Origin of the sequence: Brevibacillus sp. FSL L8-0520 (genome assembly GCF_037963895.1) — a bacterium.
GTDB classification, from domain to species: domain Bacteria; phylum Bacillota; class Bacilli; order Brevibacillales; family Brevibacillaceae; genus Brevibacillus; species Brevibacillus borstelensis.
In genome coordinates this window covers 2,892,522-3,123,207 of the sequence record NZ_CP150171.1, presented here as the reverse complement: position 1 = coordinate 3,123,207, position 230,686 = coordinate 2,892,522, and the positions used below count along the sequence as shown (strand labels likewise).

The window sequence follows — 230,686 nt, the reverse complement described above, 5'->3', positions numbered from 1 at the left end:
CGCCGGAGTTCCAGGGACGCTCGATTGCCCACCATAAAGCAACGGAACAGGCACATTTGTGCATTTCCCTGCCAGGCTTTCAGGTAGGCCATGAGGATACCTATTCACTGATCTTGTTGAATAACGTGCTCGGCGGCAGCATGAGCTCCAGGCTGTTTCAAGAAATTCGTGAGGAACGCGGCCTGGCTTACTCGGTGTACTCGTATCATTCATCTTTCAAAGAGGCAGGTACATTCACCATTTATACGGGAACCGCACCGGAGCAGGTTGGGCAGGTTTTCGATATTGTCGCCAATGTGCTTCGCGATGTTACCGAACATGGAATTACCGAGAAAGAACTGAAAAAGGGCAAGGAGCAGTTGAAGGGCAGCTTGATGCTCAGCCTGGAAAGCACAAACAGCCGGATGAGCCGCCTCGGCAAAAACGAATTGCTGCTCGGGCGTCATCTCAGTCTGGATGAGATTGTCGCGAAGATCGACCGTGTTTCGCATGAGTCCGTCCTTTCAGTCGCTAGACAGCTGTTCCGCTCCAAGCTGGCCATGGCCATGGTAAGTCCATTGGACGGTTTCCCCGACAACGTTAGAAGCGATATTCTCCTGTGAAAAAATCCGGCATAGACCGGATTTTTTTTCGTATAAAAGTAGAAACGAATAACCTTGACGAGCCCCGGAATGGCGGGTCCGTAAAGGAAGCGGCCACTTCATAGAACTGGCTTGAGAGGCGGTTCAAAATAAGGGGGATGGAGTGCATGCGTTTAAGCGAGATGAGCGGCAAGGAAATCATCGGGTTGGACAATGGGGAGCGATTGGGCGTGATCGGCGACTCTGACCTGGAGATCAATACCGAGACAGGAAGCATCCACGCGATTATCGTACCGGGTGGAAGCTTTTTTGGTTTCGGAAAGAAGCGCGACGACATGGTCATTCCCTGGGACGCCATCGTCAAAATCGGGCCGGATATGGTGATTATTCAGGTAAATAAAAATCAGTCACAAGCTTTGGAAAAATAGGCGCTTTAGTCACCGAACCGGATACGGCCGAATAGGATGGGGTAGACGTAACGCTTTCCGTTATCTTTTTCACACGGAAAAACCTTTGCGTTTCGATCGTTTAATGCAGTAAAATGTGTGGAAAGGGGAACGCAGCATGCTAACGGGCAAACACGTTGCCTTTATCGGCGGCGACGCACGCCAGTTGGAAGTGATCAAGCGTTGCATTCAACTGGATGCCAGTGTCACGCTGATTGGCTTTGACAACCTGGAAAGCATCTTCACCGGGGCAACCAAAAGACCATTAACATGCGATGTGTTGAAAGACGTTGACGCCTTGATTCTTCCCATCGTCGGGTCGGATGACAACGGCTATGTGGAAAGCATATTCTGCTCTAAGCCGCTGCAGCTATTGGATGAGCATGTAGCGAGTCTTCAAAAGCACTGCATTGTCTACACGGGTATGGCAAAGACATATTTGAAGCAACTGCTTGCCGCCCAGCAAATTGAGCTGGTGGAACTTCTGGATCGTGATGATGTGGCCATTTACAATTCGATCCCGACCGTAGAGGGAGCCTTGATGATGGCCATCCAGCATACAGACATCACGATACACGGTTCGCAGTCCATCGTGCTTGGTTTGGGACGGACAGGCATGTCCATGGCGCGTGCGCTGCATTCGCTGGGAGCCAGAGTTCGTGTAGGGGCAAGACGTCAGGAACACATAGCACGTATTTTTGAAATGGGGCTGACGCCCTTTCATATGAGCGAATTGAAACAGCAGGTGAACAATGCCGATTTTATTTTCAATACGATCCCGAAGCTTGTACTGACAGCGGAAATCATCGCCCAAATGCCGCAAACGGCATTTATTCTTGACCTCGCTTCCAAACCGGGGGGGACTGATTTTCGCTATGCCGAAAGACGGGGAATCAAGGCTTTGCTTGCACCCGGATTACCCGGTATCGTCGCACCCAAAACAGCCGGACAGATTTTAGCCCAAACCTTGTCGCGTCTTATCGGGGAGCAAACGATCACCAGGGGGAATCAGCATGGGTAAACTTCAGGGAAAGACGATCGGTTTTGGACTGTCTGGCTCACACTGCACGTTTGAGGAAACCATGCCGCAAATCAAGCGGCTTGTGGACGCGGGCGCCCGTGTCGTTCCCATTGTTACGAATACGCTCCTTACCACTGACACCCGTTTCGGCACATCCGAGAGCTGGCAAAAGCAGCTTGTGGACATAACCGGGGAAAAGCTGATCACAACGATCCCGGAGGCGGAGCCGCTCGGACCATCCAAGCTGTTGGATGTAATGGTGATTGCTCCATGCACGGGCAACACGACCAGCCGCCTGGCAAATGCCATCACGGACAGCCCCGTGCTTATGGCAGCCAAGGCTACGATGCGAAACTTGCGGCCAGTTGTAATAGCGATCTCGACCAATGACGGATTGGGTTTGAACGCAGCCAATATTGCAAAGCTTCTGGCGGCGAAAAACGTCTATTTTGTGCCTTTCGGACAGGATGCTCCTGACAAAAAACCTACCTCGCTGGTAGCTCGTATGGAACTTATTTTGGAAACGTGTGAGGCTGCGTTAGAAGGCCGACAATTGCAACCCTTGTTGATAGAAAGATACCAATACTAAAACCAGTACTGTTTGAGCGCGATTAGGAGGAGAGTAGAAGATGGCGAACCAACTGACCTACAACGTTGCTGTGGTCGGTGCAACCGGCGCAGTCGGGCAGCAGATGATCAAAATTTTAGAAGAGCGGAATTTCCCAATTAAGCAGTTGAAGCTGCTTGCTTCCAGCCGTTCGGCAGGCAAAACGGTCATGTTCAAGGGACAAGAGATCGTTCTGGAAGAAGCGACACCGGACAGCTTTGCTGGAGTTGATTATGCCCTGTTCAGCGCAGGCGGAGCGATCAGCAAAGAGCTGGCTCCTCACGCTGTGCGCCACGGCGCAGTCGTAATCGACAACACAAGCGCTTACCGGATGGACCCGGAAGTCCCGCTGGTCGTTCCGGAAGTGAACATGGATGCCGCTCTTGCCCACAAGGGGATCATTGCCAACCCGAATTGCTCGACAATTCAAATGGTAGCCGCTTTGAAACCCCTTTATGATCGCTATGGAATAGATCGGATCATCGTCTCTACTTATCAGGCAGTCTCCGGAGCGGGCGCGTCTGCCATTCAAGAGCTGTTGACGCAGTCCCGTGACGTTTTGGATGGCAAAGAACCGGAGTGCAAGGTGCTTCCGGTAGGGAAACTGCCTGTTCATCATCAGATCGCGTTCAACGCTATTCCGCAAATCGACGTGTTTACGGAAAACGGATTTACGTATGAAGAAATGAAAATGGTGAACGAGACAAAGAAAATCTTCGGGGACGACAATGTGCTCGTATCTGCTACCTGCGTTCGCATCCCGGTTGTATATGGACACAGCGAAGCTGTCTATGTAGAGCTGAAAGAGGAGTACGATCTGGCAGAAGTAAAATCGCTGCTGGAAAAAGCTCCCGGCGTCGTATTGACCGATGTACCGGAAGAGCAGCGCTATCCTTTGGCTACGGATGCGGCAGGCAAACTGGATGTGTTTGTAGGACGCGTACGCCGCGACCTTCATCATCCAAGAGGACTGCACATGTGGATTGTGTCCGACAACCTGCTCAAGGGTGCTGCTTGGAATACAGTACAAATCGCTGAAGAACTCATCAAAGCACGAGCATAGGGGAGAGGTTTGTGAAAATTCTCGTCCAGAAATTCGGTGGATCTTCACTGACAACAGAAGATTGCCGGATCAGGGCTATTACGCATATAAAAAGAGCAATCGACGAAGGCTATGCCCTCGTCGTTGTCGTGTCAGCGATGGGGCGCAAGGGCGATCCCTACGCGACTGACACATTGCTGCAGCTCATTCGCAGCAACGGGAACGGTTTGCCCAAAAGAGAGACGGATCTGTTGATGCACACGGGTGAAATCATCTCGGCAACGGTCATGTGCAGCATGCTGAATGCCGAGGGAATACACGCGACGATTTTGACAGGCGGGCAGGCGAATATTGTCACCAGCGATGATTTTACTAATGCGCAGATCGAGACGATTGAACCAAAGCGAATCTTGCAGGAGCTGGAAGCCGGGAAAGTGGTTATCGTTCCCGGTTTTCAGGGACGGACGCCGGATTGGGAAATTACGACGCTCGGCCGAGGAGGAAGCGACACGACGGCAACAGCTCTAGGCGTCGCGCTCCATGCCGAAATGGTAGACATTTTCACTGATGTGAACGGAATCATGACGGCTGATCCACGGATTGTGGATGAGGCCCAGCCGCTGGCGACGGTTACGTATTCGGAAATCTGCAACATGGCACATCTGGGGGCGAAGGTTATCCATCCGCGTGCTGTCGAGATTGCCATGCAGGCAAATGTCCCCATTCGTGTCCGATCCACTTTTTCGGATGATCCAGGTACACTGGTTACCAACCTTTTGGAGATTGGTCGAATGGGGTACACTGTACATGATCGGCTGGTCATGGGGATCGCGCATGTCCCGAATATTACGCAAATCAAAGTCGCCAACAAGGATGGCCGTTACGATACGCAGCTGCAGGTATTCAAGGCGATGGCCAAGAATGACATCAGTGTCGACTTCATCAACGTGAATCCGTTGGGTGTCGCGTATACGGTCCATGATGAAATGGGAGAAAAGGCTTCCCGCATCTTGACGGATATGGGATACGAGCCTCAGTTATTGCCGCATTGCGCAAAGGTCTCTGTAATCGGTGCGGGGATGACGGGCGTTCCCGGTGTCATGGCTCAGATTGTGGAAGCTTTGACGCACGAGGACATTCCCATTCTGCAGTCTGCTGACTCCCATACGACCATTTGGGTTCTGGTGCACGAGGAAGACATGGTACGGGCCGTTCGCGCCCTGCACCATCAATTCCAACTGCATACCGGACACTTATAGCAGCTATGACATTATACATGTGAGAATAGACAGAGGAGTTGGGGGCAGTGGCACGTTTTGGCCGATTGGTTACCGCGATGGTAACTCCTTTCAATCAACAACTGGAAATCGATTATGAACAAACCGAGCGTCTTATTGATCATTTGCTGGCCACCGGGACGGATGCGGTAGTAGTAAGCGGGACAACGGGCGAGTCGCCGACGCTGTCCGCCAGGGAAAAGCTGGATTTGTTCAAGCATGTCGTGTCCTATGCAAAAGGGAAATGCCATATTATTGCCGGTACAGGCAGCAACAATACGGCGGCGAGCATCGAGTTTACGAAAGAGGTTGAAAAGATCGGCGTTGACGCAGTCATGCTCGTCACTCCGTATTACAGCCGTCCTTCCCAGGAAGGAATATATCAGCACTTCAAGGCTCTTGCCGAGTCTACCAAGCTGCCAGTCATGCTGTACAATGTTCCCGGCCGTACGAGTGTAAACATGACAGCAGAGACTACTCTCCGGCTCGCGCAGCTGCCCAATGTGGTTTGCGTGAAAGAAGCATCCGGCAACCTGTCTCAAATGGCATCCATCATTGAGCATGCGCCGGAAGGGTTTGAGCTGTACAGCGGGGATGACGGGTTGACACTTCCGGTACTGTCTATCGGGGGCGTAGGCATCGTCAGCGTGGCCAGCCACGTGGTAGGTGCACAAATGTCCGAGATGATGTCCGCGTTTTTCCGTGGAGAGCATGCACAGGCAGCGGCTATTCATCGCAAACTCCTGCCTGTATTTGAAGGCTTGTTTGCCTATCCCAGCCCAGGACCGGTCAAAGCGGCCCTGGAGAAGCTCGGAGTACAGACCGGTGGCGTTCGGTTGCCATTGGTCGATTTGACCGAAGAAGAAAAAGCGTTTGTCCATTCGCTGTTGGGATAAACAGCGAACCAAAAACGGGAGCCGCTCCAAGGCTCCCGTTTTGCTGTTTCGCTTCTGTTCTCAGACCAGCAAGGGACTGAACATCCAGTGAAGGAAAAGAACCAGCACTCCCAGACTGATGTTGATCCAGCCGAGGAGCTTTGCGGCTCGTCGTTCTCTCTTCATGTTTGCCGCCCGGTAAGTCTCGGAGTCGATCAGAAGGACGAATATGCCGGTAGCTATCGCCAGAAACACTACATAGTAGATGTACCCGAGATGCAGGGAGAAACTCATGTATTGACCTCCTAACCCAGCCTCATTCCGACGCGGCGTATTGTGGTCGTAAAGTTGATCTCCACATCCAACTCCTTAAATTTCTTCCGCCAGTTTTCTTTCGTTTTGATGTGGGTATTCCAGTAATCGGGGAGCTTGGCCCGAACGTGCTCTCCAAAGCCGAATATATCTGATCCGTTCTTTTGGGTCATGGCAAGAATATTTTTAATGGTGTTTTTGCCACGGTCCGATACTTCGGCAGAGATGTCTTTTAACAGGCCTGGCTGATTCAAAGACCGGGTATTTTTTGTCTTTTCAACGATATCAGCTTCCACGTGGATAAAGAGCTTGATCTTTGGCTGTCCATGATCCAGTACGGCGTCAATTTGCGCGTCGCGAGAGCGGGAGCGGACCAATACGCTTCCCGGTTGGCCGGGGACAGGAGTAAAAGCGGAATAGCCTCCTTGTTTGATTCCCATCACTGCCATATAAAACCCAATTTCTAAAGGCTGGAGAACCCCGACCATCCGATCTCCTTGAAAATATGCCATCCCCGAGATTTCGGTGTTTTCATGCCGTTTTACTTCAACGACTGGCAAAAACGGTTCTTGGCCCAATTTGGAAGAGGCGCTCCAAAATAGGCCGAGGAACGCTCGTGGAAACTTGCCCAGAGAAACGGCGTTTTCCATCATGGCCGAAAGATAGAGCGTAGGGATGCGTTCCAGTTGCGGTGAGCTCTCCATGACCTTTGAGGCTCTGCCATTGGAGATGATCATCCATGCAGTACGGCGTACTTCAGGATTTCGGCGCAAATAATCGTTAAGATCGCCAAGACCTTTGCGGGCAACTTCATTGCTGACGATAATGACTCGCAAATGACCGAAAAAAAGTCGATCCGCAATTTCTTGCTGGAGGTTCAGGATCGCGTCATCCAATGTATGACCGACGGTGCTGACGAGCCAGACCGGCTTTTGCGAACCGTTGCTTCCGCTTTCCGGCCCGAGAGGAATTCTTCCCGGTACAGCAATTTGTGCCGTAATCTGGATCAGCTTTTTGTTCGGCTCCGGGAAGATACCGGTCATATGGTTTACTTCGGATTCATGCATCTGTTGGTTATCTTCGGATACGTCAATGGCGATTCCGAGAATGTTGGCTCTCGTCTCGATCTCGGTTCTGTCCCAGCATCCTGTCAGAAAAGGCAGGAGCAGAGCGAGTATCAAAACGATATTAAGGTGTTTTTTGTGCGTGTTCCCGATCATGTTGATCCTCCCTTTTCTTGCGTAAAATCGCGATAATCAACAGGACTGCGGGGTAACCGATGGTGATGATGAGGCCGCACAGACCGATTGTAAGGATAAATCGGTAGGTATCCATAACATTTTGCGGGACCATGGCCAGCACGAAGATGACCGGCAACAGAAACAGCGAAAACATCTTGTGATCTCTGAGGCGAAGCAGATTGCTCAGCGAATGGATCGTAAAGTAGTAGGTGGAAAACAGAGTCGTAAATACACCCGTTACCCAAACAGCGAGAAACAAAATATCCAACCGCTCCAGGACATTGGCCGGGAGAGAGGTCATTCTGGCCAGTTCAAGGGTGGGCCAAATGAGCATCTTTGTCTCCTCGGCTCCAAAGATCGCCACGCTGGCAATCACGATCAAGAGGTAGAGACCGCCTGAGACGATAATCGCCAGCACACAGGCGATCGATGTTTTCGCCGGATGGCGCATGGATGGAATTATCATGGTAACGATAAATGAACCTTGAAACAGGGCTGCAATGGTCAAGCTGCCGTAAAACCACTGGCCTTTGTGAATCGGGGCGATGGGCTGCAAATTAATCAACTCAGCGTTTTGCAGCGACAAAGCGACAATTAATAGTCCCGGAGCCAGAATAAAAGGCAGGTAGAAGAGATGGATGTAAGAGAATGTGCTCAGGTCGTTTCGGCAAGAGATCGCCGCTAAGGCAAGCATGACAATGACAGTGACCTCCAATGTAGTATTTCTGAGCACAGCAGTACCACGACTTCTCCGAATTCTCGGGCTGTCAGAGCAGATAAGACGGCAAAAAAGAAGATAATCGCGACACTCCCGATCCTGCCTATCCAGACACCGAGAATGTCTTCGCTATAGTGAATGATCGATTTGCGAGGAAAGCGTTTCCCCAACGCCGCCAGGATACCCAAGGAAAAAAGGGCGATCATGGTTCCGATAAAGGTAAGGAGCGGGGCGCCGGTATCTACCGCTTTTACGGCGATGACCGGCAAGGAAAGAACCCCGACTCCGATGATGGTGCTGATCAACACGGCTGCAGCCTGCAAAAACGTAATTTCACGTGGAGTCTCCATCCGAATCCTCCCACCTCCTATTTCCGACAGAAACCGGATCAAGCGTATTATGTGGTCTGGGCTCGATTACCTGGGATTTTGTCCCTGTCCGATTGGGATCACGAGGGTGCAAGAGTTCAGGACGCTTGCGGGAAAGCCAAAAGGGACCACGCACTGCCGTATCCTTCATTCCCTGCCATTGCCCAGGCACGAGAGGACTCATGTAAGGTATCCCAAAAGACCGCAGAGAAAGCATGTGGTTTACGATCAGAATCAAGCCAACCATGACCCCATAAAGCCCAAAGATTCCCCCCAGGATAATCAGCGGAAAACGAAGAAGTCGCAGGGCCAGAGCCATGTCATATGCTGGTGTGGCAAACGACCCGATGGTAGTAAGAGCGATAACAACGACGGTAATCGGGCTGGCAAACCCTGCTGATACGGCAGCTTGTCCGATCACAAGCACTCCGACGATCGACAGTGCGCCTCCGACCTGCTGAGGCAGCCTGATCGTCGCTTCCCGCAAAACTTCCATGGAGATTTCCATGATCAGCACTTCTACGAGGGACGGAAAAGGGACCCCTGCGCGACCACCGGCAACAGCAACGGCGAACTCGGTCGGGATCAACTCGGGATTGAAAGAAATAACAGAAACATATAAAGATGGAAAAATTAAGGAAAACAGAAGGGCTACCAGGCGCGATAGCCGGACAAAGCTGGATAGCACGAACCGTTCGGAATAGTCATCGACAGATTGATAAAATTGGCTGAACACAGCTGGGGCTATCAAGGCAAAAGGGCAGCCGTCGACGAGAATAATCACTCTGCCTTCCAGCAAGTTGGCCACACATTTGTCCGGGCGCTCCGTATTTTGTATTTGCGGGAACGGTGAAAAATGGTGATCTTCGATGAACTGTTCCAAATAGCCGGAATCGATCACGCCGTCGATGTCAATTCGCTGCAGTCTGTCTATCACCTCTTTAGCGAGTGCAGGATTGCACACATCCCGCAGATAACAGACTGCCACTTTCGTCTTGTCCTTCGACCGATCTGAACGGTTTTGACGAGCAAATCCACGGAAGGAAGCCGGTTTCGCAGGAGGGCAAGATTCACGCCAAGGCTTTCGATAAAGCCTTCCCGGGAACCGCGGATCACTTGCTCCGTTTCGGGCTGACTGATAGCACGGTGCTCGACTTTGCTGGAACCCGAAATGATTGCTCTATCGAATCCGTCGATGATAATCACGACTTGACCGGACAAAACCTGCTCGACCAGGGAGCGAATCTCATGTTGGGTAGATACGTTCCCTCCGATCAGGATGTCATTTGTGATCATGGTGAGCAATTCATCTTTATCAACAATTCCGTTTTCATCCTGCGTACCGTTTTTTTGGAGGAGCGGACGCAGGATGTCTTCTTTCATTTCCCGTTGATTCGTAAGGTGCTCCAAGTAGAGTAGTGCTGCCGGAAAGCGGCCAAACACATCAAACCGACGAATCTTGAAGTCGTCGGTGTCTCCAAATGTCTGCTTCATGTAAGCGAGCGTCTCTTCGAGATTGGCGGTTAACCGCCGATTGTCAGCGAAGGAAGAGCCTGACGTGGCCTCGGGAGAAGAGAGCTTCTGAGTCTCTTTCCTGTACTTTAGCCTCTGCCACACAGACATGCGGGCCACCTCCTTTTCGGCAAGTTATCCTATAGTCTGTCAGATTCCCGCCAATTCATTCTGGTAGGTGCTCTTTTTTATTCTGGAAAATGACTTTTCCGGGTGGTTGTTTTTTCTTGTGTTCCACTTTTCGATTCGGGTATAATGAATCTAAGTGATTTGGGGCGGTTAATTTGAGTGTGAAAGACAACTAAATATAGGAGGTTACACGTTTTGGCAAAATCGAATCACTCTGTTCTCATTTTCGCCCTGGGCGGAGTAGGCGAAATTGGGAAAAATATGTACGTAGTCCAATGCGACGATGAAATTGTGGTCATCGACGCCGGATTAAAATTCCCAGAGGAGGAAATGCTGGGAATTGATATGGTAATCCCGGACATTACGTACCTGGAGGAAAATCGCGACAAAGTTCGCGGTATTATTGTTACGCACGGACACGAGGATCACATCGGCGGACTTAGCTATGTGCTAAAACGTTTGAAGGTACCGGTATATGCGACAAAATTGACGCTGGGTCTGATTGAAGCAAAATTAAAAGAAGCGGGTATTCTAAACGATACAAAGCGCATTTTAATTAACAGCGACTCGGAAGTTGATTTCGGGAACATGAAGGCGACGTTTTTCCGCGTCAACCACAGTATCCCGGACAGCGTAGGCGTTTGTCTGGAAACCCCTGAAGGATACGTAGTGCATACGGGGGACTTCAAATTTGATCAGACACCGGTAAACAATCAACAGGCTGATTTGGCCAAGATGGCCATGATCGGTGACCGTGGCGTATTATGTCTGCTGTCGGACAGCACCAATGCCGAGCGGCCCGGTTTTACCGGCTCGGAGCGTTCTGTCGGTGTTGCGATCAAGGATGTGTTCAGCAAAGCGGAAGGACGGATCATCGTTTCCACTTTTGCATCCAACGTTCACCGGATTCAGCAGGTAGTCGATGCTGCGACCGAATATCGTCGCAAGATCGCTGTCGTGGGCAGGAGCATGCAAAACGTCATCCATATCAGTAAGGATCTGGGGTACCTCAACGTGCCTGAAGGTCTGTTCATCGATACGGATGAAGTGAACAAGCTTCCTGCCGAGCAAGTAGTCATTTTATCCACTGGAAGTCAAGGGGAGCCGATGTCCGCGCTCACTCGTATGGCCCGATCCGCCCATCGGAAAATCGATATTCTTCCAGGGGACACAGTAGTAATCGCAGCTACACCTATTCCTGGCAATGAAAAATACGTAGCACGCACCATCGATCAATTGTCCCGGATTGGCGCTGAGGTGATTTACGGCGGGCACGGTCCGAATGGCGCTGTGCACGTTTCCGGTCACGGCAGTCAAGAAGAGCTTCGTCTGATGTTGAATCTCATGAAGCCAAAGTACTTTATCCCGATTCACGGCGAGTTCCGCATGCTGAGAATGCACGCCATGTTGGCAGAACAGGTGGGAGTTCCAAGTGAGAACATTTTCCTGTTGGACAACGGTGACACAGTGGAAATCTCCGGGGGAAAAGCACGGTTTGGGCCAAAGGTCAACGCTGGCAATGTCTTGATTGACGGCCTTGGTGTCGGCGATGTAGGAAATATTGTTCTTCGGGACCGCAAATTACTGTCACAAGATGGAATTCTGGTAGTTGTCGTTACACTCAGCAAACAAAATGGTACGATTTTGTCCGGTCCAGACATCATTTCCCGCGGATTTGTCTATGTTCGGGAATCTGAAGAGCTGTTGGACGAGGCAAATCGCATCGTCACCCAAACACTTGTAAAATGCATGGAAGAAAATGTGAATGAATGGTCTTCTTTGAAAAATAACGTCAAGGAAGCCTTGGGCCGTTTCTTGTACGATCAAACCCGCCGTCGTCCAATGATCTTGCCCATCATCATGGAAGTTTAAAAATGCTTTTTTCTTACAAGCGACATCCGAGCCGAAAATCCTGTTTGCACAAGGGTTTTCGGCTTGTTTTATTTTTCTTGAAAAGCCTCTTTACTGCAGCGAAATTAGTGGCCCTGCACTACTTGCCAAGGCTTTTGCCCTGCTCTCCTTATTTTTATTTTGAAAAAAATGGAATAGCACGGTAAAATGAACCAATCCCATGCCCGGGATGTAATTCCCAAGTTGCTGACAGTCCTGGATTGAAACAATCACGAAGCGTACAACGTCACATTACATGCTACACGTATTTCTTGAAGGTTCTTCCCTTATATGTGTTTAGAAGCAAAGGAGAGCGATCATATTGAAAACGAAGATCATTCCTCTGGCGATTGTAGCCTGCTTGCTGGTACCCTCATCCCAAGTGTGGGCCGAATCTGCCATCGTCAAAAAAATGAAAGAAACGGATCAAAAACAGCTGGCCGAAGAACGAAACAAAGAGTGCACAATGGGATGCCGGACGACGAGGGGATGGTCCCATCAGATTGGACCCGATTTTTTCGCATATCCCGACATGGCTAACGGTGCTGAGCTTTCACCCGATCAACTGTATCTTTTGCGGCGGTTGAACGATCTGTATCTGCAGCAAACGAAAATACTGCAGCTTGTCTGGGAGCAAAAGGTTTCCGCTCCCTACTCTCAGCAGAGAGAGGAAATAAAGGGGATTGTGCTCGACATGTTTGCACGTGTCGGGTCAATGCAGGACGTTTCTCCGAATGAAGTGAAGATCCTGCAGGAGGCTGTCCGCGTCGCAAGCAATCTGCACCTCTGGGACGACCTGCGAGAAGAGTGGGTGGAGGACAGGGATATCAATTTTGCTTACCAGTATGCAGAAGGCGTAGAGAAAGCTCTCGACCGTTTTCGGGAGGACATTTACAAGTACCGGGACCATATCCCTGGTGGACATTTTGCCCGCTTTGAATGGGGGCACGCTTTTACGATGAATGTCCTTAAAGATTTTCATAAGCCGTTGGCATCAGCATACCCTGAGACTGTACACGCCTGGACCGAAAAATATACAGTGAAATTTTTAGATGATCTGCAAAAAGACAACACAGCGAAGCTGGATGAAAGATTACAGGCTGTTCTTTCGATCTACAACACTTACAAAGCGATGCCTGGAACAGCAGGGAAAGGCAGTCTGTCTTTTTCCCTGGGAGACAGAATCATTGAAATGATCAAAACCAATAATCAGACGATCACAGAGAACGAACGATACTACCAGGATTATGCCATCTCTCTTGGAAACCTATATGAGGTCTCCAAGCTTCCAGATATCGCTGCCGACAAGAAAAAGGCGATGAAGCTGCAGTGGTACCGTTCCTTTATGGAGGGACTTGGCAAGCTCGATGTCCCGGCTGTCTACAAAGGGAATTTCTATTGGTATGTTAACTATTTGGTTGACAATGACTTGAAGCTGTTCAACGCAGAATTTCCAAATGAGCGGAAGCTGCTGGCCAAACAGCTGCTCACAAAACTGAAGGAAGAAAAAAATCCGGAAAACAAGGCGGAATACAACCAAACAATCGCCAAGCTGACAAAGCTGGCGAACGGTAAATAAACGGATTGTCTTCCAAAGCTTGCATCTTTTCTCCTCCTGCGACCCATACTATCACAGACAGCGAAGGAGGAGGATTCATGCAAAACAGACAAAGGCCCGATTATTTGAATCGCCCCCCTTTTGGGAGCAATCAGGAGGCCCCGCAAACCGCGCCGACAGAACCGCAACAGCCTGGCCAGCCTCCGGGTGCAGAAGATCCGAAAAAGCGTTTGCTCGACTCCATCACGCAGTTGGGGCAAACCAATGTTCCTCAACTGGAAAGCAATATTTATTGTTTGACGATCATCGGACAGGTGGAAGGTCACATCCAGCTGCCGCCGCAAAACAAGACGACGAAATACGAGCATATCATTCCGCAACTGGTTGCGGCAGAGCAAAACAGCAAAATTGAGGGAGTCATGGTGATCTTGAATACGGTCGGGGGAGATGTAGAGGCAGGCTTGGCGATCGCGGAGATGGTCTCTTCTCTCTCGAAACCGGTCGTTACACTGGTCCTTGGAGGAGGACACAGTATTGGCGTGCCAATCGCCGTCGCTGGCGACTATTCCTTCATAGCAGAAACGGCGACCATGACGATTCACCCGATACGCTTGACCGGCCTTGTGATCAGTGTCCCGCAAACCTTTGAATACCTGGATAAAATGCAGGATCGAGTCGTCAGCTTTATCGCCCGCCACTCCAGGATCACAGAGGACCAGTTCCGCGAGCTGATGCTGAGGACAGGCGAATTGACGCGGGATATCGGCACCAATGTCATCGGAGCAGATGCGGTCAAGTACGGGTTGATTGACGAGGTAGGAGGGCTCGGCAAGGCTTTGAAAAAGCTGAACGAGCTGATCGAAAAAGCCCGGAACGGAGAGAAGGTGCTGCAGTGATTTTCTATTCCGTGGTCCCGATGGAAGTAGTGTTCGAAGGGATGGATCAGGTAGAGAAACAAGTCCTGCGTGAGCTCCCGATGGGTGAGGCGACTATGGTGGTTGAGCAAACAGGTCCTTACGAGGGCAAGATGGTTCGCCTGATCAGTCCCAATCCGCAGGACTATCTCAACCCGGCGTTTGCACCCGGTCAAGTGATTCGTTTTCGGCCGGAAGGTTTCGGGCAATAAGACCTGTATTTCTATGAATTTCCTGTGTTATACTAGATGTGGACAAACAGCAGCCGACCTACAAACGGCTGCCTTTTTATACGTCCGGACTTTTTTTGAGTGATAGATGAGTGATGGAAACGAAAGAAGGGAGGCATGCCACCTGAGTAGAAGAGCAAAAAGACAGTCGCAAACGGCAGTTGCCTCTGTTGTCAAACTGGAGCTGCTGGGACTGGTCATGATCGTGCTTTGTCTCATCGGACTTTTGGAAAGCGGCTGGCTTGGAAAGAACATTCTCGCCTTTTTATTCCGCTTTTTGGCCGGGTCGTGGGATTTTACCATCCCATTATTGATCATGGGGCTGGCCGTACATATGATGTTTACCCGAAAACCGCCGCGGATGTCGTTGCGCGTTTTTGGATTGCTGCTCATACTTGTCGCTGTTTTGACCTGGGATCACATGTTTTTGTACAAGCAGGTAACGGCTGGAGGAACGTTTTCCGATCAGAGCATCATCCGCGTCACCTGGGATCGGATCTGGCTTGACCACAGCCAGAAGGTGTCGACGACCGGAGTCGGCGGCGGGATGGTGGGGGCGGTATTTTTCGCTCTATGCAATGGTCTCGTCGGGCCGATCGGTACCGGATTGATTATCGGCTTTTTGATTTTGGCCGGAATCATGTTTTTGTTCAACCTGTCTTACGTGGACATCGCCATTTTTGCGAGAGACAAAATCGCTCTGCTGTATGCCAAGATGAAAGATTCGGTCAAAGATTCTGTTCAAATGCTGCAAAATGAAAGCGAAAAGCGAAAGCAACTGGCTGAAGAAGAGCGCGAAGCGAAGAAAGCCAAGGAAGCGCAGATGGCAGCCGCGTCGAACGCAACACAAGCCTTTGATGCCGGCAATGCTGACACCTCCGGGGACAGCCAGCCTGGAACAGGCGGAGAAGAGCAGACACAGCATGCAAGCGCACCGCTTATTCGCGATTTTGCGGAAAGGCTGGTGACCGAGCAGGGAAGCGAGGCGGAAGAGGAAGCGATTGCAACTCCTCGCACGAAACCATCGGTTGAGCGCGAGATTACCTTTTCGCTTGAGGGGGACGAAGAGATCTTTGGCACGCTGGAGGAGGAAGGCGCGCAGCCGAGCGTTCCTTATGTGCTCCCCAGCATTCAGATGCTGACCCGACCAAAGGCGTACATTCCAGGCAAAGATGTCGATCATACGTCCAACGCGAACAAATTGGTGCAAACGCTCAAAAGCTTCGGGGTCAATGCGATCGTCTCCGAGGTTCACCGCGGTCCGGCCGTTACCCGTTATGAAGTGCAGCCTGCAACCGGGGTGAAGGTGAGCAGGATTGTCAGTCTGACAGACGATTTGGCGCTGGCGCTCGCTGCCAAGGACATTCGCATCGAAGCGCCTATTCCGGGAAAATCAGCGATCGGGATCGAAATCCCGAATTCCGAGGTTGCGGTTGTCTCGCTTCGAGAGGTGCTGGAATCGGCCTCTTACCAGGATGCCTCCGCGAAATTGACGGTTGCCCTCGGGCGCGATATATCTGGCGAGCCGATCGTTGCCGACCTGACGAAAATGCCGCATTTGCTCGTCGCAGGCGCTACGGGCAGCGGGAAGTCTGTATGTATCAACGGGTTGATCATGAGTATTTTATTCAAAGCAAGCCCGGACGAAGTAAAGCTGATGATGGTCGATCCCAAAATGGTCGAGCTAAACGTATACAACGGCATCCCGCATCTGTTGGCACCGGTAGTCACTGACCCGCGAAGAGCCTCGGTTGCGCTGAAAAAAGTCGTGGCTGAGATGGAGCGGCGGTACAATCTGTTCGCCAAGACAGGCAGCCGCAACATTGAGATGTACAACCAGCAGGCAGAAGGGGCTCCACTTCCTTACATTGTCGTGATCGTGGACGAGCTGGCAGACCTGATGATGGTCGCGCCCGGTGAGGTGGAGGATGCGATTTGCCGTCTCGCCCAGATGGCGCGTGCGGCGGGGATCCATCTGATCATCGCTACGCAGCGCCCGTCAGTAGATGTCATCACGGGATTGATCAAGGCGAATATCCCTTCCCGGATTGCCTTCGGCGTATCATCCATGGCCGATTCCCGAACCATTCTGGATATGGGCGGTGCGGAGAAGCTCCTCGGACGCGGAGACATGCTCTATTTGCCGATGGGCGCTTCCAAGCCGACCCGTGTACAGGGGGCCTATGTTTCTGACAAGGAAGTAGAGGAAGTAGTAACGTTTGTCAAGGAACAGCAAGAGGCACGCTACCAGGAAGACATGATTCCGGAAGAGACAACAGAAGACGCGCAGCCGGTAGTCGACGATGATATGTACGACCAGGCTGTCCAAGTCGTAGTAGAGGCCCAGACGGCATCGGCTTCGCTTCTGCAGCGCAGACTGCGGGTTGGGTATACACGTGCGGCCCGTTTGATTGACATGATGGAGGCACAAGGCGTCGTGGGGCCTTACGAGGGAAGCAAGCCGAGAGAAGTGCGTTTGCCAAGGCCCACTCCCGAGAGCAACATTTCCTAAAATGAACATGATTTTCATAAATGTACCTGCGGGGCGCAGAGACGAGACGATCGTCAGAAAACTGTCATCTAGTCAAAAAAATTGGCTTGCATGATATTCGCCCCTAGGGTACAATTTTTACGGGATTGAAGGAAATTGTTGTTATCCTCTCTTGATTTCAAGAGGTCTGACGTCCTACCTATTCGAATAGCTGAGGAAGCAGGAGTGGAGGAAGATGAGCATCAAGGGGAATTTCCGTTCGCTTTGTCTCTTGGTAATGGACAAGATCAAAAGCGACATCGATTCCGGGAAGCTAAAACCCGGTGAACGTCTACCTTCCGAAGCCGACCTTTCCAAGCAATTGGGTGTGAGCCGAGCGACGCTGCGGGAAGCTCTTCGCTTGCTTGAAGAAGAGAAGATTGTCATTCGGAGACACGGTGTGGGGACCTTTATTAATTCTCGACCTGTTTTTTCAGGTGGAATTGGGGAACTCTTTAGTGTGACGGATGCAATCGAACGCCAAGGCTATGTTGCCGGCACAACCATTTTGCGTACGGCTTACGGCGAACCTGCGGAGGAAGAGCGGAAAAAGCTTTCTCTCAATCCGGGAGAGGGCGTTCTCATGGTAGAACGGATTCGCACGGCAGATGGGGAACCGGTGGTCTACTGTTTTGACCGCATACCCGCCCATCTGGTACCTGGAGGCTATACGGAGGGTGGAGAATCTATTTTCAAGTGGCTGGAGTCCGTGACCGGGATCCGCATCGCTTATGCGATTGCCGATATGGAACCGCTCGGACATTGCGAAAAGGTATCTCCCCTGTTGCAGTGCAACAAGGCGACGCCTCTCTTGCTCTTGAAACAGATTCACTACGACGAAAGTGAACGGCCTGTCTTGTATTCACACAATTACTTTCGGGCCGACAAATTTCACTTTCACGTTGTACGCAGACGGTTGTAACACGTGAGGGAAACCTCACTCAACAATTTCATCTCATTAAAAATAGGGGGTATTCTGACATGAAAAAGGTACTTTCTGTCCTGTCCGTGGCAACCCTTAGCCTGTCTTTGGTTTTGGCCGGCTGTGGAAGCAAACCAGAAGGACAACCAGGTGGTGCTAACCAAGGTGGAGCAGAAGGGGGAGCCCAAGGCGGAGCAGCGCCTACTGCACGCATCGGCATGGTTACCGACGTGGGCGGGGTAAACGACAACTCCTTTAACCAAAGTGCATGGGAAGGGCTGCAAAAACTGCAGAAGGACCTGAACCTGCCGCAGGACAACGTAAGCTACCTGCAATCCACCTCTGATGCTGACTACATCCCGAACTTGACTCAATTTGTAAAAGACAAGTGGGATCTGACTTGGGGTATCGGTTTCGTTATCGGTGACCACGTGAAGAAAGTAGCTACTGAAAACCCTGACAGCAAGCTCGCTATCATCGACGCAGAAGTAGACGCGCCAAACGTGGAATCCGTTCTGTTCAAAGAGCATGAAGGTTCCTTCCTGGCTGGTGTCGTAGCGGCGAAAATGTCCAAGAGCAAAAAAGTTGGTTTCGTGGGCGGTATGGAAATCCCAGTAATCAAGCGCTTTGAAGTTGGCTTTGAAGCTGGTGTAAAAGCAGCTGATCCAAGTGTTGAAGTAGTAAAAGTATACACGGGTGCATTTGACAAGCCTGACCTCGGTAAATCTACTGCATCCCAAATGTACGGCCAAGGCGTAGACATCATTTTCCACGCTTCCGGCGCAACTGGCGATGGCGTGTTCAACGAAGCAAAAGACCGCAAATCCAAAGGCGAAAATGTTTGGGTAATTGGTGTAGACAAAGACCAGTCCCTGACATTTGGTGATGAAGTAACGCTGACTTCCATGGTAAAACGCGTGGATGAAGCTGTTTACCGCGTATCCAAAGACGTGATCGATGGCAAATTTGAAGGCGGAAAAATCGTATGGCTCGGTCTGGCTGAAGACGGTGTAGGCCTGGCAGAAACCTCGAAGAAAAATGTGCCTGAAGACGTATTGAAGCTGGCAGATGAGTTCAAGCAAAAAATCGTTAAAGGCGAAATTACAGTACCAGAAAAGTAAGAAGACCTCTAAGACTGCACACGGACAAGGCTAGTTCGAGCGACTAGCCTTGTTCTTTACCTTCTACACTAGACCCACAAAAACGGGGGGAACATGGTTGAAACCTGTACAGACTGTTGTTGAAATGCGCGGTATCACAAAGCGCTTCCCCGGCATTATTGCCAATGACAACATCAACCTTGTTGTGAAAAAAGGGGAAATCCACGCCCTCCTGGGAGAGAATGGCGCTGGCAAGTCCACACTGATGAATGTTTTGTTCGGTTTGTATCAGCCTGAAGAGGGCGAAATCCTCATTAACGAGAAGCCGGTGAAAATCACCAGCCCCAGCGTAGCGAATGATCTTGGTATTGGAATGGTTCATCAGCATTTTATGCTCGTAGAAAAGTTTACGGTTACAGAAAACATTGTATTAGGAAATGAACCGAAATCCGGGTTACAGATAGATATGCAGAGTGCCATCAAAGCAGTCGAGAAGTTGTCCAATCAATACGGCTTGAAGGTGGATCCGCGAGCCAAAATTGAGGATATATCCGTGGGGATGCAACAGCGTGTAGAGATTTTGAAAACGCTTTACCGCGGCGCCGATATTCTGATCTTCGATGAGCCGACAGCTGTGTTAACCCCTCAAGAAATCGTGGAACTGATCGAGATTATGCACAACCTCGTCAAAGAAGGCAAAACGATTATCTTGATCACCCACAAGCTAAAAGAAATCATGGCTGTCTGTGATACGGTTACCATCATCCGCAGAGGAAAAGTCATCGATTCCGTAGGGGTAAAGGATACAAATCCGGACGACCTTGCGGCAAAAATGGTCGGTCGTGAAGTTAACTTCCGTGTCGATAAGAAGGAAGCAAATCCGAAAGAAGTCATTTTGTCTGTGGAAAATATTACGGCGATGGGCAACAGAGGCGTCAATGCGCTCAACAGCATCTCGCTGGAAGTAAGGAGCGGGGAGATCCTCGGCATCGCGGGTGTCGATGGCAACGGGCAAAGTGAACTTATCGAGGTATTGACAGGGCTGCGGAAAGCCTCCAGCGGACGTGTGCTGCTCAAAGGTCAAGATATAACGAACAAGACACCGCGCGTCATTTCGGAGTCGGGCTTGTCGCACATTCCCGAAGACCGCCACAAGCACGGTCTTGTCCTTGACTTCCCGATGAGTGAAAACATGGTGCTGGAAACGTATTTCCATCCAGAGTTCAATAAAAACGGCTTCCTGGACTACGCGGCAATAGACAAGCATGCGAGCAAACTGATCGAGGAGTTTGACGTGCGGACACCGAGTATTCACACCCCTGCACGGGCTCTTTCCGGGGGCAATCAGCAAAAAGCGATTATCGCCCGCGAAGTGAACAAGGATCCGGATCTGTTGATTGCAGCTCAGCCTACACGTGGTCTCGACGTTGGAGCCATCGAATTTATCCATAGACGTCTGATTGAACAGCGGGACAAAGGAAAGGCCGTCTTGTTGCTATCCCTGGAGCTTGACGAGATCATCAACGTTTCCGACCGGATCGCGGTCATTTACGAAGGCCAGATCGTCGGCATTGTTGATGCGAAACAGACGGACGAGCAAGAACTTGGCTTGATGATGTCTGGTGGAAAACGAATGCAAGGAGGCGGCAACGGTGAATAGAGTCATTGCCATCTTTACCAAGGAGTCGTTCCTCGTACCGGTTGCTGCCATTATTCTGGGCCTGTTGACGGGCGCTGTCGCCATGCTGGCAGGCGGTTTTAATCCAATTCAGGCATATGCGTCCCTGGTTGAAAAGGTATTTGGAAGCTCTTATAACTTTGGGGAAACGATTCGTCAGATTACCCCGCTGATCTTTACAGGTCTCTCCGTGGCATTTGCGTTCCGGACCGGTCTTTTCAATATCGGTGCCGAGGGGCAATTTATTATCGGGATGATCGCTTCTACGGCAGTAGGGATTTCTTTTGATCTTCCGGCGTATATTCATGCTCCGCTCGCAGTGATTGCAGGTGCTCTTGCCGGGGGACTGTGGGGCGCTATCGCGGGATGGCTCAAGGCTGCGCGAGGCGTAAACGAAGTGATCACGACAATCATGTTAAACTGGATTGCCTTGTACTTTGCCAACTACGTTGTCAAGGCGTTTTACCTTCAAGAAGGCCAGCAGCGCTCGGAAATGATCAAGGATTCGGCGTCTATCTCTTTTGCATGGCTTTCCCAGATGTTTGACAGTGCCCGCCTGCATTGGGGGACGTTGCTTGCGATTTTGGCCGCGGTATTCTTTTATATCCTTCTCTGGAAGACAAAATCGGGCTTCGAGCTCCGCGCTGTAGGGTTAAACCCGCATGCTTCGGAATACGCGGGGATGAATGTGAACCGCAATGTGGTCAATGCCATGTTCGTTGGCGGCATGTTCGCAGGTATCGGCGGAGCGTGCGAGATTTTGGGCGTATTCCATTACCAATCGATTATGGCTGCACAGCCCGGATACGGCTTTGACGGTATTGCGGTAGCGCTGATCGGAGGAAACACCCCGCTTGGTGTCATTTTGGGGGCCATTCTGTTTGGAATGCTTACATTTGGAGCTGCCGGTATGAAATTCGGTGCAGGGGTACCGGTCGAGCTGATTCGGGTAGTAATCTCCTCTGTCATTTTCTTCGTTGCAGCGCATGGAATCGTCAAGTTTTTCATTAAGCCACTTTTACAGAAGAAGGAGGGTGGAAACTGATGGATTGGGGAGTGATTATCGGCAACCTTATTCATGATACCATCGTGTTTTCCACTGCCTTGATATTCGCCGCTCTGGGCGGTATGTATTCGGAGCGATCCGGCGTGGTGAACATCGCGCTGGAAGGGATGATGGTCATCGGCGCCTTTACCGGTGCAGTGTTTACTTTCTTTGCTCAGGATTCATTCGGCTCATTGGCTCCTTGGATCGGTTTGGTGGGAGCGTGCATTGCCGGAGCGCTATTCGCTACGCCGCACGCGGTCGCTTCTATCACGTTTAAAGCCGACCAGGTCGTCAGTGGTGTCGCCCTCAACTTTTTGGCAACAGGTCTGTCTGTCTACCTGACCAAGATCATTTTCAACGGTGCAGGACAAACGACGACATTGCAGCAAGTATTCAGCAAGTGGCACATCCCGGTGCTCAGCGACATTCCCATTTTGGGACATGCCATTTTCGAAGGCTACCCGACCAGTTATATTGCCTTCGCACTGGTTGCGCTTTCCTGGTATCTGCTGTTTAAAACGTCATTCGGGCTTCGCCTGCGGGCGGTCGGGGAACACCCGCGTGCTGCCGATACCGTTGGGATCAACGTAAAACGCATGCGTTACACGGCTGTTATGATCAGCGGCGCTTTGGCAGCTATGGGTGGAGCAACGATTGCGCTTACTACCACCAGCAACTTTTCTCACAATACCGTGTCCGGACAAGGCTTTATCGCCCTTGCCGCTCTCATTTTCGGGAAATGGCATCCTGCCGGCGCGATGGGGGCTGCCCTGTTCTTCGGGGTAGCGCAAGCGATCAAATCGCTGGTTCAAATTTTTGGTCTCACCAAATACGTCCCGACCGAAGTGATTTTCATGCTTCCATACATTCTCACCATCCTGGTGTTGGCTGGTGTGGTTGGACGCTCCAGCGCTCCTGCCGCATTGGGCAAAGTGTATGATACCGGATCTCGCTGATTAACATTTTTTGCGTCTGGAACCTGCTTTCTCCCCTGTGCGATAATGTGTACGAGTTTGAACGCATAGGGGGGAAAAAGATGACTCGCTGTGTACATACTAACAGCCCTCGTCTTATCAGCAGGCTTCTGGGCGCTTTTTTGCTTGTGACATCTTTCACGATAACCCACAGCATGGATGCTCATGCCCAGACATCACGCCCCGTCATCTCGATGATGATAGATGGCAAAGGGGTGCTCTCCGATGTACAGCCTCTTCATCAGAACGGACGCATTTTGGTTCCAATCCGCCTGCTTGCGGAGCACTCGGGCGCAGATGTTTCCTATGATCCGGATACACGCCAGGTGACCTTGCGGGATGGAGCCCATCAGGTGGCTGTGTTCCCTGAAAGCAGAGTGGGATATGTAAATGGAAGCCGCAAAAAGCTGGATACAGCACCCGTAGTCAGAAATAGACGGACACTTGTACCGATTCGGTTTGTCAGTGAATCCTTGGGATACGAAGTGACGTGGGACCAACGGGCAAAAGTGGCGAAGATTTGGACAAAGCCAGTCGCCGAAAATGAAAGGAAGCGCTTGGAGCGAGGAAACCCGTATATCGTCCAGGCTGGAGATACCTTGGAGACGATCGCCAAGCGGCATGGTACAAGTGTTTCTGCAATTCAAGGCAACAATGCTGACGACGCCGGGTATCTGCTCACGGGTCAACTGCTGTTTTTGCCGGGTAACGCGAAAAAGGCAGTGAACCCTTTGTCTGCCGCGGTGGACCATTCTGTGCTGCTCTCGGAAAGATACGTCTTCCCATTTGACAGCAAAAGCGAGTATCAGCCATTTGGAGACAGCTTTGGCTTTGGGCGGGAGTGGACAGAATCAAACTCGGGAACAGTCCGCTCCCATGAAGGAATTGACATCATGGCACCACAGGGGACGCCTGTTTACAGCGTAGGAGACGGCGTGATCAATCGGATCGGCTGGAACACTTATGGCGGGTGGCGAGTCAACATCACCGATGAAAACGGGAAATACCGGATGTACTACGCCCATTTGACAGCCTATCCGCCTGATCTGAAAGTAGGTTCGACGGTCAGACCCGGGCAGTTGATTGGATTTGTCGGCACGACAGGCTATGGACCACCTGGGACAGATGGCATGTTTCCGTCTCACCTGCATTTCGGACTGTATCGGACTGCAGACGATCGGGCAATCAATCCGTACTACTACCTGCAATACTGGGAAAACAACAAGGTTGATTAGCAGCTGATTAGCAAAGGAAGCATTTGGGGCAGACTACCTGTATGGAAGGACTTCAACCATGAGGAAGAAGGAGGACACCATATGTGGACATGTCCCTACTGTGGCGGGAATCACGGCTTGCCTTTTCATGACGGTCAGCTGGACGGCATGCTTTGTCTGGAACCCGATTGCGGGCGATTTGCAGAAAGCGTTTCAGACCACGACGATCTCAGTGAATGGGACGCCACGGATTTTTAGTGCATGATTAGAGGGAGCGCCAATCGCTCCTTTTTTCTTTTCCTTTTTTTCGGTAAAGTGGAAGCATAAAGGAGGTAATCCGATGCAGATTGAATTGATCGAATTTTTAGACTTGATTCCGTACGGGATTGTTTTGGTTGATCGGGATGGAATGATTACCTTTGTCAACACGGCCGGTTCACAGCTTTTGGGACTGAAGAGAGAAGAGATTGTGGAGCGGCCGATCAGCAGTATTGCCCCCGGCTCTGATATGCTGCAGGTCATGAGCCAGGGACGACCCAGTTTACGCAGAGAGATTCGCTATGGCGAAAAGCTTTTTCTCGTTGACCGCCTCCCTTTCTCTGTTGCAGGAGAAGTGGTAGGTGGCATTTCCATTTTTCAGCCTCTGGGCCATATGGCAGACAGCCTCGGAAGGTGGACCGAACAAGAACGCGAGCTGCATCAGTTCAAAGAGCTGGTCGAGCAGCTGTATGACGGAATTGTCATGTGTGACAAAAGCGGGATCATTACGATGATCAATCAAAGCTACTGCGATTTTTTAGGCACGACGATTGAGGAGGCGATCGGACGCCATGTTACGGAAGTGATTGAAAATACGAGAATGCATCTCGTCATCAAGAGCGGCAAACCCGAGATAGACCAGCTAATGCGGATCGGTGACAGGGAGATCATTGTAAGCCGTATGCCGCTGAAGGAAGGGGAGGAGACGGTAGGCGCATTGGGCAAGGTCGTATTCAGCGATTTGCGCGAGCTGCGCAGTATCGTGGAACGCTACAACATCATGGAGCGAAAGCTGGACTTTTACCGTCAGGAGCTAAAGCGGATGATGGGAGCGAAATACTCGTTCGCCCATATTTTTGCCGAGCACCCCCTCATGAAAGAAGCCGTCCATCTGGCCAAACGGATCGCGCAAACGAAATCCTCGGTATTGATCCTCGGTGAGAGCGGGACCGGTAAGGAGCTGTTTGCTCATGCAATCCATGAAGAGAGCAGCAGGGCGGATGGAGCGTTCGTCCGGGTAAACTGTGCCGCCATCCCAAAGGATCTGATGGAAGCAGAGCTGTTCGGGTACGAAGACGGAGCGTTTACCGGAGCGAAAAAAGGAGGAAAGCCCGGCAAGATTGAGCTGGCAAACAATGGGACGCTGTTTCTCGATGAGATCGGGGACATGCCTTTGGATATGCAGGCGAAGCTGCTTCGCGTCCTGCAAGAAAAGGAAGTGGAGCGGATCGGAGCGACCAGACCGGTCAGCGTGGATATTCGCGTCATCGCGGCCACCCATCGTCCTTTGGAGAAATTGATTCGGGAAGGCAGCTTTCGCGAGGATTTGTATTATCGACTGAATGTCTTCACGATTAACCTGCCGCCTCTCCGGGTGCTCGGACTCTCCATCATTGCGCTGGCCCATGAGCTGATCAAAAAGCTGAACAACGAGCTGTATACCGATGTGACAGGCATCAGCCGGCAGGTGCAGGAGATTTTTTTGGCGCATCGTTGGCCGGGCAACATGCGGGAAATGAACAATGTGCTGGAGAGGGCCGTACAGTTGGCGGAACAGGGGGAGCTGGAGGTGGAGCATCTGCCGCCTTATTTGCTGGACAGACAGGTGACTGTTGACAGTGAAAATGCTTCGTTTGACCTCGAGGCGGAGGTGGCCAAGACGGAAAGACGCGTGCTCGAAGCTGCACTGGCTCACTGCGGCGGAAACAAAGTCCAGGCAGCCCAACTGCTAGGCATACATAGGGCAAGCTTGTACCGGAAGCTGGAAAAGCACCGGATACCCAACGAATGATCGTCGCAAAAACGCAACATGTCGCAAAGTTGAATCAAGAATGTGTCGCAAAAATGAAACATTCAGATTCAAGAAAGCGATCAATTCTGCTCCTTTCCACTTGGCACAAAGGTTGCAAATATTCTGAATTGCAAACGGTTACAAGTGTGGAAGGAGGACCTATGCTAACAAATCTGAAACTCGACAAAGTCGCTTTGATTACAGGGGGGGCAAGCGGGATCGGGCTGTCGATCGCAGAAAAAATGTATGCCGCGGGGTGTCAGATCGCCATCGCTGACATCGACGAAAAGAAGGCGCGGTCTGCTGTTGACTCCATGGAAGCGAGGGACAGCCAAAAGAAAATCGCCATTCAGGCGGATTTGTCCAACTTCGCTTCGATCCGCGAGATGGTTGCTGTTTGCCAAAAAGAGCTTGGCGCTGTCGACATCCTCGTGAACAATGCCGGCTTCCAGCATGTTTCTCCGATTGAGACGTATGATCCTGCGACGTTTCAAAAAATGATTGAGGTCATGCTGGTAGGACCATTCGTGGCGACACAAGCCGTTTTTGCCCAGATGAAACAGCGGGGCTGGGGCAGAATCATCAACATTTCCTCGATCAATGGCAAAATCGGTGCTCCGTTTAAAGCCGGTTATTGTTCTGCAAAACACGGGATTATCGGACTGACGAGAGTGACGGCGATGGAAGCGGCAGACTCAGGTGTGACCTGTAACGCCATTTGCCCCGGGTATGTGGATACGCCGCTCGTCCGCAATCAATTGGCTGATCTTGCAAAAAGCTACCAGGTACCAGAAGAAGAAGTGCTCGAAGAGGTGATTCTCAGAAACGTGCCCCAGCACCGCTTGCTGGAGGCGGGGGAAATTGGCGAATTTGCGGTATTTCTCGCATCTGACCAAGCTGCGGCAATCACCGGTCAGGCCATCAATATCTCGGGCGGATATGTCATGCACTAATAATTTTGGGTAAGAGGGGGACTGGCAGCAGTGAAAAAGGCAAGATGGTGGTTTACGTTGGCGATGGTACTTGCCGTGGGGGCAGCGGGATGCGGACCGCAGCTGGACCAATCTTCAGGCGGTCAATCCGGCGGGCAGACGCAGGCGGGAGCAGCACCCGGCAGCCAGAGCTCCGGGGGAGAGTTCAACGTCGGATTGGCGATTTCGCTCAGCGGCGGAACGGCCAAGTTCGGGGAAGCGGTCAAGCGGGCTGCCCAAATGGCGGTCGACGAGTTTAACGAAGCGGGCGGAGCTGATGGCAAGAAAGCGAAGCTGATCGTGTACGATGACGAGGCCAAACCCGAGAAATCGGTTGAGATCGTTCAGAGATTGATACAGCAGGACAAAGTGGTCGGCTTTGTCGGGCCTGCCAACTCCGGAAATGCAAAAGCCCACATCAAGTTTGCTCAGGAAGCCGGGGTGCCGGAGATCATCCCGGTCGCGACGGGAACGACCATTACCCAGACCTATGAAAAGGAGGACAAGAACTACATCTTTCGGGTAGCGCCCTATGACAAGGGGCAGGTAGAAACCATCCTGAAGTGGGTCGTGGAAGAGAAAAAATTGACCAAGATCGGTCTGCTGCATGATACGACCGGTTACGGGCAGGGCGGCAAGACGGACGTGGAAGGCGTGCTGAAAGACAAATACAACATGACTTTGACCGCAACCGAGTCGTTCCAGGTAAACGATACGAACATGGAGGCGCAGTTGAGCAAAATGCGCGATGCACAGGTTGAAGTCGTGATCTTTTACGGTCTTGCCCCGGAGGCGGCTCAATATTTGAAATCCCGGCAAAAGCTGAACTACTATCCGCTGACGGTCGCGTCCTGGGCGATGGGGGACCCGACAGTGAAAGAGCTGGTGGGAGATCTGGTCAACAAGGACGTTTACATGGTTCAGTCCTTTACGATCGATCAAAGCGCTGAATCAAAAGCATTTCACGACAAGGTGGTAGCCAAATACGGCGAAGACATCTTCCCGATCGCATCGGCTCAAGGGTACGATTGCATGCAGCTGATCCTGCAGGCCGTCAAGAAAGCGGGAACAGACCCGAAGGCGATACGGGACGCTATCGAAAATATGACCGGCTTTACCGGCATCACGGCGATTGGGGAACAGCCGTTTACAAAAGAGAATCACGAAGCGTTGACCAGCTCCAATATGTTTTTGGCGACCTATAGGGACGGCGTAATCGTCAAGCCTTAGCGCTTCGAAGTTCTCTTGACGACTTCGTGGCACGGAAGATCTGGAGAGGAGGTAGTGTTATTGCTGCAAGCCATCGTGAGCGGATTGATTCTGGGGAGCATTTACGCGATTATTGCCCAAGGCTATTACATTACGTTTGTGACCAACCGGACGATGAACTTCGGCCAGGGAGACTTTCTGATGCTGGGCGCTTTGGTGGGATTGACAACATTGGGTACGGTGACTTCTGCAGGAATGAACCTGTTTGTATCAGTTCTCGTCACGATGGTGGTCGTGGCAGCGGCTATGGCCATGCTTGGCTGGGGGCTGGAGAGGGGAGCGATTCGGCCCCTCGGCCACGTTTTGTCCGTGGGCTGGATTCTCAGTACGGTTGCCGTTTCCTTGATGATTCGCAATATTGCGATGCTGATCTGGGGGAGAAATGTGATCCCGTTTCCGTCCCCTTTTGGAAATGAGGTCTACCGATTTGGTTCCGTGGGCATCACCAAGCACGAGATCTTTGTCGCGATCTGTGCCATCGTCATCATGGCCTGCCTGTTTTTCTTCCTGAACCGATCGCTGCTCGGAAAGGCTCTCGCTGCTGTCGCTTTCAACCCGGATGCCGCGTCGCTGATGGGCATTAACCCAAGGCGGATGGCGGTACTCGCCTTTGCTCTCTCGTCAGCGTTGGCCGGCGTCGGCGGCATCCTGGTCGGACCGATCACCAATACCGCGTTTTTCATGGGAGCAACACTCGGTTTAAAGGCTTTTGCTGCTGCCATTATCGGGGGATTGACCAATCCGCTCGGAATTTTGATCGGCGGACTGCTGCTCGGGGTCATCGAGCAGGTATTCTCTCTCTACAGTTCTGCCTACAAGGATGCCAGCGCGTTTTTGCTGATCCTGATCGTCCTTATTTTTATGCCCCAAGGATTGCTCGGAAAGAAAGTAAAGGAGAAGTTTTGATATGAAAAAGTGGCTCCTTTATCTCTTGATAGCGCTTGCCTTGTACTTCTTTCCCTGGCTGTTTCCCAGCTCGTATTACGTGCATATGGCCCAAGGCTTCCTCTACACCTATATTGTCGTAGCCGGACTCAATCTGCTTGTCGGCTTGTCTGGCCAGCTTTCATTGGGGCATGCCGGATTTTATGCCATAGGCGCCTATGTCACCGGCCTTTGCACTGTAGCCGGGGTGCCGTTTCTTCTCAGCTTGCTGCTAGGGGTCCTGATTTGTGCCGGAGCGGGCGGACTCGTGGCAATGCTGTCGCTCCGGGCCAAAGGGCCGTATCTTGCAATGGTGACGATCGCCTTTGGTTTGCTCGTGGAGATTGTAGCCAATCGCTGGGTAGAAGTGACGGGTGGACCGGCAGGCTTGTATTTGCCGGAAGCAAAGCTGTTTGGACTTGGTCTTGGAACGGTGTCTTACTACTGGTTCATTGCTGTCATAGCGCTTGTCGTCACCGTTTTGATCGACAATCTCTTTACCTCTCGATATGGCAGAACATTCCGGGCGATGGGGAACAGTGAAGTAGCTGCGGCCACAGCAGGCGTACACGTCCGCAACTGGAAGGTGCTGGCGTTTGCAATCAGCGCCTGCACGGCCGGTCTCGGAGGAGCGCTGTTTGCGTTTCAAAATGCGTATTTCAACAGCGATACCTTCACCTTCGACAAATCGATTCTGTTTCTTGTCGGCGTCATTGTCGGCGGTGCCGGTACGAGACTGGGACCGCTGGTCGGGACGATTGTCATTTTCCTCCTGCCGCAATGGGTGCAAAGCTTGTACAATTACCACCTGCTGATATTCGGCGGAATTCTGCTGCTTAGTCTGATCGCCCTGCCTGAGGGGATCGTCGGGGGGATCCAGCGCATCTTCAAACAAAGGAACCAATATTCCGGCACACCTTCGCTACCTGCTCCTGATTCGGATGGGCCGAGCCAGATGGGCAGCCGGGACGGAGCCGATTTAAACGTACAGGCAGCGGTCATGGAGTTTGACGGATTTCGGGCGGTGGATGCCATCGATCTGCAGATAAAAGGCTCGGAGGTAAGAGGGCTGATCGGGCCGAACGGGTCGGGCAAAAGTACGACTGTCAACATGCTCTCCGGCGTCTATGTCCCAACCAAAGGGAAGCTGTCGTGGAAGGGTGTGGACGTAACCAGCTTTCCGCCTCATCGGATGGCTGCCGCCGGGATTACCCGAACGTTTCAAAATCTGCAGCTTTTCCACGAATTGACCGTACTGGAAAACGTGATGCTCGGCTTCCATCTCCACTACCGGAAGGGCTTTGCCGCCAATATCCTGCATACGCCCGGCTTTTTGAGAGAAGAAAGCCATTTCCGGGCGGAAGCGATGCGTCTGCTTCAATTTGTCGGCCTGGCCGAAAAAGCGGGCGAGCAGGCGGCAGCGCTCTCCTACGGTCAGCAGCGCTTGGTCGAAATCGCCCGTGCACTCGCCACCAAGCCCGATCTTTTGATCCTCGATGAACCTGCGGCAGGAGCCAGTCTGTATGAGGTGGACAATATCGTTCGGGTCATCCGCAAAGTGAAGGACTCGGGGATTGCCATTTTGCTGGTGGAGCACCATATGGAAATCGTCATGAACGTCTGCGATACGATCACCGTGCTGGACTTTGGGAAAAAGATTGCAGAGGGCGATCCCGCTTTCATCAAGAACCATCCACAAGTCATCGAAGCCTATCTGGGCGGGGAGGAGGTGACGAAGCTTGTTGTCGGTTAATAACGTTCGGGTTCATTACGGGATGGCCGAAGCACTGCGTGGGGTCAATCTCCAGGTCGCGAAAGGGGAGGTCGTCGCTCTGATCGGGCGCAACGGCGCGGGCAAGACAACGCTGTTAAAAGCGATTACGGGACTGGTAAAACTGCGAGAAGGGGAGATTCATTTCCAAGGAAAGCGGATATCCGGCATGCCTGCTCATGAGATCATGCGTCTCGGCATCGGCCATGTACCGCAGGGGAGGCAAGTATTCGGAGACCAGACGGTGGAGGATAATCTCATTCTGGGGGCGTACACAAAGATCAAACAGCAGCCACGTCAGGTTCGCGAGTGGCTGGAGCGGGAATACACCCGTTTTCCAAGACTGAAGGAACGCGCGAAGCAAATGGCCGGGACCTTGTCCGGGGGAGAGCAGCAAATGCTGGCGCTGTCCCGTGCGCTGATGTCGGATCCCGAGCTGCTCGTCCTGGATGAACCGTCAATGGGGCTGTCGCCCTTATACGTGAAGCTCATATTGGATACGGTGACACAGCTTCGCAGCGAAGGCAAAACGATCCTTTTGGTAGAACAGCTGGCTGCCGCTGCCTTGGCCATTTCAGACCGGGCCTATGTCCTCTCCTCCGGCCAGGTGGAAATGAGCGGAGCTGCCGACGAGCTTTTGCATGACGAAAAAGTCGTACGCACCTATCTCGGCGCATAATGTAAGAAAAGCAGCAAAAGGCGGATTGTGTAAATGCCGCTTTTTGCAGGGCAAACCGCCCGGCCGTAGCTCCTGCTATTGCCGGGTGGGTTATTTTCAGGGAGTGATCTTTGCTGAACCCCCTTCCAATTGGTTACAATAGAGGGGAGTAAGTCGACGGAGAAGGGAGTTTGGCCATGAGCGAAAGCGTAAAGGAAATTTCATTTCATACCACCGCTTTGAACGGTATAAACGTACATATCATGCCTACAGCCAAATTTAAGACAACGACAATCGTGACCATGATCGAACAAGAGCTTTCAGAGGAAACCGTCACGAAGACGGCTCTGCTGGCGATGGTGATGAAGCGGGCAACAGCCCGATTTCCGGAGACCAAGCAGCTTCGTGAGCATCTGGATTTTCTTTACGGAGCGATCTTTGATGTGGACGTTGTGAAAAAAGGCGAGCGGCAAATCCTCCAGATCTACATGGAGGTCCCAAACGAGAAGTACCTGTCCCAGGAAAACGCTCTTTTGGAAAGCGCGATCCGCTTTGTGGGCGACGTGCTGAGCCGTCCCTATCTGGAAGGGAATGCATTCGCGGAAAAATACGTTGCACAGGAAAAAGAGACGCTGCGCAAGCGGATCGAAAGCCTGATCGACGACAAGATGAAATACGCCAACCAGCGCGTGACGGAAGAGATGTGCCAAGGCGAGCCGTTTGCTCTCCTGGCCCAAGGGCGGACGAAGGATCTTGCCGGCATCAGCGGCGAAAGCTTGTACGCCCATTTTCAAGAGCTGATGAGCCACAGTCCGATCGACATTTTTGTAGTCGGAGACGTGGAGCAAAAAGAGGTTGAGGCGGCAATCGGCAAATTCGTTCAGCTTGACCGCAAGGATGTCAAGCAAATCGGGCCGACCAAAGCAAAAAAACAGGTTGCCGATGAGCGTGTCGTGATCGACAGGCTGGAAGTAAATCAGGCCAAGCTGAACATTGGCTGCCGTACCCAGATCAGCTATGCGGATGAAGACTACCCGGCGCTGCTTGTGTACAACGGCGTATTGGGCGGCTTCCCGCACTCCAAGCTGTTTGTCAATGTGCGCGAAAAGGCGAGCCTCGCTTATTACGCGGTCTCCAGACTGGAGAGCCACAAGGGTATCATGATGATGATGTCCGGGATCGATGTGAAAAACTTCGACCGGGCTGTCACGATTATCAAGGAACAACTGGAGAGCATGAAGCAGGGAAATGTCGGTCAGGAGGAGCTTGAGCAGACGAAGGCGACACTCTCCAACCAATTTCGCGAGCTTCTGGACAGTGCCCGGATGATGATCGACTTTGCCTATAACGGCGTGATTAGCGGACGCAAGCGGCATCTGGAGGAGTTGCTCGCCCAGATCAACGGGATCACCGTCGAGGATTTGAAGCGGGTAGCGGCACAGGTGGCCATTGACACGATATACTTGCTGCGGGACAAGAAGGGAGATGCCTGATATGCAGACGACCGTATTTGAACAGCTGAATGAGACTGTCTACGAGGAAAAGCTACCAAACGGACTGGCTGTCTATCTGGTGCCCAAGCAGGGATTCAGCAAGACCTACGCTGTATTTACGACTCGTTACGGCTCGATTGACAGTCACTTTCGCTTGAAAAACGGCGAAGAAGTGCATGTTCCAGACGGGATTGCCCACTTTCTGGAGCACAAGATGTTTGAGAAGAAAGACATGGATGTCATGCATGAGTTCAGTAGAAATGGTGCCTCGTGCAACGCATTTACCAGCTTCAACCGGACCGCGTACCTGTTTTCTTGCACGGAAAACCTTGACCGCAATCTCAATCTGCTGCTTGATTACGTGCAAGAGCCGTATTTTACCGAGGCCAGCGTAGAAAAAGAAAAGGGCATCATCGGTCAGGAAATTACGATGTACGACGACAATCCGGATTGGAAAGTGTACATGAACCTGTTGAAAGCCATGTACCAGAAGTTCCCGATCAACATTGAAATTGCCGGGACTATCGAATCCATTTCCCATATCACCAAGGATACGTTGTATCAATGCTATGAAACGTTCTACCATCCTGCGAACATGGTGCTGCTGGTAGTCGGTTCCTTTGATCCGGAAACCGTGATGAAATGGGTGCGCGACAACCAGGCAGCGAAAGAATTTCCGCCAACGCCGGTCATCGAGCGCTTGTTTCCGCAGGAGCCGTCTGCGGTCGCCAAAGAGCGCATAGAATTTCAGTTGCCGGTAGGCTTGCCCAAATGCCTGATCGGCTATAAGGAAAAAGCAGACGGTCTGACGGGAGAGGCCTTGTTAAAGCGCGACCTGACCACTAAACTGGTATTGGACATCGCGTTCGGCACCAGTTCTTCGCTCTACCAAAAATGGTACAACGAGGGGCTGATTACGGAGAGCTTTGATTTCGACTACAGCGGAGAAAAGGAGTACGGCTACTCCATTATGGGAGGAGATACGCCTGATCCCGACAAGCTCGCGGCACAGATCAAAGAGGGAATTCGCCAATTGCAGCAGGCTGGAATCAACCAGGAAGACTTTGAACGGGCGAAACGGAAAAAAATCGGGCTGTTCCTCCGTTCGCTCAACTCGGTTGAATTTATCGCCAACCAGTTTACCAGCTACAAGTTCAACGGGAACGAGCTGTTCTCCGTGGTGCCGACGCTTGAGTCGATCACCCGCGAAGACGTAGAAGCGCGCATGAAGGAGCATTTTGTTCCCGAGCAAATGGCTGTCTCGATTGTTCGTTCCGCTTCGCCACAGGAGTAGTGAAGGTTTATGTACAGTACGCCGCCATGGGCATTGGTTACGGGAGCCTCCGGCGAGATCGGGCAGGCGATCAGCCTGGCTCTCGCCGAAAGAGGCATCCCGCTTTACCTGCATTATCATCAGTCGCCGCACAAGGTAGAGCCGATCCTTCAGGCTTGCCATGAAAAAGGGGTCCCGGCCTACGCCTTTCAGGCTGATTTGCGTCATACTGACCAGATCGCCGGGATGTTCGCAGCAATGATCACCCCACCGCTGCTCATCGTCAACAATGCATCGGTCGATCACGTAGGCCTTTTTGCTGACGTGTCGCCCATGCAGTTCGATGACTTGATCGCGACCAACGTACGGTCCGCATTTTTTGTGACCCAGGCTGCACTGCCCGCTATGCTTCGCGAGCGCTTTGGTCGGATTGTCAACATCTCCTCCATCTGGGGGATGACGGGAGCGTCCTGCGAGGTGCTTTACTCGCTTGGCAAGGGAGCGGTCAACTCCTTTACGAAGGCGCTGGCCAAGGAGCTCGCGCCAAACGGCATTACCGTAAACGCGGTTGCCCCCGGTGCCATACAGGGCGGCATGATGAACCGGTTTTCACCCGAGGAAGTGAGTATGCTTGCAAGCGAGATTCCGGCCGGACGTCTGGGCACGCCAGAGGAAGTTGCGGCCGTCGCAAGGTTTTTGCTTTCTGCGGAAGCCGGTTACGTGACCGGGCAGATCATCAGTCCGAACGGCGGTTGGTACGCGTAGAAAATCGTGCATATTTTTCCCTGCTTGTTGGAACTCTACCAATGTAACGGTCGCATAGGGGACCGCAATGCATAGGAGGAGGGAAAATACATGTCAGTTCTTGACAATTTTCGCGATTGGAAAGCGTTTCTCGGCGAGCGGGTTGAGCAGGCGAAGCAAGCGGGGATGGAGAGCGACACGCTGCAAAATGTAGCCTATCAAATCGGGGGCTACCTGGCTGAGCAGGTCGATCCGAAAAACGATCAGGAACGCCTGCTGAAGCAGCTCTGGGACGCCGGCGACGAAGAGCAGCAGAAGGCGCTCGCTTCTCTGATGGTCAAGCTGGTCCAAGATCCAAACAATGTAAATCGCGGCAATTAAATAGGGTCGTAATGAATCACAAATCCCCGTCTTTTGGGGATTTTTCTTTTCCGTCCATTGTCGATTATTCGGAACGTGTTATACTACTTAGGAAGAGAAATTTGGGTGTCGGAGAGGATCGGGCATGGAAGCGCAAAAAGAGTGGTACATGGAATACGAAATTTCAAAAAATCGCCCCGGTTTATTGGGAGATGTCGCATCCATTTTGGGGATGCTCGGGATCAACATCGTGACGATCAACGGTGTTGACGATATGCGAAGGGGAATGCTGCTCACGACGGATGATGACGAGAAAATGGAAGTTCTGCGCAATGTTATCCAAAAGATGGACAAGATAACGATAACGCGGTTGCGTCCACCCACGATGCTCGACCGGTTGGCGGTTCGGCACGGCCGTTATATCGAGCGTGACAGCGAAGATAAAAAGACATTTCGTTTCGTGCGGGATGAGCTGGGCTTGCTCGTCGATTTCATGGCAGAGATTTTGAAGCGGGAAGGACATCAGCTCATCGGAATCCGGGGAATGCCTCGCGTAGGCAAGACGGAATCGATGATTGCCGCCAGTGTTTCTGCCAACAAGCGATGGACCTTTCTTTCCTCAACCCTGCTCAGACAGACGGTCCGCAGCTCGCTTGCCATTGATGAGATGTCCGCTGATCATGTATATTTGATTGACGGGATTGTTTCCACCATGCGTGCGACAGAGAAGCATCATTCTCTCCTGCGGGAAGTCATGAGCTTTCCGGCAGCCAAAATTATCGAACATCCCGATGTCTTCGTGCGGGAGTCGGAGTACGAACTGTCAGAGTTCCATTACATTATCGAGCTGCGGCAGCACCCTGATGAGGAAATTACATACGAACTGATCAACAACCGCGGATTCGACAATTTTGACATGACATAAGATGAAGGAGGGTAAGCTGTGTCTGAGCTAGGTCAAGTACTAAAAGAGGCCCGCGAAGAAAAAGGAATTACGCTCGACGACATTCAGCGGATCACAAAAATTCAACGGCGTTACTTAGAAGCCATTGAAAGGGGCCATTTGCACGTACTGCCCGGCCACTTTTACGCGCGCGCGTTCATCAAGAGCTATGCGGAAGCTGTTGGGCTAGATCCAAACCATATCATGAGCCATTTCCAGTCGGACCTGCCAGCCCAACCTCCACAGGAACAATTGGAACGGCTCCGCCGGCGGCGAGTCGCTACAACAAGCAATCCGCTTCAAGCAGGCAAGTGGGTTACCAAGACGCTGCTGGTGCTCTTTGTAGGGCTGATCATCGGGGTTATTTACGTAGCTGCTGTCAATAGCGACGGGTTTTCGACGCAGCCGGTTCCCGGAGGCAATTTGAATCCAGGGGCAGAGGTTGTAGGACCGGGCCAGGCAGGAAATCCGACACCAGTGCCACAAGTGCCACAGGCGCAAACCCCCAATCCGCCTGCTGTAACGCCGGAAACAACGCCGGATAACGGTTCGACAGCACCGGTTGTTCCGGAGGAGGTGCCGCAGTCGGTACTGACGTTTGAATCCCAGCAAGGTTCTCTGTACAAGTACACCCTGACTGGCGGCGACAAAATCAAAGTAAAAATAAAAGCGGTTGGAGAAAACTGCTGGTATGGCGCGGCGGAGGCGAAGACGACGAAATTCCCGAAACAGGGTACGCTGACCAAGGATCAGGAAGTTGAGATCGAGCTGGGAAAAACAGCGTATATACGTCTTGGCAAACCGGGTGCAGTGCAAGTGACCGTCAACGGAACGGCATTGGATACATCAAAACTGAAGTTCATGCCATCCAACGTAAGCATCACTTTGGGGCAGCCAGTCACTGAGTAGGCAAGCATTTTGCTTGCCTTTTGCGCGTTCTTCAACTTTGACACTCCGTTGTAGCTTATATTATACTGTATAGGTGTAATCTGGGCTGGTGTGACCAATTGGAGGAAATGAAGGATGACAGAGAAGGTAGGCTCACGAGAAAAAGTTGCGATCGTAACATTGGGCTGTGAAAAAAATCTGGTCGATTCGGATATGATGGCCCATTTGATAGATGAGAAAGGCTACGAACTGGTCGACAATCCTGATGAAGCGACTGTCGTCATCGTCAATACCTGCGGTTTTATTGATGCTGCCAAGGAAGAATCGGTCAACAAGATTCTCGATATGGCCGAGCTGAAAGACTCCGGAAAGCTGAAATCGCTGGTAGTGGCAGGCTGTCTCACGCAACGATACAAAGAGGATATCCTGAACGAGATTCCCGAGGTGGACGGAATTGTCGGTACGGGCGACTTCATGTCGATCACCGGCATTATCGAGGAATCACTTGCAGGAAAACGTCCGGTCTATGTGGGCAATCCCATTTTTACGTACGAGGAAGTAGTCAAGCGGAAAGTAAAAGCAGGCACCTACTCCGCTTATGTGAAAATTGCCGAGGGCTGCGACAACGCCTGTACGTTTTGCAGCATTCCGATCATGCGCGGAGGATTTCGCAGCCGCACGATCGAATCCATTGTGGAAGAAGCAAGGCATCTGGCCGAACAGGGCATTGTCGAAATCAGTCTGATTGCGCAAGACTCAACCAATTACGGAACCGATATTTACGACGGAAAACACATGCTTCCCGAGCTGCTGAACCGCCTGGCAGAGGTGGAAGGGATAGAGTGGCTGAGGCTTCACTACGCTTATCCGGGCTTCTTTACGGACGAGCTGATTGACGTTTTCGCCTCCAACCCGAAAGTATGTAAATACGTGGATATGCCCCTGCAGCATTCCGAGGACCATGTCCTTAAAAAAATGCGCCGCCCAGGACGCCAGCGGGATACACGTGAACTGGTGGCCAAGATCCGGGCTCAGGTGCCGGACGTGGCTCTCCGTACATCTCTGATCGTCGGTTTTCCGGGTGAGACCGAAGAGGATTTCGAGCGGCTTTGCGAGTTCATAAAGGACGTGAAATTCGATCGGTTGGGTGTGTTTACTTACTCCAATGAGGACGATACACCAGCAGCACGGCTTCCTGACCATGTCGATGAAGAAACAAAGGAAAAGCGAGCAAACATTCTGATGGAGATCCAGCGGGAGATTGCCGCTGAGCGGAACGGACGTTTTGTCGGTCGCGAACTGGATGTTTTGATCGAACGTTACGAAGGGCGCAATGACATTTTCGTCGGTCGCACCCAGTACGATGCACCGGAAATTGACGGTGAAGTGTTTGTTTCCGGCTACAAAGGCGAGCTGGGCAAGATCGTGAAAGTAAAGATTACGCACTCCTACGAATATGACTTGGCCGGGGAGGTAGTCTAGGTGAATCTCGCCAACCGCATCACCCTTGCCAGGATTTTCCTGGTGCCCGTAGTCATGTTTTTTCTGCTGGTGCGTTACAATATCGGGAGTTTTACCATCGGCAGCCTGACGATGACCTACAACGAGCTGATTGCGGCATTGGTTTTTATCCTAGCGGCCAGTACGGATGGTCTAGACGGCTACATCGCCCGCAAAAGAAAAATCGTTACCAATTTGGGGAAGTTTCTCGACCCGCTGGCTGACAAATTGCTGATCTCTGCGGCCTTGATTTCTCTCGTGGAAATGCAAAGGCTGGAGGCATGGATTGCGATTATCATCATCAGCCGGGAGTTTGCTGTTACCGGTTTGCGTCTCGTCGCAGCGGCAGAGGGACAGGTAATTGCAGCCAGCGCCTTGGGCAAAATAAAAACGTGGATCCAGATCGTGGCGATCACGGCCGTGATTATCCGCAACTTCCCGTTTGCTATTTTTGGGATTCCATTTGATACAGTAGCGATCTGGGCCATGGTAGTGATCACTCTATACTCGGGCTATGACTACTTCGCCAAGAATCGCAACGTAATCCAATACTCGTAAGAAAACGGGTATTGGACTCTTTTTTCAATCCTCAAAGAGAATGGATGAGGGGCATGAAAGCGGAGATTATTGCTGTTGGAACAGAGCTTTTACTGGGGCAGATCGCCAATACCAATGCGCAGTTTTTGTCGCAAAAATTGGCGGAGATCGGCGTAGGAGTCTATTTCCATACGGTTGTGGGCGACAACACCGAGCGGCTGATGCAGGTCATCAAGCAAGCTTCTGTCCGCTCCGACCTGATTATTTTTACCGGCGGTCTGGGCCCGACTCAGGACGATTTGACCAAGGAAACGGTCGCGGCACATATTGACGCCGGACTTGTGACTGATCCTGTGGCGATGGAACGCATTGAATCGTTTTTTCACCAGCGCGGCATTGTCATGACAGAAAACAATCGCAAGCAGGCGCTCGTTTTTGACCGCGGGCAGGTGTTTCCGAACGACACGGGGATGGCGCCGGGGATGGCAGCAGAGCACAATGGCCGTACATTTGTACTTTTGCCGGGGCCGCCGAGCGAACTGTACCCGATGGTCGATCGGTATGTCATGCCTTATTTGATCGGCTTGCTGCCTGAGCAGCAGGTGGTTCACTCCCATGTCCTGCGTTTTTACGGGATTGGCGAATCCGCATTGGAAGAACAGCTGCTCGATCTGATTGAAAGCCAGGAGAATCCGACGATTGCCCCTTATGCCAAAGAGTTTGAGGTTACACTGCGGATTACGGCACGGGCAAAAACGGTGGCCGAAGCAGAGAAGCTGATCGAGCCGGTCGAGCGGGAGATTTACAGACGTTTGGGCGAATTTATCTATGCCAAAGGGGAAACCTCTCTCCACGAGGTCCTTGTAGAAGAGTTGAAACAAAACGGGAAGACCATCGCATGCGCCGAGAGCTGCACAGGCGGCAAAGTCGCCTCGCTAGTTACCTCCGTTCCCGGCAGTTCAACAGTCATGCGCGGGGGAATCGTATGCTATACGAACGATGCCAAGCGCGAGCTGGTCGATGTTCCCCAAGCTGTACTCGACACTGACGGAGCGGTAAGTGAGCAAACAGCAAGGCTGCTTGCCGAAAACGTGCGTCAAAAACTGCGCGCGACCTGCGGCATTTCGGTAACCGGTGTTGCCGGTCCGGACCCTTCAGAGGGCAAACCCGTGGGACTTGTTTACATTGGAGTGGCAATAGATGGACTGCCGACTGTTGTCAAAGAGCTCCGACTTGCCGGCAGAAGACACGCTATCGTGGGACGTGCTGCCAAATTTGCTTTATTCTACGCGCTTCAGCGACTAAAGAAAGGTGAACGTATATGACGATTTTTTCTGATTTTCCTTTACATAAATCAATTGTGCAAGCCATCTATGACATGGGCTTCGAGGAGCCGTCACCGATTCAGGCGGCGTGCATCCCGAAAGTGCTTGAGGGCGGAGACCTGATCGGTCAAGCCCAGACGGGTACGGGAAAAACAGCAGCATTCGGGATTCCGCTCGTGGAAAAAGTGACGCAAGGCAACAGAGTGCAGGCCATTGTATTGACGCCGACGCGCGAATTGGCCATTCAGGTAGCAGGCGAACTGATGCGAATTGCCAAGTACAAAAAAATCCGCACCCTGCCGATCTACGGAGGACAATCGATCGGCCACCAAATCCGTGCGCTTCGTCAAGGCGTGCAAGTGGTCGTGGGGACTCCGGGACGCGTGCTCGACCACCTGCGCCGAAAAACGCTCAGACTGGAAAATGTACATACACTCGTACTGGACGAAGCAGACGAAATGCTCGACATGGGCTTCGTGGATGACATCGAAACGATTATCAACCACCTCCCGGAAGAGAGACAAACCTTGCTCTTCTCCGCAACCATGCCTCCTGAGATCAAACGCCTCGCCAGCCGGTACATGAAGCAGCCGGAAACGATTGCAGTGAGCCGCGAGGAAGTGACCGCTCCCCTGATTGAACAGGTCTACTACAAGGTTTTTGACCGCAACAAGGTAGAGAGCCTTTGCCGCATTCTGGACAGCGAAGACGTCGAGCTTGGAATCATTTTCTGCCGGACGAAAAGAGGCGTAGACGAGCTGACAGAGGTGCTCCAGACACGCGGATATTTGGCGGACGGATTGCACGGGGACCTCTCTCAGGCGCAGCGGGACAAAGTAATGAATGCGTTCCGTGAAGGCTCGATCGAGTTCTTGATCGCAACTGATGTAGCTGCCCGCGGGATCGACGTCGGAAATGTCTCTCACGTCATCAACTACGACATTCCGCAGGACTCCGAGAGCTATGTCCACCGGATTGGACGCACGGGCCGCGCCGGACGCAAAGGTATCGCCATGACGCTGGTGACCCCTCGCGAAATGAGACAAATGATGTTTATCCAGAAACAGACGAAAGCGCAGATCATCTCCCGCAATGTTCCGTCCCTGGAGGAAGTGGCGGAGCGCAAGCAGGAGCAGCTAAGAGAGCAACTGATCTCGCTTCTGGAAAACGATACGATCGCCGAAATGTACGCGAAGGTCGCAGAATCGCTGACGGAACAGTATCCTCCTGAAAAGGTGGCAGCCGCAGCCCTGCATCTTGCCTTCCACAGTGAAATTGGCGAAACGGAAGAGGCTGAAGCCTACAACTTTGGTGAAACCGGCGCAGCAAAAGGCATGGTTCGTTTCTTCCTGAATGTAGGGCGCAACGCGAATGTTCGCCCGCAAGATTTGGTTCGCGAAATCTCCGAGTCTGTCGGCATCCCCGGCAAGGCAGTCGGCCGCATCGACATTTTCGAAAACTTCACGTTTGTCGAGGTGCCTGAGGAAGTGGCGCCGTTTGTATACGAGTCGCTGCGCCAGACGCGGATAAACGGCAAGCGGATCAACCTGGAGCCTGCAAAGCCGCGCGGCAAGCGCTCCTGATCCTTCTGCAAGGCTGGAAAAAACCACCGAGCCCCGCATTTCGGGCAGGTGGTTTTTCTATGCGAATATTTGTTCGCAAAAAATACTTGGCAAACCCTTCTGTCTCGATGTATGATGAAGACAAGAAGATAACAGTAACGATTTGGAAAGGGAGTGTCGTATTTGTCAGACCGCCGCGCCGCTTTAGAAAGTGCATTGCGTCAAATAGAAAAACAATTTGGTAAGGGTTCCATCATGAAGCTGGGGGATATGGCGAACGTTCAAGTTTCCACCGTATCCACTGGCGCTCTAGCCATTGATATTGCTCTCGGTGTGGGAGGATTCCCGCGTGGCCGAATTATTGAAATTTATGGACCGGAATCTTCCGGTAAAACGACTGTCGCCCTTCATGCGATTGCAGAAGTACAGCGTCAGGGAGGACAGGCAGCATTTATCGATGCGGAGCACGCACTCGATCCTGTTTACGCCGCCAAGCTGGGCGTCAACATCGAGGAACTGCTGCTGTCCCAGCCGGATACTGGCGAGCAGGCTCTGGAAATCGCGGAAGCGCTGGTTCGTTCAGGCGCGGTAGACATCATTGTCGTCGACTCCGTTGCGGCACTCGTACCGAAGGCTGAGATTGAAGGGGAGATGGGCGATTCGCACGTCGGTTTGCAGGCCCGTCTGATGTCGCAAGCTCTGCGCAAGCTCTCCGGTGCCATCAACAAGTCCAAGACGATTGCGATCTTTATTAACCAGCTGCGTGAAAAAGTAGGGGTTATGTTCGGAAACCCTGAAACAACGCCTGGTGGACGAGCTCTGAAGTTCTATGCCAGCGTTCGCCTGGATGTCCGCAAGGCTGAATCGATCAAAGTAGGCAATGACGTGATCGGCTCCAAAACCAAGGTGAAGGTCGTCAAGAACAAGGTAGCGCCGCCGTTTAAGACTGCGGAAGTGGACATTATGTACGGCGAAGGGATTTCCAAGGAAGGAAGCATTCTTGATATCGGTGCCGAAATCGACGTGGTGCAAAAGAGCGGAGCATGGTATTCTTTCAATGATGAGCGTTTGGGCCAAGGCCGTGAAAATGCCAAGATCTACTTAAAGGAAAATCCGGCAATCGCAGCCCAAATCGAGGCCAAGGTACGTGAATACTACAGCCTGAACCCAGGTTCCATCCCGGCAACCGAACCGGTCGTCGATCCTGAGCAAGATGAGGAACCGATGTTCGATCTGGAGTAAACTGAAAATGTGGCAGCCTGTCGCTCTAGACAGGCTGTTCCTGTTTTGTGAGAGGGGAGAAGCCGATGAAGAGCGGCAAGATCACCGCTGTTCACCGCGATATAAAAAATAAGCATCGCTATCATTTTTATATCGGTGATGAACTGGTTTTCTCGGTCCACGAAGATATATTGGTAAAGTATCAGCTTGCCAAAGGCGTAGAAGTAGACGATGGGTTTGTGCGGGAAATCCTTTTGGCTGAGGAAGAGCACAGAGCATTTTTGCTTGCCCTGCGCTATTTGGGGATCAGACCGCGTACTTCCCAGCAGGTAGTCTCCTACCTGCAAGAGAAAGGGTATCCGCTGGAAGTGGCGGAAACTATTGTGAATCGATGCAAGCAAATGGGATATATCGATGATCAGGCCTTTGCGAGGCAATGGGTAAATGAACGGCTGCGGTTAAAGCCGAGAAGTCCGATGATGCTGAGGATGGAGCTGAAACAGCGGGGGATCGACAAGGAGACAGCCGAAGGAGCGATGAGCACAGTCACCAGAGACGATGAGCTTGGTGCCGCACGTGCACTGGTTCAAAAGAAACTGCGCCGCTTCGAAGGGGAATTAGATCGAAACGACGAGCAAAAAATTCTGGCCATGCTGTACAGGAAGGGATTCTCGCAATCAGTCATTCAGGAGATTCGCCGAGAGCTGAGAGAGCACGGTGCGGACTAGAATGGCTCCATTTGCATGTTCTTGACAATTCTTGTTCACAAATAATAAAATAGATATGTATTTACTAGCTGTATCATACCTTTTCGCTGATTTGATCGCTCGTACCCAGTGAACAACTGAAGAACCGTACGGGATGTACGGATTCAGCGGACCGAGTAAAATCGGTCCTGTTTTTTAGCCTTTCGTAAGAGCGATAGAACAGCAGTACGCCGTGAATAACGAATGCTTGGAAAGCGGGGAGATGTCTTACCACAAGGAGGTGAAACAAGAAAGCCTATGAGTGCCATTTTTGAAAACTCCATAGTTATGATGATTGTGCTTGTTGCCGTGCTGCTTGTCGGACTTGCCATTGGCTACTTCGTACGCAAATCCATCGCGGAGGCAAAAATCTCCAGCGCTGAGGAAGCGGCACGACAGATCGTGGAAGAAGCCAAACGGGACGCGGAAGCCGTCAAGAAGGAAAAGGTGCTGGAAGCGAAGGATGAAGTATTCAAACTTCGTTCCGAAGCAGAGACGGAACTGCGCGAGCGGCGCAACGAGATCCAGCGCCAGGAACGCCGCATTCTGCAAAAGGAAGAGGCGTTGGATCGCAAAATGGAACAGCTGGAGCGCAAGGAAGAAGAATTGGCCGAACGCGACAGAACCATTGCGGACATGCAAAGCAAGGTGGAGCACTTATATAAAGAGCAGGTTTCAGAGCTGGAGCGCATCTCCGGTTTGACGCAAGAAGAAGCGAAAACCATCATTCTGACTGAGGTAGAGCACACGGTTCGCCACGAGATGGCCGTCATGATCAAAGAGATCGAGACCCAAGCCAAAGAGGAAGCCGACAAACGCGCTCGCGAAATCATCACAACGTCGATTCAACGTTGTGCTGCAGATCATGTGGCGGAAACAACCGTTTCGGTCGTCACGTTGCCGAACGATGAAATGAAAGGGCGAATTATCGGTCGAGAAGGACGAAACATTCGCGCGTTGGAGACACTTACCGGGATTGATCTTATCATCGACGATACTCCAGAAGCCGTTATTTTGTCAGGGTTTGACCCGATTCGCCGGGAGATTGCGAAAACCGCTCTGGACAAGCTTGTTGCTGACGGACGTATCCATCCGGCTCGTATCGAGGAAATGGTTGAAAAGGCTCGTCGGGAAGTGGATGAGAGAATTCGTGAGTACGGAGAACAGGCTACTTTTGAAACAGGTGTTCACGGCCTCCATCCAGATCTGATCAAGATCTTGGGACGCCTGCGTTACCGGACCAGCTATGGTCAAAACGTGTTGAAGCACTCGATGGAAGTTGCTCATCTCGCCGGTTTGATGGCAGCGGAATTGAAAGAGGACGTGAAGCTTGCAAAACGGGCAGGCCTTTTGCACGATATCGGAAAAGCAATCGACCACGAAGTGGAAGGTTCCCACGTGGAAATTGGCGTCGAGCTGGCCAAGAAGTACAACGAACATCCTGTGGTTATCAACAGTATTGCATCTCACCACGGAGACACGGAACCAACTTCTGTTATCGCCATGCTGGTTGGAGCCGCGGATGCTCTGTCGGCCGCACGACCAGGTGCGCGCCGCGAAACGCTGGAAACCTATATCAAGCGTCTGGAAAAGCTGGAGGAGATCTCCGAGTCGTTCGATGGCGTGGAAAAATCTTACGCCATTCAGGCTGGACGCGAGATTCGCGTCATGGTGCAGCCTGAGAAAATCGACGATGCCGAAGCAACTCGTCTGGCACGTGAGATTACGAAGCGAATTGAAAATGAACTTGACTATCCAGGTCACATCAAGGTTACCGTTATTCGTGAGACCAGGGCAGTCGAGTATGCAAAGTAAAGTGGCAGATGCCACTTTACTTTTTTTTATCGTCGCTGTGGGGAATGAGCGGAGTCATAGTTGCTGCCCTTTTTCGAGCGAATAAAATGCTTCTTCATCACAAAAGAGCCAGCAGCGGCGCGTCAAAAGCTTCGATGGCCGAAATGTTTACGACCGTGCAAAGCCGTTGCGGAAGTGCCGGCGCCAAGAGAAGGGCCGCTTTTTTTTCTGCGAGCAAGAAATGCTATACTAGTACTTGAGGTGAAGGCGAAATGAAACTGCTGTTTATTGGAGACATCATGGGATCTCCTGGACGAGACATCGTCAAAACGTATCTTCCATTATTGAAAAGAAAGTACCAACCCGCTTTTGTGGTTGTAAACGGAGAGAACTCTGCTCACGGAAGAGGGATAACAGAGAAAATTGCCAAGGAGCTGTTTGGCTTAGGCGTCCATGCCATTACAATGGGAAACCACACTTGGGATAACAAAGAAATATTCGACTACATCGACGGTGAGCCTCGCCTGATCCGTCCCGCCAATTTCCCGCAGGGAGCTCCGGGCAACGGGATTACGTATATCAAGCAATCAGAAGGAGAGCTGGCGGTCATCAATCTGCAGGGCCGGACTTTTCTGCCGCCGCTGGACTGTCCGTTTCAAACGGCGGATCAGCTTGTAGAGCAGGCGCGAAAGCGTACCAAATACATCTTTGTCGATTTTCATGCGGAGGCAACCTCAGAGAAACAAGCGCTAGCTTGGTATCTGGACGGCCGGGTTACCGCGGTAGTCGGCACGCATACCCATGTGCAGACAGCGGACGAGCGGGTTCTCCCGCAGGGTACAGGCTTTTTGTGTGACGTCGGGATGTGCGGTCCGATGAACGGTATTTTGGGTATGGATCGCGAGGCCGTCATCAGAAAGTTCATGACCCAGCTTCCTGCGAGATTCGAGGTAGCCGGGGAACCGGCCCAACTGAACGCTGTGCTCATAACCATCGACAAAGCAACAGGGAATGCGAAGAAACTAGAGAGAATCCGAATTGACGCCGACCATCCATTTATGGAATAATAAGAATAAGATTTGAATTTTTTGAATCTTTCATGTGCAGTTGCAGGAATTTTTAGGGGTTATGCGAATATCATTCTAATGATGAGAGGATTCCTATCAGACGGGAGGTTCAAAAGGATGGAAGTATTAAAAGTTTCAGCAAAGTCTAACCCCAACTCCGTTGCTGGTGCCCTAGCAGGTGTGCTTCGCGAACGCGGGGCGGCTGAGATTCAAGCCATTGGCGCCGGGGCACTTAATCAAGCTGTAAAAGCAGTAGCAATCGCACGAGGGTTCGTAGCGCCGAGTGGTGTTGACCTCATTTGCATTCCAGCCTTTACCGACATCGTGATTGATGGAGAAGAGCGCACAGCAATCAAGCTGATCGTAGAACCCAGATAATTCCTAACTGAACATGCTTTGGACTGCCTGTTTGTTCGTAGAATGAACAGGTTTTTTTCATGTATACGAAAGCAGGGCAGGTATGGTACGGTTTGATTTGAGAGTGATGCATGTCAGAGAGCTTCTATAGATATGGAGGGGTGGCTGTGGGGATTTTTGATGCCCATTGCGACGTGTTGTCCAAGCTGTGGGAGAGACCGGAGCTTGATTTTTACCAGGGGCATGAGGAGCTGCAGGCAGGTTTCCCTGACCTCCAAAAAGGGAATGTGGATATACAAGTGCTCGCTTGCTACGTGCCGCAGCATGTTCCGTTCGGAAGGCGCTTTCAGGCCGTGCTGGAGATGCTTGACCTGTTTCATGAGCGCGTGGCGAGTGAACAGTTCCGTCCAATTCTAAGCAACGCTGATTTGGAGGAATGTGTATTAAAGGGAACCAAAGGGGCTATTCTGTTTGTAGAAGGGGCGCATGCACTGGAAGAAAGCCTGGTTCAACTGAGAACTTGGCACCGTCTGGGTTTGCGAGGCATGACCTTGACCTGGAATCACGGAAATGCCGTGGCGTCAGGCTGCCAGGAACCGAATCCGGGAGGCTTGACAATGTTCGGCAGAAAGGTGATTGCGGAAATGAATCGCCTGGGGATGGTGATCGATCTCTCACATGTGGCCGAGCCCGGTTTCTGGGATACACTGGAGCTGTCGAAAGATCCGGTCATCGCTTCCCATTCCAATACCCGCAGCATATGTGATCATCCGCGCAACCTGACCGATGAGCAGATCAAAGCGCTCATTGCCAATAAAGGCGTGATGGGCCTGACCTTTGTAGACTTCTTTGTCACCTCGGAAAAGAGAACGGTCTGGATCGACGACCTGCTTCGTCACTTGGATCATGTTTGCGCTTTGGGAGGAGTCGACCATGTTGCTTTCGGCTCCGATTTTGACGGCATCACGACAACCTTTGGAGACCTTGCCAGAGCGGGCGATTACCACAATCTGGTGAATGCGCTCCAGAAGCGTTATAAAGAGGCGGAAGTACAGAAATTTATGCGTGAAAACTGGTTGCGTGTTTTCCGAAACGTGCTACAATAGTCATTGAGAACATTAATGTACCAAGTTCAACGTTTTATTCAGGTCAAAGTTAAGTTGAGTAAAAGCACTTGCTTTTTTGCATGGCTCGGACTACAATTGGTACAGTCTATGCACAATTTTGTCACATCTTATCGGAACCTGTCGTGTAAGGTGGGGCAGCTTTTTCTCACAGTCACTGAAAGGGTGGAATCTGAATGATTAGTCAACTTTCCTGGAAAGTTGGAGGACAGCAAGGGGAGGGTATCGAGAGTACTGGTGAAATCTTCTCGATGGCCATGAATCGGATGGGCTACCATCTGTACAGCTATCGCCACTTCTCTTCCCGTATTAAGGGTGGACACACCAACAACAAAATTCGTGTGAGCACCAAGCCTATGCGCGCAATCTCCGACGATCTGGACATCCTCGTTGCTTTCGACCAGGAGACCATTGATTTTAACGCTCACGAGCTGCGCGAAGGCGGTATCATCATTGCGGACGCGAAATTTAACCCGAAGCTGCCGGAAGGTCTGAAAGAAGTTCGCTTCTTTACCGTTCCTTTGTCCGAGATTGCAGACGAACTGGGTACGTCCCTGATGAAAAACATGGTGTCCATTGGTGCTTCCAGCGCGATCCTCGGCATTCCGGCGGAAAGCTACCGTAACATTGTTGAAGATATGTTCCTCCGCAAAGGCGAAAAAGTAGTCGAAAAGAACATGGAGGCTATTCGCCGCGGATTTGACTTTGTCAACGAATTGACGGGTGGACAACTCCCTGAATTCCAACTGGAGAAGGCTGAAGGTCAAAAACAATTGTTCTTGATCGGAAACGACGCGATTGCCCTCGGTGCAGTAGCCGCAGGCTGCCGTTTCATGCCTGCATACCCGATTACTCCGGCTTCCGAAATTATGGAATATCTGATCAAAAAGCTGCCGAAGTTTGGCGGTACTGTTATTCAGACTGAGGACGAAATCGCTGCCATTACAATGGCTATCGGCGCTAACTTCGGTGGCGTTCGCGCGATGACTGCTTCTGCAGGTCCTGGTCTGTCCCTGATGATGGAAGCAATCGGTCTGGCAGGTATTACAGAGACGCCGGTTGTGATCGTGGATACACAACGCGGCGGCCCATCTACAGGTATGCCTACCAAGCAAGAACAATCCGATGTAAACGCAATGATCTACGGTACTCACGGCGATATTCCGAAAGTCGTTATCGCACCGAGCACGGTTGAAGAGTGCTTCTATGACACTGTGGAAGCGTTTAACATCGCGGAAGAATATCAGCTCCCAGTCATTCTCATGACCGACCTGACACTCTCTTTGGGTAAACAAACCGTTGACCCATTTGACTATAGCAAGGTTGAGATCCGCCGCGGAAAACTGCTGGCTGGACAAGAACTGCCTGAAAAAGAGCAGAACGACCTGTTCAAGCGTTATGAAGTAACGGAAGACGGCGTTTCCCCGCGTGTTATTCCGGGACAAAAATACGGCTTGCACCACGTTACAGGCGTTGAGCATGACCAGACGGGTCGTCCATCTGAGAACGCAGCTAACCGTGTCGCTCAAATGGATAAGCGCATGCGCAAACTGGAAGGCGTGCTGAAAACCTTCAAAAACCCAGTCGTATTCGATGCGAAGCACGAAGAGGCTGATGTATTGATCGTAGGAATCAACTCCACGATCGGTACGATCCAGGAAGCAAAAGCTCGTCTGGAAAACGAAGGCGTAAAAGTAAACCATGCACAAATCCGTTTGATTCATCCATTCCCGGCTGAACAACTGAAAGCGCATGTTGAAAAAGCAAAACAAGTGATCGTAGTTGAACATAACGCACAAGCGCAAGTAACCAATCTGCTCAAACAGCACGTCGGACACGCTGAAAAGATCCAATCCGTGCTGAAATACGACGGAAACCCGTTCTTGCCGAAGGAAATCTATAGCGAAGTTAAGGGGCTGATTAAACATGGCGACTTTGAAAGAGTTTCGCAATAACGTAAAGCCAAACTGGTGCCCGGGCTGTGGAGACTTCTCCGTACAGGCATCGATTCAACGCGCTGCTGCTAACGTAGGTCTCGAACCTGAACAATTGGCAGTCGTATCCGGTATCGGGTGCTCCGGACGTATTTCCGGTTACATCAATTGCTACGGCTTCCACGGCGTGCACGGTCGTGCACTTCCAATCGCGCAAGGTCTGAAAATGGCGAACCGCGAGCTGACTGTTATCGCTGCCGGCGGTGACGGTGACGGTTTCGCGATCGGTATGGGCCACACTGTTCATGCGATCCGCCGCAATATGAACATCACCTATATCGTAATGGACAACCAAATCTACGGTTTGACAAAAGGTCAAACGTCTCCACGTTCCGCGACCGGTTTCGTAACCAAGTCGACTCCGGCTGGTTCGATTGAATCTGCCATTTCTCCAGTTGAATTGGCTCTGTCTGTCGGCGCTACCTTTGTAGCCCAATCCTTCTCCAGCGACCTGAAAGGGTTGACTGAACTGATCGAAATGGGTATCAAGCATGAGGGCTTCTCTCTGATCAACGTATTCAGTCCTTGTGTAACCTACAACAAGGTAAACACCTATGACTGGTTCAAAGAAAACATTGTGCCGGTAGACACCATCGAAGGCTATGATCCGCATGACCGCATCAAAGCGATGGCTACTTCCATGCAGTACAAAGGCCTGTTGACCGGTCTGATCTACCAAAACACAGAACAAAAAGCTTACGAGCAGCTGGTAACCGGATTTAAAGAAGAATCCTTGGCTGGTCAAGATATTCGCATGAGCGAAGAAGACTTTGCGAAACTGGTAGCTGAATTCTCGTAAGCATGCATATTCGCACCTTTTGATGAAAAGCATGAGAAAAACCTCTCCGGGTGATGGAGAGGTTTTTTTGATGGCTGCGGAGTGCTCTTCCAGAATGCGTCACGATGTCGGTTTCCCGCGGATTTGCTGGATAAACAGCATCAGGAGGAACAAGATTACGAGTTGTCCAAACATGGGATAAAGAAGACGAAGCAAGGGACCAAAACCGATGAAGCTGATGGCGTATCCGACCAGCAGGATGCCTGCTACAATCGTATAGCGGCGTAGGCCTGTTGCCTTCTTGATCTGTTCGGAGAGGCCGAAAACATTCGCGACGAGCGTTGAGAATATTTCCGTGTAGACCAAAATCGAGAAGAAAAACGGAATCCCTTTGCCGAGGCCCTGCAGCAGAGCGATCATGGGCATCTCTGCGTGGCCGATCGCCGGCATGCGAACGGACATCGAAGCATAGGCCAACAGCAAAAGAATGCCAATGCCCAAACCGCCCAGTATGCCTCCCCATATCAGTGGCCTCTCGCTAAAGCTGTGACGACCGATTGGAACGAGCACAGCTTGTGTCAGCGAGATATTTAAGGCAACATAGTAGAGAGGGGAGCTCAGCCAGGCCCAAGGCTTGACGGCTTCGATCAGGGGCTCGTCATCCAGCCAAGGCCGGGAATATAGAAATACGAGCAGGGTAAAGCCGATCAAAAGGGGGACGAACAAGCTGTTGACGGAATGAATGGCAAACAAGCCTTTTCGTGCCACCAAAAAAATCAGGATCATGCTTACCCAAATCCCGAGCTGCGGAGATAATTGGAAAGACTCCAGGAAGACAGCTCCAGTTGCAGCCAGCATCACTGAGGTTGTTCCAAACAACACAGTCAAGAGCAGCATGTTGAAGATAGTACCGACGGGTCGTCCAAACAAATAGGTACTCAGGTCCTGGTAAGAATCGGCCTGAATCCGATAGGATAGCACCATGACCCGGATTCCGCCCCAGATAAACAAGCCGGTGGCAAGCAGAATGCCTACCAGCCCCTGGGAGCCATACTGAACAAAAAACTCAACAATTTCTTTGCCGGAAGCAAAGCCTGCTCCCACCACCGTACCGATATACGTAAAGGCAATTTGCAGTGCGGCCTTCCAAGAACGCTGCATGACAAACCTCCTGTCCCACTTACTTCATCCTATGAGAGAGGAAGCGATGAATATGCTCCTTACTGTCCTGGGGTTTCAGTCCCCTTATCCGGGCCCTGCCGGAGCGACTCCCGGCTACCTGATTCAGACCGCATATACCAACCTTCTGCTCGATTGCGGGAGTGGTGTATTAGCTCAGCTTACCCGTCATCTGCCGGTTTACGATCTGGATGCGCTCATCCTTTCCCATTATCACCATGATCACGTAGCCGATGTCGGCGTATTGCAGTACGGCCTCATGGTCCATCAATTATTTGGCCAGCGGGACCAAGAGTCTCCGCTGCCGATTTACGCTCCGGGCAAACCTGCTGAAAAAACGGCGGAACTGGTGTACCGCGATGCGACTCGTTTTTACCCGGTAGATGAAACGACAACTTTGACGATCGGGGATATCCGCGTCTCATTCCTCCGCACCGATCATGGAGATGGCGACCCTTGCCATGCAATCCGATTGGAATCGTCGGGAAAAACGATTGTATATGGAGCAGACAGCGGTCCGGGAACGGATTGGACACCGTTCGCTAGCCAGGCCGATTTGTTTATTTGCGAGGGTACTTATCTGGAGCGAAACAAGCCTGCACGCCCAAATGGACATCTGAGCGTTGGGCAGGCGGCGGAATGGGCGGAGCGACTGCGCTGCGGCTCCCTTCTCATCACTCATCTGTTTCACGAGTACACAGAAGAGGAAGTGCGGCAAGAAGCGAAAGCGTACCAGAGCGGCACTTGTTATGTAGCAAAAATCGGTTTGCAGATAGATCTATCGCTATAGAAAGAGAGGAGAGAAGCAAGATGTTTCCCAATGTCTTGGAAGTAGCACGAACATTAATACGGGAGAGAGTTGTTGCCGGGGAAACGGTGATCGACGCAACGATGGGAAACGGGAACGACACCCTGTTCCTTGCTCGTCATGTGGGTGAAACCGGCAAGGTAATCGCTTATGATATCCAACCCCAAGCCATGGAGAAAACAAAAGAACGCCTCGAGCGAGAGGGAGTCCTCGAACGGGTCGAGATGAAATTGGCGAGCCACGAGGAGATGACGCAGCTGACGGGGCCGGTCGGGGCGATTATGTTCAACCTGGGGTATTTGCCAGGGGGAAACAAAGAGATCACGACCCAGGCAGCGACTACGATCCGGGCGATCGAAGCGGGTCTGTCCCTTTTGAAGCCCGGCGGAATTATGACCGTCATGGTTTATTGGGGGCATCCGGCTGGCTCCGCTGAAAAGGAAGCGGTGCAGTTATATTGCTCGCAACTCAGCCAATTGGAATTTTTGGTGCTCCAATACCAGTATCTCAATCAGCAGAACCAGGCCCCTTTTTTGCTGGCGATAGAACGAAGAGAAATGTGAGGAGCGTTTTGCCATTTACGGAGGCCTGATTTTTGTATTTCGCAGCTTTGGACTGGCGGCAGAGATTTTTTCTTTCCCGGGCAAGCGCATGTTCCGACAACCTTAAAAAAGAATGCAAAAGGGTGTCGAAGGAGCAAACAAACATGTTCGGGAAAATAGGCACGCCCTTCCCGGGTCATATACATACCCTATGATGAGGAATGCATCAAGGGGGCAAAACTCCGTGAATAAAGTCGGAATCATGCTGGATTGGAACATCATCCAACACGGCATCAACGGCAAAAAATCGTATGAACGACTGCCTTATTATGTGGAAATCGGGAGAGAATTAGGTCTTGAGCCAGTCTTTTTTCATCCTCGCCATGTCTTGTCGAACGGAAAGGTGAAAGGCTATTTTTGGAATGGGAGCCGCTTGGTTCCGAGAGTGGTTCCTGTGCCGCGGGTTATCCATAACCGCGTGTTGACAGGAGACCTGAAAGCCCGTCAAGTAATCAGAAGCCTGAGCAAGACACAGCTCGTTTTTAACGGTTTGGTCGTCAGAGACAAGCGGAAAGTCCATCAGATGCTTTGGAAAAACCCGCAAGTGCGTAGCTATTTGCCCCATACGGTCCCTTATTCAAGAGACAACCTGCGTCATTTCCTCGACCGCTATCGAATCGTCTACGTGAAACCATCGATTGGTTCGGTAGGAATCGGTGTGGTTCGCATCGAGCGAGAGGGGGACCATTACCATTTCATCTCTTCACAGTATCGAAAAGTATTATCTCGGCAAGGTCTGATTGTGGAGCTTGCCAGGTGGATCGGAAACAAACGGTACTTGATCCAGCAAGGTATCCCTCTGGCCCGGTATGAAGGCAAAACATTTGACATACGGGTCTCCGTGCAAAAAAACCGGGAGCAGAAGTGGTCTGTAAGCGGAATGGTTGCGAAAGTGGCCAATCAAAAGAACAAGCTGAGCAATTTGGCCCGCGGAGGTCGAGCTTTCCCTCTGGAGACCGTTTTGAGAGAGAGTTTTTCTCCTGAGCAGCAGAAGGAAATCATCGAAAGGATCGGGCTTGCAGCGATACAGTTGGCCAGGCAGTATGAAAGCTACTACCCTTCGCTTGCCGATTTGGGAATGGACATGGGGATTGATGGGAAAGGGAACCCCTATCTCATCGAGATCAATATTCGAGATCAGCGCTACTCCTTTTATAGCGCGGGGGAAATGGCAATGTTTAAGCAGACCTATCGCCATCCCCTTGAATACGCCAGCTCCCTGATGAGAGGGATGGTTCCGTCTATCAGAAAAAGCAGCCAGTAAAAAAAGCAGACCTGTTTGCCGAAAGGCCAGGCCTGCTTTTTTCTTTTAGCAAAAATGAGGGACACTATGTAGCATCAGATGGAGTGGCCTGATTTTCTGCCGCCGGGTAAGGAAGTTGGCGGAAATGGCGATATGCCACTGCCAGGATGGATTTTCGCGTCAGGATGCCCTGGAAAACCCCTTCTTCGTCCTCAATACATATAAATGGATGGTTGATCGACATTTCCAACGCTTTCAAAAACTCCTCCGAATTCTTCATCCGGGCAATTTTGGTCGTCATCACCTCATCGACTGTATAATCATCCATTTTTTCATATTCAAATCGTTCCAAGCCCAAGATTTTGTTTAAAATATTCGTTGTGCTGACCTGACCGTGCAGGCGATAGGAGTGATCCAATACGGGAATTGCCGAATAGCCAGACTTGATGAGTACGAGCAGGGCATGTTCCAAAGAATTCCCCAGTTGTACGTGAGCTACTTTTGTCGACGCAATTACGAGATCTTTTATTTTTGTATGGAGCAGTTGCCAGTCCGGATTCAAACAACGTCCACCACCTTTCTCTACATTGGCGAACCTGATTCGCCTTATGTGGTTCACCTCTATGATACCGTATGGAGAGAGGGAAGGGTAGGGCTGCGTGCAAACAAAACAAAGATGCCCGGCAAAACAGCCGGGCAAATATCGAGGTGTGGAACAAACGTCCCTTACCCTGTAGTATGCAGGATCGCAGGGCTATTTACACTAGGATTTTGTAGGAAAACAGGCGTAACTTTTTTACCGGTTCAATCGTCTTACTGATGGATCCCCTTTTGCTAGGAGCTGTGTTGCCATGCGAAAAACAATTTGGGGGGCTGTTGCCCTGTTCATGATCTTATCTGCAGGAGCCGGTTTTTTTGTGGGCAGACAGTTATCTTTGCACGGCTCAGGATTTGATCGCGCCCAAATGTCTGAAGTCCCCGACTGGCTCGTGGAGGATTTGCGCAAAGAGCTGGATGAAAGCGTGCGCAATCTGGTTGTTCCTGCCCAAATTACAGTTGTCCCTATAGGGATAAGAAAAATAGACGCATCTATAAAGCCCTCTTCGGCGACTGAGGATACGCCGGATGCTCCTGATCTGCTCGCGGCTGTAAAACTGCCAGAGGGACTAGGGGCGACAATCCTGTACGAACGCCGAAATGGTGACTATGAAGCTGTATTCAGCAAGCAGGAGAGCGTATACAGCTATCAGGTTGTCGGGGAGGATTACTTGGTTCTGACGACAGATATCTCCGCTGTGCAAGGAGATGAGCGTGCCTTATACGTGATTCATAAGACGCCCGAAGGTTATCATGAGGCCTGGAGCGGTATCGCCCACCGCCGCAATCAACAAGAGACGATGGATGTGCTCGATGCCACCGTAAAGCTGGACCCAGAGGGAAAAACCATGGTTTATTTCAGTTTGGAACGCACTTTGGACCAGACGGGAGTCGCTTTGATGGAGAAGAGCTCCTACCAGCTTCTGCGTTACAATGAACGGACCCATCGCTTTGAAAAGTGAAAGGCGCCTAAGTTGTTTAGGCGCCATGTGTGTTTATTTGTACCCGTCTACGGCTCTTGCGTTTTGGCCTTTGGTTCCAGAAGGAAATCAGGGTGTGCTCATACAGGAAAATACACAATGGCGGGGTAATTACAAACATTGCCGCCATTAAGACCGGAGTTGACCAATTCAGCCGGAAGATGACGTAGCTCTCCAGCAGGAATAGGATCAGCGGATGCACAAGGTAGATGGCCATATTATACCTCGCCCATTTGGACAGCCATTCGCTGAGCGCCGGTAGTTTGCCAAGATACCGGGAGAGCGGATAAAAACTGACCAGGAAGCTCGTCGTATAGATCAAGTAAATCGGATCAAAAATATTCAGGCTCTGTTCATAACTGATGTGGTTGTTCAAATAGCGGTACGCGATCCAAACGCCCAGACTGATTGTCAAGATCCATGCTGGCAGCTTGATGCGATCTGTCCAGAGCCGCCATTTATCCACATGAAGTCCGGCATATGCCCCCAGTGCGAAAGTAAAGAAGTACATATAGACGTAATTTTGACCGCTTACGTATCCGTGCTCGATCAGAGAGAGCAGCGGGCCCGCAGACCAATCGATTGCCCACTGAGGATCGGCAAATAAATAGTGGAATGCGACGTACAGCGCATTTTGCAAGAAAAACAGCAGAGCGACCATCCAAAAGCGCAAATACCGCTCAAACCACTCCTTGCAAACAAAAAAGAGCAAATTCAGCTGCAGATATAACGGAATATAATATAAATGATAAAAAGAACTGCCGGTTAGCAGGCTGTGAAAAAATTGTGGAGCCAATTGGGCCACGTTAACGGTTTGCAGCTTGAAAACTGTATAAATCGCCGTCCAAATGATATAGGGAAGAACGATGACTCTCCAGCGCTTTCGCCAGAATGCCCCCCAGTCGACCTGGCGTTTCTGATACCAGTAAAAAAGCAGCATCCCCGTTGCAAAGATAAACAGCGAGCGTCCAAACCGCAGCAATATGAGCAAGACAGCCTCGATGTCCATATTCCAGGGATACTCGCTCTGTGTCTGAATAAAGAAACCCAGAATATGAATGACCAATACGGTAGCAGCCCCAAAAACAAAAAGGGCATTCAGATCCTGAAAAGTCCCCTTTCGATTGCTATTCATATCTCCTCCTAAAGCTTTTAACAGCACGTTTTATCCACGTGCTTTTTTCTGGTTGCCAGGAAATACGTTTTTACGGTTCGGCTGTTAATTTCCAGTCTGGTTTACGCAACTCTTCCGCAGTAAATGCAAATAAGTCAAGCCTTTCTGCCAAATGGACACGAGACTCGGAAAGTGTTTGCGCATCAACGGCAAACGCTGCAGGCTGTACGGGCCATTCTGATTGAATGGCAGCAAGCAGCCGTTCTTTGACGTCGGCTACAGAGACGCTTTTGCCGGTGAGGGCATCGATACTGCCTACTGTTTTTCCGTCAATAAAGGGGATCGGCTTGTTTTTCTCCATTTCAGCCAGGCCGGCCAAATCGTAAAAATGTTCCATCCACTCTCCGCGGGGCTGGTCTTCCACATTGATGCACAACTGCAGGATGGAACCAAAACGAGTGCGGCGCTGAGCCATGCCGCCGATTTTTTTTCCGTGAATCGAAAAATCATACTCTCCGGCACAGTAAGAGCCTGTCACCTCCCCGAACTCGATGACACCGTAGTCACGCAGTCCGACTGCGAGCAAGCCGGTAACGAAGCGGAAAAATGCATCGATAGAGATGGTGGTATCGGGCAGCAAACAGGCCAAGTTTAGCACACCAGCATCGAGCGGGACACAGGCGCCGCCGGAAGACCGCAGCACACAGCCAAAGCCTTGCTGTCCAAAATGGCGTAAAGCGTCCTCCAACCGGGGGAGCTTGGCATCGCGCCGCCCCAGGTACAGGGCTTTGTCATACACCCACAAATGTAAAATGGGGGCTGCTCCATCTCTCTTCATCTGAGCCGCCAACGCTTCGTCACGGGAGAGAGGCTCAAGCGGGCTTTCCCGGTAGATGCCCGAATCCATCCACAAAAACGGCTGGTTTACAAGAAATGACATAGGAAACCCCTTCCCGGTCAAGAATCGCTACCATTATAACTCTGAACGCCATTCATTTCTAGTGATCTTCTACACGCAATTTTTGCCGCGAATAAAAAAACCGTTTCCGGCTGGCGGCCACAAGCGGACCGCACAACCGACGGAAACGGTGATATCGAAACTCAGTCAAGCACTTTAAACGTGAAGTTATCAAGAGAGGTCAGCTTGCGCGGAGCATCCTTTGTCGCATCTTTTTGCAAATAAAGGCCAAGCTGAGTATTGGAAAGCTTCAATTTTTCCTGGCCAAACAAGTACTGGTTGTTCATGTAAATCGAAACGGCATCGTCTTTTACCACGATTTTCAATTTGTTCGTCCCTTTCAGCTTGTAAGAACCGGATGCAATGGTATCGAAATCGTCGTCATTGACGTCATCCACGGTCGCAAGGGTCACACGATCTTTGTTCAGGAAAACGACATGCGCTTTGCCGTCCTTTGCGTTAAAGTAAAGGCCGCCCAAACCGTTTGTCCCGTTCGCATTGACATCCACAGACATTTCAAAGTGATCCGTATTGGCCTTTTCGTTCCAGATCAAAGGCAGGAAGAAATGCTCCAGCTTGCGGTCAGTAGTCGTGGCCGTTGCTTGCTTGTTAATGACACCCCATGTGCCTACTGCATTGTCTGTATCCCAGTTTTTCAATTCCTCCGAAGAGAAATTGTCGCTGACGCTGGTCGGAAGCTCCGGAGTTGGCTTGTCAGGGGATGGGAAGACCACTTTTGTTTCATCATCTTCGCGATCCAACAGAGCCCGATACAGGAGAGAAGCCGCTTCCGCACGAGTAATCGCATCTTGCGGACGGAAGTAGTTGTTGCTTCCTTTCATCAGGTCGGTCTGGATCGAGATCGCAACGTAAGGGCGAAGCGCAGCCGAAATGCGGTCGTCATCGTTGAAGCGCTTCAGTACGCTAAGGTCGGCTTTGTGTGTGCGATCGTAGCCCAACAGGCGGACGAGCGCGACGGCAATATCTTCCCGTACAGCATACTGATCAGGCTTGTAGGTGTATTTGTTCCCGGATTTATACCCGGTCAGGTACGGCTTGGCGTATTCTACATAGTAGAACGCCCAGTGATTGCGCGGAACGTCCTGGAAGGTCTGGCTCACCTTTTGCTTGTGAATATCGACGCCAGCTGCTGCAATCATGATTTTGGCAAATTCGGCACGGGTTACCTTGTTGTTGGGACGGAATTTTCCATCCTCGTAGCCTTTGATAATCCCTTTGGACGCCATTGCCTGGATTTCTTTGTACGCCCAGTGACTCCGAGGGACATCGGAGAAGGTCGTCGACGCGCTGACGAACGGCACGACAGTGACAAAGAGCATCACCGCCATTAAAAACGTAAGAACTCTTTTCATAGAAACCTCCTGATCTCTTTTGATTTCGTTCGGCCTGCTTCTATGACGCCAGGGGACAAGGATAAGTTGCAGAAAACCAAGCCCGTTTGGCAAAATTGTGTAATTAGTCTCACGCAGAAACGCTGTTCTATGAAGAAAGCAGGAAAAGGCTATGACGCAGGGGCTCTGAAAGGGGAGCCGGTATGTATGAGACAAGTACAAGGAAACAGGGGAGGCACGGACCACAGCAGATGTGCTCTTGGGAAATTATATGGGACCGTTTCCTCATTCATGAATCCGCTTTTCGCGGACATGCCATACCGTTCGGTTGGATGAGCGAAGGAGCGGATAAAGCTCTCTGGAATCTTCATAGGATATTCGTATTTCATTTCAGGAAAAAGGCATTGATGTGCTATAATCATGAGTTGTAACTACCTACAAACACATCTTGCAGATGAGGTGATAGACTGATGTCAGTAAACAAGGAAGCGACTCCGGACTTAAAATCCGGGAAGTCATCCAAAACGGTAGAGGATTTCGCCAAATATTTTCAACCGCCCTCTTTAAAGGAAGCAAAAAAACGGGGCAAAGAAGAAATTCAGGTACACTACAACTTTGATATCCCGGAAGAGATGAGAGAGATCGGGAAGGGCAAGCGCTATCATGTACGGACATATGGCTGTCAGATGAACGAGCATGATTCAGAAACCATTGCAGGTATTCTCGAACAGATGGGGTATACGTTTGCAGAGGATTTCGAAGAGGCTGATGTAGTTCTCTTCAATACCTGTGCGATTCGCGAAAATGCCGAGGATAAGGTTTTTGGCGAGCTGGGACATATGAAGCGTCTGAAAAACAACAATCCCAACTTGATACTCGGTGTCTGCGGTTGCATGTCCCAGGAAGAGAAGGTTGTCAACAAGATCCTGAAGAGCTACCAGCAGGTAGACCTGATCTTTGGGACGCACAATATTCACCGGCTTCCTTTCCTGCTTCGGGATGCCATATTCAGCAAGGAAATGGTCGTCGAAGTGTGGTCTAAAGAGGGCGACATTATCGAGAACATGCCGAAGAACCGCGTAGGCAATATCAAGGCCTGGGTCAATATTATGTACGGTTGTGACAAGTTCTGTACGTACTGTATCGTTCCGTACACGCGCGGCAAAGAACGCAGCCGCCGTCCCGAGGACGTGATCGCAGAGGTGCGCGAACTGGCCCGCCAAGGCTTTAAAGAAATCACTCTGCTCGGCCAGAACGTCAACGCCTACGGAAAAGATTTTGAGGATATCGAATACGGATTTGGCGACCTGCTTGACGAAATCCGCAAGATCGACATTCCGCGTATCCGCTTTACGACGAGCCATCCGCGTGATTTTGACGATCATCTGATCGAGGTGCTGGGTAAACGGGGCAATCTCGTTGAACACATTCACCTGCCTGTCCAATCCGGTTCGACTGAGGTACTCAAACGGATGGCCCGCAAATATACGCGCGAACACTATCTGGAGCTGGTGCGTAAAATTAAAGCGGTGATTCCGGATGTAGTGCTGACAACCGATATTATCGTCGGATTCCCGGGAGAGACCGACGAGCAGTTTGAAGAGACGCTTTCGCTTGTTGAAGAGGTAGGCTACGACTCCGGGTATACATTTGTGTATTCGCCGCGCGAAGGTACCCCTGCAGCTGTCATGGAAGACAATGTTCCCATGGAAGTGAAAAAAGAGCGGCTGTATCGCTTGAATGAGCTGATGGCAAAAATCAGTTTGGAAAAAAATAAACCATTGCAGGATCAAGTCGTCGAGGTATTGGTTGAAGGCGAATCGAAAAACAACCCGAACGTGCTCGCTGGGCGTACCCGGACAAACAAGCTGGTTCACTTTGCGGGTGATAAATCGCTGATCGGACAATACACGCATGTAAAGATCAATGACGTAAAAACATGGACCTTGCACGGCGAAATCGTGACAAAAATCGAGGTGTAATGAATGATGGAACAAACAGGCCTGTACACGCAAAAAGAGATTTTGGATAAAGCAAGAGAGCTGGCAGCTATGATTGCACAGACCAAAGAAGTAGATTTTTACAAGCGGGCAGAACTGCAGATCAAGCACAATGAGCGCGTGCAAGATTTGATCGACGATTTAAAGAAGAAACAAAAACAGATGGTCATGTTTGAATCGATGAACAAGCCGGAGCTGGTCAGCAAAGTGGAAGCAGAATACAATCAGCTTCACGATGAGCTGGACAGCATTCCGATTGTTACGGAATTTAAGCAATCGCAAGTCGATGTAAACGATCTTCTGCAAATGGTCACCACGGTTATCACCAACACCGTTTCAGAGCGCATCGTACTGGATACCGGCGGGAACCCGTTGACAGGCGAGACTGGCGGCGGACCAGAGAAAAAGCATAAAGGCGGCTGCTGCTCCTGATACTCCGGCAACGGAAAGATACGGGAGGATGAACCGGCGACAAGCTCTGCCAAAATGGCAGTAGGTGTTTGCACCCTAGTCGGATGCCCTGCATACAAATGTACAGAAACGTTGTATGGAGGAGGTAACGAAATGTCGGGTACAGACAAAGACCTGCAGTGCCGGGAACTCATCGCAAAAGCCGTCTGCGGTAAAGGTCATAAATTCACACAAACGACCCACACCATCATACCGTCGCATACTCCTTCGACGATCCTCGGATGCTGGGTGATAAACACGAACTTCCAGGCAGAGAAGGTAGGGGACGCGGTTGAGGTATCTGGTACGTATGACGTCAACCTTTGGTACTCGTTTGCAGATAACACGCAAACCGAAGTAAAGCGGGAGACAGTCAATTTCTCCGTACTCGTTCCGCTTACGTTCTTCGACAGAAACAGCCGCGGAGACCTGGAAATCCTGGCCCGCGCCGTTGAACAGCCGAAGTGCGTCAAAGCCGAACTGAGCGGCGGTGGCACCGTCACTGTAAGAGTCGAAAGTGAATATGCCGTCGAAATAATCGGGGAAACCAAGGTATGCGTAGTCGTTTGCCATAGCTGCGACGACAAGGATTACCATTTGATTGGTGATTACGAAGACAACAGCGACGAGTTTGATGACTTTGATTCGGCCACCCTGCTGGACGAATTGGATTAAGAGGAGAGAAACTGTCTCCTCTTTTTCTTTTTGCCAAATGAAGCCCGTCTGCAAAAGCAGAGCGCGGCGGCTTCACTTTTTGCCGGATTGCGACATAGGCTATCACATCAGAGTGGAGGTGAGGCCCTTGTTTGCAAAAAGTGAAGTGGATTGCTCTCCAGCTCGATGGGGAGATCCTGGATGCCAGACAGCCTTGCCCGGAAATGAAGAGAGTACAATCAAATTTATGCAAAAACCGGATCGAATTCTTTATTTGCTGCGAACCAGCGGCATACCGGTGACGACGAAAGCGGCCCCTGAACCCGGAACCAGAATCTACCGCGTTCATCTTTTTGAAAATCACGTGCTGATGGTCGAAAAATCCTATGTGCAGCAGCAGTGGACCAAGTACTCCATCGCTCATAGCGATTTCCAGCGAATAGATCCGGCTGTCGACGATTATGAGGCAAGGGCGGTTATCCGCCTCGCGATCCGCAGCTTGTATGCGGTCGGTTTGCACCTAGGTCAGATCATCCTGCAGGCGGCCTCTCCATTTCGTGTGAAAGTACGCAGTATCTCCGCCGAATGGGACGCGGAGCATAAGCCGGGATTTCTCGCCGAGGCTGAAGCGTGGTGGTTGAAGGAACAGGGTAGCTGGGAAAGTCCTCAAATCCAGCTTGGGGCCGATCCGGAGTTTGCGCTTCGTCATCCCGACGGAAAAATGGCGCTTGCCTCTGATTTCATGGGGATCAGTGGTGTAGTAGGGTGCGACTCAACCCGTTATCGCGAAGACCTTGCACTGCATCAGCATCCGCTGGTCGAGCTCCGCCCCGCGCCCTCGGCAGAGCCGGACGCGTTGTTCTCGCGCATTGTCAAAGCGCTCGGAGCTGCAGCCAAGAAAATCGTCGACAAGGAAGTGGAATGGATCAGCGGGGGGATGCCATTCGACGGCTACCCGACAGGCGGCCATATACACTTCAGCGGGATCAGACCCCATTTTTCCCTGCTGCGCCGCCTGGATGCATACCTCGCGCTTCCGCTTGTCCTGATCGAAGATGAAGGCTGTCAAAAACGGCGTCCACGCTATGGATTTCTCGGTGATGTTCGCGAAAAGGAATACGGAATCGTAAAAGGCTTCGAGTATCGCACCTTGCCCAGTTGGCTCGTGCATCCCGTCGTGGCGAGAGGCGTTCTTCATCTGGCGCGACTGGTTGCGTCTTCGGCGGATATATTATCACGAGGCTGTATCGCCCCTGCCTTGATCCGTGCCTATTACAAGGGGGAAAAGGAACAATTGGTCCCTTACGTAAACAGCATTTGGAAGGAGATATCTGCGCTGCCTGGATACGAGCGTTCGCGGAGCTGTCTGGACGATTACTTTTCTTTTTTGCTGGCAGGTCATACTTGGCCGGCAAACAGCGATCTGAGGAAGGTATGGTGCCATTACGTCGGCAAAGCATAATCGCCAGGATGAGCGCGATCTCTTGCAGCCATGCACGGGGAAAGGTTCAACATACGGCTTTCCCCGTGTTATAATGGACGAACGAGAATGAAGCTAGGAGATAGGTTACAATGGCACAATATACACCGATGATTCAGCAGTATCTGGCGATCAAGCGTGACTATCCGGATACTTTCTTATTTTTTCGCTTGGGCGATTTTTATGAACTGTTTTTTGAAGACGCAGTCGTGGCATCGCGTGAGCTGGAAATTACCTTGACAGGGCGCGAGGGCGGCGGCGAAGAAAAAATCCCGATGTGCGGCGTTCCTCATCACTCTGCTGATGCTTATATTGCCGAATTGCTGAAAAAAGGCTACAAGGTAGCCGTCTGTGAACAAGTAGAAGATCCAAAGGAAGCGAAAGGAGTCGTCCGTCGGGAGGTCACGAGGGTTATTACTCCCGGGACGATGATGGAGGGCAAATGGCTCTCCGACAAGGAAAACAATTACATGGTTGCGATTGCGCAAGCGGAGGGCAGCATGGGTGTCGCCGCTTGTGACATGAGTACCGGCGAGATGTACGTAACCTCGCTGATTGGCAGACGAGAGGCAGCGCTGGATGAAGCGATGCAGTACCACCCCAAGGAATTGGTGTTATCCGGGTGGGCTGGAGAGCTCAAGTCAGATGTACCTGTCACATACATAGAGGACACTGAGCTGGACGGGCTTGCCGTCGACCGCCAATACGGCAACGACGCACGTGAGCTTGATCTCGCCATGCGCAAGGCAGTCAACACCCTGCTTCACTATATCGGCGTCACACAAAAGCGAAGCCTGTCACACATGTTGTTGATCAAGCGCTATGATGCCAAGCAGTACCTGCAGATGGACGGCTTTTCCCGCAGAAATCTGGAGCTGACCGAAACGATACGGGACAAATCGAAGAAAGGCTCGCTGCTCTGGCTTCTGGATCGCACCGAAACAGCGATGGGAGGCAGGCTGCTTCGCCGCTGGATTGAACGTCCGCTGGTAAACAAAAGTGAACTTGAGGCCCGCCTGGATGCCGTTTCGTATTTGAAAGGGGACATGCTGCTTCGTTCAGACTTGAGGAACTGTCTGGATCAAGTGTACGATTTGGAGCGTCTGGCAGGAAGGATATCTTACGGCAATGCGAACGCTCGCGATCTGGTACAGCTTCGTCATTCGCTGGAAACGATACCGATGTTGAAGCGGCTGCTGCTGGAGACAGATGCACCGGTTTTGAAGGAATTGGCTGCGGGAATGGATGAGTGCGCAGACATCGTCACGTACTTGCAGGCTGCTCTCGTAGACGATCCGCCTATTTCGGTACGGGAAGGCGGTTTGATCCGGACCGGTTATGATGAGTATCTGGACAAGCTTCATACAGCGAGTCGCGAGGGCAAGACGTGGATAGCCCAACTGGAGCAGACAGAGCGGGAAGCGACCGGGATTCGCTCGTTAAAAGTGGGATACAACAAGGTCTTTGGCTATTACATCGAGGTTTCACGGGCGAATCTGGCTAACGTGCCAGCTGGCCGGTATGAACGAAAGCAAACATTGGCGAATGCGGAACGCTTCATCACGCCCGAATTAAAGGAAAAGGAAGCGCTGATCCTGGAGGCGGAAGAAAAGCTGATCGAGCTGGAGTATCAATTGTTCGTCCAGATTCGCAATGAGGTAGCGGCTCATATCCCGCGCTTGCAGAGCCTTGCGGAGCGGGTGGCAGCGATCGACGTGCTGCAGGCATTCGCTACAGTAAGCGACGAACGCGGGTATGTACGTCCGGAGCTGGTCACAACGGGTGAATGTGTCATTACAGATGGCAGACATCCTGTGGTAGAAGCCGTCCTCGAACGGGAAAAATACGTCGCCAACGACGTTCATATGAACCAGACAGATCGGCAGATTCTCCTCATTACCGGTCCGAATATGGCCGGGAAAAGCACGTACATGCGGCAAATTGCGCTCTTGGTCGTCATGGCGCAAATCGGCTGCTTCGTGCCGGCAAAAGCAGCCCGGTTGTCTTTGGTCGATCAGATTTTCACGCGAATTGGCGCTGCCGACGATCTGGCCTCCGGGCATTCCACGTTTATGGTGGAAATGCTGGAAACCAGGCACGCTCTGCAAAAAGCAACGGCCCAAAGCTTGATCCTGCTCGATGAGATTGGACGAGGCACCTCTACCTATGACGGAATGGCTCTGGCACAGGCGGTAATTGAATACATCAGACAAAAGATCGGTGCCAAAACGTTGTTCTCTACCCATTACCATGAGCTGACAGGTCTGGAGGAATCGTTGACCGGAGTCGTCAATGTGAACGCAAGATGTGAAGAACGGGCCGGAAAGCTGCTCTTTTTACACAAAATTGAGCCTGGCCGCGCAGACAAAAGCTACGGAATCCACGTCGCAGAGCTGGCCGAGATGCCCCAGCAGGTCATTGAACGTGCACGAGAAATTTTGGCGGGATTGGAGTCGGCGGGCACGACGGCAGGTGATGTGCAAATGTCCCTGGAAACGCTCTGGTCTGCTCCAGTGGCTGCTGTACGCGAAGAACCGAAATCCCTGTTGTCGCCAGAAGAGGAACAGGTGCTGTCTGAGCTCCGCGAGCTGGACCTCAATCAGACGACGCCGATGGACGCCATGCTGAAGCTTTTCCATTGGAAACAGCAAATGAAAAAAAGCAAGTAAACCAGTTCGAGGAGGAAACCGATGGGGAACATACATGTGCTGGATGACAACCTGGCCAATATGATCGCCGCAGGCGAAGTGGTAGAACGGCCCGCTTCCGTTGTGAAAGAACTGGTGGAAAATGCAGTTGATGCAGGGGCAAGCACAGTGGAAATCCATGTGGAAGAAGGCGGCCTTTCCCTGATCCGTGTAGTCGACAACGGTCAAGGCATGGATCGGGAGGATTGCCGTCTCGCCTTTGAACGCCATGCGACGAGCAAAATACGCAGTCCCCGAGATTTGTTCCGAATACGGACGCTTGGCTTTCGCGGAGAGGCCTTGCCCAGTATCGCGGCGGTTTCCCGGGTGGAACTGACGAGCACCCAATCGAGCGGGCAGGTAGGGACTCGGTTGATGATGGAGGGTGGAGCGATTGCAAGCATTAGCGAAATCGCAGCTGTCAAAGGGACCGAGATCGTTGTCCGCGACTTGTTTTACAACACGCCAGCCCGCCTCAAGTATATGAAATCGATTTCTACGGAGATTGGCCATATTTCCGATTACGTCAACCGTTTAGCCCTGACATACCCTTCAGTGGCATTTACGTTGACTCATAACGGAAAGAATTTGCTGCATACATCCGGGGATGGCAAGCTGCTGCACGTAATGGCTGCCATTTACGGTGTTCAGGTAGCCAAGCTGCTGCTGCCGATCAGCGGAGAGACGCTCGATTTTCGGTGGACCGGATTCATTTCCAAAACGGAAGTAACCCGGGCAAACCGGTCGTATCTGTCTACCCTTGTAAATGGTCGATACGTACGCCATTTCGGGTTGAACAACGCAATCATGCGCGGCTATCATACATTGCTACCGATCGGCCGCTACCCGATCGTCACGCTCCAGATCGAAATGGACCCGACTTTGCTGGATGTCAATGTCCATCCAGCAAAGCTGGAGGTTCGTTTTAGCAAGGAAGACGAGCTGTGCACGGCGATCGAGCAATGCGTGAGGTCTACGCTGCGCCAGGGACTGGACATTGTGCGTCCGTTGACAGCAGAGCGCAAGGCAAGGGTTATCGAGCAGGTGGTACAGCCGCAGTTTGATCTGACGTGGTCAAAGCCTGCCGGTCAATCGAATGCAGACACTACAAAGCCATTTCAGGCAGAAATACAGCAGCCGCTTTCCAGTCCCGGCAGCTTCCATCCGGAAATACAGGGAGCGAACGAAGAGATGCCGGCCGCTGAAGCGGTGAGCCTCGTTCGGGCGCATGATTTGGCCCGTTCAAATACAGAGCAGGCTGTTGATGCCGGAAAGCAGAAGCACAACGCTGTAAAAGAGGGCAGAGAGGAATACACAGCGTGGCAAAACGGCGGTATGGCTGCTAATACAGCACTAGCGGCCGTTTCTCCGGGGGTGTCCACGGCGACCACAGCAAGTGGGGATGATTTTGAAAGGACCGACCTGGAAGTTCATCTTCCCCGGGATGGATATGAAAAAGGTCCCGAAGAACGTGGAGCGGAGAGCAGCTTGGATCCATACGGGGAAGATGTAGCTGTTGCGGAGAAAACGGAGACAGTGCCGCAAATGTATCCCGTCGGCCAAGTGCACGGTACGTACATTGTGGCTCAGAATGAGAATGGCATGTATTTGATTGACCAGCACGCTGCCCAGGAACGTATCTTCTATGAGCATTTCATGCAGAAGCTGGCGGAGGAAAGTGTCGCAAGTCAGATGCTGCTGTTTCCGCATACGGTTGAATTGACTGCCCAGGAAGCGTTGAAGCTGGACAAACGGCTCCCGCTGCTGCGCTCCTTTGGGCTTGAGATTGAGTCCTTCGGCACAAAGACGTTTATCGTACGTGCACATCCTCACTGGTTCCCGGAAGGAAGCGAGCTGGAGGTAATCGAAGAGCTGATCCAATTTGTCATGGAGGCCAGCGAGGCAGCACAGGCTGATATTCGCTCGATGAGGGAGAAGGCAGCGATACTCATGTCCTGCAAAGCGTCGATCAAAGCGAATCGTTTCCTGACACACGCGGAGATGGAAAGCCTGCTAAGCCAACTTCGGGAAAGCTCCAGTCCATTCACCTGTCCGCATGGCCGCCCGATCATCATTCATTTCTCCAGTTATGATTTGGAGAAAATGTTCAAGCGCGTTATGTAAGTTTCTAAGTGAAAAAAGGGTCAAGGGCTGTCTGCACAAGCCCTTGACCCTTTTCATGTAACGGAAGATATGGTGCGAATGTTGCGAATCGCAAGTCAGGACTCTGCTTTGGTTACTTCAATGTACTTCAGCGTATGGCCAGACATATCCACTACCTTGAAGCAATAGCCGTCCTCCACGAGCTTGTCGCCGGTCTTCGCAGTGAAATGCTTGGAGAGGAACCAACCGCCGAGTGTATCGATGATATCGTCTGAAAGGTTGGTGCCGAGCAGGTCGTTTACTTCGCTGATGATAAGCTTCGCGCTTAAAATATAGTGATTGTCTTTCAGTTTGCGGATATCGGGTATCTCGTCAGCGTCGAATTCGTCTCTGATTTCCCCGACTATTTCTTCCAAAATGTCTTCAACAGTAACCAATCCGGATGTGCCGCCGTATTCATCCAAGAGGATCGCCATGTGAATGCGCTCTTTTTGCATTTTTACCAGCAAATCGCGGATTGCAATGGTTTCAATGACCCGGATGACCGGATGGATGAACGACTCAAGTCTCATATCAGAGGATTCGTTCACAAGCCTGGCCGTCAAAATTTCTTTTATATTGATCATCCCGAGAATATCGTCTTTATCCCCGTTTACGATGGGGTAGCGGGTGTAGTTCTCTTTCCTGATGGTTTCAACCATTTCCTCAAAAGAATCATGGATGGACAAGCTGACGATTTCTGTACGGGGAACCATAATTTCTTTTGCGATTCTTTCGTCAAATTCGAAAATATTGTTCACATACTTCAATTCATTCTGATTAATTTCACCACTTTGATAGCTCTCTGACAGCAGCAGCCGGAGCTCTTCCTCAGAGTGGGCCATTTCGTGTTCAGAAGCCGGTTTCATACCGAAAACGCCGACCAGTACACGTGCAGATCCATTTAACAACCAGATGAAAGGATACATCAATTTGTAGAACCAGATGATCGGTCTGGCGAAAAGCAGGGTAATGGTCTCCGCTTTTTGAATGGCAACCGTTTTGGGCGCCAGCTCGCCCACTACAACATGAAGGTATGTCATGGCGACAAAGGCAATGCCGAAAGACAACAGATGGGAGATAGAGTCATTCAAGTCCCACTTTACAAATAAGGGATGAAGCAGCCTCTCGACTGTCGGCTCCCCTAACCAGCCTAGTCCCATTGAGGTAACCGTGATACCTAATTGGCATGCCGACAAATACTCATCGAGGTGCGTGGTTACTTCCTTTGCAGCGAGCGAACCACGCCGACCTTCTGCCACCAGTTGGTCAATCCTGGTGCTTCTGATCTTCACGATTGCAAATTCAGTTGCCACAAAAAAACCGGTTAATGCAATCAGGATCACTACCAATATTAAGTTAACTAGTTCCAATGAGTAGCCTTACACAAGTAAGGCGTACACCTCCCTGTTCGAATGTATGGTTAGCTGCATCCATATTAACATTTACGAATATCAATGCGCCGGGTTTCACATGTCTTTTCTATGTATTTTTTGTAAGAGGGCAAAATCTAGAAGAGCGATGGAGGCTTTGATGTGGATGTTGGTGCAATCCTAGCGGGGTCATGTTTTGCGAACATGTGTGTTCCGTTGTTCAAGAGATTTCTGCACATTTGGCAGCAATGGCTAACATGGAGAGAAGGTATACTCCGCATTTACGGATGCACGAATTTTGATTTCACCAGGCTGGATCGGGGTGGCCGCTCTGGCAAGGAATGTCTCGGCTCGAGACGAAAGAGCCTCAGGAGCTGAGGTAAGCTCTTGCACCTGATGAGGAATAGGGTTGTATCGGACACCGAGTGTCCTTGCGACCGTTGCGGCTTTTTGCTGGCTGTCCTTGACCGCCGTCGAGAGAGCTTGATTGTAAAAGTACTCGGGGTCTCTTAGAGTGAATTGGATGCTGGAAACGGTATTTGCACCATGCTCGACAGCCGTATCGACAACAAGCCCGGTCTGCTCAATCTGGCCTATGATAACTTGGAGCATATGCGTCACTTTGTAGCCCTGGAAAATTTGTCTGCCATCCTGGTATTGGTACTGGATTTCGATTTGGTAGCGGAGTGTTTTCAGCAGCTCTTGTGGTATTCCCAGGTTCGTCAGAGATTGAATGACCCGCGACACAGCTTCTGCATTTTCGGCTTGAGCGAGCTGGAGATTTCGGTTTTCTGTAATTGTTCCCAAAATCGCAACCGCCTGGTCCGGAGCCGCGGAGATTGTACCTTCGCCAGTAACCTTGATCACGTACGGATTCCGGGGAGTTGGCAGCACAGGGTAATGAGACATGGATTGATGGGGATACATCAAACGAACCACCTTTCATAAAAATATGCTCTCTACACTGTATTACGCCGCATCGAGACCATACCTCAAGATCAAAGGTCCAGCGATTGTAAACTTCTTGTAAAAAATTTATTGCAGGCCAAGGGAGGGGCAAAAACAGATTTGACATCCCCAACCGGAAAAGATATAAAAATGAAGTGGACAAGAATGCCAAAAAAGCGAAATGTGGAATGATTGTAAAAAGGAGCGTCTTGGACAGATCATGATTTCATTACGAACGGGTGATACGGATGATCGTCACCACCTCCCTTGAACCGAGCGCAGAAACGACGAGGCACGCACGTGAGCTTGCGGCGCGTTTCAACCTGACTCTCGTAGAGCGAAAGGACTACTCGCTTGCTGAATTGAGAAAAAGATTTGCTGAATCGGAAGTATTGATCGTATCCTCCAAGGGAGCTAGACTGGAGGCAGTGGGAAAAACAGCGTTCTTTTTTCACCCGAACACGGCTGCATTTCGTATAAAGCGGTTGGAGCGCGGCGATAATGATACTATGCTCACTGTTTGCCAAATTCAACCAGGAGACAAGGTTCTGGATGCCACCATGGGCTTGGGCGCTGATGCCATCGTGTTTGCTCATGGCGTTGGAGAAACGGGACGTGTAGTCGGGGTTGAATCCGAGCGGACCATCGCTTTGTTGATTGAAGACGGGCTTGCATACTGGCCAGCCGAATCACAAGCTTTGCGTGAAGCGATGAAGCGGGTGGAAGTTCGGGTCGGGAACCATTTGGACGTATTGAGAAGCTTGCCTGCCGATTCATTTGACGTGGTGTACTTTGATCCCATGTTCGAAGAGACGGTGAACAGCTCCGCGGGAATAGCCGGAATCAGGGAATGGGCAAATAACCGTTCACTGGAGCAAGCTGCCGTAGCGGAGGCGCTTCGCGTTGCCAAAAGGCGAGTCGTCCTGAAGGAAGGGAAGACAGGAAGGCTGTATCAACAGTTCGGTTTCACTCCCTATCGAACCAGAGGAAACCAGGTCGTATACAGCTATAAAGAGAAAGGCGGAGGGGAGTGAACGTGCAAGAGAAAGAGAGACTCGTCGTAATCGTAGGACCGACGGCAGTGGGCAAGACAGCTTTAAGTCTGGAGCTGGCTGAGCAGTTTCGGGGAGAAATCATTTCCGGTGACTCCATGCAGGTTTACCGCGGGATGGATATCGGCACTGCAAAAGCGTCTCCGGCTGAATTGGCAAAAGTACCGCATCATTTGATCGACATTATTGATCCAGATGAAGAGTATTCAGTAGCCCGCTTTCAAGAGTCAGCTACCCGATTGATTACCGAGATCAACGGACGCGGACATCTGCCCTTTATCGTGGGAGGAACCGGGCTCTACATAGAGTCAGTGACCCATCGCTTTCAATTTGCTGCAGCCGAGCAAGATTTGGAATTGAGAAGCCGTCTGCAAAGGCTGGCCGAGATTGAGGGTGTGGAAGAGCTGCATCGGCGCTTGGCTGATGTGGATCCGCTGACGGCGCAAAGACTGCATCCCAATGATGTGAAACGAGTCATCCGAGCCCTGGAGATCTATCAACTGACGGGTACGCGGATGTCCGATTTTCAACACAGGGAAGCATATTCGCCTTATGACATCTTCATGATTGGCCTGACGATGGATCGGCAAAAGCTGTATGAGCGCATCAATCAGCGAGTGGACAAGATGATTGAGGACGGTCTGGTAGAGGAAGTAAGGCGACTTTTGGATCTCGGCTACGGTTCGGCATTGACCTCTATGCAGGGACTCGGGTACAAAGAGCTGATCCCTTACCTCTACGGAGAAATCACATTGGAGAAAGCCGTGAACGATATCAAGCAGCGTACGAGGCATTTTGCCAAAAGGCAGCTTTCCTGGTTCCGGCGGATGTCAGCTATCGAGTGGTTTGACCTTACGAACACCGATGACTACCCGAAGATCGTCCAAACAATCAAACAGATAATGGCAGGAAAGTTTCCTCAATTGCCGAATATATAACATACAAGTCCTTTTAGGGGGTAATGACCAATGAAACAGACGATCAACATTCAAGATACGTTCCTGAACCACTTGCGGAAGGAAAACATCGCGGTCACCATCTACCTGGTAAACGGTTTTCAATTGCGCGGTTACATCAGAGCGTTTGACAATTTCACGATTGTCATTGACAGTGAAGGGAAGCAGCAACTGGTCTATAAGCATGCCATTTCCACCTTCACTCCACAGCGTCCCGTGTCGCTCATGTCTCAGGACAACAATCAACAAGCATAAGCGTCACAACAACGAAGCCGGGATCTTAGCCATCCGGGCTTTTTTATCTGGTATGACAACGCAATCAATCCGCACGAAGAGAATATAGCTGACAAAATAGCAGGATAGTATACATAACTTTTCTTATGTAAACGGGAGAGGACAATGCCTTTTACTTTTGCCCATCCAGCAATCGTCTTGCCATTGCGGCGGGTTCGCTGGTTTTCTTTTACTGCGCTTGTTTTTGGAAGCATGGCCCCGGATTTCGAGTATTTTTTGCGTTTGCAAGCATACAGCTCGATGAGCCATACGCTGGCAGGACTGTTTCTGTTTGATTTGCCGATGACGTTTTTATTGGCCCTTCTTTTTCACGGCATTGTGAAAAGAGCGATGATCGAGCATTTGCCAGCACCCTTTGACCGCGGACTGCAGCACTGTGCCGAGTCGCCCAGGCGCCTTACCACGCTGCGTTCTTTTCTCGTCTTTTGCTGCTCTGCTGTCCTGGGGAGCGTAACCCATATTTTCTGGGATGCTTTTACCCCTGACGGGGCATTCATGGTAAGTCGGTTGCAGCTCTTGCAGGAAAAAGTGGAGCTGGCTGGAATGGCCATCCCCGTGTACAAGTTTTTGCAGCACGGCAGTACAATGGGCGGGTTGCTCTGCATAGGGCTCGTGATAGCAAGGGAAGCAAGGCATGGGTTGCGTCGGGCCGAGCTGAAGCCGCAGGCGGCTTCCAAGGATAGCAGACAGCTTTCTTGCCGGGAAAAATGGTCTTTCTGGCTGGGGGTTGCCGGGTTTGGCCTGCTTGCTGCGGGCGCATACCTTTATGCGATTGACGGGTTGTTTCCCCACTTGCGGCCGCTTCGTGCTGTTGTTCCCTTTTTGTCGGGATGCATGGCAGGATTGGCTGCTGTTTCCTGTTACTTGCGATGGCGACGGGTCCCGGGAAGGTAATTGCCTTACACCGGGAGAAGGCTGGGGGTTGCAGCGGCGTGAAGACCGCAGTAAAGACCGCAGTAAAGACCGCAGTAAAGACCGCATCTAAGGCAAAGAACAACTTCTGGAGCATCGAGCACAAGATCGGAGACAAAAAATGGGCAGGTTTTCCGGGCAGGTGAGTATACTAAGGTATGACCAAGAGGCAGGTGATGGCTTGTGAAACCGTCGGGCAATCAACCGCCGGCTGATACGATGGCAGAGAAGGCTCCCCACCGGATACAGGTGGTGTTTCGCCAGCCGGAACGGGTCAAATTACCGGAAACACTGTCCGAGAAGGTACGAACGACTGCACCCGGCAATGTGGCCGCTGCATTCGATGAACTGGAAAAACTGATCGGCTTGCAGGAAGCCAAAAAGCTGATGTACGAGATTCACGCGCTGCTTCGGATCAACAAGGAGCGGGAAAGACACGGCCTGAAGCTGGAAAAACAAGTGTATCACATGGTATTCAAAGGGAACCCTGGCACCGGAAAGACGACCGTCGCCCGTATATTCGGCAAAATCTTCCGGGAAATGGGGATATTGAGCAAAGGACATTTGATCGAAGTAGAACGCGCCGACCTGGTCGGGGAGTTTATCGGGCACACGGCGCAAAAGACGAGAGAGCTCGTCAAAAAAGCGATCGGCGGTATCCTTTTTATCGATGAAGCGTATTCGCTCGCGCGAGGCGGAGAAAAGGATTTCGGCAAAGAGGCCATTGATTGTCTCACGAAGGCACTGGAGGATTACAGCAACGATTTCATCTGTATACTGGCAGGCTACACAGACGAGATGGATGCCTTTTTGGAGCTGAACCCCGGTCTGCCCTCCCGGTACCCCATTCAGCTACAATTTGCCGATTATACCGTAGACGAACTGATTAAAATTGCCGAGACAATGGTCGAGGGAAAAGAATACAGGCTTTCTACAGGCGCCAGGGAAAAATTGAGGCTGCACTTGAACCGCATTCGCCTCGACCTTTTTGAAACCAATTTTAGCAACGCCCGGTATGTACGCAATGCCATCGAGCAGGCGATCCGCAAGCAGGCTGTCCGCCTGATGACGGTGGCAGAGCCGACCAAGGATGACGTCATGACGTTGTTGCCGGAGGATTTTGTCTGGTCCGCTTCCTAGCGGCAGGAGTAAAATGTGGTATGATAGGGGAAAGAAAGGACGTGATTCCTTGGAAGGTGGAATCAAGACGAAGGAAACAGCCATTTTAGTTGGCTGTTTTTTGGATAATCGCGATATGGAACGCTCCCGCTTGTCGATGGAGGAGCTGCATGAGCTCGCCAGGACTGCCGATGTAGAGGTGCTGGATGTCATCACGCAGAATCGCGAACGCATTGACAACGCCTGGTATTTGGGAAGCGGAAAAATACAGGAAATCGCTCATCGTGCGGAAGAGCTGGACGTGGATGTCATCATTTTCAATGACGAGCTTTCACCCAGCCAAACGCGCAACCTCGATACCGCGTTTGACTGCAAGGTGATTGACCGGACGCAGTTGATTCTCGATATTTTTGCCGGGAGGGCGCACTCGCGGGAAGGGAAAATCCAGGTGGAGCTGGCACAGTACAATTACCTGCTGCCGCGCCTTGCCGGTCAAGGCAAGCAGCTTTCCCGCCTTGGCGGCGGTATCGGAACGCGCGGCCCTGGGGAAACCAAGCTGGAAAGCGACCGCAGGCACATCAGGCGGCGAATCAGCGAGCTGAAGCAGCAGCTGTCAGAGCTGGTTCGCACCCGTCAATTGCATCGGGAGCGCCGCAAAAAGAACAATGTGTTTCAAATCGCATTGGTCGGCTATACAAATGCGGGCAAATCGACGCTGTTGAACCAACTGACTTCGGCGGAAACGCTCCAAGAAGACAAGCTGTTCGCGACATTGGACCCGACTACCCGCCAGCTTACCTTGCCGAGCGGGCTTGAGGTGCTCCTGACTGATACGGTCGGTTTCATCCAGGATTTGCCGACTTCCCTTGTTGCTGCTTTTCGTTCTACGCTGGAAGGTGTGAAAGAAGCGGATCTGATCCTGCATGTGGTCGACGCGCATCATCCTGACCTGGAGATTCATATGGAGGTCGTATATCGCATTCTGCGGGAGCTGAAAGCAGATGACATCCCGCAGCTCGTTGTCTACAACAAAGCGGATTTGATTATGGAGGGAACATACCTGCCGAAGGTGGAAGACTCGATTTTGATCTCGGCAATTCGGCAGGAGGACCGCGCCGAATTGCTTAAGCGGATTGAAGGCTACGTCTACTCCTCGTTTGATCGCTATACCTTGATCGTCCCGGCAGAGCGCGGCGACATCCTGTCGCTTTTGCACAGGGAAGGGGTAGAGATGGAACAGGAATTTGACGAAGCGGATTCCTCCTATCGGATTTCTGTCAGAGTGAACAGAGATCATCCCATCTACGGAAGGATTGCTCCTTTTCTCCTGGAAAAACCAGAGACTGAAGAAGAGAGTTGGTAAGTAGCACATGTTTTCCTTATTTGCCCACGGGGAGCGTCTGCGCCCCATCGTAGAAGAAGTAGAACAAATGATCACAGGGCGGCATCAAGAGATCGCTGCCCTGGTCGACTATAATCAGTTGAAAGTGCTGCGTTCCTTTCAAAAGCATGAAGTGAATGAATTTCATTTTGCGCCCTCGACCGGGTATGGATACGATGATTCCGGTCGGGCGGCGCTGGAGTCGATTTATGCGGATGTGTTCGGTGGAGAGGATGCGCTTGTACGCCCTCATATCATTTCTGGGACACATGCGATCGCTATTTCTCTTTTTGGTTTGCTGCGCCCCGGTGACGACCTTCTTTACATTACCGGAAAGCCATACGATACGCTGGAGGAAGTGGTGGGCGTCCGCGGAGAGGGGCAAGGCTCGCTAAGGGAGTACGGCATCGGGTACCAGTATGTGCCGCTTGCTCCTACCGGAGAGATCGACTTTCCCGCAGTAGCGGCAGCCATCACTCCGAAAACAAAGGTAATCGGTATCCAGAGATCTCGCGGCTACGCAGACCGTCCGTCCTTTACGATTGCCAAGCTGAAAGAGATGATTCAGTTTGTCAAAGAGATCAATCCCGAACTGATCGTCTTCGTGGACAATTGCTATGGGGAATTCACGGAGGAGCTGGAGCCGCTCCAGGTCGGAGCAGACATCATGGCAGGCTCGCTGATCAAGAACCCCGGAGGCGGCTTGGTCAAAACCGGCGGCTATATCGTCGGCAAGAAGGAATTGGTCAAGAGAGCTTCCTACCGCATGGCGGCCCCCGGGATTGGAGCCGAAGGAGGGGCATCGCTGTACTCCCTGCTGGAAATGTTCCAAGGCTTCTTCCTCGCGCCGCACGTGGTAGGCGAGGCGTTGAAGGGCGCGGTCTTTTCCTCGGCTTTGCTTGAGCGCCTGGGCTTTCGGACGAACCCGCTATGGAACGATCCTCGTACGGATTTGATCCAGTCTGTCGAGTTTGGGAGTGCCGAACGGCTGATTGCTTTCTGTCAGGGAATCCAGAAGGCAGCGCCTGTCGATTCCCATGTTACGCCTTACCCCAGTGAGATGCCGGGCTATGCCGATCCGGTCATTATGGCGGCCGGGACGTTTATTCAGGGAGCCAGTATCGAGTTTTCTGCAGACGGACCGATTCGTCCCCCTTACCTCGGGTTTGTTCAGGGCGGACTTACGTACTCCCATGTGAAGGTGGGCATCCTGACAGCGCTTGACGGCCTGCTGGAAAAGGGCTTGCTCGATATTCCCGGAAGAGACTAGCAAAGATCAATCGGAGTTGTTTATGAGGCGATAAGCACAAACAGCGGCTTGTCGCTTTTTTATTACTTTTTTGTGTAATCTTTTCTGACATCCGTTGACAGAGTTGCTTTTGAATCATACAATAGCAAGCAAGGAATGATTTCAAAGGAGGGACAAGTCATGAGTGATGACCTTCGTCGAAACATGGCGCTGTTTCCCATTGGTATCGTCATGAAGCTGACTGATCTGACTGCGCGGCAGATCCGTTACTATGAGCAGAACGGACTGATACAGCCTGCACGTACAGAAGGAAAGCAGCGGCTTTTTTCTTTTAATGATGTCGACCGCTTGCTGGAAGTGAAGGCCTTGATTGAAAAAGGACTGAACATTGCCGGAATCAAACAGGTGCTTCAGCTGCAAGACCCTGTTCCGGAGCAGACGGAAATTACCGTCAGTTCGGAGGCCAAGCGGAAGGAACTTACCGAGCAAGAGCTTCATCAGCTCCTCAAACAACAAATATTTTTCAGCAACGCAAATCGCCCAAGCGAGCATGCGTTGATACGTGGAGAGCTTTCCCGCTTCTTCCACTGATACATGCATACGACTATAGGAGGAGAGAAACGTGAGCAAGTACACCAAAGAAGACATCTTTCGTTTGGCCAAAGAAGAGAATGTAAACTACATTCGCCTGCAGTTCACTGATCTGATGGGGATCATTAAAAACGTCGAGATTCCGATCTCCCAATTGCCCAAAGCTCTGGACAACAAGATGATGTTCGACGGTTCTTCGATCGAAGGCTTTGTCCGCATCGAGGAATCCGACATGTATCTGGTGCCGGATCTCGATACATGGGTCATTTTCCCGTGGGGGAATGAGCATGGAAATGTCGCTCGCCTGATCTGTGACATTTACAATCCAGATGGAACTCCGTTTGAAGGGGACCCTCGCTACATCCTGAAACGGGCGCTGAAAGAAGCCGAAGAGATGGGCTACACGAACTTCAACGTCGGACCGGAGCCGGAGTTCTTCCTGTTCAAGATGGATGACAAAGGCGAGCCGACCTTGGATTTGAACGACCAGGGCGGATACTTTGATTTCGCTCCGCTCGATCTGGGTGAAAACTGCCGCCGTGACATCGTTCTCACGCTGGAGAGAATGGGATTTGAGGTGGAAGCATCCCATCACGAAACTGCGCCTGGCCAACACGAAGTCGACTTCAAATACGCAGATGCCATCCAAGCTGCGGACCAGATTCTCACGTTTAAACTGGTGGTGAAAACGATCGCACGCAAGCACGGATTGCACGCAACGTTCATGCCCAAGCCGATGTATGGTGTCGCCGGCTCCGGCATGCACACCCACCAGTCTCTCTTCATCGGGGAGAAAAACGCATTTTTTGACGACAAGGATACCCTCGGCCTGAGCAAAACGGCGAAGCAATACTTGGCCGGTATTCTGAAGCACGCCCGCGGTTTTGCCGCCATCACCAATCCGCTGGTGAACTCCTACAAGCGCCTCGTACCGGGCTATGAAGCTCCTTGCTATGTAGCATGGTCGGCGAAAAACCGCTCTCCGCTTGTACGGATTCCGGCATCTCGCGGTATGAGCACCCGGATTGAGGTTCGCAACCCGGACCCTGCCGCCAACCCATATCTGGCTCTCGCCGTGATGCTGAAAGCAGGTCTTGACGGAATCAAGAACAAGCTTGAGCTGCCGCCGGCTGTCGATCGCAATATCTACATCATGAACGAGGCTGAGCGTGAAGCAGCGGGCATCGCCAGCTTGCCGGCTACCTTGAAGGACGCGATCGAATGCCTGAAGGCCGATCCGGTCATCTGCGAAGCGCTTGGCGAACACGCACTGATGCACTTCGTCGACGCGAAGGAAATCGAGTGGGATATGTTCCGCACCCGTGTAACGGAGTGGGAGCGCGAGCAGTATATGAATACGTATTAATATTTAGGGGAAAGAGTATTTGTATTTCTTTGGACCCTAAAAAGAAACAAAACTTGTTTAGTTTAATCTTAACTAGGTTTCAGCTTTATAAGTTAGATACGCCTTAAAGTAGATGGGAAACTTGCTTTCCTATTAACTTTAAGGCTTTTTTTATGAATTTATTTGACTAAAGTTGGATGGGATGCTGCTAATAAAGATAAACCCCCTTTACAATGCAAAATTTAGAACAAAATACCTAAAATATGTTTACAGATGTGTATATTAATGGTTAAATAAAAAATTATTAACATATTATTTGAGGGTTGGGTTTAATGAAATGCGGACTTAACCCAGCGTATGCACACTAACTCGGGTTTTTACAAAAATGATCATTTCTTTTCTGAAGTCCGTTTAAGAAATGATTATTGATAATAACGAGGTGATATTATTAAAAAAATTGCGATTTCCATTGTGTTGTCGACAATGATGATGATTTGGGTTTTTATTTTTATGATCTCAGATCTAATTCAACAATTGGATTTTGGGCCAAACAAAATTGTAATTACTGATTATCGAGTTCCAGGATTCTTTGAACCCGTTTGGCTTCCCATTTATGTTGGATTCGTGTACATTTTATATCAGTCTCTTAAAAAAAATCATGATTTGCCGTCTTCAACTGAAATCTAACCAATAAAAGGTAAAACGACAAATCTAGCAATCCAAAAAAGATGACTTCCGAAGTATCCAGAAGTCATCTTAATTTTATGCCCGCATAAGGACACACAAGTTGTCTGAGTTTACCATTATTCGTATTTCCGGTTTACGGCCGGCGTTTAGGTCGGTTTATTTGCCATCACTTGCTTAAGCTGTTCATTCGAATATCTTTCCAATTCAAGTAAAGCCTGATAAGGATCATCTCCGACAATCCCGTAATACAGAGCGAAAGCAGGCTCCGTTTTCAGCCCCCGTTCTTTCAAAGCCCGAATCTCTTTTGCTGCTTCTTGCCCAGACAGCTGGAGCAGCCGTGCTTCGATCATCATATGCCGGTAGGCGTTTTGCTCTGTGACAGGAATCGGTTGAGCAAAACACTCCAATTGAAAACCGCGATACCAAAAGGAAGCAGTCGCCGTAGGGATGTTGCGGATTTCTCGGCGGTCTTGTGTGAAATGGTCCAAATGCCCGTATTTTTCTTTCAACACATGGCCAAACCGATCCAGGTCGGCTGTCGTACAGATCAAATCAAGATCGCTGTCCTCAACATCAATATCGAGGGGGATCGTTCCGCACAGAACCGGTTGATACTCTTTGAGCCCATCAAAGATTCCCAAGCTGTCGAGGACTGCCCAGGCTTCCCGCTGCCGAGGGGTTCCTTTTTTCAGGTAGGAAGGGTCAAACCAATCTCGCTTCGTTTGAGAATGCATAGCCATTTTCTGTCCTTTCAGATTATCTTTCTTTTATTTGCAACTCTGCAGGGGAACAATGAGGGACGAGACCATCTATGTTCCGATTCGACGTTTGGCTTTACGACTCGCAGAAGAACCGAGTATATACAGGTTTCTGTCAAAATGTAGCGAGTCGATGGAAACGAAAACCGCACTTTATCGTATACCCTATACAGAAGGGAGTGTCAATGGATGGAGATCTTGTTGTGGATCGTGATAGCGGCCTTGTTTATCCTCAGTATTGCCGGAATCTTTTTGCCGGTCATTCCTGATACGATTTTATTGTGGGGCGGATTCTTGCTGTATCACTTTTTTATTGCTGATCCGGGTGCCGGACTTCCGGCCTCCTTCTGGTGGGGAATGGCGGTCTTAAGTGTTCTTCTCTACGGTGCGGATTTACTCACCAACATGTACTTTGTCAAGAAGTACGGGGGCTCCAAAGCGTCATCGTGGGCAGCTGCACTGGGGATTTTGCTCGGGGTGATTTTGTTCCCCCCATTTGGCATGCTGATCATGCCGTTCGTGCTGGTCGTTCTGGTGGAAATGCTGATCCAAAAGCAGCCGTTTGAACGGGCTGTTAAAGCGGGAGTGGGTTCGCTCATCGGTTTTTTGGGCAGTGTGGTCGTAAAAGTTGTTCTTCAGGTAGTGATGATCATCTGGTTCTTTGTCGCACTGTAAGTGGGATTCGTAGGAGAAGGACCGATCAAAGAATCGAAGGAAATGAAAAGAAGAGGCGTCCGCGAGGCAATCGCGAACGCCTTTTTTGCTGTCAGGGTGGAAAAGGAAAGCTTGTCGTAGTCGATTGCGTTTTTCAAAGAGTCCGCCATAAGGCATGGCTCATCCAAGCAACGAAATCTCTTATTCTAGTGAATCAAGCGGTACACGCCAATCACTTTCCCCAGAATCGTTACAGAATCCAGAATAATCGGCTCCAATGTCGCGTTTTCAGGCTGCAGCCGGAAATGGTTCTTTTCCTTGAAGAAACGCTTCACGGTTGCCTCGTCCTCTTCAGTCATGGCGACGACGATATCACCGTTATTGGCCACATTCTGCTGGCGAACGATCACGTAGTCTCCATCCAGGATGCCAGCCTCGATCATACTGTCTCCGGACACGCGCAGCATGTACACCTTGTCCGATGTCACGATGCTGTCAGGGAGTGGGAAGTAATCCTCCACCTGCTCGACAGCAGTGATCGGCTGACCCGCAGTCACCTTTCCGATCACCGGTACGCGTACAACAGATACGTCAAAGTCGTCTTGAAAGCGCTCCTCTTCTTTCAGCAGCTCAATCGCGCGGGGCTTGGTAGGATCGCGGCGGATGAGCCCCTTTTTTTCCAACCTGGCCAGATGGCCGTGAACAGTTGAACTGGATGCCAGACCGACAGCCTCCCCGATTTCACGGACAGATGGGGGATAACCCTTGTCCCTTACTTCTTTGCGGATGAAATCGATGATGGCTTGCTGTCTATTGGATAGCTTGGACATAGACCACACCTCTATCTTCTCGAACATGTTTTCTATATTATACCATGGGATCCTGCGTTCGACAAACATAAGTTCGTTTTTTTCTTGACATGAACAAGTGTTCGCATTATGATGAGAACAAGAAGATAGAACGTACGTTTGCAGGGGGATGAAATAATGAGTACAATGACTGTATCTAATCGCTTCGCCAAAGAAGAAAGAAAAACTGCTCGTTTTGGCATTACGCGTGGACAGGCCATTCTGTTTTTTGCCGCTTTCACTCTCTTTTTTTACACTTTGACAGAACTAGTGTTCGCTTCTGGGGATCATACGGTACAACAAGCTCAAATGATCCAACCAGTAAAGGAAATCGTCGTCCAACCGGGAGACAGCTTGTGGGAGCTGGCGGTCACCTACAAGAGTGACCCGAAAATGGATGTTCGCGATATGGTATATGCGATTCAAAAATTGAACAAGCTGGAAAGTGCCATTATTTATCCAGGCCAATCGATTCAAATTCCTGTCGGGAATTGACAAGCTGCAGCTTTCCCTTGCTTCGTTGCCGAGATGTGATATAATAGAGCGGCATTCATTGAAAGCGAGGGGAAACGGCTTTGGTATCAGACGCGGAAATCAAACGGATCAACGAGTTGGCCAAAAAATCTCGTGAAGCCGGGTTGACTGAAGAGGAAAAACAGGAACAGAAAAAACTGCGGCAAAAATACATTGATGCTGTGAAAATGTCGCTTCGCTCCAATCTCGAATCGATCCGCTACGTGGAAGACCTCGAGGATAACAACCCCAAACACTAAAACGCACCATTTGACATAAAAAGAAGACATCCATGCTTTTTGCCTGGATGTCTTTTTGTTCCATACAAAAAAGGAGAGAAGGGGGGATTGCCATGATGGCATGGCTGGCTGTTGCCGTAGGAGGAGCCGTCGGTTCATTGCTACGCTATGGTCTCGGTCTCGCAATGAACCAACCCGGATTGCCGGCGGGGACATGGCTGGCCAATGTCTCCGGTTCTTTTCTCATCGGACTGCTCTATGCGTGGGGAAAGGAAAAAGGATTGATGTCTTTGGAGATGTACCTTCTGTTTACAACCGGGCTGATGGGGGGATTTACTACGTTCTCTACCTTTTCGCTTGAGGTGGTAAGCTTCATCGGAGATGGGCAGATCGGCAGAGGGCTGTTCTATGCAGGCGCCAGTGTTTTGGCCGGCCTTCTTGCTTGCGGTTCAGGGATCTGGATCGGCAGACAAGTGTGGTAAACAGGCAAGATATAGCGGGATAAGACGGGCAGGCGTCAACGAGAACAAAAGAGAGCCAATCCGGAAGCAACATCAAATCAAAGAAGAGGGCATTGGAAGGCTACGAGGAAACAAAGAAGAGCCCGTGCCCGGAAACCATGTGGAAATAAAACCGGACTTCTCCTTGCGATGCTGAACCTGACAATTTGGAAAGGAGGATATAAATGACTGTACAGCACCCGGACTACGAGCATGAACAGAAGAGACTCGATGAAACACGCTCTATTATCCAAAAGGAAGTGGACACTCTTCGGAAAGAGGTTAAAGAGATTACGGACGATTATGTGAAACAGGTCGTCAACTACAAAAAAGGAAAAGAGCTTCGCTACCTTGAGGACCAAGGACTGGAAAAGCCGTATTTTGGACGAGTGGACTTCCTGAAAGACGAGACATACGAGTTGGACAGCGTATACATAGGAAAGAGGGGCATCGTTCGGAGCGACACATTCGATTCAATTGTCGTTGACTGGCGTGCTCCCATTGCCAGTTTATATTACAGCGGCGAGAGCAAGGATGCGTACTTCCGCAGCGGCAGGGAGATTGTGCGAGGCGAAGTCCGCCTGAAGCGAAATTTTGCCATTGAGGACGGGAAGATTACAGGGATATACGATGGAGCGCTCAAAGAGACGATTCATCGCGAAGTTGGCCATCCGGATGAATTTTTGCAGGAAGGGTACATCGATGAGTTCCTGGCAGCCAACCTGAATCAGACGAACGACAGCAGATTGAAGGATATCGTAGCGACGATCCAGTCGGAGCAGAATGACATTATTCGAGCAGACAAGGATCGCCCGGTTGTCGTTCAAGGGGTGGCCGGAAGCGGCAAGACGACGATTGCGCTGCACCGGCTCTCCTATTTGATCTACAATTATCAGGACTCGATGATGTCAAAGAGGTTTATGGTTTTTGCACCAAACCGGTTGTTCCTTACGTACATTTCAGAGGTTCTTCCCGAATTGGGAGTGGATGACGTTCAGCAGGCGACATTCCTGGATTGGGCTTCCAAGCTGGTCAAGTCCATCCTTCCAAAAGGCTGGCGGATTCTGGACCCGCACAAGCCCCTTCAGTTGTTCTTTGAACAAGGACAGAGCGATGCCGAGCGTCGGACGGTGCTGCATCGTCTTCGGTTCAAGGGCTCGCTCGCTTTCCGGGATGTACTCCAGCAATATTTGCTGTTTGTAGCGGAAAACAGGGTAGCCTACAAAAAATTAAGCTTTGTCTACAACAGAACCAAACATGTTTTTACGATTCCGGGTGAGACCATCCGTCAGCTTTTTGCCGAACAATATGCCCATCTGCCATATCGTCGGCGAATGGAAGCCGTTCGAAAGCACGTTAAGCAGGACATCAATAAACAGTTGTTCGCCCATCTGCGAGAGAAGCGAATTGATCTGGATAAGCAAGCGTTGGCTAAATATGAGAAAATGATTGATCAGCTTCTGGACAAATACTTTTCCATTTTTCCTGAACTGGATGTCTTCTCGTCGTACCGCGAAATGTTGACCGACACAGCTTTATTGAAAGAGCTGACAAAAGGGGAAGTCAATGGCGAGGATATCGAGGATATTTGCCGGTCGTCTGCAGAGATATTCGAAGCGGAGCGGATCGAGCCAGAAGACGTTGCGCCGCTGATCTATCTGCGGCATCTGATCGAAGGATTGGAGCAGGCCGACCACTTTGACCACAGTGTCGTTGATGAAGCACAGGATCTCAGTGCGTTGGAAATTGCGGTGATCGGGCTTGTGACAAAGAGACATTCTTTGACGGTAGTGGGAGATATCGCGCAGGGCATCCATGCATACAGGGGATTGCAATCGTGGGAAGAACTGTTGGAGGGAGTTTTTCAGCAGCCGCGGGGGGTTTACTACACACTCGCGCAGAGCTACCGTTCCACAATCGAAATTATGAAATGTGCCAACGAGGTACTGCGAAAGATAAACCTGCCGGAGACGATTATGGCCAAACCGGTATTGCGGCATGGGGAAAAGCCTTTGTTGGCATCATGGGACGGGAAAGAACTGCCGGTTAAAAATCTGGTCCAGCTTGTAAATGATTATCGGCAAGAGGGCTTTCAATCCATCGCGATCGTAGCCAAAACAGCCGAGGCCAGCAAAAAAGCATACAAGTCATTGAAGGCCTCCATCGAAGGACTGAAGCTGCTGGGAAGCAAGGATACCCAATTCCCGGGCGGTGTCGTAGTAATGCCAGCTTATTTGACCAAGGGGCTGCAATTTGATGTGGTCATCTTGTTGAATATCGAGGAGTACTTGGACAATGAGTGGGATACAAAGCTCCTGTATGTAGCCATGACCAGACCCGTACATCGGCTTTTCATGATTCATCAGGAAGACAGGATGAGTCCGCTCTTTGCTGACGTGCCACCTGAGTTGTACGAGAAGAGATCTTTGTAAAGAAAAAAGTCTTGCAATAAAGAAGAAGGCTTTGTAACGAAAATAACGGCTTGCAACGAACAAGAGACTTTGGTAACGAAATAAGGTCCTGCAGCGAAAACGAGAACTCCGAAAGATGGGAAAGGCCCTGGAACAAAAAAGAGCTCTAGACCCAAATAGAGTTTTGCAACAATTGTATAGAGTCCATTACAAAAAAGAGACATCGACAAGATGTCTCTTTTTTTGGTTCCTAGCAGCTTTTACAAAAACAGCTTTTTCCCAAAACAATTCATTCTCAAGAAAACCCCGCTGATGACTCGCAGCGGGGACAAGGGAGCCATTAATGATCGCCGTGATTTCCTTTGGAAGGATTTGTAAGCACGTATCCCTCTTGTGGTGTATACAGGTAGTCGATAACAAGGCCGTCTAGCAACGGCTCGTCTTTCTTGACGATTACGTCGATTTCCTTGTCGGTAGAAACGACGGTATCTTCGTCGGTCGGTTTATCCAATGCCAAGCCGTAATGGGCATGGTCACCGTGTGCATGTGTTATGTATGCGCGGAGCTTCAACTCTTTATCCTCTTCTTGGTCCAAAATGGCTTTCAATTGTTTTGCGGCGTTGCGAGTAATTTTTACCTTCATGGGTCAGTCTCCCTTGTTTTGGTATCGTACTCCTCCATATTAGCAAACTGCCAAATCCCGATGCAATGCAGAAAGTGTTAAAATGGCAAGAGAGAAGGGAGAGAAGAAAGATGCCGATTGATTTGCGCAGCGATACGGTTACCAAGCCGACAGATGCGATGCTCCGTGCCATGTATGAGGCAGAAGCAGGGGACGATGTGTATGGAGAAGACCCGACTGTAAACCGCCTGGAAAGAGTGGCGGCCGAGATATTGGGGAAAGAAGACGCGCTGTTTGTCACGAGCGGTACACAAGGGAATCAGGTGGCAGTCCTTACCCACTGTGTAAATGGCGACGAGGTTATTTTGGAGGCAGACTCCCACCTTTTTTACTATGAGGGAGGCGCAATGGCTGCTCTCGCGGGGGTGCAAACCAGGACGATCGCGGGAGATAGGGGGGCACTGCCTCCACAGGAGGTAGCCAAAGCAATTCGCGGGGTCAATATCCATTTTCCGAGGACCCGTTTGATTTGCATGGAAAATACACATAACCGCGCTGGAGGGGCGGTCGTCCGCCCTGAACAGATGAAAAGCGTATACGAAGTAGCAAATCGTAACAACGTACCTGTCCACCTGGATGGCGCCAGATTATTCAATGCTGCTGTCGCGTTGGGCTGCGAGGTGACCGGGCTTACCCGGTATACAGACAGTGTTCAGGTGTGCTTGTCGAAGGGATTGAGCGCACCGGTAGGGTCTGTGTTGGCAGGGAGCCGGGCGTTTATCCAGGAGGCGCGTTGGTGGAGGAAGAAGCTGGGCGGCGGCATGCGCCAAGTCGGTTACATGGCAGCACCAGGAATACTCGCCTTGACGGAAATGACGTCACGGCTTGCGGAAGACCATCAGCGAGCGCATGATTTGGCCGTAGGTTTGCAAAAGCTATCTCTGCATGTCGAACCGGTAGAAACGAACATAGTTTTGGTTCACACGGACAAAGCGGGTCTTTCTGCCGAACAATTTTTGGCCAAGCTGGCTGAAAAAGGGGTGCTTGCTGTCGACTTTGACGAAACGGTCGTTCGTTTTACAACACATCGTCACATCAGTGATCAGGATATTCAGAACACTTTGGCAGCAGTGGAAGCGATCTTGCATCCATCAAGGTCAACGGGATGACGCGTCCAAGCTTTTTTACCAAATGACTTTTCCGGGAGGAAGAACGGAGCAGCGGGCAGCAGGGTCACAAAGGGCTGCACCAGCATACCGAAAGAGAAACGTGCAGCAGACTTCCCTGGTGCACGTTCTCTTTGAAAAAGGGATCATTTTTTCTTGCCTTTCAAGGCAAACTCCTCTGTTTTTACCGTTACGTCGAGAGATACTGGTATTCGACTAAACACCTCGTCCCAATTTTCCTTTCGCTTCTTCCACTCCTTCGGATATGTTCCGAGACTGTCCCAATGGATATAGGCTGGGCGATATGAATGGATTTAGAAAGGTTATCGATTAGGCTTAACAGCTCGAAGGAGGGCAAGTCTTCATTTTTGGTTTTTGCTTCAAGAATCTCTCTCCCGTTTCCCTCCGCTATGGTCAGATGAACGGTACGACGCATCTCGGTATCTCGCAAATTCATGTTTAGCAATTGGGCCAGATTAATTTTACGAGATACCTGATCACCCAAAATAATTATTTTCAAGTGCATGAAAAAGGGCGGACGACCTATGCGAGTAGCTGTTTCTCTCGCAACCTGGAAAGCCGTATCCCCTGAACTTGTAATGTTAATGTAAGGCTTTTGGTTGGAAGGGTTTCCCCTTGAGGTTCCCCCAATAATTTTGGGGTTTACGATCTGATAAGTAACGGAGATAGGCATTATCGTTTTATGCTTGTGAACGATTTGTTTTTCTTCCTCGGAGGTCCGCTTCTTCTGTATAGCCTGGTCAACGGACATCCCGATGGCGATCCCCAGGTCCTCGATCTCCCGACGATCCCAGCAACCGCTGGAAACGATGGCGCTGCACAGGAGGAGCGTAACTAAGATTGGCAGAGATCTGGCTTTCATCATGCTCATGGTCTCGACCCCTCATTAACCGGTTGATCGTGTTTCGGCCGGTTTCTGGCTATCGCGATCAGAAGCAAAAAAAGCGGGATGAGGGTCGAGACAAGGACAGAGAAAAAGCCAATGCTCTTGCCGAGTTCCAATGCCCCGTTGAGATCTTTTGGCAATAGCGCGATTCCGTATATCACGGGGAGAAGCAAACACATGACGAGCTTGATATTCCAGCCGATGAGAAGGTGAATTCCTAAAGAAGCTAAATACAAATTAATAAAAAACGTTGTAAACATATTTAGCAGCCAGATGGTGATAAAAAAGATTTCAAAGTGTTCAAAGAAAGCTCCTGGAAATTCGATCTGCTTTACGAATTCCATCGTGGGCCAAGTCAAGGTAATCACTTCGTTAAGCGTCAAGGAGCCGATTACCATGATGACGATGGTCATATAGATGAGTGTGACGAGTGCAAAGCCGAGCAGTATAGGGAGCGTTGATTTTTGGGCATTGCGCGTATAGGCCACAAGAAACAGGATCACGTCAAAACCTGAGAAGGCCTGGGCGGTAGGGAGGATGCCCGGGAGTAAGGCTGACGGTCCGTTTTCAAGGAACGGACGTATATTGTCAAACTCAAAGTTTTTCCAATTGAGAAAGAGAATCGTAAACACGATCAACAGGGTGATGGGGAGATAAAACTCATTGATCCGAATGATCGCATTCAAACCGCCTGACACCAAATAAAAGCCAACCAGTATAAAGGCCAGCATGGTTATCTCCAGAGGGGTTTCGTCCAATAGGAAGTGACGGACAACCTCCGCCTGCACCCGCGCTTCAAAGGCCCCAAATGTCGTAAAGTTGCAGATGTACAAAACACTGATCAGAGTCCCCAGTACTTTTCCTACGATGCGCACGTTGTAAATATAAAAAGTCTCACCCGGAAAGCAGTTGCTTAGATGCAGGCAAATCATTGCCGCGACCGCAGTAATGATTCCCCCAAGGATAACGTCGATCCAGACATCCGGCGTTCCCACCTCTTCAGCGATGACGCGGGGGAGGGTAAGGATGGCTACCCCGATGATGGTAGAAACAGTTGTAATCGTCAGCTGGAATGGTGAAAAAGGAGAAATCCGAAGGGAACTCACGAAAGCCCACTCTCCTTTACTTTGATTGATCGGAACGGTTTCGGTCGAGCGGCTTGAACATCGCTGGCCGGAATTTTAACAGCGTCTGCAAGGGCAAGCGAAGGAACAGGTCCTTCCACGTGTATACACGATTGGGGACATATGGAGCCGCATAATTGATGCCAAAGCTTTTGAGTCTTACCACATGAGAGGTGATCAAGACAAATACGAGAATGATCCCGTATAGACCGAAAATAGAGGCGGCCAGCATCATCCCGAAACGAAGCAGACGTATCGCGATGGCAGCAGGGTATTGTGGAAACGCAAAGGACGAAATGGCCGTCAACGCAACGACAATCACCATGATCGGGCTGACGATACCCGCTTCGACAGCGGATTGTCCGATGACAAGGCCCCCTACTATTCCCACTGCTTGACCGACAGGCTTTGGCAAGCGCAAACCAGCCTCCCGCAAGAGCTCAATGGTTATTTCCATAAACATCGCTTCTACAATGGTGGGAAACGGAACTCCCTCTCGCGTACCCGCAATAGAGATGGCCAATTTCGTCGGGATGAGTCCTTGATGGTAGGAGACGAGCGCTACGTATAACGCAGGCAAGAAAAGCGCAAAGAATAGCGCCAATGTCCTGAGCATGCGGATGAGTGAAGCGGGAATCCAGCGGTCGTAGTAATCCTCCGGCGATTGCATCAGCATGGGGAACGTTACGGGGACGATCAGTGAAAAAGGCGTACCATCGATCAGAATCGCAACCCGGCCTTCCAAAAGCGCGCCCTCCACGCGATCCGGCCGTTCCGTATTTTGAACCTGCGGAAAGGGAGAATAGGGGTTGTCCTGAATGTAGTTCTCAACATACCCGGATTCAATCGGATCGTCGATGTCGATTTTTTGCAGTCTCCGTCTTACCTCATTCACCAGATCCGGATTCGTTACCCCGCGCAGATAGCAGATGATGACCTCTTTTCGTGCCCGCCTGCCCAAAAATAAAGATTCAAAGGTCAGATGGGGATCCTTCAACCGCCGGCGGAGAATCGCTGTATTTTCATTCACCTCTTCTACAAAACCGATCCGCGGACCACGTACGAGGGCTTCGCTGGCAGGCTCCTCTTGCTGCCGGGACTTGTCCTTAGCCGTTCCAAATATGACGGCGCCGGGATACTCGTCGAAGAGAACGCAAGTATTTCCGGCCAATATCTCCGAGACACATTGATCAGATTTGTATACCACTGAAATATCCCCGAATGTGCTCGCATGCTGTGCAAAATGTTTCAGGTTTTGCGGATAGTCTGGGGGACTGGCCTCCACCTCTGTGAGAAAGCGCCGGGAGATCACCCCGAATACTTGACTGTACAAAAATTGCTGGTCAACCATCCCTTTTGCATAGATGGCGACAGCCTTGCGTTCTGTCTCGCCCAAGGACATTTCTCTATAAACGATATCGGAGCTGTTTCCGAGCAGCGTCAAGATATGCTCCAGATTGTCGCTGAGAGAGGGGACAAGCTCCGGGGAGTGGGACTTTGCATACGGCTTCATCTGGGTGAATCCTTTCCAGGTGAATTCTTAGCTCCGAATGACAAGCTCGGATTTGCGAGTTTGGGTAGAGTTTGCCCCAAAATGTGCCATCTCACTCAAGCGAAAGAAGCTCCGCGGCATAGTAGGGGTCTCGCGAATCGACACCAGTCAGCCGGGCAACAAGGCGCTCACCTGATGAGAGCAGGGGAGTAAATCGACCTTTGCAAAGGAATACTACGAGTATCCAACAAAAGGGAAAGAGGGATTCAAATGATTTCCGCGAAACAGCGTCAGCAGGTCCAAAATCAGATGCAGCGGGACGAAAGCAAAGTTGTCAACATTGTCCTGAGCGATGAACGGCAAGTAGCGGGAGAAATCGAAAAAGCCACCCACCAGGGATTGTTCCTGACGGATGGCAGTTACTACAGCTACGCCGATATTCGGGAGATCAACGGACTATAGACGGTTGCAGGCGGACAACTACAGATCGGAGGCCGGAAAAAAGTGTCGCAAGCCATCCGGCAATTCTTTTTGCCACAGGCCCCAGACATGGTTTCCCGGCTTCTCCCGGTAGGAAAGCGAAGCGCCCTTTTTTTCAAAAATGTCTTTTGTTTTGCGGTTCCATTCCACAAAGTCAAAGGTTCCCATGTGTGTTTCGACAGTTGTTTCATCCAGTCCAACCACCATCCAGACATTCAGCCAAGAAAGGTCGTCTGCAGCGGACAGTTGGTCCAAAGTAGGCTGGAAATACGCCCCCGACAGGGAGAGCAGATTCGGAAAGAGAGCGGGTTCGTCCAAAGCGATGTGCAAGGAGACGGTTCCGCCAAGCGAATCGCCCGCCAGCACGCGCGCTTCCGGATTTTTCCGTACCGGATAACGCTCTTCGATGTAGGGGATCAATTCTTCTATAAAGAAACGCTTGTACCCCTCGTGCCGCGATCCGATAGGGGAATATTCGCTTGTCCGTTTGCTTCTCTCCACGGAGACGCCGACAACGAGAAAGGGCGGCACTCCTTCGTCGAGGATCAGTTGATTGGCAATCGTGGCAATCCGACCCATGGTAAAAAAATCATTCCCATCCTGGCAGTAGACGACGGGATAGGAGAGCAGCTCGTTGTATCCGGGGGGGAGATATACCTTTACGGAGCGGGGCGAATCCAAATAGACGCTGGGAATTTCTTCTTTGACAATCGTTCTTTTTACATAGTCTGACATGGGATTTCATCTCAACTCCTAAACGAAATTCCAAACTAATCCTTGAAAAAAACTGATACAGATTTTATAGTAAATGATAACAGGAAGGAAATAAACCCTGTAATATCAATACTATAACACATTGAACAGTTATTTTATCTGAGGTATAACAGGGTTGTGCGAAAGTGGTTGTAAGCACTTTCAACACGGCGACTTTCTGCGCAATTAACCTTTCCCGCTTTATAATCCAGTGACGAGGTGAATGTGATGAGCGTGACTACTGCTGTTGAACAAACGGGTAACAACACTCCGCTGCAAATTCTTGCTCCGGACGGTACCGTTGTTCGTCCTGATCTCATGCCCAAGCTTTCTGATGATGAATTGCGCGATCTGATGCGCAAAATGGTCTTTACCCGTGTGTGGGACCAACGTGCAATCAGCTTGAACCGCCAAGGCCGTCTTGGTTTCTATGCGCCGGTTGCCGGCCAGGAAGCCGCAATGATCGGTTCCGAGGCTGCCCTTTCCAAAGAAGACTTCATCCTGCCAAGCTACCGCGATATTCCGCAAATGGTATGGCACGGTTTTCCAATGCACAAAGCTTTCCTCTACTCCCGTGGTCACATTGAGGGCGGACGCATTCCAGAAGACGTCAACGTTCTGATGCCGCAAATCATCATCGCTGCTCAATGTACACAGGCTGCAGGTATTGCGATGGGCTACAAGCTCCGCGGTGAAAAACGCGTAGCGATCAACTACTTTGGTGACGGCGCAACGTCCCAGGGTGATTTCTACGAAGGGATGAACTTTGCCGGCGTTTACAAGCTGCCAGTCATTTTCTTCTCGCAAAACAACGGATACGCTATCTCCGTGCCGTTTGAAAAGCAAACAGCTGCTGAAAACGTTGCTGTAAAAGCAAAAGCTGCCGGTATCGCCAGCGCGCGCGTAGACGGTATGGACATTCTTGCTGTGTACCATGCTGTGAGCGAAGCGAAGCAACGCGGTATTGACGGCGAGGGAGCGACTCTGATCGAGGCGCTTACTTATCGCTATGGTCCGCACACAATGGCTGGTGACGACCCGACTCGCTACCGTACTGGCGAAGAGCAAAGCGAATGGGAACAAAAAGACCCGCTGATCCGCTTCCGCAAGTTCCTGGAAAACAAAGGGCTGTGGAGCGAAAAAGACGAGGAAGCGGTTATCGAAGAAGCAAAACAAGCGGTTGCTGACGCGATCAAGAAAGCGGACGAAGCGCCGAAAATGAAAGTTAGCGACCTCATCGACGTTATGTTCGAAACACTGCCGCCTGAACTGGAAGAGCAAAAGGCGGAATATCTGGCAAAGGAGTCGAAATAACCCATGGCACAAATGACAATGGTTCAAGCCATTACGGACGCAATGCGCGTTGAATTGAAACGCGACGAAACCGTTCTCGTCTTCGGTGAAGACGTGGGTAAAAACGGCGGGGTATTCCGTGCAACAGAAGGTTTGCAAGCCGAGTTCGGCGAGCAGCGCGTATTTGACACGCCGCTTGCCGAGTCCGGAATTGGCGGCCTGGCTGTGGGCCTCTCCGTCAACGGATTCCGTCCGGTTGCCGAAATCCAATTTTTCGGCTTCGTATTCGAGACATTTGACGCGATCGCCTCTCAGGCGGCACGTATGCGTTTCCGTTCCGGCGGACGCTACAACAGCCCGATCACATTCCGCTCTCCTTTTGGCGGCGGGGTAAAAACGCCTGAGCTGCACGCTGACTCGCTGGAAGGCTTGATCATGCAAACGCCTGGGGTGAAAGTGGTCATCCCATCCAATCCGTACGATGCAAAAGGCTTGCTGATCTCTGCCATCCGCGACAACGATCCGGTTGTATTTTTGGAGCACATGAAACTGTACCGCTCTTTCCGTCAGGAAGTACCGGAAGGCGAGTACACCATTCCACTCGGCAAAGCAAACGTAGTGAAAGAGGGCAGCGATGTTACCATCATCACCTACGGCGCTATGGTTCATACCAGTCTGAAAGCGGCTGAAGAGCTGGAAAAAGCTCGCGGCGCGAAAGTGGAAGTGATCGACCTGCGCACAGTAAACCCGATCGACATCGACACGATTGTCGCGTCCGTGAAGAAAACCAACCGCGCCATCGTGGTGCAGGAAGCGCAAAAAACATCCGGCGTAGCTGCCGAAATCATCGCTCAAATCAACGAACGCGCCATTCTGCACCTGGAAGCGCCAGTGCTTCGCGTTACTGCACCGGATACGATCTTCCCGTTCGCACAAGCAGAAGACATCTGGCTGCCAGATGTGAAACGCGTCGTAGACGGTTTGACCCAAGTACTCGATTTTTAATCACATACCCGGCGGAAAGAGATTGCTTTCCGCCTTCTTTAGGCAACTCTTTTTCCATAATGGATAGTTATGCTTGTACAAACAACCTCATTGAGGAGGAGATAGCGTGAGTCGTTTTACTTTTAGACTCCCGGAGCTTGGCGAGGGCATCCATGAGGGCGAAATCGTCAAATGGCATGTCAAGCCGGGGGATACCGTTGAAGAAGACCAAGTTATCATGGAAGTGCAAAATGACAAGGCTGTAGTGGAAGTTCCATCTCCTGTAAAAGGAAAGGTACTGGAACTGAAAGTTACGGAAGGCACTGTCTGCGTAGTCGGCGATCCGCTGATCGAATTTGACGTGGAGGGCGAAATCCCGAATCTCCCTGACCACGGTCATGGAGACAGTCAAGCAGCAGCACCGGCTGTCGAAGAGAAAATGGAACCGGGCTGCGATATTGGCTCCCAGGTAAGCGCAAACGCAAACCAAGCAATGGATACTCCGCTCGCACAACCTGCAGCGACAGCAACCGCGGCACCAATCGATCGCAAACACGTACTGGCTACGCCGTCTGTACGCAAATACGCTCGTGAAAAAGGCGTTGCGCTGGCAAATGTGCCAGGCACAGGCAAACTCGGCCGCATTACGCGTGAAGATATCGACCGCTTCCTGACTGGCGGAGCAGCAGTTGCTCCTGCAGCAGCTGAAGCGGCAGCACCAGTGGCTTCTGATGCTCCGGAAGCAACTGGCGTACAGCAAGCAGCGGCAGCTCCGACTGTCCACTACGCGGCACAAGCTGGCGAAATCGAAGAACGGGTGCCTCTCAAAGGCATTCGCAGAGCGGTTGCCAAAGCAATGGTTAAATCTGCTTACACCGCTCCGCACGTCACCATCTTTGATGAAGTGGACGTGACAGAGCTGGTCGCTATGCGCAAAGACGCGAAGCCGCTGGCTGAACAGCGCGGCGTAAAGCTGACCTATTTGCCATTCATCGTCAAGGCTGTTGTCGCAGGACTGAAAAAGTTCCCGGAACTGAACGCTTCCATCGACGACGAAAAACAAGAAATTGTTTACAAAAAATACTATAACATCGGTATCGCTACCTCTACGGACCAAGGCTTGGTTGTGCCGGTAGTGAAGGCTGCCGAGCGCAAATCGATCTTTGAAATCGCTGGCGAAATCAGCGAGCTGGCTGCAAAGGCACGCGACCGCAAAGCGTCCGCTGACGAGCTGAAAGGCTCTACCTTCAGCATCACAAACATCGGTTCCGCAGGCGGCATGTTCTTTACTCCGATCATCAACTATCCGGAAGCTGCGATCCTCGGCGTAGGCCGCATCAGTGAAAAACCGGTTGTGAAAAACGGTGAAATCGTGGTTGGCCAAGTGCTGTCGCTCTCGCTCAGCATTGACCACAGACTCATCGACGGCGAACCTGCTCAGCGATTCGTCAACTACGTGAAGCAGCTCTTGGAAAACCCAACACTGCTCGTCATGGAGGGATAACAAGCGATGGTAGTAGGAGAATTTACAACAGAGGTAGACGTTCTCGTCATCGGTGCCGGTCCCGGCGGTTATGTGGCAGCCATTCGCGCTGCCCAGCTGGGCAAAACCGTGGCTGTCGTAGAGAAAGCCGAGCTCGGTGGCGTATGTCTGAACGTCGGCTGCATCCCGTCCAAGGCCATGATCCATGCAGCTCATACGTATGAGCATGCTCAACATACAGATGCCATGGGCATTACCATGGAAAACGTAAAGGTAGACTTTGCCAAAGTTCAGGAGTGGAAAAAAGGCATCGTCAACCAGTTGACTGGTGGCGTCGGCAAACTGTTTAAAGGCAACAAAATCCAGGTAATCCCCGGCGAAGCTCTGTTTGTGAGCGAGAACGAAGTCCGGGTATTCCATGGCTACGATGTAAACCGCTACCGTTTCAACCACTGCATCATCGCGACCGGCTCCCGTCCGATCGAGTTGCCGGCTTTCCCGTACGGCAAGCGTGTGCTGTCTTCGACGGAAGCACTTGCACTGACGGAAATTCCAAAGAGCATGGTCGTAATCGGCGGTGGCTACATCGGCGTGGAGCTGGGTACCGTGTTTGCCAAATTCGGCACGAAGGTAACCATCCTGGAAGGTTCTGATCAAATCCTTCCGGGCTTCGAAGCGGAAATGACCCGCCTCGTTGACCGCAAGCTGAAAAAGCTGGGCGTGGAGATTCATACAAAAGCGCTGGCACAAGGAATGGAAGAGAAGGAAGACGGCGTTGTCGTTACGGCTGAGGTAAAAGGCGAACAAAAGCAAGTCGAAGCTGAATATATCCTCGTGACAGTTGGCCGTCGTCCGAACACCGACGAGCTCGGCGTACGCGATATCGGCATGAAACTGACTGACCGCGGTTATATTGTCGTAGACAAGCAAGGTCAAACCAGCATCCCGAATGTCTACGCGATCGGGGACATCGTTGAAGGACCAGCCCTGGCCCACAAGGCTTCTTATGAAGGAAAAGTGGCTGCCGAAGCAATTGCTGGACACCCGGCAGAGGTCGACTACAAAGCAATCCCGGCTGTCGTATTCAGCGACCCTGAGATCGCAAGCGTAGGGATCAGCGAGCGTGAAGCGAAGGAAAAAGGCATCGAGTACGTATCTGGACGCTTCCCGTTTGCTGCCAATGGCCGCGCGCTTTCGGTCAATGCGGGTGAAGGCTTCGTCAAGCTGATCGCCGACAAGGAGACCAACCTGGTACTCGGGGCGCAAATCGTCGGACCAGAGGCTTCCAACATCATTGCGGAGATCGGTCTTGCGATTGAAATGGGTGCGACGCTCGAAGATATCGAGCTGACCATTCACGCGCATCCAACTTTGGGTGAAGTGACGATGGAAGCAGCGGAGCTGGCTTTGGGTCGCCCCATTCATGTGATGAAGTAAATTCGTTTATGGAAACCCTGCATCCTGAAATGATGCGGGGTTTTTTTCAGCATTTCCCCTTTCCACCGTTTATCAAATAATGTAAAATAGTGGGAGAACGAGTCGGGTGGGGGTAGACACCATGGAGATTACGCAAAAGATGATTGATGATGTTCGCCGGCAGTTGGAACAAGCAGCCAAGAACGCTGGCTACAATTTTCTCGACCCGGAAATCGTAAAAATTAGTCAAAAACTGGATAAATTAATCGTTGCGCACATGATTCAAGACGGAAAACGCCCTTAACGGGGCGTTTTCCATTTCTTCATCGGATAGATGAGGTATGTGGATAATCCTTCTTTTACGAGGCGAACCTGATCGTAAAAATAGCTTGGACACAAAATCAGCTGATCTGCCTGGACGTTTTCTGTCGTTCCATCGTCACAGATCAGTTTTTGCTCTTCTTCACGATATGTAAAAAGCGGAGCAACTTTTTGCAAAAAGGCCATACAGCCTTCTGGCGTGCGTATTGCCTCGTAAATGTTCTCGGCTTCATTCACAAACAACGGAGCGATTTTTTCCCATTTTTCCTCAAAAAACAGCAGCCAATACGTTGAAAGAAATAAAGAGAACCGACCTTTTACGAATTCGGCATCCTGTCTTGCATCCTGATAGATTGCAGGAGGAGCATCGCCCATTTCTCTGCCATCCTCAGGTGTTAAAAAACTTTCTGTAAAAGATGTTATTGGCATCTGAACAAAGTAGTCGTACAGGTCTTCTACTAACATGACCTCTTTAGTCTGGACAGGATCCAAAACATCCGGAATTGTCTCGCGAAAGATGGGAGCAAAGTACTCCCATTCTTTCAAGATCCCTTCTGAATCAAAGCCAGACAGAAGTTCCTCTGCCCAGTCGGAATGCTCCTTTGTCTGCGTTGTGTGGGCCAAGCTGTGAAGGCTGGCGGCTGCCTCAAATAGGGGAGAAACGCTGTAAGTAACGGTAGGATGAAGAGGGCTGCCGCCCGAAAGAGGGACTGAAATCATTATTGTAGACCTCCAACAAGGATACTGTTATCATCATAGTTCATCCTTGTGGGACAATTCAATCTTTGCACTGTAAAAAACAGGAAGGGGCTAGCCCTATCCTTCCCGTGTCTTGATTTGACGCGAATGGTTTTCTTGTTTTACTTTTTTGGAGCCTGGCATCGGCCTGCCCGTTTGTTCCATCGGCTCGTAGGTGTTATTGTAGGTTTGGTGCGGATTTTCATCCAGCATATGCTCTTTTTCCATCGTATCCACTCCTTCCTTTTTTAGAATGCCGCAATCAAATAGTGACGAACCATAGGAAATACTGGTATTCTAAAGGGAAGTCTGTGTACAAGCATGTTGGCAGTGAAAAGGCAATCTCGGAAATACTTGCATATTTGCGAAAAGCACCGTGTTGTCATCGAATATGTTATGGTATGATTAGATATTTCACTCGATTTTTGGGCTTTCACGCAGGAAAGGAGATGACTGTATGCCGACATTGATTGCCCCAATTTTTAATACCACTACAACGAAACCGCTGCACATCGAGCTTCCCAAATCATTTCATCTTGTTTCTGGTGCCGAAAAGCCGTATAATGTCGCTTCGCGGTATCTTCGCAACGTGATGGACGAAAGCCGCTACTTGTTCGATCGAAAAGTCGACTTGACGAGTATCTTTTTGCTGGCGGAATATCCTGCGGAAACGCACGAATTAAAGTATTCGGATGAACGGACTTGGATTGAAGAGATTGAAAACAAGCTGAATCTGGCATCCACCGGGGGAATCTGCTCGATCCCATACATCATTACAGCAAAATTTCCTGTGTACGGCATTACGTACCTCAAGCGATCGCTTGATGGAGATAAATACTTGTTTGACGAAGAAGCACAGAAAATTTTCCTCGCGCTTATGGAGGAGGGAATCACGCTGCCGTCATTGGCGCTCAGACGTTATTCCCTGTCATTAGAAAAGAAGAGCCTGGAAGACCAATTGCTCGATCTCTGGATCTCGCTGGAATCCCTCTTTGCCCCTGACGGGAAAAAAGGGGAGATTACCTACAAGCTTCGTTTCCGCATGGCGTATTATTACGGAGACACGCCCGAGAAGCGGGAAAAGATCGCACAATTTGTCAAGAGCTCCTACAACCATCGCTCCGAGATCGTCCACAGCGGAAAAGAGCATGGGGATTCGCTGGCTGACGAAGTCAAGCTGCTCAGGCAAATGGCCCGTGCCGTTATTTTGAACACGGCGATGGAAAAGATTTCGTTAAACGAACTTCGCCGCCGTCTCGATGAGCAAGTTTTAACAGGGTCCAGCTACGAATTGCGTTATCAGCCGAAATTCTTTGAGAACGTCTCCTTTTGACGTAAGAATATTGCAGGAGGATCTTTATGAGTGTTTTGATCGTTGAAAATTTATCACATGGCTTTGCGGATCGCGTACTGTTCCGCGATGTCAATTTTCGGCTGCAGCCCAATGATCGGGTCGGATTGGTCGGTGCCAACGGTACGGGCAAGTCCACGATGATGGGGATTTTGACCAAGCAGTTGATTCCTGATCAAGGGAAAATCGAATGGATGCCGAAGGTTCAATACGGGTACTTGGACCAGCATACAAAATTGCAGGCGGGCAAAACGATCCGCGATGTTTTGAAGGATGCTTTCTTGCCTTTGCTGCAAGAAGAAGCCGAAATGCTGGCGATTGGCGAGAAAATGGCAGAAGCGACTCCTGAAGAGCTGGAAGAGCTGTTGGAGCGCATGGGAGAAATCCAGGACCGTCTGGAGAACAGCGGCTTTTATCTGATCGATGCCAAGGTGGAGGAGATCGCGAATGCGCTCGGTTTGACTGCCATCGGTCTGGACCGCGATGTTTCCGCGCTCTCTGGGGGTCAGCGGACAAAGGTGCTTTTGGCCAAGCTTCTGCTTGAAAAGCCAAGCGTGCTTTTGCTCGACGAGCCGACCAACTACCTGGATGAAGAGCATATCACCTGGCTGAAAGGGTACCTCAAAGAGTATCCGTACGCCTTTATCCTGATTTCCCATGACACCTCGTTCATGAATGAAGTCGTCAATGTGATTTACCACCTGGAGTTCACCAAATTGAACCGGTATACCGGGAATTACGAGTCTTTTTTGGCTCAGTCCGAAATGAAGCGCTCCCAGCACTTTGACGCCTACGAAAAGCAAAGAGAAGAAATTTCCAAAATGGAAGATTTCATCGCCCGCAACAAAGCTCGTGCCTCTACATCCGGACGGGCGAAAAGCCGCCAAAAGCAGCTGGAAAAAATTGAGCGGATCGACAAACCGGAAACTGCGGCAAAACCAACCTTCATTTTCAAGGAAGCCCGTGCAAGCAGCCGCTTTGTCTTTACGGCAGAGGATTTGGCGATCGGCTATACCCATCCCCTCCTGCCCAAGCTTACGGTCAGCCTCGAACGCGGGGAAAAGGTAGCAGTCGTCGGTATGAACGGTGTGGGAAAATCGACGTTGTTAAAAACAATGCTGGGGATGATCCCGCCATTGGGCGGTAAGCTGGATCGCGGGGACTTTTTGTTCCCGGCTTACTTCGAGCAGGAGGTAAAGCCGAAGCCAGTCACTGCTCTGGATGATGTCTGGAATGAGTTTCCACACATGAACAACCACGAAGTACGGGGGGCACTTGCTCGCTGCGGTCTGAAAAACGAGCACATCAATCGTTCGCTGACAGCTTTATCTGGCGGTGAACAGGCGAAGGTGCGGCTGTGCAAGCTGCTGCAGAGAGAGGCCAACTGGCTGGTTTTCGACGAGCCGACGAACCATCTGGACGTTGTGGCCAAGGAAGAGTTGAAGCGAGCTTTAAAAGAGTTCAAAGGGACTGTATTGCTCGTCTGCCACGAGCCCGAATTTTACGAGGACTGGGTGACACAGGTCTGGAACGTGGAAGAGTGGAGTCTCGATCAGGCCAAAAAACCGATCAAATTGTAATAACAAACAGGCAGCCATTTTGACGGGCTGCCTGTTTTCTGTTTGCGGATATTTTTGAATCCGGTCATTACAGCCGGGCATTTCGCAGACGGATCATGGAAAACTGCATCGTGGAATCGAGCAGGGAATCGTGCAAGGGCTTCAAAGAAGGAGTGAGACGAAGCTCCACGTTTGCTTGAGTCAGGCAGTCCAGCAGATCGCCCATTGGCTCCACGGATAGAGGCGTAACTGTCTCGTGGCAAACATAATAGCCGGCCCCATGATCCCAGCAAACAAAGGGGGTGGGAGGGAACGTATACTTGTACAGCTTTGCTTCTTTGATTCTTTGATACCATGCTGACTCTGCAGCGATGATCATGGAAGCATCCGAGTATCCCATAAACCGGGCGGCATCCTCAGGCGTGGTCTTTGCCGAACGGCCAAACCCGATCTGGGGACAGTCCCGCGGGAAAAAGTACAGCGGGGATTTCTCCTGGTCGATCGCCCAGACTACCGGTGCCAGAGACGGATGGGATGGATGCGGTCGCGGATGAAAGCAGATGATCGACGGGTCTTCGCTAAAGTGATAGTACAAGCCAAACCTCCTATATAACTGCCCAGGCATTAGGCAGATAGCGGCCGCGGTAATACGGGCAGGACGTTTTCGTGATCGCTTCGTTATTATGCAGCATCATCGAGCTCGAGCCTCCGTCCATCGCCATCGCGGTAACCACTCCGCGCTCAGTCAGCAATTCGGCGATATCGTTCATGCTGGCGCCGATTGAATGTCCAGGCTGGCGTCCGTCAATGACGACAAACACGATCGTTCCGTCTTCCTTCTGACCAATGGCTGTCCTCGGCTGAATCCCCCAGCTTTTTGCCGGCTTGTCCGCGAACAGATTTTTTCCATTGACGATGAGCTGCGGACGGAAGCTCATGGCGTCTTTCACGCCCATGTCCACTAGCTGTTGGGCTGTGTAGTTCCCTGTGATCAGCTTCCCGTCAAAAGTGATCCCAAGCGCTGTTTCCCCGCCTTTTGCGTTGTAGTTCTGCAAAATCTTTCCATCCTTAATCAAAAGTCCAAACGCTTTGACGCCATTTCCGTAACCATCGGGATCGGAGAAGCCGCTCGCATTTACAATTCCCAGAGCGTTGTGCTTTTTGACAAATTCATCGAGCAGCTCGCCGCGATCCTTCCGATTGGAGACGAGCAGTTGAACGCGTTTCGGATCGCTGATATACATGATCTTTCCTTTAAAGTAATAATTGCTGCGCTTTTCGTCGATTTCCTCGATTTCAATCAATTCCTTTTTTACTTCCGGAATCGCTACAGCAGCTGGTTCATCCACCGGCTCATCCTTTGGCGTGTTCGTGGTTTCGTCTGCCGAGTTAATGACGACGGGATTGCGGATTTGCTGTTTGAGAGCCTCCAGCTTCTCCTCCGGCAAAAATGTATAAGGCGCCCAGTAATCGTGCTGAGTCGTCAGCAGCGTGCCTGCGGCCCATTCCCGAAGCTCCTCTCCCGTGTCGGTAGCGAACAGAAATGTAGCTCCGAGAAGCATAAAGGTAGCGGCGGTCATCGTGCCCATAAATAGAAGGCGTTTCAATAGCCGCCAGGGGCGGTTTCGTCGTTGGCGTCTTTTTCTCGTACGAGTGCGTGATAAAGTTTGCATGGTGACCCTTCCTATAAAATGTAATAAGTTCTCTGTAATAGATTGACGAACGGAGCGTAAAAAAGTTTCGTGAAACAGAAAAGCAACATCCGGACAAAATAACCGCAGGAGGTGATAGTGATGCGCGGCTATGATGAAGAGTTTCAAAACGAGGTGGAGGCGTATCGGGAAAATCCCCCGGGAACCCATAATCAACGGACGGAGAAGGATCGGCATGACAAGATGGAAAAGCGGGAGACCCGTCTTGACTCGAACAATCGGTGACCGATGAGCGAAATCCTCCAGGCGGATTTCGCTTTTTTCACAGTAAAGACGGTGTTGAAAAGATGAGGAGTTGCCCAGGACAATGATACTGCCCGGCAATGGCAAGGTTGGCTTGGGCGAGTGCAGAAACCGCGCTGTTTCGCACAGGCGCAAAATGTGGTAAGCTTACCCAAGCACGATAAAGTCAATGCCAGGAGGGTTTTTGTGAGCACCACGTTTGCAGATTTTACATTAAGCGCACCATTGATGGATGCTTTGCGAGAGCAAAAAATAGAGCGGCCGACGCCTGTACAGGAGGAAGCGATTCCTCTCATTCAGAGCGGCCGAAATGCATTGGTTGAATCACCTACCGGAACGGGAAAGACGCTTGCTTACCTGCTCCCGCTGATCGATCGTCTGGATACCGAGTCCAAAGACATACAACTGCTCGTTTTGGCACCTACGCACGAGCTCGTCATGCAAATAACGAAGGTCGCGGAAGGCTTGCTTGCCAAGAAAAACATGTCGGCAGCGGCAATCATCGGAGGAGTGGACGTAAAGCGCCAATTGGAGCGGCTGAAGAAACGCCCCGCAGTCGTAGCTGCCACCCCCGGTCGACTGGTTGAACTTTTGGAAAGTCGCAAGGTAAAGGTGCATGAAGTCAAAGCAGTCGTCGTCGATGAGGCAGATCGCTTGCTGGATAGCGGCTTCCTTCGATCCGTGCAGGAAGTGATGCGCCGGGTGATGCGGGATACCCAGCGGCTCTTTTTCTCTGCGACACTCCCTGACGCGGTTATCGAACTAGCGTCCGAAATGGCAAACGATCCTGCTTTGATCAGGGCATCGGGGCCGGAGAATGCCATTGGCGTCGTTCACATGTATCTTGTCAGCGAACCGCGGAAAAAGGTGGATACCCTGCGGCGTCTCCTGCGGTTGGCAAATGTTCGGGCGGCTATCGTCTTTGTCAATCAGATCGACAAGGTAGAGGAGATTGTCTCCAAGCTGGAATACCATCACCTGCCGTGCCGTTTCCTGCACCGCGACACGAGTAAAGAAGAGAGGGCCAGGGCCTTGCAGCAGTTCCGCGAAGGCGTGTATCCGGTCTTGATCACGACAGACGTCGCGGCACGGGGCCTGGATATACCGCAAGTGGAGTGCGTCGTTCACTTTGATCCAGCCCCAGACTCCGATACATACGTGCACCGCAGCGGACGAACAGGGCGAATGGGCAGGGCTGGACTCGTCTTTTCCATCAGCACACCCCAGGAACTGTTTATTCTCCGGAAATTTTCAAAGCAAACCGGGCTTGCCATCATGGAAAAGGTCATGTCTCACGGGCAATTGCTCGACCCCGAACAGGCCAGGGAAGTCTCAAACGAAAGACGTCCGGTACATAAGAAGCGGCGTTTTGAAACAAAGTAGGAGTGGGTTCACCATTCTTTTGTCCACAGGAGGTTCCCATGCGCAAAGATCGGTTGTATGAGGAAGATTTGCTGGTCAATGGTCCCGCCGGCGGAGAAGAGCTCTCGAAGCATGAGCGTCAGACCTTGCGTCGTGAAGCGGGGGAACTCAAGCAAAAAATGGAGAATGCCAAGCAGGAGCCAATCCGCAAGTAATGCAAAAAGAGCAGATACCCCAAGCTATGACGAGGGTATACTGCTCTTTTTCATCTTCTGGTTGCGGATAAAGGCTTTCAGCTCATGCAGCCATTCGTCCACATCGGCATAGCCTTGATCGATGTGCAGGAGTCGCCTGATCATCGAGGAGACCTCCGGCTGAAGTGTCAGCTCTTCTTCCCAGCTTCGCTCTGGCTGGTTCTCGGGCGGCGTATACCCGGTGTAAAGCAGAAACAGAAAGAAGTGCCCGAGGGCGTAAAGGTCGCTTGCAGGTTCAACACGGCGTTTCAACTGTTTTTCCTCCGGATAGCTGCTCATGTCATCTGCGATGTAGGTTGGCGAATCTCCGTAAAAGCGCGCCAGACCAAAGTCGATCAGGTAAGGGGTCCCCTTTTGCCAGATCACATTCGGTATTCGCACGTCTCTATGAATGATCCCTTGCTTGTGCAGATAGGAGACAAGTTCGCCGACCCGGAGCATGAATCGGGCCGCCTCGTACTCGCCGAGGACAGCTTGCTCGTCAAACAGCAGTTCTTCCAGCGTCGGTCCTTCTATATATGACATCGCCAAAAAGGAATCACCCCGAAAATGAAACCGTTCCATAAAACGGGGCATTTGCGGGTGGCAAAGAGCCTGGAGAATACGCTGCTCGTATGCTTGCATGGCTTCTCCTTTTGGGCTATGGCGCAGGCTAGGCTTTACCTGTTTGAGGACGATCGGCTCACTTGTCACTTCATCACAGGCAAGGTACGCGATCCCGTAGCTGCCCATTCCGAGTACGCGATCGACAGTGTACTTCCCGATGCGAGTCCCGATCGGATAGGGCTTGTCTCGAACGGTTTCATTCCACCAAGCGACCAGTCGTTTCCACATGAATAGATCCTCCTCCTGAAACCATCATACCATAAGCGGCAGCGGGTCCATTTGAAAAGGAAGCGCCTTTCATGCTCCGAAAAAGGCTGACCGTTTCTTCCGCCATTTGTTATAATCAGTTCTGTTACTTGTCAGACAGGAGCGGAAGCGTATGAATTTTGTAATCGATTGGCTTTCATTTTATCTCATCGAACAGCCGGAGGAAGAGAGCGGGAACAAGCAGGTACGGATGACCCGCCATTTGTCTGGAGATGAATATGAGAAGAGTGAGCTGCGGGAGTTTCTGGATGGCGAGTTTGCCCGCATCGCCAAGCGAAAGGCAGAGATGAATCCGAAGAGTGAAGCAAGCCCGACCAAACTGGGCCGGTTTGTGATCGAAGAGGGCCATCCGCTGGAGGCGAACCCCAACTATGCCCTGCTGAATCGTTTGCTCCAGGCCGTCACCGTAGGAGAGAGCAAGCAGCCATCGCAGGAGCTGGTGCAATCGTATCTGCGTACATCGCAAGTGAGAGGCGGGGTCCTGATCGTGGTGCGGACCCGGTTGGAGACCTTGGACGAGCCGTTCGTCTTCATCCTCAAGTGCGATTTTGAACAGAAAACAGCGGTAATTACCGATGAACACAGTCTCATTTCCAATGTGCAAATGGCTATTAATGCCAAAAACATGAAGTCCTTGATGTATCCGAATATGATTGAAACCGGCATGAACGACCCGTATCACGTCAAAATACACCAGTTCTCCCATGCTCGCTATTTTGAGGAATTTTTGCGCTTTGTGGAGTACCCGCAGACGGTGACGCAACTGATTTCGGAGGAAGTGCTCACGCTGGCCCGGCAGCATATCGAGCTCGTCTACCCCGAGGCTTCTGAAGAGCGGCAGCGGGCGGAGGAAGAGATCGAGCTGATTGCTGCAAGCCCGAAGCGCGAACTGGCGGAAAAATGGGACCATGAGACGGTGATGGAAGCCGCCCAAATTCTTACCGACAGGCAGCCGGAAATTGAGCTGAAGTGCAAGCTGGACCACATGCAGGTAAAAGCGCTGCTTGCTGATTACGGGAACAATTTTCATATCGCCAAAGTGAACGGCCGATACGTCATTTTGCTGGATGGGGACTTTTTGCAGTTCGAAAGAGGGGTGTCTCCCGTCGAGTTTTTAAAGCCGAAGGATCTTCATGAAATTGTTCGAGAGTTGGAGAGTCGCCAGCCTGGCCCAGGCTACGCCCAGTCGTATGCGCCAACTGTTTCCGAGAAGCCGCCATGGAATGACGCGGATGCCGGACCCGGCAAACCCGCTCAAGGTATCCCAACAAATCGGCAACCCCCTCCCGACGACACCCCGCCATGGGACTAAAGCTCGGCAACAGCAGGTGAAACGGAGGCTCGCTTGCGGCCAACAGGAGTATACTTTCAAAAAGAAACGGGTGGATAGGTCATGGAAAACACCAATCGACAATCTCTCATGCAAAAGACGGTGGAATTGTTGAACAGACAGCTTCCGGCAGGTCTTTCCTGTGTGGGAGGGGATGGAGAAATCCGTATCGTGGAAACTGAATCAGGCAAGCAATTGATCGCTGGGCTGCCGTTAACGCCGCTTTTTGTCCGAGCTGAAAAGACTCCGCAGGAAGCTGCCGAACTGACGCAGGCGTTCGCCAGGCGTGTGCTCGCCATTGTTCAGGGACATTTGAAGCCGATGACCTTGAAAGGTGCGGAAAGCCATATATATCCCGTCCTGAGGCATTCCTCGTTTGTGAAGAAAAACCCGGAGCGCTGGGTCCATCGCACGCATACGGAACAAACGTCGATCCTGTACGCTTTGGACGATGCAAAAGGCTATCGCCTGATCGAACAGGAAATGCTCGTCAGTGCCGGTTGGACAGCGGAAGAGCTGCATCGGCATGCCATCAGCAATCTGCAACAACTGCCGATCCCGAAAAAGCAGCAAAAAGTAGGGCCAAACACAATCACCTTTATTGCGGCTGCGGACGGGTATGCGGCAAGCAGAATACTGCTGCCCTCGCTCATCGAAGAGATGGAAGCGTCTCGGACAGGAGATGTTCTGGGTGTCGCCATTCCCCACCCGGATGTACTGGTCTTCGGTGATTTGCATGGCGACTCGGGGGCTGAACTGCTGTCCAGACTCACCTATGACTTTGCATCCAAGAGCTCGATGCCGATCTCGCCGCTTCCGTTCGTCTGGGAAGCTGGGGAGCTTATTCCGATCGTTGTCGTCACGCATGAAAAGAAGAAAGGGGCCGGACCCGGAGCCAAGAGCTAAGGCCGTTTGGAGCCTCGGCCTCCTCGTGGCTATTCTCTCGCCTAGAAGCGGACATCTCCCGTCTCCAGCGCAAGCTCCATGAAGCGGCCAGCTTCATGGATGAGCCAGTAGGGACGGCGAGGCCCTTCGATGTACAAGGCTTGGGCGGTATCGAGCATGCGGGTTACCCGCGCGTAATCGCCCATCCGCAACGCGCAGACACCCATCGCCATCCACGGGTAAGGATCGTCCGTCTGGAACCGTTCGAACTGTGGAAAGGAGCTTGTGATACGCTGATACAGCGAATGCGCGATCTCTGGCGGAGCAATGCCGTACATAATGGGAAACGCCTGTGAAGTGGCATCCGGGTACCATTTGCGCCAATTGGGGAAGCTGCGGTTGAAGACCGCAAACGATTTTCGCAGCGGACTGTACATCCGGAGGATTCCCTGCCGGCAGGCCTCTGCCCGGAGCTTTGCTTCTCTGCAGGCTGCATGGTTTTCGAGCAGGGAGAACAGAAATGCGGCATCCTCCAGCCCCTTTGCGACCTCGCAGTTATCCATCAGGTATTTTACCCGATAAGAGCTCTTCGCCCACGTCAAACCGTCCTTCTGTTGCAAACGGGCGATTCCCTCCAGGAGTTCCAAGCATTCCTGCTCACGATCTCTCAACCATTCCCTGTCGCCTTCGTACCGCATCAATTCTGCCACCAGACTGAACCATGTGGCGTGGTAGCTGTCCTCGCTGTCTGCCGTGCCCGTGTCTTCCAGGCGTTCGCCGCGAACGAGGAAGTCATTTACATAGCCGTGTTCATTCCTGTTCCGCAAATACCAATCTGCATGGCTCTGCACGTTTTTACATTCACCCAGTCTGATCAGGGGGATCAAGGCGAGATTCGTGAAGTAAGGGTTGACCTGTTTTCGATCAGGCCCCAGTAGAAAGGTGCCAGACGGCAATTGACAGTCCAGTATGTATTGCTTCTGTAAACGTACAGCCGCTTGCATCAAACACAGCCTCCCGCCTTTTCTATGGGCTAAAAGCAGTGACAAATCTGACGCCCCACTCAATCATATGCAGGGAACGGATGTATTTCTCCTCGTCAATGGTAGGCAGATCAGACCGCTCATCCAACTCCGCATGCCATTTGTCGTCGCGATACCAGTCTACCCCGTCTGCAGGCGGATGCTCCTGATCAGGCCAAGCGGCAGTCAGTGTCGGACTGTACAGCTTGTGAGTGCCGGGACGAAGCTCCGTGCCTTCCATTCGCGGGGTGTATGCGACATGCGCATCCACTGCATGCGGCCGCGGCGAAAAGAGATGGGGCCAGTAGTCGGCACGCGAACCGGAATGGGGAATCCGCTGCGCCCATTCGTATATTTTTGCCAGGCGGACAGGATTGTCAAAGAGCAGTTGGTACAAGGCTTTGCCCGTAGCGATGCGCTGCTCCAGGGAAGGAAAGCGTTGAACGGTCATGCCGCAAATGCGGAGTCTGCGATCGGTCGGGTGCTCCTTGTAAGGAAAGAGTACCTGATTCAAAGAGAGGACTGACTGGGCAAAGAAAGCCGGGCTAAAGAAAATGTGCTTCTGCGCAAAGGGCTTGTCCACTACTCTTTGCTCAATGTACTGCTGTTCATTGACGATCAGCGCACGGGTCAAAAGCTGGCTGTCGCGTTTGTGTAGAAAGTCTTGCCAAATCGGCTGCATAAAGCGTGAAACACCCAGATCCGGCAGGAAAAGAGTCAAGTCTTCATTCGCGTCTTTCATTTTTTCGTAAAGCAGCAGCTGGGCGTAGGCATCGTGGAAAATAAGCCAGTTGCAGCGTTCGAGAAACCAAAACGTCCGCTCCACCTCACTTGCGTCCATGAGACGGGGGAGCCACTCTCCTTTCAGATCGGTCATATTCCACCCGCCATTGCGAGAGACAAGATGGGCTAGCAATGCCCAATGCACCTCAGGATGCTTCTGAAAAAAATCAAGGTACGCCTTGGTGCGAGTGAGGTTGTTCCGATTGGCTTCATTCGTTGCGCGCCTGATCTCTGCCACCAGCCCGCGCTCTTCTGTAAGAATTGGTTTCATCCAGATCTGCCTTTCTGATATCAGTCTGTCGGTTGTGTTTCATCCACCGTTCCAGTAAAAAAGCAGGCCGCCGTGGTGACCCGCTTTTTATCCTATCATTTCCAGTACGAGAAGACGCACCAATAGATTTTCTTTGGCCTCTTCCCATGTTTTCCCAAACGTAATGATACGCTCTGATTGGTATTCCATTTCTGCGATAAACATGCCGTCTTGCTCGTAGATGTTCATAAACGATCGTCTCCTCCAAAAAGCCTTTCAACCATTGTATGCTATTATGGAAGAGATGATGCATCAACAACAAAGCCGAACCCGGGAGTGGTGAGCACAGATGAAGATAACAGCAACACAGACAGCAATCGCGATTCTGCGTCCTATGGCCGCAGAGAGGGGGCAAGCAGTACGGATCAATGGAGAATTGGTGGGAGGCTGCGGGATGACCGTCGAATATGGCTTGTTTTGGGATGACCCCGCCCCAAGTGACCAGATAACCGAAGAAGCAGGTGTAACCTTCCTGTTGGACGCAGAGACAGTGGATTACATCGGGAGTGATTCGCTCGTTGTCGATTATCGGGAGCAGCAGGGGTTCCGACTGGTAACCCCTGAGCAAATTGTCGCCTATGGGCTGCGTGTCAAAGGAAGATGGGAGTAAGATTACTTGGGGAAGAATTGCAAAATGAAGGCGAGCATACCCGCCGCGATAAGTGGACCGACCGGTACACCGCGAAAAAACGTCACGCCAATGATCGTACCTAGCAGAATGCCGGTCACGACCAATGGATTTGCTGTCATCAGGGTGACTCCTCTGCCTCCCAAATAGGCAACGAATATCCCGACAAAAACGGCGACAATCGACTGCCAGTGGGTGAAAATAGAGAGGATGGTCTGCGGGCTGATCTTTCCGCTTGCCAGTGGCGCCAAGACGCCGATGGTCAACACGATGATGCCGATCTGTAAGCCATACTGTTCCAGGAAGGGAAAGGCCTTCTCAACATGGAGCAGCCTGACCAGAAGCAATACAGCGACGGCGATGGAGACAGCGGAGTTATTTCCGAGAATGCCCATGGCAAGCAGGGCTAGCAGCATCAGATTAATAATGTCCATGTTTACAAATACTCTCTTTCTTTTTGCCCCTATTATACCCGAGTAAAGCGGAGTCGTGGCAATCTTTTCATGAGAAAAGCCGGTCTTGTATCTGCCAAGACCGGCTTTCATACATACACCAGCTATACCCACAACTCCAGCATTCCGACAGGGAAACCGACAGCCTCGGGTGAATCGGGAAATTTCCCCCAGGCAAACACGCCATTGAAATACTCAATCGTAAATGGTTGATCGTGCTCATGGACGCGATAGGTTCCGCCGATCCGAAATTCATCGGTCCCGATGTAATACGATTTGGCCATAAAAAACTTTTGGCGATAGATGGCCAATTGCGACGAGTCGCCGAGTTGCTTATTTTCTTCGATCAAGAGGCGCAGACGCTCCATCTCTTCCTGCAGCTCAGCCAAGGTCATTTGACTTAACAATCGCACGCCGACGACCTCCTTTCCATGCCTTCCATTGTAACAGGAAACAGGGGAATTGACTATGTACGGCGAATGCTAAACGAGGTCGGCAAAGCACTTATAGGATAGAAAGACCAGGTATAGAGGATAAAGTCAGCAAAATTCAGCACGAAGAGGAGGATGAGGAACTTGAACCGATTTGATGTAACAGGAAAAACGGCGGTCGTAACCGGAGCAGGCAGAGGCATTGGCAAAGCGTTGGCGCTGGGATTGGCCGAAGCAGGGGCGAAGGTGGCTTGCGTAGCTCGCACAGAGACGGATATCCGCGAAGTGGTACGGGAGATCCAACAGATGGGTGGTACAGCTTTTGCGATCCAGGCAGACCTGACAGAGGACGCGGCTCCGGAGATAGTAGCTGCTTCGGTGATGGAAAAATGGGGTCGCTGGGACATCTTGATCAACAACGCCGGCATGAACATCCGCAAACAAGCGCTAGACGTATCAACGGAGGACTGGGACAAGGTCGTTGATCTTAATCTGAAAAGCACATTTCGCATGTGCCAGGCCGCAGGCAGAATCATGTGTGAGCAGAGGTACGGACGCATTGTCAATATTGCCTCGGTAGCGGGGCTGGTCGCCTTGCGGACGGGAGTAGCCTACGGTGCGAGCAAATCCGGGGTAATTCATATGACAAGGGTTCTTGCCTTGGAATGGAGCAAGTACGGCGTCAACATAAATGCGATCGCTCCCTGGTATTTTCGGACTCCGCTTACAGAAAAGCTCCTGGATGATCCAGCATTTCTGCAGGAAGTGCTGAGCCGTACTCCGAGCGGACGGATCGGAAATGCAGAGGATTTGGTCGGGCCGGCGATTTTCCTTGCTTCCGATGCTGCTGCATACATATCCGGCCAGACAATTGCAGTTGATGGAGGGATGTCCGTTTACGGGTTCTAGACAGAACCCTCTTTTTTTGCAAAAAAAAACAGCACTCCCAAGGGGAATGCCAAGTTTTGGGGGCGATTGAGAAAAATGTCGATTGGCCCAAAAGAAGCTGCTTTGCTCTCACCCAAAGCAACGATCTTCATCCGGCATTTTCACAGTAGGCATAACTAGATAATCAAGAGACCTAATCATGCGTACTGTGAGAAATCGTGAACTTTTCTCAATGCGTTGAAAAAGTGCTTACGTATAGAAATGTAACAGAAAAAGGTTAACTGTTGATAAAATAAAAATAAAGTAATATTAAATTTAATTCACAAATCTGATGTCCGGCCTTATCGGGCAAACACATGATTCTTGATACGGAGCGTTGGCGTTCTGGACCAGATCCAATCCGACGTTGCCGTTTTTGGATTGAAAAAGTAAAGAGCTCCCCCAGAAGGATCCCGTCCGTTGACCGCATCGCTCACAGCCTTTCTCGCCGTCTCATTCGTTTTTTGTGATAAACGGCCGTTTTGTACGGGCGAGAATGCATTGCGGGCAAAAATGACCTCTCGAACCGTGTTTGGGAATTGAGGAGACTCTACCCGATTCAACACGACCGCGGCGATGGCCACTTGTCCCTCATACGGTTCTCCCCGGCCTTCCGCGTAAACCAACCGGGCTAACAGTTCCATATCTCGTTTCGAGATTCTTGCTTTTCCGTTTCGAATAGCGATCCGCTGATCGTCTCGACTCGCTCGAACGGATGTGCGTTCTTCTTTTGCAATGCGAGGTTTTGAACCATTCCGTGAAGATTGCTTGTCCGCCACCTCGGCTTTCGCTGGCTGCATGTCACCCTTCAACGGCAGAGAGGGTCCCCACTTGATAATCTGGGGGGCAGTTGCGTTCGTCGGGGTGACAAACAAACAAAGCAACAATAAAACAAAGCTGTTTAGAAAGAAGAAAAAGCGCATTCGCGCTTCTCGTGTCATCACGATCAAAACCACTCCTTTTCGCTTTTTGCTCGTGTGTCGCGGAAGCGAATCAGGTCATGTGCCAGTTTACCTGTGGATTGGAAGTGGTTCAATAGGAGATTGGTTCCATAGAACTATTTACTAATTGCTGATTGGCGTGCTGCAAGCCGGACCAAGATGAGGGAATACAAACAGCAGAAGATAAAAATCAGCTGCGGGATAAAGAGAAGCGCAACTATTCCGTCGACCGAATGGGGGAGGAGCGGCGAGGTAAACGCCACTGCCAGAAACGCATATAACAGTATTTTTTGAGCCCCTTCGAGCTTCTGGGCAAAGTCGAGGGAGCCTTGCATTTTGGCGACGGAACAGATCGCCTGGTACATGGTGTAGATTATCAGGAAATGAAATATGGTTTGAATGCTTTCGAGAAAAGGTGTCAAGGGATAAGAAAGTATCGGTTTTCCCTCTTCGCTCCCGGGGAGAATGACTGTCAAGGCTACCCGATAAATGACGGACAGGACCGTCATAAACATGGCCGTACGGAAGCGGAGATGTAGCGAGACCAAGGCTCGGAATCCGAGAAAGAGCAGCACGTAACCGATGAAGTCAGGCAACAGATCAATCCCTTGCACACGGAAGGATATCAAGAGAAAAAGCAAGCCCCACCATATTTGCAAATACGCTTTTCGATACACGACGGGTTATCTTCCTTTCCGGATGGCTTGGAGTAGTTGATCGCGATCGCTTCTGGCGCGGAATGGCACTTCCTCTACGAATTCAGTGCCATCAGAAGTTCGGAAGTGCAGATGTATCGTTCCGGCGAAGCTCACACCGTCCTCAGATACTACGCGATAAGAAACCTTGAGCGGCTCCCCTTTCGAGAAAGAGAGTGTCTTGCCCTTTTCCCACAGGGAGTCATTGATCGAAACTTCCAAATCTTTTGCGGATACGGCGGCGGGCAGGAAGGTTACATTTGTAAGCAGTGCATCTTTTGCAAATCGGGAAGTGGCGCTGCCCTCATTTTCCGAGCCTCTGCTGTGATAACCGCTTAATACTGTTGAAGGCTCTCCTTCCCGCTCTTCATCCAGATAAAGCTCACCGATGTCGACCATCTGCGAGGAGCCATCCGAAAAAGTGACCTCCAGCTCTGTTATTTTCTTAGGAATGTCGGATTCGTTTGGAATGATAAATTGAACTCCGCGATAGCTCACATAATTGTCTAGATGATAATTGCCGTCACCGCCGGAGGCGCGGATCGCCGAAGGAAAACCGGGTACAACAATGCTTCGCACCTCTCGGGGGTCATTCGTATTTTTGACGAAGGATAGATTCCATACATATCCTTCATTGAAGAGGGGCAGGCGCTCGTAGTGGCGCAGTATATACAGTTCACTGAGGGTTTTGTGCTCGTACCAAGCGATACTCAGAACCCACATGACAAGCCAGATGGCACTGGCTGCAAAGATTGTCTTTTTCTTCATCCATGTACACCTCAAAAGAAATAGACGCTCGGGATTGGTAAAAGTTTCAAAAGAAAAGCCGCCGGTTTTAACCGACGGCTCCGGTTTTAACCGACGGCTTCGATGCATTATTTTTCTTCGATCGTAATGGTTTTGATGGTAACGGGTTGCTCCGGTACGCTTTGCTCGTTGATGAGCGGGTTTGCTTTTACTTTGACGGCGGCGATTTTGTGGACTACATCCATGCCGCTTACGACCTTGCCAAAGATGGTGTAGTTAGGCGAGTTGTTCAGTCCCTCGACATCCTTCCCTGATCCGATGAAGAATTGGCTGCCGTTTGTGTTGGGGCCGACATTGGCCATCGCGACGATGCCTTCTTCATATTTGTGGCCGTTGTTGAGTTCATCCTCAAAGTTGTACCCAGGGCCGCCGGTTCCATCGCCTTTCGGGTCGCCGGTCTGGATCATGAAGTCTTTGATCACGCGGTGGAAGGTCAGGTTGTCGTAGAACTTGTCCTTCGCCAGGAAAACAAAGTTGTTGACTGTTTTGGGAGCGTCTTTGGCAAACAACTCCACCGTAAAATCTCCCAAAGAGGTCGATACTTTTGCAGTATACTTCTTGTTCGTGTCGATCGACATGGCTGGGTATTCCTTATATTTTCCCGGAGGCGCCGGCTGAGCCGGGGTCTTGTCCTTTTCTTTCGGCTGTTCTTGAGTCGGTTGATTATTTGTATTTTCCGGAGAGGTAGACTCGTTATTGGAACTACAGCCGATCAAGAGTCCGATTGAGAGCACAATCGTGAAGATAGCCAGTAAGGATTTCTTCATCTAGTCATCCATCCTTTCGTAATATCCTTGATTCACAACACACATTATCATACACTTCACCATCTCGTCAAAATGCGGCAGGGATATGGAAAAGTTGAGGAAACTTATGAAGAAAGAAAAAAATCCTCTCGTGCAAGAGAGGATAGCAGCCTGTAGACAAAGTTCCGTAAGGAACAGGGTCTGCAGGCTTTTTTGTTGAATATAGAACATGTTACGTTTTCAAAAGTTATTTTTTAGAGGTGGCATTATGCTTAATAAGCAAGAGGCCGAAGGGCGTTATCAGATATCTGCATTCTCGCTAGATGAGTTGGTGCCAGAAGATCATCTCGTAAGAAAAATTGAAAATGCAATCGACTTTTCGTTCATCTATGACTTGGTGGAAAGCCTCTACTGTCATGACAATGGCAGACCCAGTGTTGACCCTGTAGTCTTAGTTAAAATTGCTTTCATCCAATATATTTTTGGAATTCGTTCCATGCGACAAACGATTAAAGAGATCGAAACCAATGTTGCCTATCGGTGGTTTATTGGCTATGATTTCAGTCAGCCCATTCCCCATTTCACGACCCTAGGCAAGAACTATGTTCGCCGTTTTCGGGATACTCAACTCTTCGAGTCGATCTTCCTTCGAATATTGGAGGAGGCGGTTCATCATGGATTCGTGAAGCCTGATGTGCTTTTCATTGATGCTACGCATGTAAAAGCCAGTGCGAATAAGCATAAATACGTGAAAGAAATCGTTGAAGAACAAGCGAAGAAATATCAAGAGCTGCTGGACGAAGAAATCAATCAGGATCGTATTGCACATGGAAAGAAGCCCCTTGAAAAAAAGACAGAAACTTCGAAGAAGGAGGTGAAAGTCAGCACAACTGACCCGGATTGCGGATTGTTTGTAAAAGGGGAAAAGGAACGTGTATTTGCTTATAGTTTTCATACAGCATGTGATCGAAATGGATTTGTGCTTGGTGCCAAGGTAACGCCAGGCAATGTGCATGACAGTCAGGTTTTTGAGGATGTTTTGAATCAAGTGCGAAAGACGTTTGCACAGCCTCAAGCTGTGGCAGTGGACTCGGGATACAAGACGCCTTACATCAGTAAAACACTCCTTGATGACCAGATTCGCCCCGTTATGCCCTACACAAGACCACGCACCAAAGAAGGTTTTTTTAAAAAGCACGAATATGTGTATGATGAATATTTCGACTGCTACATCTGCCCGAACGAGCAAATCTTAACATATGAGACAACAAACAAGGATGGGTACCGTATCTATCGATCAAATTCTCAAGTTTGCCGAAGTTGTCCGTTCTTGAAACAATGCACGGAAAGTAAAGACTACACAAAGAGAGTGAGTCGCCACATCTGGGCTGATTACCTCGAAGAGGTAGACCACCTCCGGCATACCGAGGAAAACAAACAAATCTATAGCAAACGGAAAGAAACGATTGAACGTGTATTCGCTGATATGAAGGAAAAGCATGGCATGCGTTGGACGACCTTACGAGGACTGGAGAAGGTCACGATGCAGGCGATGCTTGTTTTCGCTGCCATGAACTTGAAAAAAATGGCGACCTGGCTATGGAAATCAGGTCGCCAAAAGGTGAACGATCAAAACACCTTCGGTATTTTCATCAAATTATTAAACAAACTCCCTCTGCTGTTCGTTCAGCGAGGGAGTTTGTCTGCAACCTGAAATCCTCTCGTGCAAGAGAGGATAGAGCATGCTAGCCGATCACTTTTTTTATCGCTTCATGAACCCTGTCAGGATGAAATGGCTTTACGACAAAGTCTTTTGCCCCTGCCTGAATCGCAGCGACGACCATGTGCTGCTGACCCATCGCGGAGCACATGATCACTTTTGCTCCCGGATCAATCTGCTTGATTCCCTTTACAGCGTCAATGCCTTCCATTACCGGCATGGTAATATCCATCGTCACCAAATCCGGTCTCAATTGGTTATATTTTTCAATGGCTTCCTGACCATTCTCGGCTTGTCCGATGACCTCGTGCCCGCCCTTTTGCAAAATATCAGTCAGTTGCTTCCTCATAAACGCTGCGTCGTCAACCACTAAAATCTTAGCCATGTATTGTTCTCTCCTTGCTTCTTGGTGTACAGGGACTATATACCCATTCGCTCGCAGGACTAAACCTGCGCAACGTTGAAGGATCGTCACTTGATCGACAGAGGTAGGCACATGATATAATGTTAGGAAATGTGACATTGGAGGGGTTAGCGTGGCAGACCGCTTTGAAACCAAAACCGTACATATTGGACACGAACCGCTGAGACAGGTAAAAGGGAAAGCTACTCCCATCTACCAGACGTCTGTTTTCGCTTTCTCGAGTCTGGAGGATGTTGAGCGATATTATGCCGGAGAAGGGGAGTTCTTGTATACACGAAATGGAAACCCGAACCAGCATGAGCTGGCGGATACTGTGGCCCGCCTGGAGGAGGCAGAAGCGGGAGTCAGTGCTGCTTCTGGAATGGGAGCGATTATGGCTGGTCTGCTTTCTGTCCTGGGACCGGGGGACCATGTGCTTGCCTCTCATGAGATTTACGGAGGCACTTATCATCTGCTGTTTCACGAATTGGCCAAACTCGGAATATCTGCGGAGGGCATTGATCTGAATCGTCTTGATTCGCTCGACAAGCATATCCGTTCCAACACCAAGCTGTTTTTCATGGAAACGATCACGAATCCTTTGCTGACGGTTGTCGATATGCCCTATTGGATTCAGCAAGCAAAAAGCTACGGTCTGACGGTCATGGTCGACAATACGTTCGCGACCCCCTATCTGGTGCAGCCAACGCTCTTCGGAGCTGATCTGGTAGTGCACTCGGCAACCAAATACATTGGGGGTCACAGCGATGTAACGGCTGGTGTTCTGGTCGGGTCGAAAGAACTGATTGAGCGTGCCCGACAAGTGATAGTCAACTACGGGGCGTCTCTCAGTCCGTTTGAAGCCTGGCTGACCGCGCGGGGACTCAAAACATTGGCGCTTCGCATGGAAAAACAATGTGACAATGCCAGCAGGGTCGCTCAATTTCTCAAGGACCATCCGGCTGTAAAAGAGACGTTTTACCCGGACGCGGAACACACCGCCTTCTTCGTCCGTCCAAAGCAGGGGGCGATGGTTTCATTTACGCTTGCCAATGAGAGCCGGGTGTACGATTTTTATCGTTCCTTGCGTTGGATCAAGCTCGCTCCTTCGCTGGCTGGCGTGGAGACAAGTGTCTCTCATCCAGTAACGACCTCGCATCGGGCCTTGTCAGAGGAGCAGCGTTCCGCAAGCGGAATCACCATGGGGCTGGTCCGTTTGTCGGTAGGGATTGAGGCGGCAGAAGATATCATGGAAGAGCTTAATCGGGCATTGTTGACATGATTTTCCAACACCTTACCTTTTTTAACAATTTTTTTCGCCAAATCCTGTAACATTTTACCCATTTGAAACGTAGTACTTTGATGTAGTCCAAAAGGGGGAAAGCTCCTGCAATGTCGATTTTTTGTACCCAATTTTGTACCCAAGATTCGTCTTGCAGCGGGTGACGAACAGTATGGAGATGGCGATTAAGCGATCGGAAGGGCCGTCCACCGAGTCATCAAATCAATATTTTGAAGCGCGCGATTTTAGCGAACTGTACGATGAGTACTTTGACCGGGTAAACCGCTATCTTCGCTGCCGAGTCCGGAATTCTTGGGACGCGGATGACTTGACCACGACGGTCTTTTTAAAAGCGCTAGAAAAATTTGAACAATACAGCAGAACCAGTCCCTTTGCATCCTGGATTTTTCGGATTGCCCACAACACGTATGTCGATTTTATGCGAAAAAACAGGGAAGTGCCGGTGGATCAGGAAATGTTTGTGGGAGCGGAAGCAGATGAGACGTGGCAGCCGGAGCGGTTGACACTGTTGAATGAAGATATTCGCATGCTTCGGGACCGTCTGGAATTATTGACGCAGGACCAGCGGGATGTGCTGACGCTGCGCTATTTTGCCGACTTGAAAATCAGCCAAGTGGCAGAAGTGTTGGGGAAAACGGAATCAAGCGTAAAAATGATCTCCTATCGGGCTTTGCATCAGCTCCAGAGGATGTACGAAAGGGGAGACAACCAATGAGAGACCAAGAGCGCTTCCCCAACGACGGTTATGACGAAGGTACCATTGCACAGCTTCTCTCCCACCTTCAGGAACTTAGACGGGCAGTACCGGTTAACTATATGCTCAAAGAAAAGTTGAAAAAGCAATTGCTTCAACGGATACAAGAGCTAGAGCAGGAACGGAAACGAGCGCAGACGAGCCAGAAAAGCGGCAAAGCCCGCCGTCTGCTGCTGGTGACAAGCGGCGGCCTTCTGTTGCTGCTTCTTGCTGTATGCTTCGGTATGTGGGGAGACAATACTCCGTCGGTGCGTCACTACTCGGTGATGACGCTCGCCACCGATGGGACGGAGCCGCTGGTTGACCTGAATGCGGATGGTACCGTTGTTGCCTACGTGGAAGACAAGAGGGTTGTCAAGACAAGAGAGCCGGATCATTCGCAGTCACAAGGGACCCTTGTCCTTTCCGATGGCGGCGGTGAGTATACGGCAGTAGCCTGGTCAAATCGCGGAAAACAACTGGCTGTTGTGGAACAGGCAGAAGAGTTTTCGCGTTTGTGGATTGTCAGCTTGGCAGATGAGAATCGTCCTTCGAGCAAACGGCTCCTGAAAGAAGAAAAAGGCGTTGTACTCGGAGCTCCAAGCTGGTCGCAATACGATGAAAGCATCGCCTATACGCGGCAGACGAGCGATGGAACCGAGGAGATTTGGGTCAGCAGCACCGTAGCCATGCAAGACTGGAAGCTGGTCGAGGGAACGCAGCCGGAGTGGTCGCCTGACGGAAGGTTATTGGCTTTTGTAAAACAGGACACCGTCCACGTTATGGAAGTACGGTCGGGGGCGGTCACAAAGCTGGAGGCAGGCGTATGGCCATCATGGAATAATGACGACAGCCTTACATTTACCACACCGGACGGAAAAATGAAGCAAGCCCAGATGAGTCAAGACCCGCCTGAGATACGGATTGTTCCCATTCGAAGATTAGGGGATGGCGCATTGGTCAAGGCTCAGTGGTCCAGCGACCGCAACCACCTGCTTTTGACTCAAAAGCAAAAGGGTGAGACGAAGACCATAATTTCAATTGCGTCACGATGACGAGCGGAGGATAGAGGCATGAAATGGAAATGGCTGCTCGCTTTGATAGTGCTTTGTCTGGGGGCAGCAGCTGCACCCGCAGCTGCAGAAGGGAACTACGAGATAACCGTTAATGTCCCTCTTGATGGCATTGTCAAATACGATTCCTGGATGAGGCTGGAGGTAGCGGTAACAAGCAGAGACAAGCCTTTTTCCGGGACGGTAGAATTGCGAAAAGATCCTTACAGGCAGCAAAGCCGCAAGGTCATACTGAAACAGCCCTTGACCTTGCAAGAGGGAGAGAAGAAACAGATTTTTTTCGATCTCCCGGCCGAAATGATGATGAACGACTGGAAGCTGCACCTGGTCGAGAATGGCAGGACGGTGAAAAGTGAAAAAGTACGATTGCCCTACCCCAGAGACGGTATCATCATAGGCGTGTTGCACTCCGGCGACAGCGCCTTTCACTTTTTGGCAATGAACCAACCTGGTCCCGGTGTCAGGGCGCCTTATATCGTCCACAATTTGTCACCCGAGCTGATGCCTGAGGTGCCGTGGCAATATAACAACCTGGATATTTTGGCGCTAGGTGGAAATGACGTTTCGGCCCTTGGAGACAAGCAAGTAGAGGCGATCAAACTCTGGGTCAAGCAAGGCGGGGTTCTCATTTTTTCGGCAGGACCGGATCAACCGAGGGTATCGGAGAGATTCTCGGACCTCCTTTCCTTGAAATCACACGAGCATGGAAAAATATCAGCAACGGAAGGTCTCCGTCCATACCTTTCGGAAAAAATCATACCTTCTCTTGACATCCCTGTTTACGATGAGCGTCAGCCTTTATTCGTCTCTCGGAAAATGGGCGAAGGGTTATTTCTGTTTGTCAATTACGATGTTTCACAAGAACCGTTGGCATCTTGGCAATACAACGCACAGCTCTGGCAAAACGTCTTTCAACAACACGGCATTCAGAACACCTTGTCAAATAATATGTACTTTGACCAGCTTGGGCGTCCGTCTTTGGAACTGAGCAGACAGATTCCGCAGGTAAGAACGCCTGACCCGGTCATGATGGCCGGATTATGGGTGCTGTATGTGCTCATCGTCGCTCCCGTTTTGTATTGGTTCTTGAAACGCAAAGAAAAACGACAATGGGCCTGGGCCATCATTCCAGGGGCGGCTGTCTTGCTCAGTACAGGGATATTTTATCTGGGCAAGCCTATGGTCGTATCGGAAGACGTCAGCTATGCCGTGACAAAGGTTCGTTTGCTGGATAAAGAGGCGGCGGAGGCGATGACCGCTTCTTCTTTCCTGGTCGTAAGCGGCGGGAATTTTGACGTCGATACCAAACCGGGAACCGTGGCGGTACCGCTGTCTGTCGGACGAAATGATTACGAGCCGGAAGGGATGGTCGCGGAAGGGAAAAACAGTGGTGACAGCATTCTGACGTTTCAGAATGTCCCGTATCTGACCCCCCGGCAAACGGTAGGATTCAGCATGCTGCGCGATACAGGACAAATCGAGACCCATCTCCGGGTAACAGGAGACCGCATCACGGGCAGCATCAAAAACGATACCGTGTTTTCGCTTGAACAAACGTATCTGGAGGTTGGGTTTCAGCGCATCCCGATAGGAAGCCTGAAAAAGGGGGAGGGAAAGAATATCGATGTAAAGCTGGAGTCTCTGTACATTCCTCGTCAAACATTTTCCGAGGGTGAAGAGACGCCGGAACAACGCGTTCGCCGCATGCAGGATGATGTCCTGGCATATGGCAGTGGCAACACGATCCGAATCAAGGGTATCAATCAGGAGCCGCTTTCTCCTTTCACGCTGAAGCTTCCCCATCGGGACCATCACTGGAATGTCATCGCGCAAAATGTTCAGCTCGAACCGGATGCAAATGGCTACATCACATATCCATTCGGGATGCTGCGTGTCGATATCCACGAAGTAAAAGGCGATTTCGATTCCAACAGTGATGGTCTCTGGGAGCTGTCCAAAGGCAGTGCAACCTTTGCCCTGCAATTGGGCGAGGCCCTGCAGACAGCGGTTCAATTGACCGTGCCTCTCGACCACAGCATGTTTCGTCCCTTCGAAAAAGAGGTCTTCCATCAAAAGAGCGGCAAGTGGATGCCGCTGCCAAGGGATAAACGGCTTATGCTTGAGAAGGAGCTTCGTGAGTACCTTACCCCCGATGGATCGATTCTGATCCGCTTCTCAAATCCGGGAGAGCAACGCCTGGCATTGCCGATGCCGTATTTCCAGGTGGAGGGAAAGGAGCGCAAGCAAAATGATTGAGACCATTCACCTAAGCAAGAGCTATGGCAAGGTGCAAGCACTCATCGATCTCCAGCTACGGATCGAGCAAGGAAAGGTATTCGGGTTTATTGGCCCAAATGGGGCGGGGAAATCCACGACGATGATGATCCTTTCGACATTGCTGGAGCCAACCGAAGGCGAGGCGTTCGTCTGCGGTTACGATGTGCGGAAGGAACCGGCTGAGGTCCGCCAGTCACTCGGCTACATGCCCGACTTTTTTGGCGTGTATGACAATTTGACAGCTGTCGAGTACCTTGATTTTTACGCAGGTGCCTTCAAAATAGCTCCGCAAAAAAGAAGCTCGCTGATCGCAGACCTGCTGGAGCTGGTGAATTTGTCGGACAAAGCGGAAGCCTATGTTGACTCTCTGTCCCGCGGAATGCAGCAGCGGCTCAGTCTGGCTCGATGCCTGATCCATGACCCGCAGGTGCTGATTCTGGATGAGCCGGCATCCGGTCTGGACCCCCGGGCGCGAATCGAGCTCAGGGAAATTTTAAAGCAGCTACGCTGTATGGGGAAAACGATCCTGATCAGCTCGCACATTCTGCCAGAGCTGGCTGAGCTTTGTGATGACATCGGAATTATCGAAAAAGGCCGATTAATCGCTTGCGGCGGATTGGATGAAGTGAGCATTCGGGCGCGCGGAGTGACACTGATGATGGTGAAAACACTCAGAAATCACCATCGGGCAGCGCTTATCTTGGCCGAAAACATGTTTGTGGAAGATTTGGAGGAAAACATGGACGGTTTTCGGTTTCGTTTCATCGGAAGCGACCATCAGAAAGCGGAGCTGCTGCAAAAACTGATCGAGGCAGAGGTAGCCGTGTCGTACTTCGGTGAGTCCAGTGAGAATCTGGAGGCTGTCTTCCTCGCCATCACGGAAGGAGTGGCGGGAAGATGAAGTCGTCATCATTAAATCCGATCATCGTCAAAGAGCTGCGTGAACGTTTTCGCTCCAAAAAAACAGTTTGGACATTGGCACTGTTTTTGTTGATCATGGGAGGGATTCCGCTTGGCTTTTTGATCGTCAATCCGATCAAAGCCGGAAGCCTCGGGCAAAACAAAGACCTGTTCGTCATCTCGGCAGCCCTTCACTACGCCATGATCTGCTTCGTGGCGCCGGCCTTGACGGCGGGCGCGGTAAGCGGCGAGAGAGAGCGGCAGACACTGAACATCCTGCTGACCACTCAACTGTCGCCGAGGACGATTATTTGGAGCAAGCTGTTTACTTCGCTTGCCTTCACATCCTTGCTCGTGATTGCATCCATGCCTCTGTACAGTATCGTCATGCTGTACGGCAGCGTATCCCCGGAACAGCTCCTGACACTGGCTCTGTTCTTCGGTGTAAACATCATGTTCCTCGGATCGCTCGGGCTTTTTTGTTCCACCTGGATCAAGCGGACGGCAGTCAGCACGATCATCGCGTACGGCATTGCATTCTTTTTTGTCGTGGTAACTGGTCTGCTCTTCCTCTTTCTCGGAGAGATTCTGATTCAACTGACCCCTGATCGGTCGCTCCAGCAGGAAGTGTGGGGCAGGCCGGAGCTTCAATACCTTGCCGGGATCAATCCGGTGATCGTGCTGTTCGCCATACTGGGCGAGACAGTACTGCCTACTATTCGCTTCGATTTCACCCCTTGGCTGTTTTTTTCGTGCTTCTATTTGGTACTGAGCATTTTGCTTGTCTTGTGGAGCGCATATCTCTTGAGGCCGATCCGGCGAAAATGGTGGAGTTGGAAGAAGTAGAACATTCATGTACAATAGGTTCATAGAAAAAGGGGGAATACGCGGTGAGTGATCAGGACATTCAGATTATCGATTTTGAAGAAATGCTCCGCTTCGTGGAACGCCGCCTGGCCGAGGCCGGGAAGTACGTGCAGCGGGATGCGATCATTATGATCCTTCAAGCAGAAGAAGCGTTTTTGATGGAAAAAGGAGTCATTCAAGAAGTGAAAGAATAGCAATAGGGCAGCCTGCTTTGAGTAGGCTGCCTTTCTTTTTCGGAAAAAAAAAGAGGATACAGGAAAAAAATGGCGAATACATGACCCATCTGAACATTGTTATAAAGGAGTGCTTTCCGGTTGCAAGCGCAAGAGAGGGATGGAAAGCAGGCGATCGATCTGTATCGGGATGAACTGCGCCGGACCATACAAAATGTACATAATCTGATTTTCAAGTACAAGCGCGGCGAAGATGGGTCTTTCATTTTTACGTTGTCAGAAGGTAAGCTGGCCAGGGATTTTGGGCTAACGACTGAATCAATCGGCCAAAAAAAGCTGCAAGAGATCTTGTTGACCTGTAACGAGGAAAAAATACTCCCTTTGTATGAACGGGCTTATGCAGGTCAAATTGTCGAATACGAAGCCTCGATCGGCGATCGGATATTTACAACGACATTGGCGCCGATTACGGATTCTGGCGACGTCGTAGAAGTAGTTGGTTCGCTTACAGAGATTACTGAGCGAAAGCAAATGGAACGAGAATTGAAAGAAACGGAAGAACTGTACCGCAGTCTTGTAGAAGACACGCTGGTGGGCGTATACATCGCCTATGTGAACGAACCCGGCTTTGTCTACGTAAATCCGTATATGGCGGATATGTTTGGGTATACTCAGGAAGAGCTGATGAAGCTGGGAATGGACGAAGTCATCCTGCCAGTAGAAACAGCCGATGAAAAAACAAACAGCCACGAGAATACCAGCCACTCAATGCGTTATCCCTTTCGCGGATTGCGAAAGGATGGGAGCACAGTTGAGCTGGAAGTGCTGCAAAAAACAACGGTGTACAAAGGGCTTCCGGCAGTGATCGGCATTTTGCTTGATGTAACCGAAAGAAAACAGGCCGAGGAAATGCTGCGAAAGTCGGAGATGCTCTCCATTATCGGGCAACTCGCTGCCGGTGTCGCTCATGAGATTCGCAATCCGCTTACCTCGTTGAAAGGCTTCCTCCACCTATTGCAATCCCGCTATGAAGACAAGCCGAAATACTACGACATCATGCTCTCTGAGCTAAACCGGATTGAGCATATCGTGAGCGAGTTTCTCGTCTTGGCCAAACCTCACAACGTTGTCTTTAATCTCCATGACATCCGTCCCATGCTGGAGCAGATCATCCTGCTCGCGGAAACGCACGCGATTATGCACGATGTACAAATTGTCACGAAATATGATGCAGACCTGCCCCCGGTTCGCTGCGAAGAAAATCAGTTGAAGCAAGTATTTCTCAATCTGTTGAAAAACGCGATCGAGGCGATGCCTGACGGTGGAGAGGTGCATGTAGAGGTGGAGCGCGAGGACAATGTTGTAGTGGTCCGTTTCCGCGATCACGGCTGTGGCATACCGGAGGATCGATTGCCAAAGCTTGGCGAGCCCTTTTTTACGACGAAGGAAAAAGGAACGGGGCTGGGTCTGATGGTCAGCTATAAAATTATCAACAGCCTGGGCGGAAAAATCACGGTCAAGAGCAAGGAACGGGAAGGAAGCACGTTTGAGGTGAGGCTGCCTGTTGTCTAAGCTTATTTGCTTCCTGAGGAAAAAACCGGTATGATGGGAAGGAAGTAGCCAATTTCATCAATAAGGACGTGAACACATTGACCGCTGAGGAAAAAGACCTGGAACTGGGTGACGTCATCACGCTTGACGACGAAAACGGAGAGCCTTTGGGCGATTTCGAAGTCATCGCAATGTTCGAATTGAACGGGAAAGAGTACGTAGCCCTTACAGAAGCTGTCGAAGACGAGGATAGCGACGAGGATTTGGAAGAGGAAGTTGACATTTTCGTATTTCAAATAGACGGTGGCGAAATGGTACCGCTGGAAGAAAACGAGGAAGATGCCGTTTACAATAAGCTGAACGAAGTGCTTGAAGGCATCGAATTGATCGAGAACGAATAAGAAAGAAATGTACAAAAAGACCGCTGCATATACGAGCAGCGGTCTTTTTGTTGGTGCGCCCAGCATGGGCGATAGCTATAGGGTGAAAGTCCCGAACGGGGGTTGGCTGTACCAACCGTTAGCTCAAGGCAAGGGTGTCGACCGCGAGGTCGAATCTGAAGGAAGCCGGCGGCAAAATCCCGACCTGAGGTACACGAACCCAATTTGAGGCTGTTGTATCCGGGCGAGTCTGCCAAACAAGACAAAGCCCCATACAGCCAAGGGATACAGTAGTAAACTTGGGCAGGTACATGGGATGAAAGTTATCGTTCTTACCTGGGGAGGTCTGCATGAAACGCCTTCAACTGTTGGTAACCGTCTCCGTAAGGAGACGCTGAACATGCAGAAGTCAGCAGAGGCCATAGTACCCGAGTAGAGGACGCTTGAATGGGGAAGGGCCGAACATCAAGTCAGCATGCGATCCATGTCTTTTGATACGGTACGTCGAAGCAGAATTCTGTCAAGGAACTACTTTTGAAGAGCAGGGGTGAAGCCCCGAGGGTACAAAAGAGGGCTGAGTATCGTACAGCAAGCACGGAGTCCGCATGTGCGAAGGAAGGAACATCATTATGGATTTGCTGGAAAAAGTCTTATCACGGGAAAACTTACGGATGGCACTCCAACGAGTGGAGGAAAACAAAGGTGTCGGTGGAGTCGATGGTGTTTCAACCGAACAACTACGCGATTATCTACGTGAACACTGGCAAGCCATCCGCGAGAAGATGGAAAGGGGAACCTATAGACCTTCACCTGTTCGCAGAGTCGAAATCCCGAAACCTGACGGTGGTGTAAGGTTATTAGGCATTCCCACCGTGGTAGACCGCTTTATTCAGCAGGCCATCCTCCAAGTGTTAACGCCGATCTTCGACCCCACCTTCTCGGAATCTAGCTATGGGTTCCGTCCAAAACGTAGCGCTCACATGGCAGTAAGGAAAGCGCAAGCGTATATCTCCGAAGGATATCGTTTCGTGGTGGACATCGATCTAGAGAAATTCTTTGATCGCGTAAATCATGATATTCTAATGAGCCGTGTGGCTCGAAAAGTTCAGGACAAGAGAATTTTAAGACTGATTCGTTCCTACTTGAATGCGGGGATCATGATAAATGGCGTCTGTACAACATCAAGTGAAGGAACACCGCAAGGTGGGCCGTTAAGCCCACTTTTGGCAAATATCCTACTTGATGATTTGGACAAGGAACTCGAAAAGAGAGGCCACCGTTTCTGCCGCTACGCAGACGATTGTAATATCTACGTGAAAACAAAACGGGCAGGGGAACGAGTAAAGAAGAGTATTCAAAACCACTTGGAGAAGGTACTAAGGCTAAAAGTAAATGAGGAGAAAAGCGCGATAGACCGACCATGGAAACGAAAATTCTTGGGCTTTAGTTTTACCTTTGCAAAACAGACAAGGATTCGCATCCACCCCAAATCCCTCCTCAAGCTAAAAGAGAAAATCCGCACGATCACGAATCCGGTGTGGAGCATCTCGATGGAGAAGCGGATTGAAAGAATAAATCAGTACCTCATGGGCTGGATTGGATATTTCGCCCTTGCAGACGCGAAGGGCATTCTACAATCCATTGAGGAATGGACAAGGCGCAGGCTCCGTCTTTGTTTGTGGATGCAGTGGAAACGCGTGAGAACCAGATATCGAGAACTTCGTTCTCTTGGCATATCTCACGTAAAAGCCATTGAAATTGCAAATACCCGCAAGGGTGCATGGCGTACCACAAAATCTCCGCATATACACAAAGCCCTCGGCATTGCCTACTGGCAACAACAAGGGCTGAAAAGCTTAGTGCAACGATATTCTCAAATTCGTCAAGCTTGGTGAACCGCCGTATACCGAACGGTACGTACGGTGGTGTGAGAGGACGGGGGTTAGTCGCCCCCTCCTACTCGATCTAATCGTTCATTTTGATGATGTTGTCCTTCAGATCGCGAACGACCAGCAGGCAGGTGTAATCGGTCTCTTGCAATTCCCGAACTAGCGCGGAAGCCTCATCCTTTGTCAAACCCAGCTTTTCGAGACGTGTCCGCAATTCTTCCCCGCCATTGTCGAAAAAGTGAGCCTTGCTGTCAATATTTCCAACTGCGCTCTCAAAATGAGTACTGTACTTGTAGTAATTGTCACGCTGATTGGAGTGATTTTTGTCCGGATTCCATTTGAGTACCCAGATATCGTCCTTGTGATAGCCGGAAGCATTCAGAGCCTGTATATCGGAGGCCAGCTCCTGGTCATAACGGTGAAATTTCACGAAAGGTTTCGTTGCGCTGATCAAGGAAGTTCCCCCTTTTTGCCTGCGGTTTTCGCTCATTCGTAGCTTGCCCATAACGATGAAAAACATCGTTTGGAAAATCGTAGATAGATTTGGAGGAAAACGGAAATTTCTGTAGAACCATGTAATCAGGTAATTATTCCCATGCGACAGACGCGAGCTATCCCATCACGCCTTCCGAACCCGTCGTCTGGCAGGGAAGATGACAGGAGGAAGTTGTCACAATGCCAACGCCACATTCATTCTCTGTAACCGCCAAGCATGTGCCTCTACGTACCAGTCCTTACTCCGTGTTTCCCCTAAAACGATTTCAGCATCCCGATTCGTTCGCTTCCGTCCAGCTGAATCAGCTCTACCACTCACTGTCAAAACCATTGATGGAGAGGCCGGACGATGTCCTGAACAGCCGCCTGTATTACTGGGCAAGTCCGACACAGGCAGATGCGTCGGCGTGGTCACAGGTGCAGGATATTATCAGCTTCAGTTACAACTACCGGTATCTGAGCGATCCTACGCAATATGTTCCGATCGGTTACGAAGTAGATGACAAGTCGCAAGTTTTTACTGTCCAACAGGATTTGGGAAATGACTCTGTTGTTTTGGCCACGGCCCGGGCAGTCGTGGGATCAGAGCTTGATTGCTACGACTTATTTGAAGGGGTAGAGAGGAGGGAGAAGGCGGTAGAATTTGTCCGCTTTTCCTTCCATCCCATCCTGGATATGTTTCCCAAGGATCCGAATGCGACTATGTTCAAAATCCTTCAACTGCACAAACGATATATTTTTCGCATGCTTCTCTCCACGATGGTGGACTTCGCCCAAAGGGCCGAATGGGGGACGATGTTTATTATTCTCCCGCCCCATGTAAAGAAGTATATGGCGGAATCTGGATTCGGTCTGATTCCGGTTCCATTCGCGTTGCCAAGTGAGGCCAAAGAGTATGACGAGATGCGAAATACATTTTCAAAGTACTGGAAGCCGGGTGCTCCCGTGGAAGAGCAGCCCGCTCTGTACACTGTTTCGCCGCAAGTGGAGCCCTTTAAAAAAGAGCTGAATGGATACAAGATCATTTTGTAATCAGGACAAGTCGTCTGAAAGCGGGGGATTATGCATGCATTCATTCCATGATTGGCACCCGGGAACGAAGCAAGAGGAAACGGGATTCGTTTGGCGTCCGGAGTTTTTTCGCTTGTCACGAATCGAAGACCAGCATCGTGTAAGCGAGCTGATGGAGACGGAACGTCCGGAAGTCATTGATCGTCTGCGTCCCCAATTGCAGGAGATGATCAAGGCGAAACATGCAGGGATACGCTTTTCGCCCGAGGAGCTGTCTGCCGCGGTGGACGAGTACCTCGGCTCCACACCCATCTCTTTTCATGGGGTATGGGTGTATTATCCGTGGAGGAATAAGCTGGTTCACTTGCTGGACGAAGAGGATTTCATTTTTGTGCGGACCAATCGGAACCGCAACAAAATAACGGCGGAGGAGCAAAAGCGGCTCTCTGAAAAAAGCATCGGCGTTATCGGGCTGTCTGTCGGTCAATCGATCGCCCTGACTTTGGCGATGGAAAGAAGCTGCGGTGAAATCCGGATCGCCGATTTTGATACATTGGAGCTTTCCAATTTAAACCGCATCCGGGCCGGTGTCTTCCAGCTCGGGCTGCCCAAGTGGGTGATTACGGCGAGGGAAATTGCGGAAATTGACCCATATCTGCGGGTAGTTTGCTATCCGGAAGGTATTACAGAAGAAAATATCGAACGCTTCTTATGGGATGGCGGCAAATTGGATATTCTCGTAGATGAGTGCGACAGCCTCAATATTAAAATTCTCGCCAGGGAGAAAGCGCGGCTGCATGGAATACCAGTCGTCATGGATACGAGCGACCGCGGATTATTGGACGTCGAACGCTTTGATCTGGAGCCGGACCGCCCCATCCTTCACGGATTGGCGGAAGGTTTGGATTACAGCCGGCTGCAGGGGTTGTCCGACCAGGAGAAGATTCCCGCCGTTTTGAAAATCGTCGGTTATGAAACGATGTCTGAACGGCTCAAGGCGTCTTTGCAGGAGGTGGGGAAGAGCATTATGACCTGGCCCCAGCTTGCCTCGTCTGTTTCTCTGGGAGCCGCAGTGGGCGCAGATGTTTGCCGCAGAATCTCGTTGGGGCAATTTACCGGTTCTGGCCGGTACTTCGTCGATATGGAGGAAATCGTTTCCGACAGGCAGGAGAATCTTGTGTAGGCTTTTGCAAAAAAACATGTCACCAGCCATCTCGCGCAGCGTGAGATGGCTTTCTGTTGCGCCAAATGGATCGCAAGCACCCGCGGAACCACTCTATTCGCGATGACTCGTCAGCAGTTACCGTTTTGAATGGTGAGAGTTTGCTGGCAGCATTGTCGGCAAAAGCGAGCCGCACTGGGGATTCGATACATTTTTTTTGATCGGCATATACGCATTCGCAAGTCTTTTTCCGTCCGAAATGGCGGCTAAACATTGAATACAATGGTTTCCATACGGTACAATAGCGATTAAGTGTTCGCTTTTATAACGAGACTTCGCCAGCGACCTTGGCGGAACTGCAGTGAAAGAAGTAGAGGGGAGAAAGCGCTTGAAGGAAACAGATGCACTCCGATATACCGAAGAAGACATTCAGGTTCTAGAAGGATTGATAGCCGTCCGCAAGCGGCCGGGGATGTACATAGGTTCTACGGGCAGTCGCGGTCTTCACCATCTTTTGTGGGAGATCGTTGACAATGCTAAGGATGAGGCGTTAGCCGGATTTAACGATAAAATCATTGTAACTTTACATAAAGACGGAAGTGTCAGCGTGGAAGACCACGGCCGGGGAATTCCGACCGGCATGCACAAGACTGGACGTCCTGCGCCCGAGGTCATTTTCACGACCCTGCACGCCGGCGGAAAATTTGGCGGCGGAGGCTACAAAAAGAGCGGCGGGCTGCATGGCGTAGGCTCCAGTGTGGTTGTGGCGCTGTCGAAATGGCTGGAAGTAGAGATTCACCGCGAGGGCTCGGTGCACAAGCAAAAATTTGCCTATGTCGTGGACGAGGCAGGAAATGAACATGTGGGCAAGCCGGTAACGGATCTCGTTATTACCGGAAAAACAAGACGTACGGGTACGACGGTTCGCTTTTTGCCGGACGAAGCGGTCTTTGGAAACGCTCGCTTTGACTATGAATTGATTCGCGACAGGTTCCGCGAGACTGCCTTTTTGCTGAAGAAACTGAGGATGGTACTGATCGACGAGCGCGGTCCGGAGAAAAAGCAGGAGGAATTTTACTTCGAGGATGGCCTCAAGTCCTATGTCGAATATTTAAACGAAGGCAAGCATACGCTCCATCCGGTCGTTTACTTCGAAGGGGAAAAGGATAACGTCTACGTGGAGCTTGCATTTCAATACAACGACGGCTACACAGAGACCCTCGTCTCGTACGTAAACTCGATTCCGACCACGGATGGCGGTACGCATGTGACAGGCTTCCGCAACGGGACGACCCGGGTATTTAACGAGTTTGCCCGAAAAAAAGGCTACCTGAAGGAAAAGGACGCCAACCTGACAGGGAACGACCTGCGGGAAGGCTTTCTCGGGGTTCTGTCTTTGCAGATGGCTGACGTCCAGTTTGAATCGCAGACGAAAGACAAACTCGGGAACGAAGAAGCGCGGACAATCGTGGAGCAGATCGTCTCGGAAAAGCTGGGCTTTTTCCTGGAAGAAAACCCGGAAGTCGGAAAGCTGCTCGTAGACAAGGCCATTCGTTCGGCAGAAATCAGGGAAGAGCTGCGAAAACAGCGGGAGGCTTTGCGCGGAGACAAAAAGAGCAAAAATACAAAGAAACGCAAGTCCATTTCGGAGAAGTTTGCTCCACCGCAATATAAAGACCCGAAGCGCAATGAATTGTTCCTCGTGGAGGGGGATTCTGCCGGAGGCTCGGCCAAGCAAGCACGGAGCTCCGAATTTCAGGCGATCTTCGGATTGAGGGGAAAACCGCTCAATACAGAGAAAGCCAAGCTTTCCGATGTCCTATCCAACGAGGAATTCCGCACAGTGCTGGAAGTGCTGGAAACGGATATCGGCGAAGACTTTTCGATCGAGAATTGCGCGTTCAACAAAATCATCATCATGTCTGACGCAGACGTCGATGGATCGCATATTCAGACCTTGCTGCTCACTTTCTTTTTCCGCTATATGCAGCCTCTGATTGCAGCCGGGCATCTCTATATCGCCCAGCCGCCTTTGTATCAGGTGAAAAAAGAGGGGCGGGGAAAGGCGGAATCGATATATTGCTGGAGTGATTACGAACTGGAACAAGCCCTCAAAAAGCTTGGCCGCGGTGCAGAAGTGCAGCGCTACAAAGGTTTGGGCGAGATGAATCCGGATCAGCTGTGGGAAACGACGATGAATCCGGAAACGCGCAAACTGATCAGGGTTCAACTGGAAGACCTGGCCCACTGCGAAAAACTGGTGACGGTACTGATGGGCGACAAGGTACCGCCCCGCAGAGAGTGGATTGAAAGCCACGTCACCTTTGAAGTGGGGGAGGATGAATAAGCATGCTGTCCAATCAAATTATCGAACAAAGCTTTGCGGAAATCATGGGAAAACGCTTTGGCGATTATGCCAATCTGGTCATCCTGTCCCGCGCGATCCCCGATGCGCGCGATGGCTTGAAGCCGGTGCAGCGCCGTATTTTGTACGCGATGTACCAAGAGGGAAACACCCATGACAAGCCGTACCGGAAATCGGCGAAAACAGTCGGTTACGTGATGGGGACGTACCATCCGCACGGAGATGCCGCCATTTATGAAACGATGGTCCGCATGGCGCAATGGTGGAAAATGCGCCAGGTGCTGATTCAGGGGCATGGCAACTTCGGCAGCCTCGATGCCGACCCGCCTGCGGCGATGCGTTATACCGAGTCCCGTCTTTCGGCGCTCGCCAACGAAATGCTGCGGGACATCGAGAAAGATACCGTTACCTTCATCCCGAACTACGACAATTCGGCGGAGCAGCCGGCAGTGCTGCCGTCCCGTTTCCCCAATCTGCTTGTGAACGGAGCTTCGGGGATTGCCGTAGGGTTTGCCACGGATATTCCGACACATAATCTCGGCGAAGTGATTGATGCGGCCATTGCTCAAATGAAAAAGCCGGACATCAGTCTGGATGAGCTGATGACCTACGTAAAAGGGCCAGATTTCCCGACAGGGGGAATCGTCCAAGGGATCTCCGGCATTCGCAAGGCTTTTGAAACAGGGCGCGGACAGTTCATCATCCGCGGCAGAACCCATGTCGAGGAGCCAAAGGGAGCCAAGGTGAAGAAAATCGTCATCTCGGAAATTCCTTACGACGTGGTCAAGTCCAAGCTGGTTGCCCAGATCGATGAGCTCGTCATGGAGCGAAAAATCGAAGGGGCTCTTGCCGTCCGGGACGAGACCGGCCGCAAGGAGGCGGAGCAGAAAAAGGTGCGGATCGTCATCGACATCAAGAAGGATGTGGATGAGACACCGATCTTGAACTATCTTTACAAAAACACCGACTTGCAAATTTATTACAACTACAACATGAACGTCATTCACGAAGGCACGATTCGCCAGATGGGATTAAAAGAGCTGCTCGTCGCCTACATCGATCACCAGAAGGAAGTCGTGACCAGGCGTACCCAGTACGACCTCGATCGAAAATCCAAGCGCGAGCACGTGGTGGAAGGCCTGATTCGGGCGAAATCGATCTTGCGGCAGGTCGTGGATACGATCATGGACTCGGAAGATCGGGCCGATGCCAAGAAAAACATCATGGAGAAGTACGGCTTTACCGATCCGCAGGCCGATGCCATTCTAAGCATCCAGCTTGCTTCCTTGACCCGCCTGGACATCGTCAAGCTGGAAAAAGAGCTGGAGACGCTTGCCAAGGAGATTGCCGAGCTGAAATCGATCCTGGAGAGCGAGAAAAAGCTGATCCAGGTAATTACGTCCGAGCTGAACGAGATCAAAAAGAAGTACGCAGATCCACGTTTGACAGAAATACAGGGCGAGATCGAGGAAATCAAGGTGGATATCGCCATGCAGATCAATGCGGAGGATTGCATCGTCACCCTGACCAACGAAGGCTACATCAAGCGGACAAGTCCGCGTTCGTTCAAGTCGATGGGAGGGACGATCGATACGTGTGGAGTGAAGGAAGGAGACCGGGTCCGTTACTTCATCGAGACGAACACGTCCCATACAGCGCTGTTTTTCACGCAGGATGGCAAGTATTTTGCCACGTTGGTGCATGCCATTCCTGACGACAAATGGAAAGACATCGGCACGGCGCTCGTCAACATCATTCCGCTTGAAAAGCATCAGCGCGTAATCGGTTTTGCGATCGTGGAGAACTTCAAGCAGCCGTTGCAAATCGTTCACATGAGCCGCTCGGGTCTCGTGAAGAAAACGGCTTTGAGCGAGTACGAAACGAATCGTTCCGGCGCGCTGGTAGCGGCCAAGCTGAAATCCGAAGAGGATGAGTATGTCGCTGCGTTTGCGGCGGAGGAGAAGGGAGCATTCCTCGTCGTCACGAAAGACGGGATGGGCATCCGCTTCTTGAAGAGCGACGTAAGCCCGACTGGACGGGCTTCCAGCGGTGTCAAGGCGATCACCCTCGCAGCAGGCGATCATGTGGTCGGGGTATTGTCGATCGAAGAGAAAGATCCGCGGGTATTCAGCATTTTGACTGCAGAAGGGACCCTGAAGCGCACCTATTTGGAGAGCATCCCCTTGCAGGGAAGGGCCGGAAAAGGGGTGCAGCTGATCCGCAAACGGAAAACGCATCCCCATATGGTGGTCGCCGTGACTGTCGAAGAGACCCTCTATGCCTTGACAGACAAACAGGAGTGGGTACAGGTACAGGCTGAACAGGTTGGCATCACGGAACAAGGCGGTATTGGCAGGGCCGCAGTCGAAGGAGAAGTCCGCAGCGTCGCATATGAAGCGGTTCTGACTGGCGAAGAGGAGGACGCTTCCTCGAAAGTCAGTGAAGAGCTGCAGGCCGCTCCACGCGGTGAGGAGAAAAAACCGCTGATCCAGCAAAGCTTGTTTGACGACCCAGAAAAGGAATGATCGGAATGGGAGTGCCTTTTGAAGCGTTTGTATCGCAATTGACTCAGCAGCAAGTATCCCTGCTCGCTGATACGGTTCAGTATTTCGCAGATGCGCCCAAGCTCCTGTCCATTCCGGATGAGCAAGGGAATCGGGTAGCCGTGCCGATTTTGCCCGAGACGATGGGCAGCTTGCTGGCGGCTTTTTCAGACGGAACGGAAGCGAAGAAACTGACGTTTGGATTCCGCTGGGAGGATGATGGAGGAGATGGAACTGGCACGCTGGTCATCGCTTTGCCAAACGGTTCTGAGCTCCGTCAGCCGACCGTCCTTTCACAATTTTCACCTGTCTAAAAAAAGCGCAGCTTTCGCGTGAGAACCCCCGACACCGGGGGTTTTTGCATTCCAAGGAGATGTTTTCATGGCGGAAATGTCCTCATGTTCTTGACAATGAAATATATATGCGATATATTTCTGACAAATCAGAAAGAGGGTGTAAGCACATGCCAATCCCGAGAGGATATCAATCACCTGTACGGATGTCTGCAAAAGAAAAAGCATTTCACCAACTCCAGCGCTGGATCATTGATGGAACACTGGAGCCGGGTGAGCAATTATTCGATGCAGAGTTATCGGAAGCGCTGGGAATCAGCCGGACGCCGGTCCGAGAAGCGCTGCAATTGCTCCAGACCCAGGGATTCATCGAGACGTACCCTGGCAGAGAAACCAAAGTCACAACCATAACCAAAGAGGACGTGCCGAAAATATACCCGCCGCTTGCCGCTCTTCAGGCGCTGGCTGCCGAAGAAGCTGCGAGGAAAATAGCGACCGGAGATATCCGCAGGCTGGTCGATGTCAATAACGATTACCGGACTGCGATCGGAGAGGAGCAGCTGTTTCAAGCGATGGAGCATGACGAACAGTTTCATGATTTGATCTTGGAGATTGCGGACAACCCGTACATTACGCAATTTTCATCCATCCTGCAACTCCACGTGCGCCGCTTGAAATACGTATTTCTGCAACAACCCGTGGGGTCCAAAACAGAATCGGTGCTTGAGCATGAACGGATGATCCGCGCGTTTGAGAATCGGGACAGTGAAACGGCTGCAGCAATCATGAGACAAAACTGGCTGCGCCCGATGCAAGAGGTGTATGAGGTGTTGGTACGAGCGGAGCAGGATAGCAGCAGTCAAAAAAGGCGGATCAGCAAAGGGGATAACGGAAGTGAAAACCGAAACAGCCAATAAAGATTGGAGCATATACATTTGGATGTTTACCGTTCCGCTTTTCTGGGGAGGGGCTTTCGGGGCGGCCCAGCACGTCATCACGGAAGTTCCGCCGATAACCGCAGCCGCTTTTCGTTTTGGAACGGCCGGTCTGATTCTCTTTGTCTTTACACTTCTGCGCGGCGAGTGGCAGGTGGCGGAAATGAAAAAACATTGGCTGGGCCTTTTGTTAATGTCAGTCACAGGAGTGTTCGCCTACAATGCGTTGTTTTTTATCGGACTTTCCTATACATCGGCGATTAACGGGTCATTGATTATGGCGAACTCCCCTGTATTGATTACGCTGGGGGCTGTCTTGTTTTTAAAGGAATCGTGGAATAAGAAGCTTGGGATTGGCTTGCTGTTGTCGCTTTCCGGCGTTTTCCTCGTGATTGTCAAGGGCTCGTGGGAAGCGATGACTTCTTTGTCGTTTAATGCAGGTGATTTGTTGTTTCTGTCGGCGCTCCTATGCTGGGCGCTTTACGGCTTGATCGGCAAGGTCGTGATGAAAGGGGTATCGCCGTTATTGACAACTGCGTCGACAACGATGGCAGGCGCGTTTTTTCTCATCGTATGGTCCTTTACAGCGGGCGGCTGGGATCGTGTACCGCACATGTCCGGTCAAGCATGGGGAGAAATGGCTTATATGACGATTTTCGCGACGATTCTCGCCTTTTTTCTCTGGAATCAGGGTATTCACCGTCTCGGAGCCAGCAAAGCCAGCATCTACATGAACCTGGTGCCGATCAATGCTTGTTGGATCGCCGTTCTTTTTTACGGCTCGAGCATGACCTGGGTCCAGTGTATCGGGATCGTCCTGGTCATTGCAGGCGTGTGTACGGTGACACTTGGCAGCGGGAGAAAAGCGACTGATCGGCGAGCAGAACAGATAGTAGGGAGGGGGTGATCTAAGCGGGAAACGAGTTTCAGGGATGGTAAAAAATAAAACAGACTCATATAATAACGTATCACAGTAATTCAATGGAAATGCAAAAAATAAGAGTAGAGGCCTTCATCAGAAAGCCTCAATAACGAAAGGGGGAGTTATGGAGTAGTGACAGAAATGGTTCCAGACGTCTTCCCATATTGGTTGCTATTAAACCGAATGTAGTATTGGCCAATAGGCAATTCTTTCTTGCTTGTGAAACTAAAGGAGCCCTCTCCAGTAATCTCAGCAGTGCCAAAGAAAGTAGAGGTGCCATCAGGATTATCTCTTAATATTCGATAGTACATGATGGGGGTGTAGGATTTATTACTCTGCGTTACATTAACTGTAATATAACCAGGTGTATTAAGATAGAACCATTCGGAGTCGAGAAATCTGGTACCTTTGGTTAGGTTCGTAAAAGTTGCCACTTGTGTTGTTGTCGCAGTAGGGGAAACCGCATCCAAAGACTGTTGGGTACTAGTAGCCAGAGCATGTGAAGGAATGACAAAAGCTGTAGATAGTAATACGAATAAAGCAGCTTGAGCAAATTTTTTCAACACAATAACCTCCTGATTTTTGGTTATGTATAAATATTACCATTCAAACCACTTATTGTAAATCTATTAAAACGGGAATATTCACATTTTTCACGAAAATGGTATAACTATATCGCTGGCAGAACAATGACCAGCTATTAATTCCAATTTCGGGGTTAAGGTGAGGAACGGCTGGCAGCTATGAGTAGAGCTGCCAGCTGCATCATGAGAAAGAGTGAAAGAGTGTTTAAAAAGCCTCCACCTTTAGGTGAAGGCAAGCTATTAATCGGCTGGGTTTTCGTTTTCCGCTGCACGCTCCCCAGGAGCCGAGAACATTTGATTTTGTTCTCGTTCAATTGCAGCAGATTCGTCTGGGGAAGTGCTTTGAATGGCTTCAGATGCTTGATTAATGGTCATAGCTGCAGGTGTTTCTCGTTCATCTCGTTTTACCATGAATTGGTCACCTCCTCAATACCATTAATGTGCACAGGTGTGTGGAGGAGTATCCAAACGGCGGCATCGATCGATCAAGAAAAGCTGGAAAACCTTTATGGGGCGGGCAAGCACAATTTTGAGTGGGATTTCTTTTATCGTCCATACTCTGCTGCGGCGGAAAATATGGGGAGAGAGGATCTAGTTTGTGAAAGGTCTCGGGTTTTTCTCGTACGCGATAGCCTGAATGGAGGGAGAAAAAAGTGGTGCCAGCGACCAACCTGGATCGGAGGGTAACAGCCTACTGTGGATAACGCTTCCCATGATCTCCAAACAGCTCCCGAACAGCGTTGTAATCTCTCATATGCATATCACTGAATACAATCGCCACTTCACCAGGTGCCAACTGCAATCGAACGGAAGGCTGTTCAATACGAAAAGGCAGTTCCATGGCAATCAAAGCTTCTTTCAAAAAGGCAACGTCACCCCAAGGGACCGGATAGTAAAATGATTTTTCCAACACAATCACTCCTCTAGTACAGAGTACACGAGTGAGCGAACAGAAAAAAGCCGGGAATAGAATCTCAATTACGTTCCATTGACTCTTTTCCATCATGGTGACTCTGTACATGAGGTTTAGCATGTTTGAAGCTATATAAAGGTCGTATCAAGAGTTGGGAAGCTATTAAAGATAAGAAATACGTAATAGATGGATCAGAGGTTGTTAAAGCATTGGTGACGATCCAGTACAAAAAAATAGAGCAAGAAAGGGTAAAGAACAAGTATTCAAGTTTCATGGTTGCCCCCTTTATGGATGTAGTCTTTAATCTTTTCAAACTGCTGATGTAGCAAAAAAGGATTCGTATAAGGATATTTCAGCGGACTTATTACAATGAAGTCATACATGTGCTATGAAGGACACGGTTTACGTACATTATTCGTTTGCCCCTAATGATGTCGTCACAGACATGCTTGTTCGAACAATCTCTATAGTTCCTTAGCAAGTCCCCAAATAAAAGATGCCAACAAGATTGCGAAAATAACAGTTATGGTTACAAAAACAAGTTTGGTCTTAATATAGGAGCTTATAAGCAGGCTACATAATGCTATCCCGATATTTTCACGGTTATATCGAGTAAGCCTGTATTTGTTGAGTCTGTATAGTAAGACGGCAAGCATAAAGCTAACCAACAAGGGTGGAAAAACATCCATAAAATCATCCTTTAACTCAAGATCATTTCGACCAAATTATACCATGTATAGACGATGCCCTTACTCTGAAGCATGCGCATTCTTTCGACAGTATCACTGTATCTGATTAACGGCAGAATACTTGAGGTAACAGGGGGCTGCACCGACGAATAGCCTCTATAAACACAACATTAGTTATTGTTTGTTTTTCCTAACACAAATGAAGCACAGACAGCAATTACAGCTTAAAGATACAAAATCGAAAAGACAATTGCTCGCATGAAAGAAAACTGAGGTGAATCATTAAAAATAGAAACAGTTAACCCCACAACGATAAATCCTGCTAGATAAACACCCAAGCCTATCAGTATACGTCTCAACATTTATATCGCCCCTGATATGTTTTATCTATCCAAATATTAACATATGCCATTTGGTTAGTATACATATACATGATCGACTGAAGGAGCGAAATACGAGTTGTCACGTATGTGCTGAATGATGCTTGTTATCTGCGCCGAGCATAGTTATGCACTCCATGAACGATCGGGTATTCCGTAGCCTCTGTTGAGGACAGAAAGCTATCCCTTATCCAGCTAAGGCATGAAGGATCATTTCGATATACGGCCTGCGGGCAGTGCAATGACAGTGGGATATTAGGGAAGCGGGATTTAGTTCCATTGGCTGTACTTGGGTAGGGAATAAAATAAAAAAGGATAGCAAAAGGCTACCCAAATATTCGTAAGTCGTTTTCACGCTTCTCCCATGCCAAATCCCAATAAAAGAAGAAAAATAATTGAACCCAATGCAAATACGTTTAATAAGATGAGTACCCACTTTAGCAAGCCTCCATCACTTATAGCTCCAAAAATGACGCCTAACAACGGAAGCAAAATCACTGAAACCAAGAAAAATTTGCCCATTGAAGGAGAAAGCATACCATTTGATAATAAACAAAACAAAATGGCGAAGGCTCCCAAACATACAATTGACCATATCGTAAAGTTCCTCACAGCACCCTCCTTACTCTATGTTGTTACCTTATTGTAGTCCTGTATAAAGCACCAAATTTCTTTGGTACCCTCCAAGACTGTGAGTGGCGTTGTTGACTAATCCTACCTTTGGAAATATTTTGCCTGTTGCAAATAAAGGTGGAAACGACATGATGGAAATCGAATCGTGACACACTATAGCAGGAGGTGTGCCGACAATGGAACAATGTATAGAAGTGAACGGAAGGGAATACCAGTTTGCCGCTACATATGACGGAGACGCCCAGTACAATGTTCAGGTGCTGAGCGGAGACAAGCTGATCACGATGTTTAAAATCGCTGCGGATTCCGAGGAGGATGTATTTAAAGCGGCAAAAGCCCATTTCCAGGCTGACGTGGAACTGGGTCATATCGATGTATAGCGTCAAGGTAAAAATGACTGGCAGCCGCTCTTCGTGAGTCAGGCTGTCTTTCTCTGTTTCCACGACCTGTATCAGTACAATTCAGCAGACAATATCAAGGAATAAAGCCTTCCAAAGGTTCCTGTTCTTTTCACTTTGCTCAAAATATGATACAACAGGAGGTGAAACTGATTGTACGGATGGGAGAGGACCTTCGATGCAGCAACAGAACGTACCGGACAGTCTGAAACAAATATGGATGTGGCGGGACCAACCTCATGATACAAAAGAAGTGACAGAGGGTGAGCTTCTGTCCGCGCTGCAATTGGTCGAGGATTTGCGAAAAAACGGTCAATTTGCTCGTACCAGCGAAGCGGAAGCGGTCGTTCTGACATTGCTTGCCTCCAAGCGAATGAAAAAGCCGGGAGGCCATACGCTGGCGGCGGAGTGGCTGGACAGAGCGATCTCGCTGGATCCCTCCTTTGAATTGGCTCTGAAATGCCGTCTTCGGCTGTACGAGCTGCAACTGAAAGAACATCGGTTTCAGCAAGGCTATCCATCTGTGCGCGAGACTGATAACGCTGTCAGCCGACGCAAAAACTTGGAAATTCTCCAGGAAGCAGGCCGAGCAGAGCTGGTGGAGCTGGACGGGTGGCGCAAACTGGCGGCTGAAGCCGGGGAAGCTGCAAGACGGGTCGGGGAAAGCGAAACGGCTGAGAGATTGGCCGTACTAGGGGCTTTGTACGCAGAAAGAAAGCGGCTGCTAGAGGTAATGCTGGAGCGTGCAGAGGAGTACGCTGCTTCCCTGCGCGGGCTGTTTTATTCCGGTGAATCACTTGCGTCTCTGCAGGAAGCGATACGGGCATTGGCTGCTCAGAACGAAAAGAGGGCGGCACTGTTTGATACAAATAACGAGGCTGATGCCGCTGACGAGCCGGTAGGGAAACTTTCTGCGCTGGAAGAGCTGGAAGCTTTGATCGGTTTGCAGGAAATCAAGGATCGGGTCCGCTCGCTGGCAAACTTTCTCCGCTATCGCCAAATGCGGGAGGAGAAAGGTTGGCATATGCGGGACCAAATTCCGCTCCACCTCGTTTTCATGGGCAATCCGGGAACGGGGAAAACGACTTTGGCCAGACTCATCGCCAGACTTTATCACGAGCTTGGCTTGCTGGAGCGCGAAGACGTCGTCGAGGTGGACCGCTCTCATTTGGTGGGGGCATACGTGGGACAGACAGAGCAGAAGGTGATGGATGCCGTAAAACGGGCGGAGGGCGGCGTCTTGTTTATTGATGAAGCTTACAGCCTGAAGCGGCCGGACAGCTCCGGCAGCGATTACGGGCAGGCAGCCATCGATACGCTGGTTGCAGCGATGACCGGCGGCGAGTACGCAGGCCGTTTTGTCGTCATGATGGCCGGCTATCCCGAGGAAATGCGGCAGTTTCTGTACGCTAATCCCGGACTCCGCAGCCGCTTTCCGGAAACAGGACATTTTCTTCTTCCCGATTACAGTACGGAAGAGCTTCTGCTCATTGCCGAGCAAGTCGCGAGCCGCAATGATTTTACGCTGACAACAGAAACTCGCACTGCTCTCCGGGAGCGTATCGAACAGGCTCAGGTAGACCATACCTTTGGCAATGCCCGTACGGTTCAAAACATTGTTCTGGACGCCATTTTTGCCAAAGGACGAGAGGTGGATGGTGAAAAAGAGCTGGATTGGCATGATTTTACCATTCTCAGCCAGGAGGATGTTCTGCCCAAGCGGGGCGAGCAGAAGTCTGATAGTGCCTGGGAAAAGCTATCCAATTTGATCGGCTTGGAGCAAGTAAAGGCGGAGCTGTTGAAGATTTCATCGTTTGTGGACGTTCAGCGCAAGCGCAGTGCGATCGGGCTGCCTGCCTTGCCTATTGAACTCCACGCGGTATTCACGGGGAACCCGGGAACCGGAAAAACGACGGTTGCGGCCTTGTATGCCGAAAGGTTGAAAGAAATCGGCTACTTGAAACGCGGACATCTGGTTACAGTTGGCAGGGCTGATCTGGTTGCCGGATATGTAGGCCAGACGGCGGCATTGACCAGGAGGAAGGTCCGCGAAGCGTTGGGCGGTGTCCTGTTTATCGATGAGGCTTACGCTTTGGCCGAAGGAAGCGAAACGGATTTTGGCCATGAAGCGATCCATACGTTAGTGGAGGAAATGACCAGACACCAAGAAAATCTGGTGGTCATTCTCGCAGGCTATCCTCTGGAAATGCAGCGATTTATGGCAAGCAACCCGGGACTTTACTCGCGTTTCAAAAAGTACATTCCGTTCCCGGATTACACTACGGATGAATTGGTGCAAATGCTCCGGCTGGCGGTATATCAAAGGGGCTATCTGGTTCACGACAAAACGGTGGAAACGATCCGGACTTATTTGGAGCGGGCAGCCGCAAGCCATCAGCTGCACGGGAACGGCAGGCTCGTCCAAAATCTCGTTCAGGAAGCGATGCAAAATCAAGCGGTAAGATTAACGAGCAAGCAGGCAGCGGAATGGACACGCGATACGCTGAGCATGCTGGAATGGGAAGACTTTGCCCCGTTGTTTTTAGCGACAGGGGATGCAAACGAAAACATAGAGTGATTCATTGCGAGGGACTTTCGTCTCTCTTTTTTTTCTATTTTTAGCCCCAAAGGACACATTTCTACAAGACATATTTTTATCAACAAGAATATCCTTTCTGATTTCCAGATTATAGCTTATAATGGAAATGTTATGAGAAAATTCAAAAAGGGGGAAATTAAGTGAAGAAAAGGTCTTTTTCTCTATTCTTGTGCTCCCTGCTTACCGGGGCACTGCTTCTGTCCGCTTGCACCCAGCCTGCAGCACAGCCGACGGAACAAAATCAGCAGCAACCGAACCAATCAGAGCAAAACCAGCAAGAGCAAACGAAAGCCGGTGAAAAGAAAGAGCTGGGCTATATCAAGGCGACAGATCCTTCGAAAGTGCCGGATTCTGCGAAGCAGCGCACAGATACGATGGTGCTCGGCATCACAGACCCGCAAGGCATTTTCAACTACTGGTTTTACAACACAGTCTATGACCGGTATGTGATTGAAGCAGTAACCGAACGATTGCTGTCGGTAGCAAAAGATGCCACTGTGATTCCGGGACTTGCGGAAAAATGGGAGATTTCCGACGACGGATTGACATATACGTTCCATATCGACAAACGAGCAAAATTCTCCGACGGCAAGCCCGTAACGGCAGAGGATGTCGCGTTCGCCTATCACGTCCTGTTGGACCCCAAATACGACGGCAGGTCGAACCTGTCAAAGGCCAAAATCAAAGGCGAAGACGCATACAAAAATGGAAACGCAACCAGCCTCGAGGGCGTAAAAGTAATTGATCCACAGACGATTCAAGTTCAGGTGGAAGAAGCAAACGCAACGACTTTGCTGTTGCTCGGCACTGAGATTTTTGTCCTGCCCAAGCACTATTACGGAAAAGATTTCGCCAAAGGAAATCTGGAGTATATCAAGAGCTTGCATCAGAAGCCTATGGGCAGCGGGCCATATATTCTGAAGGAGTTTATCCCTGGACAGGAAGTCCGTCTCGTAGCGAATGAAAACTACTGGAAGGGCGCTCCGAAAGTCAAAAATCTGATCTTCAAGTCAACGACGGCGGAAACGCAGATTCAAAGCCTGAAAACGGGTGCAACCGACTTTGACGCCTCGATTTCCGTAAATGCAGACAACGTTGAAGCATTGAAGGAACTGGGATTTGTCGATCTTGACATGCTCCTGAACAATGGATATGGCTATATTGCGATCAATCACAAGCTGCCGAAGTTCCAGGACAAACGCGTCAGACAAGCACTGATGTACGGATTGAACCGCGAAGAAGTGGTGTACGCGTATTCGCAAGGGTATGCAGAAGTCATTGACGTGCCGCAATCCAAGCTTTCGTGGGGTTATCCGGACGAGTCCAAGCTGACGAAGTACAGCTACGATCCGGAAAAAGCGAAACAGCTCCTCGATGAGGCAGGCTGGAAGCTGGAGAGCGACGGCTACCGTTACAAGGACGGCCAAAAGTTCACGATCCAGTTCTCCGCATCGACTCCAAATGAAGTGAATGATGCCCTGATTCCGATTGCGGTAGAGAACTACAAGGAACTGGGGATTGAATTTATCGCCGAACAACTGGAATTCAACGCTGTCATCGACAAACGCAACAAGGGAGAGCACGAAATGGCGTTCCTGGCCGTTGGACTTTCCACAGACCCTGATCCGTACGGCTTGTTCCACTCCAAAGGCGGATCGAATAAAGACGCCTACTCCAACCCCAAAGTGGATGAACTGCTTGAGGCTGGTCTGAAAGAATTTGACCAGGCCAAGCGCAAAGCGATTTACCAGGAAGCATACGAGATCATCAATGACGATATTCCGGTGCTCTTTATGTACCAACGCTACAATTTGAATACGATCAGCTCCAGACTTTCCGGCTTTGTGATTTCTCCTTATAAATACTTCTCAGAGTCACTAAACGAAGTTCAAATTAACTAAAAATATTTGATAATTTCACCAATTCGCAATATGCTCGGCGCTATGCTGAGCATATTGCTTGCATAAGAGGGGAGGAAATCATGAAGCAGCTCCTTATCCGCAGACTTATCCAAAGCATCCCGACCCTGATCGGCGCCTCTATTCTCGTCTTTCTCGTCTTTACCTTGGCACCTGGCGACTTTGTCACCCAGATGTCGGCTGACGCCAATATGACCCAGGAGCGGCTCGATGAGATACGCGCCCTGCACGGGCTTGACCAACCTCTCTACAAGCAGTATCTCACCTGGATGGGCAATCTGCTCACGGGAAATTTTGGCGAATCTGTCCTGCATCGCCAGCCCGTGACGAGCGTGATAAACACATTTATGTGGAATTCCTTTCTGATTGCCATCATCGTTCTGGTGCTGCAATGGATCATTGCATCCATCGTCGGCATTATGGCCGCGCTGAGACAATATTCGATTTACGATTCTGCAGTCACGCTGATTGTTTTTATGGCGATGTCTTTTCCATCCTTCTTTTTGGGATTGCTTATGCTGAAGTTCTTCGCCGTCGATTATCAGATATTCCCGCTGGGCGGCATGCGGTCGACAGGGAGCACCCTTACCGGCTGGGCCGATTTTTGGGACGTGATGAAACATCTGGCATTGCCGGTCATTGTTTTGACCTTGCTGAATATCGGCTCGCTGACCAGATACTTTCGGACCAATATGCTGGAAGTCATCAGGCAGGATTACGTTCGTACAGCCCGAGCCAAGGGATTGAAGGAGCGCGTCGTCATTTTCAAACACGCGCTGCGAAATGCATTGCTGCCTTTGATTACCCTGTTTGCCCTCGAAATTCCCGGTTTATTTTCCGGGGCGATCATTACCGAACGCATCTTTAACTGGCCAGGCATCGGCCGGGTTGTGCTGGACGGAATCTTCCAAAGGGATTACCCGCTCTTGATGGGCTTTACGATGCTGCTGGTTGTACTGACGATCGTTGCCAATATCCTGGCTGATCTGATGTACGGCGTAGCAGACCCGCGGGTCCGGAACAGGTAGGGGGGATAGAGATGAGCCACAATATTGCTGACGTCCAAGTCGAACTCAAAGCCAAAAAGATCAAACCCGATTCCCCGTGGCGCAGTGCCTTCCGCCGTCTGTTCAAAAACAAGATGGCTTTGGCCGGGATGATTGTCCTTACGCTGATGTTTCTGTTTTCGTTTATCGGTCCCTATTTTTCTTCTCATCTGGACGCGAAGATTTCGGTCAGAAACGCCAATCTTCCGCCGAACGAAACTCATTGGCTCGGGACGGACAAGCTCGGCCGGGATGTGCTTTTGAGGACAATGGAAGCTGGAAGAGTATCCTTGCTGGTGGGGATCGTCGCCGCTTCGATCATCGTCTTGGTCGGCGGGACGCTGGGAGCCATTGCGGGCTATTACGGCCGTTTTGTCGATTCGGTGATCATGCGCCTGGCAGACATTCTTTATGCGATTCCCACGCTGCCCATTCTCGTGGCGCTTGGCGCTATTCTGTCTGATTTGAAGTTTCCGCCGGACAAGCGGATTTATCTGGTCATGTTCATCGTCGGAATGATCGCCTGGATGAGTCTTTCGCGTCTCGTCAGAAGCCAGGTACTCAGCTTGAAGGAGCAGGAATTCATGCTGGCCAACGAAGTGCTCGGGCTGAGGGACAGACGGAAAATTTTCAGGCATTTGCTGCCCAATACGGTACCCATCATCATCGTTGCGGCGACGCTGGGTGTAGCAAACTCGATCCTTCTCGAATCTACGCTTAGCTTTCTCGGTCTTGGCGTAGTACCGCCTACCCCGTCCTGGGGACAGATGATCTCGGCAGCAAACAATATGATTGACTTCCAGAACAGGCCCTGGCTCTGGGTTCCGCCTGGGGTGTGCATATTGCTTACCGTCGTTTCGATCAACTTCATCGGTGACGGATTGAGGGACGCCTTTGATCCCAAACAGAAAAGGTAGGAGAAGCTGCATATGTCGAGTACACTTGTTGAATTTCGCAATTTGAAAACGTATTTCTACACAGAAGCCGGTGTCGTACAAGCTGTGAATGACGTCAGCTTTTCCATCCGAGCTGGAGAGACGGTTTGCATCGTCGGTGAATCCGGGTGCGGAAAAAGCATCACCGCCATGTCATTGATGCGGTTGATCGCTTCCCCTCCAGGGAAGATCGTGGGCGGAGAAATCTTGTTTGAAGGCCGGGACCTCCTGAAGATCAAGGAAAGCGAAATGAGAATGATCCGCGGCAATGAGATCGCCATGATTTTTCAGGAGCCGATGACGTCGCTGAATCCGGTTCTGACAGTAGGGGACCAGATCATGGAACCGCTGATCGAGCATACGCTTCTATCCAAAAGCGAGGCCCGGAAAAAAGCGATCCAGCTCATCGAACAGGTGGGAATTCCCCGTGCCGACCAGATTATTGACAGCTATCCGCATGAACTGAGCGGGGGGATGAGGCAGCGCATCATGATCGCAATCTCTCTTAGCTGCGATCCGAAGCTGCTGATTGCCGACGAGCCGACGACAGCCTTGGACGTCACGATCCAGGCGCAAATTCTCGATTTGCTCCGGCAATTGAAAAAGGACCGGAACATGTCGCTCATGCTCATCACCCACGATCTTGGAGTTGTTGCGGAAATGGCCGATTACGTGGTTGTGATGTACGCGGGCAAGGTCATCGAGGAAGGGCCGGTAAAGGAGATTTTCAAGAATCCGCGTCATCCTTATACAAAAGGCTTGTTGCTCGCCAAACCGGTAATCGGACAAAGAAAAGAGCGCTTGTTCACGATCCCGGGCCAGGTCCCCAATCCGATCGGTCTGGGTGAAAATTGCCACTACAGCGACCGCTGCGAACATGCGATGGACATTTGCCGTGCAAGTCAGCCTGCCTTACAGAAGGATGGGGCTGACAGCAAAGTGGCTTGCTGGCTGTACGAAGGTGAGGGATCGAAATGAGCGATGTCATCCTGGAAGTGAAAGACTTGAAAAAGTATTTCCCGATTCGCTCCGGAGTGTTTCAGCGGACGATCGGGCACGTAAAAGCGGTTGACCAGATCAGTTTTACCATGAAAAGAGGAGAAACCTTGGGGCTTGTCGGTGAGTCCGGTTGCGGAAAAAGCACAGCCGGCCGGACGATTATCAGGCTGTACGACAAGACCGAGGGCCATGTTCTGTATAATGGTCGGGATATCCATCAGCTGCCCCCTAAAGAGCTGCGCAAGTTGCGACCCAAGATGCAATATGTGTTCCAAGACCCGTTCAGCTCGTTAAATCCACGGGTGAAAGTCGGGGAGGCGATCGGCGAGGCTGTCGTCGATCACGGGCTGTGCTCGAAGGCAGAAATTCGCGAGAAGGTGTTGGAGGTGCTGAATATTTGCGGCTTGGCACCGTACCACTACGACCGCTACCCGCATGAATTTTCCGGCGGGCAAAGACAACGGATCGGGATTGCCAGAGCGCTCATCCTGCAGCCGGACTTTATTGTGCTGGACGAGCCGGTTTCTGCTCTCGACGTGTCGATTCAAGCGCAAATCATTAATTTGCTCTCTGATTTGCAGCAGCAGCAAAACCTGACCTACCTGTTTATTTCTCACGATTTAAGCGTGGTAGAGCACATCTGCTCATCGGTGGCCGTCATGTATCTGGGCTCGATAGTGGAGATGGCGCCTCGCGACGAGCTGTTCAAAAATCCTCTCCACCCCTATACCAAAGCGCTGCTGTCGGCTGTACCGATTCCAGACCCTACGATAACGAGAGAGCGAATCTTTCTAAAAGGAGATATTCCAAGCCCGGCTAATCCTCCACAAGGCTGCAAGTTTCATACCCGTTGTCCGGTTGCTGCGGATAGGTGCAGGACGGAAGTGCCGGTTTACCGCGAAGTCGGCCCGGAGCATCATGTGGCATGTCATTTGGTATAACCGAGCGAGACTCGCAGTCTTTTTGAGTCTTTCTGCACGCCCACGGTGAAAAGAAAGCAGGAAGCGCACGATCCAGCAGGGATTGCTGCGCTTTTTTGTCCGTCTGAAGCTTGGGACACTTTTACAATTATTACCCTTTTCGTATAATGTTGTTATTCAAAAATCAGACGGGAGAAGGGGGCATTTCATTGCGGGGAAAAAGGCATGCGGCACTGATTGGGGTACTTGTTCTGTCGCTCATGGTCGGCGGGCTGCCGACAGGAGCCAAGCAACAAGGTGAGCGCAGGGGAGATCTGGAGATTGAAGCGCGGGAAGGCTTTTCTCTGGATTCCCGATCCAAAGCGGGAGGAGAAACAGACCTGGTCGTCATTCAATTCGAGGGGCCCATTGAAGAAGAATGGAAAGAAGAAATAGAGGATATCGGTATAGAGCTGGGCGACTATTTGCCTGACTATTCCTTTATAGCCAAATTATCAGAACAGGGCGATGAGAAAAAATTGAAACGGCTCTCTTTTGTCAAAAGGGTCGTTCCTTTTTATCCGGTTAACAAGGTAGCGCCGACTCTTCGCAAGTCATTGGGAACAACCGATGAGGTAGAAGTAGCTGTGATCGGCTTTGATCAGCAAGTGGACATGAACCGCACTCTGTATCGGGCGGCGAGTGAAGAAAGCATCGGTGATGTGGACTCGCTGCAGAATGCGAGGCACATCTCGCTTGCACGCATGAGCGGAGAAGGATTGGAGGAGGTCATCCAGTCAGAAGATGTCATTGCCGTGATTCCTATGCCGGAGCGAAAACTACATAATGATCGGGCTGCAAAAATCATCAAGGCAAACAAGCTGGAATCTGCCGGCTTTACCGGGAAAGGACAGATTATTGGCATCGCCGACAGTGGTTTGGATACAGGCGATCCAGACGATCTCCATCCCGATTTTACGGGGAGGATCAAAAGCTTGTATGCAATTGGCCGCAAAGGCGACGCGAGTGATCTGGATGGACACGGAACGCATGTAGCCGGATCGGCACTTGGCAGCGGAGAGGCTTCTGATGGACAGTATCAGGGAATGGCGCCGGAGGCGGAGCTGGTTTTCCATTCGATGCTGACGGAAAAGGGGTATTTGAAAGGAGAGGTCGAGGACATTCTCGGGGAAGCCTACGAGGACGGCGCACGTATTCACTCGGATTCATGGGGGACTGACGATAACGGCGATTACGGACTCGATTCCTTCTTGTTTGACCAGTTTCTCTGGGAACACAAGGATATGACTGCCCTGGTAGCTGCGGGCAATCAGGGAGAGTATGGCTACAAGACGATCGGCAGCCCGGCCACAGCCAAAAATGTCATCGCCGTAGGGGCTACCGAGAACGACCGACCGGATGTAGGCGGGGATGAGGCGGATGATCCGGATACTGTAGCGGGATTCAGCAGCCGCGGAACGACGAAGGATGGAAGGCTGAAGCCCGATATTGTCGCACCCGGGAGCTATATTCTTTCCGCTCGCTCATCGGTCGCTCCTGAAGAGGAGTTTGAAGAGCTCTTCGACCAATACTATGCATACAACAGCGGGACAAGCATGGCCGCACCAATTCTGGCCGGAGGAGCGGCCCAGCTTCGCCAGTTTTTGCTCGAAGAAAAAGAACTGGATGAACCGAGTGCCGCCCTGATCAAAGCGATGCTGATCAGCGGAGCCGATGATCTCGATGAGGACATGCGCCTTCAGGGATTCGGGCGGGCCAACCTCCTGCAGGCGATCGAGACAGATTTCGTAGATGAAACAGATGGTCTGGTGACAGGAGAAGAGGCGACGTTTGCCGTCGAGGTGTACGAACGCTCCAAGCCGCTTGCCATCACATTGGCTTGGACAGACTATCCGGCTTCTCTGGCAGCGAAAAGAACCTTGGTGAACAACCTTGATCTGACTGTAACCGCTCCCAGCGGAGAGAAGTTCAACGGAAACGACTTTTTCCGTTTCCCGTATGACGATGAAGTGGACAATTTGAACAATGTGGAACAAGTATGGATTTCCCGACCGGAAAAAGGCTTGTACACGGTGAGCGTAAAAGGCTTCAATGTCCCAAAAGGTCCACAGCCATTTGCGCTCGCCACAACGGGCAAAATCAAGGAAAAAGGCGGCGGACAGCATATCGAGCAAGGGAAGCTGCATGATGACAAAAGGTCGGACAGGTATGCCGATTACTCATTTCGGGCCAAGAGCGAAGGCCGGTTGAGAGTATATGTTGACTGGAACAATCATGCGTCGTTAAGCTTGACGTTGTATGACTCCCAAGGCGATATACTGGCAATCAAGGAGATAAAAAAGAGGAAAAGCCTCGTTCTGCCGCTCCCGGAGAAGGGGCGATACAAAATACGACTGGAGCTTGAAGACGGCCCGAAGGTATCCTATAAACTCTCGATGAGCTATCCTGAATAAACCGGAATGATCATACGGATGGAAACGGCGCAGCCCATCACGCTAACGTGGCGGACGCGCCGTTTTGTCTTGAGCCTTGTTCGGGGGCGTGTGGTATTTCAACCCGTGCTTCCACTCGTGAGCCCGCAAGGCTATTTCCAGACAGAGCCGTTCATTGGGGTGCGTAAAGTCTACCGGGAGATGCTCCTGGATTTTTTCCAGCCGGTGGTACAAGGTCTGGCGGTGGATGAATAAATGATCAGCCGTTTCCTGCTTGGACAAGTTGTGATCCAGGTAGACACGCAATGTCTGGGCCAGTTGGGTCCCGTTCTCCGCATCGTATCGCAGGAGCGGCCCCAGGTAATCATCGATAAAATGCGTGAGCACGGGATCCTGGGGGACATGAAACAGCAGACGGAACAAGCCCAGCTCGGCAAAATAGGGGCTGTGGGCGTCTTGCTGGAAGATCAGGGCCTGCTCGGATTCTGCCAGGTGCCGGCCCGCCTCTGAAAGCCTCTCGCCAGGCCGGCTTACACCAAACAGGACCTCGGTATCCGGTCCCATGGCCTGGCGGCACATCCGTTTCATCTCGGACATGGCCTTGTCCAGAGTTCGGCGAATATCCGTTTGATGGGTTGGTGCGATCAGGAGAAGGTAAAAGCGGTTTCCTTTGCAGCGGATGAAGGGACGAAAGCCGAGCCTCGTCAGCAAAGAACGGAATACGCCGGTAAGCTCATGCGGCGCGAGGGGCGAGGAAAGGTCCTCCGTGCTCCGATGGAGAGACAATAAGAGCGTGTAGTAGGTCGGTGTTTTGTTCTTGCCGGATAAGCCTAAGAGAGAGCGTATTTGTTCCTCTGGCAACGGCCTGTTTGCGATCAGATCGTCGAACAGCCGATTCTCTGCTGCGAGCATCTGCTCTTCGGCAAACATTTTTCGCATCAGAATTTGGGCCATCGAGCTAACGGTATAATCGAGCGTCAATAGCAGGTATTCGTCGGCTTCCCGATCATACAGAATCAAGCCGACATAAGCGAGCAGATGTCCCATGACGATAATGGGCTGGTAGACCAGCTTCTTTTTGTCCGAGAGCGCGATGATCCCGCTGCTTGAGACGGAATCGTCCCCTTGCGGCAGGGCCGTACGCATCAAACCGGACAGCTCCGATTGAACAACCTGCGGCAGGGGAGGGACGTAGAGAGGATTTCCATCCAAGGGAAAAAAAAACACCTGTGTGTGTACACTGGCCTGAAAATGCTGCAAGAGTTTCGGAATTCCCTGTGTCTGCAGACTGAGCTGCTGCAAGCTGCGGGAATACGTCTCCAGGTTGCGAAGCGCCTGCATTTGACGGTTGATCAAATGCTCGTGCAGATCCAGTGTAATGTCAACGAAGCGAACAGGCTTATGAAAGACAATCAGTGGAAAGTCATGATGGTCAGCGAGCTCAAGCATGTCCTGTGGCACTTGCGGGATGTAGTCGCCAAGCTCGATACATAACCCGACCGCCTTCCGTGAAATGAGCTCGGAGAGATAAGCCAGCCGCTTTTCTTTTGCCTCGCCAAATCCGAGTCCGGTCGAAAGGATCAGCTCATCGCCGTTCAGGTATTGAACAGTGTGAGCCGCTTCCAATACATGCACCCATCGCACCGAGCGGGACAAGCCCCGACTGCCTGCGACCACTTCCGCGTGCTGAAACAAAGGACGTTTGACGACATCTGCCACGGTCAGGCGCCATTCATTGGTCATTCTTCTCCTCCTATAGACAGTCTGTAACATGAATACTACCGAACTCCTGTCAGTTTGTCTAGTGATGGCGCGTTGAATGTTCAGATAAGATAGAATTATCAATCATGCATGTGCGCAAAGGAGTTGAAAGGATGAGTACAACAACAGTTGGTCCTACTTTGAAAAACTACATCGCCGGAGAATGGGTGGAGTCCCAGACGGAGCGCTATGAGGATATCCCCAACCCGGCAACAGGCGAAGTGCTGTCGCGCGTACCACTCTCGACGAAGGATGACGTGGACAAGGCTGTGCAAGCGGCCAAGGCTGCCTTTCCGGCCTGGAGTCAGACCCCTGCGGTAGATCGTGCCCGGATCATGTTCCGCTTCCAAAACCTGCTCTGGGAGCACCAGGATGAGCTGGCGCAAATGATTACGCTGGAGAACGGGAAAAACCTGCCTGAGGCACACGCGGAATTGCTCCGCGGCATTGAAATGGTGGAGTTTGCGGCAGGAATGCCGACGCTGCTCATGGGTGAGACGCTCCCGAATATCGCCAGGAACATCGACTGCCAGGTAATTCGGTTTCCTCTTGGCGTCGTTGGCGGAATTACGCCGTTCAATTTCCCCTTGATGGTGCCGATGTGGATGTACCCGATCGCGATTACGGCAGGCAATACATTTGTCTTGAAGCCGTCCGAGCGCACGCCGCTGTCCTGCATTCGGATCGCCGAGCTGTTAAAGGAAGCGGGATTGCCCGATGGCGTATTCAACGTCGTCAACGGCGCTCACGATGTGGTGAACGGGCTATTGGAGCACCCGGATGTGAAAGCGATCTCCTTCGTCGGTTCGCAGCCAGTCGCCGAGTACGTCTACAAGACAGCCGCAGCGCATGGAAAACGCGTCCAGGCGTTGGCCGGGGCCAAAAACCACCACCTCGTCATGCCGGACACGAATCTGCAGCGAGCAGCCAAAACCATCGTCAGCTCCGCCTTTGGCTGTGCAGGCGAGCGCTGTATGGCGGCGAGCGCGGTCGTGGCAGTAGAGGAGATCGCAGACGAGCTGATCCGCCATCTGATCGAAGAGTCCAACGCCTTGAAAATGGGGAACGGGCTAGAGCCGGGGGTTGACCTGGGACCGGTCATTCGCGCTTCGCATTTGGAAAAAGTGCACGGTTTCATCGAGCAGGGACTTTCCGCAGGCGCCGAGCTCGTTCGGGATGGACGGGAGGATGCGAAAGCAAACCCGGAGGGCTATTTCCTCGGGCCTACGATTTTTGACAAGGCGGATGCCGAGATGGTGATCGTCCGAGACGAGATTTTTGCGCCTGTGCTAAGCGTCATGCGGGTCAAGAATTTCGAGGAAGGACTTGAAACGATCAGCAAATCCCGCTTTGGAAACGGAGCCACCATTTACACAGAAAACGGCAAGTGGGGACGGGAGTTTGTACAGCGCGTGGAAGCCGGCATGGTCGGGGTCAACGTAGGCGTCCCTGCGCCAATGGGCTTCTTCGCCTTCACCGGATGGAAGAACTCGTTTTACGGAGACCTGCATGCCAACGGCAAAGACGGCGTCGACTTTTTCACGAAGAAAAAGACGATTACGTCGCGCTGGTTTGACGACGGCGATACCAGTATCGGTTCCCAAAAAGTATTCGTGAAATAACGAAAGGGAGGATCGAAAATGAGCCAGGAGCAACAAACTCATACGCTGGAAAAGGAATCCCTGCTGGAAAAAGACAGGGCGCACATGTGGCATCACATGTCGCCCTACAATCCGAATCCGATGATCGTCACGGAAGCGAGCGGCTCGTGGGTGACGGACATTGACGGAAACAAATACCTGGACGGCATGTCTGGCCTGTGGTGCGTCAATATCGGCTACGGCCGGCAAGAGCTTGCTGAGGCTGCCTATGAGCAATTGAAAACGATGGCCTACTTCCCGCTGACACAAAGCCATGTGCCAGCGATCAAGCTGTCGGAAAAGGTGAGCGAGTGGCTCGGTGAAGAGTATCGGGTCTTTTTCTCCAACAGCGGTTCGGAAGCGAATGAAGTAGCCTTCAAAATCGCCCGTCAATACCACCATCAGAACGGCGAGCCGGGCCGGTACAAGTTCATTTCCCGTCACCGGGCCTATCACGGCAATACGATGGGAGCTTTGGCTGCTACCGGACAATCGATCCGAAAACAAAAATACGAGCCGCTGGCGCCGGGCTTTCTCCACGTTTCCCCGCCGTATTGCTACCGCTGTCCATTCGGAAAGTCCTACGGGAGCTGCAGCCTCGAGTGTGCCCAGGTATTCGACGAGGTCATCAACTGGGAGGGAGCAAACAGCGTGGCGGCCGTCATTATGGAGCCGACGATCACAGGCGGCGGCGTCATCGTTCCTCCGCCGGAGTACATGCCGAAGGTGCGGGAAATCTGTGACAAGTACGGCGTCCTTTTGATCGTCGACGAAGTGATTTGTGGATTCGGCCGTTCCGGTCAAAAGTTTGGTCATCAAAACTTTGGCATCAAGCCTGACATTGTGACCATGGCCAAAGGGATCACAAGTGCGTACCTGCCGTTGTCGGCTACCGCGGTGCGGGCAGACATTGCCGACAAGTTTAACGAGCAAGGAGTCAACCTGCACTTCCGTCACGTCAATACGTTCGGCGGAAATCCGGCGGCTTGTGCGCTCGCGCTGAAAAACCTTGAGCTGATGGAAGAAGAGCAGATGATCGAGAGGGCTGGCCGTCTGGGAGAGGAGCTGCGGGAGAAGCTGTCGTTCTTAGAGGAGCATCCGCATGTAGGCGACATTCGGAGCTTCGGTTTTCTGATGGGCATCGAGATGGTGGAAAATCGGGAAACGAAGGAACCGGCAGCGCCTGACAAATTGACCAAAGTCATCGGAGCCTGTAAACAGCGCGGCCTGATCATCGGACGAAATGGCGATACGATACCGGGCTTCAATAACGTTCTCACCCTTTCGCCTCCTTTCTCGACTACAAGCGAAGACATTGACTTCATCGCTCGCGTACTGCGTGAAGCGTTTGCGGAATTAGCCTAAGCAATCAAATAACAAAAACGGCTTCCTATTCCTGACCTGCCCTAAGACGAGCAGAAAGGGAAAGGAGGCCGTTTGGTTTCATGGTTTCAGAATCAAGAATCTTTTCTCATGATGAAATAGACAATCAGACCCATGACCGGAAAAAGCAGTGTTCCAATGAGTACAAGCAAAGCGTATTCGTTGCTTTTGCCGCGTTTGCGAGCGTCCCGATAGGCCCAGATACTGGTGAGGATATTTAGCGCGTATAGAACCAGGAGGATCAGAAACGGGAAAAACATGATCAGTTGAATTGGTAAGTCGAAATGACTTTTGTATTCCACAAGTGTCCCTCCCAAAAGTGTATATCGAAAGGCATGACAAATCATGTCTATGTATGGCAAACAAGACTCTATCGGCAGTTGGTCGGCAGATCCAGGAAGATGTCCCAAGCAAAAGCGAAAGGTATTGACGCGGGTTGGGGATCATGATAAGGTACAACGTAATGAATACTAAGTAAATACATAGGAATTCTATGTTTTAATCATTTCGACAGGGGAGGAAAACCATGAACAAAGGACGTACAATCAAACAGGCAGCCGCGGGGGCAGTTTTACTAACCGCTTTAGCGGTGACCGCTGGCACGCAGGTGTATGCAGCGCCCGCATCCACTTCTTCTTTGGCGGTGCAAGCTACTGCGGTGCAAACATCAGCACCTCAGCCAACATCCGTCAAAGATGCCGCCGCCTACATCACAAAGCGGTACGGAATCACTTTGTCCGGGACTATTACCAAACAGCAGTTTGAAAAGGCTTTGGAAACGCTGCTAGCCTCTTCCAGTATAGCGGTTAACAGCGATGGGGCCAATCATTCTTTCTTCCCGAAAGGCTCGACGAGCAATAAGCTTTTGGCATGGGAGGCAATCAGCGCTTCCGTAAAGGCTGCTGACTTAAAGGAACTGGCGCATACGTATTCGGACGAAAAAATCTCCGCAGCCTGGGATGCAGCCGGCTTGACGTATAAAGCAGGCGAAGGGATTGCCAAGGAAGCGGCACAGGAGGTGGCGGTCGCCTTTGACACCGGGTTCCTTTCTGCAAAGGATTTGTCCGGAATAAAGCTGGAAGCAAATGTATCCGCCGAGCTCGCCTATCAGCTCTTGAACAAGGTGGCAGAATTTCACGGAGAGCAGCAAAACTTTCTCGGCACCATCAGCGACGACGACATCTTCGGAAAGCTCGTCCAGGCGTGGAATGAATCCCAGTTGATCAGGACAGAAGAATTGCAAAAGACCGTAGATGAAGGACTGAAACAAAACCTGATCACCGGTTACAATCTCAAGGACACGCAGTTTGATCCCCACTTTGATCCCGCACGGACGATCACCTACGGGCATAGCGATATCGTCCATGCGGTGCAATTGGTCGGCCTGCTCCGCAGCGAAGGCATTGCTGCGAAAGTACAGTTGGAGCCGAAAACGTCTGCTTTTGTTTATTTGAAAGAATGGGGCGAGCCGGTACAAACGGATGATTATCAAGTAGTCCCGATCGACAACGGCAATCACATTGCCTACGCCAAGGAATACGATCTGAGTCTGGAGTTTGCCACGGTCGAAGAAAAAGAGAAATTCCAACCGCTCGTACTGAAATACGCGAAGCGCAATCAAGAGGATATGACCGGTCTTCTCAAATCGTCCTGGTGGCAGCCTCTCTACTATTCCCTGACAAAGCTGGATGAGTATCCGGTGATCACAAACAATGTGCTGAAAAAAGGCCGCTATCTGGCCCAGACTTTTACCCTGAACGAAGATTCGGCCAAAGTCGTATCCGGATTGAAAAAAATCAACCCTTCTGCCAGCGTGGAAACGTATCAGTTTTGGGTCGATCAACCGTTTTACAACTATTTAAAAGGGGACTATAAATAAGCTCATCCCCGCTCTTTTTTAGTGGTTGCGGGCTGGTCATCCTGTTCGGCTTGGTATGCGCGAAGTCCGCGAACGAACATTTCCAGGATGACGTCGTGCTGGGTCTTGCTCGCCACCTTCAGGCGTATTTGCTCCAGCTCGTTCACCAGTTCCGAATCCAGATGCAAATTAATCGTTTTTCCCTTGCTTCGCGGGTGAATTTCAAGATGATTGCCATTCTTCTTGACCACCCCTTCGACAACCGCTTCTTTTCCGAGTATGTTGCGATCGGGTACGTACAAGCAAGGGGCTTCCAGGATGATATGGGTCAGCTCTTCACTGAAACGGATAGTGAGGGGCTGCCCCTTTTTTTTATGAAAGTCGCGAATTTGGCGAGAATATTCCTGGTTTTCTACAGTATTGCCGAGCGTGATAACAGCTGTTTCCATAACTCCTCCTTACGACCGGGCAAGAGAAGTGGAGGTCTGATTGGCTTTCTGCAAAGCACCCTCCGTGACCCCGTCTATTACTTCGCCGTTTTCCTCGATCTGTACCTGGTAGACAAACAGGTCATCTGCAGGATCAGCCTTGCTTAAGGCGACAGCCGTGATGACCGCACAAACCCATTTCCCGTTCCGCTCCAGACGAACGCGATCCAGGACGTCAAATTTGGGAACGAGCAAACCTTTTCCGTGCAAAAAGCGCAGTACTTCTTTTCGCGGATACAGAAAACGCTTGTTTCCCTGTTTGCCTGCCAGCAAAGGAAATACCTCGCGCTCATCGATGACCGTGCCAAGCAGCCCATCGTCTGCCCACCTTTTAATCGAGGCCATGCTTCCCGTCCTTCCGCTCCGGGAGGCGAGCAGGTCCAAAATCTCGCGCGATGATACATAGTTTTTTCTCTCCGAGCGTTGCGCTTCAAAAGCAATCCGTTCGGCTTCCAATCTCTCCAACCGGTCCATCGCTTCTGCAATTTGCTGCTTGAGTCTGGCAATCAGCTGATCGTAATCCTTCATGCCATCCCCCTCAATTCTTGTTTTGGTATCAGCCTATTCTGCATTGAAATCAATCATGCCTGGGAAGTCGGTTTCATTTCAGGAACCTCCTATTTAAAAAAGGTGATGAAGGAATCATAAAACGCTTTTTTTCCACATTGATAATAGCAAGGAAGCAATTTTCAGAACGCCTGAGGAGGTTGTTGCATAATGAGCGTTCACCGCGAAGAAACAAAGACCGCATCTATGCTGCAGGCAAACTTTCAAGAAGTAGTTCCTGCCCTGAAGCCGAAAGAAGCGATAGACGAAGCAAACCGGTGCCTTTTCTGTTACGATGCCCCCTGTATCAAGGCCTGTCCCACCTCGATCGACATCCCGTCCTTTATTAAAAAAATTGCGACCGGCAATCTGCTCGGGTCGGCGAGGACGATTATGGAGGCAAACCCGGTCGGAGCTAGCTGTGCCAGGGTCTGTCCGACAGAGGAGCTGTGCGAAGGTGCCTGTGTGCTCAATCACGCCTCCAAGCCGATCATGATCGGGCTGCTTCAGCGTCATGCGACAGACTGGGCAATAAAAAATCAGAAAATTCTGTTTCATGCAGGAGAGCAAAATGGCAAGCGCGTCGCTATCGTCGGCGGCGGTCCAGCCGGTCTTTCGGCAGCGCGAGAGCTTGCCCGTCTCGGCTATGAAGTAACGGTTTTCGAAGCGCGAGAAAAGGCCGGCGGGCTAAACACCTATGGCATCGTTTCCTTCCGTTTGCCGCAGGAGGTTGCACTGTGGGAGGTTGAGCAAATCGAGCAGATGGGCGTGACCATCAAGACTGGAACCCGCGTCGGTGTAGACGTGACACCGGAGGACCTTCTGCAGAGCTTTGATGCCGTCTTGCTTGCGGCAGGCATGGGTGCTGTCCCGATGCTGAACATCGAAGGCGAAGACTTGATCGGCGTTCTCGATGCGATTTCCCTTGTGGAGGATACGAAAACGAAACCGCTTACGGATTTGATGCTCGGTAAGAAAGTGGTCGTGATCGGGGCGGGAAACACGGCGATAGACGGAGCCACTGCCTCCAAACGGCTGGGTGCCCAGCTCGTTCAGATTCTCTACAGGCGTACAGAGAAAGAGATGACCTGCTACGAGTTCGAGTATGAATTTGCGAAACAAGATGGCGTGGAATTCCGTTGGCTGGTAGCGCCGACCCGGATTATCGGCGAAAACGGACGGGTGACCGGTATTGAGCTTATGCGGATGCAGCTTGGGGAGCCGGATGCAAAAGGACGAAGGCGTCCGGAGCCGGTCCCGGGCAGCGAGTTTGTAATGGAAGTGGATTTCGTTGTAAAGGCAATCGGGCAAACGCGGCACGTGGACTTGATCGAAATGTTCGGGCTTCAGCACAAAAACGGGATCGTGGAGATCGAGGAAGGCACGTATCGAACCTCTCATCCGCATGTCTACGCCGCGGGCGATGTCATCTTTGGCGGAGGGAATACGGACGCGATGGTCGTGGATGCAGCCAATCACGGAAAGCGGGCGGCTCATGCGATCCACACGGCGCTGGAAGCAAAGTCTCAGCCAGTTTTATAAGAAGGAGGCGTAGAAACAATGGCAGATTTACGCATTAATTTGGCGGGAATCGAGTCGCCCAATCCGTTTTGGCTGGCTTCAGCACCGCCTACCAATTCAGGCTATCAGGTGCAGCGGGCGTTTGATGCGGGGTGGGGAGGAGCAGTCTGGAAGACACTGGGGGAACCGATCATAAACGTGACGTCCCGGTTTGCCGGACTTCACTTCGGAGGACAGCGGGTGCTCGGCTTCAACAACATCGAGCTGATCACGGACAGACCGCTCGAGGAAAACCTGAAGGAAATGCTGGAGACCAAAAAGCTGTTTCCGAAGCACACGTTGATCGCTTCGCTCATGGTCGAGCACAAGCGCGAAGCGTGGCATGAAATCGTGAAGAAAGTGGAGGCCATAGGGGTAGACGGACTGGAGCTGAACTTTGGCTGTCCGCACGGCATGGCGGAACGCGGCATGGGCTCGGCAGTAGGTCAGCACCCCGACCTGATCCGGCAGCAGGTAGAGTGGGTCAAGGAAGTCGCCCAGACGCCTGTCATCGTCAAGCTGACGCCAAACATAACAGATATCCGCTTCACAGCCCGTGCAGCGTCAGAGGGGGGAGCCGATGCCGTCAGCATGATCAATACGATCAACAGCCTGATCGGAGTCGATCTGGACTCGTGGCTGCCGATCCCGCATGTGGATGGAAAAGGAGCGCACGGCGGTTATTGCGGACCAGCGGTGAAGCCGATCGCGCTCAACATGGTAGCGGAATGCGCTCGCGATCCGCAGGTGGGGATTCCGATCTCCGGGATTGGCGGCATTTCCACATGGCAGGATGCAGTCGAATTTTTGCTCATGGGAGCGAGCGGCGTCCAGGTATGCACCGCAGCCATGCATCACGGATTTCGGATTGTCGAGGACATGATCGACGGCCTGAACAACTACCTGGATGAGCGGGGAATCGCTTCGGTCATGGACATCGTCGGCAAAGCTGTGCACACCTATTCCGATTGGGGCCATCTCAACCTAAACTACAAGGTCGTAGCCCGCATCCACGAGGAAACGTGCATCAATTGCAACAAGTGCCATATTGCTTGCGAGGACACCTCTCACCAGTGCATCGATATTGTGACTGACGAGCTTACGGGGAAAGAAAGGCTGGTCGTTCGTGAAGAAGACTGTGTCGGCTGCAATCTCTGCTCCATCGTATGTCCGGTCGAAGGGACGATAGAGATGGTAGAAATCCCGTCTGATCAGCCGCCGCTCTCTTGGAACCAGCGTCAAGCGGCACTGGCAGCAGGCGGAAGCTGCGAAGCGGGACAGGAGTAATGTTTTAACCTCTGAATGCATAGCTTGTACTGGCAAGAGACATACCGCCAGAGCATTTGCCCTGACGGGGTCGGGAAAAGAGGAGGGTATGAGATGAAAAAATGGATTCGCAGAGGTACTGTAGTGACGGCAGCCGATACGTATCAGGCTGACGTATTGATCGAGGGCGAACGGGTAGTCGCGATCGGTCATCAGCTGTCAGTTGACGGTGCGGAAGAAATCGACGCCACCGGATGCTATGTCATTCCAGGCGGGATCGATCCGCATACACACCTCGACATGCCGTTTGGAGGCACGGTGACGGCGGACGACTTCTTTACCGGCACCCGGGCAGCGGCATTTGGCGGAACGACCAGCATCGTCGATTTCTGTCTGACCAAAAAAGGAGAGTCGCTGAAATCGGCGATTGCGACCTGGCATGAAAAGGCACGCGGGAAAGCCGTCATTGATTACGGGTTTCACCTGATGATCGCGGAGGCAAACGATCAGGTGCTGGAGGAGCTGGAGAGTGTCATCTCGTCGGAAGGGATTACTTCGCTGAAAGTGTTTATGGCATATAAAAACGTCTTCCAGGCAGACGATGAGACTTTGTTCAAAACCTTGGTCAAGGCCAAGGAGCTGGGGGCGCTCGTACAGGTGCATGCGGAAAACGGCGATGTCCTCGATTATTTGACCAAGAAAGCACTGGCCGAGGGGAACACCGATCCGATCTATCACGCTTATACCAGGCCGCCCGAGGCGGAAGGAGAGGCGACGGGCAGAGCCATTGCTTTGACCGCGTTGGCGGGCTCGCAGCTTTACGTCGTCCATGTCTCTTGTGCATCGGCGGTACAGCGGATAGCGGAGGCGCGGGAGAAAGGCTGGAATGTCTACGGGGAGACATGTCCGCAATATTTGGCTTTGGATGTGAGTATCATGGATCAGCCCGACTTCGAGGGAGCCAAATACGTCTGGTCACCGCCGCTCCGGGAGAAATGGAATCAGGAAGTGCTGTGGAGCGCATTGAAGAACGGCATATTGCAGACCGTCGGCTCCGATCATTGTCCTTTCAACTTTCGGGGTCAAAAAGAACTGGGGAGAGGTGATTTCACCAAGATTCCCAACGGCGGTCCGTTGATAGAAGACCGCTTGACGATCCTCTATTCCGAGGGGGTACGCCAGGGACGCATTAGCCTGAACCAGTTCGTGGACATCTCTTCTACGAAGGCTGCGAAGCTGTTTGGGATGTTCCCGAGAAAAGGAACGATTGCGGTAGGCTCGGATGCCGATATCGTCATTTTTGACCCGCATGTAAAGCGTACGCTTTCCGTCGAAACGCACCATATGAACGTTGACTACAACCCATTTGAAGGAATGGAAGTGTACGGCGAGGTCGTCTCGGTTCTATCGAGGGGCTCGTTCGTGGTGCGCGACAAGCAATTCGTCGGGCAGGCAGGAAGCGGCCAGTATATCAAACGCACTACTTTTGAACAGCCATAACCCCAAACCCATTGAAGGGAGGCAGACTTCCACTATGGCAAACAAGGTAACAATCGGCCTGATCCAGGCGAAAAACGACGTTCACGGCGATGAGCCGGTCCACGTCCATAAAGAAAAGGCAATCGAAAAACACGTCCGGCTGGTTCGCGAGGCAGCGGCCAAAGGCGCTCAAATAATCTGTTTGCAAGAAATCTTTTACGGTCCGTACTTCTGCGCCGAACAAAATACCAAATGGTATGAAGCGGCCGAGGAGGTCCCGGATGGGCCGACCGTCCAGCAATTTCAGTCGCTGGCCAAAGAGCTGGGGACGGTGCTCATTCTGCCGGTCTATGAGCGGGTAGGTATTGGTACCTACTACAATACAGCTGCTGTGATCGATGCGGACGGCCGTTACCTCGGCAAATACCGCAAGCAGCACATCCCCCACGTGGGAGTCGGCGACAACGGCTGCGGTTTTTGGGAGAAATACTATTTCAAACCGGGAAATTTTGGCTATCCCGTCTTTGAGACGGCCTTTGCAAAAGTGGGCGTCTACATCTGCTATGATCGTCATTTTCCGGAAGGGGCCAGGCTGCTTGGGCTGAATGGAGCCGAAATCGTCTTCAATCCGTCGGCGACTGTGGCCGGCCTCTCCGAATATCTCTGGAAGCTCGAACAGCCGGCTCATGCTGTAGCCAATGGATACTATGTCGCTGCGATTAACAGAGTGGGAGTGGAAGCGCCGTGGAACATGGGGGAATTTTACGGTCAATCGTATCTGGTAGACCCCCGGGGACAATTCGTAGCAGTCGGCAGCAGAGATCGGGATGAGGTGATCATCGCGGAAATGGATAAAAATCTGATCCATCAGGTGCGGGATACGTGGCAATTCTACCGCGACCGGCGACCTGAGACCTACGATGATATGGTCAAATTGCTCCCTTAAATCGCATGGCAAAGGGAATGGCCCAGCAGCGAAAAGCAGGGTGGCGCGGTGTGGCGCCCCCTCTTTTCCCGTTTGGGATACGCCGCTGGAGTTGAATCGTGAAGAGGAGTTTTCTGCATGAAGAAGATCGTCTATCGGGGAGTTGAATACAGGGAAGCCGAGCGAGTCGTCAAGCTGCAAAGATATGAACGGCACGAACGCAGACAATTTGTCAACGGGGCTATCGCCAAAGCTGTGTTCGGTTCTGGCGTGTATCTTGTCAGCAATATGAAGGTAGCGGCTCAGTATGCCATTTGTCATGCGGAAACGACTTGGGACCAGGCGGCCATCCTCAGGCAGGAGTTGAGAACTGCGGGACTTTTTTCTCTGCATGAACAATACGGAGAGAATCAACTGCGTCTGGATGCCCTGCAATCCCGGCATTCAGAGGACGTCCTGAACCGGTTGTCAGCCGAAATGGACGACCAGGAATGGCTGGACTGGACCGGAGAACAAATCAGACTTTACTTGATCGAACAAGGCTACAACGGGATCTGTTATCGGATAAGCGACGAATTGACCTATTACATTTGTTATAGCCCCGACGAGCAAATTTCCAACATTTCATTGTTTTCAGTATTTGATGTAGGAGTTTCGTCGTAAAACTATCGACTTGTCCATCCTCCTTTGGTAGAATTAGACATTATTCGACCATTTTCAGCAATTATGATTATAAAATAAGGAGATGGCCTCAAGACATGAAACTTTTGCGCAACATGCAGACACGGACAAAGCTAATGAGTCTGGTTATTTTGATGAGTGTTTTCTTGGGAGGAGTAGGGGCTACTGGCTACTACAATTTAATGAAAGCGGAAACACGGATGTCCACGATGTACCAGGATCAGCTGTTGCCGATCAAGTGGGTGAACGAGCTCCGTACAGAGACAAGACAGATCGAGGCAATTATGTATAAAATGATGCTGGAAACGAGCCCTTCCAAACAAAGAGATTACAAACAGCAGTACCAGGACCTGGTGGCGGAGTCTGATGCGTTGCTGGCAAAGCTTCAGGAGTCTGCAACTTCAGAACAGGAGACAGAAATTCTGGAAACGCTGAAGACGCTGTTGGAAAAATACCGGGGCGATCAAAAAGTCGTGATCCATTTGGTAGAAGAAAAAAATCCGGACGAAGCCTTTGCTTTCTTCCGTGCGACGGAATCGACGCTGAACGGGATTAACCAAGAGCTAAAATCCTGGGCAGATTACAATTCCGCAAGAGCAGAAGAAACGAATAACGTAAATACCGCAGAGGCGAAAGCCGTAGAAATTACGATGCTCGGAATCGCGGTGCTTGCGATTGTCCTTGCGCTCAGCGTCGGATTTGCCATCGCCCGGATGATCGCCAACCCGCTTCGCGACGTCGCTTCCAAATTGGAAGAGCTCGCTAGCGGAAATTTGGCAGTGAAGTCAGTTGAGTATACAGGGAAAGACGAAGTCGGGACGCTGGGATTGGCCTTCAACCGACTTGTATCTGAGCTGCGTCTCCTGATCGATCAGGTAAAAGTGGCGAGTGAACAGGTAGCGGCTTCCTCCGAGGAGCTCCATGCGAGCGCAGAGCAGACAGCGAGAGCGTCAGAGCAGGCAGCTGCTGCCATCGAGGAGATCGCTTCCGGGTCAGAGGTACATACACTTCGCTCCCAGGAAGGTGTACGCGTCATGGAGGAGATGGCCCTGGCTGTACAACGTATCGCCGAAACCTCGGGCTCCGTCTCCGAATTCTCCGGACAAGCCGCCCAGGAAGCAGAGCAAGGCAATGAACGCATTCAGTCCGCAGTCGATCAGATGACCGCGATCAATGAAGCAGTAAGCCGCGCTGCCGAAATGGTGCAGCTGCTAGGTGTCCGCTCCGAGGCGATCGGAGAGATCGTTCAGGTCATTACGGGAATCGCTTCCCAAACCAACTTGCTCGCGCTGAACGCTGCCATCGAAGCGGCCCGTGCCGGCGAACAAGGCCGCGGCTTTGCCGTTGTGGCTGACGAGGTGCGAAAATTGGCTGAGCAATCGGAAGAGTCTGCCCGCGAGATTGAGAGATTGATCCAGGATATTCAAAATGAAACGGCACAGGTTGTGAATGCAATTAAACAAGGCACCCGGGAAGCGGAAACGGGCAGTGTGATCGTCCGTGAGGCAGGAGAAGCCTTCCAGCGCATCGTCTCTTCATCGCAAACGATCGCTGAACAGATTCAGGAGGTATCCGCGGCGACCGAACAAATGTCGGCAAGCATACAGCAAGTCGCCTCCTCGATGGATGAAATGAACCGGTTGGCGCAGGAGGCTTCCGACCATACGCGCGGTGTTGCCGCGACATCAGAGGAACAGCTGGCGTCCATGCAGGAAATCACCAACTCCAGTGAAAATCTGAGCAAGCTTTCCCATGAGCTGCAATTGTCCATTAGCCGGTTTAAAATGTAAAGATCAGTAAAAGAGAAGCTCCGCCAAATGAACGGCGGAGCTTTTATTACGTCACTTTTTACGCTAGCGCAGCAGTAGAATGCATTTCATCGGGAAGTATGCACATTTAATTAGGAAGCATGCGCCTCTGCCTTGGCGGTAATCTTCTCGTAATCCGCCTGGCTTATCAGGCTGGAGCTTCGTTTCATAAACCAGGTGTAGAAGATCAGGGAGACGAACAATCCGATCGTCCAGGCATTATCCCAGATGAACCCTAATCCGGGAATGAGCCTGCTGACAAAAGGAACAGCAATCCCGAGCAGCATGGCCCAGATGGCATTCCAGTTATAGCCGCCCCTGTACGAGTAAATTCCGTTTGTGCGATACAGCTCCGTCAAGTGAATTCGCTGTTTGCGGACCAGCCAGTAGTCTGCGATCGCGATGCCGTCTATCGGTCCCAGCAGAGCGGCATAAGTTCCGAGCCACAGGAAAATATAATTGCCGAAATTATCCAAAATATACCATGGCTGCATAACGAGTGCGACGACTCCGGTAATGATTGCGCCAGCCCCAAAGCTCATTTTGCGCGGGGAAAGGTTTTCGATGGCCCGTGCAGGAGCTACGACGTTCGCGGCAACATTGGTCGTCAGCGTGGCCAGGATGATGCCAATTGTTCCAAAGAAGATGGCAAGCGGAGAGAACTTCGCGAGGACGGCCGCAGGGTCCCAGATCGCTTCCCCAAAAATGACGACGGTAGCAGAGGCAACAGCGACCCCGATAAAGGAGAAGCCTCCCATGGTCGTCGGCAGCGCTACGGATTGACCGACAATTTGAGCTCGCTGGCTCTTGGCGTATCGGCAAAAGTCGGGAATATTCAGCGCCATCGTTGCCCAGAAGGCAATGGCACCGGTAAGGGAAGGAAAGAAGACTTTAAAAAACTCGCCAGCGGTTGTAAATTTGGAGGGAGCCGAGAGCATCGGTCCCCAGCCGCCAGCTTTTGTCAACGCCCAAATCAGCAGGGCGAGGGACATGATGATCAACGTCGGAGCAGCCCAGAACTCCATCTTTTTAATCGCTTCAGGTCCTCTGTAGGCGATCCAGACGTTTAGCGCCCAGAACCCGAAAAAAGCAATCCAGGTATGGCCAGGCACATTGCCCCAACTGCTCATGGACATCAGCAGGGTATCGATAGCGGTCCCGCCAAACCAGCAGTTGATGCCAAACCAGCCCGCGCCGACAAGACCTCTCGCTACGGCAGGAATGTGTGCCCCTTTGGAGCCAAACCAGAGACGGGCGTAGACCGGATACGGAATCCCGAATTTTGTGCCCGCATGGGAATTAAGGAGAATAGGGATAAGGACGATACAGTTGCCCAGGATGATGGTGATGATCGCCTGCCACCAGTTCATGCCGAGGGCGATTAATCCGGCCGCGAGCGAGTAGGCGGGCAAGCAGATCGACATGCCGATCCACAAGCTGGCAAAGTTGTACGAAGTCCAGTTGTGCTCAGCCATCGTGGTTGGCCGCAGCCCATCGTTGAACAGAGGGCTGTCTTTGATCAGATTTTCGCCTTCCTTGGTCAGGGTGACGATGCCGTCCGAATCCACCTGGGTCTTCATGAATAACTCCCTCCTTTATAAAGAAAATAGGAACCGACCAACATAAGCGTTGCTCGGATACAAGATGCTACATTATATTGGACAGTCCGACAAGAAATGACAGAATTTTCTCACATAAAGAAACCAGAAAAGCACCCGGCAAGATTGCTCCGGGTGCTGTGGTGCTTGTTATTTCGGAAAGTATTCCTTCCATCTTTGATCGACGAGCTTGGCAATATCCGGGTGAGTCTCTACTTCGTCAGGGTAAAATGGCTTCATTCGCGCATCGACTACCAGCGGACCTTCATAGCGAATCTTGTTGCGGGAAATGGTCGCTTTTGCATATAGATCATGAGCCGGATCAAAGCGGGTGAAGACGGTCCATAAAAACTGGCTTTGGTCATTTGCAATCGAGGCATCATCGACGATGCAGATCATCGGCCACTCTTTGCAATGCTCGTTTACGTACGGCAGAATTTCTTCGCCAAACTGCGGATTCTCCTCAAAGGACGGACCGGAGATGACGAGACATCCGCCGCAGAACGGTTGGATCCGGGAAGTATTCGGGATGCCTTCCCCCTTGTATTCTTTGGGCAGCTCCCGAACAGGGTCTCCGATCCCCAGCATGATCCCTTTTGAACCATGGTTGAATTTCCGGCCGGTATAATCCAGTGTATCGCCGGACGTATCGTTGACGATCAGCAGATCGCGCTCCGGCTGGAAGCGGGCAAGAACGATTTCCATAAAATTCCTAAAATTAGCCAAATCGCAAGGGACATCCGTGACCATCAAAAACTTGGTCAGCGTCAATTGTCCTTCGCCCATGATCCGGAAGGCATGAGCCATCGCTTCCTTATAATAGCTTTCCCGGACGATCGCCCCTGCGAGAGCGTGAACCCCGGTCTCACAGTAAGCCCAGATCGCTTTGACGCCAGGCATGACGACAGGGAACAGCGGAGAGAGCAGGCGCTGCAGGTACTCGCCGATATAGTAGTCCTCCTGACGCGGCTTCCCGACGACTGTAGCCGGGTAGATGGCATCCTTGCGGCGGAACATTTGTTTTACTTGAAATACCGGGAAATCATGCGTCAGCGAGTAATAGCCGAAGTGGTCTCCAAACGGCCCCTCCGGTCTGCGGACATGCGGTGGAACTTCTCCCGCAAAAACAAACTCGGCATCTGCAACGATGCGGTGCGGATGGTTGGGCACCTCCACCATCTTCAATTTATCTCCCATTACTAATGAAGCAAAGACAAGCTCCGGCACCATCTCGGGCAGAGGAGAGATCGCGGACAAAATGAGGGCGGGCGGTCCGCCGATCGTCAGCGAAACAGGCAGCGAGCGATTTTGTTTTTCCGCTTCGTAGTAATGAAAACCGCCGCCCTTGTGGATCTGCCAGTGCATGCCTGTCGTATTTTTGTCGTATATCTGGATGCGGTACATCCCCAGATTGTGCTGCTTTGTCTCTGGATGCTCGGTGTAAACGAGCGGAAGCGTAACGAATGGACCTCCGTCCAGATGCCAGCTCGTCAATGCAGGCAACGCTGTCATATCGACTTCTGTTGTACTTACTTGGGTGACGGGAGCCTGTCCTTGGGATACCGTCTTCGTACCGGTACGCATCACTTCCAGCAGAGGCGACCGCAGCTCCCACAATCCGGAGAGCGAAGGCGGCATCAGCTTGTCCAACCCGTGAACCAGGTCTTTTACAATCGTTTCCGGTTTTGGACCGAATGCCATGTCCACACGCTCGGCTGTGCCGAACAGGTTGGTCACGACCGGGAATGTTTTTCCTTTTACATTGGTGAACAGGAGTGCAGGTCCTTCCTCCTGGATGACCCTCCGGTGTATCTCAGCCAGCTCCAGATTTGGGTCCACTGGCGCGTCAATCTCGATTAACTGCCCGTGCTGGCGCAGTTGTTCCATAAACGAACGCAGATTTGCGTGCATCTTTCCTAACCTCCACATCCCCTTAATTCCTCTTCTAACTGTACACGAACGCCCCGTTTGAATCTACCTTTTTCCCACTTGGGTTGTGACGAATTCTTTTCTGACCGTGTTCTGCTGTGCCGCCCTTTTATTCTCGCATTCTAGCATCGTCTTGACAAAAGTGAGCGTCGCCATTATCCTTGGAAAAATTTAAAAGGACTGTTCTGTTATACGCAAAAGGCAGAACAGCAAAGGAGCGAGTTTGTATGCTGCAAATCAGTCCAATCACCCTCGAAGGAAAGCAGGTTCGTCTGGAACCGCTGGACACCAGGCATTGCGAAGGTGTATTTCAGGCAGGGAATTACGAGGAGATATGGAGCTATATGTCAACAGTGATACGACAGCCCGAAGACGCCCAGCGTTTTATCGAAACGGCGCTGGAGAACCAGGCGAGCGGAACAGAGCTGCCTTTTGCGATCGTCAGGAAGGAAGACGGACAAGTAATCGGCAGCACCCGATTTTTGAAAATCTCGAAAAAAGACCGCGGGCTGGAGATCGGCTATACGTGGCTGACGCCCTCCGTCTGGAAGACGAAAGTAAATACGGAGTGCAAATGGCTGCTATTGCGTCACTGTTTCGAAGAGCTCGGTTGCATTCGCGTCCAGCTGAAAACGGATGCCCGCAATGCAAATTCCCAACGGGCCATCAAAAGAATCGGTGGCGTTTACGAGGGAACCCTGCGCAATCATATGATTGTCCGCGACGGGTATATTCGCGATTCGGTCTATTTCAGCATTTTGGACAGGGAATGGCCGCAGGTGGATCAAAAGCTCCAAATGTTGCTGTTTGGTGAATAACGGGCAAAACGGATTGTGGATGGACGAGAGAGATGTGTACAATGAGCGTGTCACCATCTAAATAGGAAGAGTTGAGGATTGTTCATGAAACGGATACACGCTCCGGCCGGTTACGTCCTGCTCGCAGGCGATCTGGCCGCCTTTTTGCTGTTTACGTATTACGGAAAGCTGGCGCACGGACTTCCGGCCACTGCATCAGGGATCATGGAAACGCTGGCTCCGTTCCTCTTGGCCTGGATATTGGTCGCGCTGTTTTTCCATCCGTATCGGCGCCACTCATTGGAGAAGGCGGGCACGCAATTGCTTAACGTCCTGCTCATGTGGACGATTGCGGCACCCATCGGTCTGGTCATTCGTACACTCTGGCTGGGAACACCGCTCACCTGGCTGTTCGCCGCCGTTGCGTATTTTATCATGCTCGCCTTTTTGCTGGGCTGGCGGATTCCGTTTGCCATCGTCTACGCCCTCATTCGCCGGCCGTCCCGGACTCTTTGATTAAGCAAGTCCTGCCTCCTGATAAAAGCGCCTTTGACAGGGGACGCTACCAGTTGATGCTTGTAAAGGGAGGTGGGCACATGGGCAAGAACAACAACAGCAAGGATCTGGGCAAACACCGTGGAAAAACGCTGGATGAGCACGATAAAAACACCAACCTGCGTCAGTCCAACCACAACGACCGCAACAAACCGTAAATGAAAACCGTGCGAGCCGAACGAGTGTAAACGGCTCGCATTTTATTTGCTGAAAAGCGACACCGTGAAATTCTGTCTGACGAAAAGAATGTGCTATAATAACCAGAGTTTCGCTTTGTTTTTATGGAGGGGAAAATCGTGACCGAACCGTTGCAGGATGTACAACCTTTTACGCTGTCCACACAGGCCTTCCTCATTTTGTGCCGGTTGATGGACGGATGCTACGATGATCTGCGCGAGCAGGAAAATACGAGAGACTTGATAGAATCCATCGCCGATATACTGCTGGCCGGGGTGCAAAAGCTGGAAGAGCAGGAACAAAAACCGCGGACCGTGACGTTTCCGCTCAGCTTGCCGCAATCGTTCTTTTTGCGCAGACTGGTTGCCGAGATGGTCGCTCGCATGCCTGGAGAGCAAAATGAAAAAACAGCCAAATGGCTGCAGGAGTGTCTGACGGTGCTGTCTGGAGGCGGACATGGGCAAGCTGTACAAACCTGAGCTGCACGTCATAACGAGCGGACGACAGGAGCTCGACGAGGTGCTGCGCATGGCCGAAGCCGCATACAGCGGAGGAATGGATCGGCTCCATATTCGGGAAAAGCACCGTACGGCTCGCGAAATCATGGAGTGGGCGGAGGCCTTGGCGGGAGTCATGCCGCGCGAAAGCATCCTGATCAATGACCGCGTCGACGTGGCAGCAGCCGTCCAATGCTGCGGGGCACATCTCGCTTACCACAGCTTGCCGGTCAAAGCGGCCAGAAGAGTACTGTCGCCCGGGCAAAAGATCGGGTGCTCGGTGCACTCTATGACAGAAGCAATGGAAGCCGCCGAGCAAGGGGCGGACTACGTCTTGTACGGCCATATTTTTCCCAGTCGTTCCAAACCGGGTTTGGCTCCCAGAGGGACGGGGGAATTGAAAACCATCGTCGAAGCGCTCTCTATCCCGGTGATCGGGCTTGGCGGGATCAAGCCCGACAATGCAGGCCAGGTGCTCGCGGCGGGCTGTGCTGGCATTGCGGCGCTTTCAGGAATAACAGATGCAGCAGACGTGAAGCGAGCTGCCCGCTCATACAGGGAAGCGCTTGACAGGTGGAAGGGGGAAACGGGATGAGAAACACAGAGCGATTGCGTGACAAAATGGGTGTCTATTTTGTCGTTGGAACCCAGGATTGCGGATATTCGGCCGCGCGTACGCTGGAAATCGTCGAGCAAGCCCTGAAAGGGGGCGCGGGTACTTTGCAGCTCCGCGATAAAGGAAGCAAATTGACCCGCGAAGAGAAGGCTCGGCTTGGAGCCGAAATGAAGCGGCTTGCCCATCAATATCAAGCCATTTTCTTCGTCAATGACGATGTTGACCTGGCGATTGACCTGCAAGCAGACGGCGTTCATGTGGGTCAGGATGACATGCATCTAAAAGACGTACGTGCCCTGGTGGGAGAATCGATGTACATTGGCGTATCTGCGGGTACAGTGGAAGAAGCCAGGGAAGCGATGGCAGGTGGAGCAGACTGTATCGGCGTTGGTGCCATGTATGCCACAGCGTCCAAGGCGGATGCAGGAGAACCGATCGGTCCTGCAGGACTGGGGCAAATACGCGAGGCGGTGGGAGGGTCGCTGCCGATCGTAGGAATTGGCGGGATTACGCTGGAAAATGCTGCTGCTGTTCTGGCTGCCGGAGCGGATGGCGTGGCCGTGATCAGTGCGATCAGCAAGGCCGCATCTCCCGAGCAAGCGGCTCGTGAACTGAATGAAGTCGTCAATCGTACGAGGAACGGACAGCCACGCTGACACATAACGTACCATAGACAGACCGGGAACTTGAACCTGGCGAGGGAGGTGGAACAGATGAAACATCGAATTTACCGGATTGGCTATGAATGGGTAAGCAAACGAGAGTTATTGGAGCGCCTCCAGCTGACGGATTGTGCGCTTGTGGAACATAAGCGGCTTGCCCCTGCCGAAGATCACCCCGATACAGAGAGCGTGACGCCTGAAGAAGAACGGCATGCCGCCCTGGTTCGGTATCAAAAGCGTCCTGGCGAGTGGATCACGTTCAACGGATTGTATGAGATTCTGAATCGAGAGCCTATTCCCTGGATTGATTCACCGCTGGAGTACCATCTGTTCGGCACTGAGCTGATCCCCGGCAGTATTCGCAGGGAAAAGGCGCCCCAGGCTCGAATACCGGCAAGGACCAAGCTGCAGGTAGCGGCTATTCGTCAGGAGACGGTTTTTGTCACGGTTCCTGGCCATCCTTCGAGGCGCTATGAGATGTCGCTATCCCATGCCCGATTTGCGAAGGATACGCCCACGGAGCTGGAGCTGAAGCTGCAAGTGTTTGCATTTCCGCCCAGACAGGATATCCTCGTTGACTGGCTGCTGAAGGAAGGGCGAAAGTCGGGTATTATTACCAGACCCAATCAGGAGCGTGTTGAACGATCAGCCTTTCAGGTGTGGGATGAGCTACGCCAGGAATACGGAATCAGCGTAAGCGCGGCTCTGCTGGCGATCAAGCAGGCGCTGGTCGTACTTGATCGAGCAGGTGTCGAAACAGATTTTCCCTATCCGATACACGAGCTGTCCGACCTCTCCTTATCCAATGACGACGAGCGGGATGCATTCTACTCTTATCACGCCGTGCGCTGTTCGATTGCTGCGGTCGCATCGCTTTTGACCACAGATCCCAAGGACCCGCTTCAGGATATTCTTTTGGTCGATATCATGCTGGAGCAACAAATAAACCGCAGGCGCCCGTAAGCTGCCTGCGGCTTTTTGGTTCCCGGAGCGCTTTTTTGTATAATAGGTTTGATCAAGCTGGAAAGGGGTGCAAGTACATGTATGTATCGATGAATCGTTTGACCGTACCGTCCGACTATCGGGCTCACCTGGAAAAAGCCTTCAGTGAGGGCGGCGAGCGGATGAAAAATGTCCCGGGATTCCTGGAGTTCCTGTTTCTGGCGCCTACCCAGGGCGATGAGTATACCGTGTTTACCAAATGGGAAAGCGAGCAGGATTTCCTGAATTGGACACAGAGCGAGGCGTTCAAACGGTCGCATGCAGGCAGCAATCCGAACAGCCCGGTCAAGTCCGAGCTGCGCACCTATCAGGTAAAGGCATCTTCGTAAATGTACAGGCATTCGTTTGCGCATAAAGCAGGCGGATGCCTTTTTTCATTCAGATAAGTTTTGCAATAAACATTCTTTGCACAATTTGTAACCTGATCATGATATGATAAGGTGAGTCGAGAAAACGCTTACATGGTTACTATCCTGATAAAGGGGAAGTGAGTATGAGTCGCGTAGAACCTGATTTTTCTCTCGTTCAAGTACCTATTCATCTGAAGGAATTTGTAGTGGAGCAAGATTACGAACAGTACACGCCAATTGACCACGCTGTATGGCGCTATGTCATGCGGCAAAATCATCATTATCTCGGGCAGACTGCACACAGCGCCTACCTGGAGGGGCTGCGGCTCTCTGGAATCAGCGTAGAGCGAATCCCCAACATCCGTGAGATGAATGAATGCCTGGCAAAGATCGGCTGGGGGGCTGTCACGATTGACGGTTTCATTCCGGCTGTCGCTTTCTTTGATTTTCAAGCACATCGCATCCTGCCGATCGCGTGCGATATTCGGCAATACGATCATATTGCGTATACGCCGGCACCGGACATCATTCATGAGGCGGCAGGTCATGCTCCGATTATTTTGGATGAGACGTACCGTTCCTATTTGAAAATATTCGGGGAAATCGGGTCCCGCGCGCTTTCCTCCAAGGAAGATTACGAGTTGTACGAAGCGATCCGCTACCTTTCCATCGTAAAAGAAGACCCGGAATCCACTGAGGAAGTCATCAGACAAGCCGAAGAGGAGCTGGAGCGCAAAGCAAAGGCGGTCCAGAATGTTTCCGAAGCAAATGAGCTGGCGCGTCTGTACTGGTGGACAGTCGAGTACGGCTTGATTGGCGATTGTGAAAATCCGCGCATATACGGTGCCGGTCTGCTTTCCTCTGTCGGTGAGAGCATCAGCTGCTTGCAGGATGATGTAAAGAAAATTCCGTTTTCGCTGCAGGCGTGCATCGAGACCGATTATGACATCACAAAACCGCAGCCGCAGCTTTTTGTATGCCGCGATTTCCAGGAGCTGATTGACGCGATTTTGGAATATTCCAAGCGCATGGCGCTGAATGTCGGCGGGACGGAAAGCTTGATCAAGGCGAGAAACATGCCGCAAACGACGACGGCCGTTTACAGCTCAGGGCTGCAGGTTAGCGGCATCTTGGCGGAGCTGGAATTTGACAGCCAAGGAGAGGCGGTCTACCTGAAAACAACAGGGCCGTCCGCGTTGGCTGTCGGAAATAAAGAGCTGCCAGGCCACGGCAAGCAATACCATGCCGAGGGATTTGGCTCCCCAATCGGCCGGTTGGCGGGGGAGAGCACACCTTTGGAGTGCTTTACGGATGAACAATTGCAGGAAAAAGGAATCGTGCCCGGAAAACGTTCTATCCTGTCATTTGAGTCCGGTCTCCAAGTGGCGGGAGTAGTCCGTTACATTCTCCGGGAGGGAGGACGGCTTGTGCTCATCGGCTTCGATGAGTGCACTGTGACGTATCAGGACAAAACGCTTTTCCAAGCAGAGTGGGGGACGTTCGACATGGCGGTAGGGGAGCGGATCGTTTCGGTTTTTGCCGGGGCTGCCGACAGGGAAGCCTTTGCTACAGGTACACACAAGCCATCCGTGATATCGGCCAGACAGTCCAGCTACTCACCTGAGCAAATCAGACTGCATCAGCTGTATCAACAGGTCCGAAACATCCGGGAGAAGCAGCAAGCTTTTGATCGCGATACATTGCTCACGATCCTCGATGAGCTCGACGCCGACTATCCGGAAGACTGGCTGATTCGCTTGGAGCTCCTGGAAATCCTTTATCGTCAGGCCGGGACGGAGCATGAACAAAGCAGGCTGCATTCCGTCTTGGAGAAGTTGAAGGATGCAAATCCAGACCAAAAGCAACTCATCGTGAACGGGCTTCAACTGCTCGGATTGTAAGAACCAAAAAAAGCGGCGTGAATTGTCCTGATTGGGTGGTCACGCCGCTTTACATTCCTTCATGTTTATGGAATAAATAGGGTATGAATGTTTTCTCAAATATAGAAACAAAAGACAAAGGAGCCGGTAGAGAGTGAAAAACCGGATAAGAAAGCACTTAACGAGACTGGCCCCTGAGTTGGCGGCCAAAACGTATGGGTTTCTGTCTGATCATAACCGAATCTCTGCATTAGTATTAGAAGACCGTTCGTATACGTTGTCTCGGTTGGAAACGTTCATTCTGAGCTTGATCGAATACATACATACAGGCGATCGCGTGAAGGTGGAAAAAGGAGCAAGAGAAATTGCGATCCATCGTTCCAAACAGGGAATTTCTCTGGCATGTGTATTGGAACGGATACGCATGTGCCGGGATACTTTGCTGGATCAAATGGAGCAAGATGCGCATTATTTCATTTTTACAGAGGAAGAGCGACTGGAACTGTATCAGATTCGATTGGATCTCTATCAATTTGTAGACAGCTTGATTGATATGTTTATTCACATTTTTGAAACGGAAGAAAGTCAGCGTGAAAAGGAAATGCAGACCGGCACTGCGACGCGTGAGCGGTTTTCCGAAGTGGCGGAACAGGAATTGGTTCAGCTTGTTCTGCAGTCAACCGATATCGCGGTGCTGATTATCGATCGCAACCTAAGAATTGTTGAAGCCAACTACTCCTTTGCGGAATTGCAGCAAGTGGAACGTCAGCAGATTATCGGTACGCACATAGATGAGACGTTTCGTCCCAGAGAAAATGAAAGGTTTGTTCAATGGGTCATCGAACGCGGCCAATCCGGACATTACGTCGCGGAGATTAACGGTACACTGACAACCGTCAGTACAAGTCCGATTTATCACAGGGGTGAGTTGTGGGGAGCGATTTCAGTCCTTAGAAACATCACCGACGCCAAGCGCTACGAGGAGGAGCTGACCAAGCGGGAAGCACTCGCGGCGGTGGGGCAGCTCGCTGCCGGCATGGCCCATGAAATAAGAAATCCCCTGACATCAATCAAAGGGTTTATCCAGTTATTGCGCGAACAGACGGAGACACGGCAGAACACCTCGTATTTTTCGGTGATATTGACTGAAATTGAGCGAATTGACGGATTATTAAACGATGTCTTGGTTCTTGCACGCTACCGGGACGACAAAATTGCGGCTGAGCGATTTCTGATCATGGATGAGGTTCTCGGCGTCATCCGTTTGCTCGAGCCAGAGTCCAACAGACGGGGGATTCGACTGGAGCTGAATTGGTCCGGTGATGAATGGTACATTTACGGGTATAGGGCACGCATCAAGCAAGCGGTCCTCAACATCCTCAAGAACGCGATGGAGGCAATCGCGACCAAGGGGTCTATCGTGGAAGTCTCGGTGTACGCGTCGATTAACCAGGTCGTCTTGACCGTCGAAGATGACGGTCCCGGTCTGGAAGATAAGGTATTAAAAAATTTATTCGTTCCCTTTTACACGACCAAGCCTGACGGGACCGGACTTGGGCTGTCCACCACACAGCGAATCATCCTCGACCACGGAGGAGAAATTTTCGCGGAGAACTCCCTGCGTTTGGGAGGGGCACGCTTTGAAGTAAGGCTTCCAATTTCAAATGGGTAATAAAGACAAATGATTCATGTACAAATGAGGCATTTGTCTTTTTTTCCTTGCATTTGAAAGGGACAGCACTCATAAGGATTTACGCTTGTCAGTATTATATAGAAAACGAGCATGATTCAAACAGTTATTGTTTACGTAACATTTATTATGTAAAAGAAATGGTAACGTTTTAAGACAAAGTGCCCGTTTTGCTTTTGAGCGGTGCCAAGTTTCGGTACAATAGAATTACCATTACCCCACGGAGGTATCTATGAGTGGAGATCTTTCCGTCTTTTTAGCATTTGGTGCGGGCTTTCTTTCTTTTGTTTCCCCTTGCTGTCTGCCCTTGTATCCTTCGTTCATTTCCTATATTACCGGCGTTACGATGGATGAGGTGAAAAAGGGAAGAGCTGTTTTCCAACGGCAGGCGCTATTGCACACCCTGTTCTTTATCTTTGGATTTTCGATTGTTTTCGTCGCCTTGGGACTGTCTACTTCCTGGTTGGGCAGCCTTTTTGCCTCCCAAAAGGATTTGATTCGCCAATTAGGGGGCATATTACTTGTGATCATCGGTTTGGTGATGCTTCAAGTCTTTAAGATGGACTGGATGATGAAGACGTGGAAAGTGGACCTGAAATCCCGGCCGATCGGGTATACCGGCTCCGTCCTGGTTGGAATTACGTACGCTGCTGGCTGGACGCCGTGTGTGGGACCGATTCTCTCCGGTATTATCGTTCTCGGCATGAATGATCCGGGGAGCGCCCTGTCTTATACCCTGGCCTATACTGCGGGCTTTGCGATTCCATTCTTTGTCATGACGTTTTTCATCAGCAAGGTCAAGGGAATCATGAAGTACTCTGACCGGCTGATGAAAGTGGGCGGTGCTCTGATGATCTTGTTTGGCGTGTTGCTGTATACGGACAAGATGACAGACATCACGAAAGTCCTGATTAAGATGTACGGAGGCTTCACCGGATTCTAACCCGGGGTGACCACATGAAAAGACTCATACTGGCAATGGTTATCGCTGTGCTTGTAGGCGCAGCAATCTGGCAGCCTTCTCAACAGACGGGTGCAGTGACGGTGGAACAAAGGCCGGAAGCAGGATTCGAAGCGCCGCATTTTTCGCTGCGAGGGCTTGACGATCAGACGTACGAGGTCGCAGGGAAGCGGGAGAAACCGCTTGTCATCAATTTTTGGGCGTCCTGGTGCGGCCCGTGCAAACTGGAAGCGCCGGACTTGCAAAAAGTTGCGGAGAAATACGGGCAGCAGGTGGACTTTTACGGTGTAAACGTAACTTCCAACGACAGTCTGGAGGGAGCGCAAGCATTTGTAAAGCAGTATAAGCTCACTTTCCCGATTCCGATGGACGTTACCGGTGATGTAGCCAACCGCTACTGGATTCAAGCATTTCCTACCACTTATCTGGTGGATAAGCAAGGGATCATCCGAAAGAAAATCATCGGAATGGTAGAGGGGCACTATCTGGAAACGGAATTGAAAAGATTGCTGGAAGGAAAAACAGGACCGCTGCGGTAGGGTGAACTGTGACCCATAAGATGGACACTTTAAAAAAGTGACCCTCTTGGAGAGTCCTGCAAAAGTCCACCTAATATCTGTAAACCGTAACCCTAGTGCCCTTAGGTACTGGGGTTTTAAGTATCGAGAATGTAGCTGTAGTGGGGAGAAGCATGTTTCCGATCTGCGCTCCGGTCTACGTCCTGCAAGGATGTGAAACTGTCCGCTCCACAGCGATCCCGGGGGAAGCGCAAAACGGCGCGCAGCTCCGGGGTTTACTCATAGATTGCGCTTCTGTTTCCCCGGGCTCGCTGTTCCGCTTGGCTGGACTCCGCCAGTCGCTCCGCCTGGAAACATGCTTCTCCTCCGAAACAGTAGGTTTTCAACAGGCTGAAACCCAATGCCCCTTCGACACTGGGTTTGTTGTACAATGAAAAGAAAACGAAAGAGTTGGAACCATTGCTACAGCCCTCTAAACAAATCACGGCATCCTTCCATGCCGAATTATATAAACTAATTCCCGCGGATCACCCTTTACGTAAAATCAATGAAATCGTAGATTTCACATTCATTCATGAGTTGGTTCGTTCCTCTTATTGTGAGCATTACGGAAGACCTGCTAACGAACCCGAACTCCTGTTTCGTCTATTGTTTTTACAAGTTCTCTACAATCTTTCGGATGAACGCATCATTCAGGAAACGCAGGTAAACCTCGCTTATAAGTGGTTTTTAGGTTTAAATCCAGAAGATCCCCTTCCTGACCCCTCTCAATTATCCCGCTTTCGTAATCATCGGTTAGGGGCCGGAGCCGTGGATGAGGTGCTTAAATCAGTTGTACGTCAGTGCATCGAAAAAGGACTTGTGAAGTCAAAGACGATCATCATGGATTCCACCCATACACTGGCAGCTTCACAAAAACAAAAGCCGCTTGAAGTACTGCGGGATGCGGCGAAGCGCTTATTCCGTGTTGTGGTGAAAAAGCATCCAAAACTCGAAAAGAAACTCCCACGGTTACCGGAGTTGAAGAAAGATCAAGAGGATGCTGAGAAGATCATGCTTCACTACTTGGCGGAACTTGGAGAGACTGTCGAGACTTTGTTACCCGATCATGAGGGTTCCATCTCGGAGAAGGTCAAGATCGCCAAGGCCATCGTGGAAGACGAACGTCTCCTCGCCAATAAAGGTATTATGTCGGCCATTGATCCAGATGCACGCTTTGGATGGAAGAGTAATACGAAATCCTTTTTTGGCTACAAAGAGCATATTGCCATGACCGAAGAAGAAATCATTACGGCTGTGGAGGTCACCGGAGGAAGTACGGATGACGGAAAACAATTCAAACAACTTTTGAACCAATCGCTTGACGTAGGAATAGAAGTACAAGAAGTGATTGCTGACACCGCATATTCGGGTAAAGATAACTTGGACGAGATGAAAGCCAAGAAGATTCAACCCGTCGTCCCACTAAACCCAATCGTACATAACGGAGGGCTAAGGCAAGAAGGTTTTGAGTACAACAAGGATGCAGACTTTGTTATTTGTCCGGCAGGACAACATAGTATCCGAAAGGCTGTCCAAGGAAGCAAGAGTGGCAAAAGTCGTTCTCTCGTTTTCTACTTCGATACGGAGAAATGTAAGACATGCCCACTTAGGGAAGGCTGTTTCAAACCAGGAGCGAAGAGCAAGACCTACTCCATCCGGATCGTGGCGGAAACCTACAAGGCGCAAATCGAGTTTGAAAACAGCGATACGTTCAAAGAACGTATTCGTCGCAGATCGATTATTGAGCACAAAAATGCTGAATTAAAAAGGTATCATGGGATGACCAAGGCCAAGTACCGTGGTCTCTTTCGTATGCGAATACAGGCAATACTTACGACTTTCGTCGTAAATGTAAAACGGATGATAAAATTGGCAGAAAAAATGCAGCCCGCCTCTTAAAGGAGAATGGGCTGCATTTTTCGTTAAAGTCCTTTTTTGTGAACGGCACTGTTAAAATCCTCAATAACGGCACTTGAAAATTCCCCACTTTCGGCAGAAAATCTCTCCCTGGAGGAGAGAAAATATGCTTAAGAATGGGGAGTTTTACTTGATCAAAGACATGAGACAAAGAGGAATGAATATCACACAAATTGCTGATTCATTAGGGAGGGATCGAAAAACAATTCGTAAGTGGCTGAAAAAGGATGAGCCTTCGAAATACCAACGATCTGTTAAAAAAACAAGCATTCTCGATCCATTTAAACCCTATATCAAAGCGAGAATGGAAGAAGGCTGCTTCAATGCTGTCGTTTTGTTTGATGAGATCAAAGCCCAAGGTTATCCAGGGCAAATTCGGCTCCTTCGCTCATTCATGGAACCATTGCGCCCGGTTGTTAAGACCAAGGCAACGCTCCGTTATGAAACGGCACCCGGAAAGCAAGCGCAAGTAGACTGGGGACATTTTAAGGTAGAGTGGAATGGTGGATATAAACGGCTGTACGCCTTTGTCATGGTTTTGGGATACTCGAGAATGTTGTATGTGGAATTTACAGAGAATGAACGGCTTGATACCCTCATCGGCTGCCACTTGCGTGCCATGCAATACTTTGGCGGCAGACCGGAAACATGCTTGTATGACAATATGAAAACCGTCATTGTCGGTTACGACGATCAAGGGCATGTATTGTGGAATGAACGATTTTCCCAGTTTGCAAGCCATCACGGTCTTACGCTGCGACGCTGCGCTCCCTACCGTGCACGAACAAAAGGGAAAGTGGAAAATGGAGTAGGATATGTTCGCAAGAACTTTTGGCCTCGGGTGCAGACGTTTACCAGCCTTCGTGACTTGAATCAGCAAGTACGTCATTGGTTGGATACGGTGGCTAATGTACGGGTACACGGCACCACGCATGAAAAACCAGTAGATCGATGGAAACACGAACAGTTGAAGCCACTTAACCCGATCCCATTCGAAGAGGTAGAACGCCATACTCGAAGAGTATCGAATGATTCACTCGTTTCTTACGGAGGAAGCCGGTATTCAGTCCCCTATGTTTATGTAGGTCATACGGTAGAAGTACAAGATCTCCAGAATGGCCATATCCGGATCTATCAGGGCAACATGATCATCGCTGAACATCCTAAAGCTACTCGTACCAAGCAAGTCATAACCAATAAAAAACACTTCGAGGGGATTCAAAACCAAATTGGCGCGAAGGCTCCCCAACCTATGCCGCGTTTGGTTCCCAATCCAAGCCCCGAAGTGGTGGAACGTGATTTGTCTGTCTATGAGCAGTTTGCTGACGAGGAGGTAATCGTACAATGATACTCCAGGCCCGTTTAGAAGAAGCCTTTGTACAGATGGGATGGGTACGAATCCCGGAAATTATTCACCACCACGCAGAAGAAGCTGCTGCTCAGAATATATCGTATTTGGAGTTCTTGGACAAGCTTTTGCAAGAAGAAATCATGGCCAAGAGGGATCGGTTTATCCGCATGAAAACGCGATTGGCTCATTTACCCTACCATAAAACGTTGGAGCAATTCGATTTCAGTTTCCAGCCCTCCATTGATGAAAGACGGATTCGTGATTTGGCAACCCTCCGGTTTGTACAACAACAAGAGAATCTCATTTTACTTGGTCCGCCAGGGGTCGGCAAGACTCACTTGTCTGTTGCTTTGGCTCTCGAAGCTATCAAACAAGGGTTGACGGTTTACTTTACAACTGCTCATGATTTGGTTCAGACGCTCCAGATTGCTCATCAAAACAATAGCATCAAACAAAAAATGCGAGCATTTATAAAACCGAATGTACTCATCATTGATGAAATTGGATATCGCAAAATGGATGAAACCGCAGCTCACTTTTTCTTTCAAATTGTATCAGAACGTTATGAATCCGGCTCAATTATCCTTACTTCGAACAAATCCTATGGTTCGTGGGGAGAGATATTTGGGGATACAGTACTTGCTACAGCCATCCTTGATCGATTATTGCATCACTCCCACACGATCAACATTAAAGGGGAAAGTTATCGCATAAAGGAGAAGAAAAAAGCAGGTTTCTTTCGACCCGAGTCAACCGAAGATAAAACAGAATAAACGGAATTTTGGTCGCCACCCGCCCCCCTCAGAGGGGGCATCATTCAGACAAACCTATTGCCTATAATGGGGAAAATTCGAGTGCAGATAATGGGGAATTTTCATTTGCAGTTGACATTTTGTAAAAAATAGTGTGGGTTACCCGATCCGCAAACCTCAAAAGAGGTATTTTGCAGGCCTCTCCTCTTGTGGGTCATTTTGTGTTTTAATCAACCTAATTCGAAAAGAGCGGGGGAAAATTTATGGGCAAAAAAAGGAGCAGTTCAAAGATTTTTTCGGAGCATGAAATAAAGCAGCTGGAGTCGAATCCAAATGTCTTGCATGTAACGGATAAAAGTATTACGTATGCTCCAGCATTCAAACTAGCTGCCGTTAAAGCATACATTAGCGGGCAAACACCTATGGAGATCTTTCGTAACGCAGGTTTTAACGTAGATGTCATTGGTCATGACAAACCCCATCAGTGCTTAAAACGTTGGCGCAACACGTATTCAGCTCTTGGAGAGAACGGGCTTTTAGAGGAACAACGAGGGAAAGGCAGTACTGGCAGACCAACAGGAGAAAGGCTGTCTATGGAGGAAAAGCTAAAACGTGCCGAAGCTCGTATCAAGCTGCTCGAGGCGGAGAACGACTTTCTAAAAAAGCTCGATGCGCTCGAAACGCAGAAGATGCAGAGGAAACATTGACGCCTTCCGAGCGCTACCAATTGATTAACCAAACCATCCGTCAACACAACTTGCAGCGAATGACACGTTATCTGTGTAAGCTTGCTTGCGTGAGCGCGAGCGGTTATTATCGCTGGCGTACTGCCGAAGAGGTTCGCCAGCTCCGTGAGGATGCTGATCAACACGACTTCCGACTTATCAAAGAGCACTTTGATGCTCTGCGTGGCAAGGCAGGAGCTCTTGTGATTAAAATGCGGATTGAACGTGTAGATGGCATAATCATGAACCATAAAAAGATTCGTCGATTAATGCGTAAATATAATCGGGTCTGTCAAGATTTTTGTGTAAACTCAATCAACCAATATATGAACAGGTTTCATCCCCCTAATTGGGACATCTTTTTCGGAGCCAATAGAGTCAAGGGCGTGAGGCGAAGCGAACCCTTGACGCGTTGGTGGAGAGAAAGATAATCCCTTCGGGGATGAAGCCTTTCATTTGTTAACGGATGTACGGCTGTACCCGATCTTCAAAGAAAACGGATAGCTGTAAGAGAATCTGGCCCCAGTTCTGAACTCGTCCCGTCCACTTTCGTAGAACATCCATGGTTACGAGATATAACATCTTCAAAAGGGCATCATCTGTGGGAAACATGGCTTTTCCTTTTGTCACCTTTCGAAGCTGTCGATGATAACTCTCGATCACGTTAGTTGTATAAATCAGCTTTCGAATCTCTGGAGGATATTTAAAGAAAGTGGCAATCTCGTCCCAGTTATTCCGCCAGGAACGAACCATCAAGGGATATCTACTGCCCCAGGTTTGTTCAAACTGATCGAGTTCTTCCAACGCGGCTTGCTCCGTTGGAGCCTTGTAGATAGGTTTTAGCTCGGACGTGATCTTTTTGAGATCCTTATAGGAAACATACTTGATGGAATTTCGGATTTGATGGATAACACATTTCTGAATCTCCGTCTTCGGATAACATGCAGAGATGGCTTCTGTAAAGCCACGAAGATTATCGACGCTTGTAATGAGAATATCCTGGACTCCACGATTTTTCAGTTCGTTGAGGACATGCAGCCAGAATTTTGCCGATTCATTCTCCCCAATCCAGATCCCAAGCACATCTTTATGACCGTCAAGGTCAATACCAATGACCATATAGGCGGCTTTATTGACGATAGCTCCGTCCTGTTTTACCTTAAAGTGAATGGCGTCAAGGAAAACAACAGCATAAACCGCTTGCAAGGGGCGATTTTGCCACTCTTTGATCATCGGTACAATCTTATTCGTTACATTTGATATGAGCGTTGGTGAGACTTCGATGCCATAGAGCTGCTGCAGATGGTCTTGGATATCGCGTGTGGATACGCCTTTGGCATAGAGAGCAAGAATTTGATCTTCGATCCCTGTAACATTGGATTGATGTTTCTTTACAATGTTTGGTTCAAAATCACCCTCTCGATCTCGAGGGACTTGGATGTCGACATCCCCGTACTCAGAACGGACGGTTTTCTTGCTATACCCATTGCGACTGTTGGTTGTCCGCTTGTTTTTCATGTCATGCTTGGCGTATCCAAGAGAGGACTCGATTTCAGCTTCCAGCATTTCTTGGATTGTGTCTGCGAATAGATCCTTTAACGCTGACTGTACGTCGTCCACTGACTTCATGTTTTTCTCTTTGATCCACTGCTTGATCTGCTCTTTTGACATCATAAAAATCTCCCAACCTTTCTACTCCTAATTGTAGTTTAGAGGTTGAGAGTTTACACAAAATATTTTACAGACTCATATAATCTTACAGCTACAATTAGACGTGCTAATCCTTATCGCAAAATGGCGAAAGCAACACAACAGCATCAGACATGCCCTAATCTGTTGAATCGCCGGTTTGACCAAGGGGAGCCAGAGAAAGTACTGCTCACGGATATTACTTATATGCACTACGGTAATGGTCAATGTGCCTACCTCTCGGTAGTCAAAGATGGGACGACAAAACAGATCCTAGCTCACTATCTTTCTTCTTCCTTAGAACTTTCATTGGTAGAGCGTACACTAGAGAATCTGCTTGAACGACTTGATGGAAATATCCATCCAGATGCCATTCTCCACTCTGATCAAGGCATGCATTATACACATCCTAAATTCCGTCTCCTTGTTAGGAAAGCAGGTTTTAAGCAGTCGATGTCCCGTAAGGGAAACTGCTGGGATAATGCTTCGATGGAATCGTTTTTCGGTCATATGAAGGATGATCTGGATTACAAGGAGTGCCAGACGATACAAGAGTTACGGGACCAAATCGACGATTATATCACATATTACAACTCGGGTCGCTACCAATGGTCATTAAAAAAGATGACTCCTGATGAATTCAGAAGCCATCTTTTGACTGCCTAGCTAATGGACTTTTTAAACTGTCTACATTTAAGGTCACAGTTCAGGGGAGGCAGCGGCCCTGTTTTATTTTAGTTCTCCGGATCAGCTTTTCTTTGAACGCTCCCGTCAGGCAAAATTTGCACATCTTTGGATAGCGATTCCATCCGCTGACGAAGCGCCTGGCTGTTTTCCTCATTCATCGGAACAGCTTGTCCCAGCTCGGCATGGTGGGGAAGCATTTTCAGCTGGCAATCGCCCGTTTTTGTACAGGAGGCCTGGAGAACCATCGTCTCCCATGTTTTAGGGTCGTTGGAACGGGTAAAGATAAAATTCCCAAGACTGTAGGCGATCCATTTCTCGTTGTACTGTTCAAAGCCCTGCAGCACATGCGGATGGCCGCCGATCACCAGGTCTGCACCCGCATCTATATATGCCCGGGACAGCTCCATCTGATGATCTACGGGATAGTCTTCCCGCTCTTTTCCCCAATGGGCGATGACAATGACCAGATCTGCTTGTCCTCTGGCCAGTTGAATGGCTTCCACGGCCTTTGCCGGATCATACGAGACCGCGATACCCGGCTTGTTTTTGCCTGCGTACCAGCTTACATTCGGGACGACGCGACTGAAGCCGAAAAACGCCATCCGAATGCCATTGCGCTCGACGTATGCCGGCGCATAGGCACGCTTTGCATCCGGGCCAGCCCCTACATACTCCAGACCGTTGTCTTCCAGCACCTGAAAAGTATCCAAAAGACCGCTTTCCCCCTGATCCATCGAGTGATTGTTAGCCAGATTCACCAGATCGATACCTGCTTCCTTCATAGCTGGAATTGCCTCCGGTGGAGACTTGTAGACGAACTCTTTGTTGGAGGCCGGTGTACCGTTTTTTGTAACAGGCGTCTCCAGATTGGCAACCGTAAAATCATCCTGTTGAAAGTATGGATGTACGTGGACATACGGAAAATCATATCCGTTTTCTTTCAACCTGGTTTCCACATGACCAGTCAAGATCACGTCGCCGACAAAAGTCAGGTTTACGGTAGCGGCTTGTTTGTTTTCACCTGCCTGCTCAGCAGGCTGGTCCGGCTGCTTTTCTTGGGAATGGTTCCAGAAGTTGTGCAGCAAATAAAAAACCAGACAGGCTCCCAGCAGGACAAACGTAAATAGAATCGTTCGCAATACAATCGTCAACAATTTTCTTTTTCTTCTGCGCTTCGCTTTTAAGCGGTCTATCCTTGTTTGATGCATCGCTCTCCCTCATATCAAAGCCTTCTGCCGCAAGGGGCGGCTTTCTTCAAAACATAAAGATAATTATAACATGCTGAAAAGCCAAAAGCCTAATCAAGCGGCCCTGGTTGCGGCTCTAGCAAGGGAGGAGACTGGGCTTCAAAGCCCGGCCCATTTTTGCTACTAGCGGTCTTTTTTTGTACCATTGCCTAAGGAGAACGGATTCCTTTGCCTCATATGATAAACGGACATGAGGCAGAGGAGGGATAGAGGTGTCCAAGCCAAAGAAGGGGAGAGGAAAGAAGGATTCCAAACAGCATCCCAATCAAGTGAATTTAAAGATTGTGACTTCCGGGACCTGCATGGTCTGCAAGGAGCCATGTACACGCGGTATGGAGTATGTAGAGAAGATGGCGCAGCCGGGAGCCGTTGGTTTTGGAGTGCCGTGTATTTTGACCAGGCCCCGTGCCTGATACGAGATCAGTTCCAGAGAAGGGAAACAGAAGTGTGAGGTCGGGGTAATCGCCTGCTTAAAGCTGTCAGGGCCGGGATTATCCCTTTATTTTTTGGTTTGGATATGTTTATTCGTTTGCTTATCAAGATTTTCATAACTGTATGGACTGAAGGAGGTTGACACGCCAAGTGCAATTCTAAGTGGAAAACGAGGAAACAGGGAAGCAGAGTAGAGAACAGAGAAGAATATTCCATAATAATAAAAAAGGGATACCCGATTTGGACATCTCTTAAATGATGGTAATATATGGAAGTTGCGTTTTGGAATCTATTATAAATTCTAATAAATATTGGATAAAAAGTCTATTTCTTTTTTTGGCACTATCAGATAATGACAGTAAGTCGAATCCAAAAAGGGTGCAAATCATGTTTGATCAAGAGCCATTTCTGGTAAAAGTGGAATGGGGAAAACGCGGGGCACGAGAAGCTGCCGAACGGGGGGATATTGCGATTGTCGTCGATGTTCTCAGCTTTTCTTCGACAATCGTTACTGCCATCCATCATCATGCGATTGTTTATCCATACCCCCCGCCGATTAATGAACAGGCTGCCGCCTATGCAGACGAGATCGGGGCAGAATTGCTGCTGGGAAGAGCAGAAGCGGCGAGAGCTGGAAGACCCTCTTTGTCCCCGGTATCGTTTGGGCCCAGGGATGCAGAGAAAAAATATGTCCTCTGCTCACTCAATGGAGCTGCTTGTTCCCGGCTTGCTGCCGGTGCCTCTGCTCTATTGGTCGGCAGTCTGTTGAATGCGACTGCTGCTGCTAAGTATGCGAATAGCCTTCAAAGAAAGACGGGAGCGTCCATCACTGTCGTTCCATGCGGAGAGTATTGGCAAGGCGGACGAGACGGCGAAAATGATCTTCGGCCAGGGATCGAGGATTATTTAGGAGCTGGTGCGATCATATCCGGTTTGGCGGGGAGTAAATCTCCGGAGGCCCTGGTCTGTGAGGGAGCATTTCGCGAGGGCAGGGACCGCATCGCAGATTTAATCTGGGATTGTGGCAGCGGGCGAGAGCTGCGTGAAAAGGGCTTTGCCGAAGACGTTCGCCACTGTGCCCGTCTGGATATGTATCAGGAGGTTCCCATTTTGGACCGGAACCACTTTCGAGATGCTCTTTAATGAAATGTAGTATGGATCATGGAAGACATCGCATCACCGACCTTGCGCGCGGCTCATACCGCGTATCTGGCAAGGCAAGCAGTGCTGTATTATACTAGGTGTACATAACGATGAAGGGAAGTGGTTGTCCATGAGACCACTCGCGATTTCGCCGGAAACGGCTGGGAAGCTGGCGGAAGCATTGCAGGTTCCTTTGGAGCGCCTGATGCACATGCCGCAACATATCTTGCTGCAAAAAATGATGGAGCTGGCAAAAGAAGAAGCGGAGAAAAAAGAGGCCGGGGAGTAAGGAGCTTTCCCTTTGATCTTCCACGAGCAAAGAGGCTTTATCAAAGAAGCTTCTCTTCGTACGACGTTCTCATGCAGATCCAACGCAGCATTTTCCTTTGCCTGCAACCGCCCGTCGATCGAGATGCTGTTGTACCGACAAACATACTCGCCATTGCGGTATCTGCAGCAATCCTCCCGATGTGCAAGCAGGCAAAGGATTTTCATAGGTCCTGGTGAATCATACCTACATAAGAACAAAAATTTGGAGGGGATCATATGGCAGTAAATGTAGCGCATAAATACGGAACTGGTGTAAAACCGCAGGATTTCATCCAGGGAATGACAAAAAATCAGGAAGCGTTCAACGATTGGTTCGAGAAGTTTGCTTGGGCCAGCGAGGAAGACCGCGAGTTTTTCGCATCGCTTCGCCATCGTGACGATCTGCGTTGCCTGATCATCGCAGCTGATTGGTGCGGCGATGTGGTTCGCAATGTGCCGGTTGTGCTCCGGGCTTTGGAAGAAACAGAAATCCCTACAGAAATCATGGTGATGGAAGACCACCTCGACCTCATGGATGAATTCCTCACCATGGGAGGCCGCGCGATTCCTGTCGTCATCTTTGCAGATACTGGCGGACATGTTCTCGCCAAATGGGGCCCGCGCCCGCAGCATGTGCAAGCAGTGATGACTGCTTTTAAACAACAGAATCCGGACCGGAATGCACCCGACTACGAAGAAAAGATTAAAGTCGCTCGTGCCGAGATGCTCGCCCAGTACGGAGAGGGCACCGGCTACCAGCAGGTGATCGTAAAAGAACTGCGGGACGTACTATCGGCTATTTAATTGCAGACAAGGAGCTGGAGCACCACCCGAGACCAGCCGAGATCCAGGGAAGCAGTTCGCTACGCCGGATTCGGGAGAGTGCTCATGTTGACAGAAAATCGGCTGTAAATAGAAGCAGGGATGGGAGCGCGGCTCAACGGTTCGCTCCTGTCCGCTTCTTTTGGAAGGAATGAAAAGCTTGCATTACTACGGAAATGAGACCATCATGTCATTGGAGCAGGTTCTGCGCCTTCGTCCAAATGAAGTCCGGATATTGGAATGGGTTCGTACATACGAGTTTCTTGAAAATCAGTATGGCCTCGATGATGCCGTCCCTCATTTTTTAGAGATAAAATGTGAGGCAGATGCAGTTAGGATCAGACGAAACAGAATCACCGATTTTCCCGAATACATTTGCGAAGAAGAGAAGACGTTTCCTGATGTGGAACAGGCCCTTGCTCTCTTTCATGAGTGGGCAAAGCAAATATTGGATCAGGTAGGGAACGACAAGTAAGAGGGTCTGAAGAAATTGAGTATGTATTGACAATATTAATTCTATTATGTTAGAGTTAAAAGCGTCGATTCGTTTTTCATAAAAGGAAAAACATCGATGTATGCCGATGTAGCTCAATTGGTAGAGCACCTGACTTGTAATCAGGGGGTTGTGGGTTCAAGTCCTATCGCCGGCACCATTTTTCGGGGAGATAGCGAAGTGGCTAAACGCGGCAGACTGTAAATCTGCTCCCTATGGGTTCGGCGGTTCGAATCCGTCTCTCCCCACCATCTTTTCTGTCAGTTTATAATTCGAGCCGGTGTGGCGGAATTGGCAGACGCGACGGACTCAAAATCCGTTTCCAGCAATGGAGTGGGGGTTCAAGTCCCTTCACCGGCACCATCATAGAGCGACGATATTCTTCGGGTCGAGGCACCTGAAGAATTTTTTTTATGTGGACCATCAGTCCCAACGATTTGCAGACTCTGCGGTCGGTACATCATGGGCATATTTCCTTTTGTTGACAACAGCTCTATAGCTGCTATATACTTTTTTCTTGAGGTGGTAATCAGCATGGACATGAATGAGTTGCGCCAAACTCAACTCAGTTATTACTTTTTGGATGCAGTAACAGCATATATGGATTTCGAGAAGACCACCCATTTTTTAAGAACAAAGGATGGCAAACAAATTTATTATGCGGAAATCCATACCGTATCGGCGATTAAAGAAAACGAAGGGATACATATTACCGCACTGGCTGAAAAGCTCGGTGTGACCCTTGGCGCTGTGTCCCAGATTCTGATCAAGCTGGAAAAGAAAGGATTGATCAAAAAAGAAAGAGACCCTCGCAACCAGTCTCGATTTCTGCTCACGCTCACTTGCGAAGGGGAAATCGCGCATTTGAACCATCTGAGGTTTCACGAAGCGTTTGATGATCTGGTTTACAGCGTTTTGGAGGGAAAATCCGAGGATCAGGTACGGTTTTTGAAACAATGTTTGATCGACCTGGCGGCAAAACTGCAGACCGCAACTGAGGAAGAGAAGAAGAAGCAAAAATGAGGAAAATTTTTACATAAAGACTATAGTACCTATAGACATTCAAATTGTGAATTCCACCAGAAATGGTGGAATAAAAAACAACATTAATTGAGAATGATTATCTTGTTCATTCAAAAAACTTGCCGAAACGAGGTGAACATGCCGTGGTGTCCATGATTCGAAGGAGATTGACCGGGCTTGCCGTGGTACTGTTCGGGGTAACCCTCCTCTCTTTCCTGCTGGCCAGCATCTCGCCGGTCGATCCGGCCGAAGCGTATGCGCTCCGGGTCACCCAGCAGCCGACGCCCGAACAGATTGCCGCCATTCGCGTAGAGCTGGGCCTTCATCTGCCGTTACATCAGCAGTATTTCCGTTGGGTCGGCAATCTTCTGCAAGGAGATTTGGGCATCTCTTATTTGACGAAAAAGCCAGTCCTCTCCGACATTGCCGAAAAATTGCCCGTGACGCTGCAACTGGTTGGGCTCGCCCTCGTGTGGGTCGCGTTGGTTACGGTTCCGATCGGCATTCTGACTGCCTTGAAGCCGGGAACTCTATTCGATCAAGCAGTCCGATGGGCGACCATCCTCGGCATCTCACTGCCGAGCTTTTGGCTCGGATTTCTCCTGCTGCTGCTGTTCACTTTGATCCTCCCTGTGTTCCAGGTGGTGAATGCGGGCACGCTCGGCAGTCTGATTCTCCCTTCGCTTACGCTGGCGGTACCGGCGGCGTCCGCCTTTATCCGCCTGTTCCGTGCGACACTGTTGTCCAATTTGAATAAAGATTATGTCGTTTACGCCAGAGCAAGAGGAATCCGCCAGAGCCGGATTGTGTGGGTACATGTGGTCAAAAACTCGTTACCGCCACTCATTACGCTCTTTTGTCAATACGTCGGGCTGCTGGTCACCGGCAGCGCGGTCGTCGAGAGTCTATTCTCGCTGCCAGGCATCGGCATGCATCTGGTTAATGCCAGCATGGCCCGCGATTTGCCGACCGTCAACGGATGCGTGCTTGTCATCGCGCTCATCTTCGTTTTGACCCGAACGGCGGCGGAACTGATCAATGCGCGACTGAACCCGAAGCTGACGGACAAGGAGGAAAGGCTGTATGGGTAAAGCGATCCTGAACAACAAACAGGCCCTTGCCGGCCTTGCGCTGATCGCCATCGTCTCGATCATGGCTGTGCTCGCTCCTGTCATGGCACCCAACGATCCGAACAAGATTGATGTGATGAGCAGGTTTCTGGCTCCCAGCGCCCAATACCCGCTCGGGACCGATCAGTTGGGCCGGTGCGTGCTCTCCCGGCTGCTGTACGGAGCGATCTACTCACTCGGTATTGCCGTGCCGACACTGTTTGTGCTGGGCGGCATCGGGGCGGCGCTTGGAACGGCAGCGGCCTATATCGGCGGGAGATGGGAACGCGGCTTTTTGGTTGTGTGCGATATTGTAATGGCGTTTCCTTCTCTCGTTCTCATGCTGGCGCTGATTGGCTCGCTCGGGCAAGGGCTCGTGAGCATTGTCGCGGCGACTGTCAGCACCATGTGGGCGTGGTTCGCCAAAGTAGTCTGGTCGTACGCCAGCCTGGAAAAAGGCAAGGACTACATTGTCGCTTCCTGTATCGCTGGATGCAGCGGCTGGCGAATCGTGTTTGGCCACATCATGCCAAACCTGCTGCCGCAATTTGCGGTATACCTGAGTACCGGCATCGCCGGGTTCATCCTGATGGTGTCCGGCCTGTCGTTTCTTGGGCTCGGCTTCGAAGCAGGGACGCCGGAGTGAGGGGCGATGCTCAGCGAGGCGAAAGCGCATTTCTTTTCCCATCCGACGCTGGTCGTCTATCCCGGCTTGTGTATCTTGCTCGCGGCGGCCGGGTTCAACCTGTTCGGCGAGGCGCTCCGGGACATTCTCTCTCCAGAGGAGGCAAGCGAATGAGCGAATTGTTGCAAGTCGAAAGCCTGTGCATCGGGCTGAAGCAAACGGGCAAGCCCATCGTCAAGCAAGTGAGTTTCGCACTTCGCAAAGGGGCCGCGCTGGCCGTTGTCGGGGAGAGCGGCAGTGGGAAGACGCTGACTTGCAAGGCAATCATGCGGTTGCTTCATGATCGTACATTTACTGTTTCCGGGAGCATCCGCTATCGCGGACAAGAGCTGCTTGCGGCAAGCGAGCGGGATATGCGAGCGCTGCGAGGCAACCGGATTGCGATGATCGTGCAGCATCCGATGATGGCGTTTGATCCGACCGCCACCATCGGCACTCAAATCACGGAGACGATCATGGCCCACCGCCGTATAAGCAAAAGGGACGCTTACTCGTCAGGTGTCCGGGCGCTGGAGCGGATGAATCTGCCCCGCTGCGAGCAACTGATGAACAGCTATCCGTCCGAATTGAGCGGCGGCATGCTGCAACGGATCGTCATCGCCCTGGCAATCATTCACGAGCCGGACGTAATTATTGCCGACGAGCCGACGACCGCTCTGGACGTCCGCAATCAAAGCATGGTCCTGCAGGAACTCAAACAGTTGAAGCAAAGCGGCATCGGGCTGCTGCTCGTCACCCACGACTTCGGCGTCGCCGCGGGTCTGGCGGACGAGATGCTCGTCATGCGGGAAGGGGAGGTGATCGAGCGCGGTACGGTACATGACGTCTTTGCAGCACCCAGAGAAGCATACACAAAGGAGCTTTTGGAGGCCAGAATACTCATGAGGAAGGAAGACCGACATGATCGAGATGAGGGATGTATCCAAACAGTATAGGGGCAAAGGCAGCCGTGGGCGTTCAGTTACGTTCGATGCAGTCAAGCAGGTCTCCCTCACACTTCGTTCGGATGTTCGTTACGCGTTAGTCGGTGAGAGCGGCAGCGGCAAAAGCACGCTCGCCCGACTGTTAATGGCGATTGATCCACCGACGAGCGGAGAGATTTTGTTTGATGGTGCCAGCGTATGGGAGATGCACCCACGGGAGCTTCGCAAGAAACGGGCAGAGTATCAGATGGTGCTGCAAAACGCGAGCGGCTCCCTCGATCCTCGGCGCAGCGTGTACGATTCGATCGCTGAGCCGATCCGCTGCCTAACGAACCTGGACCGGAGCGAAGAGCGCGAGAAAGTGCTGGCGCTGGCCGAACGGATGAAGCTGTCAGCGGCGCAGTTGGAGCGGCTGCCCCACGAACTAAGCGGCGGCCAGCTCAAGCGTGTCTGCATGGCGAGAGCAATGAGCGTGTCGCCGAAATTTATCGTATTCGACGAGGCTGTCAGCGGACTGGACGTGACGGTCCGAAAACAAATTCTCGATCTGATTCTGCAGCTGAAGGACGACGGCTTGGACGGTTACCTGTTCATCACTCACGACATCGATGCGGCGCTCTATTTGGCCGACCATATTTTCGTCATGAAAGACGGGGAAATCGTGGAGCGAATGGAACATGCTGCTTCGTATGCCGATTTCCGACACGACTATTCGCGGCTGCTGATCGAGTCTCTGCCGCCCAAATGGCCGGGTGCCTCCAGCAACGAAACAGGTTTTATCGGGTAATCATTCAGCCTGAGGAGAGGACGCTTCCATGAAAAAAAACATTGGCTGGATCCTGGCTGCATTGATGATGCTTGTAGCTGCCTTGTCCGGTTGCTCCCGCTCATCCGAAGAGCAAGCGCCTGACGAAATAACGCTCAGCGAGAGCTGGGATTTTTCCGGCGGCTTTTATCCGATCGAGACGCTGGTGGTCAATACCAATTTTGGCCCCGAGTTTTACATGTCCAATTTCTACGAAACGCTGGTCAACTACAGAAATGGAGAAATCGTTCCCGGACTCGCGGAATCATGGGACATCTCGGACGACGGGAAAGTGTACACATTCCATTTGCGCCAAAATGTAAAGTTTTCTGACGGGACCCCCTTTGATGCCGAGGCGGTGAAACGGAATCTGGAAGTCATTCCGATCAACCTCGGGAAATACAACGGCTATTTCGGAACGGTATCCACCCGGTTCGAGCAAATTGTCGTTGTCGATGCCAATACAGTCGAAGTACATTTGACCGCTCCTTATTATGGGGGGCTGAAAGATTTTTCGCTGCTCAATCCGATGGCCATGGTGTCGCCTAATGCCTTTCATGAGGATGGTTCCGTCAAGGACACGCTAAAAACTGTCACGCTCGGTACCGGCCCCTACATGTACAGGGGCGACAGGGACGGCAATATCTATACCTTCGTCCGAAACCCCCACTATTGGGGAGAGCCTCCCGAGGTTGAGCGGTTCCATGTGAAAGTGATTCCCGATAATCACGCCAGGCTGCTTGCTTTTCGCAACGGGGAGGTAGATCTCCTCGTGGGGACCCGCCAAATATCTTTTGACGGATTTAATGAGATGAAGGCTGCCGGGTATGGCGCGCTCGTCTCGGAGGGAGAAGCGAATTATACCCGTTTTCTTGCCTTCGATGTATCCAAAGCGCCATTCGACGACTTGAATGTGCGGCTCGCAGTCAGCTATGCCATTGACAAAATGAGTATTGTTCAAAATATCTTTGCGGGGATTGAAACGAAAGCGGACAGCATTTTGGACCCCGCGTTGCCTTACTGCGACGTCCAACTGGTCCCGCGTATTTACGACAGGCAACAAGCAATAGCGCTGCTGGAAAATGCGGGTTGGGTGGATGCAGATGGCGATGGCGTACGGGAAAAAGACGGCGTTATGCTAAAGGGTGAGATTTTGTATATAAAAGGCGACCCCATGATTGACGATTTGATCCTCGTGCTGGCCGCGCAACTGAAAGAAATCGGCATGGAGATGAAAGGAAACGGCATGGAGAAGATGGCGTTTCATGCCGAGTACGCTAAAGGGGTGGCGATTACCCTTTATCAGACGTACGGCAATCCATGGGACCCGCATACCACGATCTCCAATATGAAACCCGATCTGAAGAACGACTATCCGGCCGCTCAGGCGCTCGCTCTTGTGAAAAACGGAAATGACATCATTCAACGGCTGAACGTCACGACGGATGAAAAGGAAATCCGGAAAACCTATCACTTTGTTTTAAGCGAAATTCACGACAAAGCGACTTTGCTTCCCATTTCCTACACGCGGGAGTTGGCACTGCATAACACCGATAAAATAAAAGGATATACGTTCTACGCCGGGCAGCCGTCCCATTTCAATGTTGCGGGGATCAAGTTAAAGTGAATTTTTTTACCCCTGGCCTATAGCTGCTATAGACTTTTAGGGGTACTCGTCTTCTCTATGGCCAGCCGAGCAGGAAGGTAACAGGCATAGCTGCACACGGCATCAGCCGGCAAAGCTATTCCTTATTTTGATATCCAATGAGGTGAATACAATGGTTGAACGAGATGGGGTAAAACATTCGGCCCACATAGAAGAACAGCACATGATCGGCTTCGGGGCACTCGCCCGGCTGTTGCGTCCAGTACGTCTGCATCTAATCGGCTGCGCCCTGCTCTCAGCGCTCGGGGCAGCGGCCGGACTCGCCCCTTATATCGCCGTCGCGGAGATCGCGCGCCACGTGCTCGTCGCCGCCAGTGCTGCAGACGCAGCCAGGGAAGTCTGGATGTGGGTGGGCATCGGAGCGGCCGGCGCAGCGCTCAGGCTCGTGCTCGTTTTCCTGTCATCGCGACTCGGCCACTATGCAGACGCCGAAACGTTGCACGACATCCGCAAGCGGCTCGTCCGCCATCTGGGTGTAGTGCCGCTTGGCTGGTTTCGGGCAACTGGCTCCGGTGCCATCAAGAAGGCGATGACGACCGATCTGGAAGTGATGCATCAGCTAATCGCCCATGCTCTCGGTGAAATGATCGGCGCTGTCGTAGCAATGACGGTCGGTTTCGCCTATTTGGCGATAATTGATTGGCGGATGACGCTGATCACGGCCGCCGTTCTCGCCGTGATGGCCACTTCCTTTCGCATCGCGATGCGTTCGATCACGACGCATATGGCCCGTCTGCAGGCGGCGGAAGAGCGCATCAGCGCCGCCGGTGTCGAATATGCCGATGGGATCACGGTCGTAAAAACGTTCGGTACGGGAGGGCGCATTCTGCAGCGTTTCGCCGAAGCCGTTCGCGATCATACCGAGGCGATGAGCGCGTGGGTGTCGGAGACCCGGTACAGCTCTGCTGTCTCCCGGCTGTTTTCTTCCGAAATGTCGGTACTGGCCGTGGTGATGGCAGCCGGTCTTGGTTTTGTCGCTAAGGATCAGCTCGCAGTCGCTGACTTGTTGCCCTTCCTGATCGTCGGTATTGGGTTGCCAACGTCGATCACCCCGGCGATTCACGGCTCACAAGGTTTGCGCCAGGGACGGATGGCGGCCAGCCATATCGAGCAGCTGCTGTCGCTTCAAGCGCTGTCCGAAGCGGAGCAGCCGCAGAAGCCGCGGGATCATCGCATCGAATTCGACCGTGTCTCCTTCTCTTACGACGGCAAGACCAACGCGCTTTCGGACATAAGTGCAGTATGCGAGCCCGGGACCGTAACCGCAATCGTAGGTCCTTCGGGTGCCGGGAAGACGACGATCGCGAGCCTGCTGCCGCGCTTTTACGACGTCACCGACGGCGCGATCCGCATCGGCGGCATTGACATCCGGTCCATCCCGACGCCGGAGCTGCTAAAGTTGATGTCGCTCGTATTCCAGGACGTCGTGCTGCTGAGGGACACGGTTAGGGAAAACATCCGCATCGGCCGCCCTGACGCTACGGACGAGGAGGTTCGTCGTGCCGCTGTCGCCGCCCAGATCCATCACGTGATTGAACAGCTTCCGAACGGTTACGATACGGTTTTGGGTGCTGGCACAGGCGGGCTGTCTGGCGGCGAGCGGCAGCGGTTGACGATTGCGAGGGCGATTCTGTCCGGTGCGCCGATCGTCATTTTGGACGAAGCCACGGCTTCGCTTGACCCGGACAGCGAAGCGGCCGTTCAGGACGCGTTGGCCGAGCTCGCCACCGGCAAAACCGTGATCGTCATCGCACACCGGCTGCACACAATCCGAAACGCCGACCAAATTCTCGTTCTGAACGATGGGCGGCTAACCGAACACGGAACCCATGAGGAACTGCTCGCCCACAGGGGGCTGTATGCCCGCATGTGGAAAGCTCAACAGCAGGGAGAATCTGTATGAGTCGCAGCGTCGGCTCTGACAAACTCCGGCACGGCACCGGAATCAGCTGAGTTGACGCCGTTCGGCTCACGCAGGCTGCCAGCGAGAGATCGGTTGCATCGCCTGTGCTTGTATCGGGGTGGCTGGCCTCGCCGGAGCCTTCGTACACAAGGCTGAATGACTGACTGCCTATCTGCCTGCAAACGAATGAACAAAAACAAACCTAGCCCAACGGATAAACGTGCCAGGAAGCCATGCCTTCACATGTTAAACCTTGTAAAAAGGAGAATGTCTATGATTCCTATGATCCGCAACCTGTATCGGTTATGGCCGGACCCGAAGCTGCTTTTGCGTCTCGGTTCGTTGCAAGTGATTCTGGCAGTATTGCAGGGAGTGCTGCTCGGCATGCTCGTTCCGATCTTGCGGGCGCTGCTGCGCCCGGAGCCGGACTTCGCCGCTGCTGGGCCGTGGCTATTCGCGGGCGGAATCGGCCTTGCCGTCTATGCTGTGCTCACCGTCATCGCCACGCCATTCGGCTTCGCCGCCAGTATGGAGCTCGCCGCTGAGCTCAGACACCATCTGATGGGGCACGTGACAACTCTCCCTCTCGGATGGTTCACGGCCGACCGCAAAGCCCGCCTCGCCCGGGCGGTCACCGCTGACGTCAACACGATCTCTCACCTGACCGTTACGATTGGATTCCCGGCGATCGTTTCCGTCCTTGTGCCGGCTACCGTCATCGTGGTCACGTTTGCGGTCGACTGGCGGATGGCGCTGCTGTTTCTCGCCATTGCCCCCATCGCTTTCCTGACCTTGCGGCGTGCCGGGCACATTGCCAGCATCGCCGAGGTTGAGCTGGAGGAGGCAGCCACGGAGATTGCCGGGCGGGCCATCGAGCTCGGGCAAGCGCAGACGGTGCTGCGAGCGGCCGGTCACGGTACGACCGGTACCGCCCGGCTGCGTGAGGCGCTAGAAGAGCATCGCCGAACCTACCGCCGCGGTTTGCGTCGCTCCATGGTGCCAGATCTGACATTCACCGCCGTTGTAATGATCGGGTTCGCGGCCGTGCTTGCCCTAGGAGCTTGGCTGCTGCTGGAACGATCGCTTCCCATCCCGGATGCGGTCGTGCTGTTCGTGCTGGCCGTCCGCTTTCTGGAGCCGAACGGCAATCTGATTGAACTGATTGGAGCTCTCCGCGCGATGGACAACTCGATCGGGCGCGTTCAGGCGATTCTGCACACCCGTCCGCTTCCGAAAGCACCAAAGCCTGTAACTCGTCTGGAGAATGCTGGCATCGAATTTGAAAGCGTAACCTATCATTATGAGCAGGAAACCGGCAAGGCGCCAGCCTTGTCCGATGTATCATTCCGTTGTCTCCCCGGAACGATGACAGCACTCGTTGGGCCGTCGGGCTCCGGCAAGACGACCGTCATCCGGCTCATCGCCCGATTCTTCGACGTCGACAAAGGCAGCGTACGCATCGGCGGCGTCGACGTCCGAAGCCTGAATGAAGAAGTGTTGATGAGTGATGTCGCTATCGTGTTCCAGGACGTGTATTTGTTCGACACGACGATTGAGGAAAACGTCCGGCTTGCCAAGCCGGACGCCACGGATGAGGAGCTTGCCGCCGCCGCGCGCGCTGCCCGCCTCGACGACGTCATCGCCCGTCTCCCGCAAGGCTGGCGCTCGCGTGTCGGCGAGGGAGGCGCCCAACTGTCCGGGGGTGAGCGGCAGCGGGTGTCTATTGCCCGGGCGTTCCTGAAGCGTGCACGGATCGTGCTGATCGACGAGGCGAGCTCCGCGCTTGATCCAGAGAACGAGATCGCGGTTAGCCAAGCGATCGCCAATCTGGCCGGCGATCCCGACCGGACAGTCATCGTTATCGCTCATCGTCCGTCGACGCTAGCCGCCGCCGATCAAGTTATCGTACTCGATGCGGGCCGTGTCGCCGAAATCGGGAAGACGGAGGAACTCCGCCAGGGAGAGGGAATTTTTGCCCGTCTGTTCGACCAATACGAGCGCGCCCGGAGCTGGCACATCGTCAAACGGGCATAGTGCGGGCCGCCGGTACGAATCGATCATGGGAGGGACTCATGCCGTTCGAAGGGGAAAGGTTTCTCTCGATGAAGAACCAAGCATACAATATATCTCAAGGATGATTTGATTCCGGGCGCCTTTTCAAATTGATGACCGAAATAATGCCTGCTACAAAGCGTTTACACAATAGTTCACTTGGCGAAGGGAGAAAGCAATGGTATCAGATTACCTCCATAAACAGGTAAAAGTGAAAATAGACAGACCGTTAGGTTCGAAACATCCCAGACATCACTTCATCTACCTTCTCAATTACGGATATATTCCCGGCACAATCTCGGGGGATGGCATGGAGATAGATGCCTATGTCCTGGGTGAGTTTGAACCGCTGGAAACTTATGAAGGAAAAGTAATCGCAGTCGTTATTAGACATGATGATGTAGAAGATAAACTTGTCGTATCTAACAAGCATTATACCAGTGAACAGATTCGCGCATTGATTGAGTTCCAAGAACGATTCTTTCAAATCAATATCATCATGTAAAGCTCGGTGAAATACGTCCGTTGCGTTTACGAACCGTATTTCCAGCCGCTGATGTTTTGATCCGCTTTTGATGGCATCTGTCTATGACAAAGTCGACCACACGGCCCGTCTTCCCGAATGATTCCACCCTCAGCTTCCGCTTGTTCATCGGATTTCTGGGACATGTACAAAATGCATTTCGAATCTCTCAAACGCTTCTGAACCCTGCAAAAAACAGAAGAACCTGCGAAATGGCCTTGGTTTCCAAGGTTTTTCGCAGGTTCTTAACATGTTTTCTTGACTTCATTTTCACGTGTGTTATAATAATATTCGCAAAACGAAATTCCTTTCTAGCTAGGGAGAGGGCGTACTTCCCTTCACCGGCACCATTCGTTGCGGATGTTTGGATACCTGCGGGTGTAGTTCAATGGTAGAACTCTAGCTTCCCAAGCTAGCGGCGTGGGTTCGATTCCCATCACCCGCTTCATAGAATCAGATCGTAAAAACCTTGAGAAATCAAGGTTTTTTTCTTTTTGTTTCTTTAGGTTGAAGGGGGGAGGGATGCTATTTAGTGGCATATGGCGAGTGATTCTCCCCTCAAAGATAGCGAACTTTCTCGTTAACTCAAAAAGCCGTGTGAATACACACATACAACCAACGCCAAAAAAAGCGGTTGCCTAGTAAATAGCTCGTTCCTTATCTGAGAACAGGCTGGTTATATGGACAAGAACCTGCGATATGAAATGTAATACCGATTTTTTTGTCATTGTGTGCTATACACAGTTGTGGTCCAACATTTTGTGTTTAAGATCATATACCAATTGAAGTGGTTATAAAGGTTGCGTATAATGTAATTGATTCTTATTATTGGGGGAATTTGTAAAAGTGAATTTGGAACAAAAAGTCTTCCGATTAATTATTCCGTCAATCTTCTCTGTATATATAGTTGGCAGCTCAATGCTTGAAGGGTTTCTTTATTTTGTTATTGTTGACGATGTGAATCAAGGTTTCATTCCGTGGAAAGATTTTTGGGGCGTTTCAAAACTGACTGCAATTCGGTTCCTTGTAATGGCAGTGGTGATATTTATCATGTACCGACTTGGAAGCAGAACGTTGTTTATCTTGCTGTTTAGCATTGCTCTTTTTGAATTTATAGTATTTCTTGGGGCAAATCACTTTATCTTTTACCCGCCTTTAGTATCCAATCTCTTAATAACGATGATTTGTGGACTCATTATAAAAAAGGATAAAGGGTGTTTAGTTCCAAAGGGAGGATCAAACTAAAAAGTTTGGATATGAAATAACAAAATCCTAACCACAAACATAACCATCCCGTCTTCCCTGTTTTTGGCAAGTAAGAAATGTAGCAAATGGCAATTAAAAATGTACCACTTGCCAACCCCTAAATTATTTACCGTGTAATAGCGATTCTTTGTATCGATGGCTTTCGCCATTGAAGACGATCAAATGAGAGTGATGAATCAAGCGATCAATAACTGCCTCTGTTAAAATTGGATCACCAAATATATGATTCCATTGGCCAAACTGTAGATTGGTCGTGATAATAATACTTTTTCTTTCGTAGCACATGGAGATAATCTGAAATAGCAGTTCTGCACCTTGTTTATGCAGAGGAATATACCCCAGTTCGTCGAGTATTAACAGATCTAGCTTCTCAATATGGTTAAAGAATCGGCTCAACGAGCCAGTCTCGTGAGCGTCTAGCAGCCGATTGACTAATCCAGCGACAGTAAAGAACTTTATCTTTTTCCCTTGCTGCTGAATGGCATTTAAGCCAATCAGAGTGGATAAGTACGTTTTCCCCGTTCCCACACCGCCATAAAAGATCAGATTTTCTTTCTCCTCTATAAATCCACCATGAAGGATATGATCCTGCGTGAGACCTTGTCCCATCTGAATATGACCCCATTCAAATGGCTTTCCTGTTATTCTTGGCAAGGAAGATTGTTTAAAGAGCAGATTGATTTTCCGTACTTCTCGTTGTTGTATCTCGTTTTCTAGTATTTTGAGTAAGTACTCTTCATTTGTAGTAGCTTCAACCTCATGGAAATGTTGCCGAACCCAACTCAACTTGAGACGCTTTGAATATTCTTTTATCAATGCATCCACTAGTGATGACCTCCCGTTCCCTTAAAAAATTCATTGTAATGGGCTAATCCTCTAGTGGCTGTTGGAACGGCAGGAACAAAACCTTTCGGTTGGATGGTATCCCTTTGTCCACGGCCATTCATGAGTTGATAATAGATCTGCTTAATAGAATCAACGGCTGGGTGACCATTCTCAGAGGCAAGCTGCAAAGCTTGCGTGGGTATTTTCATATCATCGTTTTTTAAAATGACGGATAGTAGCTGGAGAGCTTCTTGCTTCTCTGGGACCGTGCAATTCGAGAGATAGACTTGCCATTCGATTGGCAATTGTTCATAAAAACTTGTGTATTTAATAGCAGTTGGCCGTTTTGCCATCAATATCAAATATGGCTGCCAAATCACTGATTTTGGCTCTTTGCCATACAGCCTGGGATGCTGTACGATCAGCTCATATTCTTCAGTTAAAATATCGACTCGGTCAAATGAGATCTTTGCCAAAACCATACATTTGGCAAAACGGGGAGACGTTGAGTAGAGTTTATTTTCGACTCGGATATATCCGTATTTATCCGCTTTTACTCGTTCATATCGGATACAATCAAACTCTTTGGCAGGTAATTGAAGAAGGTGTTCCTTGTCTGCCAAATATAGTTCGGAAAGCATGGTTTCTTTCACATAATGAGGTCTCTCCCGATCTTTCTCGGCTTTTTTCCAAAGGGTTTCGTTTAGCTGATCAAGATTGTGTATCTGCAACTCAGGAAGCAGGAAGTTGTTGCGAACGTACTTGACCATCGCCTCTACGTGCCCTTTTTCATTGCCACTACCGGGATTGCAAAACTCGTATTCAAAGTCATAATGAAAAACGAAGTTTTGAAATTCCTCCGTCAGTTCACGCTGACCATTTGGCATGATCTTTTTCACCGCTGGTGATAAATTATCAAATCGAATGACCTTTGGAACTCCACCTATATAGTGAAAGATACGCTTTAATCCCTCCAGAAAGCATTCTCGATTCTGAGACTGGAAAACTTGAAAGTAGAACGTGTTGCTATAAGGAAACGAGAGAACGAGGAATGGCAAGGTAACACTTTCTCCCTGATATTTGAATGGTGCTTCTCCAAAATCAACTTGAGCTGATCCAGGTCTCGTTTCCAATGGCAATGCCGCAGCATCACTTGTCTCCGCTAACTGGTGCTTACGTTGGGAAACATATTGTCTGACAGAGCGAGATGATCCTGTAAATTGGTATTCCTCCACTAATTGCGTGAACAAGCGTTGTGCTGTTCTTCGGAACTTCTTTTTCTTGTTCAAGTCCTCTTTGATCCATTGATCAAGAATAGGTTTAACGGGCTCCATGACTCTAGCTTTTCGAATTTGCTTGGGCTTTTCTTGTAGATTGAAATCATCCATTTCTGCATACTTCTGAACCGTCCTTGAATCACGATTCATTTGTTTGGCAATCTTGCTATAAGCTCGCCCTTTTTTGTTTGCCTCATGCCTGATATAATTAATTTCTGCCACTGCTAACATCTCCTAACTTTATACCTCCCGTCGTCTGTAATGCCCAACAGGAGTGTATTTTGATAAGGGGATGTTGGCAAGTGGTTTTTTAATTTATGCAGCCCCTACGGGTCTGCATAAATTAACTGCCATAACCTACATTTTTAGTCTGCCATAAACAGTCTTCCCCTTGTGAAAAGTGAGACGGGATTTTTATATTTATAGTATGAATCATTTTGTCTATAAAGTAAAAAAGTCAGCTATATGGATTACTCTAGCTAGATTAATTGATGCTCGGAAACATGGACTGTACGATTTGAATTATTTTTTCAGCTAGTTTTACCGTCAATAGTAGTTTCATTCGTTTTAAACCTAACTCGGATCAAAGAACAACAGCGGCAATCCAGGACGAGAAAAGAAAGTCCTAGAATGCCGCTATTTCTGTCTGTACTGCTATTCCATGAACACAGTTTTGGTTTCTTTCTGAGGTTTATCGTCGCGAATGACTAGTAGCAGCCCAATAAAAATAAATACTGTGCCCATCCAAAAAGACAAACCAATCTGTTCGCCAAGTAATACCCAACCTAAAAAAGTACCCACTATCGGCTGTAAAAAGAAAAATAATCCGCCACTGGAAGCATTAAGCTTTTGCAAGCCTCGATTCCACAACAAAAAGCCACACGCTGTAGAAATGACCCCCAAATATAGCAAGCCACCCCAAATAGAAGGCTGCATAATCGCTTGAAAATCAAGCTTAGTCAATCTCCCAAGTGTAAAAGGCGTTAGAAGGGCAATGGCTACAAGGATACTGTAGCTTGTTACGACAATTTGCGAATATTGCCCTGGTACGCGCTTTACAAGGACAGACATAAGTGACCACGTTAGTGCTGCGATAATCAGAGATACGCCACCCAACTGATTTGAGGTATCGATTTGAGCAGTTCCGACAATTACACAGACACCAGTGGTTGCCAAAACAATAGAAATGGCTTTTTTTGCAGTAATTTTTTCTTTGAGGATCATTCTTGCAAACAGGACCATAAATGCAGGTGTCGTTGATGTAATAATGGCTCCCATTTGCGCAGAGGAGAGCATCGTTCCGACCTCTTGCGTAACGATAGAAATCGTATTTCCAATGAAACCAATCAAAATGATTAATGGCCAGTCACGTTTTGCGACACGCCATGATTGTTTTGTCAGGGCTCCGATAATGAGTAGTGCTAAAAGAGCAATTACATAGCGAAGCCATACTAATTCAAGTGGTGGTACAATATCGACCACAACTTTAACGACAACATACATTCCGCCCCAAATACTAGCAGCGAGTGATAAATATAAAGAACCAAGTATGGTATTTTTCATATTGTTGACCTCCGTTTTATAGACACTATTTATGTCCTTAACGGAGACGTAATTATTCTTCCGTTAAGGGAGAATAATTACAGGTACATCATTCTCAAAAAGTGGTGAATACAACATCGGCTTTCATCTCCTTTCAGTGATGTATCTTATTCTACAACAAAATAGCTTTATCAGGTCACAAAATTTATCAACCGACCCATAAATCAGAGTATAAAAACCTTGAGAAATCAAGCTTTAATTGTCTCTTCATAGCAGGTGGGGGTGATAGAATGCCGCTCGTCTTATCTCTACTATTCAACTATCGAACCCGTTCGTTCACTGATGAGAACTTTTTGTGCAAAAGTAGATTATGTTCAACAAAAATAAAAATTCAATCTGATCCCACGCAGTTTTTTAAGCCGATCTACCGGTAGGAAGGCGTTCTTAAGTGGCAAATGTGTAATGTATTTTATAACCAAGCCTTTTTTAAGAGCTCCACACCAAGCTGGATTTCTTCACAGGACAAATTGCTGAAACCAAGTTTAATCATCGGTTTATCGGTTTTGTTTTTAATGAAGTAGAGTGAAGTAGGATAAACTTTAACCCCCTGCATGGATGCTTGATGAATGAGCCATTCCTCTGAACGCTCCAAGTGTACTTTGACTAATACGTACAAGCCAGACTGCTCGCCAATAATCGATAGATTTTGCTCGAAATGATTCCTTAACTCAAAAACCAACTGCTGCATTTTTCGTTTGTAAACAAGACGCATGCGTTTAATATGGCGAGTCCATTCCCCTTCTTCCATAAATTTTGCCATAGCAAATTGGCTAAGTAGGGAAGTAGTGCTCTCGAAATGTTTGAATTGCTTTTTGTAACCGTGTAAAAGTGGCTCTGGCAACACCATGTAAGTTAAGCGAATTCCGGGAAGAAAGCACTTTGAGAAATTTCCAAGATAAATCACTCTCGTTGAGTCGATGGAAGCGAGAGCGGGGAATGGTTGCTGGGTATAGCGAAATTCACTGTCGTAATCGTCTTCGATGATATAGCCTTGCTTCTTGTTTGCCCAATGGATGAGGGCGTGCCTTTGCTGAATGGGCATGCTTACCCCGTATGGACTGTGATGGGACGGCGCCACATAAATTAACCGTGATGTCAAATATTCCAGGTGTGAAAAATCAGCACCTGTCTCGTAAACGGGCAGTGTTTCAAGCGTAAAACCGTTTGCTCGAAAAGCTTCTCTGGCGCCATCATAGCCAGGATCCTCCACAATGATGCTGGAAAAATCACGTTTCAGGACTAGACCGAGATACACGAGCATTTGCCCGGTACTGCTTCCGATAATGATTGCATCTGGATCTGTTCTCACCCCACGAGACTGGAGTATATAGGCTGCGATTTGTTCACGCAGGCACATTTCGCCAAAAGGTTCCCCGTATCGAAAGCTGTCCTTTTCCGTTAATACTTGGTTCGAGATCCTTCTCCACGTTTTTAAAGGGAAGTGCGCTTGATCGACGACGCCTGCCCGGAAATCTACGCGAACGGGTGGGGCCGGTTCGGTTTGCTTATGATTGGAAGAACTGCGAGCTTCCTGAAATAAAAGGGGCTCCAACTCATTTACAAAATAACCTTTACGGCCCTCTCCACGAATATACCCTTCAGCAACAAGCTGTTCATATGCCATTAATGTTGTATTGCGGCTCACATGTAGGGAATCCGCAAGCTGGCGAATGGAGGGCAATGGCTCATTCGCCTTCAGGTCGCCTTGTTCAATGAATGATTTAAATTTCTCGTAGATTTGTTTGTATTTCGGAGAGTTATCTTGAAAGGAAAAAATGGCGTTTTTCATTTTCATCCCTCTGACATGTATATTTGTTTGTTATTGTATCTTTTTTTATGTCAGCTCGCATCATACGATATCTTTGTCACGATTTTTACTGCCAATTTTCCGAGTCATTCTATTGCGAGCTGAAAGGATGATGAATGTGTATATTCCTAAGCAATATCGGATGAATCATGATGAGGCCGTTCAAATGATGAAGTCCTACCCGTTTGCCTTATTGATTACGGTTGATGAACAGCGCCCGTTGGCTACACACATCCCTTTGGAAATTCGTGAAGAGGAAGGGAAAATTTATGCGACCGGGCACATTGCTTACGGAAACATCCAGAAGAAAACATTGGATCATAACCGTGATGTGTTGCTTATTTTCCAAGGACCGCACGCTTACATTTCGTCAAGCTGGTATGAGAGAGAAGAGGTTCCTACATGGGACTATCTCGCTGTACATGCGTATGGAACATCGCGTGTGCTTGAGAAGGATGAGCTGAAATCGGCTTTGGACTCTATGCTGAAACGCTATGAATCTCACCGAGAAAATGGTCGGCTCTGGGAGACGTTTGATCCTGAGCTGCTTGAGAGAGAAATGAAAGGGATCGTCGGTTTTGAAATTGAGATCACCTCCATTGAAGCTGCGGCCAAAATGAGCCAGAATCGAAGCGATACCGATTATAAATCGATTGTTGCAGAGCTTGAAAAATCAGAGGATCAAGAGGAAATTCAGGTTGCTCAGTGGATGCGCGAGAAACGGAAAGGGTTATTTGAATAATCGGCCCGGTTATGACAGATTGTTATCGTGCAGCCCCAGGGGCCAGTCAGCACTTTTATCACTTTTCCACTCACTGACATGCGCGATTTTTCAATACTGTACCTTTTTTACATGTCAGCTTGAGTTATATCATACTGGATAATGGAAATCCGTTGTATGTCAAAAAGAGGATTAGGAGAATTGCAAATGTATATCCCGGAGCATTTTACAATGAAAGAAGAAGCTGCCTACAAGGTCATACAGGAGAACAGTTTTGCAACATTGTTTTCCATTCATAAAGGAATGCCCTTTGCAACACATTTGCCTCTGATCTTGAACAAGGAGAAAACCCATTTGTACGGTCATTTTGCCCGTCCGAACCGGCAGTGGCACGATATTCGAAATCAGACGGTCTTAACCGTTTTCCATGGTCCTCATTGCTATATCTCTCCATCTTGGTACGAGACCAATAAAGCAGTGCCCACGTGGAATTATGTGACTGTCCATGTTTACGGAGAAGTTGAGCTAATCGAGGATGAAGAGGAATTAATGAGTTCCATGAATGATATGGTAGCGAAGTATGAAGCTCCTGACAGCCCTTACAGACTGCAGGATGTAGATACTGAGTTTCTTTCTGGTATGAACAAAGGCGTTCAAGGATTCAAAATCAAAATCGATCGGGTGGAAGGAAAGGCAAAGCTAAGTCAAAACCATTCCTTGCACAGACAGGAGCTCGTTATAAATCAGTTGGAACGGATTCCATTTTCAAACGAGCAGCAAATTGCTTCCTTGATGAAAGCGAACCTTACAAATAAAGTCTGACTTTGCTTTCACCAATCAAGGAGGAGCTGGTTACAGCTTGGGCAAAAATACAACAAGGAGTTGCATCCTATGGAGTTTTCAACGATTTGGCTATTTGTAATGGCTGCCGCTGCATTGTTAATCATACCTGGACCTGCTGTGTTCTACATTATGGCAAGAAGTATCGATCAAGGCAAGAGAGCGGGGCTCGTGTCCGTTCTTGGTGTATCACTCGGTGGTTCTGTTCACGTTCTGGCAGGAGCAATCGGAGTTTCTGCGATCCTGATGACATCGGCAACAGCCTTTGCTATCGTAAAATACTTGGGCGCTGCTTATCTTATCTATCTGGGGTGCAAAACTTTATTTTCTGCATCCGCTGGAACAACTTCCGAAATTCCAACAGCCCCTCGCAAAAGGTTACGTAAGATTTTTTACGAATCGGCACTCGTAGAAGTAATGAATCCGAAGACAGCACTCTTTTTTTTATCCTTCTTTCCGCAATTCATTTCACCTTCGGCTGGATCAGTCACAACACAATTTTTGCTTTTAGGAACGATATTTCTTATCCTAGCTTTTATCAGTGATGGTCTGTATGCTGTTCTTGCAGCAAGTATAAGAAAGCGGATTGTGGGTAGGAAAGCGAGTACAAAGTTAATGAATCGGATGACTGGTTATTTTTATATTGCTCTAGGGGTATTCTCCGCCTTTGCGAGCCCGTCCAAAACATAAGCGTGTGATGATGACATGTCGGGTTGTGACACAACAAATCGTGATTTTACACAAACAATATAGCAAAAAGAAATGGAGAGATATTCGATGCCAAGATTTATCATTGAAGATGATTTTTGGTCGCTATTTCCTCACGCAAAAATTGGAACCGTTATTTGCCAAGGGATCGATAATTCCATAAGGGATGTTGAAATCTACGAGAAACTGCTGCAGGAGGCTGAGAAAGAAGCACACACATTCTTGAGTCTGGAGGAATTCAGCAGCAATCCAGTCATATCCGTTTGGCGGGAAGCCTTTCAGAAATTCAAGACAAAGAAAGGGGCAAGGTGCTCCATCGAAGCTTTATTAAAAAGAGTGAAAAACGGCAATCATATCGGAACCATAAACCCGCTTGTCGACATCTATAATTCCATTTCATTGCGTTATGGACTTCCGTGTGGCGGAGAAGATATCGACACTTTTGCAGGCGATATTCGGCTCACACAAGCAATTGGCAACGAACCGTTTATTCCATTGGGAAGTGATGAAAATGCTCCGCCTTATGAAGGTGAAATTGTTTATAAAGATGATGCGGGCGCCATATGCAGATGCTGGAATTGGCGTGAAGCTCAGAGAACGATGCTAACAGAAAAGACGAAAAACGCATTCCTCTGTATTGAATTAGTAGATGAAACCAGAAGCGATGAGTTTCACATGGCGCTGAAAGAATTGGCTGATTTGGTGTCCCGTCATCTCGGGGGAACTGTGAAGATTGAAGTGTTGGATATGAATAATCGGGAAATGGCAATTTTTGGTTAAGGTCAAATAGCGTTTAAGAGAGGGGCCCTGTCAGTTGATATGGACGAAAATACGTTTCTGTCCATATCAATGCTTGTCAGCACTCATACATGAAACCCGCTGCGGCGGGTTTTTTTATAGGCTTTTTATCCTCATCATATCATGAGAGTAATGCTCCCCGTTTAAATGTATGAGTAGGAAACAATGATTGGGATGATTCAAGAGAGCAATCTGAAAGAAACCGGTTCAGTATGTATTTGCTATGATTGAAAAAGGAGCTGAACAATGATGACGGTTTCCCCGTGTCATATGGAAAGGAATGCAAGGGAAGCTGCTTTGTGCTATAGGTTTAGCAAGTCGAAGTCAATTTCATTTTGGAGGGATTGACATGAACCAAAACAACGAAAGCGGAGCGCAAGTAGGCGAACGCGAGATTGTGATCACTCGCGTATTGGATGCTCCACGCGATCTTGTGTTTGATGCCTGGACGAAAGAGGAGTACCTGTCAAAGTGGTGGGGACCTCAAGGCTTTACGTTGACTCTTCAGAAGTTTGAGATGAAACCGGGCGGTACATGGCAATTTATCATGCACGGTCCAGATGGCGTTGACTATCCCAACACCAATGTTTTTGTCGAGGTCGTTAAACCCGAGCGAATCGTCATCAAACACGATGTTTTTCCTCATTTTCTGGCCACAGCCATTTTTGAGGATCTGGATGGTAAGACCAGACTTACGTACAGCACCGTTTTCGAAGAAACTGCCGCTATATTCGAAAAGGTGAAAGTATATGCCGTCCCAGGTGCCGAACAGACCATGGATCGCCTGGAGGAGCTTTTGGCAAGCATATCGTAAAAGGAAGAGGCAAGCCTGGTATTTCGGACCTTTTCATGGATTTAAAAATTTGTAAGGGCGGCCAAACAGGTTTCCTTTCAGATCAATAACAGTGAGGGAGTACCTACTATTGATTCCTTATCGGGCAAATCTAACAGAAATAGAAATGACCTTCCTTTATTGTTGATTGCATCTCCCTTGATTTACAAGGGTTTTTAGATAAGTACGGGTTTGCAGGGATACTGTTTTTCCTTCTTTTCAGGCTAGCGGCGAGGGTTCGAGCACCATCACCCGCTACATCGAATCAGAGTGTTGAAACCTTGAAAAATCAAGGTTTTTTCTTTTTGTCTGAGGGTTGCAGGGGAAGTGAAAATGAAGCCAAAGAAGGAGCGCTGACGGATTGTTGGACGAAATTTCTTCGGACATTCCTGGTGAGGGAACCTAGTTTTTCCTATCATTGCAATCCAGACAACCAGGATTTACAAGCGTGCGGGTGACAGGGTGAGGTGAACGTGATCTGTACGATAGCAGCCATTGAATTAACATAATCATGATTATGTTAAAAAGCAGCTCAATTATGTAAAGATTATATCGAGGAAAAGTAGCTAAACGATGAACCATATGCAGAAACCATTGCTACTCTTTGGGAGGCGGTGTGAGGACCCGGATTAGAATTCAGAGTTTGCGTGATCGGCAACTCCGACCGCCTCCAATTACAGAAACTTTTGTCAGGACAGGTCGGAGAGATGGCGCTCACGGATTAGCATCTAGACGCACCACCATTCATTTGGTTTTGGTATGCATGTAATACTTGCGGCTTGAGCATTATGCAAAGGAACTGCGAGCAAAGCAAGAGCAAATGCAAGAGACAAAGAAGCAGCAAGGAACTTATTCATGGGATCACCTCCTTACTGAAAGTTGTTAATATTCTATCATTATTTGGGTTTATTGTAAAATGGCGGGTGGATGATATATGAGCTTTCAAACCTGCTCAAAATGCTAAATGCCGTGGTAAATGATGATGTAGTTTTCGTGAAAAGCCCGATCCGCAATAGCTGCCAAAGTTGTTAGGATTTTAGTTCTCATCCATAACAAAGTCGCCAGTGAGTTGGCGTGTTGAAGGCGCCAGAGAAAACAGGTGTGACCAACCTAAGCAAATGTCTTTGAGAAGTCTTGCACCTTCGTGACGAATGAACGTTATACCGTGGTAATTGAAACCGATGTGGTTTTCTTTCGTTGAGGGATTAAAAGGAAGGGATCCAACGAAGAGAGTCCCATATGTAGATAACAAGATTATCACTTATAACTACCTGCTCAACTTTCACTCCGCACTAAGAAAAACTCATGTGTAAGGCCCATTTTTTGATCACCTAGAGTTTGCTAAGAGGCTTTTTACTAAGCAGTGATTTTGTAACTCATTTCCGCTCGGATACAGGGGTTTCATTTGGGCCGACATGAAAAACCGGATAACAGAAATGACAAAAATACTGATCCCAAAGAGTGAATGAAGTAAGTGCCACAATGGATACAAGTATCGCCGCAAGAAACGAGTGGCGGCCTTTTGAGTAAGCTTTAATTAGATAACAGTATGAGAAGAAAATGATAGTGATTAGTATGAACAAGAAAAATGCGAATGATTTTACGATCGCAGCACCAATCAGGAATCCGGAGGGTGAAGGTTTGGCTGCGATTACAGCCAGGACTGGAGACAAAACCAGTATGTAAATAATAAGCCCGATAAAATAAGGGAGTCGCATTCAAAATCATCCTTATTTGAACAAGAGTCGAGTAAATTATAACTCTATTCGTTGCTAATGGATCATGAGATTGGTGTCTTCACAAAAAAACACATCTCACCTATTCTTTTACATCAATTTCCCAAACTTCTGAACCAGTAATAGTTCCTTTCTCTACAGAAAATCGAAGGGTATATTTTCCTGATTCTTGGAAGAAAACGGTCCCTTCATATCCATCCTCGTAAGGTTGCATGACAATACTCACGTGTTGGTTATTGTCAAAGTAGGTTACTTTTACCAGTGCGTTCCGTAACGGCCTATCGTTGTAATACAAATTGCTCGCTACATCAATTGGAGTTTTGGCTACAATTCCATTGGCAGAACCGGCTTGTAAGTTCCAATCAAATTTATTTCTTTGGGCTGGTGATGAGTCAAGTAAGAATCTTGCAGGTATTAAAAGCGCAAATAAGAGAGGAAGAACAACTATTAAGTTCCCCGATGTAAAAAGTTTTTTGTTCAAAATGAAATACCTCCGATTCAAGTGTTGGTATTGTTTCCACTATAAGGACGAAGGTAGTGGTAATTTGTTACAATTCGATTCGATTTTTCAAATCACTCAATTTGTAAAGAAGGGGTAAAGGCATGGAACAGGAAAAGGAAAAGCAATCCTTTTTAAAGATGGTCCGCATTCTTCATAAAGGAGTTCAAATCATTCCAGTCGGGTGGGAACGGTTCCTGAAAAAATACGGAATGACTGATGAGGAAATCGAACAAGCAGCAAGGTATGAAGTCCGGGTGTGTAGGGGCGATTTTTTCTTACCGAGGATTTGCAACAGGAGGAACGGCTTAGATTTTACAAAACATATCGGGAACAAAGGAAAACGTAATCGTCCCAGAAAGAAAAGATATCAATCCCATCACACCATTTTTTGTAATCGAAAAGCTCAGGGTTTTGAATAAGTTGAAACGACCGAGAAACCCATTGTTGGATGTAATAATTTCGATTGGATGATGCTTGCTCTACAAAAAGTCGGACTTCCTCAAGGTAGTTTTTATCTTTTACTATTCCAACTGCATCACCTACAAATAGGTATAGGCAAGCTAGAAAGACTTTTCGTTTAGCCTTCGCTACTTTCGGATTCATTGATAGTGATAGTAGTAAAGGAGCGGTACTTAAATCAGTAAGAAAAAGGTCCCAATCTTGATGAGGGAATTCTGTGTCATTAGAGAAGGCCCAGTCATTGATGGCATAAACCATCGTATCAACCACTTTCTATAGAATCCCCAATTGAGGGAGATTTGGGTAATAACTCGGCCAAAAATTATACCACGGAGGTCTAACCGTGAGGGGAAGGGAAGATCAGCGCACAAGAGTAACTGTCATTTCTGGAACCAGTAGATGCCGCAAGCAGTGAGCTTCGGATTTTTCAAAGCAAAAGGAGCTGTCATTTACCAAAAGAGAAATTGTGATGAGGAGGAAGCCAATAAACAGAAAAGGGTACATAAAGTACCCTTAAGCTCCAGTCCCGTTATGGAAAGATCTACACAAGTTCAATTAATAAATTTCTTGGCAAACACGTTGTGCATAACACCCTTGTGTTTCAGCAGCTGTAGCACCAGCAGTTACAGACATAACCATTACCACAGAAAAAACAACAGCAAGCAACTTTTTCATCGGATCACCTCCTCACAGAAAGTTCTGACAATAACGTATCATTTTAGGGAGATTCTGTAAACAGCATTTTTTCATGAGATATCGAAGCTTAACACAATATTTCGATGGAAATACGGAGCTGGTGCCCCTCATTCGAGGAAACACCAGCTGCTGGGTTAGTCTTGTTGTGACACACCATCTGTACCAAACAAACGCCTCAAGACGACCTGTGTAACTTCTGACACACGTTCAAAAACAAAAGCGACTTCCAAATCGTGTGGCTGTACATGGTAACGACTTACACCGAGTTGTGAAAGTTCATTACTGATTCGCAGCGCGTCATGGAGACTTACAAAAAAGTACAGACGCTTGGTCATAGTTCTCACCCCCTTCCGCAACTAACGGTAGCAGAAGAGGTATGAGGCAGAAAAAGAAAAGTCCCCATGCTGGAGATCGAAAGTATATGGATCGGCTACACTGAATTGGACAATTCTCTTAAGGTCTAGTAGATTGAAATCAAATCGACAAGGAACGGAGAGAATGTCATGCAGAAACGTGAGCGTCGGTCATTTACAGACGAGTTCAAGCAGCAGATGGTTCAACTTTACGAGAATGGGAAACCGCGTGCAGATATTTTGAGAGAATATGATCTGAGTGCATCTGCGTTTGACCGTTGGGTCAAACAGAGTAGAACAACAGGTTCTTTCAAAGAAAAAGACAACCGAACCGAGGAAGAAAAGGAACTCATAGCGCTGCGTAAGGAAATCCAACGGTTGAAGATGGAAAACGATATTTTAAAGCAAGCAGCGCTGATCTTCGGACGAAAATAACGGTAATCCAGCAAAACGCTCATAAGTATCCCATATCGGCCATGTGCAAGATCCTTCAGGTCAATAGGAGTACCTACTACTACGAGAGCAATGAGCAATCATCTGTCAATGATGAAGTGGAACAAGCAATTATCCGTATTTTTGAAGAGAATCAGCGCGTGTATGGAGCAAGGAAAATCAAAGCAAAGCTTCAAGAAGAGGGAATGACGGTTTCCAGACGGCGCATTGGACGTCTGATGAAGAAAAACGGCTTGGTCTCGGTCTATACAGTGGCGCAGTATAAACCGCATATGTCGTCATGTAACGAATCGCCGATCCAGAACGAACTGAATCGCGAGTTTGCGAAAGAAGCACCACTGGAAGCCGTTGTGAGTGACTTGACATACGTTCGGGTCGCCAATAAATGGCACTATATTTGTTTGCTCGTGGACTTATTTAATCGGGAGATCATCGGTTACAGCTGCGGAAAATTTAAAGATGCCGCACTAGTCTATCAAGCATTGGCAAGCGTAAAAGGAGATCTACGCCAAATCCAGCTTTTTCACACAGATCGTGGCAGTGAGTTTAGAAATCTCACGATTGATGAAGTGATCAACACGTTCAAGATCAAGCGTTCATTGAGTATGAAAGGCTGTCCCTATGACAATGCAGTTGCGGAGGCAACCTTTAAGCTGATCAAAGCCGAGTTCGTGAGAAATCGCAAATTTGAATCGCTATCTCAGTTAAAGCAAGAGCTAGGAACATACGTCAAATGGTTTAACGAAGCTAGGATTCATTCCACACTAGGATATCTAAGCCCATTAGCGTACAAAGAGAAGGCACTTAAGAAATCTGTCTAGTCAGGTGTTGACAATCCAATATACGCTACCAACGTTATACCATGGCAAAACGCGAGGGGGTACGGAAGATGAGCGCACAGATGTCTTTTCTGCCGAAGCTAAACCGTAAAGAGACACGGAGAAGGGGAGAGGAAGCCCAGGAAACGGCTCGAATTTACAACCAGATCGGATTCGCTCGTCGGCAAAATCCCTCCCTTTAAACTTGCGAGAACATCTGAAAAAATAAGAGATATGTTATAATGAAGCCAGGAAACAAAAATATCTGAAAATTACCGAATGTAAGAATTCTGAGAGAGAACACCTCCAAAGAATGGCAAATATGAGAGAAAACATCCCTATATATTCTATTTGCTTGGCAAGGGTTCATAAATATGCTTGGCAAAATATTTGGCCGCAGTCATTCATTGATATAACCAATGGGTAAAGGAGGCAGGTTTGACGGCGGATGAACCCTGTATAGATGGATAAATAAAAGAAAATGAGAATACTCCAAGGGAGAAGAGCGATGATTGATATTATAAAGCTTTTGGCAGCCTTAATTTTGGGCTACCTTTTGGGCAGCCTGAATACCGCAGTAATTGTAGGGAACATATACGGCACGGACATAAGAAGCCATGGAAGCAAAAGCGCCGGACTTACCAATACGCTGAGGGTACTTGGGAAATCTGCTGCGGTGTTAGTTCTTGCGGGAGATATATTAAAAGGGATCATTGCCTGTATGATAGGCTTGTACATTGGCGTTTACTTTTATTCGGGAGAGGCTAAAGAATGCGTAAGCCTTTTAGCGGCAGGCGCAGGAGCGGTTATTGGGCATAACTGGCCGGTATATTTTGGCTTTAAAGGGGGCAAGGGAGCACTTACAGCAGTGGCTGTGCTGTTCATGGTTGACTGGGTGATGGCCCTTTTATGCCTTGGCTTTTTTGTGATAATAGTAGCTTTGACCCGTTATGTTTCTTTAGGCACAATATGTGCAACAGTGCTTTTTGCGGTTATTTCATTTATTCCTGTTTTTGGGAATACCTTGTATTTTTATATATTTGCGTGCCTAATGGCGCTTATGGTTGTTTTCAGGCATACGGCAAATATACAAAGGCTGCTCTCAGGAACAGAAAATAAGCTTCTTTTTTGATGTTTTTACCGTGTTGAGCGTGTTGATGATTGGTGCTATGCGCCATGGTGGTTTTCTTTCTTGGGACGACGATCTGGATATAGCGTTTAATGAGGCCTGAATAAAAAATTCAGGGTTGCTTACAAGCGGGATAGGGGACTCCAGAAGTTTTTCATTCAATGTATCTTTGCGGAGGGAGAGTACCCGAGGCAATAGCCATTTTTACAAAAAAAAGTAAATAAGCTAGCGTCACGGGTAATTGATTATTCATAGTGAGGGGATGAAGGGGCAAGGTAGTCTATCAATTCAACAATCCCCCAAAACATGACGAATGTTATCAGTACATAAATCCATTTTTTACGAAGCGAATGGGAGTTTACGATAAAACCCCAACTAACGAGGAGAACTGTAATCAAAATGATTGATACGATATCGATCATGCGGAATCCACTCCTTCACGCTCCTTTCCGAGTCTGTAAAATATTTTGTGTAAACTCTCAACCTCTAAACTACAATTAGGAGTAGAAAGGTTGGGAGATTTTTATGATGTCAAAAGAGCAGATCAAGCAGTGGATCAAAGAGAAAAACATGAAGTCAGTGGACGACGTACAGTCAGCGTTAAAGGATCTATTCGCAGACACAATCCAAGAAATGCTGGAAGCTGAAATCGAGTCTTCTCTTGGATACGCCAAGCATGACATGAAAAACAAGCGGACAACCAACAGCCGCAATGGGTATAGCAAGAAAACCGTCCGTTCTGAGTACGGGGATGTCGACATCCAAGTCCCTCGAGATCGAGAGGGTGATTTTGAGCCAAACATTGTAAAGAAACATCAGTCCAACGTGACAGGGATCGAAGATCAAATTCTTGCCCTCTATGCCAAAGGCGTATCCACACGCGATATCCAAGACCATCTGCAGCAGCTCTATGGCATCGAAGTCTCACCAACGCTCATATCGAATGTAACCAATAAGATTGTACCGATGATCAAAGAGTGGCAAAATCGCCCCTTGCAAGCGGTTTATGCTGTTGTTTTCCTTGACGCCATCCACTTTAAGGTAAAACAGGACGGAGCTATCGTCAATAAAGCAGCCTATATGGTAATTGGTATTGACCTTGACGGTCATAAAGATGTGCTTGGGATCTGGATTGGGGAGAATGAATCGGCAAAATTCTGGCTGCATGTACTCAATGAACTGAAAAATCGTGGGGTCCAGGATATTCTTATTACAAGCGTCGATAACCTTCGTGGCTTTACAGAAGCCATTTCAGCATGTTATCCGAAAACGGAGATTCAGAAGTGTGTCATCCATCAAATCCGAAATTCCATCAAATATGTTTCCTATAAGGATCTCAAAAAGATCACGTCCGAGCTAAAACCCATCTATAAAGCTCCAACGGAGCAAGCCGCGTTGGAAGAGCTTGAGCAGTTTGAACAAACCTGGGGCAGTAAATATCCCTTGATGGTTCGTTCCTGGCGGAATAACTGGGACGAGATCGCCACTTTCTTTAAATATCCTCCCGAGATTCGAAAGCTGATCTATACAACTAACGTCATCGAGAGTTATCATCGACAGCTTCGAAAGGTGACAAAGGGAAAAGCCATGTTTCCCACAGACGATGCCCTTTTGAAGATGTTATATCTCGTAACCATGGATGTTCTGCGAAAATGGACGGGACGAGTCCAGAACTGGGGCCAGATTCTCTTACAGCTATCCGTTTTCTTTGAAGATCGGGTACAGCCGTACATCCGTTAGCAAATGAAAGGCTTCATCCCCGAAGGGATTATCTTTCTCTCCACCAACGCGTCAAGGGTTCGCTTCGCCTCACGCCCTTGACTCTATTGGCTCCGAAAAAGATGTCCCAATTAGGGGGATGAAACCTGTTCATATATCGGTTGATTGAGTTTACACAAAAATCTTGACAGACCCTCCTTTCCGTATGGAATGGTAGACATGATGACAGGTTTTCAAAAAAAGAAAGAGCGGACACCTGTAAGTAAGGTGCCAGCCCAGATAGAACCCCCACATTTTGTCGGGGTTTTCTTCAGTCCAAAGGGCACATGAAGCCCCCCTCATAAGAGTCCTGTAAGTTCTTAATTCATAATCACACACCATGGAACCATCGCACACGATGGACGAACTTCCGCTGGCTTGGCAGCAAGCGCAGCACTCGATACAGACAGAACCAGCATGACAGAAAAAACAATCGCAGCGATCTTCTTCATCATTCCACACCCCAAATTTGTAATTTTATGTTAATTTTATCCCAAGTTACATCTGGTTTCAACCGTAAAAGGTAATAATTTCCTCGTTTTCATCCGCCTGTGAATGTCAATCAAAATGTTGACCACCGTGCTCATCAAAAAATTGACCACCATGGCAAAAATCAATCCACCCGTCGGGTGGGTAACTTTTTCATGATCACGATCTTTGAATGCTCTGCTTAAAGCGATAGCTGTCTCCATTCATTGCAAAGATATGGGCACGATGGGTAAGCCGATCAACCAGGGCTGACGTCATTTGCTCATCTTTGAAAATCTGTGTCCATTCCGTAAATTCCAGATTACTGGTAATGATCATGCTTCCTTTCTCATAGCGGGCCGCACAAAATTGGAATAATAACTCCGCCCCGGTCCGACTCAGAGGGACAAACCCGACTTCATCCAAAATAATCAAATCTGTTTTCAACCATTGCCTCTCTAGCTGGAGGATTCGCTTTTGGGACTGAGCTTCCATAAGCTCGTTACATATTTTAGCGGCAGTCCAAAACTGAACGGAATAGCCATGATGGCAAGCTTCCTTCCCGAGTGCAATGGAGAGATGAGTTTTGCCAGTGCCAGAGTTTCCGATAAACATGATGTTCTCTGCCTTTTCGATGTACTCACAACGAGCCAGTTGAAGCAATTTGGGCTTATTGAGGGACGGAATCGCCGAGAATTCAAATTGATCGAGCGTTTTCATAGAAGGGAATTTGGCGTGCTTGATGCGACTCGCGATTTGGTTAGCATCCCTTTGCTGAACTTCTTGCTCTAGTAGGGCTAAGAGGAACTCCTCGTAGGGAATTTGCCGTTCAGCAGCATCATGGGCGATTTCCTTATAGACACGTTTAATCGCAGGTAAGCGAAGGCGTTTCGCGTAGGTTTCAAGCAGGAAACTCGTACTCAATGAACCACACTCCTTTTCTGTAACAAACGATTGTACTGGCTAAGATCTGGGGCCTTTACCTGAATACGTGGAACAGAGCTATCCTCCGCCAACGAGAGTTGGGGCAAACGGTGTTCCGGCAATGTTCGCTGAAACAATAATTGCCTTACGGCATCATACTGGAACATCCCTTTTTGGCAGGCCTCCCCCAGTGCTTCTTCGACGAGAGAAGTATCGAATTCACGGTGCAAAAGCAAGAGTCGAACGAACTCCTTCATCCCTCCTGGTCGGTTACGGCACTTGTCCAAGAACTTTTGGTAAATGGCGGGTAATCCTGCCTGATGCAATGGTCTAGCATAAAGAACTGCTCCTGGGCGAATAAGAAGTAAATCCAGATAATGATCGTATTGCAAAATCTCCTTTCCTTTTTCCAAGCACCGCTCATGCGTCGCAATCAGGCTTTTTCCGTGATACACCTCAATTTTTTCAGCAAATACTCGGCAAATAAGTTGGGTCGATGCATAGGAAACCGGGACGGAATAGGCATTTTTTTCAATGTGGATCATGGATAGCGTATTGCTTTTCACGGGTACAACACGGAAACAATCCAATGGCCGTGGAGGCAATGGAAGCATGATGGGCAACTCTTGAACAAATGCTTCTCCAACCGTTAGGGAAGACCGGGGAACGGTTGTATTCTCGTAAGAGATACATTTTTCGAGGAGGATTTGATTTAGCTCCTCCAGAGAAGAAACACTAGGAACAGGTGCAAAAAATTGCCTCTGGGCAAACTGTACGAGGTTTTCCACTTGGCCTTTTTGATGCCCTTTTCCCGGATCACAGAAATAGCTTTCAAACAGGTAGTGGGCACGTAGCTGAATAAATCGCTCTTGTTCCTCGCGATTTTTGCCTTCCAATACCTTCTTAACGGCTGTTGTCAGGTTGTCGTATGTGATGACTTGGGGAACAGCACCGAAAAATTCAAAAGCATCTACATGACCTTGGAGAAGAGCCTCTTGCTTCTGATGAGCAAATGTCTTGATGAAAATCTTTCTGCTGTATGTGCAACGCATACAAAAGACTTGAACCTTCACTTGTTTCCCTTGTAAATGAACCGTAACCTCACCCCAGTCAAATTGGGCAAATCGCCCTGGCGGGAAATCAAGAGGGACAAATGCTTTAGGAGGAGAAACCCGCAACTCTCTGACGTAGCGTCGTACAGTAGATTCACCGCCGGTGAATCCATGTTCGTCAACGAGTCTCTGGTAAATACGTTTGGCAGTATGACGCTGCTTCGGGGGAGCCTGTTCATCTTGACGCAGCCATTCCAAGATGATGGGCTTGACAAAATCAATGACTGGCTTCGGCTTCGGTTTTGAAAGCTGGTATACAGGGATTTCCGTTGATGTCAAGGCTTTTCGTATCACTTGACGCGAGTAGCCAGTTTCGCGAGAAATTTGACGAATCGACTTCCCTAGCAGAAAGTGTTGTTTCCTGATAAACTCATAATTAGCCATCTGAAGCATTTCCTTTCCTCCTATATCTTGTTGTCTAGACAACTACAAGATACAGGAAAGAGGTGCTCAGGTGGTCAACTTTTTTATGAGCGATGTACCACTAGGTGGTCAATTATTAGATTAGCATTCACAAAAGTCCGATAATGCCGCGATATCGATGCCCGTCAAAGGCCCGAGCCAAGCGCTCATACAGAAGGAGAAGGGGAGAAGTCGAGAGATGCGATCCGATTGCGGACAATGATTGCAACGATCAATGAACCGATTACAGCTTTGAGCGGTTCCGCTCCTAATAAAAAAGGTTGTAACGGCGCAGCTTCGGCTCTTTCACGAAAAGACGGCGGAGAACCAGCTTAAACTGCATCCAGTATAATTGCCCTGAAGGATTTGGTATAATCTGGATGGTGGGAGGGGTGTCATGAAGCTGATTGCCTACGTTTTGCTAATGATCATTGTTTTAACGGGCTGCAGCACTGATAAGGAGCAGGAAATCCAGCCGTTGGATGCATCTTACTCAGAACAAAAGGCTGTACTGGCTCCAACGGAGGAAGATATGCCCGCTGCTCTCTTGGACATAAACAAATTGGTACAATCAACCCGAGGGCTTCCTGATCAAGCGGGCGGAGTAGAGGAACTGCTCGGAAAACCGCTCAAAACAGAGCAAGGTGAATGGACGTTATATGGTTCGGGAGCAAAGACCCCGTTTATCAGGCATTATTATGAACATGCCGTAGGAACGGTATCTGTTATGTACATTGACGGCAATATTGCCCATATAAACGTAGAATTTGCGGAACCATTGCATGATTCGGGCGACGAGATGAAAGCGTTGGAACTGATAGGGATCGTGAAAGACGATTTCCTTAAGAAAATTGCGGAAGAATCGAATTATACACGCTTTATTTTGAGGGATTTCTATTACGCGGACGTGATTCATGGAAAACCGGATAAGCCAGCTTTCATTCTCGGGATAAAGGTTGTGACAGATGAAACGTACGAATAGCCGAAGGCATTGAACCGAAATAGTGAACAGGGCACCCTTACCAAAGAAACCTCACCCAAACAGGTGAGGTTTTTTCTGTTGAAGCATTTGCAATACGGTTATGCATTTCAAAAACTACTCCATGAATTGAAGGATGATCTTCCCGATATTGCGGTTCTCTTCCATATACACATGAGCTTTATCTACCATTTCAATCGGAAATACGGTGTCGATGACAGGATGTACTTCTTTTCTTTCCAGATATGCCCCAACATTTTCCATGAATTCTTTCGTTAAAAGAGCTTTGTATTCGTCGCTTCTTGGCGTCAGCAATGTCCCTGTCAATTGGACGCATTTCGCCATCAAGGAAAACAAATGTACGCTTTCCACTTCACTTCCGCCTAAAATGCCGATGAGGACCCAGCGCCCTTCCTTTTTTATACTCGCCAGGTTTTTCTCCCAATACGCAGCGCCAATAAAGTCCAGAATCAAATCGGCACCGCGCCCGTTTGTAGACTTCAGAACCTCTTCTTCAAATGCCTGCTCTTTGTAATTGATCGTGACGTCGGCTCCCAACTCCCGGCAGAAATCCAGTTTTCTCTGGGAACCGGCAGTCACGATTACTTTTGCGTTACACAGTTTTTTTGCCAACTGAATGGCGGCTGTCCCAACTCCGCTGGCACCAGCATGGATTAAGACGGTTTCATTTTTTTGCAGCTTGCCGATCCAAAATAACGTTTGATAGGCAGTGAGGAACACTTCGGGAATGGATGCCGCTTCTTCAAACGATAAAGACTCGGGGATTTTCATTGCCCGATCGGCTGGCATGATGGCAAACTCGGCATAGCCGCCGCCATTGACCAATCCCATCACTCTGTCACCTGCGGAAAGGGAGCTGTATCCGTTCGTTTCTACAACTGTACCGGCTATTTCAACACCTAAAACAGGGTTTGCGGCATACCCTGCCTTTCCTTCGCGTGTAATGATATCGGTTCGATTTACTGCCGCTGCATGTACGCGTACAAGCAATTCTCCTTGCTTTGGTTCGGGGATTGGCAAATTGGCAATCTCAAGTTGATCGGGACCGCCTGGCTTTTTGACGATAACTGCTTTCATCATGAACCACTTCCTATAACGTATATGGTGATGAAGGTACATACCTTGTGGATGCAAAAACAAAAATGGAAAGCGAAGGCAACCATCTCTTTCATATGGAACAACTTTCCTGGTTCTTACCATAACATATTTGCCTGGAAATGAAAGCTATGGTCTTCTTACTGTTTCCCAAAAGTCTTGCTCAGACTCGTCACGGCGTATAAACCAGTGACAGGCATGCAGATGGGGTCAGCTTTTTGCAATTGGAGACAATAAGGCGAGGGGAGGTGAAGGAAATGTCTCTAGGCAATGAAGACAAAAGTCAGCAGCAGGAGATGGGACATGACGGTAGCAATATGCATGGCTATTCCCTGACAAAAAAGGAGCATAGTCTGGCTGCAAACGCAGGCAAAGGAACTGTAGAGCCCGAAAAACAGGGTGAAAAGGTAAATGAAGTAGCCTAGCGTGCTGCTAAGTTAACACATGAATAGCGAAAAACAAAAACAGGCCCTCCGGCGGTGAGTTTATGGCTGTGACCAAGGAGGGGCCTTTGCTTTGAACGGCATAAAAAACACCTTCACAGCATTAGGTGAAGGCGCGAATCATGTTGCAGAGTTAGAGATCTACTTTTGTTATTCCCCTAGCTGCTGGCGTTGCTTCATCTTCGTCTGGTGTCGGGAACATCTGGTATTGATGACGTCTGACGATTTCACTTTCATCCAGGGTAGAGGTTACGGTGTTTGTTTCAGTTTGGTTTGCTTCCTGTTTGCCTTTTTCAACGCGGTCTGCCATCCAAGTCACCCCCTCAAAAAGCTAGTCTCTTCAGGAAGTTTGGACGTTATACAGGGACACTTGAGTGTCATGGAAAGGGGGCCCATTTCTATCCCGCATACATATCAGAGAGATGCATACAAAAAACGCGCCCGAGAGAGCGCGCAGACATTAGAAATGGTGATGATTGTTGTGCATCTGACTTAGTGTCTGGTGAGCGATTGAATCGTCCATCGAGTGCTTTTGAGCGTATTCATCCCGCTTTTTCATACTAATTGATCCGCTTAGACACCATGCTAAACCA

Annotated in this window: 218 protein-coding genes, 4 tRNA genes and 2 pseudogenes (1 of these 224 running past the window's edge); 167 read left to right on the top strand and 57 right to left on the bottom strand. The window is 50.2% G+C overall.

Going from position 1 to position 230,686, the window contains the following annotated elements; all coding sequences use genetic code 11:
* The 7 genes from NSQ24_RS15550 to dapA form a co-directional block, all read left to right on the top strand.
* Nucleotides 1-602 carry the end of a pitrilysin family protein gene (locus NSQ24_RS15550; RefSeq protein ID WP_251255738.1) on the top strand. The gene continues 652 nt to the left of window position 1, outside the view, so 602 of the gene's 1,254 nt are visible here — the last part of the coding sequence; the start codon falls outside the window, past its left edge; the stop codon is at nucleotides 600-602.
* A gap of 146 nt (nucleotides 603-748) precedes the next feature.
* Nucleotides 749-1,009, top strand: a complete 261-nt coding sequence (locus tag NSQ24_RS15545; RefSeq protein ID WP_003385830.1) for a YlmC/YmxH family sporulation protein — start codon at nucleotides 749-751, stop codon at nucleotides 1,007-1,009.
* Nucleotides 1,010-1,145: 136 nt separating this feature from the next.
* Entirely contained in the window at nucleotides 1,146-2,048 is a 903-nt protein-coding gene (gene dpsA / locus NSQ24_RS15540; RefSeq protein WP_024983827.1) for a dipicolinate synthase subunit DpsA, read from the top strand.
* On the top strand, nucleotides 2,041-2,637 hold the full coding sequence (locus NSQ24_RS15535) for a dipicolinate synthase subunit B (protein ID WP_003385828.1): 597 nt from the start codon (nucleotides 2,041-2,043) through the stop codon (nucleotides 2,635-2,637). The genes dpsA and NSQ24_RS15535 overlap by 8 nt, the downstream gene beginning before the upstream one ends.
* A 40-nt stretch (nucleotides 2,638-2,677) precedes the next feature.
* Nucleotides 2,678-3,718 (top strand): aspartate-semialdehyde dehydrogenase, encoded by a 1,041-nt coding sequence (locus NSQ24_RS15530; RefSeq protein WP_339166168.1) that lies wholly within the window; start codon nucleotides 2,678-2,680, stop codon nucleotides 3,716-3,718.
* A gap of 11 nt (nucleotides 3,719-3,729) precedes the next feature.
* Nucleotides 3,730-4,956 (top strand): aspartate kinase, encoded by a 1,227-nt coding sequence (gene dapG, locus NSQ24_RS15525; RefSeq protein ID WP_003385826.1) that lies wholly within the window; start codon nucleotides 3,730-3,732, stop codon nucleotides 4,954-4,956.
* Nucleotides 4,957-5,003: 47 nt separating this feature from the next.
* Nucleotides 5,004-5,870, top strand: a complete 867-nt coding sequence (gene dapA, locus NSQ24_RS15520) for a 4-hydroxy-tetrahydrodipicolinate synthase (RefSeq protein WP_003385825.1) — start codon at nucleotides 5,004-5,006, stop codon at nucleotides 5,868-5,870.
* A 60-nt stretch (nucleotides 5,871-5,930) separates the two neighbouring features.
* On the opposite strand, the gene NSQ24_RS15515 is transcribed toward dapA, so the two are convergent.
* From NSQ24_RS15515 to NSQ24_RS15500, 4 genes and pseudogenes are all read right to left on the bottom strand, one after another.
* Complete coding sequence (locus NSQ24_RS15515) at nucleotides 5,931-6,143, bottom strand: CLC_0170 family protein (RefSeq protein ID WP_003385823.1); 213 nt, start codon at nucleotides 6,141-6,143, stop codon at nucleotides 5,931-5,933.
* A gap of 11 nt (nucleotides 6,144-6,154) precedes the next feature.
* Nucleotides 6,155-7,381, bottom strand: a complete 1,227-nt coding sequence (locus NSQ24_RS15510) for a Ger(x)C family spore germination protein (protein WP_003385822.1) — start codon at nucleotides 7,379-7,381, stop codon at nucleotides 6,155-6,157.
* Nucleotides 7,350-8,470 (bottom strand): annotated as a pseudogene (locus NSQ24_RS15505) (endospore germination permease). The gene NSQ24_RS15510 and the pseudogene NSQ24_RS15505 overlap by 32 nt, the downstream one beginning before the upstream one ends.
* Nucleotides 8,454-10,111, bottom strand: a pseudogene (locus NSQ24_RS15500) (spore germination protein). The pseudogenes NSQ24_RS15505 and NSQ24_RS15500 overlap by 17 nt, the downstream one beginning before the upstream one ends.
* Nucleotides 10,112-10,324: 213 nt before the next feature.
* On the opposite strand from NSQ24_RS15500, the gene NSQ24_RS15495 reads away from it, so the two are divergent.
* The 36 genes from NSQ24_RS15495 (at nucleotide 10,325) to NSQ24_RS15320 (ending at nucleotide 51,557) form a co-directional block, all read left to right on the top strand.
* On the top strand, nucleotides 10,325-12,001 hold the full coding sequence (locus NSQ24_RS15495; RefSeq protein ID WP_024983824.1) for a ribonuclease J: 1,677 nt from the start codon (nucleotides 10,325-10,327) through the stop codon (nucleotides 11,999-12,001).
* A gap of 340 nt (nucleotides 12,002-12,341) precedes the next feature.
* A complete protein-coding gene (locus tag NSQ24_RS15490; protein ID WP_327925690.1) occupies nucleotides 12,342-13,598 on the top strand; it encodes a hypothetical protein in 1,257 nt (418 codons plus the stop codon).
* Nucleotides 13,599-13,675: 77 nt separating this feature from the next.
* Nucleotides 13,676-14,473 carry a ClpP family protease gene (locus NSQ24_RS15485; protein WP_003385817.1) on the top strand — a complete coding sequence of 266 codons (798 nt, stop codon included), beginning with the start codon at nucleotides 13,676-13,678 and terminating at the stop codon, nucleotides 14,471-14,473.
* A complete protein-coding gene (locus NSQ24_RS15480) occupies nucleotides 14,470-14,703 on the top strand; it encodes a YlzJ-like family protein (protein WP_003385816.1) in 234 nt (77 codons plus the stop codon). The genes NSQ24_RS15485 and NSQ24_RS15480 overlap by 4 nt, the downstream gene beginning before the upstream one ends.
* A 106-nt stretch (nucleotides 14,704-14,809) precedes the next feature.
* Entirely contained in the window at nucleotides 14,810-17,233 is a 2,424-nt protein-coding gene (locus tag NSQ24_RS15475; RefSeq protein WP_338463433.1) for a DNA translocase FtsK, read from the top strand.
* A gap of 214 nt (nucleotides 17,234-17,447) precedes the next feature.
* Nucleotides 17,448-18,173, top strand: a complete 726-nt coding sequence (locus NSQ24_RS15470; RefSeq protein ID WP_003385811.1) for a GntR family transcriptional regulator — start codon at nucleotides 17,448-17,450, stop codon at nucleotides 18,171-18,173.
* Nucleotides 18,174-18,232: 59 nt separating this feature from the next.
* Nucleotides 18,233-19,294 (top strand): BMP family ABC transporter substrate-binding protein, encoded by a 1,062-nt coding sequence (locus NSQ24_RS15465; RefSeq protein WP_003385809.1) that lies wholly within the window; start codon nucleotides 18,233-18,235, stop codon nucleotides 19,292-19,294.
* 124 nt (nucleotides 19,295-19,418) lie between these two features.
* The gene (locus tag NSQ24_RS15460) at nucleotides 19,419-20,933 is read left to right on the top strand and encodes an ABC transporter ATP-binding protein (protein WP_031932897.1); all 1,515 of its coding nucleotides are present in this window, start codon (nucleotides 19,419-19,421) and stop codon (nucleotides 20,931-20,933) included.
* Nucleotides 20,926-21,996, top strand: coding sequence for an ABC transporter permease (locus tag NSQ24_RS15455; protein WP_003385804.1), 1,071 nt, complete (start codon nucleotides 20,926-20,928; stop codon nucleotides 21,994-21,996). Before NSQ24_RS15460 ends, NSQ24_RS15455 begins: the two co-directional genes overlap by 8 nt.
* Nucleotides 21,996-22,955 carry an ABC transporter permease gene (locus tag NSQ24_RS15450; RefSeq protein ID WP_003385802.1) on the top strand — a complete coding sequence of 320 codons (960 nt, stop codon included), beginning with the start codon at nucleotides 21,996-21,998 and terminating at the stop codon, nucleotides 22,953-22,955. Before NSQ24_RS15455 ends, NSQ24_RS15450 begins: the two co-directional genes overlap by 1 nt.
* An 80-nt stretch (nucleotides 22,956-23,035) precedes the next feature.
* Nucleotides 23,036-24,208 (top strand): stalk domain-containing protein, encoded by a 1,173-nt coding sequence (locus tag NSQ24_RS15445; protein WP_039071453.1) that lies wholly within the window; start codon nucleotides 23,036-23,038, stop codon nucleotides 24,206-24,208.
* Nucleotides 24,209-24,289: 81 nt separating this feature from the next.
* Nucleotides 24,290-24,445, top strand: a complete 156-nt coding sequence (locus NSQ24_RS15440) for a hypothetical protein (protein WP_170208368.1) — start codon at nucleotides 24,290-24,292, stop codon at nucleotides 24,443-24,445.
* 82 nt (nucleotides 24,446-24,527) lie between these two features.
* Nucleotides 24,528-26,237: a sigma-54-dependent Fis family transcriptional regulator gene (locus NSQ24_RS15435; protein ID WP_003385800.1), complete on the top strand. Its 1,710-nt coding sequence runs from the start codon at nucleotides 24,528-24,530 to the stop codon at nucleotides 26,235-26,237.
* A gap of 161 nt (nucleotides 26,238-26,398) precedes the next feature.
* Nucleotides 26,399-27,190 carry a 3-hydroxybutyrate dehydrogenase gene (locus NSQ24_RS15430; protein WP_031932896.1) on the top strand — a complete coding sequence of 264 codons (792 nt, stop codon included), beginning with the start codon at nucleotides 26,399-26,401 and terminating at the stop codon, nucleotides 27,188-27,190.
* Nucleotides 27,191-27,220: 30 nt separating this feature from the next.
* Nucleotides 27,221-28,438 carry an ABC transporter substrate-binding protein gene (locus NSQ24_RS15425; RefSeq protein ID WP_243014260.1) on the top strand — a complete coding sequence of 406 codons (1,218 nt, stop codon included), beginning with the start codon at nucleotides 27,221-27,223 and terminating at the stop codon, nucleotides 28,436-28,438.
* A 60-nt stretch (nucleotides 28,439-28,498) separates the two neighbouring features.
* A complete protein-coding gene (locus NSQ24_RS15420; RefSeq protein WP_327925687.1) occupies nucleotides 28,499-29,383 on the top strand; it encodes a branched-chain amino acid ABC transporter permease in 885 nt (294 codons plus the stop codon).
* A gap of 1 nt (nucleotide 29,384) precedes the next feature.
* Nucleotides 29,385-31,154: a branched-chain amino acid ABC transporter ATP-binding protein/permease gene (locus NSQ24_RS15415; protein WP_003385796.1), complete on the top strand. Its 1,770-nt coding sequence runs from the start codon at nucleotides 29,385-29,387 to the stop codon at nucleotides 31,152-31,154.
* Nucleotides 31,141-31,851, top strand: a complete 711-nt coding sequence (locus NSQ24_RS15410) for an ABC transporter ATP-binding protein (RefSeq protein WP_003385795.1) — start codon at nucleotides 31,141-31,143, stop codon at nucleotides 31,849-31,851. Before NSQ24_RS15415 ends, NSQ24_RS15410 begins: the two co-directional genes overlap by 14 nt.
* Before the next feature lie 176 nt (nucleotides 31,852-32,027).
* Nucleotides 32,028-33,323: a pitrilysin family protein gene (locus NSQ24_RS15405; RefSeq protein ID WP_031932894.1), complete on the top strand. Its 1,296-nt coding sequence runs from the start codon at nucleotides 32,028-32,030 to the stop codon at nucleotides 33,321-33,323.
* A 1-nt stretch (nucleotide 33,324) separates the two neighbouring features.
* On the top strand, nucleotides 33,325-34,617 hold the full coding sequence (locus NSQ24_RS15400) for a pitrilysin family protein (protein ID WP_031932893.1): 1,293 nt from the start codon (nucleotides 33,325-33,327) through the stop codon (nucleotides 34,615-34,617).
* 9 nt (nucleotides 34,618-34,626) lie between these two features.
* On the top strand, nucleotides 34,627-35,361 hold the full coding sequence (locus NSQ24_RS15395) for an SDR family oxidoreductase (RefSeq protein ID WP_003385790.1): 735 nt from the start codon (nucleotides 34,627-34,629) through the stop codon (nucleotides 35,359-35,361).
* 90 nt (nucleotides 35,362-35,451) lie between these two features.
* Nucleotides 35,452-35,721 (top strand): DUF3243 domain-containing protein, encoded by a 270-nt coding sequence (locus NSQ24_RS15390; RefSeq protein WP_003385789.1) that lies wholly within the window; start codon nucleotides 35,452-35,454, stop codon nucleotides 35,719-35,721.
* A gap of 124 nt (nucleotides 35,722-35,845) precedes the next feature.
* Complete coding sequence (locus tag NSQ24_RS15385; protein ID WP_003385788.1) at nucleotides 35,846-36,625, top strand: YmfK family protein; 780 nt, start codon at nucleotides 35,846-35,848, stop codon at nucleotides 36,623-36,625.
* A gap of 18 nt (nucleotides 36,626-36,643) precedes the next feature.
* The gene (locus NSQ24_RS15380) at nucleotides 36,644-37,552 is read left to right on the top strand and encodes a RodZ domain-containing protein (protein WP_003385787.1); all 909 of its coding nucleotides are present in this window, start codon (nucleotides 36,644-36,646) and stop codon (nucleotides 37,550-37,552) included.
* A 114-nt stretch (nucleotides 37,553-37,666) separates the two neighbouring features.
* Nucleotides 37,667-39,013 carry a 30S ribosomal protein S12 methylthiotransferase RimO gene (gene rimO / locus NSQ24_RS15375; RefSeq protein ID WP_003385786.1) on the top strand — a complete coding sequence of 449 codons (1,347 nt, stop codon included), beginning with the start codon at nucleotides 37,667-37,669 and terminating at the stop codon, nucleotides 39,011-39,013.
* Nucleotides 39,014-39,589 carry a CDP-diacylglycerol--glycerol-3-phosphate 3-phosphatidyltransferase gene (pgsA, locus tag NSQ24_RS15370; protein ID WP_003385785.1) on the top strand — a complete coding sequence of 192 codons (576 nt, stop codon included), beginning with the start codon at nucleotides 39,014-39,016 and terminating at the stop codon, nucleotides 39,587-39,589.
* Between the two features lie 53 nt (nucleotides 39,590-39,642).
* A complete protein-coding gene (locus NSQ24_RS15365; protein WP_339166162.1) occupies nucleotides 39,643-40,893 on the top strand; it encodes a competence/damage-inducible protein A in 1,251 nt (416 codons plus the stop codon).
* Entirely contained in the window at nucleotides 40,890-42,476 is a 1,587-nt protein-coding gene (locus tag NSQ24_RS15360; RefSeq protein ID WP_003385783.1) for a DEAD/DEAH box helicase, read from the top strand. The genes NSQ24_RS15365 and NSQ24_RS15360 overlap by 4 nt, the downstream gene beginning before the upstream one ends.
* A 162-nt stretch (nucleotides 42,477-42,638) precedes the next feature.
* On the top strand, nucleotides 42,639-43,697 hold the full coding sequence (gene recA, locus NSQ24_RS15355; RefSeq protein WP_003385782.1) for a recombinase RecA: 1,059 nt from the start codon (nucleotides 42,639-42,641) through the stop codon (nucleotides 43,695-43,697).
* Nucleotides 43,698-43,762: 65 nt separating this feature from the next.
* Entirely contained in the window at nucleotides 43,763-44,404 is a 642-nt protein-coding gene (locus NSQ24_RS15350; RefSeq protein ID WP_003385781.1) for a RecX family transcriptional regulator, read from the top strand.
* 276 nt (nucleotides 44,405-44,680) lie between these two features.
* Nucleotides 44,681-46,237 carry a ribonuclease Y gene (rny, locus tag NSQ24_RS15345; protein WP_031932891.1) on the top strand — a complete coding sequence of 519 codons (1,557 nt, stop codon included), beginning with the start codon at nucleotides 44,681-44,683 and terminating at the stop codon, nucleotides 46,235-46,237.
* A gap of 251 nt (nucleotides 46,238-46,488) precedes the next feature.
* Nucleotides 46,489-47,283 (top strand): TIGR00282 family metallophosphoesterase, encoded by a 795-nt coding sequence (locus NSQ24_RS15340; RefSeq protein ID WP_024983816.1) that lies wholly within the window; start codon nucleotides 46,489-46,491, stop codon nucleotides 47,281-47,283.
* A 117-nt stretch (nucleotides 47,284-47,400) separates the two neighbouring features.
* A complete protein-coding gene (spoVS, locus tag NSQ24_RS15335; protein WP_003385776.1) occupies nucleotides 47,401-47,661 on the top strand; it encodes a stage V sporulation protein SpoVS in 261 nt (86 codons plus the stop codon).
* A 146-nt stretch (nucleotides 47,662-47,807) separates the two neighbouring features.
* Nucleotides 47,808-48,746 (top strand): dipeptidase, encoded by a 939-nt coding sequence (locus tag NSQ24_RS15330; protein WP_003385774.1) that lies wholly within the window; start codon nucleotides 47,808-47,810, stop codon nucleotides 48,744-48,746.
* Nucleotides 48,747-48,940: 194 nt separating this feature from the next.
* Nucleotides 48,941-50,719 carry a 2-oxoacid:acceptor oxidoreductase subunit alpha gene (locus tag NSQ24_RS15325; protein ID WP_003385773.1) on the top strand — a complete coding sequence of 593 codons (1,779 nt, stop codon included), beginning with the start codon at nucleotides 48,941-48,943 and terminating at the stop codon, nucleotides 50,717-50,719.
* Nucleotides 50,691-51,557 (top strand): 2-oxoacid:ferredoxin oxidoreductase subunit beta, encoded by an 867-nt coding sequence (locus NSQ24_RS15320; protein WP_339166159.1) that lies wholly within the window; start codon nucleotides 50,691-50,693, stop codon nucleotides 51,555-51,557. The genes NSQ24_RS15325 and NSQ24_RS15320 overlap by 29 nt, the downstream gene beginning before the upstream one ends.
* Nucleotides 51,558-51,656: 99 nt before the next feature.
* Here the strand turns inward: NSQ24_RS15320 and NSQ24_RS15315 are convergent, their stop codons facing one another.
* On the bottom strand, nucleotides 51,657-52,697 hold the full coding sequence (locus NSQ24_RS15315; protein ID WP_003385769.1) for a hypothetical protein: 1,041 nt from the start codon (nucleotides 52,695-52,697) through the stop codon (nucleotides 51,657-51,659).
* A gap of 52 nt (nucleotides 52,698-52,749) precedes the next feature.
* On the opposite strand from NSQ24_RS15315, the gene NSQ24_RS15310 reads away from it, so the two are divergent.
* From NSQ24_RS15310 to NSQ24_RS15300, 3 genes are all read left to right on the top strand, one after another.
* Nucleotides 52,750-53,505 carry an MBL fold metallo-hydrolase gene (locus NSQ24_RS15310; protein WP_031932889.1) on the top strand — a complete coding sequence of 252 codons (756 nt, stop codon included), beginning with the start codon at nucleotides 52,750-52,752 and terminating at the stop codon, nucleotides 53,503-53,505.
* 20 nt (nucleotides 53,506-53,525) lie between these two features.
* Nucleotides 53,526-54,086 carry a class I SAM-dependent methyltransferase gene (locus NSQ24_RS15305; protein WP_024983812.1) on the top strand — a complete coding sequence of 187 codons (561 nt, stop codon included), beginning with the start codon at nucleotides 53,526-53,528 and terminating at the stop codon, nucleotides 54,084-54,086.
* A gap of 223 nt (nucleotides 54,087-54,309) precedes the next feature.
* A complete protein-coding gene (locus NSQ24_RS15300; protein WP_003385766.1) occupies nucleotides 54,310-55,389 on the top strand; it encodes a YheC/YheD family protein in 1,080 nt (359 codons plus the stop codon).
* A 64-nt stretch (nucleotides 55,390-55,453) separates the two neighbouring features.
* On the opposite strand, the gene cbpB is transcribed toward NSQ24_RS15300, so the two are convergent.
* On the bottom strand, nucleotides 55,454-55,930 hold the full coding sequence (gene cbpB, locus NSQ24_RS15295; protein WP_003385765.1) for a cyclic-di-AMP-binding protein CbpB: 477 nt from the start codon (nucleotides 55,928-55,930) through the stop codon (nucleotides 55,454-55,456).
* 289 nt (nucleotides 55,931-56,219) lie between these two features.
* Between cbpB and NSQ24_RS15290 the strand changes: the two genes are divergently transcribed.
* Nucleotides 56,220-56,927: a hypothetical protein gene (locus tag NSQ24_RS15290; RefSeq protein ID WP_243014298.1), complete on the top strand. Its 708-nt coding sequence runs from the start codon at nucleotides 56,220-56,222 to the stop codon at nucleotides 56,925-56,927.
* A 16-nt stretch (nucleotides 56,928-56,943) separates the two neighbouring features.
* Here the strand turns inward: NSQ24_RS15290 and NSQ24_RS15285 are convergent, their stop codons facing one another.
* The 3 genes from NSQ24_RS15285 to NSQ24_RS15275 form a co-directional block, all read right to left on the bottom strand.
* Nucleotides 56,944-58,080, bottom strand: coding sequence for an acyltransferase (locus tag NSQ24_RS15285; RefSeq protein ID WP_243014297.1), 1,137 nt, complete (start codon nucleotides 58,078-58,080; stop codon nucleotides 56,944-56,946).
* Between the two features lie 70 nt (nucleotides 58,081-58,150).
* A complete protein-coding gene (locus tag NSQ24_RS15280) occupies nucleotides 58,151-58,999 on the bottom strand; it encodes a lipoate--protein ligase family protein (RefSeq protein ID WP_003385762.1) in 849 nt (282 codons plus the stop codon).
* Between the two features lie 161 nt (nucleotides 59,000-59,160).
* A complete protein-coding gene (locus NSQ24_RS15275; RefSeq protein WP_003385760.1) occupies nucleotides 59,161-60,390 on the bottom strand; it encodes an S-layer homology domain-containing protein in 1,230 nt (409 codons plus the stop codon).
* A 449-nt stretch (nucleotides 60,391-60,839) separates the two neighbouring features.
* Here NSQ24_RS15275 and miaB point away from each other — a divergent pair, with 449 nt between their 5' ends.
* The 6 genes from miaB (at nucleotide 60,840) to mutL (ending at nucleotide 69,764) form a co-directional block, all read left to right on the top strand.
* Nucleotides 60,840-62,351, top strand: coding sequence for a tRNA (N6-isopentenyl adenosine(37)-C2)-methylthiotransferase MiaB (miaB, locus tag NSQ24_RS15270; RefSeq protein WP_024983809.1), 1,512 nt, complete (start codon nucleotides 60,840-60,842; stop codon nucleotides 62,349-62,351).
* 6 nt (nucleotides 62,352-62,357) lie between these two features.
* Nucleotides 62,358-62,801 (top strand): YlbF family regulator, encoded by a 444-nt coding sequence (locus tag NSQ24_RS15265; protein ID WP_003385756.1) that lies wholly within the window; start codon nucleotides 62,358-62,360, stop codon nucleotides 62,799-62,801.
* Between the two features lie 132 nt (nucleotides 62,802-62,933).
* Nucleotides 62,934-63,494, top strand: a complete 561-nt coding sequence (cotE, locus tag NSQ24_RS15260) for an outer spore coat protein CotE (protein ID WP_003385755.1) — start codon at nucleotides 62,934-62,936, stop codon at nucleotides 63,492-63,494.
* 127 nt (nucleotides 63,495-63,621) lie between these two features.
* Nucleotides 63,622-64,935 (top strand): hypothetical protein, encoded by a 1,314-nt coding sequence (locus tag NSQ24_RS15255; RefSeq protein ID WP_031932885.1) that lies wholly within the window; start codon nucleotides 63,622-63,624, stop codon nucleotides 64,933-64,935.
* Between the two features lie 110 nt (nucleotides 64,936-65,045).
* Nucleotides 65,046-67,622 (top strand): DNA mismatch repair protein MutS, encoded by a 2,577-nt coding sequence (mutS, locus tag NSQ24_RS15250; RefSeq protein ID WP_003385753.1) that lies wholly within the window; start codon nucleotides 65,046-65,048, stop codon nucleotides 67,620-67,622.
* Between the two features lie 21 nt (nucleotides 67,623-67,643).
* Nucleotides 67,644-69,764 carry a DNA mismatch repair endonuclease MutL gene (mutL, locus tag NSQ24_RS15245; protein WP_339166155.1) on the top strand — a complete coding sequence of 707 codons (2,121 nt, stop codon included), beginning with the start codon at nucleotides 67,644-67,646 and terminating at the stop codon, nucleotides 69,762-69,764.
* Between the two features lie 95 nt (nucleotides 69,765-69,859).
* Here mutL and NSQ24_RS15240 read toward each other — a convergent pair whose 3' ends face one another.
* Entirely contained in the window at nucleotides 69,860-71,155 is a 1,296-nt protein-coding gene (locus NSQ24_RS15240) for a hemolysin family protein (RefSeq protein ID WP_339166153.1), read from the bottom strand.
* Nucleotides 71,156-71,407: 252 nt separating this feature from the next.
* A complete protein-coding gene (locus tag NSQ24_RS15235; RefSeq protein WP_339166152.1) occupies nucleotides 71,408-72,082 on the bottom strand; it encodes an SIMPL domain-containing protein in 675 nt (224 codons plus the stop codon).
* A 269-nt stretch (nucleotides 72,083-72,351) separates the two neighbouring features.
* On the opposite strand from NSQ24_RS15235, the gene NSQ24_RS15230 reads away from it, so the two are divergent.
* The 9 genes from NSQ24_RS15230 to glnA all read left to right on the top strand — a co-directional run bounded on the left by NSQ24_RS15230 (nucleotide 72,352) and on the right by glnA (nucleotide 81,023).
* Nucleotides 72,352-73,137 (top strand): class I SAM-dependent methyltransferase, encoded by a 786-nt coding sequence (locus NSQ24_RS15230; RefSeq protein ID WP_003385749.1) that lies wholly within the window; start codon nucleotides 72,352-72,354, stop codon nucleotides 73,135-73,137.
* The gene (miaA, locus tag NSQ24_RS15225) at nucleotides 73,134-74,093 is read left to right on the top strand and encodes a tRNA (adenosine(37)-N6)-dimethylallyltransferase MiaA (protein ID WP_003385748.1); all 960 of its coding nucleotides are present in this window, start codon (nucleotides 73,134-73,136) and stop codon (nucleotides 74,091-74,093) included. The genes NSQ24_RS15230 and miaA overlap by 4 nt, the downstream gene beginning before the upstream one ends.
* Nucleotides 74,094-74,123: 30 nt before the next feature.
* Nucleotides 74,124-74,366 carry an RNA chaperone Hfq gene (hfq, locus tag NSQ24_RS15220; protein WP_003385747.1) on the top strand — a complete coding sequence of 81 codons (243 nt, stop codon included), beginning with the start codon at nucleotides 74,124-74,126 and terminating at the stop codon, nucleotides 74,364-74,366.
* 144 nt (nucleotides 74,367-74,510) lie between these two features.
* Entirely contained in the window at nucleotides 74,511-75,299 is a 789-nt protein-coding gene (locus tag NSQ24_RS15215) for a DUF4184 family protein (RefSeq protein WP_172921118.1), read from the top strand.
* A 237-nt stretch (nucleotides 75,300-75,536) separates the two neighbouring features.
* Entirely contained in the window at nucleotides 75,537-76,457 is a 921-nt protein-coding gene (locus NSQ24_RS15210) for an AAA family ATPase (RefSeq protein ID WP_051567368.1), read from the top strand.
* A 49-nt stretch (nucleotides 76,458-76,506) separates the two neighbouring features.
* A complete protein-coding gene (gene hflX, locus NSQ24_RS15205) occupies nucleotides 76,507-77,799 on the top strand; it encodes a GTPase HflX (protein WP_024983803.1) in 1,293 nt (430 codons plus the stop codon).
* Between the two features lie 7 nt (nucleotides 77,800-77,806).
* Entirely contained in the window at nucleotides 77,807-79,087 is a 1,281-nt protein-coding gene (locus NSQ24_RS15200) for a methionine gamma-lyase family protein (protein WP_003385741.1), read from the top strand.
* Between the two features lie 159 nt (nucleotides 79,088-79,246).
* Nucleotides 79,247-79,657, top strand: a complete 411-nt coding sequence (locus NSQ24_RS15195) for a MerR family transcriptional regulator (RefSeq protein ID WP_003385740.1) — start codon at nucleotides 79,247-79,249, stop codon at nucleotides 79,655-79,657.
* A 31-nt stretch (nucleotides 79,658-79,688) separates the two neighbouring features.
* Nucleotides 79,689-81,023 carry a type I glutamate--ammonia ligase gene (glnA, locus tag NSQ24_RS15190; protein WP_003385739.1) on the top strand — a complete coding sequence of 445 codons (1,335 nt, stop codon included), beginning with the start codon at nucleotides 79,689-79,691 and terminating at the stop codon, nucleotides 81,021-81,023.
* An 812-nt stretch (nucleotides 81,024-81,835) separates the two neighbouring features.
* Here the strand turns inward: glnA and NSQ24_RS15185 are convergent.
* The gene (locus NSQ24_RS15185) at nucleotides 81,836-82,429 is read right to left on the bottom strand and encodes a DUF4269 domain-containing protein (RefSeq protein WP_311068404.1); all 594 of its coding nucleotides are present in this window, start codon (nucleotides 82,427-82,429) and stop codon (nucleotides 81,836-81,838) included.
* A 207-nt stretch (nucleotides 82,430-82,636) separates the two neighbouring features.
* Here NSQ24_RS15185 and NSQ24_RS15180 point away from each other — a divergent pair, with 207 nt between their 5' ends.
* Nucleotides 82,637-83,122, top strand: a complete 486-nt coding sequence (locus tag NSQ24_RS15180; RefSeq protein ID WP_003385737.1) for a DUF456 family protein — start codon at nucleotides 82,637-82,639, stop codon at nucleotides 83,120-83,122.
* 185 nt (nucleotides 83,123-83,307) lie between these two features.
* On the opposite strand, the gene lexA is transcribed toward NSQ24_RS15180, so the two are convergent.
* Nucleotides 83,308-83,931 carry a transcriptional repressor LexA gene (gene lexA, locus NSQ24_RS15175; protein ID WP_003385736.1) on the bottom strand — a complete coding sequence of 208 codons (624 nt, stop codon included), beginning with the start codon at nucleotides 83,929-83,931 and terminating at the stop codon, nucleotides 83,308-83,310.
* A 156-nt stretch (nucleotides 83,932-84,087) separates the two neighbouring features.
* On the opposite strand from lexA, the gene NSQ24_RS15170 reads away from it, so the two are divergent.
* From NSQ24_RS15170 to NSQ24_RS15155, 4 genes are all read left to right on the top strand, one after another.
* Nucleotides 84,088-84,444 carry a LysM peptidoglycan-binding domain-containing protein gene (locus NSQ24_RS15170; protein ID WP_003385735.1) on the top strand — a complete coding sequence of 119 codons (357 nt, stop codon included), beginning with the start codon at nucleotides 84,088-84,090 and terminating at the stop codon, nucleotides 84,442-84,444.
* Nucleotides 84,445-84,524: 80 nt separating this feature from the next.
* A complete protein-coding gene (locus NSQ24_RS15165; RefSeq protein ID WP_003385734.1) occupies nucleotides 84,525-84,722 on the top strand; it encodes a DUF896 domain-containing protein in 198 nt (65 codons plus the stop codon).
* 92 nt (nucleotides 84,723-84,814) lie between these two features.
* The gene (gene crcB, locus NSQ24_RS15160) at nucleotides 84,815-85,183 is read left to right on the top strand and encodes a fluoride efflux transporter CrcB (RefSeq protein WP_003385733.1); all 369 of its coding nucleotides are present in this window, start codon (nucleotides 84,815-84,817) and stop codon (nucleotides 85,181-85,183) included.
* Between the two features lie 203 nt (nucleotides 85,184-85,386).
* Complete coding sequence (locus NSQ24_RS15155; protein ID WP_039070968.1) at nucleotides 85,387-87,633, top strand: UvrD-helicase domain-containing protein; 2,247 nt, start codon at nucleotides 85,387-85,389, stop codon at nucleotides 87,631-87,633.
* 319 nt (nucleotides 87,634-87,952) lie between these two features.
* Here NSQ24_RS15155 and NSQ24_RS15150 read toward each other — a convergent pair whose 3' ends face one another.
* Complete coding sequence (locus tag NSQ24_RS15150) at nucleotides 87,953-88,255, bottom strand: iron-sulfur cluster biosynthesis family protein (protein ID WP_003385730.1); 303 nt, start codon at nucleotides 88,253-88,255, stop codon at nucleotides 87,953-87,955.
* Between the two features lie 110 nt (nucleotides 88,256-88,365).
* Here NSQ24_RS15150 and ltaE point away from each other — a divergent pair, with 110 nt between their 5' ends.
* Nucleotides 88,366-89,403 (top strand): low-specificity L-threonine aldolase, encoded by a 1,038-nt coding sequence (gene ltaE / locus NSQ24_RS15145; protein WP_003385729.1) that lies wholly within the window; start codon nucleotides 88,366-88,368, stop codon nucleotides 89,401-89,403.
* A 187-nt stretch (nucleotides 89,404-89,590) separates the two neighbouring features.
* Here the strand turns inward: ltaE and NSQ24_RS15140 are convergent, their stop codons facing one another.
* Genes NSQ24_RS15140 through NSQ24_RS15130 form a run of 3 tightly spaced genes read right to left on the bottom strand, consistent with a single transcriptional unit; the run spans nucleotide 89,591 to nucleotide 92,944 of the window.
* On the bottom strand, nucleotides 89,591-90,292 hold the full coding sequence (locus NSQ24_RS15140) for a hypothetical protein (RefSeq protein ID WP_243014292.1): 702 nt from the start codon (nucleotides 90,290-90,292) through the stop codon (nucleotides 89,591-89,593).
* On the bottom strand, nucleotides 90,289-91,413 hold the full coding sequence (locus NSQ24_RS15135; protein WP_243014291.1) for a GerAB/ArcD/ProY family transporter: 1,125 nt from the start codon (nucleotides 91,411-91,413) through the stop codon (nucleotides 90,289-90,291). Before NSQ24_RS15135 ends, NSQ24_RS15140 begins: the two co-directional genes overlap by 4 nt.
* Before the next feature lie 16 nt (nucleotides 91,414-91,429).
* Nucleotides 91,430-92,944 (bottom strand): spore germination protein, encoded by a 1,515-nt coding sequence (locus NSQ24_RS15130; protein WP_003385726.1) that lies wholly within the window; start codon nucleotides 92,942-92,944, stop codon nucleotides 91,430-91,432.
* 249 nt (nucleotides 92,945-93,193) lie between these two features.
* Between NSQ24_RS15130 and NSQ24_RS15125 the strand changes: the two genes are divergently transcribed.
* A complete protein-coding gene (locus NSQ24_RS15125; protein ID WP_003385725.1) occupies nucleotides 93,194-93,385 on the top strand; it encodes a hypothetical protein in 192 nt (63 codons plus the stop codon).
* A gap of 18 nt (nucleotides 93,386-93,403) precedes the next feature.
* Here the strand turns inward: NSQ24_RS15125 and NSQ24_RS15120 are convergent, their stop codons facing one another.
* Complete coding sequence (locus NSQ24_RS15120) at nucleotides 93,404-94,138, bottom strand: alpha/beta hydrolase-fold protein (RefSeq protein WP_003385724.1); 735 nt, start codon at nucleotides 94,136-94,138, stop codon at nucleotides 93,404-93,406.
* Nucleotides 94,139-94,384: 246 nt separating this feature from the next.
* Between NSQ24_RS15120 and pdhA the strand changes: the two genes are divergently transcribed.
* The 5 genes from pdhA (at nucleotide 94,385) to NSQ24_RS15095 (ending at nucleotide 99,636) form a co-directional block, all read left to right on the top strand.
* Nucleotides 94,385-95,470, top strand: coding sequence for a pyruvate dehydrogenase (acetyl-transferring) E1 component subunit alpha (gene pdhA / locus NSQ24_RS15115; protein WP_003385723.1), 1,086 nt, complete (start codon nucleotides 94,385-94,387; stop codon nucleotides 95,468-95,470).
* Between the two features lie 3 nt (nucleotides 95,471-95,473).
* Nucleotides 95,474-96,454 (top strand): alpha-ketoacid dehydrogenase subunit beta, encoded by a 981-nt coding sequence (locus NSQ24_RS15110; RefSeq protein ID WP_003385721.1) that lies wholly within the window; start codon nucleotides 95,474-95,476, stop codon nucleotides 96,452-96,454.
* A gap of 106 nt (nucleotides 96,455-96,560) precedes the next feature.
* Nucleotides 96,561-97,937, top strand: coding sequence for a dihydrolipoamide acetyltransferase family protein (locus tag NSQ24_RS15105; protein WP_003385720.1), 1,377 nt, complete (start codon nucleotides 96,561-96,563; stop codon nucleotides 97,935-97,937).
* 6 nt (nucleotides 97,938-97,943) lie between these two features.
* A complete protein-coding gene (gene lpdA, locus NSQ24_RS15100; RefSeq protein ID WP_003385718.1) occupies nucleotides 97,944-99,353 on the top strand; it encodes a dihydrolipoyl dehydrogenase in 1,410 nt (469 codons plus the stop codon).
* Nucleotides 99,354-99,474: 121 nt separating this feature from the next.
* On the top strand, nucleotides 99,475-99,636 hold the full coding sequence (locus NSQ24_RS15095) for an aspartyl-phosphate phosphatase Spo0E family protein (RefSeq protein ID WP_024984100.1): 162 nt from the start codon (nucleotides 99,475-99,477) through the stop codon (nucleotides 99,634-99,636).
* On the opposite strand, the gene NSQ24_RS15090 is transcribed toward NSQ24_RS15095, so the two are convergent.
* Complete coding sequence (locus NSQ24_RS15090; protein ID WP_339166142.1) at nucleotides 99,633-100,373, bottom strand: hypothetical protein; 741 nt, start codon at nucleotides 100,371-100,373, stop codon at nucleotides 99,633-99,635. The genes NSQ24_RS15095 and NSQ24_RS15090 overlap by 4 nt on opposite strands.
* A gap of 96 nt (nucleotides 100,374-100,469) precedes the next feature.
* On the bottom strand, nucleotides 100,470-100,619 hold the full coding sequence (locus NSQ24_RS15085) for a small acid-soluble spore protein P (RefSeq protein ID WP_003385715.1): 150 nt from the start codon (nucleotides 100,617-100,619) through the stop codon (nucleotides 100,470-100,472).
* 229 nt (nucleotides 100,620-100,848) lie between these two features.
* On the opposite strand from NSQ24_RS15085, the gene NSQ24_RS15080 reads away from it, so the two are divergent.
* Nucleotides 100,849-101,724 carry a HEPN domain-containing protein gene (locus tag NSQ24_RS15080; RefSeq protein WP_003385714.1) on the top strand — a complete coding sequence of 292 codons (876 nt, stop codon included), beginning with the start codon at nucleotides 100,849-100,851 and terminating at the stop codon, nucleotides 101,722-101,724.
* A 26-nt stretch (nucleotides 101,725-101,750) separates the two neighbouring features.
* Complete coding sequence (locus NSQ24_RS15075) at nucleotides 101,751-103,322, top strand: ABC-F family ATP-binding cassette domain-containing protein (RefSeq protein ID WP_003385713.1); 1,572 nt, start codon at nucleotides 101,751-101,753, stop codon at nucleotides 103,320-103,322.
* A gap of 67 nt (nucleotides 103,323-103,389) precedes the next feature.
* Here the strand turns inward: NSQ24_RS15075 and NSQ24_RS15070 are convergent, their stop codons facing one another.
* Nucleotides 103,390-103,896 carry a DUF6886 family protein gene (locus NSQ24_RS15070; protein ID WP_339166139.1) on the bottom strand — a complete coding sequence of 169 codons (507 nt, stop codon included), beginning with the start codon at nucleotides 103,894-103,896 and terminating at the stop codon, nucleotides 103,390-103,392.
* Nucleotides 103,897-103,906: 10 nt separating this feature from the next.
* On the bottom strand, nucleotides 103,907-104,974 hold the full coding sequence (locus NSQ24_RS15065; protein ID WP_171506006.1) for a phosphodiester glycosidase family protein: 1,068 nt from the start codon (nucleotides 104,972-104,974) through the stop codon (nucleotides 103,907-103,909).
* Between the two features lie 120 nt (nucleotides 104,975-105,094).
* On the opposite strand from NSQ24_RS15065, the gene NSQ24_RS15060 reads away from it, so the two are divergent.
* The 3 genes from NSQ24_RS15060 to NSQ24_RS15050 all read left to right on the top strand — a co-directional run bounded on the left by NSQ24_RS15060 (nucleotide 105,095) and on the right by NSQ24_RS15050 (nucleotide 106,833).
* Nucleotides 105,095-105,238, top strand: coding sequence for a hypothetical protein (locus NSQ24_RS15060; RefSeq protein WP_003385710.1), 144 nt, complete (start codon nucleotides 105,095-105,097; stop codon nucleotides 105,236-105,238).
* A gap of 204 nt (nucleotides 105,239-105,442) precedes the next feature.
* Nucleotides 105,443-106,639 carry a DEAD/DEAH box helicase gene (locus NSQ24_RS15055; RefSeq protein WP_339166136.1) on the top strand — a complete coding sequence of 399 codons (1,197 nt, stop codon included), beginning with the start codon at nucleotides 105,443-105,445 and terminating at the stop codon, nucleotides 106,637-106,639.
* 38 nt (nucleotides 106,640-106,677) lie between these two features.
* Nucleotides 106,678-106,833: a hypothetical protein gene (locus NSQ24_RS15050; protein ID WP_003385706.1), complete on the top strand. Its 156-nt coding sequence runs from the start codon at nucleotides 106,678-106,680 to the stop codon at nucleotides 106,831-106,833.
* Nucleotides 106,834-106,857: 24 nt separating this feature from the next.
* Here the strand turns inward: NSQ24_RS15050 and NSQ24_RS15045 are convergent, their stop codons facing one another.
* Nucleotides 106,858-107,706, bottom strand: coding sequence for a protein kinase (locus NSQ24_RS15045; RefSeq protein WP_339166134.1), 849 nt, complete (start codon nucleotides 107,704-107,706; stop codon nucleotides 106,858-106,860).
* A gap of 151 nt (nucleotides 107,707-107,857) precedes the next feature.
* Between NSQ24_RS15045 and NSQ24_RS15040 the strand changes: the two genes are divergently transcribed.
* Both NSQ24_RS15040 and NSQ24_RS15035 read left to right on the top strand, forming a co-directional pair.
* Complete coding sequence (locus tag NSQ24_RS15040; RefSeq protein WP_171506009.1) at nucleotides 107,858-109,057, top strand: DUF3900 domain-containing protein; 1,200 nt, start codon at nucleotides 107,858-107,860, stop codon at nucleotides 109,055-109,057.
* Between the two features lie 81 nt (nucleotides 109,058-109,138).
* Nucleotides 109,139-109,981 (top strand): DUF1444 family protein, encoded by an 843-nt coding sequence (locus tag NSQ24_RS15035; RefSeq protein ID WP_227277617.1) that lies wholly within the window; start codon nucleotides 109,139-109,141, stop codon nucleotides 109,979-109,981.
* Between the two features lie 41 nt (nucleotides 109,982-110,022).
* On the opposite strand, the gene NSQ24_RS15030 is transcribed toward NSQ24_RS15035, so the two are convergent.
* The 3 genes from NSQ24_RS15030 to NSQ24_RS15020 all read right to left on the bottom strand — a co-directional run bounded on the left by NSQ24_RS15030 (nucleotide 110,023) and on the right by NSQ24_RS15020 (nucleotide 112,264).
* Nucleotides 110,023-110,964 carry a hypothetical protein gene (locus NSQ24_RS15030; protein ID WP_003385699.1) on the bottom strand — a complete coding sequence of 314 codons (942 nt, stop codon included), beginning with the start codon at nucleotides 110,962-110,964 and terminating at the stop codon, nucleotides 110,023-110,025.
* 22 nt (nucleotides 110,965-110,986) lie between these two features.
* Nucleotides 110,987-112,036, bottom strand: coding sequence for a DUF2515 family protein (locus tag NSQ24_RS15025; protein WP_122958331.1), 1,050 nt, complete (start codon nucleotides 112,034-112,036; stop codon nucleotides 110,987-110,989).
* Nucleotides 112,037-112,123: 87 nt separating this feature from the next.
* Complete coding sequence (locus tag NSQ24_RS15020) at nucleotides 112,124-112,264, bottom strand: hypothetical protein (protein ID WP_171506011.1); 141 nt, start codon at nucleotides 112,262-112,264, stop codon at nucleotides 112,124-112,126.
* 100 nt (nucleotides 112,265-112,364) lie between these two features.
* Here NSQ24_RS15020 and NSQ24_RS15015 point away from each other — a divergent pair, with 100 nt between their 5' ends.
* The gene (locus NSQ24_RS15015; RefSeq protein WP_003385694.1) at nucleotides 112,365-112,685 is read left to right on the top strand and encodes an iron-sulfur cluster biosynthesis family protein; all 321 of its coding nucleotides are present in this window, start codon (nucleotides 112,365-112,367) and stop codon (nucleotides 112,683-112,685) included.
* Nucleotides 112,686-112,687: 2 nt separating this feature from the next.
* On the opposite strand, the gene NSQ24_RS15010 is transcribed toward NSQ24_RS15015, so the two are convergent.
* Both NSQ24_RS15010 and NSQ24_RS15005 read right to left on the bottom strand, forming a co-directional pair.
* Complete coding sequence (locus NSQ24_RS15010; RefSeq protein ID WP_024984090.1) at nucleotides 112,688-113,137, bottom strand: DUF441 domain-containing protein; 450 nt, start codon at nucleotides 113,135-113,137, stop codon at nucleotides 112,688-112,690.
* 122 nt (nucleotides 113,138-113,259) lie between these two features.
* On the bottom strand, nucleotides 113,260-113,568 hold the full coding sequence (locus NSQ24_RS15005) for a YfhH family protein (RefSeq protein ID WP_024984089.1): 309 nt from the start codon (nucleotides 113,566-113,568) through the stop codon (nucleotides 113,260-113,262).
* A gap of 162 nt (nucleotides 113,569-113,730) precedes the next feature.
* Here NSQ24_RS15005 and NSQ24_RS15000 point away from each other — a divergent pair, with 162 nt between their 5' ends.
* The gene (locus NSQ24_RS15000) at nucleotides 113,731-114,495 is read left to right on the top strand and encodes a glucose 1-dehydrogenase (RefSeq protein ID WP_122958330.1); all 765 of its coding nucleotides are present in this window, start codon (nucleotides 113,731-113,733) and stop codon (nucleotides 114,493-114,495) included.
* A 320-nt stretch (nucleotides 114,496-114,815) separates the two neighbouring features.
* On the opposite strand, the gene NSQ24_RS14995 is transcribed toward NSQ24_RS15000, so the two are convergent.
* From NSQ24_RS14995 to NSQ24_RS14980, 4 genes are all read right to left on the bottom strand, one after another.
* A complete protein-coding gene (locus NSQ24_RS14995; RefSeq protein ID WP_227277632.1) occupies nucleotides 114,816-115,454 on the bottom strand; it encodes a cell wall hydrolase in 639 nt (212 codons plus the stop codon).
* 116 nt (nucleotides 115,455-115,570) lie between these two features.
* Nucleotides 115,571-116,131 carry a hypothetical protein gene (locus NSQ24_RS14990; protein ID WP_003385689.1) on the bottom strand — a complete coding sequence of 187 codons (561 nt, stop codon included), beginning with the start codon at nucleotides 116,129-116,131 and terminating at the stop codon, nucleotides 115,571-115,573.
* A 6-nt stretch (nucleotides 116,132-116,137) separates the two neighbouring features.
* Nucleotides 116,138-116,917 (bottom strand): hypothetical protein, encoded by a 780-nt coding sequence (locus NSQ24_RS14985; protein ID WP_003385688.1) that lies wholly within the window; start codon nucleotides 116,915-116,917, stop codon nucleotides 116,138-116,140.
* A 107-nt stretch (nucleotides 116,918-117,024) separates the two neighbouring features.
* The gene (locus NSQ24_RS14980) at nucleotides 117,025-117,723 is read right to left on the bottom strand and encodes a peptidylprolyl isomerase (RefSeq protein ID WP_003385687.1); all 699 of its coding nucleotides are present in this window, start codon (nucleotides 117,721-117,723) and stop codon (nucleotides 117,025-117,027) included.
* A gap of 247 nt (nucleotides 117,724-117,970) precedes the next feature.
* Here NSQ24_RS14980 and NSQ24_RS14975 point away from each other — a divergent pair, with 247 nt between their 5' ends.
* Nucleotides 117,971-119,416 (top strand): IS1182 family transposase, encoded by a 1,446-nt coding sequence (locus NSQ24_RS14975; RefSeq protein WP_024985259.1) that lies wholly within the window; start codon nucleotides 117,971-117,973, stop codon nucleotides 119,414-119,416.
* Between the two features lie 31 nt (nucleotides 119,417-119,447).
* Here the strand turns inward: NSQ24_RS14975 and NSQ24_RS14970 are convergent, their stop codons facing one another.
* Nucleotides 119,448-119,807 (bottom strand): response regulator, encoded by a 360-nt coding sequence (locus tag NSQ24_RS14970; protein WP_122958329.1) that lies wholly within the window; start codon nucleotides 119,805-119,807, stop codon nucleotides 119,448-119,450.
* Between the two features lie 151 nt (nucleotides 119,808-119,958).
* Between NSQ24_RS14970 and NSQ24_RS14965 the strand changes: the two genes are divergently transcribed.
* The 10 genes from NSQ24_RS14965 (at nucleotide 119,959) to ltrA (ending at nucleotide 130,977) form a co-directional block, all read left to right on the top strand.
* Nucleotides 119,959-121,107, top strand: coding sequence for a PLP-dependent aspartate aminotransferase family protein (locus NSQ24_RS14965; RefSeq protein ID WP_227277619.1), 1,149 nt, complete (start codon nucleotides 119,959-119,961; stop codon nucleotides 121,105-121,107).
* A 172-nt stretch (nucleotides 121,108-121,279) separates the two neighbouring features.
* Nucleotides 121,280-121,843, top strand: coding sequence for a sigma-70 family RNA polymerase sigma factor (locus tag NSQ24_RS14960; RefSeq protein ID WP_003385684.1), 564 nt, complete (start codon nucleotides 121,280-121,282; stop codon nucleotides 121,841-121,843).
* A complete protein-coding gene (locus NSQ24_RS14955) occupies nucleotides 121,840-122,916 on the top strand; it encodes a PD40 domain-containing protein (RefSeq protein WP_003385683.1) in 1,077 nt (358 codons plus the stop codon). Before NSQ24_RS14960 ends, NSQ24_RS14955 begins: the two co-directional genes overlap by 4 nt.
* Nucleotides 122,917-122,934: 18 nt before the next feature.
* Nucleotides 122,935-125,190 carry a hypothetical protein gene (locus NSQ24_RS14950; RefSeq protein WP_031932870.1) on the top strand — a complete coding sequence of 752 codons (2,256 nt, stop codon included), beginning with the start codon at nucleotides 122,935-122,937 and terminating at the stop codon, nucleotides 125,188-125,190.
* Nucleotides 125,183-126,112, top strand: a complete 930-nt coding sequence (locus tag NSQ24_RS14945; RefSeq protein WP_338463445.1) for an ABC transporter ATP-binding protein — start codon at nucleotides 125,183-125,185, stop codon at nucleotides 126,110-126,112. Before NSQ24_RS14950 ends, NSQ24_RS14945 begins: the two co-directional genes overlap by 8 nt.
* The gene (locus NSQ24_RS14940; protein ID WP_035979656.1) at nucleotides 126,109-126,957 is read left to right on the top strand and encodes an ABC transporter permease subunit; all 849 of its coding nucleotides are present in this window, start codon (nucleotides 126,109-126,111) and stop codon (nucleotides 126,955-126,957) included. The genes NSQ24_RS14945 and NSQ24_RS14940 overlap by 4 nt, the downstream gene beginning before the upstream one ends.
* 44 nt (nucleotides 126,958-127,001) lie before the next feature.
* Nucleotides 127,002-127,172: a hypothetical protein gene (locus NSQ24_RS14935; protein WP_003385677.1), complete on the top strand. Its 171-nt coding sequence runs from the start codon at nucleotides 127,002-127,004 to the stop codon at nucleotides 127,170-127,172.
* 120 nt (nucleotides 127,173-127,292) lie between these two features.
* Nucleotides 127,293-128,723 (top strand): ATP-binding protein, encoded by a 1,431-nt coding sequence (locus NSQ24_RS14930; protein WP_039070988.1) that lies wholly within the window; start codon nucleotides 127,293-127,295, stop codon nucleotides 128,721-128,723.
* 77 nt (nucleotides 128,724-128,800) lie between these two features.
* Nucleotides 128,801-129,103, top strand: a complete 303-nt coding sequence (locus NSQ24_RS14925; RefSeq protein ID WP_003385675.1) for a DUF1292 domain-containing protein — start codon at nucleotides 128,801-128,803, stop codon at nucleotides 129,101-129,103.
* A 608-nt stretch (nucleotides 129,104-129,711) separates the two neighbouring features.
* On the top strand, nucleotides 129,712-130,977 hold the full coding sequence (gene ltrA, locus NSQ24_RS14920) for a group II intron reverse transcriptase/maturase (protein ID WP_024985202.1): 1,266 nt from the start codon (nucleotides 129,712-129,714) through the stop codon (nucleotides 130,975-130,977).
* Between the two features lie 70 nt (nucleotides 130,978-131,047).
* Here the strand turns inward: ltrA and NSQ24_RS14915 are convergent, their stop codons facing one another.
* Nucleotides 131,048-131,425 carry a general stress protein gene (locus tag NSQ24_RS14915; RefSeq protein ID WP_003385674.1) on the bottom strand — a complete coding sequence of 126 codons (378 nt, stop codon included), beginning with the start codon at nucleotides 131,423-131,425 and terminating at the stop codon, nucleotides 131,048-131,050.
* A 221-nt stretch (nucleotides 131,426-131,646) separates the two neighbouring features.
* On the opposite strand from NSQ24_RS14915, the gene NSQ24_RS14910 reads away from it, so the two are divergent.
* The 7 genes from NSQ24_RS14910 (at nucleotide 131,647) to NSQ24_RS14880 (ending at nucleotide 140,682) form a co-directional block, all read left to right on the top strand.
* On the top strand, nucleotides 131,647-132,498 hold the full coding sequence (locus tag NSQ24_RS14910; protein WP_339166125.1) for a hypothetical protein: 852 nt from the start codon (nucleotides 131,647-131,649) through the stop codon (nucleotides 132,496-132,498).
* A 34-nt stretch (nucleotides 132,499-132,532) separates the two neighbouring features.
* Complete coding sequence (locus tag NSQ24_RS14905) at nucleotides 132,533-133,660, top strand: Rv1355c family protein (protein WP_039070989.1); 1,128 nt, start codon at nucleotides 132,533-132,535, stop codon at nucleotides 133,658-133,660.
* Nucleotides 133,661-134,027: 367 nt separating this feature from the next.
* On the top strand, nucleotides 134,028-135,986 hold the full coding sequence (locus tag NSQ24_RS14900; protein ID WP_024984158.1) for a DNA gyrase subunit B: 1,959 nt from the start codon (nucleotides 134,028-134,030) through the stop codon (nucleotides 135,984-135,986).
* A gap of 2 nt (nucleotides 135,987-135,988) precedes the next feature.
* On the top strand, nucleotides 135,989-138,529 hold the full coding sequence (parC, locus tag NSQ24_RS14895; protein ID WP_172920493.1) for a DNA topoisomerase IV subunit A: 2,541 nt from the start codon (nucleotides 135,989-135,991) through the stop codon (nucleotides 138,527-138,529).
* A gap of 5 nt (nucleotides 138,530-138,534) precedes the next feature.
* Entirely contained in the window at nucleotides 138,535-138,861 is a 327-nt protein-coding gene (locus tag NSQ24_RS14890) for a hypothetical protein (protein ID WP_024984160.1), read from the top strand.
* 149 nt (nucleotides 138,862-139,010) lie between these two features.
* Nucleotides 139,011-139,757, top strand: a complete 747-nt coding sequence (locus tag NSQ24_RS14885) for a GntR family transcriptional regulator (protein ID WP_081607691.1) — start codon at nucleotides 139,011-139,013, stop codon at nucleotides 139,755-139,757.
* Nucleotides 139,735-140,682 carry an EamA family transporter gene (locus NSQ24_RS14880; RefSeq protein WP_024984162.1) on the top strand — a complete coding sequence of 316 codons (948 nt, stop codon included), beginning with the start codon at nucleotides 139,735-139,737 and terminating at the stop codon, nucleotides 140,680-140,682. The genes NSQ24_RS14885 and NSQ24_RS14880 overlap by 23 nt, the downstream gene beginning before the upstream one ends.
* A gap of 137 nt (nucleotides 140,683-140,819) precedes the next feature.
* Here NSQ24_RS14880 and NSQ24_RS14875 read toward each other — a convergent pair whose 3' ends face one another.
* The 4 genes from NSQ24_RS14875 to NSQ24_RS14860 form a co-directional block, all read right to left on the bottom strand.
* Nucleotides 140,820-141,263, bottom strand: a complete 444-nt coding sequence (locus NSQ24_RS14875; RefSeq protein WP_227277621.1) for a hypothetical protein — start codon at nucleotides 141,261-141,263, stop codon at nucleotides 140,820-140,822.
* Between the two features lie 258 nt (nucleotides 141,264-141,521).
* Nucleotides 141,522-141,692, bottom strand: a complete 171-nt coding sequence (locus NSQ24_RS14870) for a hypothetical protein (RefSeq protein WP_161785217.1) — start codon at nucleotides 141,690-141,692, stop codon at nucleotides 141,522-141,524.
* 280 nt (nucleotides 141,693-141,972) lie between these two features.
* Nucleotides 141,973-142,194, bottom strand: a complete 222-nt coding sequence (locus NSQ24_RS14865) for a hypothetical protein (RefSeq protein ID WP_232425920.1) — start codon at nucleotides 142,192-142,194, stop codon at nucleotides 141,973-141,975.
* Between the two features lie 1,420 nt (nucleotides 142,195-143,614).
* Nucleotides 143,615-143,875, bottom strand: coding sequence for a hypothetical protein (locus tag NSQ24_RS14860; protein ID WP_171506740.1), 261 nt, complete (start codon nucleotides 143,873-143,875; stop codon nucleotides 143,615-143,617).
* Between the two features lie 197 nt (nucleotides 143,876-144,072).
* On the opposite strand from NSQ24_RS14860, the gene NSQ24_RS14855 reads away from it, so the two are divergent.
* The 8 genes from NSQ24_RS14855 to NSQ24_RS14820 all read left to right on the top strand — a co-directional run bounded on the left by NSQ24_RS14855 (nucleotide 144,073) and on the right by NSQ24_RS14820 (nucleotide 155,165).
* Complete coding sequence (locus NSQ24_RS14855; RefSeq protein WP_003385659.1) at nucleotides 144,073-144,276, top strand: hypothetical protein; 204 nt, start codon at nucleotides 144,073-144,075, stop codon at nucleotides 144,274-144,276.
* A gap of 196 nt (nucleotides 144,277-144,472) precedes the next feature.
* On the top strand, nucleotides 144,473-146,872 hold the full coding sequence (locus NSQ24_RS14850) for an AAA family ATPase (RefSeq protein WP_122958325.1): 2,400 nt from the start codon (nucleotides 144,473-144,475) through the stop codon (nucleotides 146,870-146,872).
* A gap of 161 nt (nucleotides 146,873-147,033) precedes the next feature.
* A complete protein-coding gene (locus NSQ24_RS14845) occupies nucleotides 147,034-148,794 on the top strand; it encodes an ABC transporter substrate-binding protein (protein ID WP_003385657.1) in 1,761 nt (586 codons plus the stop codon).
* Between the two features lie 80 nt (nucleotides 148,795-148,874).
* Nucleotides 148,875-149,840, top strand: a complete 966-nt coding sequence (locus NSQ24_RS14840; protein ID WP_003385656.1) for an ABC transporter permease — start codon at nucleotides 148,875-148,877, stop codon at nucleotides 149,838-149,840.
* Nucleotides 149,841-149,851: 11 nt separating this feature from the next.
* Complete coding sequence (opp4C, locus tag NSQ24_RS14835; protein WP_003385654.1) at nucleotides 149,852-150,775, top strand: oligopeptide ABC transporter permease; 924 nt, start codon at nucleotides 149,852-149,854, stop codon at nucleotides 150,773-150,775.
* 12 nt (nucleotides 150,776-150,787) lie between these two features.
* Nucleotides 150,788-151,771, top strand: a complete 984-nt coding sequence (locus NSQ24_RS14830; protein ID WP_003385653.1) for an ABC transporter ATP-binding protein — start codon at nucleotides 150,788-150,790, stop codon at nucleotides 151,769-151,771.
* Complete coding sequence (locus NSQ24_RS14825; RefSeq protein WP_003385652.1) at nucleotides 151,768-152,733, top strand: dipeptide ABC transporter ATP-binding protein; 966 nt, start codon at nucleotides 151,768-151,770, stop codon at nucleotides 152,731-152,733. Before NSQ24_RS14830 ends, NSQ24_RS14825 begins: the two co-directional genes overlap by 4 nt.
* A gap of 188 nt (nucleotides 152,734-152,921) precedes the next feature.
* Nucleotides 152,922-155,165, top strand: coding sequence for a S8 family serine peptidase (locus NSQ24_RS14820; protein WP_339166117.1), 2,244 nt, complete (start codon nucleotides 152,922-152,924; stop codon nucleotides 155,163-155,165).
* 42 nt (nucleotides 155,166-155,207) lie between these two features.
* Here NSQ24_RS14820 and NSQ24_RS14815 read toward each other — a convergent pair whose 3' ends face one another.
* A complete protein-coding gene (locus tag NSQ24_RS14815; RefSeq protein ID WP_339166115.1) occupies nucleotides 155,208-156,887 on the bottom strand; it encodes a PucR family transcriptional regulator ligand-binding domain-containing protein in 1,680 nt (559 codons plus the stop codon).
* A 131-nt stretch (nucleotides 156,888-157,018) separates the two neighbouring features.
* Between NSQ24_RS14815 and NSQ24_RS14810 the strand changes: the two genes are divergently transcribed.
* Entirely contained in the window at nucleotides 157,019-158,527 is a 1,509-nt protein-coding gene (locus NSQ24_RS14810; protein ID WP_024984171.1) for a CoA-acylating methylmalonate-semialdehyde dehydrogenase, read from the top strand.
* A gap of 18 nt (nucleotides 158,528-158,545) precedes the next feature.
* Complete coding sequence (locus NSQ24_RS14805) at nucleotides 158,546-159,910, top strand: aspartate aminotransferase family protein (RefSeq protein WP_024984172.1); 1,365 nt, start codon at nucleotides 158,546-158,548, stop codon at nucleotides 159,908-159,910.
* Between the two features lie 92 nt (nucleotides 159,911-160,002).
* On the opposite strand, the gene NSQ24_RS14800 is transcribed toward NSQ24_RS14805, so the two are convergent.
* Nucleotides 160,003-160,230, bottom strand: a complete 228-nt coding sequence (locus NSQ24_RS14800; protein ID WP_003385646.1) for a PLDc N-terminal domain-containing protein — start codon at nucleotides 160,228-160,230, stop codon at nucleotides 160,003-160,005.
* Nucleotides 160,231-160,454: 224 nt separating this feature from the next.
* Between NSQ24_RS14800 and NSQ24_RS14795 the strand changes: the two genes are divergently transcribed.
* Complete coding sequence (locus tag NSQ24_RS14795) at nucleotides 160,455-161,807, top strand: hypothetical protein (protein ID WP_172920489.1); 1,353 nt, start codon at nucleotides 160,455-160,457, stop codon at nucleotides 161,805-161,807.
* A gap of 2 nt (nucleotides 161,808-161,809) precedes the next feature.
* On the opposite strand, the gene NSQ24_RS14790 is transcribed toward NSQ24_RS14795, so the two are convergent.
* Nucleotides 161,810-162,235, bottom strand: coding sequence for a hypothetical protein (locus NSQ24_RS14790; protein ID WP_003385644.1), 426 nt, complete (start codon nucleotides 162,233-162,235; stop codon nucleotides 161,810-161,812).
* 9 nt (nucleotides 162,236-162,244) lie between these two features.
* Nucleotides 162,245-162,802 (bottom strand): hypothetical protein, encoded by a 558-nt coding sequence (locus NSQ24_RS14785; protein WP_039070300.1) that lies wholly within the window; start codon nucleotides 162,800-162,802, stop codon nucleotides 162,245-162,247.
* 189 nt (nucleotides 162,803-162,991) lie between these two features.
* Between NSQ24_RS14785 and NSQ24_RS14780 the strand changes: the two genes are divergently transcribed.
* The 6 genes from NSQ24_RS14780 to NSQ24_RS14755 all read left to right on the top strand — a co-directional run bounded on the left by NSQ24_RS14780 (nucleotide 162,992) and on the right by NSQ24_RS14755 (nucleotide 170,521).
* On the top strand, nucleotides 162,992-164,362 hold the full coding sequence (locus NSQ24_RS14780; RefSeq protein WP_339166113.1) for an NAD(P)-dependent oxidoreductase: 1,371 nt from the start codon (nucleotides 162,992-162,994) through the stop codon (nucleotides 164,360-164,362).
* An 18-nt stretch (nucleotides 164,363-164,380) separates the two neighbouring features.
* The gene (gene preA / locus NSQ24_RS14775; RefSeq protein ID WP_003385641.1) at nucleotides 164,381-165,667 is read left to right on the top strand and encodes an NAD-dependent dihydropyrimidine dehydrogenase subunit PreA; all 1,287 of its coding nucleotides are present in this window, start codon (nucleotides 164,381-164,383) and stop codon (nucleotides 165,665-165,667) included.
* A 93-nt stretch (nucleotides 165,668-165,760) separates the two neighbouring features.
* Nucleotides 165,761-167,146, top strand: coding sequence for a dihydropyrimidinase (hydA, locus tag NSQ24_RS14770; protein ID WP_003385640.1), 1,386 nt, complete (start codon nucleotides 165,761-165,763; stop codon nucleotides 167,144-167,146).
* A gap of 34 nt (nucleotides 167,147-167,180) precedes the next feature.
* Nucleotides 167,181-168,071, top strand: a complete 891-nt coding sequence (locus NSQ24_RS14765; RefSeq protein ID WP_003385639.1) for a nitrilase-related carbon-nitrogen hydrolase — start codon at nucleotides 167,181-167,183, stop codon at nucleotides 168,069-168,071.
* Nucleotides 168,072-168,188: 117 nt separating this feature from the next.
* On the top strand, nucleotides 168,189-168,713 hold the full coding sequence (locus NSQ24_RS14760) for a hypothetical protein (RefSeq protein WP_003385638.1): 525 nt from the start codon (nucleotides 168,189-168,191) through the stop codon (nucleotides 168,711-168,713).
* Nucleotides 168,714-168,808: 95 nt separating this feature from the next.
* Entirely contained in the window at nucleotides 168,809-170,521 is a 1,713-nt protein-coding gene (locus tag NSQ24_RS14755) for a methyl-accepting chemotaxis protein (RefSeq protein ID WP_003385637.1), read from the top strand.
* A gap of 110 nt (nucleotides 170,522-170,631) precedes the next feature.
* Here the strand turns inward: NSQ24_RS14755 and NSQ24_RS14750 are convergent, their stop codons facing one another.
* Nucleotides 170,632-172,119, bottom strand: coding sequence for an NCS1 family nucleobase:cation symporter-1 (locus NSQ24_RS14750; RefSeq protein ID WP_003385635.1), 1,488 nt, complete (start codon nucleotides 172,117-172,119; stop codon nucleotides 170,632-170,634).
* Between the two features lie 168 nt (nucleotides 172,120-172,287).
* On the bottom strand, nucleotides 172,288-174,048 hold the full coding sequence (locus tag NSQ24_RS14745) for a UbiD family decarboxylase (protein ID WP_227277627.1): 1,761 nt from the start codon (nucleotides 174,046-174,048) through the stop codon (nucleotides 172,288-172,290).
* A gap of 245 nt (nucleotides 174,049-174,293) precedes the next feature.
* On the opposite strand from NSQ24_RS14745, the gene NSQ24_RS14740 reads away from it, so the two are divergent.
* The 16 genes from NSQ24_RS14740 to NSQ24_RS14665 all read left to right on the top strand — a co-directional run bounded on the left by NSQ24_RS14740 (nucleotide 174,294) and on the right by NSQ24_RS14665 (nucleotide 188,989).
* Nucleotides 174,294-174,884 (top strand): GNAT family N-acetyltransferase, encoded by a 591-nt coding sequence (locus NSQ24_RS14740; RefSeq protein ID WP_339166109.1) that lies wholly within the window; start codon nucleotides 174,294-174,296, stop codon nucleotides 174,882-174,884.
* Between the two features lie 84 nt (nucleotides 174,885-174,968).
* Complete coding sequence (locus NSQ24_RS14735) at nucleotides 174,969-175,379, top strand: DUF3054 domain-containing protein (protein WP_338460865.1); 411 nt, start codon at nucleotides 174,969-174,971, stop codon at nucleotides 175,377-175,379.
* A gap of 335 nt (nucleotides 175,380-175,714) precedes the next feature.
* Complete coding sequence (locus NSQ24_RS14730) at nucleotides 175,715-176,074, top strand: hypothetical protein (RefSeq protein WP_031932851.1); 360 nt, start codon at nucleotides 175,715-175,717, stop codon at nucleotides 176,072-176,074.
* Complete coding sequence (locus NSQ24_RS14725) at nucleotides 176,052-176,687, top strand: thiamine phosphate synthase (protein ID WP_327970389.1); 636 nt, start codon at nucleotides 176,052-176,054, stop codon at nucleotides 176,685-176,687. The genes NSQ24_RS14730 and NSQ24_RS14725 overlap by 23 nt, the downstream gene beginning before the upstream one ends.
* Nucleotides 176,684-177,364, top strand: coding sequence for a thiamine phosphate synthase (gene thiE / locus NSQ24_RS14720; RefSeq protein ID WP_171506736.1), 681 nt, complete (start codon nucleotides 176,684-176,686; stop codon nucleotides 177,362-177,364). Before NSQ24_RS14725 ends, thiE begins: the two co-directional genes overlap by 4 nt.
* 57 nt (nucleotides 177,365-177,421) lie before the next feature.
* The gene (locus NSQ24_RS14715; RefSeq protein WP_327955563.1) at nucleotides 177,422-178,333 is read left to right on the top strand and encodes a hypothetical protein; all 912 of its coding nucleotides are present in this window, start codon (nucleotides 177,422-177,424) and stop codon (nucleotides 178,331-178,333) included.
* A gap of 77 nt (nucleotides 178,334-178,410) precedes the next feature.
* Nucleotides 178,411-178,701 (top strand): antibiotic biosynthesis monooxygenase family protein, encoded by a 291-nt coding sequence (locus tag NSQ24_RS14710; RefSeq protein WP_003385627.1) that lies wholly within the window; start codon nucleotides 178,411-178,413, stop codon nucleotides 178,699-178,701.
* A gap of 164 nt (nucleotides 178,702-178,865) precedes the next feature.
* Nucleotides 178,866-180,623, top strand: coding sequence for an aromatic amino acid hydroxylase (locus NSQ24_RS14705; RefSeq protein ID WP_122958314.1), 1,758 nt, complete (start codon nucleotides 178,866-178,868; stop codon nucleotides 180,621-180,623).
* Between the two features lie 133 nt (nucleotides 180,624-180,756).
* Entirely contained in the window at nucleotides 180,757-182,274 is a 1,518-nt protein-coding gene (locus tag NSQ24_RS14700) for an ATP-binding protein (protein ID WP_031932847.1), read from the top strand.
* 250 nt (nucleotides 182,275-182,524) lie between these two features.
* Nucleotides 182,525-183,235, top strand: a complete 711-nt coding sequence (locus NSQ24_RS14695) for a cytochrome c biogenesis protein CcdA (protein WP_003385623.1) — start codon at nucleotides 182,525-182,527, stop codon at nucleotides 183,233-183,235.
* Nucleotides 183,236-183,249: 14 nt separating this feature from the next.
* Nucleotides 183,250-183,792 carry a TlpA disulfide reductase family protein gene (locus NSQ24_RS14690; RefSeq protein WP_024984185.1) on the top strand — a complete coding sequence of 181 codons (543 nt, stop codon included), beginning with the start codon at nucleotides 183,250-183,252 and terminating at the stop codon, nucleotides 183,790-183,792.
* 459 nt (nucleotides 183,793-184,251) lie between these two features.
* The gene (locus tag NSQ24_RS14685; protein WP_327927883.1) at nucleotides 184,252-185,712 is read left to right on the top strand and encodes an IS1182 family transposase; all 1,461 of its coding nucleotides are present in this window, start codon (nucleotides 184,252-184,254) and stop codon (nucleotides 185,710-185,712) included.
* A 124-nt stretch (nucleotides 185,713-185,836) separates the two neighbouring features.
* Nucleotides 185,837-187,078: an IS21 family transposase gene (gene istA, locus NSQ24_RS14680; protein WP_024985200.1), complete on the top strand. Its 1,242-nt coding sequence runs from the start codon at nucleotides 185,837-185,839 to the stop codon at nucleotides 187,076-187,078.
* Nucleotides 187,075-187,854, top strand: a complete 780-nt coding sequence (gene istB / locus NSQ24_RS14675; protein ID WP_024985201.1) for an IS21-like element helper ATPase IstB — start codon at nucleotides 187,075-187,077, stop codon at nucleotides 187,852-187,854. The genes istA (NSQ24_RS14680) and istB (NSQ24_RS14675) overlap by 4 nt, the downstream gene beginning before the upstream one ends.
* 242 nt (nucleotides 187,855-188,096) lie before the next feature.
* Nucleotides 188,097-188,540 carry an HTH domain-containing protein gene (locus NSQ24_RS14670; protein ID WP_003393230.1) on the top strand — a complete coding sequence of 148 codons (444 nt, stop codon included), beginning with the start codon at nucleotides 188,097-188,099 and terminating at the stop codon, nucleotides 188,538-188,540.
* Nucleotides 188,541-188,599: 59 nt separating this feature from the next.
* On the top strand, nucleotides 188,600-188,989 hold the full coding sequence (locus tag NSQ24_RS14665) for an IS3 family transposase (RefSeq protein ID WP_339168045.1): 390 nt from the start codon (nucleotides 188,600-188,602) through the stop codon (nucleotides 188,987-188,989).
* Nucleotides 188,990-189,017: 28 nt separating this feature from the next.
* On the opposite strand, the gene NSQ24_RS14660 is transcribed toward NSQ24_RS14665, so the two are convergent.
* Nucleotides 189,018-190,232, bottom strand: a complete 1,215-nt coding sequence (locus NSQ24_RS14660; RefSeq protein ID WP_251247396.1) for an IS256 family transposase — start codon at nucleotides 190,230-190,232, stop codon at nucleotides 189,018-189,020.
* A gap of 42 nt (nucleotides 190,233-190,274) precedes the next feature.
* Between NSQ24_RS14660 and NSQ24_RS14655 the strand changes: the two genes are divergently transcribed.
* The gene (locus tag NSQ24_RS14655) at nucleotides 190,275-190,913 is read left to right on the top strand and encodes an IS3 family transposase (protein ID WP_339166100.1); all 639 of its coding nucleotides are present in this window, start codon (nucleotides 190,275-190,277) and stop codon (nucleotides 190,911-190,913) included.
* Nucleotides 190,914-190,981: 68 nt separating this feature from the next.
* On the opposite strand, the gene NSQ24_RS14650 is transcribed toward NSQ24_RS14655, so the two are convergent.
* Nucleotides 190,982-192,142, bottom strand: coding sequence for a CapA family protein (locus tag NSQ24_RS14650; RefSeq protein ID WP_003385620.1), 1,161 nt, complete (start codon nucleotides 192,140-192,142; stop codon nucleotides 190,982-190,984).
* 251 nt (nucleotides 192,143-192,393) lie between these two features.
* On the opposite strand from NSQ24_RS14650, the gene NSQ24_RS14645 reads away from it, so the two are divergent.
* The 20 genes from NSQ24_RS14645 (at nucleotide 192,394) to NSQ24_RS14550 (ending at nucleotide 207,314) form a co-directional block, all read left to right on the top strand.
* Nucleotides 192,394-192,594, top strand: a complete 201-nt coding sequence (locus NSQ24_RS14645; RefSeq protein WP_003385619.1) for a hypothetical protein — start codon at nucleotides 192,394-192,396, stop codon at nucleotides 192,592-192,594.
* Between the two features lie 406 nt (nucleotides 192,595-193,000).
* The gene (locus tag NSQ24_RS14640; RefSeq protein WP_003385618.1) at nucleotides 193,001-193,756 is read left to right on the top strand and encodes a 2-phosphosulfolactate phosphatase; all 756 of its coding nucleotides are present in this window, start codon (nucleotides 193,001-193,003) and stop codon (nucleotides 193,754-193,756) included.
* A 130-nt stretch (nucleotides 193,757-193,886) separates the two neighbouring features.
* Nucleotides 193,887-194,045: a YycC family protein gene (locus NSQ24_RS14635; protein ID WP_122958313.1), complete on the top strand. Its 159-nt coding sequence runs from the start codon at nucleotides 193,887-193,889 to the stop codon at nucleotides 194,043-194,045.
* Nucleotides 194,046-194,302: 257 nt separating this feature from the next.
* Nucleotides 194,303-194,869 carry a thioredoxin family protein gene (locus NSQ24_RS14630; RefSeq protein ID WP_003385616.1) on the top strand — a complete coding sequence of 189 codons (567 nt, stop codon included), beginning with the start codon at nucleotides 194,303-194,305 and terminating at the stop codon, nucleotides 194,867-194,869.
* A gap of 178 nt (nucleotides 194,870-195,047) precedes the next feature.
* On the top strand, nucleotides 195,048-195,362 hold the full coding sequence (locus NSQ24_RS14625) for a hypothetical protein (protein WP_024984085.1): 315 nt from the start codon (nucleotides 195,048-195,050) through the stop codon (nucleotides 195,360-195,362).
* Between the two features lie 102 nt (nucleotides 195,363-195,464).
* Nucleotides 195,465-195,540: transfer RNA gene (locus NSQ24_RS14620), tRNA-Thr, on the top strand.
* Nucleotides 195,541-195,546: 6 nt separating this feature from the next.
* Nucleotides 195,547-195,631 (top strand) — tRNA-Tyr (locus tag NSQ24_RS14615).
* A gap of 25 nt (nucleotides 195,632-195,656) precedes the next feature.
* A tRNA-Leu gene (locus tag NSQ24_RS14610) sits at nucleotides 195,657-195,743 on the top strand.
* A gap of 171 nt (nucleotides 195,744-195,914) precedes the next feature.
* Complete coding sequence (locus NSQ24_RS14605; protein ID WP_339166097.1) at nucleotides 195,915-196,403, top strand: MarR family transcriptional regulator; 489 nt, start codon at nucleotides 195,915-195,917, stop codon at nucleotides 196,401-196,403.
* Nucleotides 196,404-196,555: 152 nt separating this feature from the next.
* A complete protein-coding gene (locus NSQ24_RS14600) occupies nucleotides 196,556-197,494 on the top strand; it encodes an ABC transporter permease (RefSeq protein ID WP_035979648.1) in 939 nt (312 codons plus the stop codon).
* Entirely contained in the window at nucleotides 197,487-198,158 is a 672-nt protein-coding gene (locus NSQ24_RS14595; protein WP_339166095.1) for an ABC transporter permease subunit, read from the top strand. Before NSQ24_RS14600 ends, NSQ24_RS14595 begins: the two co-directional genes overlap by 8 nt.
* 6 nt (nucleotides 198,159-198,164) lie before the next feature.
* Nucleotides 198,165-198,311, top strand: a complete 147-nt coding sequence (locus NSQ24_RS14590) for a hypothetical protein (protein WP_339166093.1) — start codon at nucleotides 198,165-198,167, stop codon at nucleotides 198,309-198,311.
* Nucleotides 198,308-199,132, top strand: a complete 825-nt coding sequence (locus NSQ24_RS14585; protein WP_031932007.1) for an ABC transporter ATP-binding protein — start codon at nucleotides 198,308-198,310, stop codon at nucleotides 199,130-199,132. Before NSQ24_RS14590 ends, NSQ24_RS14585 begins: the two co-directional genes overlap by 4 nt.
* Nucleotides 199,098-199,907, top strand: a complete 810-nt coding sequence (locus tag NSQ24_RS14580) for a dipeptide/oligopeptide/nickel ABC transporter ATP-binding protein (RefSeq protein ID WP_003385607.1) — start codon at nucleotides 199,098-199,100, stop codon at nucleotides 199,905-199,907. The genes NSQ24_RS14585 and NSQ24_RS14580 overlap by 35 nt, the downstream gene beginning before the upstream one ends.
* A 28-nt stretch (nucleotides 199,908-199,935) precedes the next feature.
* Nucleotides 199,936-201,552: an ABC transporter substrate-binding protein gene (locus tag NSQ24_RS14575; protein ID WP_024984081.1), complete on the top strand. Its 1,617-nt coding sequence runs from the start codon at nucleotides 199,936-199,938 to the stop codon at nucleotides 201,550-201,552.
* Between the two features lie 151 nt (nucleotides 201,553-201,703).
* Entirely contained in the window at nucleotides 201,704-203,494 is a 1,791-nt protein-coding gene (locus NSQ24_RS14570) for an ABC transporter ATP-binding protein (protein ID WP_172920480.1), read from the top strand.
* A gap of 273 nt (nucleotides 203,495-203,767) precedes the next feature.
* The gene (locus NSQ24_RS14565) at nucleotides 203,768-205,528 is read left to right on the top strand and encodes an ABC transporter ATP-binding protein (protein WP_339166090.1); all 1,761 of its coding nucleotides are present in this window, start codon (nucleotides 203,768-203,770) and stop codon (nucleotides 205,526-205,528) included.
* A gap of 196 nt (nucleotides 205,529-205,724) precedes the next feature.
* Nucleotides 205,725-206,051: an inorganic diphosphatase gene (locus tag NSQ24_RS14560; RefSeq protein WP_003385603.1), complete on the top strand. Its 327-nt coding sequence runs from the start codon at nucleotides 205,725-205,727 to the stop codon at nucleotides 206,049-206,051.
* Between the two features lie 392 nt (nucleotides 206,052-206,443).
* Nucleotides 206,444-206,514: transfer RNA gene (locus tag NSQ24_RS14555), tRNA-Gly, on the top strand.
* Nucleotides 206,515-206,915: 401 nt separating this feature from the next.
* Nucleotides 206,916-207,314: a hypothetical protein gene (locus NSQ24_RS14550; RefSeq protein ID WP_172920479.1), complete on the top strand. Its 399-nt coding sequence runs from the start codon at nucleotides 206,916-206,918 to the stop codon at nucleotides 207,312-207,314.
* 123 nt (nucleotides 207,315-207,437) lie between these two features.
* Here the strand turns inward: NSQ24_RS14550 and istB (NSQ24_RS14545) are convergent, their stop codons facing one another.
* From istB (NSQ24_RS14545) to NSQ24_RS14530, 4 genes are all read right to left on the bottom strand, one after another.
* Complete coding sequence (istB, locus tag NSQ24_RS14545) at nucleotides 207,438-208,160, bottom strand: IS21-like element helper ATPase IstB (RefSeq protein ID WP_122915621.1); 723 nt, start codon at nucleotides 208,158-208,160, stop codon at nucleotides 207,438-207,440.
* Entirely contained in the window at nucleotides 208,160-209,668 is a 1,509-nt protein-coding gene (gene istA, locus NSQ24_RS14540; RefSeq protein ID WP_024985313.1) for an IS21 family transposase, read from the bottom strand. The genes istB (NSQ24_RS14545) and istA (NSQ24_RS14540) overlap by 1 nt, the downstream gene beginning before the upstream one ends.
* A gap of 423 nt (nucleotides 209,669-210,091) precedes the next feature.
* A complete protein-coding gene (locus tag NSQ24_RS14535) occupies nucleotides 210,092-211,000 on the bottom strand; it encodes an EamA family transporter (protein ID WP_003385600.1) in 909 nt (302 codons plus the stop codon).
* Nucleotides 211,001-211,448: 448 nt separating this feature from the next.
* Nucleotides 211,449-212,828, bottom strand: coding sequence for a PLP-dependent aminotransferase family protein (locus NSQ24_RS14530; RefSeq protein WP_003385599.1), 1,380 nt, complete (start codon nucleotides 212,826-212,828; stop codon nucleotides 211,449-211,451).
* Between the two features lie 127 nt (nucleotides 212,829-212,955).
* On the opposite strand from NSQ24_RS14530, the gene NSQ24_RS14525 reads away from it, so the two are divergent.
* From NSQ24_RS14525 to NSQ24_RS14505, 5 genes are all read left to right on the top strand, one after another.
* Complete coding sequence (locus NSQ24_RS14525; protein ID WP_216621053.1) at nucleotides 212,956-213,588, top strand: FMN-binding negative transcriptional regulator; 633 nt, start codon at nucleotides 212,956-212,958, stop codon at nucleotides 213,586-213,588.
* A 186-nt stretch (nucleotides 213,589-213,774) separates the two neighbouring features.
* Nucleotides 213,775-214,389 carry an FMN-binding negative transcriptional regulator gene (locus NSQ24_RS14520; protein ID WP_031933357.1) on the top strand — a complete coding sequence of 205 codons (615 nt, stop codon included), beginning with the start codon at nucleotides 213,775-213,777 and terminating at the stop codon, nucleotides 214,387-214,389.
* Between the two features lie 69 nt (nucleotides 214,390-214,458).
* On the top strand, nucleotides 214,459-215,097 hold the full coding sequence (locus NSQ24_RS14515) for a LysE family translocator (protein ID WP_031933358.1): 639 nt from the start codon (nucleotides 214,459-214,461) through the stop codon (nucleotides 215,095-215,097).
* A gap of 87 nt (nucleotides 215,098-215,184) precedes the next feature.
* Nucleotides 215,185-215,895, top strand: coding sequence for a B3/4 domain-containing protein (locus NSQ24_RS14510; RefSeq protein WP_031933359.1), 711 nt, complete (start codon nucleotides 215,185-215,187; stop codon nucleotides 215,893-215,895).
* A gap of 367 nt (nucleotides 215,896-216,262) precedes the next feature.
* Nucleotides 216,263-216,727 (top strand): SRPBCC family protein, encoded by a 465-nt coding sequence (locus NSQ24_RS14505; protein ID WP_003385594.1) that lies wholly within the window; start codon nucleotides 216,263-216,265, stop codon nucleotides 216,725-216,727.
* Between the two features lie 746 nt (nucleotides 216,728-217,473).
* On the opposite strand, the gene NSQ24_RS14500 is transcribed toward NSQ24_RS14505, so the two are convergent.
* Entirely contained in the window at nucleotides 217,474-217,602 is a 129-nt protein-coding gene (locus tag NSQ24_RS14500; RefSeq protein ID WP_264484573.1) for a hypothetical protein, read from the bottom strand.
* 961 nt (nucleotides 217,603-218,563) lie between these two features.
* Nucleotides 218,564-218,962 (bottom strand): hypothetical protein, encoded by a 399-nt coding sequence (locus tag NSQ24_RS14495; protein WP_003390545.1) that lies wholly within the window; start codon nucleotides 218,960-218,962, stop codon nucleotides 218,564-218,566.
* A 122-nt stretch (nucleotides 218,963-219,084) separates the two neighbouring features.
* Between NSQ24_RS14495 and NSQ24_RS14490 the strand changes: the two genes are divergently transcribed.
* The gene (locus NSQ24_RS14490) at nucleotides 219,085-219,402 is read left to right on the top strand and encodes a hypothetical protein (protein WP_031933044.1); all 318 of its coding nucleotides are present in this window, start codon (nucleotides 219,085-219,087) and stop codon (nucleotides 219,400-219,402) included.
* Nucleotides 219,403-220,272: 870 nt separating this feature from the next.
* On the opposite strand, the gene NSQ24_RS14485 is transcribed toward NSQ24_RS14490, so the two are convergent.
* The gene (locus NSQ24_RS14485) at nucleotides 220,273-220,473 is read right to left on the bottom strand and encodes a hypothetical protein (RefSeq protein ID WP_003390542.1); all 201 of its coding nucleotides are present in this window, start codon (nucleotides 220,471-220,473) and stop codon (nucleotides 220,273-220,275) included.
* A 168-nt stretch (nucleotides 220,474-220,641) separates the two neighbouring features.
* On the opposite strand from NSQ24_RS14485, the gene NSQ24_RS14480 reads away from it, so the two are divergent.
* The 4 genes from NSQ24_RS14480 (at nucleotide 220,642) to NSQ24_RS14465 (ending at nucleotide 224,631) form a co-directional block, all read left to right on the top strand.
* A protein-coding gene (locus NSQ24_RS14480) for an IS3 family transposase (RefSeq protein ID WP_339166086.1) occupies nucleotides 220,642-221,765 on the top strand; the annotation gives its coding sequence in 2 pieces (ribosomal slippage) (nucleotides 220,642-220,891 and nucleotides 220,891-221,765; 1,125 coding nt in all).
* Nucleotides 221,766-221,833: 68 nt separating this feature from the next.
* Nucleotides 221,834-221,965, top strand: a complete 132-nt coding sequence (locus tag NSQ24_RS14475; RefSeq protein WP_264484574.1) for a hypothetical protein — start codon at nucleotides 221,834-221,836, stop codon at nucleotides 221,963-221,965.
* A 305-nt stretch (nucleotides 221,966-222,270) separates the two neighbouring features.
* The gene (gene plsY, locus NSQ24_RS14470; RefSeq protein WP_003390540.1) at nucleotides 222,271-222,894 is read left to right on the top strand and encodes a glycerol-3-phosphate 1-O-acyltransferase PlsY; all 624 of its coding nucleotides are present in this window, start codon (nucleotides 222,271-222,273) and stop codon (nucleotides 222,892-222,894) included.
* A gap of 522 nt (nucleotides 222,895-223,416) precedes the next feature.
* Nucleotides 223,417-224,631 carry an IS256 family transposase gene (locus NSQ24_RS14465; protein WP_338462527.1) on the top strand — a complete coding sequence of 405 codons (1,215 nt, stop codon included), beginning with the start codon at nucleotides 223,417-223,419 and terminating at the stop codon, nucleotides 224,629-224,631.
* A 666-nt stretch (nucleotides 224,632-225,297) separates the two neighbouring features.
* Here NSQ24_RS14465 and istB (NSQ24_RS14460) read toward each other — a convergent pair.
* Nucleotides 225,298-226,041 carry an IS21-like element helper ATPase IstB gene (gene istB / locus NSQ24_RS14460; protein ID WP_025846873.1) on the bottom strand — a complete coding sequence of 248 codons (744 nt, stop codon included), beginning with the start codon at nucleotides 226,039-226,041 and terminating at the stop codon, nucleotides 225,298-225,300.
* Complete coding sequence (gene istA, locus NSQ24_RS14455) at nucleotides 226,038-227,546, bottom strand: IS21 family transposase (RefSeq protein ID WP_251256056.1); 1,509 nt, start codon at nucleotides 227,544-227,546, stop codon at nucleotides 226,038-226,040. The genes istB (NSQ24_RS14460) and istA (NSQ24_RS14455) overlap by 4 nt, the downstream gene beginning before the upstream one ends.
* A gap of 406 nt (nucleotides 227,547-227,952) precedes the next feature.
* On the opposite strand from istA (NSQ24_RS14455), the gene NSQ24_RS14450 reads away from it, so the two are divergent.
* Complete coding sequence (locus NSQ24_RS14450) at nucleotides 227,953-228,537, top strand: hypothetical protein (protein ID WP_024983650.1); 585 nt, start codon at nucleotides 227,953-227,955, stop codon at nucleotides 228,535-228,537.
* Between the two features lie 114 nt (nucleotides 228,538-228,651).
* On the opposite strand, the gene NSQ24_RS14445 is transcribed toward NSQ24_RS14450, so the two are convergent.
* Nucleotides 228,652-229,632: an NAD(P)H-quinone oxidoreductase gene (locus NSQ24_RS14445; RefSeq protein ID WP_003390534.1), complete on the bottom strand. Its 981-nt coding sequence runs from the start codon at nucleotides 229,630-229,632 to the stop codon at nucleotides 228,652-228,654.
* Between the two features lie 275 nt (nucleotides 229,633-229,907).
* Between NSQ24_RS14445 and NSQ24_RS14440 the strand changes: the two genes are divergently transcribed.
* On the top strand, nucleotides 229,908-230,075 hold the full coding sequence (locus tag NSQ24_RS14440; protein WP_339166082.1) for a hypothetical protein: 168 nt from the start codon (nucleotides 229,908-229,910) through the stop codon (nucleotides 230,073-230,075).
* Between the two features lie 151 nt (nucleotides 230,076-230,226).
* Here the strand turns inward: NSQ24_RS14440 and NSQ24_RS14435 are convergent, their stop codons facing one another.
* Nucleotides 230,227-230,403, bottom strand: coding sequence for a hypothetical protein (locus tag NSQ24_RS14435; protein ID WP_170208387.1), 177 nt, complete (start codon nucleotides 230,401-230,403; stop codon nucleotides 230,227-230,229).
* Nucleotides 230,404-230,686 lie beyond the last annotated feature (283 nt).

Excerpts from the sequence above, each read along its gene's own strand:
- NSQ24_RS15545 (WP_003385830.1), top strand. The coding sequence starts at position 749 with ATGCGTTTAAGCGAGATGAGCGGCAAGGAAATCATCGGGTTGGACAAT.
- dpsA (WP_024983827.1), top strand. The coding sequence starts at position 1,146 with ATGCTAACGGGCAAACACGTTGCCTTTATCGGCGGCGACGCACGCCAG.
- NSQ24_RS15535 (WP_003385828.1), top strand. The coding sequence starts at position 2,041 with ATGGGTAAACTTCAGGGAAAGACGATCGGTTTTGGACTGTCTGGCTCA.
- NSQ24_RS15530 (WP_339166168.1), top strand. The coding sequence starts at position 2,678 with ATGGCGAACCAACTGACCTACAACGTTGCTGTGGTCGGTGCAACCGGC.
- NSQ24_RS15515 (WP_003385823.1), bottom strand. The coding sequence starts at position 6,143 with ATGAGTTTCTCCCTGCATCTCGGGTACATCTACTATGTAGTGTTTCTG.
- NSQ24_RS15510 (WP_003385822.1), bottom strand. The coding sequence starts at position 7,381 with ATGATCGGGAACACGCACAAAAAACACCTTAATATCGTTTTGATACTC.
- NSQ24_RS15485 (WP_003385817.1), top strand. The coding sequence starts at position 13,676 with ATGCAAAACAGACAAAGGCCCGATTATTTGAATCGCCCCCCTTTTGGG.
- NSQ24_RS15475 (WP_338463433.1), top strand. The coding sequence starts at position 14,810 with ATGAGTGATGGAAACGAAAGAAGGGAGGCATGCCACCTGAGTAGAAGA.
- NSQ24_RS15470 (WP_003385811.1), top strand. The coding sequence starts at position 17,448 with ATGAGCATCAAGGGGAATTTCCGTTCGCTTTGTCTCTTGGTAATGGAC.
- NSQ24_RS15465 (WP_003385809.1), top strand. The coding sequence starts at position 18,233 with ATGAAAAAGGTACTTTCTGTCCTGTCCGTGGCAACCCTTAGCCTGTCT.
- NSQ24_RS15460 (WP_031932897.1), top strand. The coding sequence starts at position 19,419 with ATGCGCGGTATCACAAAGCGCTTCCCCGGCATTATTGCCAATGACAAC.
- NSQ24_RS15450 (WP_003385802.1), top strand. The coding sequence starts at position 21,996 with ATGGATTGGGGAGTGATTATCGGCAACCTTATTCATGATACCATCGTG.
- NSQ24_RS15445 (WP_039071453.1), top strand. The coding sequence starts at position 23,036 with ATGACTCGCTGTGTACATACTAACAGCCCTCGTCTTATCAGCAGGCTT.
- NSQ24_RS15440 (WP_170208368.1), top strand. The coding sequence starts at position 24,290 with ATGTGGACATGTCCCTACTGTGGCGGGAATCACGGCTTGCCTTTTCAT.
- NSQ24_RS15435 (WP_003385800.1), top strand. The coding sequence starts at position 24,528 with ATGCAGATTGAATTGATCGAATTTTTAGACTTGATTCCGTACGGGATT.
- NSQ24_RS15430 (WP_031932896.1), top strand. The coding sequence starts at position 26,399 with ATGCTAACAAATCTGAAACTCGACAAAGTCGCTTTGATTACAGGGGGG.
- NSQ24_RS15415 (WP_003385796.1), top strand. The coding sequence starts at position 29,385 with ATGAAAAAGTGGCTCCTTTATCTCTTGATAGCGCTTGCCTTGTACTTC.
- NSQ24_RS15405 (WP_031932894.1), top strand. The coding sequence starts at position 32,028 with ATGAGCGAAAGCGTAAAGGAAATTTCATTTCATACCACCGCTTTGAAC.
- NSQ24_RS15400 (WP_031932893.1), top strand. The coding sequence starts at position 33,325 with ATGCAGACGACCGTATTTGAACAGCTGAATGAGACTGTCTACGAGGAA.
- NSQ24_RS15395 (WP_003385790.1), top strand. The coding sequence starts at position 34,627 with ATGTACAGTACGCCGCCATGGGCATTGGTTACGGGAGCCTCCGGCGAG.
- NSQ24_RS15390 (WP_003385789.1), top strand. The coding sequence starts at position 35,452 with ATGTCAGTTCTTGACAATTTTCGCGATTGGAAAGCGTTTCTCGGCGAG.
- NSQ24_RS15385 (WP_003385788.1), top strand. The coding sequence starts at position 35,846 with ATGGAAGCGCAAAAAGAGTGGTACATGGAATACGAAATTTCAAAAAAT.
- rimO (WP_003385786.1), top strand. The coding sequence starts at position 37,667 with ATGACAGAGAAGGTAGGCTCACGAGAAAAAGTTGCGATCGTAACATTG.
- NSQ24_RS15365 (WP_339166162.1), top strand. The coding sequence starts at position 39,643 with ATGAAAGCGGAGATTATTGCTGTTGGAACAGAGCTTTTACTGGGGCAG.
- NSQ24_RS15360 (WP_003385783.1), top strand. The coding sequence starts at position 40,890 with ATGACGATTTTTTCTGATTTTCCTTTACATAAATCAATTGTGCAAGCC.
- NSQ24_RS15350 (WP_003385781.1), top strand. The coding sequence starts at position 43,763 with ATGAAGAGCGGCAAGATCACCGCTGTTCACCGCGATATAAAAAATAAG.
- rny (WP_031932891.1), top strand. The coding sequence starts at position 44,681 with ATGAGTGCCATTTTTGAAAACTCCATAGTTATGATGATTGTGCTTGTT.
- NSQ24_RS15340 (WP_024983816.1), top strand. The coding sequence starts at position 46,489 with ATGAAACTGCTGTTTATTGGAGACATCATGGGATCTCCTGGACGAGAC.
- spoVS (WP_003385776.1), top strand. The coding sequence starts at position 47,401 with ATGGAAGTATTAAAAGTTTCAGCAAAGTCTAACCCCAACTCCGTTGCT.
- NSQ24_RS15325 (WP_003385773.1), top strand. The coding sequence starts at position 48,941 with ATGATTAGTCAACTTTCCTGGAAAGTTGGAGGACAGCAAGGGGAGGGT.
- NSQ24_RS15320 (WP_339166159.1), top strand. The coding sequence starts at position 50,691 with ATGGCGACTTTGAAAGAGTTTCGCAATAACGTAAAGCCAAACTGGTGC.
- NSQ24_RS15315 (WP_003385769.1), bottom strand. The coding sequence starts at position 52,697 with ATGCAGCGTTCTTGGAAGGCCGCACTGCAAATTGCCTTTACGTATATC.
- NSQ24_RS15310 (WP_031932889.1), top strand. The coding sequence starts at position 52,750 with ATGCTCCTTACTGTCCTGGGGTTTCAGTCCCCTTATCCGGGCCCTGCC.
- NSQ24_RS15305 (WP_024983812.1), top strand. The coding sequence starts at position 53,526 with ATGTTTCCCAATGTCTTGGAAGTAGCACGAACATTAATACGGGAGAGA.
- NSQ24_RS15290 (WP_243014298.1), top strand. The coding sequence starts at position 56,220 with ATGCGAAAAACAATTTGGGGGGCTGTTGCCCTGTTCATGATCTTATCT.
- NSQ24_RS15285 (WP_243014297.1), bottom strand. The coding sequence starts at position 58,080 with ATGAATAGCAATCGAAAGGGGACTTTTCAGGATCTGAATGCCCTTTTT.
- NSQ24_RS15280 (WP_003385762.1), bottom strand. The coding sequence starts at position 58,999 with ATGTCATTTCTTGTAAACCAGCCGTTTTTGTGGATGGATTCGGGCATC.
- NSQ24_RS15275 (WP_003385760.1), bottom strand. The coding sequence starts at position 60,390 with ATGAAAAGAGTTCTTACGTTTTTAATGGCGGTGATGCTCTTTGTCACT.
- miaB (WP_024983809.1), top strand. The coding sequence starts at position 60,840 with ATGTCAGTAAACAAGGAAGCGACTCCGGACTTAAAATCCGGGAAGTCA.
- NSQ24_RS15265 (WP_003385756.1), top strand. The coding sequence starts at position 62,358 with ATGGAACAAACAGGCCTGTACACGCAAAAAGAGATTTTGGATAAAGCA.
- cotE (WP_003385755.1), top strand. The coding sequence starts at position 62,934 with ATGTCGGGTACAGACAAAGACCTGCAGTGCCGGGAACTCATCGCAAAA.
- mutS (WP_003385753.1), top strand. The coding sequence starts at position 65,046 with ATGGCACAATATACACCGATGATTCAGCAGTATCTGGCGATCAAGCGT.
- mutL (WP_339166155.1), top strand. The coding sequence starts at position 67,644 with ATGGGGAACATACATGTGCTGGATGACAACCTGGCCAATATGATCGCC.
- NSQ24_RS15235 (WP_339166152.1), bottom strand. The coding sequence starts at position 72,082 with ATGTATCCCCATCAATCCATGTCTCATTACCCTGTGCTGCCAACTCCC.
- NSQ24_RS15230 (WP_003385749.1), top strand. The coding sequence starts at position 72,352 with ATGATCGTCACCACCTCCCTTGAACCGAGCGCAGAAACGACGAGGCAC.
- hfq (WP_003385747.1), top strand. The coding sequence starts at position 74,124 with ATGAAACAGACGATCAACATTCAAGATACGTTCCTGAACCACTTGCGG.
- NSQ24_RS15215 (WP_172921118.1), top strand. The coding sequence starts at position 74,511 with ATGCCTTTTACTTTTGCCCATCCAGCAATCGTCTTGCCATTGCGGCGG.
- NSQ24_RS15210 (WP_051567368.1), top strand. The coding sequence starts at position 75,537 with ATGGCAGAGAAGGCTCCCCACCGGATACAGGTGGTGTTTCGCCAGCCG.
- NSQ24_RS15200 (WP_003385741.1), top strand. The coding sequence starts at position 77,807 with ATGTTTTCCTTATTTGCCCACGGGGAGCGTCTGCGCCCCATCGTAGAA.
- NSQ24_RS15195 (WP_003385740.1), top strand. The coding sequence starts at position 79,247 with ATGAGTGATGACCTTCGTCGAAACATGGCGCTGTTTCCCATTGGTATC.
- NSQ24_RS15185 (WP_311068404.1), bottom strand. The coding sequence starts at position 82,429 with ATGGCTATGCATTCTCAAACGAAGCGAGATTGGTTTGACCCTTCCTAC.
- NSQ24_RS15180 (WP_003385737.1), top strand. The coding sequence starts at position 82,637 with ATGGAGATCTTGTTGTGGATCGTGATAGCGGCCTTGTTTATCCTCAGT.
- lexA (WP_003385736.1), bottom strand. The coding sequence starts at position 83,931 with ATGTCCAAGCTATCCAATAGACAGCAAGCCATCATCGATTTCATCCGC.
- NSQ24_RS15170 (WP_003385735.1), top strand. The coding sequence starts at position 84,088 with ATGAGTACAATGACTGTATCTAATCGCTTCGCCAAAGAAGAAAGAAAA.
- crcB (WP_003385733.1), top strand. The coding sequence starts at position 84,815 with ATGATGGCATGGCTGGCTGTTGCCGTAGGAGGAGCCGTCGGTTCATTG.
- NSQ24_RS15155 (WP_039070968.1), top strand. The coding sequence starts at position 85,387 with ATGACTGTACAGCACCCGGACTACGAGCATGAACAGAAGAGACTCGAT.
- NSQ24_RS15150 (WP_003385730.1), bottom strand. The coding sequence starts at position 88,255 with ATGAAGGTAAAAATTACTCGCAACGCCGCAAAACAATTGAAAGCCATT.
- ltaE (WP_003385729.1), top strand. The coding sequence starts at position 88,366 with ATGCCGATTGATTTGCGCAGCGATACGGTTACCAAGCCGACAGATGCG.
- NSQ24_RS15140 (WP_243014292.1), bottom strand. The coding sequence starts at position 90,292 with ATGAGCATGATGAAAGCCAGATCTCTGCCAATCTTAGTTACGCTCCTC.
- NSQ24_RS15130 (WP_003385726.1), bottom strand. The coding sequence starts at position 92,944 with ATGAAGCCGTATGCAAAGTCCCACTCCCCGGAGCTTGTCCCCTCTCTC.
- NSQ24_RS15125 (WP_003385725.1), top strand. The coding sequence starts at position 93,194 with ATGATTTCCGCGAAACAGCGTCAGCAGGTCCAAAATCAGATGCAGCGG.
- NSQ24_RS15120 (WP_003385724.1), bottom strand. The coding sequence starts at position 94,138 with ATGTCAGACTATGTAAAAAGAACGATTGTCAAAGAAGAAATTCCCAGC.
- pdhA (WP_003385723.1), top strand. The coding sequence starts at position 94,385 with ATGAGCGTGACTACTGCTGTTGAACAAACGGGTAACAACACTCCGCTG.
- NSQ24_RS15110 (WP_003385721.1), top strand. The coding sequence starts at position 95,474 with ATGGCACAAATGACAATGGTTCAAGCCATTACGGACGCAATGCGCGTT.
- lpdA (WP_003385718.1), top strand. The coding sequence starts at position 97,944 with ATGGTAGTAGGAGAATTTACAACAGAGGTAGACGTTCTCGTCATCGGT.
- NSQ24_RS15095 (WP_024984100.1), top strand. The coding sequence starts at position 99,475 with ATGGAGATTACGCAAAAGATGATTGATGATGTTCGCCGGCAGTTGGAA.
- NSQ24_RS15090 (WP_339166142.1), bottom strand. The coding sequence starts at position 100,373 with ATGATTTCAGTCCCTCTTTCGGGCGGCAGCCCTCTTCATCCTACCGTT.
- NSQ24_RS15085 (WP_003385715.1), bottom strand. The coding sequence starts at position 100,619 with ATGGAAAAAGAGCATATGCTGGATGAAAATCCGCACCAAACCTACAAT.
- NSQ24_RS15080 (WP_003385714.1), top strand. The coding sequence starts at position 100,849 with ATGCCGACATTGATTGCCCCAATTTTTAATACCACTACAACGAAACCG.
- NSQ24_RS15075 (WP_003385713.1), top strand. The coding sequence starts at position 101,751 with ATGAGTGTTTTGATCGTTGAAAATTTATCACATGGCTTTGCGGATCGC.
- NSQ24_RS15065 (WP_171506006.1), bottom strand. The coding sequence starts at position 104,974 with ATGCAAACTTTATCACGCACTCGTACGAGAAAAAGACGCCAACGACGA.
- NSQ24_RS15060 (WP_003385710.1), top strand. The coding sequence starts at position 105,095 with ATGCGCGGCTATGATGAAGAGTTTCAAAACGAGGTGGAGGCGTATCGG.
- NSQ24_RS15050 (WP_003385706.1), top strand. The coding sequence starts at position 106,678 with ATGCGCAAAGATCGGTTGTATGAGGAAGATTTGCTGGTCAATGGTCCC.
- NSQ24_RS15045 (WP_339166134.1), bottom strand. The coding sequence starts at position 107,706 with ATGTGGAAACGACTGGTCGCTTGGTGGAATGAAACCGTTCGAGACAAG.
- NSQ24_RS15040 (WP_171506009.1), top strand. The coding sequence starts at position 107,858 with ATGAATTTTGTAATCGATTGGCTTTCATTTTATCTCATCGAACAGCCG.
- NSQ24_RS15035 (WP_227277617.1), top strand. The coding sequence starts at position 109,139 with ATGGAAAACACCAATCGACAATCTCTCATGCAAAAGACGGTGGAATTG.
- NSQ24_RS15030 (WP_003385699.1), bottom strand. The coding sequence starts at position 110,964 with ATGCAAGCGGCTGTACGTTTACAGAAGCAATACATACTGGACTGTCAA.
- NSQ24_RS15025 (WP_122958331.1), bottom strand. The coding sequence starts at position 112,036 with ATGAAACCAATTCTTACAGAAGAGCGCGGGCTGGTGGCAGAGATCAGG.
- NSQ24_RS15020 (WP_171506011.1), bottom strand. The coding sequence starts at position 112,264 with ATGAACATCTACGAGCAAGACGGCATGTTTATCGCAGAAATGGAATAC.
- NSQ24_RS15015 (WP_003385694.1), top strand. The coding sequence starts at position 112,365 with ATGAAGATAACAGCAACACAGACAGCAATCGCGATTCTGCGTCCTATG.
- NSQ24_RS15010 (WP_024984090.1), bottom strand. The coding sequence starts at position 113,137 with ATGGACATTATTAATCTGATGCTGCTAGCCCTGCTTGCCATGGGCATT.
- NSQ24_RS14995 (WP_227277632.1), bottom strand. The coding sequence starts at position 115,454 with ATGACACGAGAAGCGCGAATGCGCTTTTTCTTCTTTCTAAACAGCTTT.
- NSQ24_RS14985 (WP_003385688.1), bottom strand. The coding sequence starts at position 116,917 with ATGAAGAAAAAGACAATCTTTGCAGCCAGTGCCATCTGGCTTGTCATG.
- NSQ24_RS14980 (WP_003385687.1), bottom strand. The coding sequence starts at position 117,723 with ATGAAGAAATCCTTACTGGCTATCTTCACGATTGTGCTCTCAATCGGA.
- NSQ24_RS14975 (WP_024985259.1), top strand. The coding sequence starts at position 117,971 with ATGCTTAATAAGCAAGAGGCCGAAGGGCGTTATCAGATATCTGCATTC.
- NSQ24_RS14970 (WP_122958329.1), bottom strand. The coding sequence starts at position 119,807 with ATGGCTAAGATTTTAGTGGTTGACGACGCAGCGTTTATGAGGAAGCAA.
- NSQ24_RS14960 (WP_003385684.1), top strand. The coding sequence starts at position 121,280 with ATGGAGATGGCGATTAAGCGATCGGAAGGGCCGTCCACCGAGTCATCA.
- NSQ24_RS14955 (WP_003385683.1), top strand. The coding sequence starts at position 121,840 with ATGAGAGACCAAGAGCGCTTCCCCAACGACGGTTATGACGAAGGTACC.
- NSQ24_RS14950 (WP_031932870.1), top strand. The coding sequence starts at position 122,935 with ATGAAATGGAAATGGCTGCTCGCTTTGATAGTGCTTTGTCTGGGGGCA.
- NSQ24_RS14945 (WP_338463445.1), top strand. The coding sequence starts at position 125,183 with ATGATTGAGACCATTCACCTAAGCAAGAGCTATGGCAAGGTGCAAGCA.
- NSQ24_RS14940 (WP_035979656.1), top strand. The coding sequence starts at position 126,109 with ATGAAGTCGTCATCATTAAATCCGATCATCGTCAAAGAGCTGCGTGAA.
- ltrA (WP_024985202.1), top strand. The coding sequence starts at position 129,712 with ATGGATTTGCTGGAAAAAGTCTTATCACGGGAAAACTTACGGATGGCA.
- NSQ24_RS14910 (WP_339166125.1), top strand. The coding sequence starts at position 131,647 with ATGCCAACGCCACATTCATTCTCTGTAACCGCCAAGCATGTGCCTCTA.
- NSQ24_RS14905 (WP_039070989.1), top strand. The coding sequence starts at position 132,533 with ATGCATTCATTCCATGATTGGCACCCGGGAACGAAGCAAGAGGAAACG.
- parC (WP_172920493.1), top strand. The coding sequence starts at position 135,989 with ATGCTGTCCAATCAAATTATCGAACAAAGCTTTGCGGAAATCATGGGA.
- NSQ24_RS14890 (WP_024984160.1), top strand. The coding sequence starts at position 138,535 with ATGGGAGTGCCTTTTGAAGCGTTTGTATCGCAATTGACTCAGCAGCAA.
- NSQ24_RS14885 (WP_081607691.1), top strand. The coding sequence starts at position 139,011 with ATGCCAATCCCGAGAGGATATCAATCACCTGTACGGATGTCTGCAAAA.
- NSQ24_RS14870 (WP_161785217.1), bottom strand. The coding sequence starts at position 141,692 with ATGGTAAAACGAGATGAACGAGAAACACCTGCAGCTATGACCATTAAT.
- NSQ24_RS14855 (WP_003385659.1), top strand. The coding sequence starts at position 144,073 with ATGGAACAATGTATAGAAGTGAACGGAAGGGAATACCAGTTTGCCGCT.
- NSQ24_RS14850 (WP_122958325.1), top strand. The coding sequence starts at position 144,473 with ATGCAGCAACAGAACGTACCGGACAGTCTGAAACAAATATGGATGTGG.
- NSQ24_RS14840 (WP_003385656.1), top strand. The coding sequence starts at position 148,875 with ATGAAGCAGCTCCTTATCCGCAGACTTATCCAAAGCATCCCGACCCTG.
- opp4C (WP_003385654.1), top strand. The coding sequence starts at position 149,852 with ATGAGCCACAATATTGCTGACGTCCAAGTCGAACTCAAAGCCAAAAAG.
- NSQ24_RS14830 (WP_003385653.1), top strand. The coding sequence starts at position 150,788 with ATGTCGAGTACACTTGTTGAATTTCGCAATTTGAAAACGTATTTCTAC.
- NSQ24_RS14825 (WP_003385652.1), top strand. The coding sequence starts at position 151,768 with ATGAGCGATGTCATCCTGGAAGTGAAAGACTTGAAAAAGTATTTCCCG.
- NSQ24_RS14815 (WP_339166115.1), bottom strand. The coding sequence starts at position 156,887 with ATGACCAATGAATGGCGCCTGACCGTGGCAGATGTCGTCAAACGTCCT.
- NSQ24_RS14810 (WP_024984171.1), top strand. The coding sequence starts at position 157,019 with ATGAGTACAACAACAGTTGGTCCTACTTTGAAAAACTACATCGCCGGA.
- NSQ24_RS14805 (WP_024984172.1), top strand. The coding sequence starts at position 158,546 with ATGAGCCAGGAGCAACAAACTCATACGCTGGAAAAGGAATCCCTGCTG.
- NSQ24_RS14795 (WP_172920489.1), top strand. The coding sequence starts at position 160,455 with ATGAACAAAGGACGTACAATCAAACAGGCAGCCGCGGGGGCAGTTTTA.
- NSQ24_RS14790 (WP_003385644.1), bottom strand. The coding sequence starts at position 162,235 with ATGGAAACAGCTGTTATCACGCTCGGCAATACTGTAGAAAACCAGGAA.
- NSQ24_RS14785 (WP_039070300.1), bottom strand. The coding sequence starts at position 162,802 with ATGAAGGATTACGATCAGCTGATTGCCAGACTCAAGCAGCAAATTGCA.
- NSQ24_RS14780 (WP_339166113.1), top strand. The coding sequence starts at position 162,992 with ATGAGCGTTCACCGCGAAGAAACAAAGACCGCATCTATGCTGCAGGCA.
- preA (WP_003385641.1), top strand. The coding sequence starts at position 164,381 with ATGGCAGATTTACGCATTAATTTGGCGGGAATCGAGTCGCCCAATCCG.
- hydA (WP_003385640.1), top strand. The coding sequence starts at position 165,761 with ATGAAAAAATGGATTCGCAGAGGTACTGTAGTGACGGCAGCCGATACG.
- NSQ24_RS14765 (WP_003385639.1), top strand. The coding sequence starts at position 167,181 with ATGGCAAACAAGGTAACAATCGGCCTGATCCAGGCGAAAAACGACGTT.
- NSQ24_RS14760 (WP_003385638.1), top strand. The coding sequence starts at position 168,189 with ATGAAGAAGATCGTCTATCGGGGAGTTGAATACAGGGAAGCCGAGCGA.
- NSQ24_RS14755 (WP_003385637.1), top strand. The coding sequence starts at position 168,809 with ATGAAACTTTTGCGCAACATGCAGACACGGACAAAGCTAATGAGTCTG.
- NSQ24_RS14750 (WP_003385635.1), bottom strand. The coding sequence starts at position 172,119 with ATGAAGACCCAGGTGGATTCGGACGGCATCGTCACCCTGACCAAGGAA.
- NSQ24_RS14745 (WP_227277627.1), bottom strand. The coding sequence starts at position 174,048 with ATGCACGCAAATCTGCGTTCGTTTATGGAACAACTGCGCCAGCACGGG.
- NSQ24_RS14740 (WP_339166109.1), top strand. The coding sequence starts at position 174,294 with ATGCTGCAAATCAGTCCAATCACCCTCGAAGGAAAGCAGGTTCGTCTG.
- NSQ24_RS14735 (WP_338460865.1), top strand. The coding sequence starts at position 174,969 with ATGAAACGGATACACGCTCCGGCCGGTTACGTCCTGCTCGCAGGCGAT.
- NSQ24_RS14725 (WP_327970389.1), top strand. The coding sequence starts at position 176,052 with ATGGGCAAGCTGTACAAACCTGAGCTGCACGTCATAACGAGCGGACGA.
- thiE (WP_171506736.1), top strand. The coding sequence starts at position 176,684 with ATGAGAAACACAGAGCGATTGCGTGACAAAATGGGTGTCTATTTTGTC.
- NSQ24_RS14715 (WP_327955563.1), top strand. The coding sequence starts at position 177,422 with ATGAAACATCGAATTTACCGGATTGGCTATGAATGGGTAAGCAAACGA.
- NSQ24_RS14710 (WP_003385627.1), top strand. The coding sequence starts at position 178,411 with ATGTATGTATCGATGAATCGTTTGACCGTACCGTCCGACTATCGGGCT.
- NSQ24_RS14705 (WP_122958314.1), top strand. The coding sequence starts at position 178,866 with ATGAGTCGCGTAGAACCTGATTTTTCTCTCGTTCAAGTACCTATTCAT.
- NSQ24_RS14695 (WP_003385623.1), top strand. The coding sequence starts at position 182,525 with ATGAGTGGAGATCTTTCCGTCTTTTTAGCATTTGGTGCGGGCTTTCTT.
- NSQ24_RS14690 (WP_024984185.1), top strand. The coding sequence starts at position 183,250 with ATGAAAAGACTCATACTGGCAATGGTTATCGCTGTGCTTGTAGGCGCA.
- istA (WP_024985200.1), top strand. The coding sequence starts at position 185,837 with ATGCTTAAGAATGGGGAGTTTTACTTGATCAAAGACATGAGACAAAGA.
- istB (WP_024985201.1), top strand. The coding sequence starts at position 187,075 with ATGATACTCCAGGCCCGTTTAGAAGAAGCCTTTGTACAGATGGGATGG.
- NSQ24_RS14670 (WP_003393230.1), top strand. The coding sequence starts at position 188,097 with ATGGGCAAAAAAAGGAGCAGTTCAAAGATTTTTTCGGAGCATGAAATA.
- NSQ24_RS14665 (WP_339168045.1), top strand. The coding sequence starts at position 188,600 with ATGACACGTTATCTGTGTAAGCTTGCTTGCGTGAGCGCGAGCGGTTAT.
- NSQ24_RS14660 (WP_251247396.1), bottom strand. The coding sequence starts at position 190,232 with ATGATGTCAAAAGAGCAGATCAAGCAGTGGATCAAAGAGAAAAACATG.
- NSQ24_RS14650 (WP_003385620.1), bottom strand. The coding sequence starts at position 192,142 with ATGCATCAAACAAGGATAGACCGCTTAAAAGCGAAGCGCAGAAGAAAA.
- NSQ24_RS14640 (WP_003385618.1), top strand. The coding sequence starts at position 193,001 with ATGTTTGATCAAGAGCCATTTCTGGTAAAAGTGGAATGGGGAAAACGC.
- NSQ24_RS14635 (WP_122958313.1), top strand. The coding sequence starts at position 193,887 with ATGAGACCACTCGCGATTTCGCCGGAAACGGCTGGGAAGCTGGCGGAA.
- NSQ24_RS14630 (WP_003385616.1), top strand. The coding sequence starts at position 194,303 with ATGGCAGTAAATGTAGCGCATAAATACGGAACTGGTGTAAAACCGCAG.
- NSQ24_RS14605 (WP_339166097.1), top strand. The coding sequence starts at position 195,915 with ATGGACATGAATGAGTTGCGCCAAACTCAACTCAGTTATTACTTTTTG.
- NSQ24_RS14600 (WP_035979648.1), top strand. The coding sequence starts at position 196,556 with ATGATTCGAAGGAGATTGACCGGGCTTGCCGTGGTACTGTTCGGGGTA.
- NSQ24_RS14595 (WP_339166095.1), top strand. The coding sequence starts at position 197,487 with ATGGGTAAAGCGATCCTGAACAACAAACAGGCCCTTGCCGGCCTTGCG.
- NSQ24_RS14590 (WP_339166093.1), top strand. The coding sequence starts at position 198,165 with ATGCTCAGCGAGGCGAAAGCGCATTTCTTTTCCCATCCGACGCTGGTC.
- NSQ24_RS14585 (WP_031932007.1), top strand. The coding sequence starts at position 198,308 with ATGAGCGAATTGTTGCAAGTCGAAAGCCTGTGCATCGGGCTGAAGCAA.
- NSQ24_RS14580 (WP_003385607.1), top strand. The coding sequence starts at position 199,098 with ATGATCGAGATGAGGGATGTATCCAAACAGTATAGGGGCAAAGGCAGC.
- NSQ24_RS14575 (WP_024984081.1), top strand. The coding sequence starts at position 199,936 with ATGAAAAAAAACATTGGCTGGATCCTGGCTGCATTGATGATGCTTGTA.
- NSQ24_RS14570 (WP_172920480.1), top strand. The coding sequence starts at position 201,704 with ATGGTTGAACGAGATGGGGTAAAACATTCGGCCCACATAGAAGAACAG.
- NSQ24_RS14565 (WP_339166090.1), top strand. The coding sequence starts at position 203,768 with ATGATTCCTATGATCCGCAACCTGTATCGGTTATGGCCGGACCCGAAG.
- NSQ24_RS14560 (WP_003385603.1), top strand. The coding sequence starts at position 205,725 with ATGGTATCAGATTACCTCCATAAACAGGTAAAAGTGAAAATAGACAGA.
- istA (WP_024985313.1), bottom strand. The coding sequence starts at position 209,668 with ATGTTAGCAGTGGCAGAAATTAATTATATCAGGCATGAGGCAAACAAA.
- NSQ24_RS14535 (WP_003385600.1), bottom strand. The coding sequence starts at position 211,000 with ATGAAAAATACCATACTTGGTTCTTTATATTTATCACTCGCTGCTAGT.
- NSQ24_RS14530 (WP_003385599.1), bottom strand. The coding sequence starts at position 212,828 with ATGAAAAACGCCATTTTTTCCTTTCAAGATAACTCTCCGAAATACAAA.
- NSQ24_RS14525 (WP_216621053.1), top strand. The coding sequence starts at position 212,956 with ATGATGAATGTGTATATTCCTAAGCAATATCGGATGAATCATGATGAG.
- NSQ24_RS14520 (WP_031933357.1), top strand. The coding sequence starts at position 213,775 with ATGTATATCCCGGAGCATTTTACAATGAAAGAAGAAGCTGCCTACAAG.
- NSQ24_RS14515 (WP_031933358.1), top strand. The coding sequence starts at position 214,459 with ATGGAGTTTTCAACGATTTGGCTATTTGTAATGGCTGCCGCTGCATTG.
- NSQ24_RS14510 (WP_031933359.1), top strand. The coding sequence starts at position 215,185 with ATGCCAAGATTTATCATTGAAGATGATTTTTGGTCGCTATTTCCTCAC.
- NSQ24_RS14505 (WP_003385594.1), top strand. The coding sequence starts at position 216,263 with ATGAACCAAAACAACGAAAGCGGAGCGCAAGTAGGCGAACGCGAGATT.
- NSQ24_RS14500 (WP_264484573.1), bottom strand. The coding sequence starts at position 217,602 with ATGAATAAGTTCCTTGCTGCTTCTTTGTCTCTTGCATTTGCTCTTGCT.
- NSQ24_RS14490 (WP_031933044.1), top strand. The coding sequence starts at position 219,085 with ATGGAACAGGAAAAGGAAAAGCAATCCTTTTTAAAGATGGTCCGCATT.
- NSQ24_RS14485 (WP_003390542.1), bottom strand. The coding sequence starts at position 220,473 with ATGACCAAGCGTCTGTACTTTTTTGTAAGTCTCCATGACGCGCTGCGA.
- NSQ24_RS14475 (WP_264484574.1), top strand. The coding sequence starts at position 221,834 with ATGAGCGCACAGATGTCTTTTCTGCCGAAGCTAAACCGTAAAGAGACA.
- plsY (WP_003390540.1), top strand. The coding sequence starts at position 222,271 with ATGATTGATATTATAAAGCTTTTGGCAGCCTTAATTTTGGGCTACCTT.
- NSQ24_RS14465 (WP_338462527.1), top strand. The coding sequence starts at position 223,417 with ATGATGTCAAAAGAGCAGATCAAGCAGTGGATCAAAGAGAAAAACATG.
- istA (WP_251256056.1), bottom strand. The coding sequence starts at position 227,546 with ATGCTTCAGATGGCTAATTATGAGTTTATCAGGAAACAACACTTTCTG.
- NSQ24_RS14450 (WP_024983650.1), top strand. The coding sequence starts at position 227,953 with ATGAAGCTGATTGCCTACGTTTTGCTAATGATCATTGTTTTAACGGGC.
- NSQ24_RS14445 (WP_003390534.1), bottom strand. The coding sequence starts at position 229,632 with ATGAAAGCAGTTATCGTCAAAAAGCCAGGCGGTCCCGATCAACTTGAG.
- NSQ24_RS14440 (WP_339166082.1), top strand. The coding sequence starts at position 229,908 with ATGTCTCTAGGCAATGAAGACAAAAGTCAGCAGCAGGAGATGGGACAT.
- NSQ24_RS14435 (WP_170208387.1), bottom strand. The coding sequence starts at position 230,403 with ATGGCAGACCGCGTTGAAAAAGGCAAACAGGAAGCAAACCAAACTGAA.